We start from the raw sequence: 222,486 nt of genomic DNA, 5'->3' as shown, positions 1-222,486 counted from the left end.
ACGCGGTATTTCTCGCCACGCGCCGACATCACCTTGGTCCAGAAAAACGCCTCATCCACATTGAGGAAATTGCGCGTTACCGGACAATGCCGGACATAGGTCTCGGCATCGACCGTCACGCCCTTGCCGAACCAGTCGCCCTCGACCCAGTAAATCCTGTCGACCAGATCCTCACGCGAAGGGGATGCCGAGAACATCACGAAGCGGTCGTAGCCGAGCGGCACGCTCGCCGACCGCACGGCCGCCTGGATCGCGGACAAGCTCCCGCTGCCTTCGATCGCAACCACGGCTTCGATGTAGTGGTCCATGCGGATGCCATCGTATCCCGGGAAATCCCGTCGAGCGCGACCCTGCCCGTTGAGGACTTTCCCTCAAGCCAGGTGGACCTGCAAGACGCGCAACGTTGTCCGGCCGCGGACGGCGTGGCGGGTTCGCCGCGCCGTCTCGAGCCCGGCCGATGGCTTCAACGCCCGCCAAGCGTATCGAGCAAGGCCTTGGCCGCCGCCTTGCCGACATTGTTGGCGGCGAAGGGACTGTCTCCGGTGATCAGCTTGCGATCCTGATGCGTCTTGCCGGTGATGTCCTTGTTCAGGATCTCGACGCCGAGCGCCTGCAGCTCCTCGCCGAAGGCCCAGGTCAGCGCACCCGGCACGTAACCGATGTCGGGCGTCGTCCGATCGATGGCATCGGGGAATGCGCAGATCTTGTAACCCTTGAAAGGATAATCGCCCTTGGCTTCGCCGACCGCGGACGCCAGCAGCGCCGCCGGGCCATGGCAAAGCGAAACGATATGCTTGTCGTTGTCGAGCGCCCATTTCAGGATAGCCTTGACGTCGAGGCTCTCGGGAAGACCGATCAGCGCACCATGGCCGCCGGGAATGAACACCGCGATGTAGTCGGAATCCTTGCCGAGCTTGTTTTCGATCACGTCGGAGAGTTTCAGCGGCTGCTTCAGCCTGCCGAGATACTTCTGGTAGATGCTCTTGACCGCGTCGTCCTGGTTCGGGAACGCCCAGAGCTCAAACTTGACCGGATTGCCCGACACGGTCGCGATGTCGAATTCGAAGCCCGCCTTGTCGAGGTGATACATCGGCAACAAGGTTTCGACCGGATGGTTGCCGGTGGAGAACATCGTGCCGTTCTGCAACAGCAGATAGCGCTCGTCCGCCGCGATCATCAGGATTTTCCAGCGGCCACCCTTGTAGGCATTGGGATAGTCCGCGCCGGAGAGATCCGACTTGGCCGAAGTGAATTGCCCAAGCGAATAAGGCGACGGAAAGAAGGCGTTGTTCTCCGCCGGATCGGCTACCGGACGCTTGTCCTGGGATTGCTCGGTCATCGGGATATCCTCTCTCATCGTGTTGCGGTCCGGCAAAGCTAAGCACGCCGCGTGCAATCACGAATGAGGGATTTCCCTCAATGCGTCACGGGATGGAAGAATTTGACGCCAGTCCGGCGCGGCATGAGGGAACCCATCACGACGTCGAGAGGCCTCGCGCCTGCTGCCCGCCATTTCGCTCTGGTTCATCTCCGCGGACGGATAGTGCGCGCGACCAATCCCGGTCTCGCAAGGAGCCGCGCACCATGCCGATCAGCCGCCGGCGAGCGCTGACGTTCGCCTCGCTTTTTGTGGCGAGCCCGCTGCTCCGCACCGAAGGCCGCGCCGAACCGGCGCCCGCCGCCGGAGCCGCGACCTTCGACATGGCCACCTTCACAGCCACCTCTGGCGGCGATGCCGACGCGGCCTTTGCCAAGGCGCTAACTGCCGTCGCCAAGGCAGCGGCTGACGCAAGCAAGGCCGGGCCGGTTCACATCGTCCTCAATCTGGAGAAGAACGCCAGCTACCGGATCAAGCGGCCGCTCGCGTTCCGGCAATTGCACGGCTTCGAGCTCAACGGCAATGGCGCACTGTTGATCAACACGGCGCGCGGTGGGACCTTCGTGATCTCCGGCTGCAACCGCCTCACCATCCGCGATCTCACCATCGATTACGACCCGCTTCCCTTCACCCAGGGAACGATCACCGCCTTCGACAAGCCGGCAGTCGACATCACGGTGAAGGTCGATCCCGGCTATCCCGATGATGCCGCACTGCTGGCCGCCTTCACCGATGGCTTCTTCAAGGTGATGGATCGCCGCAACCGGGCGCTGAAGACCGGCGCCAGGGATTTCCTCTCCCCGGCCCATGCCACGCGGCTCAGCGACGGCCAGATCAAGGTGCATCTGCGGTGGGGCGCGAACGATCGTTTCCCGAGCCAGCTGCCGATCACGGCCGGTGACGTCGTCATTATCGCAAACAGCGGCGCGCACGCCATCGCCGTAGACTCCAGCGTCGCTACCAGCCTGATCGACGTGAAGGTGCTGGCCTCGCCAGGCATGGGCATCATCGAGAATGGCGGCGAAGGCTCGATGATGCTGCAGAAAGTCTCGGTCGTTCCGGGACCCCGGCCGAGGGGCGCGACGACCGATCGCCTGATCTCAACCAATTCCGACGGTTCGCACTTCACCGCGGTCGCGCGCGGTCCGACCATGGAGGATTGCAGTTTCGCCAACACCTCCGACGACGCCGTCAACGTGCACGGCTTCTACTACTACGTGGTGGCGAAGACCGCGCCGCGGCGATTTCTGCTCAGCCCGAAATGGGACGTCGGGCTTGCGGCCGGCGACGATGTCGAGAGCTGCGATCACGCGACGTTTCGCTCGCTCGGGCGCGGCAAGGTCGAGCAATTGACCAAGCGCCACGCGCCAGAGCTGAAGGCGAAGATCGCCCAAATCTGGAAAGGCAGGAGCCCGACCACCCAGCCGGACCTGATCTACGACGTGGTCATGCAACAGGACCTGCCGCTCAAGACCGGCGATTCCATCACCTCGCTGACGCATATCGGATCCGGCGCGACCGTGCTGCGCTGCAATTTCCACGCCTGCGGCCGCGTGCTGATGAAGGCGCCGAATGCCATCGTCGAGAACTGCCAGTTCACGTTCTCGACCGGGGTCGCGCTACAGGCGGGAAGCGACATCGGCTTCTGGTCGGAGTCCGGATTTGCCGAGAACCTCGTGTTCCGCAACAACCGCTTCAGCCACTGCGTCAACGGCGCCAATGAGCTGACCAGCGGCAGCGGCACGCTCGGCACCATCTATGTCGGCATGGTGCCGCCGGAAGGCGCTAAGGGATTTCAGGACAATTTCCAGAACCGGCGCGTCATCATCGAAGGCAATCACATCGACGATTCCTACATCTACGCGATCTTCGTCAGCAATGCCGACGGCGTCAAAATCGCCGGCAACGTAATCGGTCAGACATTTCTGCGCGGCGGCGCGTTCGGGGCCGGCGACTTCTTCCACGTCAAGCCCGCCAGCGCGATCTTCGTCGGCCGCGCCAGGAACGTCGAGATCAGCAACAATGTCGCCGCGCACGGCCGGATCGCGACCAATGCCGTCGCGATCGATCCCAGCTGCGACAAGCGCACGGTGCATCTCGCCGGCAACAGGCTGGCCTGAGCGAGCACAACGCCGCTCAGGGCGTCATGCCGAGAGCCCGCCACATCGCGCGGATGATCCGGAACGAGCGGGCGTCGCCGACGAGGCCGCGCTGCATCCGGTTCATCGCATAGGCGAATGTCATCCGGGCATCGGTATCGACGAGCACGAACGACCCGCCGCCGCCCGACCAGAACAGCGTGTTGGGATTCGGCGGCACCAGGCTGAGGATCGGGCTCGGCAGACCGAAACCGAGGCCGAAGCGGACGGAGATGCCACGCATCACGAGGTCCGGGCCGTCGATCTGTACCTCCAGCGCCTTGCGGCAGCCGGCCTCCGACATGATCCGCTGCCCTTTCGCGGTGCCGCCGGTCGCAAGGATGGTCTGGATGGCGGCGATCGATCGCGCGTTGCCGTGACCGTTCACTGCCGGGATCTCGGCGCCGCGCCAGGCGCGGGTGCGGGTCGACGGCACGTCGGTGCGGGTGTCGCTGAACGTGATCTTCTGGATGGTCGTCATCTCGATATCGGTCGCAGCCGCCGACGGCAGGAACGGCACCAGATCGGCGACGCGATGGTCTTCCGATGCCGGCAGACCGATCCAGAAATCCGCATTCAAGGGAGCCGCGATCTCTTCGCGAAACACCGTGCCGAGCGTCTTGCCGGTAATGCGACGAACGACTTCTCCGATCAGGAAACCGAAGCTGTAGACGTGATAGCCGGACGCGGTGCCCGGCTCCCACAGCGGCACTTGGGCGGCAAGCGTCGAGGTCGCCTTGTCCCAGTCATAGAAGTCCTCGCCGCTGATCGCTGGATGCCAGCCCGAGAGGCCGGCCGAGTGGCTCATCAATTGCGCCACGGTGATGGCGGCCTTGCCGCCGGCTGCGAATTCCGGCCAGTAGCGCGCCACTGGTGCCGCGAAGTCGAGCTCGCCGCGGTCGGCGAGCCACAACGCGGTCAGCGCGGTCATGGTCTTGGTGATCGAATAGACGTTGACGATGGTGTCGCGCGTCCAGGGCCGCAGCTCGGCCTCGTCGGCAAAACCGCCCCACAGATCGACCACGGTCTCGCCCTCGATCGTGGCGCAGAACGATGCGCCGAGTTCCTCCCCGTCGGCGAAATTGACCTCGAACGCCTCGCGCGCCGCCGAAAATCGCGCGTCGGCAAATCCGTCTGATGTCGCAACTGCCATGGCTGTACTCCCCGCTCCGTCCCCAGGCTTTGAGGGAGGCGGGACATACGCGGTGAGAGGCGCGCCTGACAATTCTTGAACTGAACTGTTTCGTCCCCATCTATTTGAGTAGAGACTTTCCCCTTCAATCCAGGCCTACCCCTGCTTCTGCACCACCGTGATATGCAGACGGCGGCGGATCTCCATGCGCTGGCGGCGGTAGAGCGCGATCGCCGAGGCGTTGCCGGTGAAGACGTGCAGGAACGGAAGTTCGCCGCGCGCCACGATCTGGCGGCCGACCGCCGACAGCAGCGCCTGCGCATAGCCGTGGCCGCGATGGTCCGGATGCACGCAGACCGCGGTCATCTCTGTATAATTGCCCGGCTTCATCCGTTCCCCGGTCATCGCGACCAGCTCGCCGCCAACGCGGATGCCGAAAAAGTTGCCGAGCTCATGCGTCCGCGCGCTGAACGGTCCGGGTTTTGTCATTTCCGTCAACGCCATCATCGCGGGAACGTCGGCGACGCCGAGCCTGACGATCTCGACGCCTGGCAGAGAAAACTCCGCCGGTGTGCCGATCATCTGCTCACCGGTCTCGGCCAGCAGCACCTTGAACTCCGGCGGCACCGGGACAGGATCGGGCGTGAACAGCACCGCGATATCAGGTCCCGACAGCAGCGCGCCGAGCGCGGCAAAGCTCTCGGGCGACATATCGGCCATGTCGGCGAAGGGGGCGATCGCGACCGGAAAGCGCCGGGCCTCGGCGCCGCCTTCCGCAAGGTCGCGTTGCCGCGTGGTCAGCGCGCTCCAGATTGGGCGATCAAGCGGATGGATCGGCGGGACTTCGGACATGCGGCGCTTCGCTCCTGATTTTCCTCGAACAGAGCAAGAAGCGCCGATAAAATCCAGCGTGGCGTGATGTCGTTGCGGCTCACAATCACGCCAGCAGGATTTCTTCGCCGTGCCGGACCGATCCTTAAGCCACCTTCAGGCAGAGCTCAGTCCCGCCCTTGAGCGGCAGCGTGATCGACACGAAGCCATTCTTGGGATCGCGCACGAACTCCAGGAAATCCGCCTCGGCATTGTCGTTCATGACATAGCCGCCGACGCGAAGCTGCGGAGCAACGATCTCGATCACCTGGCGGGCGAGTGTCGGCCCCTTGTCACCCGGCCAGCCGTCGATCAGGATGAAGTCGACGGGACCACCGAGATCGCGCAGCGTCTGGCGCGCATCGCCCTCGCGGATCTCGGCGTAGTCGGCGAGGCCGGCCTCGGCAAGATTGTGCTTCGCGGTTGCGACCTTGGCCGGCACGATCTCCGAGCCGATCACCGTGCCGCTGCCATTGTCGCGCATCGCGGCGGCGAAATACAGCGTCGACATTCCGACTGACGTCGCGAACTCGGCGACGCGTTTGGCGCGCAGGCCGCGGCACAACAGGTAGATCAATTCGCCCTGCTCCGGGTGGATCGAGAAGCCCTGCTCGGCGTAGTCGTTCGGATCGCGGCTGCCGCTCTGCATCGGATTGCCCCTCACGGGCGTCCGGCGCGTGGCCTGCAGCCGCTCGATGACGGCAGCGACGCGGACATCGGCAATCGCGCTGTGCGGTTCAGCGTTGTACATGAAGGGTCTCCTTTGCTGCGACCGCGTCATTGCTGCAGGATTTCAGCGGCAGCACGGTCGAGGATCTTCGCGATGCGGCGCGCCTCGGCGGCATCGCAGCCGCGCTTCTGGCGCAGCGCGCTCTTCAGGGCGTGGCGGGCGCGGTGGACATCGTCGGACGCTCCGCTATCCAGATCGCTGACGCCGGCGAAGGCTTCGCGCACCTCCTCCATGCGGCCGCCGATCCGCGACAGTGCCGCGAGAATGGTGTCTGCGGTGGCGTGGTTCTCGGCGAGATGCGCCTTGCCCTGCTCGGTGATGTTGTAGAGCTTGCGCGCGGCGTCCTGGGTGACGCTGGCATGGCCGATCTCCTCGAGAAAGGTCAGCGCCGGATAGATCACGCCCGGGCTCGGGCTGTAGAAGCCGTCCGACCGCTCCTCGATCTTCTTGATCAGCTCGTAGCCATGCGCCGGCTGCTCGCCGAGCAGCGCCAGGATCACGAGTTGTAGATCCTGCGACGAGAGCCGCCGCGATCCCGGAAAGTCGCCGCCACCCCGCCCGAAGAAGCCATGTCCGCCGCGGCCAAAGCGATGGCCACCTCGGCCGTGCCGCCCCGCGGCGAAAAACCCAAACCGGAAGCCATCATCGTCCCGGCCGCCAAACATCGATCGTCTCATTGTGACTTCCTTACTTAAAACATATCTTACGATATATCTACAGATGAATGAAATGGCGACAACCCACGTTTTCGTGAGCTCCCCGGACGAAGCAGCGGCCGGAACCGGCCCGGGACTGGCGGGCGCACCGCGGGCTTGCTCGTGTTCACGCGGCTGGCATATGGCTTTGAAGCCCTCTAGCCCCTCCGACTCGTGCGCCCAAGAACCTTCGAAGCTCATTGCCTGCGCCTGCCCGCCGCCACCAAGGTGGTGCAATGGGAGGGCACGTCGGTGTTCAAAGTCGGTGGCAAGATGTTCGCACTGGCCGGCGGCTTCGTCGCGAGCACCGGCGGGTTCATGTTCAAGACCTCGAACATGGCCTATCAGCTTCTGATCGAGCAGGGCCTGGCGCGGCCGGCGCCGTATCTGGCGCGCGCCAAATGGGTGCAGTTGATCGGCAACGACGCCCTGCCCGACGCCGAGCTCAAGGCCTATCTCGACCAGGCGCATGCGCTGATCGCAGCCAAGCTGACACGGAAGTCGCGCAAGGCGCTCGGCCTCGACTGATCGGCGCGGCCGTGACGCGGTTCAGCCACCCAGCGGCTTGTCGGAATCGCCCGACAGCAATTTCGGAAACAGCTCCTTGAAGGCGAACTTGTCTTCGCCCTTGGCGCGGTGGAAGCGCAGCACGACGTCGAACCGGCTGGCGTCCCATTTGGTGGGCGGCTTGCCCCTGCTGACCGGTATCAACGGAAGGACGTCGGCGATGATCGCCTTGTGCTCCCAGCACAGCAGCACGACGCCGTTCAGCGCCAGCAGCGCCTTGATCAGCGCAGGCTCATGACCTTTGCCGAAGTCTTCGTTGGGTGTCGCGCCAAGACGCGCCGCAAGTGCCACGATCGTCTCGGCGGGACGGCTGCTCGGGCCCCGGTTGGGCGTGGTGCCGGGCGTCGCGGCATAGATCGCGTCAGGCCTGGCATAGTCGCCCTTGGCAAGGTCGGTGCCAAACAATGCAGCCCACGCGCCGGCGCGCTGCCAGCCGCGGAGGACAAGCGACTCGGTATCGGACACACCGTCCGCGGTGAAGCCGGGCCTCGGCCAGCCATCATCAGGCTTCTCGGCGTGACGGATGATGAAGAGCGTGAGCGCGTCCATGGCGTCCTCTCGGGGAAGATATGTTGCCGGCAACGACGATCTCGATCCTACGCTGGCGGCATGCTCGGCTTCATGAACGGCGTCACAATTTGCGAAAACTCGAGCGGTACTGCGCCGGCGACACGCCGAGCCGCTCGGTGAACACGATGCGCATGCGGTCGGCCGAGCCGAAGCCGCAGTCGAACGCAACCGCCTTGAGCGGCCGATCGCTGCCCTCGAGCAGCCGGCGCGCGGCGTCGACCCGCGCCCGCTCGACGAATTCGTGCGGCGTGATGCCGGTCTCCTGCGCAAAGGCGCGGCCGAAATTGCGCACGCTCATGCCGACGGCCTCGGCCAGCGATTGCAAGGTGTGGCGCTCGCCGACACGCTGCATGACGTGCGCCTGCGCGCGCGCGATCGGCGAATCCTCGTCGACCGGCGCGGTGAGATAGGGGCTGAACTGCGACTGCCCACCCTGGCGTTGCGCCACCACGACCAGCCGCTTGGCCACCGCGACCGCGACCTGCGGCCCATGACGCTCGGCGACCAGCGCGAGCCCGAGATCGATGCCCGCGGTGACGCCGGCGGAGGTCATCAGTCTGCCGTCACGAATGTAGATCCGGTCGAAGATCACCTCGGCATCCGGAAAGCACGCCGCGAGATGCTGCGCGTTCTGCCAATGCGTCGTCACCTTGTGACCGTCGAGAAGCCCGGCATGACCGAGCGCGAAGGCGCCGGTGCAGATCGAACCGTAGAGCTCGGCGCGCGCGGGCGCCCCGCGCAGCCACTGCGTCAGCGCCGGATCCGGCTCGGCATCAGGCAATGCCGGCCCGCCGGCGACGAGCAGGATGTCGAATTTCTCGTTTGCCTCATCGAAACTGAGGTCGGCCGATATCTTCATGCCGTTCGATGCGCGCAGCGGTTCGCGGCTGGCACCGACCAGCACCGTCTCATAGCCGTCGCCATCAGCGACAAAACCGTTGGTCTCCGCGAACACATCGACCGGACCGGCGACATCCAGCGCCTGAACCCCTTCGTGAATCGCAATCGCCACTTTCTGAACCGCCATACCTTCTCCCTGCCCGCTGGCGCGAAACGATGTCTCGTTGGCCCGATCCGGCGGCGCACGATCGTTGCGGGATCAGGCCGAGACGGGCGACAACCACACCACGGATCACGCCACCAGGCGATCCGGACCCACCGCAGAGACGACGCCGGCGCGCCCCGCGTGTTCGCATGCCACGGCATCGTCTTGCCATATCGAGGAGCGTCTTGAAATGACCGAGATCATCGCCGGCATCCATGTACCCGACAGCGCCATGGCCCGCGCCGCGACCCAGCTGGTGCGCGATACCGAGGACGACCTGCTCTACAATCACAGCCGCCGCGTGTTCTTCTGGGGCGCGCTGACCGGCAATCGCCGCAAGCTGAAGTTCGATCCCGAGCTGCTCTATGTCGGCGCCATGTTCCACGACATGGGCCTCACCGCCAGGCATGCGAGCCCGGACCTGCGCTTCGAGGTCGACGGCGCCAACGCCGCGCGCGATTTCCTCAAGAGCTACGGCGTCGCCGAGCGCGACATCGATGACGTCTGGGCCTCGATCGCGCTGCACACCACGCCCGGCATCCCCGAGCATATGCGTCCGACCGTCGCGCTGGTCACCGCCGGCGTCGAGATGGACGTGCTCGGCATCGCCTATGACGATTTCTCGCATGAGCACCGCGACCATGTCTGCGCGCATCATCCGCGCGAGGCGAACTTCAAGGAGAGCATCATCGATCATTTCGCGGCCGGCACCATCAAGAAGCCGCTGACCACCTTCGGCAACGTCAAGGCCGACGTGCTGGCGCGGAAGGACATGAACTACACACGGGTGAACTTCTGCTCGATCATCCTCGGTTCGAAATGGCCGACATGACCGCGCGCCGAATTTCAATCCGAACCGCGAAGGAGAACACCATGACCATCGCCGTCAACACCGGCTTCGCCGAGGCCGAGCGGACCAACATCGCGGCGGCGCTCTCGACGGTGCTGGCCGACACCTACGCGCTGTACCTGAAGACGCATGGTTACCACTGGAACGTCACGGGTCCGACGTTCCAGGCGCTGCACACGCTGTTCGAAGGGCAGTACCGCGAGCAATGGCAAGCGCTCGACGATATCGCCGAGCGCATCCGCGCCCTCGGCGAATTGGTGCCGCAGACCTATTCCGCATTCGCCAAGCTCACGGCGATCAAGGACGGCTATGCCAGCCTCGACTCGGAGGCGATGGTGGCCGAGTTGCTCCACGACAACGAGACCGCCGTGAGGACCATCCGCGATGCCTTCGCGGTCGCCGAGTCCGCCGCCGACCAGGCGACGATGGATATGCTCAACGTCCGCACCACCGCACACGAGAAGCACGCCTGGATGCTGCGCGCGACGCTCGACGTCAAATGACCGAACAGACTGAACCGCTCCAGCGTGCCAGTTCAGCTGTGCGGACCGCGGTCGGGGCCTGGAGTTCGCCCCGCTGCCGCGAGCGCGAGCCTGGCAAGGTAGTGCGTCCAACCCTTGCTATGGCTCGCGCACTGCTCTGCGTTGGGCAATCCGCTATGGGTCATCCGCAACAGCGTGCCGCTGTCCTTGTTGATCAGGTCGATCTCGATCAGGCTCGATCCCGGCGGCACTTCCGCGCCGCCTTCCCAGCCGAAACTGTAGGCGAGACGATGCACCGGCACGACCTCGCGGAACGCGCCGCGCGCCGCCCGCGACAGATCGCCGGAGACACCCTTGAGCAGATAGAGCCCGCCGGGATGCAGCTCGGTCTCAGCCTCGAGCCCCATCCAGCTCACGATCTTCTGCGGATCGGTCAGGAAGGCGAACACGGTTGCGGGGGGCGCTGCGATCTGCATCTCGCGTTGAACGATGAAGGCTTCAGTCATCGATCCTCCTCCATTGACGGTGGGTCTTCAGGGATAATTCGTGACAAGAGCGGCGCATCAACCCCATGATGGGGTGATGCGATTGTCCTCGACACTGAGCTGGCTGGTCGACGCCGCGGCCGAGACCGCGAGCGCCAACCGGTTACTGGCGGATCTGGGTCACCATCTTATCACGGATGGCCTGCCGCTTGCCGGCGGTGCGCTCACGCTCGAAGTTCCGCACCCGCTGATCGCAAGGCGCACCTGGCTGTGGCGCGCCGGCAATGGCGAGGTCATCGAGGCGCTCGGCTTCGCGCCGGAACAACCCTTTGCCATGCCCGGTATGGTCGGATCCGGCGATGCCGGCCGGCGCTGGCTCGCTGGCCTCGCACCCGGCCCGATCCACGAGGACACGATCGGAACGCGGCCGGATGGCCCGACCCTCGGCTGGATCGGGACCCGCGCCTTCACGCCGGCCGAGGCGGATCAATTGCGCGAGGCGGCGCGCTTCACGGCCGCACCGCTCGCCGCGCTCGCGGCGCGTGCGACATTGACGGCTGCGCTGGAGGCCTATCTCGGCCGGCGCAGCGCGGCGCGCGTGCTGGCATCGCCGTTGCGGCGCAACACCGGCGAAACCATCCGGGCGGCGCTGCTGTTTGCCGATCTGCGCGGCTTCACCGCGCTCTCCGAAAGCCATCCGCCTGCCGAGGTGATCGCGGCTCTCGACGCCTGGTTCGACCGCATCGCCGGCGCGATCCACGCCTTCGGCGGCGAGGTGTTGAAATTCATCGGCGACGGGTTGCTCGCGATCTTTCCGGTCACGACCAGCGCGCGCAGCGCATGCGAGGCGGCATTGCGCGCGGTGTCGGCGGCCCGCGTCGGCATGGCGCATCTCGATACCGAGCGGCGCAAGCACGGCCTGCCGCCACTGCCGTTCGGCGTGGCGCTGCATCTCGGCGAGGTGCATTGGGGCAATATCGGCGCTGCCGACCGCCTCGACTTCACCGCGATCGGCGCGGCGGTCAATCTGGTCAGCCGGCTGGAAGGCCTGTGCAAGCCGCTGGAGCAGGCCGTGCTGGTCTCGGGGGCACTCGCCGCCGAGACCGAGACGCCGCTGGTCGCGCTCGGCACCCATGAGCTGCGCGGCATCGCGCGGCCCTGCGCGGTCTTCACGCTGCCGGAGGGATGAGCCGGTCATCGGAACAGGCGCAACCACGGCGCCAGATGAAATGCGCTCATCAGCGCGTACATCGGCACCATCCCCTGCAACGAGAACGGTCCCTGCATGGCGCCACAGATCATGTCGGCCGGCGCCAGCGCCGCTACCAGCGCCATCACGGCGAAGGTCGGCGCCGCCGCTAGCGACAGCCCGCGCGCGAACATGGCACCGCGGCCACTGATGCGGCCTTTCAACCAATCCTCATGTGTCTCGATTCCGGTCATCATTCGATCTCTCTGGAGATGATCCATGTCGTCATGTGCTAGGCTAGGACCGGGCCTCGGAGGGCGAGAGTGACAAGTGTGTCGGGATTCGAATGGACTCGCTGATTACCGCTGCGGCGCGCGCGCTCGCGGCGGGTGATCCCCTCGGCGCACTGAAACGGGTGGCCCTGCGCGACGATGCGCCGGCGCTGGCGCTGCGCGGCATCGCGATGGCCCGGCTCGGCGATTTCACCCGCGCCAAGGAGCTGTTGCGGCGCGCGGGCCGCGCCTTCGGCCCGCGTGAAGCCATCGCGCGAGCGCGCTGCGTGGTCGCCGAAGCCGAGATCGCGCTGGTGTCGCGCGACCTGTCCTTTCCGAGCAAGAGCCTCGCCGCGGCGCGCGCGACGCTCGCGGCGCGTGGCGATGCGCTCAACGCCGCACACGCCGGCTATCTCGAAATCCGCCGCCTGCTCTTGATCGGAAGCCTCGATGCGGCCGAGCGCATGCTTGATGACCTCGACCCGGCGCCCTTCCCGCCGGCGCTGCGGGTCGGACATGAACTGGTCGTCGCCGGGATCGCGATGCGGCGGCTGCGGACCAAGCCGGCGCGCGAGGCGCTGGCACGGGCAAGGGATGCCGCGCGTCGCGCCGGCATCGCCGAGCTTGCAGCCGAGGTCGAAAGCACCGCGAACCTGCTCGCCACACCGGCAGCGCGCCTGATCGCGCGCGGCCACGAGCGGCCGCTGCTGCTCGCGGAGGTCGAGGCCCTGATGGCCTCAAAGGCGCTCGTCGTCGACGCCTGCCGCTACGTGGTGCGCGATAGCGGCACCACGGTCTCGCTGACGCGGCGGCCGGTGCTGTTCGCGCTCGCCCGCGCGCTCGGCGAAGCCTGGCCGCAGGACGTGTCGCGCGGCATGCTGATCGCACGCGCGTTTCGCGGCAAGCATGCCGATGAATCGCACCGTGCGCGGCTGCGGGTCGAGATCGGACGGCTACGCCGGGCCTTGCTGCCGCTCGCCGATGTCAGCGCGACGCCCGATGGCTTCGTGCTGGAGCCGCATGGCCGCCGCGAGGTCACCGTGCTGGCGTTGCCGGTCGAGGAGGAACATGCGGCAGTGCTGGCCTTCCTCGCCGACGGCGAGGCCTGGTCGAGCTCGGCGCTCTCGGTCGCGCTGGGGGCAAGCCAGCGCACCGTGCAGCGCGCGCTCGACGCGCTGGCCGCCACCGGCAAGGTGCAATCGGTCGGCCGCGCCCGCGCCCGGCGCTGGATGACGCCCCCGGTACCGGGATTCACGACGACGTTGTTACTCCCTGCCCCGCTGCCGAACGGCTAGCATCAAACCGCAGTCACAGGAGCGCCGCATGAAGAAGTCCGAGGCCGAGATCATCCGGGAATATGCCTTCGAGGGCGTCGAGAGCGTGGGCGGCGTCAGCTTCGACGGCGAGCAGGTCTGGTTCGCGGCCGGTGGCCGGCTCGTCGCCTTCGATCCCGACAGCGGCGACACCACCCGCACCCTCGACATCGCGGCCCATGCCGGTACCGCCTTCGACGGCAAGCACCTCTATCAGATCGCCGAGGACCTCATCCTGAAGATCGAGCCGAACAGCGGACGCGTGGTGTCGACAATCCCCTCGCCCGGCGGCGGCCGCGACTCAGGTCTTGCCTGGGCTGAAGGCTCGCTGTGGGTCGGCCAGTACCGCGACCGCACCATCGTTCAGGTCGATCCAGAAACCGGCAAGGTTTTGCGCACCATCGAAAGCAACCGGTTCGTCACCGGCGTCTCCTGGGTCGATGGCGAACTCTGGCACGGCACCTGGGAAGAGGACCAGAGCGACGTCCGCCGTATCGATCCGCAGAGCGGCGAGGTGATGGAACGACTGGAGATGCCGCAAGGCGTGTTCGTCTCCGGGCTCGAGTCCGACGGCAAGGACCGGTTCTTCTGCGGCAGCGGCTCGACCAACAACAAGGTGCGCGCGATCCGGCGGCCGAAGCGCAGCCGCGCGTGAAGCAAACGGCTTCACGTGCGCACCGGACTCACGCCGGCGCCGGCACCGCTGAGGACCGCGCCGCCGCCATCGGCCGGAACGTCATCATGATCAGGAACGCGCCGAGGCCGACGGCCCACGAGCCAACATAGAGCCACGTATAGCTCGCAAAGGTGTCGTAGATCAGGCCGCCGGCCAAGGGGCCGGTCGCCATGCCGAGACTGCCGGCCATCGCGGTGCCGCCGATCACGGTGCCTAACATCCGCAGCGGAAAATTCTCGCGGATCAGCACGGAATACAGCGGCATGGTGCCGGCATAGATGAAGCCGAAGATTGCCGCGACCGCATAGAACGCGGCCAGCTCGCGCACGAAGACGTAGCCGAGCGCGCCGAATGCCTGCGCCAGCAGCCCCAGCACCAGCACGCGCTTGGCGCCGAAACGGTCGCCGAGCAGGCCGAAGGCGATGCGGCCGCCCATGCCGGCGAGCCCTTCCACGCTGTAGATCGTCACCGCCGCGACCATCGGAATACCGCAAGTGACCGCGTAGCTCACCGTGTGGATGATCGGTCCGGAGTGGGTGGCGCAGCAGAAGAAATTGGTCGCGATCAGGATGATGAATTGCGGCGAGCGAAGCGCCTGCGCCAGCGACATCGGCGGCTCACCGTCCGTGCTCGCCGCTTCGGCGTGGCCGCCTTGCAGCGCCGGCGGCCGACGTACGAAGAGCGAGACCGGGATCATGATCGCGCCGACCACGCCTGAGATGATCAGCATCGACGTCCGCCAGTCATGGTGGGAGATCAGCCAAGCCGCGAGCGGCGACATCGTCATCGGCGCCATGCCCATGCCGGCCGACACCAGCGAGACGGCGAGGCTGCGATGGGTGTCGAACCAGCCGGTGACGCAGGCCATCATCGGCGCGAAGATCGCCGCCGTCGCCGCGCCGACCAGCGCGCCGAAGAGAAGCTGAAATGCCAGCAGTGACGGTGCCTGGCTTGCGAGCGCGAGGCTTGCCGCCAGCACGACCGATCCGGTCAGCACCACCGGGAGCGGCCCGAAGCGGTCGGACAGCGTGCCCCAGATCATGCTGGTGAAGGCCATCGCGAGGAAGCCGATCGTCATCGCGCTGGAGATGCCGGTCACCGACCAACCGGTCTCCCGCGCCATCGGCTGCAGGAACACCGGCAGCGAGAACATGCCGCCGATCGCGACGCAACCAAGCAGGCCGCCGGCCGCGACGATTACCCAGCGATAGGTCGAGTTGGTCATTCCGGAACTCCCATGCAGTGCGTTCTGGCTGAAAGACGAACGGACCGGGTTGGAACCGACAGCGGACGACCGCCCTAACTCACTTTTTTGCGACCGTGGCGGCCTTCAAGGCTCATACGCGGCCGACCCTCAGCGGCCAGCCAAACTGCATCCGGGCTGCGGCGCGATCTCGCCGAGCGGCCGGACCTGCACCAGCTCGGTACCTTGCGTTTTGGCGATGAACATGTTCATCGCCGCGTGGTGATCCTGGCCGAGCGCGTCACCGGGCCGGTCGGCGACGCAATGGTGAGGCCGGCCATCGCGTCGATGATCGCCTCCTTGTCGAGCTTGCCGGCCTTCTCGGCCGCTGCCTTGAGCGCGATCAGGGTGTTGTAGTGCGTCATCACATAGTTCGACACCGCGACGCCCGGGTTTGCGGCGGCGCGCGCCTTTGCGACGAACGCCCTCACGGCTGGATCCTCGCTCGCCGCGACCGCCGGCACCACCGCCACCATGTTCTGGCCCTTGCCGCGGAAGATGCCCAGATCGACCTCGGACAGTCCGAGGAAAGCGACGGTGATGTCCTTCAGCAACCCCGCCTCGTCGGCCTGCCGGATGAAATCCATCCCGTCCCCCTTCAGCGCGAACAGCAGCACCTTGGCCTTGCTCGCAGCGACCTCCTTGATCAGCGGGGAAAAATCCGTCTCGGTCCCCAGCGTGTATTTCGTCCCAACCACCTCGCCGCCGAGCTTCTCGATCAAGGGCTGCGCGATGCCGAACATCTGATGCGGCCAGACCCGATCGGCGCCGAGCAGGAAGTACGTGTTGCCGTAGGTCTGCGTCATGTAGGGCAGCAGCTGCCCGAGTTCCTGGTTGGGCACCGCGCCGAACGAAAACAGATAGCGGCTGCATTTGCCGCCCTCGTAATTGGTGGCGTAGAGCAACGGCGTCTTCGAGCTCTCGGCAAGCGGCACCAGCGCATTCAGATTGCGCGAGGTGATCGGACCGACCACGGCCAGCACGCCGTCCTTCTCGACGAGTGAACGCATGGCCTCGGCGGCCGACTCCGGCCGCGTCTTGTCGTCGGCATAGATCACCTCCACGGGCCGGCCGAGAATGCCGCCCGCAGCGTTGATATCCCCAGCGGCAAGATCGAGCCCGAGCCTGGCCTGCTGGCCGTACAGCTCAACGCCACCGGAGAACGGCAGCACCGCGCCGATGCGGATCGGCGCGCTGGTTTCAGCTGCGCGCGAAGGAAGCAGCGCTGTGGGCCCAAGTAGCAGCATGAACGCCATGCAGCTGATCAAGCGTGATGCCATGTGTCCTCGATTCATACCGCCGACAAGCGCAACCTCGGCCAAATTTACCTGCATGGCTTGAAAGGATTGGTTAAGCGCGCAACCGTGCGACTATTGCTTACTTGCGGGGTGCGCCCCGCCATCTCCAAGATGCGCGGCGAATTCACGATGATAATGGACAGCCAACCCTACAAGCGTAGCCGGCGTGAGCCGCGAAGAAATCGGCGCGTAGTTTGATTGTGGGCGATGCAACCCAAATTTGCCCGACATCCAAGATCTGAACTCGGATGAGTTAATCACCTGATCGAGATGTCGCAAGCTGTCCGCGTCGACGCGGAAGGCTCTCATCGCGTCTCGAAGCTTGGCATCCTCGCGAGACTCCCAGTTTTGGGTGCGACCCCACCGGAAAAACACCTCAGGAATATTCGTATTGGGCATCAGATCGTGGCACTCGCGGCACAGCAAGAATAGGTTTGACAGATTGTCGCGTCCACTGAGCGATCTGGGAATTATGTGACAACGTTGAAGGGGAATACGGTCCCAATGTCGCAGGATTTCGTCCCAACCCACGTCCGGCCGCTTGATGTCGTACCTTGAGCCATAATTAAAGCCGCAAGCCCAGCAGCGTGGCTTCCTCGGCTCGACATGAAAGTACAACCGAGAAAGCCGGTGCTTCCAATAGTCATATATTTGCCCTTTCGACGGAAGATTCTCTGAAAACTGCCTCATAGCCATAGCCAGCTCTCCGAACAGTCAGTGGGAAACGCGAAACCATGAGCGGGCTTCACTTTAGGCGTGCTGCCTCGTGTCGAGAATATCAATGAGCGGCTCGGTGACCGATTGCGGGCTGTCAGGTCGGGTTAGATGAGGCGCTCTACATTCGTGTCATGCACCTGCCCGCGCCGTCTCATGCTTATCGAAGGACTCGCTTGGAAAATCGCTTCGTCCTGATCTCCGGCTGCTCCGGCGGCGGAAAATCGACCCTGCTGGCCGAACTGCGCGCACGCGGCTATCCGGTCGTCGAAGAGCCCGGCCGCCGCATTATCGCTGAGGAGCAAGCATCCGGTGGCAACGCCCTGCCCTGGGTCGATCCGGCGGCCTTCCTGCGCCGCGCCATTGACGTCGCGATGAAGGATATGGCGATGGCCGAGGCCCATTCCGGTTGGGTGTTCTTCGATCGCGGCCTCGTCGACGCCGCGTCAGCGCTGGAGGCTTTAACGGGCGAGCCGGTGCTGCGCTCGATCTGCTCCGACCATCGCTACCACGTGCGCGTGTTCATGACGCCGCCGTGGCCGGAGATCTACGTCACCGATGCTGAGCGACGGCACGACTTCGAGGCGGCGATGGCGGAGTATCAGCGGCTGATGGAGGCGTTTCCCACGCTCGGCTACGACGTCATCAGCCTGCCGAAGATAGCGCCGTCCAAGCGCTCAGATTTCGTGCTGGCGACGCTTGGCGGCAACCCGGCATCGATAGACTGATCAGACCGTCGCCCCGCGGCTTTGTCGGCTAGTCTAGCGGCACGCTTGCCAGCTCAGAACGACGTCCCGCCGCCGAACCTGAACTCCTGCACGATGTCGTACTTGCCCTTGGTGATCGGCACCGCGTAGTCGAAGCGCAGCGGCCCGAATGGCGATGCCCAGATCAGGCCGACGCCCACCGAGGTTCGCACCACGTTTTGGTCATCGTATTGCAAGCCGCAGGTCGGGCACGCCGGCGTGTTGACCTCGCCGGTCGCGGTCCACGACGTCGGCCCTTCGTACCCCCACAGCGAGCCGGCGTCCGCATAGACCGCCCCCTTCAACCCAACCTCTGACGGCAGGAACCAGAACGGCATCTGCAGTTCGAACGAGGCGCCCCAGTACTTGGTGCCGCCGAGCGCATCGCCGACCGCGCCGAAGCTCGCGTAAGTGATGTCACGCGGCCCGATGCCGTTGGTGGCAAAGCCGCGCACGAGGTTCGGCCCCATCTGGAAATGATCCAGCATGCGCAGATCGTTGTCGCCGACCTTGGTGAGTACACCGCCCTGCAGGTGGATCAGTCCGACGAGGTCGGACACCAGCGGCGTGTAGTATTTCGCGTCGACCGCACTTTTCAGATACGTCACGTCGCCGCCGACGCCGGCGAAATCCTGCTTGAAGTCGATCAGCAGCCCGTCGGTCGGGTTCTTGTTGTTGTCGAGCGTGTTGTAGGTCAGGGTATAGCCCATCGCCGAGGTCCAGGTCGCGCCCGCAGCGAGCTCCTTGCGCACCGGCAAGGTGGATTCGCCGTCGCCGTAGCAACCATATCCATAGAGTCCTGATGAGACCGAGTTGGTCGGATCGACGCCGCCGAGCACGTCCTTGATGTAAGCGGGCGTCGGGTTGAACGCGAGCGAGGTGTTGGAGGCATTGTTGTTGCAGTTGTTGTAGGCGCTATCGAGCGAGATTTCCTGCTGATAGAGCGAATAGCGCAACTGGAGCGTCAAATCCTCGCGCAAGGCGAGACCCAGCCGCGGCGCGAACCCGATCGTCTTCACGCCATAGGTCGTGTAGTCGGTCGGCAGCTGCTCCTTGTAATACGCATCGAGCCCGAGCGCGACGCGGTAGTCGAGCAGATACGGCTCGACAAAGGACAGCGACAGGCCGCGCGAGTACTGGCCGTAGCTGACGGTTGCCTTCGCGAACAGGCCGCGGCCGAGCAAGTTGCGTTCGGAGACGCTGACCTCGGCGAGCGCGCCGTCGGTCGTGGAGTAACCGCCCGAGACCGAGAAGTCGCCGGTCGACTTCTCCTCCAGATCGACGATCAGGACCACGCGGTCGCTCGACGAGCCGGGCTCGGTGGTGATCTTGACCGTCTTGAAGTAGTCCAGATTCTTCAGCCGCCGCTCGGCACGATCGACCAGCGCACGGTTATACGCATCGCCCTCGGAGAGATCGAACTCGCGCCGGATCACGTAGTCGCGGGTACGGCCGTTGCCGCGAATGTCGATCCGCTCGATATAGGTGCGCGGCCCCTCCTCCACGCGGAACATGATTCCCACGGTGTGGGCCTCGAAATTCCGCTCGCCGTCCGGACGGACCACCGCGAACGCGTAGCCGCGGCGCGACGCCTCGATCTGCATGTCCTCGACCGACTTCTCGATCGCCTCGACATTGTAGAGCGAGCCTTCGCTGACCCGCGAAAGCGGACGCAGGATACTTGGATCGAAGCCTGCAACGGTCGAGCGGAAGCTGACCGTCGCAACGCGGTACTGCTGTCCCTCATCGATCTTGAAGGTGACCTGAAAGCCCTTGCTCTCTCGGTCATATTCGGCGAGCGCGGCCTACACCTGCACGTCCGCATAGCCATGCTTCAGGTAGAAGCGGCGGATCAGGTCGCGGTCGGCCTCGACGCGGTCGGGGTCGTAGATGTTGGCGCTGCCGAGGAAGCTCAGGAAGTTCGTCTCATGGGTCTTGATTACGTCCTTCAGCCGCGCCGCCGTGAAGCTGTTGTTCCCCATGAACTCGATGGTCTTGATACCGGTCTTGGCGCCCTCGTCGACGGTGAAGACGAGGTCGACGCGGTTGTTCGAGCGTTCGATGATCTCGGGCGTGACGCGCACGTCGTAGCGGCCAGAGTGGCGATAGATCTCGGCGATCCGCAGCGCATCCGACTGCACCATCGGCCGCGACAGCGTGCCTCGCGGCTTGGATTGCACCTCGGCCGAGAGCTGCTCGTCCTTGACCTTCTTGTTGCCCTCGAACGCGACACGGTCGATCACCGGGTTCTCGACGACCGAGACGACGGTCCGTCCGCCGACGTGATTGATCTTGACGTCCTGGAACAACCCGGTCCCGACCAGCTCCTTGAGTCCATCGTCGATCGCAGCCTGGTCGAGATGACCGCCCGGCCCCGGCCTGAAATAGGAGCGGATGGTCTCCGCTTCGACCCGCCGGTTGCCTTCGATCGCGATCGCATCGACCGATTGGGCCGCCGCCGGTGCCAACAACAGCCAAGTCACTGACCAAGTCACTGGCCGGTTCACCGACGTCGCCGGGATCGAAAATCCCGTCAGCGCAAGCGCTGCGACAAAGCTCAGCCACATCTTCATTCCACACCTCGCGAACCAGTCGCCCGTTGTGGCGGGATGGTGATGGCTGTGGTGTGGCTGCGGGATTGCGGGAATATTTCCAGTGATTGGGGACTGTGAGCGCTGTACGACGCAGCCGCCGTCCCGGTTTTGTTTCCGGCCGCGCCCGCCGCTTACAGTTCAGAAACACTATGCTGACGAAAAGGCGCAATGCCGCCCACAAGCGATGCGCATGCTGGTCGATTGGTGGCTAAGCCAGCGCGCTGCAATGCGCGCAAATGACCTGAAGACGAGGCCCAGTCGTAAACCATGCTCGCACATACACCAAAAATCCTGGTCGTCGAGGACGACCTGCCGACCAGAGACTTGATTGCCCGTTACCTGCGCGACCAATCGTGTCTGGTGGCCACCGCCTCGAACGGCAAGGAAATGGATCGTTACCTTGCCGGACACTCGCTCGATCTCGTCGTGCTCGACCTGATGCTGCCGGGAGAGGATGGATTGACCTTGTGCCGCCGCCTTCGCAGCGACTCGACGATTCCCATCATCATGCTCACGGCAAAGGGCGAGGACCTCGACCGGATCCTCGGGCTCGAGATGGGGGCGGATGACTATCTCGCCAAACCCTTCAATCCGCGCGAGCTGCTGGCGCGGATCAATGCGGTGCTGCGCCGCCAGACCCAGGCCGGTCTTGCCGGACGCTCCGGCCAGAGCGCCGCGCGCCTGCGCTTCCAGGATTGGACCATCGATCTTCGCCTGCGCGAGCTGCGCGATCCCGACGGCGCCCAGGTCCCGCTGACCAGCGCAGAGTTCGACCTGCTGCAGGCCTTCTGCGAGCGGCCCGGCCGGATCCTGACGCGGGACGGCCTCCTGACCATGACGCGCAGCCGGCCTGCCAACCCATTCGGGCGCAGCATCGACGTGCTGGTCAGCCGGCTTCGCCGCAAGCTTGATACCGGCGAAGGACCGTCGGTGATCAGGACGGTGCGGACCGGCGGCTACATCTTCACGCCGCATGTGGAGGATGCATGAGCTGGACCCGCAGGATTGCCGCGCTCTTCAGCTTCCGGCGGATCAGCGGCCAGATCGGCGCGCTGATCCTGTTGTCGCTGGTGCTGATCCACGCGCTGATCGGGCTTTATTTCACCAGCCAGAAACCGAAATCGTTCGCGGACAGGCCGATCCATCAGTTCCAGCTGGTTGCGAAGCTTCTGGCCGAGACCCCTGCGGCCGAGCGCGCAACGCTGTTGCAGGCCGCCGACCGGGCGTTTCCCCGGCTGCATTTCGCACTGCGCGAGGCAGGTCCCGCCGTGCCCGAAGATGCGTCGTCCGGAGCATCAGGCGTCGACGATGTCGATCTGGAGGTTTCCACGAAGACCGCGCCGACGGTGGTCCGCTTGCCGGATGGCGCCCTGCTCGAGGCGACCATCGGCCCGGCAAAGATCCCGCCGTTCTTCGGCGCCTTCTGGCTCAGCACATTCCTGTTCCTGTTCGTGAGCGTCACGCTGCTCGGCGTGTGGGCCGGCCGCGTGCTCAGTGCTCCGCTCTCCGCCTTTGCCCGCGCCGCCGAGAATTTCAGCATCAGCCAGGCGGCCGCTCCGCTTGCCGAGACCGGGCCGGAGGAGATCCGCGCCGCCGCGGTCGCGCTCAACCGGATGCGCGAACGCATCACCACGCTGATGAACGACCGCACGCGGATGCTCGCCGCCATCAGTCACGATTTGCGAACACCGATCACCCGGCTGCGGCTCAGATCCGAATACATCGAGAACGATGCCCAGCGCGCGGAGACCCTGCATGACCTCGACCAGATGCAGGCCATGCTGGAATCGGTGCTGTCATTCCTGAGCGGCGGCAGCGCGGCGAAGCCGACACTTGTGAACGTAGCCGCCCTGCTGCAGACGATAGCCGAGCAGTTCTCCGATTGCGGCCATGTCGTGCGCTACCACGGCCCGCTCAGGGCTTCGCTATTGATCCGCCCCAGCGATATCAGCCGGACCGTGACGAACCTGGTGGAAAATGCTCTGCGGTTCGGCAGCGAGGTAGATATCCGGCTGACCGCATCCACCGATCACGCCACCATCGACGTATCGGACGACGGCCCGGGGATTCCGGAGCACCGCCGAGCGGAGATGTTGAAGCCTTTCGTCCGCGGCGACGAGGCCCGCACCATGGACGAGAAAAGCGGCTTCGGACTCGGCCTGTCGATCGCTCAGGCCATGGTATGCGGCCATGGCGGCGAGCTTTCCTTGCACGACAACGCACCGCACGGCCTGCTTGTCCGGATCAAATTGCCAGGGGCCGTGCATCTTGGATCGGATCGAAGCGGGGCAAGCCCGACGCGCCCCGCGCTTCCGGAGTTGGTGTCCAGCTAGACCCTCAGGATCGCTTGCCCCTGCCGCCAGGCTGCTTCTGCTCGGTCGGCGACCCCTTGAGCTCCTCCGGCGTGACGCGGCAGTCGCCGTTCTTGTCGTTCTGCAGGATGAATTCGTTCGGCTTCTCGACGAACTCGCGGCGGGTAATCCTGCCATCCTGGTTCTCGTCGAAATAGCCGAAATCCGCATCGGCGAGCGCGCCGCCGGCGCGACGAACGCCCTCGAACTCCACAGGCGTGAGTTGTCCGTCGTGATTGCGGTCGGCGCGATCGAACAGCCGCCCGAGATAGGCCTTCCATTCGTCGCAGGTGTAGACGCCATCATGGTTGGCATCCCAAATCTCGGCCGCGACCGCCGGCGAACGATCGCCGCCCGCGCGCGGCGAAGGCTGCCCTCGATCCGGTGAGACCGGTTGCGCTACGGCAAGCGGCACCGCCGTACAAATCAGACTTGTCGTCGCGATTATCCCGCAGACGAATGGCAACTTCCTGCGCAAGTCGAACTCTCCTCCGCGTCTTCCAAAGGCGGAGCGGAGTTGCCGATTGCGCCGTGGCGAAAGTGCGGAAGCATGCACTAAGGATACAGCCCGTTACAATTTGGTTCGGCGCACGTCGTGCACCGACGTGCCGCTGCCGCAGCATCAACCCTTCTTCGAAGCGCCGCGCGTGTGCTGCAGCAGATTGTCGCGCAGCCTGACCACGCTCTTCTGCACGATCGGAAATTCCTCGCCGAGCCCGGTGGCGTCGACCAGCGACGCGTTGATCTCCTTGTCGAGCAAGCGCCGCCCCGCCGCCGTCAGGCTCACCCGCACCTGCCGCTCATCGGCGGGATCGCGGACGCGGCTGATATAGCCGCTCTGCTCCAGCTTCTTGAGGATCGGCGTCAGCGTGTTGGATTCCAGGAACAGCTTCTCGCCGAGCGCGCTCACGGTCTGCTCGTCGGCCTCCGACAGCGCGATCATGGCAATGTACTGGGTGTAGGTCAGGCCGACCGCGTCGAGGATCGGCTTATAGGCGCGGCCAAAGGCCAGATTGGCCGAATAGACCGCAAAGCACAGAAAATTCGACAGTTTTCGGCCTTTGGTCTCGGCCTTGGCGGTGCGGGTCACGAACGTCTCCGGAGTTTGTGAAGTCCCGTCCAATATAAATCGTATCCGATTAAATCGGAAGAGCTTGACACGGTCCAATGCGAGATCTATTTCAACACGCATCCGATTAGATCGGATACGATCTATTAAACCAAAGGAGCTCGCCATTACCGCCAATGCAAAGGTTCTCGTCACCGGAAAGACCCACGTCACCGCCGGCCCGAACGGCGCCGCCCGCTCGCGCGACGGCTTCCTCGACGTCAAGCTGCCGCAGCCGCACCCGGCCGCCGAAAACCTGTTCGCCGCCGCCTGGTCGGCCTGCTACATCGGCGCGATCCAGCTCGCCGCAGGACAGCGCAAGGTCAAGCTCGCGAGCGAGCCCGAGGTCGACGCCGAGATCGATCTGAACCAGGCCGGCAGCGCCTTCTTCCTGACCGCGCGCCTCAACGTCCACGTTCCCGGCGTCGAGCGCGAAGTTGCGCAACAGCTGATCGAAGCCGCGCACGGCATCTGCCCCTACTCCAAGGCAGTCCACGGCAACATCGACGTTACCACGACCCTCGTTTGAGACGATCGCGTGACGACCTCCGACGCGAATCGGCCGCTTGCCGGTTCGTGGTCGGACAAGTCAGACGACAAACCCCGGAGTTCAAAATGACCAGCAAGCTGATGACGGCGACGGGCCTGCTCGCAAGAGCGGCCCTGATCGCCGGAAGTCTCCTGACGATCCCGACGGCCCAGGCGCAGCAGCCGGCCGGCATCACGCGAACCGACCTGCAGCGCCACGACCTCAGCGCGCCCGGACGCGAAGCCGTCCAGGTCCGTGTCGACATCGCGCCCGGCAAGGCATTCGGCCGCCATACGCATCCCGGCGAAGAGATCATCTATGTGCTCGCCGGGACGCTTGAATACGATGTCGACGGCAGACCGCCGGCAACGCTGAAGGCGGGCGACGTGCTGTTCATCCCCGCAGGCACGATCCATGCGGCAAGGAACGTCGGCAATGTCACCGCCAGCGAGCTTGCGACCTATATCGTCGAGAAAGACAAGCCGCCGCTGACCCTCGTGAAGTGAATGCCGCCTGCCCGCCCCGTCGCCGGGGCGGGCGCGGCGACATCAGGTTCACTTGGTGCATTGAACTTCGGCCTGCCGCACCGGCCGCGCGTTGAAGATCAGGAAGCTGACCGCGGCCATGATCCAGACGCCGATGCCGCCATAGAGCATCACCCAGCCAAAGCCGCTCGCCAGCGCCTGATGCACGACAGCCCCGGTCAGTTCCGGCGCGGAGGCGGCATCGCCGGCCGCGATCCGCTCCGCGAGGCTGCGGAGCTGCGTGCCGTCCAGCGCGGGCAGCACGGCCTTCAGATGCGCCAGCACGCCGCTCGCCAGGATAAATCCCATCAGCGCGATGTTGACCGACAGCGAGACCATCCGCGCGCTCATGTCGATGCCGGAGGCCATGCCGGCGCGGTCGCTCGAGACCGAGCCCGTCGTCGTGTTGGTGACCGGCGTGTTGGTGATGCCGAGGCCAATTCCGGCGATCAGACAGCCCGGCAGCATCGTCAACCAGTCAGGCTGTGCTGTGGCGCTGCCGAACTTCATCAGCATGAATCCGATGCCGATGGTGAACAGCCCCACTGGGATGATCAGGCCCGGCTGGTAGCGCAGCGACAGGCGTTCCGCGAAGGGCGGCATCACCAGCGTCGGCAGCGTGTAGGCGAGCAGCGCAAGGCCGGCGGACACGCTGTCATAGCCGAGGCCGGCATGAAACCAGATCGGCAGATAGATCATGAACGGCCAGTAGCTGAGGTTCATCGCGGCCGAGCCGACGATCGAGCCGGAGAAAGCAGGGATCCGAAATACCGAGAAGTCGAACATCGGCCGCCGGCTGATCCTCTCGGCAACGAGGAATGCGATGAAGCTCAGCACGGAGACGCCGAGGATCGCAAGCCCCTTCGGGCTGACGAAGCCGAGATCAGGCCCCTGCGTGATGTAGAAAGCGAGGCAGAACACGGCGAGCGACATCGTCACGATGCCGGCGACGTCGAGGCTGCTCGCTTTCGGATCCTTCGATTCATTGACGCCGCCGATGGTGAGCACGAACGCAACCGCTGCGAACAGCACGTGGACCAGGAACACCCATTCCCAGCTCAGCAGCGCGACCACGGCGCCACCGATGATCGGCCCGAAGCCGAGACCAATGCCGAAGATCACGCCCCACCAGCCCCAGGCGACGGCACGCACCCGGCCGCCCTGGAATTCGTGCGACAGCACGGCGATCTGGCAGATCAACAGCGCGCCGCCGCTCAGCCCCTGCAGCAACCGGGCGATAATCAGCATTTCGACGCTCGCGGCGACGCCGCAGATCAGCGAGGTGATGCCGAACGCCGCGATCGCGACCAGGAAGATGCGCTTGCGCCCGTAGCGGTCCGCCACCGTCCCGATCGCCATCAGCACCGTGGTCACCGCGATCGTGTAGGCGTTCATGATCCATTGCAGCTCCTTGAAGTCGGCATGCAGCACCCGCTCCAGCGTCGGCAGGATCGCCGGAATGCTGGATATCTCCAATCCAAACATCATGCAGGCAAGGCATACGGCGGACAACACGACGGCGCCGCGGCGACTCAGTTCAGTGGACATGATCAGGCCTTTTGTTGTGGCAAGCCAACGGCATACCGCACGCTGTTGCCAGGGTGCTGGCAGCAGCGTCGGTCGATCGACTCACGATGTATTGAGGCGGCAGCGGCAGGAATCGGGTGGCCACGGCGCTTCACAGCAGAAAGCTAGTCACGGCTTGAGCATTGGTGAATTGGATGACTAGATATTTCAGAGACAACAATTCCGGATGACTGACATGACCACGCTCGACATCGATGCCGTGAAGACCTTCGTGACCATCGCGGATCTCAGGAGTTTTACGCGCGCGGCCGAAGCGCTCGGCACCACGCAGGGCGCGATCAGCGTCAAGCTGAAGCGGCTCGAGAGCCAGGTCGGCCACAGGCTGATCGAGCGCACACCGCGGCTGGTGCGGCTGTCGGCACAGGGCGCCGCGTTCCTCGCGCCCGCGCGCGACCTGCTCGCGGCACATGATCGCGCAATCGCAGGGCTGTCGCCCGCGCGACCGCGACGCTTCTCGCTCGGCATTGCCACCCATGTCGGAGGCGCCGAGGTGCCAACCCTGCTGACTCGGCTCCACGCACATGATCCGGCGCTCACCATCGAGGTCCGGCTCGATGATTCCCGCGATCTCCTCACCGCCTTCGATCGCGGCGATATCGATGCCGCCATCATCCGCCGCGAGGATGACGGCCGCGACGGCGAGGTGCTGACGACGGACCATTATGGCTGGTTCGCGACGCCGGACTTTGTGCGTCGCGCGGGCGAGCCGCTGCGCCTGGCCGCCTCCTCGCCTTCCTGCGGCGTGCTCAACATTGCCACCCGCGCGCTCGCGGCGGCGGGTATCCCGTGGACGGAAAGTTTCCTCGGCTGCGGATCCTTTGCGGTCGCCGATGCGGTGGCTGCCGGCCTTGCCACGTCGGTGTTCTCCTGCCGGCTTGCGCCTGCCGGAACGATCGAGGTCAGCCGGCGATTCGGCCTGCCTGCCCTTCCGCCATCCGAGATCGTGCTGCTGTCCGCGCTCTCGGATACGCGATCCCGCGCGGCACTGAAGACGATCGTCAGCGCATTTCGCGAGCACCATCGTTTGCCTGCGGATCGCGCGGTACCGACCATCCCGGCCGAAGTTCTCGAGATGTGAGCGGCCCGCGCGCCTGCCGGCTATCGCCGCACGCGGCCGGCGCGTTTTCCCTCGAACAGCGCGCGCTCTGACGCAAGCGCCTTGGCCAGGAAATCGAGCGTGGCGCGGATGCGCGCGGTGCGCTTGAGATCGTCATGCGTCAACAGCCACAGCGCCGATCGCGGCTCGGCGAGCGCCTTCGGCGTCAGGCGACGCAGCGCGGGCCAGAGATCGCCGACATAGCAGGGCAGCAGCGCAAGCCCCAGTCCCGCGGCCGCGGCATCGCGCAGCGCCGGAAGTGCATCGACGCGGCAAGCGACACGCGCCGAGCGCAGGTTCTCGCGCATCCAGCCGGCGATCACGGTTGCCGCCAGCGCATCGTCGAGCCCGACCCAGTCATGCGCCGACAGATCCTTGCCATCACGCCGGGCGAGGTAGGCCCGCGATCCGTAGACTGCATGGGCAATATCGGCAACGCGCCGCCCGACCAGCAGCTCGGACGGTGCCGGCGTCGGCCGAATTGCGATCTCGGCCTCGCGGCGGGTCAGGTTCGCCATCGCGTTGGAGATGATGATTTCCGGCTGAATCTCCGGATGCGCAGCACGCATCGCGGGCAGATGCCGCATCAGCACCGCGCCGAGTGTATCGGTCGTCGTGATCCGGACCGGGCCTGACGGCCTCAAGTCCTGTCCTGCCAGCCTGCGCTCGAGTGCGAGCACTTCGTCCTCGAGCCGCGCCGCCGACGCCGCCGCGGTCTCGCCGGCCGGGGTCGGCGCGTAACCATCGCGGAAGCGCTCGAACAGCCGCGTACCGATCGCGGCTTCGATCGTGCCCAAGCGGCGGAACACCGTCGAATGCGTGACGCCCAGTCTGCGCGCCGCTCCGGAGAGGCTGCCCTCCCGCGCGACCGCGAGCACAAGGCGGAGATCATTCCAATCGAGCGGGTTGTTCATTTTTGCAAACTCGGTTCGCAGAACTGGAGAATACCTTATCACAAACGGACAGGCCATCTTCCCGGAAGTTCGACCGGCCGGCGCAGTTCGTGTGCCGCGCCGGCAACGCGGAGGAGCCGGCAGGTGACAAGCGAGACCACCGAGACGTTGCAACTGCACGACGCGCCGCCGGCAACGGTCGACCCGCGGCGATGGCTGGCGCTGCCCGTGCTGCTCACCGGCGCCTTCCTGCCGATCCTCGACTTCAACGTCGTCAACCTCGCGCTCCCCGCCATTCGCGACAATCTCGGCGCTACCCCGAGCCAGGTGCAGTTCGTGATCTCGGCCTATGCCGCGACCTACGCGGTCTTCCTGATCACGGGCGGCCGGCTCGGCGACCTGCTCGGCCGCCGGTGCATGTTCCTGACCGGCGTCGCCGGCTTCACGATCGCGTCGGTGCTATGCGGCGTTGCCTGGTCGCCGGACGTGCTGGTCGCCGGTCGTATCCTGCAGGGCCTCACCGCGACCGTGATGGCGCCGCAGGTGCTCGCCTCGATACGCGTGCTGTTTCCGGCGGCCGAACAGGGCCGTGCGCTCGGCTTCTACGGCGCGACGTTCGGTCTCGCCAACATCTGCGGCCAGGTGCTCGGCGGAGTCCTGGTCTCGGCCCATCCGTTCGGACTGGCCTGGCAGGCGATCTTCCTTATCAACGTGCCGATCGGCCTCGCCGCCTTCATCGGCGGATTGCTGTACCTGACCGACTCGCGTGCAGAGCATGCCCAAAGGCTCGACATCGGCGGCGTCATCCTGTTGTCGCTCACGCTCGGATTCCTGGTCTATCCGCTGATCGAGGGCCGGGAATCCGGCTGGCCGGCCTGGATCGTCGCGATGCTGCTGGCCTCTCCGCTGATGCTCGCCGCCTTCGTCCGCTTCGAGGCGCGCCTCGCAAGGCGCGGCGGCGACCCGCTGGTCGCGCTGCAGCTGCTGCGCAACAGCGATTTCGTCATCGGGCTGGTGATGGCGCTCGCCTTCTACATGCTGTCGTCGTTCTACCTGACCTTTGCGGTCTACCTGCAGAGCGGGCTGCATTTTTCACCGCTGGCGGCCGGCCTCGCCACCCTGCCCTTTGCCACCGGCTTCTTCGTGAGTTCGCTGGTGTCGTCGCTGGTGATGCAATGGCTCGGCGTGCGCGCGCTGACGCTGGGCTTCGCGCTCCAGGTCATCGGCTTCGGTGTCGTGATGCTGTCGGTTAGTGGCATGCTGCCGCAAAGCGTTGAATTCGGCCTGATCTGCGGCGGGCTCGGCTTCGGCACCGTGATGCCGTCGGTCATCAAGGCCGTGATCGGCAGCATCGATCCGCGCCATGCCGGGCTGGCATCGGGGATGATGATCTCGACCTTCCAGATCGGCGCCGCGCTCGGCGTCGCCATCATCGGCGGCGTCTTCTACAGCCTGCTCGGGCCGCATCCACAGGCCGACGACTATGCGCACGCCTTCACGGTCGCGCTCGGCTGCAACGTCGCGTTGTTGGCGCTCGGCGGCTGGCTATCGCTGTGGCTGCCACGCGAGCTGGCGGCGAGTTGAGATCGCCACGACCGATGGTGAATGCCATGAAGCTCATGATCAACGGCGTCTGGCGCGGCGACATCGAGCCGACGCCCGAACTCAAGGCACAGCAGATGATCCATGCCGGTCGCTTTCGCGATCGCATCAGCGCCGACAGCGCGTCGGGTTTCCGTGCGGAACTCGGGCGCTATCACCTCTATGTGTCGCCGGCCTGCCCGTTCTCGCACCGCGTCTTGATCGTGCGCGCGCTCAAGCAGTTGGGGGAGATCGTCGGCGTCTCGGTCCTGCATCCGCACTGGGACACCCCCGACGGATGGCGCTTCGCGGACACCGCCCTGTCGACCATCGACAATGCGGGCAATGGCTTCCGGTATCTGCACGAAGCCTATCGCGCTTCGGCACCGAACTATACTGGCAAGGTCACCGTTCCGGTGCTGTGGGATCGGCGCTCGCGCCGCATCGTCAACAATGAATCGCTCGAGATCGCAGGAATGCTGAACGACGCGTTCAACGCCATCACCGGCGATCGCGGTCTCGATCTCTGCCCTGCCGAGCTGAAACCTACAATCGACGACCTGAACGGCGAGATCGCACGCCACCTGTCGGTCGGCGTCTACGCGGTGGCCAGCGCGAGATATCAGGGCGCATACACCGCGGCGATGGATCAGTTATTCGGCTTTCTCGATGAACTCGACGGCCGGCTGAGCGATGGCCGCCGATTTTGCCTCGGCGAACGGCCAACGCTGGCCGATGTCCTGGTCTATGCGACGCTGGTGCGCTTCGACGCCGTGTACAATCCGCTGTTCCGCGCAAGCCGCAAGCGGCTTGCGGACTATTCGCATTTGCCGGGCCTGTTGCAGCGTTTCCACGCCCTTCCCGGCGTCGCCGCCACGCTGCGTTACGACCACATCCTCACGCACTACTACGACGGCGATTGGGCGGTTGCGACCCGCCGCGGCATCGTGCCGGAGCTTCCGGTGACGAACTGGCTTGCCCCGCACCGGACATGACGAATTGGAGAGTGCCCATGACCGCACCATTATACGACGCCTCGGTTCCGGTGTTCCGGCAGATGCTCGACGCGCTTGCCGATCTGCTGCGCAAGGGCGAGGCCCACGCCCGCAAACGGGGTCTCGATCCCGACGCCATGCTCGCGGCGCGGCTGGCGCCGGACATGCTGACGCTGGTCGGTCAGGTGCAACGGGCCAGCGACCATGCCAAGGGCGCCGCCGGGCGGCTCGCAGGCCTCCAGCCACCGCCCTTTGCCGACGGCGAACAGAGCCTCGCCGAGGCCTACGCGCGGATATCGCGAACGCTCGACTACATCGACGCGGTCCCGGTTCGAGCTTTCGACCGGGCGGCGGAACGCACCATCACCTTGCCGTTCGGCGTCCCGCCGATGCCGGCAGCGCGCTATCTGTACGGATTCGCGCTGCCGAGCCTGTTCTTTCACGTCGCCACCGCCTACGCCATCTTGCGCCATCGCGGCGTGCCGCTCGGCAAGCGTGACTTTCTCGGTAACTACCTCTCGAACTGAGCCCTATTTCTTCGCGACCTCACGAAGCGTGGTGTAGACCCACTCCGCCCCCTGCTTGATGGCTTCAACGCCGATCCTTTCGTCGTTGCCATGCATCCGGCTCAGGATGTCGTCGTCGAGCGGATAGGGATAGATGCCGTAGACGGGCACGTTGCGCTCGCGCCAGGCGATGGCGTCGGTCCCCGCTTCGAACATCGTCGGCACCAGGACGGCGTCTTTCCAGACCCGCTTCGCGTTGCGATCCAGCGCCGCATAGAGCTCGGTATTGATGGGCGACGCCGGGATCTTGGAGCGCGTCAAGTAGGCGTCCCGCGCATCCTGTTGCGACAGCGACGATACGATGCTGACCTCGATGCCGGGATCGGCGATCGCACGCTTGATCTCCTCGATCATCTGATCCGTGGTGGTGCCCGGCAGCAGCCGCGTGTTCACGACCGCCTTGGCATCGCCGGGGATCACGTTGGGCTTGATGCCGGCGTCGATCATCGTGATCACCATGGTATCGCGCAGCAGCGCGTGCAGCAGCAGGCTGTCCTTGGGATTGTCGGCGACCAGCTTCATTCCGGCTGCATCGAGATCGCCTTGGTCCTTCGCTACCAGTAGCTGCTTGATATCGGCTGCCGTCTGTTCCGAACTGATGGGAAGCAACGCCTTGAAATAGACTTCGGTCGCCGGCACCAGCTTGACGGCCGGATCATGCACCGCGAGCTTCGCCAGCGCCGCGATCAGGCGGTCGTTGGCCATCGCACCCGCCGGGAACGGCCGTGAGGAATGACCGGAGGGACCGGTCGCCCTTAGCGCGAACGTCGCCGAGAGCTTCTCCGCCGTCGTGACATTGATCTGGCGCACGGTGCCGTCGCGCTCCTGCAACACATAGCCGCCTTCGTTCAGCGCGAACTCCGCGTCGATCTTGTCCCAATGGTTCTTCGCCAGCCACACCGTGCTGTACTGGCCCTGCTCCTCGTCGGCTTCGGCGAGGAAGATCACGTCGCGCGACAGCGGCGTCTTCTCCTCCGCGAGCCGCATCACCGCGCTGGCGAAGACGGCGAGCCCGCCCTTGAAGTCCATCGCGCCGCGCCCGTAGACGAAGCCGTCCTTCTCGACGCCGGCGAACGGCTCCACGGTCCATTTCTCGCGCTCGACCGGAACGACGTCGGCATGCGCGGCCAGCAGCACCGGTTTCCGCGAACCGTCGCCGCGCAGCCGCGCAATGAAGTGCGCAGCCTTGCCGTTCGGGGCAACGAAAATGTCGACATCGGCACCGAGCGGCGCGAATTGCGACTTCAGATATTCGGCGAGCGCCCGCGTATCGCCCGGGCCATTCGAGGTATCGAAAGAGATCAGTTTCTTGAGCAGCGCAACCGTGCGGTCGCCCGGCTGCTCGGCGCGCGCCTGTCCCGCTCCGGCACAGGACAGCAACGCGGCAAGGGTCAACGCGACGACGTGAATCTTGGTCGACGGCACCATGTTCTTCTTTCTCCCTTATCTGGTTTTGCAACAGGATAACTTGCGCCGCTCACCTCAGCGAGTCCTTGGGCTCAAGAGTTCTGGGGAACATCACCTTCAGCATCGCGGCCGCGAGCAATGTCGTCACGGCAAGGCCGGTGGAGAGATAGAGCGCGCTGGCATCGCCATACCGGTCGATGACGATTGCATAGACCAGCGGCGCCGCCGCGGGCAGGATGAAGCTCGGAACGATGAGCCGGCCGACCAGCGCGCCGTAGCTGCGATGATCGAACAGGATCAGCGGCAGCGTTCCCCTGGTGATGGTCAGAATGCCGTTGCAGGCGCCGTAGAGCAGCGCGAAGGCGATCGCCATCTCGTTCGACGACCCGCTGAACAGGCCGGCGATGAACGACAGCGGCATAATCAGGCACGCCATCAGATTGAGCGCAAGCGGATCGAGCCGTGCACCGAACAGCACCTCGCAGAGACGCGCAGCGGATTGCCCGATGCCCCGAAGTGTTGCGATCCATACCGCCACCGTGACGGTGAGCCCGAGCCCGGCGAGCACAGCGATCATGTGCGCGGACATCCCAGCATTCAGGAAGTTCGCACCGGTCATGATCACGGCGTAGAGCCCGCCGGCCGTGGCAAGCTGCCGGCGGCTGGCGGCGCGCGGTTGCTTGGATGCCGGCGTTGCAGAGCTCGGCACACCGGCAAACCGCTTGTTCGGAATCAGCAAGTGTAGCGGGACAGTCAGCAGTGTGAGACCGGCATAGACCAGCACTGCAATGCGCCAGCCGAACTGTTCTGAAAGCAAATGGCCGAGCGGCCAGAATACGGTGGCCGCCAACCCGCCAAGCAAGGTGATCCCGGACATCGCGCGGCGCACCTCCGGTCCGCCGATCCGGGCCAGCGCCGCGAATGCTGCATCGTACAGCGTCAGCCGCATACCGAGGCCAAGGACAATCCAGGACGCGAAATAGGTCGAGATTTGGTGCGAAACCGCGAGACCGGCGCAGCCGAGCGCGTTGATCACGGCGCCTGCGACCATGACTTCCCGACCACCGCGACTGTCGACCCACCTCCCCGCAAGCGGTGACGCCACGCCCATCACCAGCAGTGCTGCGGCGAATCCGCCGTGGACGATGTCGCGCCCCCAGCCGAGATCCGCGGCGATCTGTTCGCCGAAGCCGCCGATCAGATAGTAGGTCGCGCCCCACGAGATCAGTTGAGCCAACCCGAGCGCGGCCACGACGCGGCGGGCGATCACCGTGGCAGTTCCCTCTCCGCCGGAAGCGTGGAGGCGCCAAGCCCAAGCGGCCGCTGCATCAGCACTGTGTCGACCCATTGCCCGAGCTTGAAGCCGACCGACCGCAGCGTCCCGACCATCTCGAAGCCCGTGCGACGGTGCAGCGCGATCGAGCCGGCGTTGCCGCTGTTGCCGATTACGGCCAGCATCTGCCGCCACGGCCCCGCTTCGGCGCGCACGATCAAGCCCTGAAGCAGCGCCACGCCGATACCGCGGCCGTGCAGCCCATTGGACACGTAGACCGAGTCCTCGATGGTGTGGCGATAGGCCGGCCGCGGCCGGTACGCCGTCGCATAGCAATAGCCGGCCACCCGGCCATCAACTACAGCCACGAGATACGGCAGTCCCGCCACCACCACCGCGTTCCGGCGGCTGCGCATCTCGTCCACCGTCGGCGGCACCTCCTCGAAGGTCGCCAGTCCGTTGAGCACGTGATGGGCGTAGATGCCCTGCACGTCGGCCATATCGTCGTCCGCTGCGTCGCGCACCACGACGCCGTTGTTGCCTGTCGCCATTCCGTCACTCACCCGAGCCGTCAATATTGTCCGAGCATGCGCCTCGGCGCTATATAAGTGAAGCTTTGATTGGTTATGCGTAGCATAAGAGATGCTTTGATGAAGAACCTCAACCTCGACTATCTCGAAAGCTTCGCCGTCGTGATCGAGTGCGGCAGCTTCTCTGCCGCGGCCGAGCGGCTGCAACTCACGCAGCCCGCGGTGAGCCTGCAGGTGCGCCAACTCGAGAAGAGCCTGAATGCGACCCTGATCGAGCGGGTCGGACGCAAGGCCAGACCGACCGCCGCCGGTGTCGCGTTGCTGTCGCACGCGCAGCAAATCACCGCGGCGGTGACATCGGCGGTCGATGCCGTCGCGCAGCAGACCACGGGAACGGCAGGCCGCGTGCGGATCGGCACCGGCGCGACCGCCTGCATCTTCCTGCTGCCGCCGATCCTGAAAGAGCTGCGGACCGCGCTGCCCTCGCTCGAAATCACGGTCACGACCGGCAACACCGTGGAGATCGCGCGAGCAGTCGAGGACAACACGATCGACATCGGGCTGGTGACGCTACCGGTGTCGGGGCGCAGTTTTGAGATCACCCCCGTCATGAATGACGAGTTCGTGCTGATCGCGCCGCACGACATAAAGCTGCCCGTACGCATTACGCCGGAGGTGCTGGCGAGCAGGCCGGTCTTGCTGTTCGAGCCCGGCGGCAACACAAGGCGCACCGCCGACGAGTGGCTGGCGCGCGGCGGCGTGTCGCTGAAGCCGTTGATGTCGCTCGGCAGCGTCGAGGCGATCAAGGAGATGGTGCGCGCCGGCCTCGGCTGCGCGATCCTGCCCGGCATGGCGGTGCCTGCCAGGACCAAGCAGCGCGACCTGATTGTCCGGTCGCTGTCGCCGAAGCTCCACCGCCGGCTCGCCGTCGTGATCCGACGCGACAAGCGCCTCGACCGCGGGCTCCGGCAGACGCTGTCGGCGCTGAAGGCGTTGTCGGCCCCGAAGGACAACGGGAGATAGGAGGACGCTACGCGTCCTCCCTCCTCCACCCCATCAAGTCGCCTTGCGTTCCTGCTCCGCGATCTTGCGGAATGCGGCCTCGCCGGCGTCGGTCACGGCCGCCCACTTCGCGTTCGGCGCGGCCTCGGCCTCGTAATTGTCGTGCCAGTTCCACCATTTGTAGGTCGGGCCCTGCGGATAACCCTTCGGCGAGTCCTCCCACAGTTCCTGGCGGCCGAACGGCGTGATGTCGAGATAACTCCACACCGTGCCCATCGCTTCATCGCCGCGGCTGTTGACGAGATAGGTGCGGAAGATCCGCTCGCCGTCGCGGACGAACACGTTGTGGCCATGCCATTCAGCGACGCCGAAGTCGGCATCAAAGCTGTCTGTTATCGTGTACCACGGCATCTCCCACTCCATCCGCGCCTTCAGCCGCGCGATATCGGCCTGCGGCGCGCGCGAAGCGTAAGCCAGCGTGGTGTCGCGCTGGTTCAGGTGCGAGAGATGGCCGACCTGATCGGCGCCGAGCGAGCAGCCGCGGCAGCCGTGATCCGGCCAGCCGAACACGCCGGGCTCGAAGAACGCGCGGTAGATGATCAGCTGCCGGCGGCCCTCGAACAGGTCGAGCAGGCTCGCCTTGCCGTTCGGCCCCTCGAAGACATAGGCCTTCTCGACCGCCATCCACGGCATTCGCCGCCGCTCGGCGGCAAGCGCGTCGCGCGCCCGCAGCTGCGCCTTTTCCTTCACCAGCATCTCCAGGCGCGCCGCCTCCCACGCCTCCCGCGACACCACCGGCGGCGTCTGCATTGCCGCCAGTCCGCCGCGATCGTTCTCAGCCGATTTGCTCATGATGATCTCCATCTTTCGAATTGGACGAACTCCGCGACCACGGCGCAGTTCCCGCGCCGAGGCCGTTCGTCATTGGCCATGCCCCAATCTGGCGCGGCGGCAACGCATGGTGGGAGTGACAAGTGTGTCGGGATATTCGCGCATGCGCCTCCCACGGCTTCGACTTGCCTTCTCTTTGCGAAATGCTTGCACTTTGCAATTATCTGTGCCAGCCTTTCGATCCATGAAACAAGCTGCTCCCGCGGCCGACGATGGCCTGAAGCTCAGCACCTGGCTGCCCTATCGCTTGTTCCTCGTCGCGGCGCAGGTCGCCCGCCCGCTCGAGAGTTTTTACAGCGAGACGTTCGGACTGAGCCAGGCCGGCTGGCGCATCCTCGCCGTACTCGCCGAGCGCGACACGGCCAACGCCTCCGAGATCGGCCGCGCCTGCGCGCTCGACCCGTTCGCGGTCAGTCGCGGCATCGGCCAGCTCACAGATCTCGGCTTCGCGGTGCGGCGCCCCGGCAAGATCGATCGCCGCTTCGCCGCTGTGAGCATCACCCGCAGCGGCCGCATCGCCTTCAACCGGATCGCTGCATTGGGCAGCGCGATCGAGGCGCGACTGCTTGCGCGCCTCACCGAGAGCGAGCGGACAACACTCGATTCCGCCCTCACCGGGCTCGAGGGGGAAAGCGCACGGATCGACGCCGTCGGCTGGCGCGCGCTGCTCGACGACGCCGCAACGCCATGACAGCCGCACTGTTCGCGCTGACTGCGCTGCTGTGGGGCGGCGGCGCGCTGGCAAGCGCGATGCAGGCCGGCGTCACGCCGGCGCCGTGGTCAGTGGCGCTGCGCATGGTGCTCGCGGGTCTCATCCTGCTCGGCTACGGCCGGCTGCGCGGCGTGCCGCTTACGATCCCGCGCAAGCATCGGCCGGCTGTCGCGTTGCAGGGCCTGCTGTTCTTCGCCATTGCATTCATCACATTCTATGAAGCGAGCGCGCGGATGCCGAGCGGACTTGCGGCGCTGGTGCTGTCGACATCGTCGCTGTTCGCAGCGGTGATCGCGCGGGCCACGCTCGGCGTCCCGATCTCGTCGAGCTTCGTCTGGGGCGCGCTGTGCGGTATCCTCGGCCTTGCGATCATCTTCCTGCCCGGCGCCACCGCGCATGGCGCCGCGCCGCTCGCGGGTCTCGCCTGGGCGCTCACAGCAGCGATCGCGACCGGCGCCGGGACGACGGTCGGTGCGCGCAACCAGCGCGCCGGATTGCCCGTCGTCTCTGTGCTGGCCTGGGGTGCATTCGTCGGCGCGGCGGCGAGCGCGCTCTGGGCCGTCGCGACCGGCACGCGCTTCGCGGCCGACATCTCGCCCTCCTACGTGGCGAGCTTTCTCTATCTCGCGGTCGCCGCGTCCTGCATCACCTTCATGCTCTATTTCGAGCTGGTGCGCCGGCTCGGTCCCGGCCGCGCCGCCTATACACTCGCGCTGGTGCCGCTCGTTGCGCTCGTATTGTCGGCCCTGTTCGAGCATCTCGTGTTGGGCTGGCCGGTGCTCGCCGGCGCCGTCGCGATCCTCGCCGGCAATTTGCTGGTGCTGGCGCGGGCGTAGATTCAGTTGGCCTGCCCAGCCGCGCAGCCATCGCAATTGACGCCACGACGATACCTGACTAAAGTCAGATACATGCTCGACCCTGTTTCCCGCGTCCGCCGCTTCAACCGTGCCGTGACCTCAGCCGTCGGTGCGCTCGACACCTCGTTCCTCGGCCGCGGCCGGCCGCTCGGCGCGGCGCGGGTGCTGAACGCAATCGGACATGGCCGCGCCGATGTCGGCGAGATCAGGGATTATCTCGGGCTCGATTCCGGCCTGATGAGCCGGCTGTTGCGCAGCCTCGAGGACGAAGGGCTGATCGAAACGACCGCGCATGCCGACGATGCGCGCCGCCGCATCGCGCAGCTGACGCCGGCGGGCAAGCGCGAGTTCAACGCCTATGAGGCGATCTCCAACCGGCAGGCCAAGGACTTCCTCGCCCATCACACCCAGCGCGACGCGCTACTTTCGGCGATGGATCTGATCGCCTCGGCGCTCGGACGCGACGGCACAGCACTGCGCGAGATGGACCCGCGCAGCGACGAGGCGCGCTATTGCCTCGGCGAATATTACGCCGAGCTGGCGCGACGCTTCAAACAGGGCTTTGACGTCAAGCTGTCGCGCGATCCCGATGCCAAGGACATGGTGCGCCCGCGCGGCAGCTTCATCGTGGCGATGTCGGACGGCCTGCCGATCGGCTGCGTCGGGCTGAAGGGCAGCAGCAGCGAGTTCGCAGAGATCAAGCGGCTCTGGGTCGCACCTAGCGCGCGTGGCCTCGGCCTCGGCCGCCGCCTGATGGACGCCGCCGAAAATGCCGCGCGCGAGCTCGGCATCGCGGTGCTGCGGCTCGACACCAACAGCGCGCTGGCGGAAGCCGGCCAGCTCTACCGCCGAACCGGCTGGAGCGAGATCCCACGCTTCAACGACGACCCCTACCCTGATTTGTTCTTCGAGAAGCATCTCTGAGCGGACCGCCGCACGCGGCTCTGCATCCGCGTGTTGTCCGGTGTCGCGCGCTGGCCTATGACGCTCCCATGACCATTCGCCCTATCGTCCGCTATCCCGATCCGCGGCTTGCGCTCCCGGCCGAGCCGGTCGACCTGTTCGACGACGCGCTGCGCGAGCTGGCGGCCGACCTGCTCGAGACCATGCATGCGGCACCCGGCATCGGCATCACCGCGCCGCATATCGGCGTGGCGCTGCGCGTCGTGGTGCTGGAACTCGACGCCTCTGAAGGGCCGCGGAGCTATGTCAATCCGGAGATCATCTGGACCTCGCCCGAGATGATCCTGCACAAAGAAGGCAGCGTCTCGATGCCCGGGGTCAACGACGAGGTCGAGCGCCATGCGAGGGTCCGCATCCGCTATCAGGACCTCGACGGCAACGTGCAGACGGAGGAGTCGGACGGGCTGCACGCGGTGTGCCATCAGCACGAGATCGATCAGCTCGACGGCGTGTTCTGGATCAGGCGCTTATCCCGCCTGAAGCGAGAGCGCCTGATCAAGCGATATGAGAAGATCTCGCGGGGCTAGCGTAGAATTGTAGGGCGGGTTAGCGAAGCGTAACCCGCCGCGACGATCGCAGTGGCTAGTCGGTGGATTACGCCTTCGGCTAATCCACCCTACGCAGCTATCGCGACGACAAACCTCGACTTCACCCTCCCGCCATCAAATCCTTTGCCAGCGCCATATACGCCGGCAACGTCACAGGGTCGTTCGCGGCGTTACCGGCGGCGTGATGCGAGGCGTAGCGTGCGATCACCATCTCGGCCTTCGGATCGATGTAGATGCCCTGGCCGTGCACGCCGCGCGCCATGTAGGCGCCGTGCGCATTGTGCGTCACCCACCACTGATTGCGGTAGGACGCCCCGGGCAAAGTGGTGTAGCCGGCCGGCTTGAACTTTTCGGGATCGCCGCCGCGCGCGATGTCCTCGACAACTTGAGACGGCACGATCTGACGGCCGTTGAAACGGCCGTGATTGCGGATCGTCTCGCCGAAGCGGGCGAGATCGCGCAGCGTCGTGGACAATCCGCCGCCGCCGCTTTCGGTACCGATGCGGTCGACGTGATAATACGCATCCTCCTCCGCGCCCATCGGCGCCCAGATCTTCTCGGACAGCAGGTCCGACAAGGTCATGCCGCTGGCGCGCCGGCAGATGAAGGCCAGCACATCGGTGTTGACGGTCTTGTAGGCGAAGGCCTTGCCGTGCTCGCCTTGCTTCTGCTGCCCGCACAGGAAATCGAAGATGTTGGTGGCGCCCTCATAGCCATGCGGGATCGGCGCCATGCCGTTGGCGCGCCGCAGACCCCACACGTCGGAATTCTTGTCGGTATAGACCTCGGTGTATTTCAACCCCGTGGTCATATCCATCACCTCGTGCACGCGCGCATCGCCGAACGCGCTGGCCTTCAGTTCCGGCACATAGTCGGTCACCGGCGCCTGCGGATCGATCTTGCCCTCGGCGACCAGCATGCCGGCGAGCGTGCCGGTGAACGACTTCGTCACCGACATTGCGATATGCGGCTTGTGCGGCTTCAGCGCGCCGAAATAGCGCTCGTAGATCAGTCTGCCCCGATGAAGCACGGCGATGCCGTCCGCATAGCTGTCCTCGAGCATGCGCGCGAACGTCTGCGGGCGGCCGTCCATCGTCACCGACGCGGAGGCGCCGATGTCATGATCTGCGCGCGGCAGCACCGACGCCGGCCCCGCTCCGCGCCAGACATTCACCGTCGGCACCAGCTGGCGGATATTGCTCCAGGCCCAGCGCAATTCGGGGAAGCTGCGGAACGAGCCGTCCTGGAATGTGATGGTCTTGTGCTGCGGCGGCGGAAAGCCCTGCATCCAGCCGAGCGTCTCGGGATCCGACTCGGCGGTGGTGGGCGTTTGTTGCGGATTGGCGGCGGCTGCGACGGACATCAATTCTGGCTCCAGAGCTGCGATCTGGATTTCGTATCATGCGATGGCATGAGACACATCCCGCGTTTGCGCCGGGGTGACCGTCGCGGCGAGCGCGGGCCGCGGCACGAATAGTTGCGCGACCGCACTACCAGCTTGATCGGACACGTGACTGTCGAGCCCGGGCCAATCATTCCACCAAACGGATTACGCCGCAGCCGCCCGCTCGATCGCGGCGATGTCGATGTTCTTCATCGTCATCATCGCCTCCATCGCGCGCTTGCCTGCGGCGCGATCAGCGCCGTTGACGAGCTCGAGCAGCCGCCGCGGCGTGATCTGCCAGGTAAATCCCCAACGATCCCGGCACCAGCCGCACGGCAATTCCTTGCCGCCATTGCCAGTGACCGCATTCCAGTAACGATCGGTCTCCTCCTGGCTGTTGGTGAGCACCATGAAGCTGACCGCCTCGTTCGGCGTGTAGTTGGAGCCGCCATTCAGCCCGACGAAGCGGCGGCCGAGCACTGTGAACTCGACCGTCAGTTCATCGCCCTGCCCGATGCCCGGTATCGGCGAGACATGCCCCGCATCGACATGGCTGTCGGGAAACGTCGCGGCGTAGAATTCCGCCGCTGCGCGCGCCTGGCCCTGATCGAACCAAAGGCATGTGACGAGATCGGTCATTTGCAGTCTCCTGGTTTTGCGAAGGACGGTTGACCGAGGCGTTAGCCGACAGCACCGCGGCGGGCCGATGAAAATAATTTGCGGGACCGTGCGTTCCGCTGGTCTTCGCGAGATGCGTCCGGTTACCGCTACGGGAACCGAAAGTACGGGTTAGATCACAGGTGCCCCCGGCAACGCCCCGCCGCCCAGCCGCATCCGGGCTACTCTTGGTCAAAAGATTCTAGGATCGGCTGTCGGTACACGCGCCGTTCACTCGTCCTCGGGACGCAAGGACATGGAGTAAAACGATGACCCCCACCATCACCGCCTTCGAACGGTCGCCCGACGGCGGCAAGGGACTGGCGCGCGATACGCGGGTTCGCTGGGCGCTGGAGGAAGTGGGCCAGCCTTACGAGGTTCGCCTGGTTTCGTTCCAGGCGATGAAAGAGCCGGCACATCTGGCGCTGCATCCCTTCGGCCAGATTCCGACCTATCAAGAAGGTGATCTCGCGCTGTTCGAGACCGGATCGATCGTGCTCCATATCGCCGAGCGTCATGCGGGCCTGCTGCCCGGCGATGCCAATGCCCGCGCCCGTGCAATCAGCTGGATGTTTGCCGCGGTCAACACGGTGGAACCGCCGATCCTCGAACTCGCAACCGCCAGAATTCTGGAGAGCGACAAGCCATGGACCAGGGAGCGCCTGCCCCTGGTCATGGATCGCATTCGCGACCGGCTGAAGCAGCTCTCAGCCCGCCTCGGCGATGCCGACTGGCTCGATGGCGCGTTCAGCGCGGGCGACCTGATGATGGTGTCGGTGCTGCTCAGGCTTAGAATGTCGGGCATCCTCGACGAATTTCCAAACCTTGCCACCTACGTCGCTCGCGGCGAAGCGCGGCCTGCGTACAAGCGAGCTTTCGACGCTCAGTTGGCGGTCAACACGGGTAAGCATCCGGCCGGCTGAGTTGCGCCAGGCGGGACCCAGCCCTCGCGCAATTGCTCGGCACCGCCACGCCGCATTGCAGTTCCGGCACAACGATCACGATCGCCTCACCCCCTCACGCAGCGTTGAGCCGGCGTGAGCGAGGATTGCATTTAAGTTCACCCGCGCTGCGCACATCTATCTGACGAGGCCAGACTCCTTGGCCCCTAAACCAAACGGAGAAACTCAATGACGAACGTCAAACTGTTGTCGGCTGCTTTCATCGCGGTTGCCATGATCGCGACACCGGCGATGGCGCGTGAAACGCACGCTGTTTCCAGACATGTTGCCGAAGCCAACGCCGCCGCGCCGACCGAACCCGTCTATGTCGATGGCCGCGCCTGCATTCCGGCTCCCCGCGTCGGTTCATTCGCGACCGCGCCCTGGACCGGCGCCAATATCCCCTGCGAACCGGGCCCGTATTGATCGCGCTTGCTGTCTAGCTGACGCGAGCGCCCCGCCGCCAGGCCACAGCATTTACGTTTCAAACAGCATAAACGTCTGCGATCTCGCGACATGATCTGTCCGAGTTTTGCGCTTCGTTTCGCCCTCGTTGCCAACGGAGGGCGCAGGGAAGACCGGGTGCCGATCGCACCCATGGGCCCCGAGCAATGGGTAGGAAGCTCGGGGGTAGGGCCACAGGTGTAACCGGGAACATCCGGCCTTCCCTGCGCGATGGTTGTGCGGCTTACTTCGTGCTCTCCCCGGCGAGACCAGACTTTTTTGTCACCGCCCTCGCACGCGCACCGCGCAATGCGAGAAGACACCTGCCACTAGGGCGTCAGGACCACACGACTTCACCGTCCGCCTCCTGCGCGTTCGTCAACTGCGCACTCAGCGTCCACCGCATCCCACACCACGTTCGTGACGATCGCGATCCGCCCCTCGTGTCGGGTGAGACGGGCAGATTGAACATCTGAGTTGGGTCAAACGCCAAGCGGAATATTTTCTTATCGCGGGATTGACGGGTTTTGGTGAGTTGCCCGTCGGGTGATTTGTCGCAGGTGAGGAAGCGGGATTTGATTTGCGGCGAGGTAGTTCTGTCGTGCGGCGCAGTCCGGCGGGAAGCGGCGCGCTAGTCCTGCCAATCCATCGCTTGGCGCCAACTTGGCTTGTCGTTTTCGCCCAGAAACTCCAGGGGAACTGGATTGCGGATAGCCCAGTCGAACCGCTCTTTCGCTTCGGCGAAATAGCTCATCTCCGCATCCTCCCAGATTGCGAAGACGGGATCGCACTCGTCTTCAGTCACGTTGTTGGCGCTGAGGACGAGCCAAGTTAGCCCGTTTTGCACGACAACTGACAATGTTTGATCGGGCATCCTGATATCGAATGCCTTCGCGAATAGGTCGCGCCATCCTGCCGCGTCGAGCGCACGAAGGACGGCATACGCAGTCTTGGCTTGGCGCGAAGCTGTTGCGATGTCCCGATCTAGATCAACGCCAGGATAGTATGAGCCATTCTCGCTGATGAAATCACCGCATCGAACTGCTCGCCAATCATAGGTATGTGCATCATCAAAGCGATTAGGCGATGAAGCGACAGCAATCGGATCCTGCCTCAGCGCGACAAGCTGGGAAGCGGCTTCCCGCACCAACCCATCGAGACGCAGGAACGCAGGGTGATCTTTGACCTCCCACGGACCAAGTCGCAAAACCCCGTCTGGCAACACTGTTCCAAGCTTCATTGCTCGACCTCGAGTTGTTGCCGCGATCGCAATGTGTGAACGACGGCGACCATAGGCGGCACGGCGCGATACCAGCCGAAGATTATCCGCTCGGCGCTGAGCGCGGGATCGAAGACTTTTCCATCGACGTCAATCGGCGGTCCGATCAAGCGGCGAACGAGACCTGGACCGAACGAATTCCCGAGAACGCAGAGTGCGTCGGCTCCGAAATCGGAGGCGAAGGTCAACGGCATCAAAAGCAACGCACAGACCTGCCGAACAGGCGCGTCGTGGGAGATGCCGCTACGCGAAGTCTCGTCGGCGATGATGCGCTCGTTATCGATTGGAAGTGCCTCGGGATAAAGTTGCGGCAAATGTGGTCGCCGGCAATATCTCAACCAATCGGAAAGCGTCCGGCTTTCGCCAAGGTCTTCAACAACATGCTGGCGCACGAGCTGGTCGACGTCGTCGCGATCTGGAAAGGCCATCCTTGCAATCGCCGCACCGAAGTCGATGCTGTGCAAGATCATGCGATGCCGCATGTCTGCGCACGCGGCCTTCGTGCTATCCAGAAACTCGTGAACAGCCAAATAGTCTTGCCATCGCCCTCCGAGCTTCCGAGCACTGCTGATAGCGTGTTGATAAGGTCTCATGGCAGAATATGCGGACCTCAGGCAGGCGACTAGGTTAACTGCGGTTCAGCAGCCGACGTCCCTATTCCCACTCGATCGTCCCCGGCGGCTTGGACGTCACGTCGTACACCACCCGGTTCACGCCCTTCACCTCGTTGATGATCCGCGTCGCGGTCTCGGCCAGAAACTTCATGTCGAACTGGTAGAAGTCGGCGGTCATGCCGTCGGTCGAGCTGACGGCGCGGAGGCCGACGACGTATTCGTAAGTTCTGCCGTCGCCCATCACGCCGACGGTCTTGACCGGCAGCAGCACCGCAAAAGCCTGCCAGATCGCGTCATAGAGGCCGTGCTTGCGGATCTGGTCGATATAGACCGCGTCCGCGTTACGCAGGATGTCGAGCTTCTCCCTCGTGATGTCGCCGGGGCAGCGGATGGCAAGGCCCGGGCCCGGGAACGGGTGGCGGCCGACGAACACTTCGGGCAGGCCGAGCTCGCGGCCCAGCACGCGCACCTCGTCCTTGAACAGCTCGCGCAACGGCTCGACCAGCTTCATGTTCATGCGCGCCGGGAGGCCGCCGACATTGTGGTGCGACTTGATGGTGACCGACGGTCCGCCGGTGAAGGAGACGCTCTCGATCACATCAGGGTAGAGTGTGCCCTGCGCCAGGAATGCGGCGCCACCGATCTTCTTGGCCTCGGCCTCGAACACGTCGATGAACAAGCGCCCGATGGTCTTGCGCTTCACCTCGGGATCGGTGACGCCTTCGAGCTCGCCCAGAAACTCTTTCGACGCGTCCACATGGACCAGCGGGATGTTGTAGTGGTTGCGGAACAGGTCGACGACGGTCTTGGCCTCGTCGAGCCGCAGCAGGCCGTGATCGACGAACACGCAGGTGAGTTGGTCGCCGATCGCCTCGTGGATCAGGACCGCGGCGACGGCGGAATCGACGCCGCCGGACAGGCCGCAGATCACCTTGCCCTGGCCGACCTGGGCGCGGATCTTCTCGATCGCCTCCTCACGGAAGGCGCGCATGGTCCAGTCACCGGTCAGGCCGGCGACCTTGCGCACGAAGTTGCGAAGGAGCTTTGCGCCGTCGGGCGTGTGCACCACCTCGGGATGGAACATCAGGCCGTAATATTTCCGCTTCTCGTCCTGGATGATCGCGAACGGCGCGTTCGGCGAGGTGCCGGCGACCGAGAAGCCGGGCGGCATCTTGGTGATGCGGTCGCCATGGCTCATCCACACCTGGTGCTTTTCGCCGTGGCCCCAGACGCCGTCGAACAGCTGGCTATCGGTCTTCACCTCGACATCGGCGCGGCCGAATTCGCGGTGGTGCCCGCCTTCGACCTCGCCGCCGAGCTGGGCCGCCAGGGTCATCTGGCCGTAGCAGATGCCGAGCACGGGAACGCCTGACTCGAAGATCAGCTGCGGGGCGCGCGGCGAGCCGGTTTCATGCACCGATTCCGGGCCGCCGGAGAGGATCACCGCTTTCGGCTTCATCTCGTTGAAGGCCGCCTCGGCCTTCTGGAACGGCACGATCTCGGAATAGACCCCCATCTCGCGGACGCGGCGGGCGATCAGTTGCGTCACCTGGCTGCCGAAATCGACAATCAGAATCTTGTCATGCGCCGAGGCCACGGTGGGCGTCGACGGTTCGCGGGCTGTGTGCTGGGCTGTCATGGCAAGCAGATACGCGACGGCGCCCGCCCCCGCAACCGCGCAGCGCGGGGCGCCCACATTCTTCTTTGGGCATGGACAAATCTATATAGGTCAGTATTATTGACCTAATTTGACCATAACCAATGGGAGAAAACCAATGCCGGATTTTCACGAACCGTCCCGCCTCGCAACGCTCGGCCGCGACTGGGTCGACGCCTGGAACGCGCGCGACCTCGAGCGCGTGCTGGCGATGTATTCGGAGGATACCGAGATGACCTCGGACCGGATCCCGCCACTCGGCTTCGGCGCCTCCGGCACGGTGCGCGGCAAGGCGCAGCTGCGGGCCTATTGGAGCGCCGCGCTCGCCAAGCTGCCCGAGCTGCATTTCGAGCTGATCGACCTCTATGTTTCGCCCGACAGCGTCGTCGTGTTCTACCAGAATGAGCGCGGCAAGAAGATCTGCGAGTATCTGCGGTGTGACGCCGAGGGCAAGATCAGGCAGGGCTCGGCGAACCATCCGGTGGGTTAGGTCGCTGCCACATCCCCAACTCTTTCCCGTCACCCTGAGGAGGTCGCGAAGCGACCGTCTCGAAGGGCGACAGCCCCGCTCCACACCCATCCTTCGAGGCTCGCCGAGCGTTGCTTGCGCACCGCTCGGCGCGCACCTCAGGATGACGACTGTGCTTGAGGATGCAAACGCGTAGAATGGGCAAACCATCAGGACCACGCCCATGAAAATCCCGACCCTGCCCTTCACCGTCACCGACTGGAGCAATGTCGAGCCGACGGTGCATCCCGGCGACACCGGGCAGGCGCTGTGGCGCACGCTCAACATCGGCGAGCTCAGGGTGCGGATGGTCGAGTACTCGCCGGGCTATCTCGCCGATCACTGGTGCGATCGCGGCCATGTGCTCTTTGTCGTCACGGGCGAGCTCGACACCGAGCTGCGCGACGGCCGCAAATTCACGCTGAAGCCGGGCATGAGCTACCAGGTCTCCGATTTCGGCGACGCCGCGCATCGCTCGTCGACCGCGACCGGCGCGACGCTGTTTATCGTGGATTGACGCGATACCTCCACTCTCTCCCGTCACCCTGAGGTGCGAGCGGAGCGAGCCTCGAAGGGCGACAGCCCGGCTCCATCCCCATCCTTCGAGGCTCGCTACGCTCGCACCTCAGGATGACGTCAGTGTTTGCGGCCGCTTGGACGCTCACCGCCTCCGCATCGCCACCTTCCTCACCTTGGTATCCGCCCAGCCCAGCGGCTTGCCGTTCTTCGACGGCAACACCAGTTGCCCAACCGCCTGCCCGGCCTGGTCCAGCAGCACCGAATGCGCTTCGCCCCGCGCGTAGAGATGCGCCTCGCCCCATTGCCGCAAGGAGACCACGATCGGGAACAGGTCGTGTCCGCGGTTCGTCAGCACATATTCGAGGTAGGCGCTGCCGTCGGAGGCTGCGACCTGCTCGAGCACGCCGGCTTCGACCAGCTTGCGCAGCCGCGCCGTCAGCATGCCCTTGGCGATGCCGAGGTTCTTCTGGAAGTCGCCGAACCGGCGCAGGCCGTCGAACGCGTCGCGCACGATCAACAACGACCACCAGTCGCCGATCGCATCCAGCGCGCGGGCCACCGGGCACTCCGCCTTTGCGAATCCGATCCGCTGCATCGCGTTCCACCTTCCTCGATCACGATTCCGAACTGGTCTTAAAATAGGACTAGACAGACCGCGATGCAACTGGTCTCATTATAAGACCAGATTGCGAGTTGCAGCGGAGACAAGATGATGAACCAGACCATGACGGAGGCCGGGCCGGCCACGGGCGATCACACAACGGACGGCAAGCCCCGCGACACCAAGCCAGGCGCGCTATCGCCCGCGATCGTGCTGCTGTTTGCGGTCGCCTGCGGGCTCAGCGTCGCCAACATCTATTCCGCCCAGCCGCTGCTCGACACCATGGCGCAGGATCTCGACATCACCCCGGCCGCGATCGGAATCGTGGTGACGCTGACCCAGGTCGGCCTCGCCTTCGGCCTGATGCTGATCGTGCCGCTCGGCGACCTCTGGGACCGCCGCAAGCTGATCGTCGGCCAGATCATGCTGTCCGCGGTTGCGCTCGTCGTGGTCGGCACCGCGCCGAATGCGATCGTGCTGTTTGGCGGCATGGCGCTGGTCGGGTTGCTCGCTGTCGTCATTCAAGTGATCGTCGCCTTTGCAGCGACATCGGCCTCGCCGGCCGAGCGCGGACAGACCATCGGTACTATTCAAAGCGGCGTCGTGTCGGGCATCCTGCTGGCTCGCTTTGCGTCGGGCACGCTCGCCGATATCGGCGGATGGCGCATGGTCTACCTGACCTCGGCCGTGCTGATGCTCGCGATGGCCGCACTGCTCGCCTATGTGCTGCCGCGGCAGCCGCCGCGGGCGCTGACCGGATCATCCTGTGCAAAGCTGCTGCGCTCGACGGCCGCGCTGTTCGCCGAGGAGCCGGTGCTGCGCGAACGCGCCGTGTTCGCATTGCTGATTTTTGCGAGCTTCAGCGCGTTCTGGAGCTCGGTCGTGCTGCCGCTTGCCGCGCCGCCGCTGTCGCTGTCGCACACCGCGATCGGCATGCTCGGCATTGCCGGCCTCGCCGGCGCACTGGCGGCGCGCAATTCGGGCCGCCTCGCCGATCGCGGCTGGGGCCAGCGCACCACCGGATTGTCGCTGCTGCTGATGCTCGCCGGCTGGGCGCCGATCGCCTGCCTGCATGCGTCGCTGTGGCTGGTGCTCGCCGGCGTCGTGATGATCGACTTCGCGGTGCAGGCCGTCCACGTCACCAACCAGAGCCTGATCGTAGCTGCCCGCCCCGAAGCGTCGAGCCGCCTGATCGGCGTCTACATGGTGTTCTACTCGGTCGGCAGCGGGCTCGGCGCGATCGCTTCGACGATGGCCTATGCCGCCGCCGGCTGGCTCGGCGTCTGCGCGCTGGGCGCGGCGATCAGCGCCATCGCGCTGCTGTACTGGGTCATCGTGGTGAGCAAGACGCCGGTGCCGCAGAGCGTTTGCACTGTCCCGTCACCCTGAGGAGCGCGCTCTTGCGCGCGTCTCGAAGGGCGACGGCCCGCGTCCATCCCCATCCTTCGAGGCCCACCGAGCGCTGCTAACGCACCGCTCGGCGTGCACCTCAGGATGACGCCCGGCGCTTGAGGATGCTGACGAAGAACCCGTCCGTGCCGGTGCGGCGCGGCGTCATCAGCAGGCCCTCCGGCGACAGCAGCGCGGCCTCTGCAAACGCCTCGGCCTTGTCCCACAGCACCGATGCGGTCTGCTCCGGCGGTTGCACGGAAAACTCCGGGTGCCGCGCGATGAACGCCTTGACCTGCTCGCCGTTCTCCTCCGCCAGCACCGAGCAGGTGATGTAGGCGATGCGGCCGCCGGACTTGACCAGCGGCGCGGCGCGCGCCAGCACCTCGGCCTGATCCTTCAGCCGCACCTCGAGCGCGCCTGGGCGCATCCGCCATTTGGCGTCGGGATTGCGGCGCCAGGTGCCGGTGCCGGTGCACGGCGCGTCGATCAGCACGAGATCGGCGGACGCCCTGATGTCGGACAACACTTCCTCCTCGCCGCGCGGCGTGCGCACATCGCAATTGTGCACGCCGGCGCGCGACAGCCGCTCATGGATCGGCACGAGCTGGCGCTTGTCGCTGTCGGTCGCGATCAGCCGGCCCTTGCCTTCCATCATCGCGGCCACCGCCAGCGTCTTGCCGCCGGCGCCGGCGCAGAGGTCGATCACCTGCTCGCCGGGCTTGGCCGCCGAGAACAGCGCGGCGAGCTGCGAGCCCTCGTCCTGGACTTCGATGGCGCCCTTGATGAAATCCTCCTCGGCATGGATGCCGGGATTGCGCGCGTCGGCGCCGAGCTCGATGCGCAGGCCGAGCGGCGACCACGGCGTTTCCTTCGCACCCAGATACGACAGGCGCGGCAGCACCTTCTCGCGCTTGCCGCGCAGCGTGTTGACGCGCAGATCGAGCGGCGCGCGGCTCGCCATCGCAGTTGCCTCGGCAGAACGGTCGTCGCCGAACACCCTTGCCAGATAAGGGTCGAGCCAGTCCGGATAGTCGCCCGCGATATGTGCCGGCGCATCCGCAAGCGAGCGCGAGGCCAACGCAGCCTCCTCGGCCGCGGTCAGCGGTTCCGGCGCGAACCGGCCGCCGTCGCACAGCGCCGAGATCGTCGGGATGTCCATGCCGCGCTCGAGCTTGAGCATGCCGAGCACCCGCGACCGCGCGCTGGCGTCGTCCATCAGCCAGGCCGCGGAGGATTGCCGGCGCAGCACGTCCCAGATCAGGCCGGAGATCGCGGCGCGATCGCCGGAACCGGCATAGCGATGCGCGGTGCCCCATTCCTTCAGCGCTTTGGCCGCGGGAATGCGCTGTGCGTCGATGGTGGCGATCAGCTCGATCGCGGCGGAGAGCCGGGCAGCGGGGGTCATAGAACTCTTTCGGTTGGGCGCGTCAAATGAGCAGCAGGAGCTTGAGCGCGAAATACAGCCACATGGCCGCCAGCACCAGCACGCCGGCGAACCAGGCGAGCGAGCGCGGCCGCACGTCGTTGGAGGTGACGAATACCCCGGCATGGGCAAACCGCGTCACCACGAACACCCAGGACATCAGCACGATGAAAAGATCGGCACGGCGCAGCGGCAGCGCAATGGCGATCAGCACATAGAACAGCACCGGCAGTTCGAACTGGTTGGCGAAGCAATTGCCGAGCTGAGTGGCGCGCTCCGGCCAGTTCGGCTGGCGCAGCGCGATATCGGCCATCTTGGTCTCACCGCTCGCCAGCGTCCGCGTGCGCAGCGTGGCCATCCCAAACAGAAGCGCGAAGGTGAGCCCAATCTGGATGAAGACCGGTAACAGAACCATTTGAACCGACATCAAGAATCTCCCTTAAGCCGGGCGTCCGGCCGCCCTCTTAGCTGCCACGGCCGCGCAACACAATGAAGCTTGCCAATAACGCGCCTGGGTAACCCGTTGAACCATGATCCGAGCCCGGGTGACCAACTCCCAGGAATAATGACGGTTTCAGTTCCCCACGGATGACGCGATGAGCATCATCACCCCGATCCTGGACGGCGTGGCTTTAGCGGCCGCGAGCCTCGGCGATCTCCTCACCTCCCTGCTGAAGGCGATCGACCCCGGTATCGGCTGGTTCGACGACGCGGCGGATGGCGGGCTCGGCATGGTCATGTCGGGGCTTGCCGGCGTCGCCACAGCGCTCCTCGTCGCCATCCTGCTCTCGGCCTATTTTCGCAGCGGCTATCGCTCGACGCGCGACATCGTCAGGCACAGCCTCGCCACGGCGCTGGTGCTCAGCCTGCTCGGCTATGCGGCCTACGATATCGGGCACGATGCGCTCGCCTATCTCGGGCTCAACGCATCACCGGCCGTGACGGGAACAAGCTCGCCGAATACCGGGCTGCTCGGAGGTCGCGTCGCTCCGCCTGTCCTGCCCACCCGCGCGGACAAGCAGCTTGCCATCTAGCGGCCTGCACCGCCGGATCAAACAAGACATCAAACAACGCATCAAACAGAGCAGCGAAGAACTCACTGAAATCGTCATCGTTCCGACTTTGCGCCGACGCTATAATTCGGCCGAAAGGATCGATGCATGCCCCAGTTTCGCCTGACCCAAATCTCCGACACCCACCTCGCGCGCCGCTTCAAGCCGCTCGTCGACAACTTTCATCGCGTCAGCGAACACATCGACGCGACGCGTCCCGATCTCGTGCTCAACTCCGGCGACGTCTCGTTCGATGGGCCGACCAGCCGCGACGATCTGGTGTTCGCCAAGGAACTGCACAGCGCGCTGCCGGTCGATTGCCTCTATCTGCCGGGCAATCACGACATCGGCGACAATCCGACCGCGGTCGGCCCGGTGCCGGCGCAACTGCCGACCGAAGCAACGCGCCGCGCCTTCACCTCGGTGCTCGGTGAGGACCGCTGGCATTTCGACGCCGCCGGCTGGCGCTTCATCGGCCTCAATTCGCTGATCATGAACACCGGCCTCGACAGCGAGGCCGCGCAGTTCGACTGGCTCGCCACAACGCTCGACAAGGCGGTCGGCAGACCGGTCGCGCTGTTCCTGCACAAGCCGCTGTATCTCGACGTGCCCTACGATGCCGAACGCGCCGAGACCGCGATCCGCTACGTGCCGCAGCCGGCGCGCCGCCGTCTGATCGAGATGTTCGGCAAGGTCGATTGGCGCCTGGTCGGCAGCGGCCATGTGCACCAGCGCCGCGACTACACGTTCGAGCGAGTCAGGCAGATCTGGGCGCCCTCGGCCGGCTTCATCATTTCAGATGCGCGACAGGAAGTGATCGGCGTCAAGGAAACCGGCCTGGTCGAGTACCGCTTCCAGCCGGACAGTTTTGAAGTGCGCCACATCAGGGCCAAGGGACAGGTCGATGTCGACCTGGACATGCTGCTCGGCAAGCAGCCGGCGTAAGCCGTCTCAGCTCCGCGCCGCGTCGTGCAGATCCTGCTTGATGACGGTGAGCAGCGCCTGCAGCGCGTCCTTGTTCGGCTGCGCCGCCGGCGCGGGCTGCACGCGTGTGGGGCGGACCGGCTCCGCGGCCGGCTCGTCCTCGACAAATTTTCCATGCAAGACGTCGTCGCGACGGCCCATGACGAACATCGTGGCCCAATAGCCGACGGCGAGGAGAATGACCCCGAAAACAATAGCTTCAAAAATCATGGCTACACCTGAAATATAGCCATATTGAATCAACTGCGCCGGGTTCCCCGTCAAGCAGATGGGGGCCGAAAAGCCCCCAAGAGCCCGCCATTGTGGCGCTTTTGCTACTTTGGTGCGCGGAATGGGAGCTGAAATGTCCCGTTTTGACGCGCTTTCTTCACCCGAACCGGTGCCCATCCCGGATCAGGCCCGGGACGGGCTTCGCTCGAAAACGCTATCGCTCAGGCCTTGTCCGGCCCGATCCGGACCAGCTGCTTGCCGAAATTGGCGCCCTTGAGCAGGCCCATGAAGGCCTCCGGCGCGCTGTCCAGGCCCTCGGTCACGAACTCCTTGTACTTGACCTTGCCCTCGCGCACCCACTGCGACATGTCGCGCAGGAAGTCGCCGTGCATGGCGGCGAAGTCGCTGACGATGAAGCCGCGGAAGGTCAGCCGCTTGGTCAGGATGTTGCGCATCATCGCACCAGCCCATTTCGGCGCATGCGCCTCGGTGTCGTTGTAATGCGCGATCAGGCCGCAGACCGGAATGCGCGCGAACGCATTGAGCAGCGGAAACACCGCGTCGAACACCGCGCCGCCGACATTCTCGAAATAGACGTCGATGCCCTTCGGGCAGGCTTCCTTGAGCTTCGCCGCAAGATTGGGATCGCGATGGTCGAGGCACTCGTCGAAGCCGAGCTCGTTCTTGACGTAGGCGCATTTGTCCTTGCCGCCGGCGATGCCGATCGCCCGCGCGCCCTTGATCTTGGCGATCTGCCCGACCGCCGAGCCGACAGCGCCGGACGCGGCCGCGACCACCACCGTCTCGCCCGCCTGCGGCTTGCCGATCTCGAGCAGGCCCGTATAGGCGGTCATGCCGGGCATGCCGAGCACACCGACCGCGGTCGAGATCGGCGCGATCTTCGGATCGATCTTGGCGAGGCCCTTGCCGTCGGACAGCACATGCGTCTGCCAGCCCGCACGCGACAGCACGATGTCGCCCTTGGCAAAGGCCGGATTGTTGGACGCGACCACCTCGCTCACCGTACCGCCTTCCATCACCCCGCCGACCGGCACCGGTGCAGCATAGGACGGACCGTCGGCCATGCGGCCGCGCATATAGGGATCGAGCGACAGCCAGATGGTGCGCAGCAGCACTTCGCCCGCGCCCGGTGTCGGCGGCGTGTAATCCTCGAGCCTGAAATTGGCCGGCGTGGGCTCGCCATGCGGGCGCGAGGCAAGAACGATGCGCTTTCCTTGGGACATGCTGATTTCCTCTTGGGCTGATTGGTTCGTGGCGCACACGTAGTCATGCAATCCAGCTCCCCGCAAGGGAGATGGATTTGCTCTTTCGCACGCGCTTGTTTGAAATGTTGTTTGAAATGACGGGCATCATTTCGAGACGCAGCTAACCGCTAGCGTCGTCATTCCGGGGCGATCCGATAGGATCGAACCCGGAATCTCGAGATTCCGGGTCTGGTCCTTCGGATCGCCCCGGAATGACGTCGGTGGAATTACACCCCGCCCGGATAGTTCGGGGCTTCGCGCGTGATCGTCACGTCGTGGACATGGCTCTCGCGCAGGCCGGCGCCGGTGATGCGGACGAACTCGGCCTTGTCGTGGAAATCCTTGATGTCCTTCGCACCGACATAACCCATCGCCGCCCTGAGACCGCCTGCGAGCTGGTGCATCACGTTGCCGACCGGGCCCTTGTACGGCACCTGGCCCTCGATGCCCTCCGGCACGAGCTTCAGCGTGTCCTTGATGTCCTGCTGGAAGTAGCGGTCGGCCGAGCCCCGCGCCATTGCACCGACCGAGCCCATGCCGCGATAGGCCTTGTAGGAGCGGCCCTGCCACAGGAACACTTCGCCGGGCGTCTCGTCGGTGCCGGCGAGCAGCGAGCCGACCATCGCGATGTCGGCGCCGGCGGCGAGCGCTTTGGCGAGGTCGCCGGAATATTTGATGCCGCCGTCGGCGATCACGGGCACGTCGGCCTTCTTCGCCGCCGCCACCGCATCCATGATCGCGGTGAGCTGCGGCACGCCGACGCCGGCGACGATGCGCGTGGTGCAGATCGAGCCCGGGCCGATGCCGACCTTGATGCAGTCGGCGCCCGCATCGATCAGAGCCTGCGCGCCACCCTCGGTCGCGACGTTGCCCGCCACGACCTGTACCGCGTTGGAGAGCCGCTTGATTCGGTTGACGGCATTGAGCACGTGCCGCGAGTGACCGTGGGCGGTGTCGACCACGACGACGTCGACGCCGGCATCGATCAGCCGCTCGGTGCGCTCGTAGCCGGTCTCGCCGACCGTGGTGGCGGCGGCGACGCGCAGCCGGCCCTGCGCATCCTTGCAGGCAAGCGGATGGGCGACCGCCTTTTCCATGTCCTTCACGGTGATCAGGCCGACGCAGCGATATTGCTCGTCGACGACGAGCAGCTTTTCGATGCGATGCTGGTGCAGCATCCGCTTCGCCTCGTCCTGGCTGACACCCTCGCGCACCGTGACGAGGTTTTGGTGCGTCATCAGCTCCGAAACCTTTTGTCGCGGATCGGTTGCGAAGCGCACGTCGCGGTTGGTCAGAATGCCGACCAGCTTGCCCGGCACGTTCTTGCCCGCACCTGTTACGACCGGGATGCCGGAGATGCCGTGATCCTTCATCAGCGCCAGCGCGTCGGCCAGCGTGGCGTCGGGACCGATGGTCAGCGGGTTTACCACCATGCCGGACTCGAATTTCTTGACCTGCCGCACCTGAGCAGCCTGACCTTCGGGGTCGAAATTGCGGTGGATGACGCCGAGGCCGCCAGCCTGCGCCATGGCGATCGCCATCCGTGCCTCGGTGACGGTGTCCATCGCGGACGCCATGATCGGGATGTTGAGTTGGATCGCGCGGGTGACCCGCGAGCGAATATCGACTTCCGAGGGAAGAACGTCGGACAGACCGGGCTTCAGAAGCACATCGTCGAACGTGTAGGCTTCGCGGATAGCCTGAAATCCCGTGGCCATTGCCAACTCCTTATCTGCGGCCGCAGCCGCGAGGGTCTTACGGATGAACGCTACCTGCGGCGACGCTCGCTGCGTCACCGTCGAATCGGCGCCCATCGGTGGGGTTGACGCTGGTCGATAGCATGGCGGCATGACGAATCAAAGTGTTTGCCAGCCATGCACAGGCTTTTTACGGGCCGGTTCAGGGGACCCTGCAGCCCGCTTAGCGATATCCCTGCGGCGGCCCGTGCCGGCGGATCGCCTCGACCACCTCGCGGTGGCGCCGGTCCTCGCGCTTCATGTGGACCGCAATGACCGCATGGGCCGACGGCACCAGCAGCAAAACGTGAAAAAACAGGCCGAAAATCGCGCAAAACACGATCAGGACCAGATTGAAGATGGCCGAGAACGGCTGTCCGTTCAGGAGCAGCCCGATCGGCGGCAGCAGAGCGGCAAGGACGTAGATCACGGCACACCTCAGGCGCTGGCGGATGCATAGCAGCGTCACGCAGGATTTAGGGCGTTTGCCCGGTTCCGCAATAGCGTGGTCCGGGGCAGGATGATATGGCCCCCTCGCCCGCCTTTTTCAGCACGGCTGTCCTATTTTGATAAACAAGCAACGCCTGATCCCGCTCATCGTCGCTACCGCCCTGTTCATGGAAAACATGGATTCGACGGTGATCGCGACCTCGCTGCCGGCGATCGCCGCCGATATCGGCACCAGCCCCCTGACGCTGAAGCTTGCGATCACGTCCTATCTGCTGTCGCTCGCGGTGTTCATCCCGGCCAGCGGCTGGACCGCGGACCGCTTCGGCGCCCGCATCGTGTTTGCCGCCGCCGTCGCCGTGTTCATGCTGGGCTCGATCGGCTGCGCGCTGTCCTCCTCGGTGACCGATTTCGTATTCGCACGCATCCTGCAAGGCCTCGGCGGGGCCATGATGACCCCGGTCGGGCGGCTGGTGCTGCTGCGCTCGGTCGACAAGAGCGCGCTGGTCAACGCGATGGCCTGGGTGACGGTGCCGGCGCTGATCGGCCCGGTGATCGGGCCGCCGCTCGGCGGCTTCATCACCACCTATTTCTCCTGGCACTGGATCTTCCTGATCAACATCCCAATCGGGCTGCTCGGCATCTTCCTGGCGCTGAAATATATCGACCCGATCAAGAGCGAGGACCCTGAACGTTTCGACCTGGTGGGCCTGGTGCTCGCCGGCATCGGGCTCGCCGGCATCGCCTTCGGGCTGTCGGTCGCCGGCCTCAATCTGTTGCCGTGGCCGATCGTCGCCGGCCTGGTCGGGGTCGGCACGGTGTCGATGACGCTCTACCTCATCCACGCCCGGCGCACCGGTTCGCCGGTGCTTGATTTCGGGCTGCTGCGGCTGCCGACCATGCGGGCCTCGATCGTCGGCGGCTTCCTGTTCCGGCTCGGCATCGGCGCGTTGCCGTTCCTGCTGCCGCTGCTGATGCAGGTCGGCTTCGGCCTGTCGCCGTTCCAGTCTGGTCTTGTCACTTTTGCCTCGGCGGTCGGCGCCATGGGCATGAAGACGCTGGCGGCGCGCATCATCAAGGCCTTCGGCTTCCGCAACATGATGACGGTGAATGCGGTGGTCAGTTCGGCCTTCCTCGCCGCCTGCGCCCTGTTCACGATCTCGACGCCGCTGATGCTGATCTTCACCATCCTGGTGGTCGGCGGGTTCTTCCGCTCGCTGCAATTCACCGCGATCAACACCGTGGCCTATGCCGAGGTCGAGGCGCCGCAGATGAGCCGCGCCACTACCCTCGTCAGCGTCAACCAGCAGCTCGCGGTGTCCGCGGGCGTCGCCGTCGGTGCGTTCTCGGTCGAGACCACGCTGGCGCTGCATCACCAGACCGAGCTGTCCGCCGACGTGTTCGGACCGGCGTTCATCGTGGTGTCGCTGATCTCGGCAGCGTCCGCCTGGTTCTTCTGGCAAATGCCGGTTGATGCCGGCAACGAAATCGCCGGCCGCAAGGCGATCGACATCTCGAGCCGCAAGGGTGCCGAGAAGCGCGCCGCCACTGACGCCGTCAAGGCAGCGACCGAGGACACGCAGAACGCGCGGGATCAGCGGCTGGGGTAGGTTCAGTCCCGTCATTGCGAGCGAAGCGAAGCAATCCATGCCTCCGCGTCCGGAACGATAGCTTGCTTCGTCGCTACGCTCCTCGCAATGACGGCTGCTGCTGTCCCCGAAACCCCGTCGCCAGCACGTAGCGCTCGGAGGAATCCTGCCGGCTGGCGGACGGCTTGACGTGACGCACGCTGGCGAAATCGCGCTTCAGCTGTGTCACCAGCTCGGCGTCGGCGCCGCTCTGGAACACTTTCGCCAGGAACGTGCCGCCGGGATTGAGCACCTCGCCGGCAAAATGCGCGGCGGTCTCGACCAGGCCGATGATGCGCAGCTGATCGGTCTTGCGATGGCCCGTGGTGTTGGCGGCCATGTCGGACATCACGAAATCGGCGCGGCCGCCCATCATCGCGATAAGTTTTTCGGGCGCGTCATGGTCGAGGAAGTCGAGCTGCGCAAAGGTCACGCCGGGGATCTCGCCCATCTCCAGGAGATCGATCGCAACCACCTTGCCCTTGCCGTCGGCGGCACCGGTGCGCTTGGCCGCGATCTGGCTCCAGCCGCCGGGCGCGGCGCCAAGGTCGACGACGGTCATGCCCGGCTTGAGCAGGCGATATTTGTCATCGATCTCGAGCAGCTTGAACGCTGCGCGCGAGCGATAGCCCATCGCCTTGGCCTTGGCGACGTAGGGATCGTTGAGCTGGCGCTCGAGCCAGAGTTTTGACGACAGTTTTCGCTTGCCGCCGCTCTTGACCGTGACGTGCAGCCGCCCGGTGGTGTCTTTGGCCATTCCATTTTCTCTTCTCCCTCGCCCCGCTCTTGCGGGGAGAGGGTTGGGGTGAGGGGCTGCTTCCGCAATGAAGGTGAGAGATGCTTTCGTGGAGAGTTCCCCTCACCCGGATTGCATTGACATGCAATCCGGCCTCTCCCCGCAAGCGGGGCGAGGCAAAGGAAGCTCTAGCACGCCCGCAGTGCGCCGTCCTCGCGCATCATCTCGACCAGCATGCCCTCGCGCAGGCCGCGATCGGCAACCCGCAGCCGCGGCATCGGGAACGCGTTGCGGATTGCGTCGAGGATCGCGCAGCCGGCGAGCACGAGGTCGGCCCGCTCGACGCTGATGCAGTTGTTGTTGACGCGCGCCTCGTAGCTCATGCCGAGCAGCTTCTGGATCGTCGCGGTGACATCGCCATCGTTCATCCAGATGCCGTCGATGCGGCGCCGATCGTAGCGCGACAGATTGAGGAACACGCCGGCGAGCGTGGTCACGGTGCCCGAGGTGCCGAGCATGTGCATGTCGCGGAGATCGCGGCCGTGCTCGGCCGCGAACGGCGCGACGTGGCGGGCGACCTCATCGATCATCCGCGCATACATGTCCCTGGTGACGTTCTTGCCGCCGAAATGTTCGGCCAGCGTGACGACGCCGAGCGGGATCGACATCCACGCCTTGATGCGCGGCGGCGCATCTGGCGCGTCGGGATCGCGCTCGATCCGCACCAGCTCGGTCGAGCCGCCGCCGATGTCGAACAGGATGGCGCCCCGCCCCTTCGGATCGAGCAGCGGCGAGCAGCCGATCACGGCGAGCGTCGCCTCGGTCTCGCGATCAATCACCTCGAGCTCGATGCCGGTCTCGGCCGCGACGCGCGCGCGAAAGCTTTCGGCATTGCCGGCGGCGCGGCAGGCCTCGGTGGCGATCAGCCGCAGCCTGCGGGCCTTGCGATAGCGGATCTTGTCGCTGCAAATGGCGAGCGCGGCAATCGCCCGCTCGATCGCGGCCTCGCTGATCGAGCCGGTCGCGGCGATGCCCTCGCCGAGCCGGATGATCCGCGAGAATGAGTCGACCACGCGGAACCCGTCGCCGGTGGGACAGGCGATCAACAGCCGGCAATTGTTGGTGCCGAGGTCGAGCGCGGCGTAGACACCGCTTTCCGCGGCCGCCGCAATCAGCCCTGACGGGGCTTCGCCGGCCGGAGGGCCGTCACAAAGCCGCACATAGTCATTCATCAAAACACTGTCTTTCCGCAGGACCCCAAGGGCAATCCAGGGGGATTCTCGGGGCCTGCCGAATAATTGTCCGCTCACGGAAACTTTAGCAGCGTCAAAGCCCTGCGCAAACTCCGTTCACATTGGGTCCATGCCCAATCGGGCGTTGTCGTTAAGGGGGGCGTGCGTTATCTCGTCTTCGCCCCCAAACTCCAGCAAATCCGGGCATTTCAGGTCATTTTCGATGCAAGATCATACGCCGCCCGCCTCTCTCGAAAACGCTATCGCACTGCAAAAATACGGTGTCGGACAGCCTGTTCGACGAAAGGAGGACGACACCCTGGTGCGCGGCAAGGGCAAATACACCGACGATTTCTCCCTTCCCGGCCAGGTCTATTGCTGGATGGTCCGCTCCTCCCATGCACACGGCATCATCAAGGGGATCGACACGGAAGCCGCCAAGGCGATGCCGGGCGTGCTCGGCGTCTGGACCGGCGGCGACCTTGCGGCCGCGGGCTACAACCCCTTCACCTGCGGCCTGCCGCTGAAGAACCGCGACGGCTCGCCGCTCAAGCAGACCAACCGCCCCGCGCTCGTGACCGACAAGGTGCGCTTCGTCGGCGATCCCGTCGCCTTCGTGGTGGCAGAGACCGCGGCGCAGGCCCGCGACGCTGCGGAAGCCGTCGAGGTCGACGTCGAGCCGCTGCCGGCGGTGACGGACGCGGCCGAAGCGACCAAGCCCGGCGCGCCGCAGCTCTATGACAACATCCCCGATAACGTTGCGCTCGATTATCATTATGGCGACACCGCCAGGATCGAGGCGGCGTTCGCCGCCGCCGCGCATGTCACAAAACTCGACATCGTCAATACTCGCGTCGCCGTGGTCTCGATGGAGCCGCGCGTCGCGCTAGCACATTACGACAAGAAGACCGAACGCTTCACGCTGCAGGTGCCGACCCAGGGCGTCTCCGGCAACAAGGCGATCCTGGCGCGGCTGCTCAACGTGCCCGCCGAAAAGGTCCGCATCCTCACCGGCAATGTCGGCGGCTCGTTCGGGATGAAGAACCTCAACTATCCCGAATACACCTGCATCGCGCATGCGGCGCGCCAGCTCGGCCGCCCGGTGAAGTGGCTGGACGAGCGCTCGACCAGCTTCTTGTCCGACAGCCAGGGCCGCGCGCAGCTGATCCATGCCGAGCTCGCGCTCGATGCCGAGGGCAAGTTCCTCGCGGTGCGGCTCTCCGGCTACGGCAATCTCGGCGCCTACATCACCGGCGTCGCGCCGGGCCCGCTGTCGCTCAACACCGGCAAGAACCTCGCCAGCGTCTATCGCACGCCGCTGCTCGGCGTCGACATCAAGACGGTTTTGACCAACACCACGCTGATGGGCGCCTATCGCGGCGCCGGCCGGCCCGAGGCGAATTACTACATGGAGCGGCTGATCGACGCCGCCGCCGACGAGATGGGCATCAACCGCTTCACGCTGCGCAAGCGCAACTTCATCAAGCCCTCGCAGCTGCCCTTCCCGGCCGCCTCCGGCGTCACCTATGACAGCGGCGATTTCGCCGGCGTGTTCCAGAAGGCGCTGGAGATCTCCGACTACGAGAACTTCGCCAAGCGCAAGAAGGAGAGCAAAAAGAGCGGCAAGCTGCGCGGCATCGCCGTCGGCTCCTATCTCGAGGTCACCGCGCCGCCGAGCGGCGAGCTCGGCAAGATCACCTTCGAGCCGGATGGATCGGTGAATCTCACCACCGGCACGCTGGATTACGGCCAGGGCCACGCCACGCCGTTCGCGCAGGTGCTGTCCGAGCAGCTCGGCGTTCCCTTCGAGAAGATCACGCTCGAACAGGGCGACAGCGATCTGGTGCGCTTCGGCAACGGCACCGGCGGCTCGCGCTCGATCACCGCGACCGGACAGGCGATCGTCGAGGCGTCCGCCCTCGTCGTCGAGAAGGGCAAGAAGGCCGCCGCGCACATGCTGGAGGCATCAGAGGCCGACATCGAATTTGGCCAGGGCCGCTTCACCATCGCCGGCACCGACCGTTCGATCGGCATCATGGAGCTCGCCGAGCGGATGCGCGACAGCAAGATGCCCGAGGGCACGCCGGAGACGCTCGACGTCGATCATGCCACCAAGGAGACGGCGTCGACCTTCCCGAACGGCTGCCATGTCGCCGAGGTCGAGATCGATCCCGACACCGGTGTGACGCGGATCGTGCGTTACTCGGCGGTCAACGATTTCGGCACCGTGGTCAACCCGATGATCGTCGCCGGCCAGCTCCACGGCGGCGTGGCGCAGGGCATCGGCCAGGCGCTGATGGAGGAAGTCAGTTACGACGGCTCGGGCCAGCCGATCACCGGCTCGTTCATGGACTACGCGCTGCCGCGCGCCGGCGACGTGCCGTCGATGCTGGTCGGCGATCATCCCTCGCCGGCGAAGTCCAATCCGCTCGGCACCAAGGGCTGCGGCGAAGCCGGCTGCGCCGGCAGCCTGGTCTGCATCGTCAACGCCGTGGTGGACGCGCTGTCGGAGTACGGCATCAAGCACATCAACATGCCGCTGACGCCCGAACGCGTCTGGCGCGCGATCCAGGATGCCAAGGCGAAGGCGGCGTAAGGGCGTATTGCCCGCCGCCGCAAACACCACTGTCATCGCCCGCGAAAGCGGGCGATCCAGTATTCCAGAGACAGCAGTTCTTGAGCCGAGCGACCGCGGCGTACTGGATCCCCCGCATGCGCGGGGTATGACATCCGTTGGTGCTCGGCGTTCTTGCGCCTGCCTGCGCCGCCGCCCGTTCAGGTCCGATCAAGCCAACGTCTTCAGTGCGCGATCCAGAAACTCCAGACGGTCCTGCCCCCAGAAAATCTCGCCGGACGGCAGCACGTAGCTCGGCGCGCCGAACACGCCGGCTTTCAGCGCATCCTGGGTGTTCTGCTCATAGAGCCGGTCGAGCTCGGCATCTGACGGAGCGCCTGCGCGCAAGGCCGCAGTGTCCAGGCCGGCGCGTTGCGCGGCAGCCGACATGACATCGGCGTCGGAGAGCGCCTCCTCGCGCTCCCAGATGGCGCGGCCGAACTCCAGCGAAAGGCGATGGGCGTCCTTGCCCTGCAGGGCAGCAGCGATGACGAGACGCTCCGCCGCAAGGTCATCGCTCGGAAAATGCTTGGGCTCGATGTTGAGCGGAATGCCCCTCACCTCGCGCCAACGCCTCAGCTCGACCAGCCGGTAGGCTTGCCGTTGCGGCGAGCGCTTTGGCAGCGGCAGGCCACCGGTCTGCTCGAAGATCGGACCGAACTTGCAGGGCTTGGCGTTAACGGTCGCGCCATGGCGTCGCGCGATCTCGGCAAACGGTGCGCTGCCCATAAACGTCCAAGGCGAGTTGAGCGACAGATAATAGTCAATGATGACCGACATCTACGCCGCCGCCTGCTCGCGCGGTTGGGTGATCGCGATGTGCCAGCAATGCCCGAGCGGCACGCCATTGCCGAGCACGAGCGCGTCGAGCTCGACGAAGCGGTGGCCCTTCTTGTCGTAATTGCCGGTGACCTTGGCGCGCGCGGTCAGCTCGTCGCCGATCTTGCCGGCCGACAATAGCTGCATGCGGGTGCCGACATGGATCCAGGGTCCGAGGATCGCGTTGTCGACCAGCACCTTGTTCATCATCCGCGGTAGCAGGCCGGGATGGCCGAGACCTTCGCGCAAGTAGATCGGGTCGGTCTCGCGGATATCGGCGAGATATTCCTTGGCGGCATCGCCGGACCAGTCGCGCGGGATCACGCCGAGCCACTTGCCCTCTTCATAGGACGACGCGCTGACCGGCTTGCGCTCGGCGACGGCGGGGACCTGCTTGTAATCGTCGAGCACAAATTTTGGAGCAGAGGCCGGCAGCGACGCGGTGCCGGTGGCGCAGAGCTCGCCGCGGCTATGGAGCTCGATCGTGAGCCCATTGCCGGTCTCCCGTCCGGTCAATTCCGCGATCTCGCCGTCATAGACCGGCTTGACGAAGCGGGCATCGATCAGACCACGATCCAGGAAATCGCGGCCCCACTTCTCGACCGGCAGATGCATCATGTAGGCCATCACGTCGACGCCGGGCACCAGCCCGCCGGAAAAGCCGAACTTCCGCGCCACCGTGTCGTCGTGGATCTTGTTCTCCGACAGTTTCGAGGTGTTGTAGGCCGAGACGCGGTAGGTCTGCATGGCGCCTGAAGACATGGGGTTTTCCCTTATTTCCGTTGTTTTTCTGGTGACAATGGTAGTCGAACAAAGAGGCATGGCAAGCCTCTCGTTTTGCTCGCAATTTTCCGCACCATGGAGTACACGCAGGCCGCGCCCGCCAACCAATGAATCGATGACTGAAACCCCTGCCCAAACCCGCATCTATGTCGACGCCGACGCCTGCCCGGTGAAGGACGAAATCTATCGCGTCGCGATCCGGCTCGGCGTGCCCGTCAGCGTGGTCGCTGGCAATTTCATCCGCGTGCCGCAGGATCCGCTGATCGAGCGCATCGCCGCCGGTTCCGGAATGGATGCCGCCGACGACTGGATCGCGGAACGCGCGCATGAGGGCGACGTCGTGATCACAGCGGACATTCCGCTGGCGAGCCGCTGCGTCAAGGCCGGCGCCGACGTGATCGCGCCGAACGGCAAGCCGTTCACCGAACAATCGATCGGCATGACGCTCGCGGTGCGCAATTTGATGACCGACCTGCGCTCGTCCGGCGAAATAACCGGCGGCCCGAAATCATACTCGCCGCGCGACCGCTCGACCTTCCTGTCGACGCTCGACCAGACCATCCGCCGCATCCAGCGCCGCCGCGCCGAGCAGGCGCCGGCAAACGGGAACTAGCGCGATGGCCCCACCGCTTATTCAGCTCAAGGACATCAGCCTGACGTTCGGCGGCACGCCGCTGCTGTCAGGCGTCGAACTGTCGGTCTCCGCGGGCGAGCGCGTCTGCCTGATCGGCCGCAACGGCTCCGGCAAGTCGACCTTGCTGCGCATCGCCGCCGGCCTGGTCGAGCCTGATGGGGGCAGCCGTTTCGTGCAGCCCGGCGCCACCATCCGCTATCTGCCGCAGGAGCCGGATTTCGGCGACCACAAGACGACGCTGGCCTATGTCGAGGCCGGGCTTGGCCCCGGCGACGACCATTACCAGGCGCGCTATCTGCTCGAACAGCTCGGCCTCAGCGGCGAGGAGGATCCGGCGCACGTCTCTGGCGGCGAGGCGCGCCGCGCGGCGCTGGCACGCGTGCTGGCGCCCTCGCCCGATATCCTGCTGCTGGACGAGCCGACCAACCATCTCGATTTGCCGACCATAGAATGGCTCGAAGGCGAATTGGAGAGCCGGCGCTGCGCGCTGGTGCTGATCAGCCACGACCGCCGCTTCCTCACCAATCTGTCGCGCACCACCGCGTGGCTCGACCGCGGCCAGATCCGGCAGATCGAACGCGGCTTTGGCGCCTTCGAAGCGTGGCGCGACGAGGTGCTGGCCGAGGAAGAGCGCGAGCAACACAAGCTCGACCGCAAGATCGTCAACGAAGAACACTGGCTGCGCTACGGCGTCTCCGGCCGCCGCAAGCGCAACGTCAAGCGGCTCGGCAATCTCTTTGCGCTGCGCGACCAGCGCCGCGACTACCGCGGCGCCACCGGCAATGCCACGCTCGCCGCCGCCGAGGCCGAGAAATCCGGCCGCCTCGTGATCGAGGCGAAGACCATCACCAAGGCCTATGGCGAGCGCACGATCGTCGATACCTTCTCGACCCGGATCCAGCGCGGCGACCGCGTCGGCATCGTCGGCCCGAACGGCGCCGGCAAGACCACACTCGTGCATCTCTTGATCGGCAACGATCCGCCCGACTCCGGTTCGGTGCGGCTCGGGGCCAATATCGAGATGGCAACGCTCGACCAGCATCGCGAAAGCCTCGATCCGAAGCTGACCTTGGCCGAGGCTTTGACGGGCGGCCGCGGCGATCACGTGATGGTCGGCGACAAGTCAAAGCACGTGATCGGCTACATGAAGGATTTCCTGTTCGCGCAGGAGCAGCGCGGCACGCCGCTGGAGGCGTTGTCCGGCGGCGAGCGCGGCCGCCTGATGCTCGCGCGCGCGCTCGCCAAGCCGTCGAACTTGCTGATCCTGGACGAGCCGACCAACGACCTCGATCTCGAAACCCTCGACGTGCTCGAGGACATGCTCGGCGACTACGAAGGCACCGTGATCCTGATCAGCCACGACCGCGACTTCCTCGACCGCGTGGTGACGTCGGTGATCGTGCCCGAAGGCCAGGGCCGCTGGATCGAATATGCCGGCGGCTACTCCGACATGCTGGCGCAGCGCGGCGCCGACGTGAAGCGCGAGACGGTGAAGGCAGACGCCGCCATCGAGGAGAAAAAGGAAGCCAGGGCCGCCGCACCCGAAGCGGCACCGAGGCGACGGCTGAGCTTCAACGAGAAGCACGCGCTGGAGACATTGCCGAAGACCATCGACAAACTGCACGCCGAGATCGCAAAGCAGCAGAAGCTGCTCGACGATCCCGACCTCTATGCGAAGGATCGCAAAAAATTCGATGCAGCTTCAGCGGCGATCGCCAAGGCGCAAGACGAGCTTGCCGCCGCCGAGGACCGCTGGCTCGAGCTCGAAGTGCTCCGCGAAGAGATCGAGCAGGCATGAGCATGATGATTCCTGCCGTCATTGCGAGCGAAGCGAAGCAATCCATTTCGCCGCTTGCGGAGAGATGGATTGCTTCGTCGCTGCGCTCCTCGCAATGACAGAACGCTGAACCGGAGTTGACCCGATGACCACGCCCCTCGCCGCCAAGATCGCCAAGGAGTACGGCACGCCCTGCGCCGTGATCGACATGGACCGGGTTGAGCGCAACATCGCGCGCATCCAGAAGGCCTGCGACGAGGCCGGTGTCGCCAACCGGCCGCATATCAAGACGCACAAGAACCCGATGCTGGCACAGCTGCAGATCAAGGCCGGCGCCAAGGGCATCACCTGCCAGAAGCTCGGCGAGGCCGAGATCATGGCCGACAGCGGCATCGACGACATCCTGATCAGCTACAATCTGCTCGGCGACGAGAAGATGGCGCGGCTCGGCGCGCTGCAAGGCAAGGCCAACGTCACCGTCGCGGCCGACAATTCAGTCGTGATCGGCGATCTGCCGAAGGCAGCAGCCGCCTCGGGGCGTCCGCTGTCGGTCGTGGTCGAATGCGACACCGGGCGCAAGCGCGCCGGCGTCGAGACCCCGGCCGAGGCGATCGCGCTGGCGCGCGAGATCGCAGCTTCGAAGGGCCTGAGCTTCGCGGGCTTCATGCTGTATCCGACCGAGACCGGCTGGGCGGATGCGCAGAAATTCTACGACGAGGCGCTGGCCGGCGTGCGCGCCCACGGCCTCGATGCGACCATCGTCTCGACCGGCGGCACGCCGAACCTCGTCAATCTCGGCAAACTGAAGGGCGGCACCGAGCACCGCTTCGGCACCTACATCTACAACGACCGCATGCAGGTCGCGGCCGGCGTTGCCTCCTGGGACGACTGCGCGCTGCATATCTATTCCACCGTCGTCAGCCGCGCCGGCCCCGAGCGCGGCATCCTCGATGCCGGCTCCAAGACGCTGACCTCGGACACCGGCGGCCTCGAAGGCCACGGCCTGATCCTCGAACATCCCGAGGCCAAGATCGCACGCTTCGCCGAAGAGCACGGCTTCCTCGACTTGTCCCGCAGCAACACGCGGCCCAACGTCGGCGACGTCGTGCGGATCGTGCCCAATCACGTCTGTGTCGTCGTCAACATGATGGACGAGGTCGTGATGGTGCGCGGCGACGAGATCATCGGCGCGCTGCCGGTAACGGCGCGCGGCAAGCTGCGCTGATCTGAGCGCCCGCGCATCCTTCGAGGCTCGCTCCGCTCGCACCTCAGGACGACGCTCTCTAGAAGCAAGAACGCTCTCTCGAAGCCGTCACCCTGAGGTGCCGGAGCGAAGCGGAGGCCTCGAAGGGCGACGGCGGCAACGGGTTGCGAGACGAAGAATGCCTGCTACCCGCGAATAAGCGCCTGCAGCTCGCGGTCGAGCGCATCGCGAAACACCTCGATCGGCCGCGCCAGGCGGCCGGCGGGCGGACGGTGCACGATCCAGGCGCGCACCGCCGGATTGAAATCCGCGATCCTCACGGTCTTGAGCCGGCTGCGGATCGGGCTTCGTTTCAGCGCCACCGGCGTGACGAGGCCGATGCCGAGCCCGCGCGCCACCAGCGACAAGCGTAATTCGCTGTCGAGCGCCTCGACCGCGATGTTGAACGGCAAATGCGCGGCATCGAAATGGCGCTTCAGCGTCTGGCGGAAGCCGCAGCCGTCCTGGTTGATCACCCACCCGGTCCGCGACAGCCATTCGAGGTCGACGAATTTCGGCGTCTTCATCTCACGCGCGACCACGAATACCACCGGCTGCGCGCCGAGATCGGAGGCCTCGAGATCGTCGGGCGGCGCGGTGCCATCGGGCAGGCAGATCGCCGCGGCGTCAAGTTCGTTGCGGCTGATCCGCTCCATGTGATTGGGTGACCAGCCCGAGACGACGCGCAGTGCGAGCGCGGGGAATTCGCCGCGCACCGCATCGAGCGGACCGGTGAGCCCGGCCTCCGACAGAAACGGCGTCAAGCCGAGCCTGAACTCGCCGCGCACCACGCCGTCATTGGCGACGCCTGACTTGAGGTCGTCGAGCATGCGCAGCACGCGGCGGCCCTGCTCATAGGCCTCGATCCCCGCAGCCGTCGGCTTCAGCGGCTTCGACAGCCGGTCGAGCAGCTGCGCGCCCAGCATCTCCTCGAGGTTCTGAATCCGCCGCGTCACGCCCGGCTGGGTCAGGTTCAGTCGCGCTGAGGCCGCGACGATCGATCCGGTCTCCACTACGGCGACGAACGCCACAAGGTCATGGGTGTTCATAACAATCTCGCATATTCTTTATCATCTTATTTGAATTGTAGCATATTGTTCCGATCCCCTAAAGGGGTCTCGCCACTCCATCGCGAGGTCCCATGACGATTTCCGAAGCCACCAAGCTCTCCCCGGCGCGCGCCGTCTCGGTGCGTCCCCTGATCTGGATCGGCGCCATCACCACCGGCACCGTCGTTACCAACCTGTTTGCCCCGCAGATCCTGGTCGGCCTGATGAGCCGCTCGCTCGACATGACCGCGCTGCAGGCCGGCCTGATCTCGACGCTCACCCTGCTCGGCTACGCGCTCGGGTTGTTGCTGCTGGTGCCGCTGGTCGATCTCGTCGAGAACAAGCGGCTGATCCTGCGCACGCTGGCCTGCGCCATCGTCGCCGCGATCGGCACCGCAATGGCGCCGACGCCGCTGATCTTGTTGGCCGCCACCTTCATCCTCGGCGCCTCCTGCGCCGCGATCCAGATGGTGGTGCCGCTGGTCGCCTCGATGGTGCCGCCGGAGCGCCGCGGACAGGCGATCGGCGATGTCATGAGCGGGTTGATGATCGGCATCCTGCTGTCGCGGCCGCTGGCGAGCCTGATCGCGGACAGTTGGAACTGGCGCGGCTACTATCTCACCTCGGCCGTGCTGATGACCGTGCTCGGTTGCGCGCTGGCGCGCTATCTGCCGACGCTGCAGCCCGCGGCGAAGGTCAGCTACGGCGCGCTGCTGCGTTCATTCCCAAGATTGCTACGCGAGGAGCCGGTGCTGCGCGTTCGTTCCTGGACCGCGGCGCTGGTGATGGCATCGTTCACCGCGTTCTGGGCGGCTGTCGCGCTGCGGCTGCCGGATGCGCCGTTCAAGCTCGACGCCAAGGGGATAGCACTGTTCGCGCTGATCGGCGTTGCGGGCGCGGCCGCGACTCCGGTCGCCGGTCGCTGGGGCGACCGAGGTTTCGCGCGGCCGTTGCTGATCGTCTCGCACCTCCTCATCGCCGGCGCGCTCGTGCTGTGCGCCTGGGCCGGCATGATCGAGTCGCGGATCGTTGCCCTTTCGCTGCTTGGCGTCGGCGCCGTGTTGCTCGATTTCGGCATTACCACCGACCAGACGCTCGGCCGCCGCGCCGTCAATCTGTTGCAACCCGAGGCCCGCGGCCGGATCAACGGCCTGTTCGTGGCGCTGTTCTTCATCGGCGGCGCGGTCGGTGCGGCGGCGGCGTCCGCGGCGTGGAGTTTTGGTGGATGGACGGCGGTCTGCGCGGTGGCTGCGACGTTCGGTGTGCTCGGGTTCATCACCGACATTGCGACGAAGACGGGATCGGAATGAGTTGTCCGGCTCCGATGCGTGGGGCCCCCGCGCATCCTTCGAGGCTCGCTTCGCGAGCACCTCAGGATGACGCTCTCTCGAAGACAAGAGCTCTCTCGAAGCCGTCACCCTGAGGAGCCGTAGCGCAGCGGAGGCCTCGAAGGGCGGCGGCGGGCTACGCGATGCCGACGTAACGTAACGCGCCCTTCCCCGCTGCGGCGCCCGTTGCGAACGACGCCTGCAACAGGTAGCCGCCGGTCGGTGCTTCCCAGTCGAGCATTTCGCCAGCGGCGAAAACGCCGGGCAGCCGACGCAGCATGAAATGCGCGTCCAGCTCGCTGAAGACGATCCCGCCGGCGCTCGAGATCGCCCGATCGATCTGCGCGATGCCCGTGAGCTGAACCGGAATCGCGTTGATCAGCTGCGCAAGCTCCGCCGGCGAGAACGATGCCAGTGGCCGGCCAGACGCAATCGCGGCCTCCTGCATCAGGCCGATGCCGACGGGAGAGAGTTGCGCCGCCTTGCGCAGGAAATTCGCGAGCGACTGCTTGCCGCGCGTCCCGGACAGGCGGGTGGTCAGCGCGGCGGCGTCGAGGTCCGGCCGCAGCGCGATCGTCAGCGTCGGCTGCCCGATACCCAGCACCGCCTCACGCAATTCCGCGGACAGCGCGTAGATGGCGCCGCCTTCGATGCCCGTGCGGGTGACGACGGCCTCGCCGCGCACCGTGTGCGGACCAATCGTCAATGCGATGCCCTTCAGCGGCTGCCCTTCGAAGCGATCACGGAAGACATCCGACCACGCGACCGCGAAGCCGGAATTGGCCGGCCGCATCGGTGCGACGGCGATGCCCTTCGCTGCGACGGTCACCGTCCACGTCCCGTCGGAGCCAAGCCGCGGCCAGCTTGCGCCGCCGAGTGCAAGCACCGACGCGTCGGCATTGACCACGCGCGGACCATCCGGCGTTGCAAACAACAATCCGCCGATCTCGTCCCACCCAATCCAGCGATGCCTGAACGCAAACGCAACGCCCGCGGCATCGAGCCGCCGCAGCCAGGCACGCAGCAACGGCGATGCCTTGAACACTTTTGGAAACACGCGGCCGCTGGTGCCGACGAAGGTGGGCTGCCCCAGCGCCGCGCTCCAGGCGCGCAAGGCGTCGGGCGGAAACGCCTCGACCGCGGTCGCCAGATGCGGCATCGCCTCGCGATAGCGCGCGAGGAAATCCGGCAGCGGCTCGCTGTGCGTGAGATTGAGCCCGCCGCGCCCGGCCATCAGGAGCTTGCGGCCGGCCGACGGCATCGCGTCGTAGACGGTGACCTGTGCGCCACCCGCCGCAAGGGTTTCCGCCGCCATCAGGCCGGCGGGACCGGCTCCGATGACGGCGACACTCATGCTCAGAGCTTGATCCCGGCCCGCGCAGCGGCCTGGGCGACATACTTCTGTGTCTGCTCGAACGCGCCCTGCAGCGCCTTCGCGGTCGACATGTCGCTTATCGCGTTGAAGTGCGCGGCAACGCCGTCGGGCGTCCATTCGGATTGCGGCAGGTTGACGCCTTCGGTCTCCAGCACGCGGATGACAGCGAACGAGCCGGCACCGGCGCCCATGATGGTGCGGGTCGGCGCTTCCTCCGAGAGCAGGAATTCGACCGCGGGCGTGATCGCTTCCGGCTTCATCAGTTGCAGCGCCTGCGGCGGCAGCAGTTCCTCGGTCATCCGGGTCGCAGCCGTCGGCGAGACGGTGTTGACCTTGATGTTGTTCTTGCGGCCCTCTTCGGCGAGCACGTTCATCAGGCCGACCATGCCGGCCTTCGCCGCGCCGTAATTGGCCTGGCCGAAATTGCCGAACAGGCCGGACGAGGAGGTCGTCAGCACGATGCGGCCATAGTTGCGCTCACGCATGCCGGCCCACACCGCCTTGCAGCAATAGAAGGTGCCGGTGAGATGCACGTCGAGCACCTTGGCCCAGTCGGCGACCTCGAGCTTGGTGAACGACTTGTCGCGCAGGATGCCGGCATTGGCGCAGAGCAGGTCGACGCTGCCCCACTCCTTGGTGGCGCGCTCGACCATCGCGGTGACCTGCTCGAAGTTCGAGACGTCGGCGCCGTCGGCCATCGCGGTGCCGCCCGCCTTACGGATCTCCTCGACCACGGTCTCGGCCGGCGACAGCGAACCACCGGTGCCGTCGCGCGCGCCACCGAAATCGTTGACCACGACCTTGGCGCCGCGGCTGGCGAGTCCCAGCGCGTGCGCCCGCCCAAGACCATTGCCCGCGCCGGTGACGATAGCGACGCGTCCGTCAAACCTGATTGCCATGCCTGTCGTTCCTGCTCTGACTACCCTTCTCCCCTTGTGGGAGAAGGTGGCGCGCGACAGCGCGCCGGATGAGGGGTTCTCTCCACGGATGAGCACGCGGAGAGAGACCCCTCACCCGGCTCCATCTCGCTCCGCTCGACTGCGCCACTCTCTCCCGCAAGGGGAGAGGGTGAGTGCTCGAACGGCATGAAAAGGTTGGGGACTTTTGAGCAGCGATGCATGGCCGGGTCAAGCCCGGCCAAGACCAAAGAAGGCCAGACCCAAGCCGGCCACCGGGCGCGCTAGACGGAAGGGGTCATCGATCCGCAGGGTTTCAGGCTTTTGAGCAGGTGCCCGCTCCAGCACTCGTGATGCTCCTGGGCGTAGCTCAGCGAGCCAATCAAAATCAAACCGACCACGACAAGTCCGGCGACGATGTTCTGCACCATGGCTGCCACTCCCGGGACCGCACCGCCTCAACGGAGGCATGATGGACACCAGGGATCAAAGCCGTCAATGCGCTATGTGGATCAGGCGAGCAACTCACCGCCTCTGAAAGAGGGTTGCGACGGGCTCGCTCCACCTCTCCCGCTTGCGCGAAAGGTGGAGCTACTCAACCATTCCTTAGCTGAAGTAGATCAGGCCGAGCCAGTCGGCGACCAGCGCGGGCTTCTCCTCGCCCTCGATCTCGACCGTGACATTGGTGCGCGACAGCAGTTCCTTCGGCTTGCGCAGCGTGGCTTCGGCCAGCACGAAGCGGCCGCGAACGCGCTTGCCCGAGCGCACCGGCGAGATGAAGCGGAGCTTGTCGAAGCCGTAATTGACGCCCATCGCGGTGCCCTCGAGCACCGGCATCACCTCGTAGGACATGATCGACAGCAGCGACATCGTCAGGAAGCCATGGGCGATCGTGGTACCGAACGCGGTCTCCTTCTTCGCGCGCTCGGGATCGACGTGGATGAACTGGTGATCCTCGATCACGTCAGCATAGGTGTCGATGCGGCCCTGATCGAGCAGGTGCCATGAGGACACGCCGATCTCCTTGCCGACCATGCCCTGGTAGGTTTCCAGCGACACCGGCGGCTTCTTCCAGACTTCGTTCATTGGCTAACCTCCGCTAACCGGAGGTCCGCACCTTCTGCAGCTCCGGAAATTCTTCCTCGCGGAACTCGGCTCCGCGCAACGCATCGCTTCTGACATCGTCATGTTCGAGCCGGCGCAACTGCACCCGACGGATTTTTCCAGAAATCGTCTTTGGCAGTTCGGTGACCAGCTCGATCTTGCGGATGCGTTTAAACGGTGCGAGCCGCGTGTGCAAATGCTTGAAGATCGACAGCGCCGTTTCCGGGGTGCGTTCGACGCCGGAGACCAGCAGCACATAGGCCTTGGGGACCGCCAGCCGGATCGGGTCCGGGCTCGGCACCACGGCGGCTTCCGCCACCGCGTCGTGCTCGAGCAGCACGCTCTCCAGCTCGAACGGCGAGATGCGGTAGTCCGAGGATTTGAACACATCGTCGGTGCGGCCGACGAAGGTCAGATAGCCCTCGTCATCGGTGAACACGACGTCGCCGCTGCGATAGATCTCGCCGTCGGTGCCGATCAGTCTGCCGTCGTCGCCCTGATAGCCCTGCATCAGGCCCGCCGGCCGGTCCGCGCCGAGCAGCAAGGTCACCTCGCCCTCCTTCGCGGCATGGCCGTCATTGTCGGTGACCTGGACGCGATAGCCCGGCAGCGGCCGGCCCATCGAGCCGACCTTCACCTTCTGCCCCGGCGAGTTGCCAGCAAGCGCCGTGGTCTCGGTCTGGCCGTAGCCGTCGCGGATGGTCAGCCCCCAGGCCGATTTGACCTGGTCGATGATCTCGGGGTTGAGCGGTTCGCCGGCGCCGCACACTTCACGCAGGCTCACCTTGAAGTCCGACAGTTGCTCCTGAATGAACATCCGCCACACCGTCGGCGGCGCGCACAGCGTGGTGACGCCGCAGCGGCCGATGATCGCGAGCAGTCCCTTCGCCTCGAAGCGCGGCTGGTTGGCGATGAAGATCGTCGCTCCGGCATTCCACGGCGCGAAGAAGCAACTCCAGGCGTGCTTGGCCCAGCCGGGCGAGGAGATGTTGAGATGGATGTCGCCGGGCTGCAGGCCGATCCAGTACATGGTCGAGAGATGGCCGACCGGATAGCTGCGCTGGCTGTGCCGTACCAGTTTCGGCTTGGCCGTGGTGCCCGAGGTGAAATACAGCAGCATCGGGTCGTCGGCCTTGGTCGGGCCATCGGGCGTGAAGGCGTCCGACGCCTTCGACGCATCCTCGAACGGCAGCCAGCCGTCCTGCGCCTGCGAGGCGCCGACCACCATGCGCAACAGTCTGTCGCCGCCGAGGCCTGCGAACTTCGCGACCTGATCCTGCGTCGCGACCACCGCCTTCGCCTTGCCGCGATCGAGCCGGTCGCGCAATTCATCCGCGGTCAACAGCGTGGTCGCGGGGATCACGACCACGCCGAGCTTCATCGCCGCCAGCATGGTCTCCCACAGCGGCACGACATTGCCGAGCAGCAGCAACAGATGGTCGCCGCGCTTCAGTCCCTGCGCGCGCAGAAAGTTCGCGACCCGGTTGGAGCGGCGCGACAGCTCGGCGAACGACAGCTTGGTCTCGTTGCCGCTGGCGGCATCGACGATCCACAGCGCCGGCCGATCGCGGCTGTCGGCGTTGTGCGCCAGTACGGCGTCGAACCAGTCGAGCGCCCAGTTGAACGGCACGGGATCCGGCCAGCGAAATCCCTTCACCGCCGTGTCGTAGTCGGTGCGGTGCTTGAGCAGAAAGGCGCGTGCGTCCTGAAATGTGGTCATGGGGTCTCACCGCGTTCACCGCCGTCATCCTGAGGAGCCGCGCGAGGCGCGGCGTCTCGAAGGATGGCCACAAGCGGTCGACCATCATCCTTCGAGGCTCGCAAGCGCTCGCACCTCAGGATGACGGCCTTATTTCCCTGCAAGTCCTCTAACGTGCTGGATAATTCCAGAAAAGTCGACCCCGCCATGGCCCGACGCGTCGAAGGCCTTATAGAGTTCCTGCGCGTGCTTGCCGAGCGGCGTCACGGCGCCGGCGGCATGGGCGGCGTCCTGCGCCAGCGTCAGGTCCTTCACCATCAGGTTGGAGGCGAAACCCGGCTTGTAATCGTTGTTGGCCGGCGAGGTCGGCACTGGACCTGGAACCGGGCAATAGGTTGTCAGCGACCAGCACTGCCCCGACGAGGTCGAGGCGACGTCGAACAGCGCCTGATGCGACAGGCCGAGCTTTTCGGCGAGCACGAAGGCCTCGCCGACCGCGATCATCGAAATGCCCAATATCATGTTGTTGCAGATCTTGGCCGCCTGCCCTGCGCCGCCGGCGCCGCAATGCACGATCTTCTTGCCCATGTTGGCCAACATCGGCTGCGCCGCGGCGAACGCCTTCGCCTCGCCGCCGCACATGAAGGTTAGCGTCGCGCCCTTGGCGCCGCCGGTGCCGCCGGACACCGGCGCATCGACCGAGGCCATGCCGTGCTTGGCGGCGAGCGCATGGGCCTGCTTGGCGCTTTCGACGTCGATGGTCGAGCAGTCGATGATCAACGCGCCCTTGCCCATCGCCGGGAGCACCTCGTTCCAGACGCCGAGCACATGCTTGCCGGCCGGCAGCATGGTGATCACGACATCGGCGCCCTTCACCGCGCCAACGCCGCTCTCGGCGATCGCGGCGCCATCGCTCTTGGCCTGATCGCGGGATGCCGCGACCAGATCGAACGCGGTCACCTTGTGGCCGGCCTTGACCAGATTGGCCGCCATCGGCCCGCCCATATTGCCGAGCCCGATGAATGCGACGTTTGCCATGGGAAGTCCTCCGCTTGCGACGTTTCTATTTGCTGTCAGGAAATTTCAGTTCATCGGCACCGATTTCGGCGAAGTAAGGCACCAGCATCTCCGCCGTCACGTCCTCGATATTGGGCGGCGACCACTTCGGATTGCGGTCCTTGTCGATCACGGCGGCGCGCACGCCCTCGCGGAAATCGTCGCTGGCGAACACCTCGAGCGCCGCGCGATATTCGCGCACCAGGCACTCTTCCAGCGTCGCGGTGGCGCGCGCCAGCCGCAGCAGCTTCAGCGTCACCACCATGCCGCGCGGTGACTTCTCACTGAGCGTCTTCAGCGTGGCCTGCGCCAGGTCAGAGCCATCGGCTTTCAGTGCATCAACGATGTCTTCCATCCGTTCGCGCCCGAACCAGCCGTCGATCCCGGCCTGCATCGCGGCGACGGGGCCTGATTTCTCGCCGGTGGCAAAACTTGCAATCAGCCGGTCGATTTCGGTGGACGTCGTGCCCGGAGCAATCTTGGTCAGCGCCTCGCGCAGCGCCGGCAGCTTAGCGCTCGGTACCACCGCGTCGGCGAATTTGGCGTAGATCGCATCGGGGCCGTTCATGGTGGTGCCGGTGAGGCCAAAATAGGTACCGATCTCGCCCGGCGAACGCGACAGCAGATAGGTGCCGCCGACGTCGGGGAAGAAGCCGAGCCCGACTTCAGGCATCGCGAGCTTGGTCCGCTCGGTCACCACGCGGTGTCGGCTGTGCGCCGACAGGCCGACGCCGCCGCCCATCACGATGCCGTCCATGAAGGCGACGTAAGGCTTCGGGAAATGCTTGATCCGCGCGTTGAGGATGTACTCGTCGCGCCACAGGATCTTGCCGAGGTCGCCCTTGACCTTCGAGCTCTCCCAGAGCGCGCGGATATCGCCGCCGGCGCACAGGCCGCGCTCGCCGGCGCCTTCAAGCACGATGACCGCGACATCAGGATCGGCTTCAAACGCGTCGAGCGCCTTGTCGATGTCGTGGAACATCTCCAGCGTCACGGCATTGATCGCCTTCGGCCGGTTGAGCCGGATGATGCCGGCCGAGCCCTCCTTGCGCGCGATCAGGTCGCCTTCGGCAACGGCCGCATCATTCATCGCGCGCCCTCGATCAATTTACGCGACACGATCAGCCGCATGATTTCATTGGTGCCTTCGAGGATCTGGTGCACACGCAGGTCGCGCACGATCTTCTCGACGCCGTATTCGCTGAGATAGCCGTAGCCGCCATGCAGCTGCAGCGCCTGGTTGGCGACCTCGAAGCCGACATCGGTGCCGAACCGCTTGGCCATCGCGCAGAGCATCGACGCGTCCGGATCCTTGCGGTCGAGCGCAGCGGCTGCGCGCCACAGGAAGGTGCGTGCGGCTTCCAGCTCGGTTGCCATGTCGGCGATCTTGAATTGCAGCGCCTGGAACTCGTCGAGCCGCTTGCCGAAGGCCTTGCGGTCCTTCATGTAGGCCAGCGCCTTGTCGAGCGCCGCCTGCGCGCCGCCGAGCGAGCACGCCGCGATGTTGAGACGGCCGCCGTCGAGGCCGGCCATCGCGATCTTGAAGCCGATGCCCTCCTCGCCAAGCCGGTTTTCGACCGGCACGCGCGCGTTCTCGAACACCACCGCGCGGGTCGGCTGCGCGTTCCAGCCCATCTTGCGCTCGTTGGCGCCGAACGAAACGCCCGGCGTCTTGCCGTCGATCACGATCGTCGAGACGCCGCCGGGGCCATCGCCGCCGGTGCGCACCATCGCCACCAGGAGGTCAGTGCTGCCGGCACCTGAGATGAACTGCTTCTGGCCGTTGAGCACGTAATGGTCGCCATCACGCACCGCACGGGTGCACAGCGCAGCGGCATCGGAACCTGCGCCCGGCTCGGTCAGGCAATAGCTCGCGAGCAGCTCCATGGTGCAGAGCTTCGGCAGCCATTTGTGGCGCTGCGTGTCGTTACCATAGGCATCGATCATCCAGGACGCCATGTTGTGGATCGAGATAAAGGCGGACGTGGTCGGACAGCCCGTCGCCAAGGCCTCGAAGATCAGCGCCGCGTCGAAGCGCGTCATCGCCGAGCCGCCGACATCGTCCTTGATATAGATGCCGCCGATGCCGAGGCCAGCGGCCTCGCGCATCACGTCGACCGGAAAGTGCTTCTTCTCGTCCCATTCGAGCGCATGCGGCGCGATCTTCTCCGCCGCAAACGCCCGCGCCATGTCGCGTACCGCGATCTGGTCCTCGTTGAGAGCGAACTGCATCTCGCCGCCTAGCCCTGAAGGTTACCCCATCGTCATTGCGAGGAGCGAAGCGACGAAGCAATCCATTCTTCCACGGGGGATAGATGGATTGCTTCGCTGCGCTCGCAATGACGTTCCCGGAAATCACTTCATCGTCGGGATCGAGAACTCCGCGCCGTCCTTGACGCCGGACGGCCAACGCGAGGTCACCGTCTTGGTCTTGGTGTAGAAGCGGACCGAGTCCGGACCGTGCTGGTTGAGATCGCCGAAGCCGGACTTCTTCCAGCCGCCGAAGGTGTAGTAAGCGATCGGCACCGGGATCGGCACGTTGACGCCGACCATGCCGACATTGACCTTGGCCGCGAAGTCGCGCGCCGCGTCGCCGTCACGGGTGAAGATCGCAACGCCGTTGCCGTAGTCGTGGTCGGACGGCAGCGCCAGCGCCTCGTGATAGTCCTTGGCGCGCACCACCGAGAGCACCGGGCCGAAGATCTCTTCCTTGTAGATCCGCATGTCCTTGGTGACGTTGTCGAACAGCGAACCGCCGAGATAGAAGCCGTTCTCGTAACCCTGCATCTTGAAGCCGCGGCCGTCGACCGCGAGCGTCGCGCCTTCCTTGACGCCGATGTCGATGTAGCTCTTGACCTTCTCGACCGCCTCGCGGGTCACCAGCGGACCGTAATCGGCCGACGGATCGACCGAGGTGCCGATCTTGAGCGACTCGACGCGCGGGATCAGCTTTTCCATCAGCCGGTCGGCCGTGGTCTTGCCGACGGGCACCGCAACCGACACCGCCATGCAGCGCTCGCCGGCCGAGCCATAGCCGGCACCGATCAGCGCGTCGACCGCCTGGTCCATGTCGGCATCGGGCATGATGATGGCGTGGTTCTTGGCGCCACCGAAGCACTGGCAGCGCTTGCCGGTCTGCGCGGCTCGCTCGTAGATGTACTGCGCGATCGGGGTCGAGCCGACGAAGCCGATCGCCTTGACGTCGGGATCGTCGAGGATGGCGTCGACCGCTTCCTTGTCGCCGTTGACGACGTTGAGAATGCCGGCCGGCAGGCCCGCTTCGATCATCAGCTCGGCCAGCGCCATCGGCACACCCGGATCGCGTTCCGACGGCTTGAGGATGAAGGCGTTGCCGCAGGCGATCGCGGGCGCGAACTTCCACATCGGGATCATCGCCGGGAAGTTGAACGGCGTGATGCCGGCGACCACGCCGAGCGGCTGCCGCATCGAATAGATGTCGATGCCGGGGCCGGCGCCTTCGGTGTACTCGCCCTTCATCAGATGCGGGATGCCGCAGGCGAACTCGGCGACTTCGAGGCCGCGCTGAATGTCACCCTTGGCGTCGGGAACGGTCTTGCCATGCTCGCGCGCCAAAATCTCGGCGAGCTTGTCATAGTCGCGCTGCACCAGCTCGACGAATTTCATCATGACGCGGGCGCGGCGCTGCGGGTTGGTGGCGGCCCATTCGGGCTGCGCGGCGCGGGCGTTCTCCACCGCGGCGCGAACTTCGGCCTTGGAGGCCAGCGCCACCTTGGCCTGGACGTCGCCGGTCATCGGCTCGAAGACGTCAGCCGTACGGCCCGAGGTGCCCTTGACCTCCTTGCCACCGATGAAATGTCCGATCGAGCGCATGAATATCCTCCCTTGAAGACGTGAATCGCCGCTCCTCGCGGCAAGATCGCTTTACAAACCCTAATGACCCTGCATTTTATAGGATTCAAGTCCGATAAATTGCACCATAGATGTGCGGAAATGCAGGATCAAGGCGGCGACACGATCGACTGGGACGACTTCCGTTTCGTGCTTGCCATCGTGCGCGGCGGGTCGGTATCGGCTGCCGCCAAGCAGCTCGGCGTCGATCATGCCACAGTGATCCGGCGTGTCGACCGGCTGGAAGGCCACCTCTCCGCAAAACTGTTTGATCGCCGCAAGACCGGCTATCTGCTGACCGAGGCCGGCCAGCGTGTCTCCGACAGCGCCGAGGCGATGGAATCGACCATCGTCGCCAACCAGGAGGCAGTCGGCGGCTCGCGCGCGCATCTCACCGGCACGGTGCGGATCGGCGCGCCGGACGGCTTCGGTAGCCACTTTTTGGCCTCGCGGCTGGTCAAGTTCACCGAGCGGTATCCCGATCTAGATCTTCAGCTCGTCGCCACCGCGCGGCTGTTCTCGCTCTCCAAGCGCGAGGCCGACATCGCAATCAGCCTGACCATGCCGAAGGAAGGCCGCATCGTCGGCCGCAAGCTGCTCGACTACACGCTCGGGCTTTATGCCGCACCCGGCTATCTCGCACAGGCGCCAAAGATCGCCGCGCGTGCCGACCTGCCGAAGCACCGGTTCGTCGGCTACATCGAGGAGCTGCTGTTCACGCCGGAACTGGACTATCTGCCGCTGGTCTCGCCGAAGATTTCGGCCAAATTCCGCAGCGCCAACCTGATCGCGCAGCTCAACGCCACCATCGCCGGCTTCGGCATCGCCGTGCTGCCGCACTTCATGGCATCAGCCCATCCCGAGTTGCAGCCGGTGCTGCGCGACGAGGTGCGGATCTCCCGCACCTTCTGGCTATTGATGCATGCCGACAGCAAGGACCTCGCCCGCATCCGCGCGGTGGCGGATTACATCTACGAGACGGTGGAAGCCGAGCGTGCGCTGTTCAACGGGGCGTAGGGCTCACCGACATCGTCAGACGGATCGAATGCCTCGCGGGTCCGTATCCCGGTTCGATGCTACATAGTCGACCTCACCACGCGAGATCCCGATGTCCATTAGCTCCCGATCACTCAGGCTGCCGAGATCGGAACGAAGCCGCTCCGATTTGCGCCATTCCTGAACTGCATCCCAAAAGCCCTTGAAAGCACTGAAGATCCGCGGCGTCGATGCGACCGCCTGGGCTGAACTCGTTGGACCGTAGATCGTGCTCATTGCAGCACCTCCAGGATACGTTCATCCACCCAGACAAGGTGCCGCGGCATGAACGCGCGCGCTTGACACGCTGCTTACATTTTCCTCACCAGCGGCTTATTCTTGGCACTCCAAGCGGTGCCAAGGCGCCTCACGACGATCGTTGGAGGCACACCCAAGGGATTCGCAGCTTGCGCTATCTCTTCGAGGAGTACGCACTCGACACGGGCCGCCGCGAGTTGCATCGCGGAACGGACATGGTTGCCGTCGCGCCACAGGTATTCGACCTGCTCGACTTCCTGATCCGCAACCGGGAGCGCGTCGTCAGCAAGGACAACGTCATCGACGCCATCTGGAATGGACGCAGCGTGTCGGACGCAGCCCTGACCACGCGCCTCAACGCCGCGCGCAGCGCAATCGGCGATTCCGGCGATGAGCAGCGCCTCATCAAGACCCTGCCGCGCAGAGGCTTCCGGTTCGTCGGTGCGGTCCGCGAGGAGCACGCGGCGACGGCCGGCGCCCCGGCCGAACCACCGCAGGCGCTCCCCAAGCTTCCCGACAAGCCATCCATTGCCGTGCTGCCGTTCCAGAACCTCAGTGCCGACCCGGAGCAGGAGTACTTCGCCGACGGCATCGTGGAGGACATCACGATGGCATTGTCGCGGTTTCGCTGGCTGCTCGTGATCGCGCGCAATTCGAGTTTCACCTACAAGGGCCGGTCCGTGGACGTCAAACAGGTCGGCCGCGAACTCGCGGTGCGCTATGTCCTCGAAGGGAGCGTGCGCAAGGCCGGAAATCGCATTCGTATCGCCGGCCAGCTCATCGATGCCGAGACCGGCGCACATCTCTGGGCTGACCGCTTTGATGGTGCGCTCGAAGATGTCTTCGATCTGCAGGACCGGGTGACCTCGACCGTCGTCGGCGCAATCGCGCCCATGCTGCAGCGCGAGGAAATCAAGCGGGCCAGGCGCAAGCCCACCGAGAATCTGGATGCATACGACTATTACCTGCGTGGGCTGGCGCGCGTTCGTCGATGGACCAGAGAAACCAACAACGAAGCGCTCCTGCTCTTTCGCAAGGCGATCGAGCTCGACCCCGGTCTGGCGTGCGCCTATGGCATGGCCGGGTGGTGCTACATCCAACGCAAGGCACGCCGCTGGATGATCGATCCTGTCGAGGAATCTGCCGAAGCTACGCGGCTCGGCCGGAAAGCAGTGCATCTGGGAGCAGATGACCCGGCAGCGATGTGCATGGGTGCTTACGTGCTCGCCTTTATCGCCCATGAGTTCGACGATGCCATCGCATTCGTCGATCGCGGACTGGCGATCAATCCGAACCTGGCGCAAGCCTGGAATCTTGGTGCCTGGGTGAGAGCTTTTGCAGGCGAGCCCGACCTCGCACTTGACTACGCTGCGCGCGCCATGCGCCTGAGCCCGCTCGATCCGGCGATGCACACAATGCACGCAGCCGTGTCCTATGCTCACTTTCTCTCGGGCCGTTACGACATGGCTCTGTCATCGGCCGAAAAAGCGTTGCGCGACAATCCGGATTTCCTGCTGGCAATCTGCATGTTCGCGGCCTGCAACGCGCTCACCGGACGCCTCGAGCCGGCACGGCAAGGCATCGCGCGCGCACGCGAGCGCAATCCCGATTTGCGCATCTCCAATCTGGGAGATCTGACCCCATTCCGCCGGGCAGAGCATCTTGTGCTTTTTGCCAAGGGCCTTCGCGAAGCGGGGCTTCCGGACTGACCGCCGGTTCGCGCCCCGCCCCGTAGCAGCGCCGTGGCGAACTGCATCTACGAGACCGTGGAAGCCGAGCGCGCACCGTTGGCCGGGGTGACCTGACTGGCGCTGGCCCTCGAGCTCAGCTTGAGAAATCCCTTGGCAGTCTGGCGCTTCATCCTTAAACCGCATTTTGGACGGATCCTGAGTGGGGAGAAACACTGTGCCCGACCCGGAAAGTCTTCCAATCGATCAGATTTACGTGCCCGTTAAGAAACGGAAAACCCTCAGGCCTGAGCTCGTTCAAGAAATCGCGGCGAGTATTCTGGAAGTTGGGCAACAAGTCCCCATTCTCGTTCGGCCTGATGAGGGCCGCCTCGTTTTGCTCGAGGGGTTACATCGGCTCGAGGCCTGCAAGGCGCTTGGCGAGACAACCGTCATCGGAGTCCGGGGTTCGGCAGAGACGGCCCACCACAAGACGCTGTTGTCCGACGGAGCTGAGACAGAAGCCGAGCGGGACAAAATGGCGCGATTGAAGAAGCTGCGCCTCGAGAGAGAAGCGGCCGAGAGATCGTCCGCTTCCGCAGACGCGATCGTGGAAACTGAGTCAGCCAAGCTTCGGTCGGCTCGCTCCGGAACGAGCATCAGACGAGGGTCCTCGGGCGAGCCACCATCAAAAACGAGGACGCTGTCGGAATGGCTCACACAACAAAAGCGCGATGGTGGTCGTTATTGATGACCGCCCCGGCCATCAAGGTCGGAAGGAGCATGCGCCGAGCCATCACTCCGGAAGCCTCGCAGGGCTGAGGCCTTCCAAAGGGTGCCTCATGGCTTCGTTGCCGACGAAAACCGAACCGGGAGATCCGGCGCCTCGTCGCAGGAGCTCCGCTAATTCGCTCTGGCACGCGGCTTCTTCGTCACCGCCGCCCGGCCGAGCACCGCCTCGCGGCCCGCGCTCAGAATCTCGTCGGACATCTCGCCACTGCCCGCGATCCGCGACATCACGATGGTGCCCAGCATGGTCGCGAGCGTGGCCATCGCCTGCTTGCGCGCGGTCTTGCGCGGCATGTCCTGGATCTGGTCGGTAATCATATCGATCATCTGGTCAAGCTTGAGCGCAAAGGCCTTGCGGGTCTTCAGGCTTTCGCGGGCGATCTCGGCGCCGAGCGCCGGCACCGCGCAGCCCTGCCCGGGATCGTCGCGATGGACCGCCGACAGGTAGCCGTCGACGATGGTCGCAAGCCGCTTCTCCGGCGGCACCTCCGCCGTGACCTTGCGCCAGCGCTCGTTGGCGCGGTCCATGGCGTAGTTGAAAGCCTCGATCACCAGCGCCTCGCGCGAGTCGAAATGCGCGTAGAAGCCGCCATGGGTCAGGCCGGCGTCCTTCATCAGGTCGGCGACGCCGATGCCGTGGGCGCCCTTCTCGCGCAGCCGCGTCGCAGCCTTCTTCACGATCCGCGCGTGGGTCTCCTGCTTGTGTTCTTTCGAATAGCGCATGCCGCTCTCATGGAATGTTTCTAATCATACAATAACAGATTTGCGCCCGGAATGCTGCAGTTATTTCGCTTTTGGTTCCCCGCCGAGCATGGAAAATGTCGCAGTCGCGTGCACCGCAAGATTGCCCTTGCCGTCGCGGACGAAGCCCTCGGTGTAGCTGGTCTGGCGGCCGAGCTTGATCACCTTGCCCTCGGCCGAAATGGTTCCCGAACGCGCGGAGAGCGGGCGCAGATAGGTCAGCTTGAGGTCTAATGTCACCGAGGTCTGCCCGGCCGGCAGCAGGGTCGAGATCGCACAGCCCATCGCGGTATCGAGCAGCGCGGCGGCAGTGGCGCCGTGCAAGAGACCGATGGTGTTCTCCAGGCTCTCATGCGGCTCGAGTTCCATCACGATCCGCCCCTCGTCGACAACAGCCATGCGGAAGCCGATCAGTTTTGCCATCGGCGGCGGCGGCAGGTGGCCGTCGCGGATCGCGCGCATCGCCGCGATGCCGGACATCGGCATCGCCGCCCTGGCGACCGGCCCAGGCGCCTGCCATTCCACCACGCGCGAGCGCGTCAGATCGGGCGAATGCAGGTCGGTGGTCTCGGCGGCGGTCATGACGGCTCCACTTATATGATGAATATAATTCTATAGATCCGCGCCGTGCCGCGCAACCACCGGACCGGTACCTTGACAGAGGCGTGCTTTGTCCGGGACATGGCGCCATCAATTCCTGCGCCGGGACATTTTCCATGGACATGCTCAATCCCCACTGCGGCATCGACCGCGACAGCAGAGGCGTCGTCCGCCTCACGATCTCCAACGCCGGCAAGCTGAACATCGTCAGTTCGGCCGTGACCAACGGCGTGCGCGAAGGCTTTGAGCACCTGGCCGCTGATCGGACCATCCGCGCCGTGATCCTGGCAGGCGAAAGCGAGCGCAGCATGATCGGCGGCGCCGATATCAAGGAGATGGCGACGCTCGACCAGGCGTCGGCCGAAGCGTTCATCAGCCGCCTGCGCGATCTCTGCGAGGCGGTGCGCAAATTCCCGGCGCCCGTCATCGCCCGCCTGCCTGGCTGGTGCCTCGGCGGCGGCCTTGAGGTCGCGGCCGCCTGCGACGTCCGGGTCGCGGCGCATGATGCGATGTTCGGCATGCCCGAGGTGCGCGTCGGCATCCCCTCGGTGATCCATGCCGCTCTGTTGCCCCGCCTGATCGGCTGGGGCCGCGCCCGCTGGCTGATGATGACCGCGGAGAACATCGACGCCGCCACCGCGCTCGCCTGGGGCCTGGTCGACACGGTGGCAAAACCCGGCGGCCTCGATGAGGCCGTCGAGCACACCGTCAAGGCGCTGCTGGAATGCGGCCCCGAAGCACTGCGCATCCAGAAGGATTTGCTGCGGCAATGGGAAGAGCTGCCGCTGACCGAGTCGGTCAACCTCAGCGTCGGCGTGTTCGGAAAATCCTTCCAGACCGGCGAGCCGCAACGACTGCTGCAGGGATTTTTGGATCGCAAGCGGTAATAGTGACACTTTGTAGCCCGGACGGAGCGCAGCGAAATCCGGGACGTGTCATCCGCAGATCAAACAGCCCCGGATATCGCTTCGCTCATCCGGGCTACGAGACCAACCTGACAGAGTGTTGACCGCAGGCGTCAGCCGATTAGTCTAGCCTCCATCGCGAGACGAGTGCTTCAGATCGAGAACGTCGATCGGAACACTCTCTCGCGGATCGCCGCGCTCGCGGCCAACAAACAATCACTTTCGGGACAGACGCACGAGGTCAGAACTCAAGAGCTGCAGGAGGACACATGGTCCAAAAGCGCGACGTTCCCGGCATCCGACCCTACAATGCTCCAGCCGGCGGCTGGGGCGCCCTCAAGGCGACCGCGACAGCGGTTCGCGACCAGATGGATCTGGTCGAGGCGCCGATCACCCTGCTGCGCACCAACAAGCCGGACGGATTCGATTGTCCGGGCTGCGCCTGGCCGGACAAGGAGCACACCTCGACCTTCCAGTTCTGCGAGAACGGCGCCAAAGCCGTGACCTGGGAAGCGACCAGCAAGCGCGTCACGCCTCAGTTCTTTGCCGACCACACCGTCACCGAACTGCTGACCTGGAGCGACTTTCACCTGGAGAACGAGGGCCGGCTGACCGAGCCCCTCGCCTATGACGAGGCGTCCGACACCTACCAGCCGATCACATGGGACAACGCCTTCGCGCGGATCGGCGAGAGCCTGCGCGGCCTGCCTGATCCTGACATGGCCGAGTTCTACACCTCCGGCCGCGCCTCGAACGAGGCCGCGTTCCTGTTCCAGATCTTCGCGCGCGAATACGGCAGCAACAATTTCCCTGACTGCTCGAACATGTGCCACGAGGCGACCAGCGTCGGGCTGCCGCAATCGATCGGCATCGGTAAGGGCACGGTGTCGCTGGACGATTTCGACCATTGCGAGCTGATCATCGCGATGGGCCACAACCCCGGCACCAACCATCCGCGCATGATGGGCACGTTGTGGGAGGTCTCGCGCCGCGGCGTGCCGATCATCGTGTTCAACCCCTTGCGCGAGCGCGCGCTGGAGCGCTTTGCCGATCCGCAAGACCCGATCGAGATGGCGACCCTTGGCTCGACGCGGATCGCCTCGACCTATTACCAGCCCAAGGTCGGCGCCGATGCCGCAGTGCTGAAAGGCGTCATGAAAGCGCTGATCGAGAAGGATGACGCCACACACGACGTGCTCGATCATGCCTTCATCGCCGAGCACACCAACGGCTTTGCCGCGTTCGCCGCCGACCTGCGCGCCACGCCGTGGGAGGCGATCGAGACCGTCTCCGGTTTCACACGCGTGCAGCTCGGCGAAGTCGCCGCCGCCTATGCAAAGTCCAATGCCACCATCGTCACCTACGGCATGGGCATCACCCAGCACAGCCGCGGCACCGACAATGTCCAGCAGATCGCAAACCTGCTGCTGCTGAAGGGCAATTACGGCAAGGCGGGCGCCGGCATCTGCCCGCTGCGCGGCCACTCCAACGTGCAGGGCAACCGCACCGTCGGCATCACCGAGAAGCCCAACATCCCGATGTTCGAGGGCATCGAGCGCACCTTCGGCTTCAAGCCGCCGCGCCATCACGGCCATGACGCGGTCGCCGCGATGGAGGCGATCGACGATGGCCGGTCGAAAATCCTGATCTGCCTCGGCGGCAATTTTGCCATCGCCTTACCCGATCCCGAGCGTTGCGCAGCCGGCATGCGCAAGCTCGAGCTCGCGGTCCATCTCGGCACCAAGCTCAACCGCTCGCATCTCTTGGTCGGCAAGCAGTCGATCATCCTGCCGGTCTTGGGGCGCACCGAGCGCGACATCCAGGCCTCAGGGCCCCAGGTCGTCACCGTCGAGGATTCGATGTCGATGGTGCACGCCTCGCGCGGCAAGCTCACCCCGGCCTCCGAGAACCTGCTTTCGGAATCGGCGATCATTGCTGGCATGGCGATGGCGACCTTGCCGGCAAGCAAAGTGCCGTGGCTTGAGTTGATCGCCGATTACGACCGCATCCGCGACGCCATCGAGGGCGTCTTCCCCGACTTCAAGGATTACAACGCGCGGATCCGGATTCCCGGCGGCTTCCGCCTGCCGCTGCCGCCGACCGAGCGCAAATGGACCACGCCGTCGGGCAAGGCCGAATTCCTGATCTTCGACGGTCTCGAAGAGGATCCGGTGCTGACCGATGAAACCATCCTCAAGCTCGCCACCATCCGCAGCCACGATCAGTACAACACCACGATCTATGGGCTGAACGACCGCTATCGCGGCGTGTTCGGGCGGCGCGACGTGCTGTTCGCCAACGAGGCAGACCTCACCGCGCGCGGCCTCGCCCATGGCGATCTCGTCGAGATCGAGACCGCGCTGCCGTCGGGCGCGCCGCGCCGCCTCACCCTGACCGCGATCGTCTACGACATCGCCCGCGGCTCGGTCGCCGCCTACTATCCGGAAGCGAACGGCCTCGTGCCGCTCGACTATCAGGACAAGGAAAGCGGCACGCCGTCGTACAAGTCGGTGCCGGTGCATATTCGGCGAGCGGCTCAGGCGGCGTAGCGGCCTTCGTAGCCCGGATGAAGCGAAGCGAAATCCGGGGACCCGTGATGCGCGGATAGGATTTCCCGGGTTGCGCTTCGCTTCATCCGGGCTACGTGACAGCGCAGCCCTTCACCTCGCGTTCGCCGGCGCGTGCACCGGCCACAGATCGGCGCGCCAGTGCAGCGCGATCGCCAGCATCGCGATGAAGCCAGCAGCGGCGAGCAGCGTGCCGGTTGCGGTGTAGCCGATCAGGTCGATCAGGCTGCCGGCTGCGAGCAGGCCGAGCGGCAGGCCGTAGATCACCATCATGCGCACGCCCATCACCCGGCCGCGCAGATGCGCGCTGGCGTTGCGCATCAGCATCACGGCGGCCGAGATCATCGACATGCTCTGCGCGATCCCGGCCAGCACCAGGCAGGCCATCGCCACCGGCATGGTCCTGAGCTCGACGAACACTAACAGCATCGCGTACCAGGCGAGCGTCGCGCCGATCAGCAGCCGCGCGATGCGCACGCCGCCGGCCAGGCTGAGCGTGATCGAACCGATCAGCGAGCCGAATGCAAAACTCGCGGAGAGATAGCCGAGCCCGGTCTGGTCGGTATGGAAGATGTCGCGCGCGACGAAAGGCAGTAGGCCGTTGGTGAGCGGGAACGCGGTGAGATTGGCGAGGAACGCGACGCAGAGCGCGGCGCGCATACCGGGGCCGCTCCAGGCGTAGACGATGCCCTCCTTGAGGTCGCGGAGCAGTTTTGAGCCCGGCGCGTCACCGGCCACCTCGTCGACCGCGCCGTGCACTTGCGCCGGACGGCCCATGCAGAGCATCAGGATCGCGGCAACGAAATAGAAGCTGGCGATCCCGACATAGACGTAGCCGATGCCGAGCGCCGCGAACAATCCGGCTCCGGTCAGTGCGCCGGCGATGCGTGCGCTATCCTGCGTCGTGCGCGCCAGGCTGATGGCACCCACCAGTTGCGCCGGCGGCATGATGTCGGCGAGCAGCGCGCCGCGCACGCCGAGATCCGACGGACGGATCACGCCCATCAGCGCGACGATGACCATGACGTTCAGCGGCGCCAGATGGCCGGTCAGCGCCAGAATCATGATGGTGCCGGCGAGCGCGGTATAGGCAAAGCGCATCACGGCGAGCAGATCGCGGTGCCCCATGCGGTCGCCGATCATGCCGACGACCGGCGCGACCAGCGTTCCGACATATTGCAACGAAGCCATCACGGTCAGCAGCAGCACCGAGCCGGTCTCGACCATGATGTACCAGCCGAGCACCAGCGTCTCGACCTCGAACGCCCAGGAGGTGAGCAGGTCGGACGGCCATTGAAAGCGATAGCTGCGGATGCGAAATGGCGCGAGCGCGGAAGTCCGCGTGGTCCCGCTCAAGACGCGATGACGCGTGTCACGGCGTGTCCTGCCCTTTTTCTTGGTTCTTCTGGGTCTTGAATCTGGATTTAGATCCCGGCCGTTGATTCTCTTGGGAAAACATCCTGTTCCGGAAGCGTAGCGCCGAGCCTGCCGGTGTCAATCGAAGCCGCCGCATGCGGCCATGCGCGACGGCATCGGCGCCAACGTGCTGCGCTGCCCAGCGCCCGCGACCGCCGGTCGCCCCCTCCGCCCTGCGAGATGATTGTGCTAGTATGCCTCATCCGAAACCGCGGAGGACGCCATGACAGCCTTCGAAGTTTTCGCGATCTACGTGACGCCCTTTGTGATCATCGGGATCGCCATCAAGCTATTGATGAAGCGCTACGCCGTCGATCTGCCCGATGTGCAGAAGCAGGCGGGCGCCGCACCGAAGCGGCGGTTCTTGCTTGGGGCCTGGCGGTCGGAATAGGTCGCGTTGCAGACCATACCGGACGCGCCGCCTTCGCGGAGAAATGCTCAATCACTTAGGTGCCCGACGGCGCAAGGCCTCGCTGCAAGGCAATGCGCTTTATCAGAAATGCAACGCAGTGCATAGTTCACCTGTCTCATCCGAGACGAGGAGCGCGTCGCGGTCGTCACGAACGTGGGTCGGGGCCGAGCGTTGTGACTGTCGCGACAACGCGGAGCTGCGCCCCCGACTTCAACTGTCATCGCCCGGCTCGACCGGGCGATCCAGTACGCCGCGGCTTCTCGATTCAAACACCAGCATCTCTGGAATACTGGATCGCCCGGTCGAGCCGGGCGATGACACCGAGCCACGCAATGGCGGTGCGCCGTATCGCCTGAGAAACATTCTCATCGTCGAAAGCTAGGACGACGGTGGTGATTGCGGAACTATCCCGCCCTCCAACTCATGCGAACACGACATTTTGTCATGATCGGCGGAGTTGCATTTTTTGCATCGCATCATATGATGAGAATAATTCAATCAAATCCCCGGCATTGAAGGGAATCCTGCCATGGCAACCAGCACCGATCCCGTCGTCATCCTCTCCGCCGCCCGCACACCGCTCGGCCGCTTCATGGGCGAGCTCACGCCGCTTGCAGCCCACAAGCTCGGCTCGCACGTGATCGGTGCGGCGCTGGAGCGCGCCAAGCTTGCGCCTGAGCGCATCGACGAGGTCTTCATGGGCAACGTGCTGCCCGCTGGCCAGGGCCAGGCCCCCGCCCGCCAGGCCGCGCGCGGCGCCAAACTGCCGGATGCCACCGGGGCCACCACCGTCAACAAGGTCTGCGGCTCCGGCATGAAGGCAACCATGCTGGCCCACGACATCATCAAGGCCGGCTCGGCCGAGATCGTGCTGTCCGGCGGCATGGAGAGCATGAGCAACGCGCCATATCTGCTGCAAAAGGCCCGCGGTGGCTACCGCGCCGGCCACGACCGCATCATCGACCACATGATGATGGACGGGCTCGAAGACGCCTATGAGACCGGCCGCTCGATGGGCGATTTCGGCGAGGCGACTGCGGAGGCCTATCAGTTCACCCGCGCCGACCAGGACGCGTTCGCGATGGAGACGCTGAGCCGCGCCCGCAAGGCGGTCGAGGGCGGCGCCTTCAAGGCCGAGATCGCGCCGATCACGCTCACCGAGAAGGCAGGTCCGCGCATCATCGCCAATGACGAACACCCGCTGAAGGTCGATCCGGCAAAAATCCCAGGCCTGAAGCCGGCATTCCGTGCCAACGGCACCATCACGCCGGCCGCTTCCTCGGCCAATGCCGACGGCGCCGCTGCGCTGATCCTGGCGCGACGTTCGCTCGCCGACCGCGACGGCCTGCCTGTTCTGGCCGAGATCAAGGGCCACGCCACCCACAGCCAGGAGCCGCAATGGTTCACCACCGCGCCGATCCCGGCGATCCGCAAGCTACTGGACAAGGTCGGCTGGAGCGTCGGCGATGTCGACCTGTTCGAGATCAACGAGGCGTTTGCGGTGGTCGCGATGGCGGCGCAGCGCGATCTCGGCATTCCCCGTGACCGGCTGAACATCAACGGCGGCGCCTGTGCGCTCGGCCATCCGATCGGCGCCACCGGCGCGCGGCTGATCGTGACCTTGCTGCACGCCCTGGAGGCGCAGAACCTCAAGCGCGGCGTCGCGGCCCTGTGCATCGGCGGCGGCGAAGCCACCGCGATCGCCGTCGAGCGGGTCACGCACTAGTCTAAAACGGCCCCACGTCCGAGTCCGAAAACGAGGGAACTTTGGCATTTTAGCCATAACTCCCTCGTGGCATATTGTGCATCACGAATAGAACCCTCATCGCATTTCATCCGGGGCCCAATGATCTCGAACTGGCTTGCTTCCGCCCTCGCCCGCCGCAACATCCATTACGGCTGGGTGATGGTCGCCGTGACCTTCCTGGCTGCGCTGATCTCGGCCGGTACCGTCGGCGCCCCCGGCGTCTTCATTGTGCCGCTGCAGAAGGAATTCGGCTGGTCCACCGCCGAGATCTCCTCGGCGCTGTCGATCCGCTTCATCCTGTTCGGGCTGATGGCGCCGTTCGCTGCCGCGCTGATGAACCGCTACGGCCTGCGTAACGTGACGCTGGCGGCGCAATTGATCGTGGTGTCGGGCCTGCTGGCCTCGCTCGCCATGACGCAGGTCTGGCAGCTCGTCCTGCTGTGGGGCGTCGTGATCGGGATCGGCACCGGCATGACCGCGCTGGTGCTCGGCGCGACCATCGCGACGCGCTGGTTCGTTGCGCGACGCGGCCTGGTGATCGGCATGCTCACTGCGAGCGTCGCGACCGGACAGCTCGCCTTCCTGCCGCTGCTCGCGACCATCACCGAGCGTTACGGCTGGCGTGTCGCGCTTGGCCTCGTCTGCGTCATGCTCGGCGTCGCGGCCTTTGCCGTGCTGATGGTGATGCGCGACCGGCCGAGCGACGTCGGCCTGCGCCCGTTCGGCGATGAGGGCACCGCGCCGCTCCCCGTGCCGCCGCTGGCAACTGCGCCGATCATGGCGGCCGCACTCGGCACGCTGCGCGATTCCTCGAAATCGTCGGTGTTCTGGATCCTGTTCGCGACCTTCTTCGTTTGCGGCGCCTCGACCAACGGCCTCGTCCAGGTGCATTTGATCCCGATGTGCCTCGACTACGGCATCCCGCAGGTGCAGGCGGCGAGCCTGCTCGCCGCGATGGGCATCTTCGATTTCTTCGGCACCATCATCTCGGGCTGGCTGTCGGACCGCTTCGACAATCGCAAGCTGCTGTTCTGGTATTACGGCCTGCGCGGCCTGTCGCTGCTGTACCTGCCGTATTCCGACTTCACCTTCTACGGCCTGTCGCTGTTTGCGATGTTCTACGGCCTCGACTGGATCGCAACCGTGCCGCCGACGGTGCGCCTGACCGCGCAGCGCTTCGGCGCCGAGCGCGCCAATCTGGTGTTCGGCTGGATCTTCGCCGGCCACCAGCTCGGCGCCGGTGCCGCGGCGTTCGGCGCCGGACTGTCGCGCACGCTCTATGCGAGCTATCTCCCGGCGTTCTTCATCGCCGGCGCGCTCTGCGTGATCGCCGCGCTGAGTGTGCTGGCGATCTCGCGGCCGCAGCCCAAGGTCGCGCCGGAAGCGAACCCGGCCGCGGCCTGATCGAACCTCGCCGCGTGCTACTCCGCGGCGAGACCGGTCGGTGCCGCCGCGTCCGCGGCTTCCTTGTTGTAGTCGTGCACGACGCGGCCGAACGGCAGCGTCAGGTCGGCGATGTAATGATGCGCGCCGACGACGCGCTTGACCGGGAAATCCGCGACCGGTGCGTTGACGTGCGGCACCAGATGCAGCCGGCCCGGCCCGATCCACGATCCCTTGACGACGATGTCGGTCAGGTTGATCGCAACCAGCTGGCAGATCTCGAGATGACCGTCGACGCCGGGGATCATCTTCAGATTGACTTGCGTCTTCGACAGCGTTGCGCGGGTGACCTCGCCATTGCCCGCCATGCTCTCGTGCTTGTAGCCCATCGTGCCCATCGCGACGAGCTGGCCGGCATATTCCAGCGTGCCAGTCAGGGTGTCCTTGACGATCTCGAGCTTGGGATGGGCGTATTTCTTCGGGAAGCCCCAGATCTCGCGACCGGCCGCGATCGGCGGATCATCGTCGAGATACATCTGGCAGACGAAGTTGACTTCCTCGCCATGCAGCCGCGCGGGGATCACGAGGCCAGACTCGGTATAGCTGCCGAACCCGGAGCTGTCGGGCATCTTGATCCATTCGTAATGCACGATCGCCTGCTCGATCGGCTCCAGCGGCTCAGGCAGGCCGGCGCGGATCAATTCCGGATCGGTCTCATAGGTAATGACGAGGAATTCGCGATCGATGAAGCGGTACGGTCCGGCGGGATAGCTCGGACCGGCAGCCGGCATGGACGGAAGCTTGAGCAGATCTTCCCTGCGCATCGCGATAACCCCCTGTTCGGAAATATTGCGCGGAGGCTAGCGGCCGAGATTGACAGCGATATGAGGGATTTCCGTCACCGGCATGACCCGCCTCCTGCGGTGGAGGCCAATGCTAACCATGCAGGCAGCCATGCCGGACGCGCCGTGAGCTGGCGCTGCATTTGTCATCACGGCGTCATCGGCACCCTGAATTCTCGCCGCAATTTTTTGGAGTGTCTGATATGGACGCGCGGTCCCCTCATGTCGACGATATCGAGCACGCGACGCCCGGCTGGCGTCCCGAAGGATGCGACCGCGTGGCGCTGGTTCTGCAGGGCGGCGGCGCGCTCGGCGCCTATCAGGCCGGCGTCTATCAGGCGCTGCACGAATCCGATATCGAGCCCGACTGGGTCTGCGGCGTCTCGATCGGCGCGATCAACTCCGCGATCATCGCCGGCAATCCGCCCGAGAAGCGGCTGGAGCGGTTGCACACATTCTGGGATCGCATCACCTCCCGCAAGATCTGGCACTACACGCCGGACGGCGACATCTTCCGCAAGGCGCGCAATTTCACGAGCTCATGGCTGACGACGACGCTCGGACAGCCCGGCTTTTTCACCCCGCATCAGAGCAATCCATGGCTCAGCCCGGCCGGCGCGCGCACCGCCACGAGCTATTACGACACCACGCCCTTGCGTGAATCGCTGCTCGAGCTGGTCGATTTCGACCGAATCAATTCCAAGAAGATGCGCTTTGCGGTCGGCGCCGTGAACGTGCTCTCCGGCAACTTCATCTATTTCGACAATGCCCATGACGAGATCATCCCCGAGCACATCATGGCGAGCGGCGCACTGCCGCCGGCGCTGCCGATGGTGAAGGTCGGCACCGACCACTTCTGGGACGGCGGCATCGTCTCCAACACGCCGCTGCAGCATCTGCTTGATCAGGAAGACAATGCCAACTCGCTGGTGTTCCAGGTCGACCTGTTCTCGGCACGCGGCACGCTGCCGCGCGACATCCAGGATGTGATGGCCCGCCACAAGGACATCATGTATTCATCGCGCACCCGCTACAACACCGACGTCTACCGCAAGACCTACAATCTGCGCACCGCCCTGCACAACGCGCTGGAAAAAATCCCCGACGACCAGCTCTCGGACGAGGAGCGCCAGCTCAAGAAGGCGAACAGCCGGCTGCCCGGGATCACGCTGCTGCAATTGATCTATCAGCAGAAGGCCTATGAGGGCGACGCCAAGGACCACGAATTCTCCGGCACCTCGATGCGCGAGCATTGGGCGAGCGGACACGAGGACACCAAGCGCTCGCTGAAGCGCCGCGACTGGATCAAGATGCCCGAGAACGGCATGGGCATCGTGATCCACGACGTGCATCGGGAGGCGGAGTAGATAAGGTCGTCATTGCCGGGCTTGACCCGGCAATCCATCCGCTTCGAACGAGTCACTCGTCCGCGGTTGCGGACGATGGATGCGCGGGTCAAGCCCGCGCATGACGAACCGAGTTTGCGGACAGCCCTTACGGCCGCGTCGACATGTTGCTCGGCGGGCCGACCTTGCGGATCGGCTCGGCCAGACGCGCGAACTCGCAAAGCAGCGAGCGCGTCTTGCGCGGATCGATCACCTCCTCGACCCAGAACTTCTCGGCCGAGCGGAACGGCGAGCGCAGCTTGTTGAGGCGATCCTCGATCTCGCGCAGCTTGGCGGCGGGATCGGCGGCGGCGTCGATCTCGGCGCGATAGGCCGCCTCGATGCCGCCCTCGAGCGGCAGCGAGCCCCAATAGGCCGACGGCCAGGCGTAGCGCATCGAGAACCGGTTGGCCGGCTGATGCACCACGCCGGCGACGCCGAAGGCATTGCGGATGATGATGGTGCACCAGGGCACCGTGCTCTGGTTGACCGCCGCCATCGCGCGCACGCCGTGGCGGATGGTCGCCGACTTCTCCGCCTCGAGCCCGATCATGAAGCCGGGGCAATCCATCAGATAGACCACCGGCAGATGGAAGGTCTCGGCGAAGTCGACCCAGCGCACCACCTTCGCGCAGGCATCCGCCGTCCACGAGCCGCCATAGTGGAAGGGATCGCTGGCGAGCAGCAGCACCGCCCTGCCCTCGATCCGCGCCAGACCGGTGATCACGGGCCGGCCGAAATTGGCGGCGACCTCAAAGAACGAGCCCTTGTCGACCACCGCATCGATGATCGGCCGCATCTTGTAGACCTGCTTGCGGTTGCGCGGCACGGCCTTCAGCAGCGACTCCTCGGCACGTTCCGGATCGTCGGTGCAGGGAATGGTCGGCGGCAGATCGTAGACCGACGCCGGCAGATAGGACAGGAAGCGCCGCGCGTAGTCGAACGCCTCTTCCTCCGTCTCGACCGCCTGGTCGATCGCACCGGCGCGGGTTTGGATGTCGGCGCCACCGAGCTCCTGCTTGGTCAGGTCCTGACCCAGGCGCTTCACCACCGGCGGGCCGGCGACGAACATTGCCGAACTCTTGGTCATCACCGAGTAATGCGTGGCCGCCAGCCGCGCGGCGCCGAGGCCCGCGACCGATCCGAGCCCAAGCCCGACCACCGGCACGCGCGCCAGATTGGCGGTCGTGTACCAATACCAGCGCGTGCCGCCGACACCGCCGGGCAGATTGGCCGCGCCCCTCGTCTCGATCGTCTTCACCGACCCGCCGCCGCCGGAGCCTTCGATCACGCGGACGATCGGCAGGCGGAAGTCGTGCGCCATCTCCTCCGCCATCAGCGGCTTGGCGGAAATCGATGCGTCCGCCGAGCCGCCGCGCACGGTGAAATCGTCGCCGACCACGACCACGGTGCGGCCGTCGACCCTGGCGCGGCCGAACACGCAGTTCGCCGGCGTCAGATGCTTGAGCTCGTTGCTCTCGTCGTATTCGGCGATGCCGGAGATGGCACCGACCTCGTGGAAGGTGTTCTGGTCGACGAGCTTGTCGATGCGCTCACGAACCGTGAGCCGGCCCTGGTCGCGTTGCCGCTTGACCTTGTCAACGCCTCCCATCTCCCGCGCGAACGCTTCGCGCCGGGCGAGGTCGTCGAGTTCCGGCTTCCAGTTCATTCATTGCCTCCGTCTTGATGATTTTGTTGTTGTTATGGGTGGCCACCGGGAGCGACTTGCGTTCGATCCGATTGCTGAAGATGTCGCCGTCGGCGCCTTCGAGCAGGCTGCCGACCGCGGCCGCGAGGTCGACCATCAGCGGTGCGACCTCGCGATGCAGCCGTTGCTCGTCATACATCGCCGAGAGCAGGCCGATCGTGGTGACCACATAGGTCTGGTATTGTGGTGACCACAGCGGCACCGCGACGCCGTTGATGTGCGGGCTCCACAGGCCGCAGGCGACGACGTAGCCGTGCTCCTGCAGATGACGGCGATTGGCCGCGATGCGCGGCGTCAGCATCTTGGCGCTGTCCGGCAACTCGCCTTCCATCTCTGCGATCAGCGCATCACCGATCGCGGGATCGAGCGCGGCTGTATAGGCGTGGCCGGCGGCGGTGGTCGCCATCGAGATGCGGCTGCCTGTGGCTTCATGCAGGCCGAGCGCGTTCGCCGCACGGGCGAACTCCAGATAGACCAGCTGAAAGCGGTCGGGGATCACGAAGCCCACGGTGCCCGGCAACTGATCCGCGACATCCTGCAACCGCAGTCGGATCAGGTTGCGCAGCTGCAAGCCTTTCATCATCGAGGTGCTCATCGCGACCGCGCTCGGGCCGATGCGATATTTCTGATCGCGCGGCAGATAGACCAGCTGTCCCATCCGCGTCAGCGTGTGCGTCAAGCGCGACACCGTCGAACGCGGCAGGCCACAGCGGTTCGAGATTTCGAGATTGCCGAGCCGGGCTTCGTGCCCCTCGAAGCACCGCAACACATCAAACGCGCGCGACACCACCTGGATGACATCGCCATCGCCAGTCTCGCTGGCGAGCATTCCCTGCCGGCTAAGCCGTTCCGAGCGCCGTCCCATTTGTTTTGGCTCCATTCCGTCATGCGGAATAAAATTCCACTTGCAGATGAAGCTACCTCAGGCAATCTGCCGCCACAACAAAAAGCCGTTCGCCGGATGAAATTTCCGCAAGACGGTATCGGAGAGTGGAATGCCAGAGATCAAGGTTGTGACCGAAGTTGCCGGGCGCGTTTGCGCGCTTCCCGTTGAAGCCGGCAGCAGCATCGGCGACGGCGACGAGATCGCGTTCGTCGAAGCGATGAAGATGGAGATCCCGGTCACGTCGACGACAGCAGGCAAAATCAAGTCGATTTTGGTGAAGATTGACGACGTCATCGCCGAAGGCCAGGCCGTCGCGATCGTCGAGACCTGAGCGCGGCCGTCGAGCCGCTCGGCTCGGACCAAATTCCCGGATGTCATGTGATCGGCGGTGGTTCCTTTGGAGTCGCACGGCGTCGCAAGCTGTTTCGCTTTCGAAACATTCTCGACCCGAAAGTTTCGTATGGCGACACAATCGCCGAGCAACCGCTCGTTTTGTGAACATCTGTTCGAAAACCGACAGCCACCAGTTGGCGCCTGCTCGCCTCCGCACCCGGCTTATGTCGATGCGCGCTCGGTTGCGCGCGCCCTGATTGCGTTGCACAACAGGAGGCGATGAAACGATCGCCTCCTCCCGTCACCGCCACCACCACGGCCTGGTCCAGCTCGAAGCCGCCGCTGCTGCGGTTTCTGCACACTTGTTATGCAGACTTCCTGCCGGAGGCCGGCGGCGCGGTGGCCGACTACATCCCCGAGCTCGGCAAGGCCGACCCTGCCCATTTTGGCATCAGCCTCGCGACGCTCGACGGCCATGTCTATGAGGTCGGCGATACCAGGGTGCCCTTCACCATCCAGTCGATGTCAAAGCCGTTCGTGTTCGCGCTGGCGCTGGACACGCTGGGCGCCGAGCGGGTGGAAAGCGTGATCGGCGTCGAACCGTCCGGCGACCCCTTCAACTCGATCCGGCTCAACGCCGATAACCACCCGTTCAATGCGATGGTGAATGCCGGCGCGATCGCCTGCTCCGGCCTGCTCCATGCCGACAAGGGGGACGGCGCATTCGACTACATCCGCCAGGCGCTCGGCCGCTTCGCCGGCCGCGAGCTCGACGTCGACGAGGCGGTCTATGCCTCCGAGAGCGCCACCGGCGACCGCAACCGGGCGATCGGCTATCTGCTGCGCACCAACAGCGTGATCACCGAGAATGTGCCTGCGGTGCTCGACGTCTATTTCCGGCAATGCGCCATCCTCGTCACCGCGCGCGATACGGCGGTGATGGCGGCAACGCTCGCCAACCGCGGCATCAACCCCGTGACCGGCGAGCAGGTGGTGACGCCCTACGCGATCGCGCGCACGCTTTCGGTGATGACCTCGTCGGGCATGTACGACTACGCCGGCGAATGGATCTACCGCGTCGGCATCCCCGCCAAGAGCGGCGTCGGCGGCGGCATTTTGGCGGCGCTGCCGGCGCGGCTCGGGCTCGGCAGTTACTCGCCAAAGCTCGACAAGCACGGCAACAGCGTGCGCGGCATCAAGGTCTGCGAGGCGCTGTCGGCGCATTACGACCTGCACATGCTGAACCGCAGCGACGACGCCCGCCACAGCATCATCGCCGACTACAACATCGGCAAGAACCCGTCACGCCGGGTGCGGCGGCCGCAGGAGCAGGAGATCCTGGCAAAGCACTTCCAGGAGGTCCGGGTGATCGAGCTGGTCGGCACGCTGTCGCTCTCCAATGTCGACTATGTCTCGCGCCGCCTCGCCGGCAGCCCGCGACCGGAGTTCGTGATCTTCGACCTGCGCCGTGTCACCGCGACGACCCGCGCCGGTGCCCGGCTGGTGGCGGAGGCCTTCCAGGAACTGGCCGAGCTCGGCGTCACCGTGATCCTGTCCGGCATCAAGCGGGCCTCGCGCGAATGGACCACGATCAGCGAGTGGACCAACCGGCTCGGCAATATCAGGGATTTCTATCTGCTCGACACCGCGATCGAATGGGCCGAGGACCAGATCGTCTACCGCTATGGCGGCTCGATCGACTTCCTCGAGACCACGGAGCTTGCCGAGCAGCCACTGCTCGCCGGATTGAGCGAGCGGGAGATCGCAGACATCGCCTCGCTCTGCACGGTCAGGACCTACCAGCCGAATGAAAAGATCATCGCCGCGGACCGTGAGGCGACCTCGCTGTTCTTCCTGCGCAGCGGCGTGGTCCATGTCACCCTGCCCGACGGCATCCGGCTTGCGACCCTGACCGCCGGCATGGCGTTCGGCGAGATGGCGCTGCTCGAGACGAAGCGCTCGGCGGACGTGATCGCCGACATGTCGGCGACGGCCTATGAGGTGGCGATTGGGGATTTCGAGCGCTTTCGCGAGCAGCACCCGCGCGCCGGCGAGCGGATCATGCGCAACCTCGCGCAGATCCTCGCCGAGCGGCTGATCGTGGCGAATGCGAAGGTGGATCTGCTGACGTCGGGGTAGCTGTAGCCTGCCGTCGCAGGGCCCGGCCAAAATATCGAAAACAACCCCATGCAAAGTAACCGACGGCTGCCGGCGTTCGACTTGGCCACTTGACGCGTCGGGCAAATCAGGGATATTTTTCCATTATTCCGAAATCGCGCAAGCCCCCCTCAGCCCACCCTTCGCGAGGTGGGGCAAGGAGCCGCGCGGCTCGACGTCTAGAGCTTCGGTTCTGATTGAATCAGAACCGAAGCTCTAGATTCTCGTTTTGACGCGCATTCTTCACGTGAACCGGTGTCCACTTCGCTCGAAAACGCTCTAGCTCACCACTTCCGTCACCGGCTGCATGTCGATCTCGAATGTCTCGAGAAATTTCGACGTCATGATGTAGAAGCCGACCGAGAGCTGCAGCTCGATCAGCGCGGCCGGCGTCAACAGTGCCGCGATCGCCTTGAAGGTCGCGTCCGTCGGCTTCTTAAGCTTGACGACCTCGTCGGTGAAGGTCAGCGCCGCGCGTTGTACCTCGTTGAAGCAGGTCGCCGACTGCCAGTTCTCCAGCGCGGCGTTCTGCTCGTCGGTGACACCCACATTCTTGCCGATGCGCTTGTGCGCGACGATCTCGTACGGCGCCTCGCAAAGAATGCCGGTGCGCGTGATCGCGAGTTCGCGCACGATCGGATCGAGCTCGCCCTTGTGACGGATCGCGCCGCCGAGCCGGCAGTACTGCTCAAAATAAGCAGGCGAATGCGCCATCATACGGAAGATGTTGGCGTTGCGGTTCTTGTCGAGGATCTCGCGGGTGCGCGCGCTTGCCTTCGCGGGATCGGAGTAGTCGATACGGGCCATTTCCTAACCTTGATCTCTGTCGCTTCTGTCTGGTTCCGAAACAGTATCCGCCGACCGTCGCAGGAGCAACACGCGCGAGTCAAATTGCCGCCGCATTCCCAGACAACCCTGACACAGTCGATATTCGCTGAGTGGGGACTCATCAAAAGCGAATGCTCGACGCGGGGTGTTCCGAGTAAAAAAATATGGCCGTCGTGCGCGCAATTTGCGCCACGATGAGCCACGCCCAAGTCTAGGGGAAACGCATGAAGGAAGCCACCAAGAGGGCGGCCTCGGAAGCGCTTGCGCAAATGCTGGCGGTGACGGCGATGCTCGTCATCGCCAGCTTTGTCTTTTATTGGCACTGAGGCATGATCCGGAAAGTGTGTAGCGGTTTTCCTCGCGACAAACGCGTAGCGCTTGCACGGAGATCATGCCCAAACAAGCTACCCGTAAACTGAGAGGGGCAAGAGCGAACCAGTTCAGCCTGGTCTCGCGTTCTGACCGGATCGTTCAGCCCCTCATTTTGCCTTTGCGAAATACGGAACCAGCCGTCCCGCGAATTGCGTGAAGCGCGCAAAAACTTTGTCGCCGATGGCGAGATCGTTGTCGCCATGCGCCATCATGCGAAAGCCTTCGTCGGCATCCACGAGCAGGATGTTATAGGGCACATGCGCCCGGGTCTCCGGCGTTGCGGCGCGGCAGACCAGTGATGTCGCATACACCGTCCCTGCCCCGCTCGCGCGATGCTCGGCGAGATCAGTTGCGCCGCAGGCCGCGCAGAAGCTGCGGCGGAAATATTGCCGCGCGCCGCAGGCGTTGCAGGTCTGGTAGACGATGGCTTCCGCACCCTTGGTCCAGTCGGCGATCGGTCCACTCATCGCACACGCTCCAGGAACATGCTGACATGGGAGGACAGCACGCCGCCATCACCATGCAGCAGCGCCACCGAGGCATCGCGCACCTGGCGATTGTCGGCGCGGCCGGTCATCTGCAGATGGGTTTCGACCAGATGCGCCATCGCGCCGCCGACGCCGCAATGGCCGTAGCTGAGCAGGCCACCATGGGTGTTGAGCGGCATCTCGCCATCCTGATTGAAGTAGCCGGCGCGCACCCGCGCCGCCGCCTCGCCGCGCTTGGCGAGGCCGAGATCCTCCAGCAGCATCGCGAGCGTGATCGTGAAGCTGTCGTAGACCGCGGCGTAGCGCACGTCCGATATCGCCATGCCCGACACCTCTTTCGCCTTCGCGACCGAAATCTCCGCGCCCAGCTCACTCAGCGCGGGCGCGGCCGTGATGTGCTGATGGGTATGCGCCTGGGCGCAGCCACGGATGCGAACCCGCCGCTCGCCCGTCGCCTCGCGGCTGATCACGCAGGCCGCGCCGCCGTCGGACACCGGGCAGCAGTCAAGCAGCTTGAGCGGCATCGCCACCGGCTTCGAGGCCATCACGTCGGCAACCGTGATCGGCTCGTGGAATTGCGCGCCGGGATGCGTCAGGGCGTGCTTGCGCATCAGCACCGCGAACTCGGCAAGGTCCTCCTGCGTGAGCCCGTATTCATGCATGTAACGCGTCGCGACCAGGCCGTAATAGGCCGGGATGGTCGGCCCCAGCGTCACCTCGTAGTCGGGATGGCCGACCTGGGCCAGCGCCTGGATCGAAGCGTCACGGCTCTGCCCGGTCAGCCGGTTCTCACCACCGACCACCAGCACGTGTTTTGCCACCCCAGTGTCGACCAGTTGATGCGCCAGCATGGTCATCGCGAGACCGGTGGCACCGCCGACCTGCACGGCGTGGGCGTAGGATGGGCGGATGCCAAAGTGCTCGGCGAAAACCGTCGCCAGCATGATGTGCGGCGAGACGGTGGAATAGCCGCAGAGGATGCCATCGATGTCGGAGCGCTTCAGCCCGGCATCAGAGATCGCAAGCTCGGCCGCCTTGCTCATCAGGTCGAGCGAGGACAGGCCCTCATGCTTGCCGTAGGACGTGAGGCCGACGCCGGTGACGAAGCTCATCTGTTCACCTCGATCCGCTGTCATTCCGGGATGGTCCGAAGGACCAGACCCGGAATCTCGAGATTCCGGGTTCGATGCTCCGCATCGCCCCGGAATGACGGGTTAACATCAATACGACTTCGGAAGGCCGAGCACCTTCTCGCCGATGAAGCTGAGGATAAGCTGCGGACTGATCGGCGCGATGCGCGGGATCAGCGATTCCCGCAAATAGCGCTCGACATGGTACTCCTTGGCATAGCCGAAGCCGCCATGGGTCATCACTGCCTGCTCGCAAGCGTGGAATCCGGCTTCCGCCGCGAGATATTTTGCCGCGTTCGCAGCGGGACCGCAGGGCAGGTTCTGGTCGTATTGCCAGCCGGCGCGCAGCACCATCAGCCAGGCAGCCTCGAGCTCCATCCAGCACTTCGCCAGCGGATGCTGGATCCCCTGGTTCATGCCAATCGGGCGATTGAACACGATGCGGCCCTTGGCATATTCCGACGCCCGCTTCAGCGCGATCTGGCCGAGGCCGACCGCTTCAGCCGCGATCAGGATGCGCTCGGGGTTCATGCCGTGCAGGATGTATTCGAAGCCGCGGCCTTCCTCGCCGATGCGGTCCTCGACCGGGATCTCGAAATTCTCGAAGAACAGCTCGTTGGAGTCGACGGGCTTGCGGCCCATTTTCTCGATCTCGTGCACCGTGACGCGCTTGCGGTCGAAGTCGGTGTAGAACAGGCTGAGGCCGTGGGTCGCACTGCGTACCTCCTCGAGCGGCGTGGTGCGGGCGAGCAGCAGGATCTTGTTGGCCACCTGCGCGGTCGAGATCCACACCTTCTGGCCGTTGACGATGTATTTGTCGCCCTGGCGCACGGCGCGGGTCTTGAGCTGGGTGGTGTTGAGGCCGGTGTTGGGCTCGGTCACCGCGAAGCAGGACTTGTCGCGGCCGTCGATGATCGGCGGCAGCATGCGCTGGCACTGCTCCTTGGTGCCGAACACGACAACCGGATTGAGCCCGAACACGTTCATGTGCACAGCCGATGCGCCGGACATGCCGGCGCCGGATTCGGAGATCGTGCGCATCATGATCGCGGCATCGGTGATGCCGAGGCCGGAGCCGCCATACTCCTCGGGAATGCAGATGCCGAGCCAGCCGGCATCGGCCAGCGCGCGGTGGAAGTCGGCCGGATAACCGCCCTCCTTGTCCTTCTTCAGCCAATAGGCCTCGTCAAAGCGCGAGCAGATCTTGGCGACGGCGTCGCGGATCGATTCCTGGTTGGCGGAGAGTGCGAAATCCATCTGTCGTGCTCCTATGCCTGCACCACTTTGGCCGCGCCGTCGCGCACCATCGCCGCGATCTCGTCAGTCGAGAAACCTGCCTCTTGCAAAATCTCCGCGCTGTGCTCACCGAGCCGCGGCGCGAGCCGGCTCGGCTCGACCTTGGTCTCCGACCATCGCGCCGACGGCGTCATGCTGCGGATACGGCCCTCGGTCGGGTGGTCGATCACGGGGAAGACGCCGGTCGCGACCATGTGCGGATCCTCGAGCAGGCTCTCGAGATCATGCATCGGCATCACGGGCACGTCGGCCTTCTCGAGGATCTCGTGCCACTCGGCCGTGGTCTTGGTCAGCAGGATGCGCGCGAGTTCGGCGTAGACGACATCGATGTTGGTGGCGCGGCCGGCGAAGGTCGCGAATTTCGGATCGCTGCGCAGATCGTCGCGGCCGGTCGCCTTGAAGAAGTTCTCCCACTGCTTGTCGTTGTAGACGATCACGCAGATATAGCCGTCCAGCGTCTTGTAGGGCCGCCGGTCCGGCGACAGATGCCGCGCATATCCGCCCTTGTCGAGCGGCGGATCGTAGGTCAGCCCGCCCATATGGTCGCCCATGACGAAGCCGGCCATGGTCTCGAACATCGGAATGTCGACGCGCTGGCCCTGCCCGGTCCGGTCGCGATGCACGAGGCTCGCGCAGATCGCGCCGACCGCGGTGAGGCCGACGATGCGATCGACCAGCGCATTCGGCACGTAGCGCGGCACGCCATCCGAGGTCTGCGCCATCAGCGCCGGCAGCGCGGTGGCGCCCTGGATCAGGTCGTCATAAGCGGGCTTGGCGGCATACGGTCCCTCCTGGCCGAAGCCGAACACGCCGGCATAGATCAGCCGCGGATTGACCTTGGCGACGACGTCGTAACCGAGCTGCAGCCGCGCCATCGCCTGCGGGCGCACATTGTAGACCAGCACATCGGCCTGAGCGATCAGCCGCAGCACGGTCTCGCGCCCAGCCGGCTTCTTCAGGTCGAGGCAGACCGAACGCTTGCTGCGGTTGGTGTTGAGGAACACCGGCCCCATGCCGGGATGCCGTGTCGGACCGATCTGCCGCGTCACGTCGCCGTCAGGCGATTCCACCTTGATGACATCGGCGCCGTAGTCGCCGAGCATCTGGGTGGCATAGGGTCCCATCAGCACGGTCGTCATATCGACGACCTTGATACCCTGCAGTGGTCCCATCTTGCTGTTCGCTCCCGGATGTTCTGGTTACGCAGCTAGTAACGGGAGCGCTTCGCCGAGATCAAGCTGCGCCGGGCGTATGGGCGTATGCGCGGCGGCGGCCGGATCGTTTCCGCGCGGCGGAACGCAGGGCGGGCAAGATGAAGCCCACCGCCGGCCCGACGCCGGTTACTGCCCGGTCATCGCCTCCCGCGCCTTCAGGAGCCTCTCCAGTTCCGCATTCTGCTGCTCGAGCCGTTCGGCGATGCGCTCCTCGACTTCGGCGCCGGCGGCACCCGCGGCCTGCTCGATCAGCTGCCTGATATTGTCCCGGAGGATTGCGATCCGATCGTTCACTTCCGACAGCGACAGGGACGTCTCGATACCCATGGTCCGTTCTCCCGGTGACAGGCGCAAGCAGCTTAGCGCGGTGGGAGGTCGCGGCCTACCCCTTTGCAGATTCCTTGGCCGATCCCTTTGGCCTATCCTTGGGCCATCATCTCCCGCAGCGCAGTCTTCAGCACCTTGCCATAATTGTTCTTCGGCAGGGCATCGAGATAGACATAGCGCTTCGGCCGCTTGAAGCGGGCGATCGAGGCAAGGCAATGCGCGTCGAGCCTGCCGTCGTCGGCGGCAGCACCCTCCTCGAGCACGACGCAGGCGACGACGATCTCGCCCCATTCCGGATCCGGCACACCAATCGCCGAGACCTCTCGGACATCAGGATGCGTCAGCAGCGCTTCCTCGACCTCGCGCGGATAGATGTTGGTGCCGCCGGAGATGATCACATCCTTGGAACGGTCGGACAGCGTCAGGAAGCCGTCGGCGTCGAGCCGGCCGACATCGCCGGTGCGCAGCCAACCGTCCTTCAGCGTCTCGGCGTTGGCCTTCGGATTGTTCCAGTAGCCGAGCATCACGGTTGAGCCCTTGACCTCAATCTCGCCGGTCTCGCCTGCGGCGAGCGGCTTGCCGTCCTTGCCGGTGATGCGCACGGTGACGACGCTCTGGGCGGTGCCGACCGACGCCAGCCGCTCGAGATAGCGCGGATGATCGCTCGCGCGATGCCAGTCGCGCGACAGCGCCGTGATCGTCATCGGCGACTCGCCCTGGCCATAGATCTGCACAAAGCGCTGGCCCATGGTCGCGATCGCGTCGGTGATGTCGGCCGTGTACATCGGCCCGCCGCCATAGATGATGGTGCGCAGCCCCTCGCCGTTCTCGCCGCGCTTCTTGGCGGCGTCGACCAGCCGGCGCACCATGGTGGGCGCTGCGAACATCACGACATTGTCGAGCTGGCGGCCGAGGTTGAGCACCTCGTCCGGATCGAAGCCGCCGGACTCGGGAACGACGTGCCGGCCGCCCATCCGGACATGCGGGAAATTGTAGAGGCCGGCGCCATGCGAGATCGGCGCCGCATAGAGCGAGGCATCGTGCGGCGTCGCCGGATCGACATCGGCGAGATAGCACAGCGACATCGCGAGCAGATTGCCGTGGCTGAGCATCACGCCCTTGGGACGACCTGTCGTGCCTGAGGTATAGAACAGCCAGGCGAGATCGTTGCTCTCGCGCGGCAATGGCGCAGGCGGCCCCTCGCCGCTTCGCATCGCCTTGTAAGCGTCGCTGTCAACAGACAGCATGGTCATGCCGGCGGGGCAATTGTCCTTCGCCTCAAGCAGGGCACCGATCGTGTCGTCGGAGACGAAAGCCAGTTTGGCGCCGCCATTGCCACAGATCCACGCCGCCTCGCGGCCGTGCAGCTTGGCGTTGATCGGGATCGCGGCGGCGCCGATCCACCAGATGCCGTAGAGGCATTCGAGATATTGCGTGCAGTTCGATGCAAACAGAGCGATGCGGTCGCCGGCGGCAATGCCGTGATCGCGCGCCAGCGCCGCCCCGATCGAGGCGGCGCGGCGGGCAAAGGTTGCATAATCAGCGTCGAGGTCGAACCCGGTCAGCAGCGCCGGCGCATCGGGACGCGCCCGCGCCGTCGCCGCCAGCCATTCGGCAATGTTCATCGCACTAGCCCCAAGCAAGCTGTCATGCCCGGGCTTGACCCGGGCATCCACGTCTTTGGCGCCACGTAATGAAGGAAGACGTGGATGGCCGGGTCAAGCCCGGCCATGACGAATGGAGAGAATGTCGCCTACTTCAGCGGCTCGAGGATCGAGACGTAGTTGGCGACCGCAGCACCGCCCATGTTGAAGATGCCGCCGATCTGCGGGTTCTTGAGCTGCATGCCCTCGGGCGCTTGGCCTGTGAGCTGCATCGCGCTCATCACGTGCATGGAGACGCCGGTGGCGCCGATCGGATGGCCCTTGGCCTTGAGGCCGCCGGACGGATTGACCGGCAGCTTGCCGTCCTTCTGGGTCCAGCCTTCCATGATCGCGCGGGCGCCCTGGCCCTTCGGCGTCAGGCCCATCGCTTCATATTCGATCAGTTCGGCAACCGTGAAGCAGTCGTGGGTCTCGACAAAGGACAGATCGGAGAGCTGCAGCCCGGCCTTTTGCAGCGCGCGCTGCCAGGCGGTGGTGCACCCCTCGAACTGCAGGATGTCGCGCTTCGACATCGGCAGGAAATCCTGCGCGTGGGCGGTGGCGCGGATGTTCACGGCCTTGCCCATGGTCTTGGCGGTCTCGGCATCGGTCAGCACCAGCGCGGCGGCGCCATCCGACACCAGCGAGCAATCGGTGCGCTTCAAGGGACCGGCGACGAACGGGTTCTTCTCGCTCTCGGCGCGGCAGAACTCGAAGCCGAAATCCTTGCGCATCTGCGCGTAAGGATTGGCGACGCCGTTCTTGTGGTTCTTGGCGGCGATCATCGCCAGCGCATCCGACTGGTCGCCGTATTTCTGGAAATAGGCCTGCGCAATTTTGCCAAACACGCCGGCAAAGCCGCCGACCGTGTCGCCGTCCTCAGGCAGGTACGACGCTTTCAGCAGGTTCTTGCCGATCTCCGGACCCGGCGTCTTCGTCATCTGCTCGACGCCAACGACCAGCACGATCTTCGCGGCGCCCGCCTCGATGGCGCGGATGCCCTGATGCACGGCGGCCGATCCGGTGGCGCAGGCGTTCTCGACGCGGGTGGTCGGCTTGAAGCGCAGCGCCGGATTGGCCTGCAGCACCAGCGAGGCCGTAAAGTCCTGCGGCGAGAAGCCGGCGTTGAAGTGGCCGAGCATGATTTCGTCGACGTCGGATGCGGCAATGCCGGCATCGGCGAGCGCTTCGTTGGCGACCTTGACCACGAGGCCCTCGACGGTCTCGGCGTCGAACTTTCCGAATGGCGTGTGCGCCCAACCCACAATGCTGGCGGTCATGGCCGTATCTCCCTGTTCCTGTTCAGGGAGTTATGTAGCGTATCTTCAGGCCGCTTTCAGCGTTTTCATCGCCTTCGCGCACATGGCGGTTATGCCCGCCCAATTGCCGGCGCGGATATCGGCTGCCGGGCACAGCCAGGAGCCGCCGACCGCCAGCACATTGGGCTCGGCAAGCCAGGTCGCCGCGTTGGCCTCGCCGATGCCTCCGGTCGGGCAGACCCTGACGTTCGGGAATGGACCGGCCAAGGCGCGCAGTGCCTTGATACCGCCGGCCTGCTCGGCGGGGAAGAATTTGACGACGTCGAAGCCGTGCGCCAGTGCCTGCATCAGCTCCGAGGCGGTTGCGATCCCCGGCGCGAAAGGCAGCCGGCCGGCAGCGACCGCTTTCAACAACTCGGGCGTCGCGCCCGGGCTGATGCCGAATTTGGCGCCGAGCGCCTCGGCGCGCGCCAGATCGTCACCATTGAGGATCGTGCCGATCCCGACCACCGCGTCGGGCACCTCTGATATGATGGCCTTGGCCGCATCGACCGCGACCGCCGTCCGCAGCGTCACCTCGAGCGTCCGCACGCCGCCCGCGACCAGCGCCTTGGCGAGCGGTACCGCATCGGCAAGCCGCTCGATGGTCAGCACCGGGATCACGGTGGCCTGGCGGATCAGCTCGGCGATCCGGTCCTGCTTCGATGTCGTTGTCATTGCGAGGCCTTGCGGGATGGTGGGGGACGAGGCGCCTTCTTCGGCGGCATGGCGTAGCGGGGAATGATCGCACCGGGATAGCAGACCACGACGCCGGCCAGACGATGGCCGGCGCGCGCCGCCTCCTCGGGCTCGGCGCCGCCGAGCCGCGCGGCGAGATAGGCCGCGGCAAAACTGTCGCCGGCCGCCGTGGTATCGACCACCGGCTGGGCCAGCGGCTCCGCTCTCACCTCGCGCGTTCCGCCGGCGGAGCGCACGATGCAGGCGGGTTCGGCCAGCTTCAGCACGACCTCGGGGCTCGGGATGCCGGCGAGCAGTGCGGTGTTGCCCTCGCCGGGATAGAGCGGCGCCAGATCCTCGGTCGAGGCGAGCACGATATCGGCGGTCTCGAATGCGCTGCTGAAGACTGTTCGCGCGACATTCAGGTCTGGCCAGCCGCGGGCGCGGAAATTGGTGTCGAACGCAAACCGCGTGCCCAGCAGCCGCGCGCGCTTCAGCGCCGCCATCAGCCGTTCCCGTCCGTCCTCGCGCAGGATCGAGAGCGTGATCGCCGAGAGATAGACGATGTCGTAGGTCGCGAGCGAGTTAAGGAGGTCGGCCGTCTCGGGCAGGTCCATCAGCTCGCGCGCGGCGGCGCTGTCGCGCCAGTGGAAGAAGCGCCGTTCACCCTTGTCGTCGGTCTGGATCAGATAGAGCCCAGGCAGCTTGCCTGCCAATCGCGCGACATGCTTGGTGCCGACGCCTTCGCTCGCCCAACCCGCGATCATCTCATCGCTCAGCACATCATCGCCGAGCGCAGTGATATAATCGATGTGGACGCCGAGCCGGGACAGATAGACGGCGGTGTTGAGCGTGTCGCCGCCAAAGGCGCGCGAATACAGACCTCCGGGCTGGCCGCCCGGAGCCTGGCGCAGCTCGATCATGCATTCGCCGATGCTGGCGACCCTTGTCATGCCAAGACCCGCGTGCCTGAGCGGAGCTAGGCGGCGAACTTGCCGCCCAGTTCGTCCTCGATGTGGATGCGGATGATGTCGTCGAACGTCTTCTCCGCCGTGGTGAAGCCGAGCTTCAGCGCGCGCTCGGTGGCGAAATCGCGCGGCCAGCCCGAGACGATGCTGATGATGGTCGGATCGGGCACCCGCTTGATCCGCGCGGTGACATTCTTGCCGGCAACGCGCTCCAGCGAGGCGATCTGCTCGCCGACGCTGACACACATCCCGGGCATGCTGAGATTGCGCCGCGGCCCCATCGCATTGAGATCCATGGTACCGGCGTGAACCAGGAAGCCAACCGCCGATTTCGGCGAGGCGTGCCAGTGCCGCACGTCCTCGGACACCGGCAGCACCGCCTCCTCGCCCGCCAGCGGCTCGCGGATGATGTTGGAGAAGAAGCCGGACGCCGCCTTGTTCGGCTTGCCCGGACGCACGCATATCGTCGGCAGGCGGATCGATATCCCGTCGAGCAGGCCCTTGCGGGTGTAATCGTTGATCAGGAGCTCGCAGATCGACTTCTGCGTGCCGTAGCTGGTCAGTGGCGTATGGAAGAACTCGTCGCCGATCTTCTCGGGGAACGGCGCGCCGAACACCGCGATCGAGGAGGTGAACACCAGCCGCGGCTTGTAGCCGCCGCCGACGGCGCGGATCGCGTCGATCAGGTAGCGGGTGCCGTCGAGATTGATCCGGTAGCCCTTGTCGAACTCGGCCTCCGCCTCGCCCGAGACGATCGCGGCGAGGTGGAAGATCACGTCCGGGCGCTCGGCGATCAGGGGCGCCGCGGCACCGGCGTCGGCGAAATCGGATGCGACGACATTGACCGGAATCGATGCGTTGACGGGTTTGGCCGGTGCGACCACGTCCTGCAAGGTCATCCTGCTGATGTCCTGCTTGCCGAGCCGGCCCTCACGCAACAGACGCTCGGTCAATTTGCGGCCAACCATGCCGGCGGCGCCCAGAATCAGAATGTGCACGACCCTGCTCCTTTTCTTCTGTTCGAATTCGTCCGCGGGCCCTGCGCGCTTATTCCTTCACGGCACCCGTCATCGCCGAGACATAATGCTCAACGAAGAAGGCGTAAAGAATAACCAGCGGCAATGAGCCGACCAGCGCTCCCGCCATCAGCGATCCCCATTTGTAGATATCGCCGTCGACGAATTCGTTGACGATGGCGACCGGCACCGTCTTGTTCGGGGTCGATTGCAGGAACGTCAGCGCATAGATGAACTCGTTCCAGCATAGAGTGAACGAGAAAATAAAGGCGGAGATCAGGCCGGGGATCGCCAGCGGCACGATGATCTTGACCAGAATCTGCCAGCGCGACGCGCCGTCGATCAGCGCACACTCCTCAAGCTCATAGGGGATGGTCTTGAAATAGCCCATCAGAAGCCAGGTCGAGAACGGGATCAGCAGCGTCGGATAGACCAGGATCAGCGACAGCGGAGAATCGAACAGCCCATAGGCCTGGATCACCGAAGCCAGCGGGATGAACAGGATCGATGGCGGCACCAGATAGGCGAAGAAGATCAGAACGCCGACGGCCTCCGCGCCCTTGAAGCGCAGCCGCGTGATCGCATAGGCCGACAGGACGCTGGCGACGATCGACAGGAAGGTGGCGCCGACAGCGACATACATCGTGTTCCACAGCCAGCGCGGATACTGCGTCTCGAACAGCAGCTTGCTGATGTGCTTGAAGGTCGGATGAACCACCCAGAACGGGTTGAACTTCTCCATGTCGATGAGCTGCTCGTCCGGCTTGATGGACGTCAGCACCATCCAATAGAACGGGAACAGCAGCACCACGAGGATGATGAACAGCGGCAAATAAAGCGTAACGAGGCGCCGCGGCAGCGACTCCAGATAGCTCATGCCCTCGCTGTCGTCGCCGGTCGCGGTCTTCGATTGCAAGGTTGAATCAGTCATTGCTCGATCCTTGCTGCCATTTGCGGCGCTGCATTCCGAACCAGGAGATGGCGATGGCCGCCACCAGGAAGGGAATCATCGCGGTGGCGATCGCGGCGCCCTCGCCCAGCCGACCGCTGATGATGCCGCGCTGATAGCTCAGCGTCGCCATCAGGTGGGTGGCGTTGACCGGGCCGCCGCGGGTCAGCGCCCAGATCAACTGGAAGTCGGTAAAGGTGAACAGCACCGAGAACGTCATGACCACGGCGATGATCGGGGTCAGCAACGGATAGGTGATGAAGCGAAAGCGCTGCCAGTTGGTGGCACCGTCGAGCGTTGCGGCTTCATAGAGCGATGGCGAGACCGTCTGCAGGCCGGCCAACAGGGTGATCGCGACGAAGGGAACGCCGCGCCAGACATTGGCGAAGATCACGCTCGCCCGTGCCCAATCCGTGTCGCCGAGGAAGTTGATGTTGCTGTGGATCAAACCGAGTTTGATCAGCGACCACGAGATGATCGAGAACTGCGAATCGTAGATCCACCAGAACGCGATGGCCGACAGCACGGTCGGCACGATGAACGGGATCAGCACGATCGACCGGATCACGGCCTTGAACGGCATGTGCCTGTTCAACAGCAGCGCGAGATAGAGCCCGATCGCGAATTTGATGGCGCTTGCGATCAGCGTGTAGAGCAAGGTGTTGAACACCGACAGCCAGAAGATCGAATCGTCCCACAGCCACTGGTAATTCTCGACACCGACAAAGGCTCCGGCGCGACCGATGCGCTCGTCGGTGAAGCTCATCCAGACGCCGAGGCCGAGCGGATAGGCCAGGAACAGGATCAGGAACGCCGCCGTCGGCAGCATGAACCAGAACGCGGCCCAATTGCGGTTTCCGCTGAGCCGCGACCAAAGCGACGGCTCGCCTGCCGCGGCGGCTTGCGCCGGCATCGATGTCTGGACAGTGCTCATTCGCTCTCAACTCCGAATCAGACGGTGACGCGCGACCGATTTTGGATCGTGCGCCACCTCAGATCGCTCATGAACTGGAGCCGGCGCGGCTTGCCGCGCCGGCCGTCACCTAACGGAAGATGCGCTTGGCCGCGCGTTCGGCCGAGGCCATCGCGGTCTTCACATCCTCGCGTCCGGTGCAATAGTTCGCAAACATGTCGACCACGACGAAGTCGGCAATCGCGGCCGCCGCGTTTTCGCTCATCTGCGCCTCGCCAGCCGGGGTCGACGCCGTCTGAGCCACGCTCCGATAGGGCGTCGTCTTCGGGTCGGCCGTCCAGACCGGGTTCTTGTCGTAGTCGAGCAGGAAGTGCGACAGGTAGCCCTGCGCCGCTTCGACCCACGGATTGAACTGATCCGGCTCCAGCATGAAGGCCGTGAACGCCTTGCAAGCCTGCGGATACTTCGAGAAGCTGAAGATCAGGATCGGGAAGCCGAGATGCATCTCCCGCGTCTTGCCATCGAGACCGGCCGGCAGGTGGGCATGATTCATGTCTTCGGCGATCTGCGGATTTTCCTTCTTCGCCGTGACGTAGATCGAAATGCCGTTCACGGTGAGGTGAAGCTGCCCGGCAAGGAACGCCTTGTTGTTGGAGCTGTCGTTCCACGACGCGGTGCCCGGCACGAAATTGTCATACAGGCCCTTGACGTATTCGAGCGACTTCGCAGTCTCCGGCGAGTTGACGACGACCTTGTTGTCCTTGTCGATCAGCTTGCCGCCATGCGCCCACAGCGCCCAATGCAGCCAGCCGTTGGCATCGCCCGAGGCGTGGCCAAGCGCCATGCCGCCCGGGGTGCCGTTCTTGTTCATGCCCTTTACGAGATCGGCGAAACCGGCGAGATCCTTCGGGAACTCCTTGTGACCGGCCTTTTCCATCGCCGCGACACGATAATTGACCAGTCCGCCGGTGGCGGCGACCGGAATTCCGATCCACTTCCCGTTCAGCATGCCATACGCCTTGCCGGAATCGGCCCAGCCACCGCACTTCTTGCCGAGATAGTCGGCGACGTCGGTCACATCGACACACTTGCTCGGGAACAGGAAGGGCAGCGAATAGAGGCCCCACACCATGTCGAGACCCTGCCCGGTATTGGCCGCGACCGACGCTTTCGGCTGGATATCGTCGTAGGATTCGTTGGAGACGTTGATCGTAACGTTGTTGGCCTTCTGGAACGCATCGACGATCTTCATGAAGGCCACATCTTCGGCTTCCACGAAGCGCTTCCAGCGCAGCAGGTTGATCTTGGCGCCCGGCTCCGGCTTCCATTGCGACGTTTGCGCCCAAGCCTTGGCGTAGCCGAGCAGTTGATCGCTCGTCATCGTCGCCGCGGCGGCCAGCATGGTGGCGCCGCCCTTGAGCAACGAGCGGCGGTCAGTATCAAAAATCGACATTGGCAATTTTCTCCCGTTTTTTTGGTTGTCGCTTCAGACGTCGCTTGTCCCGCCCAAATACTGCGGGCCGGCATTCTCGTGATGAAGATGCGCCGACGCTGCCTGCGGGCGCGGCATCGCTCAGCCGTTCAGCCGCTTGCCCGTCGAATCGTCGAACAGATGGACCAGCGCCGGATCCGGCTTGAGCCGAACCTTGTCGCCCGGGTTGAACAGATGGCGCTCGCGGAACACGGCCACCACCTGCTCGCCGCCGAGCTTGGCGAACACCTGGGTCTCCGAGCCGGTTGGCTCGACCACCACGATCTCGGCTTCGGCGCCGTCATCGGCGATGGTGAAATGCTCGGGCCGCACGCCATAGACCGCGGGCTTGCCGTCGGAATTGGCCGGCGCCGATTTCAGCGGCAACTTGACGCCGTTCGGTCCCTCGAAATAGGCGGCGCCGTTCACCTTGACGTTGCCCTTGAGGAAATTCATCGCGGGCGAGCCGATGAAGCCGGCGACGAACTGGTTCGCAGGCGTGTCGTAGAGCTCGAGCGGCGAGCCCATCTGCTCGACGATGCCGTCATGCATCACCACGATCTTGTCGGCCATGGTCATGGCCTCGATCTGGTCGTGGGTAACGTAGACTGTCGTGGTCTTCAGCCGCTGATGCAATTCCTTGATCTCGGTGCGCATGGCGACGCGGAGCTTGGCGTCGAGGTTCGAGAGCGGCTCGTCGAACAGGAACACCTGCGGATCGCGCACGATGGCGCGGCCCATTGCGACGCGCTGGCGCTGGCCGCCGGAGAGCTGGCGGGGATACCGATCGAGCAGCGGCGTCAGCGCAAGGATTTCCGCGGCGCGCTTGACGCCGCTCGAGATTTCCTCGGGCTTGGCGCCGCGCAGCTTCAGCGAGAAGCCCATATTGTCGGCGACCGTCATGTGCGGGTAGAGCGCGTAGTTCTGGAACACCATCGCAATGTCGCGCTCTTTGGGCTGGACATTGTTGACGACGCGCTCGCCGATCGAGATCGTTCCAGAGGTGATGTTCTCAAGTCCCGCCAGCATGCGCAGCAGGGTCGACTTGCCGCAGCCGGAGGGGCCGACCAGAACGACGAACTCGCCGTCCTCGATCGGGATCGACACGCCGTGCAGGACTTCAAAATTGCCGAACGACTTCCGCACGTCACGTATCTGGACCGACGACATCCACTTCCCTCCCTCAAGTTCCCGACGGCGTACGACAAGTGCCGCCGCCGCTCTGTTTTGTTCCGGCCACGCTGGGTACGCGGCTCTGTCGGACTTGCTTTATTGTCCGCAGTTTATCCGGTTTTGGCAATCGTTCGATTAGCAATCGCTTGGTAGCGCTGTCAATATCGGTTTGTCTGCGACGAAGGTCGTGATATGAGCGGCAAATGGCCCGAAAACACATCACGCCAGGCAAGATCCGGCTCACCGAAGTCGCGAAACTCGCCGGCGTCAGTCCGATTACGGCCTCGCGTTTCTTCAGGAATCCGGATGCGCTCTCGGCCGGCAAGCGCGCCCGGGTCGAGAGTGCGGCAAAAGAACTCGGTTACGTGCCCAATCTCGCGGCACGCGCGCTTGCGTCGCAGCGCACCGAGGTGATCGGTGTCCTGATCCCGTCGTTGACCAACAATGTGTTCGCCGACGTGCTACGCGGCATCTATGACGCGCTCGACGGCAGCCGCTACAGCATTCAGCTCGCCAACACCCGCTACAGCATCCTCCAGGAAGAGCGCCTGCTGCGTCTTTTTCTGGCACAGAAGCCGGCCGGGCTGATCGTCACCGGCATCAACCAGACCGCGGATTCCCGCCGCATCATGGAAACCGTCGATTGCCCGATCGTGCAAATCATGGAGGTCGGGCCCTCCCCGATCGACATGATGATCGGATTTTCGCATTTTGACGCGGCAAAAGCTGCAATCGCCCACCTTCTCGCGCAGGGCAACCGGAGGATCGGCTTCCTCGGCGCGCGAATGGATCCGCGGGTGCAGCGGCGGCTTGACGGCTATCGCGCCGCGATGACCGAGGCGGCGCTGTTCGATCCGCAGCTCATCGTCACGACCGCGATTCCAACCTCGGTGACATTGGGCGGGACGCTGTTTGCCGACCTGCTCGCCAAGACGCCCGACATCGACGCGGTGTTCTGCGTCAATGATGACCTTGCGCTCGGCGCGCTGTTCGAATGCAAGCGCCGTCACGTGGCGGTGCCGGAGCAGATGGCGATCGTCGGCTTCAACGACCTCGAATTCATGGCGTCAAGCGAGCCGACGCTGAGCAGCGTGCGCACCAATCGCTACGAAATGGGCAGAAACGCTGCCATGATGGTGATCGAGACACTCGAAGGACGCCGGCCCACTGAGCCCGTCGTCGATCTCGGCTTCAGTGTCATGGAACGGCAAAGCTCGGCGCGACGCAGCTGACATCCACCCGACACCATCCCGTCACAAGGGACGCGAAAAATGACAAAATGGTAGCGCAACCAAGCGCCTTCAACTAAGGTCCAATCCATCCAGTGAAACACCTGTGCGTGATCGTCGAGGTTTGTAATGCGTGACGATTTGCGCAAGGTAGAACAACGTTGAACCAGAGCCCTTGAATGGGCCCATCAAGAGTTTGCATTGCGGGAGAAACCAATGACAAAACCCCACACCAACGGGCACAGCGCCGCAGGCGAGACCAGCAAGGGCAAGGGCCGCAGGCTCCGCTCCCAGGAATGGTTCGACAACCCGCACAATCCCGGCATGACCGCGCTCTATCTCGAGCGCTACCTCAATTACGGCCTGACCCGCGAGGAATTGCAGTCGGGCAAGCCGATCATCGGCATCGCCCAGACCGGCAACGACCTGTCGCCCTGCAACCGGCATCACCTTGAGCTCGCGCACCGCGTCCGCGAGGGTATCCGCGCCGCCGGCGGCATCGCCATGGAGTTTCCGACCCATCCGATCCAGGAGACCGGCAAGCGCCCGACCGCGGCGCTCGACCGCAACCTCGCCTATCTCGGCCTGGTCGAGATCCTGTTCGGCTATCCGCTCGACGGCGTGGTGCTGACCACCGGCTGCGACAAGACCACCCCGGCCTGCATGATGGCGGCGGCGACCGTCAACCTGCCGGCGATCGTGCTGTCGGGCGGCCCAATGCTGAACGGCTGGCACGAGGGCCAGCGCACCGGCTCCGGCACGGTGGTTTGGAAGGCGCGCGAGCGGCTCGCTGCGGGCGAGATCGACTATGAGCAGTTCATCGAGATCGTGGCCTCCTCGGCCCCGTCGGTCGGCCATTGCAACACCATGGGCACCGCCTCCACGATGAACTCGCTCGCGGAAGCGCTCGGCTTCTCGCTGCCGGGTTGCGCGGCGATCCCGGCGCCCTATCGCGAGCGCGGCCAGATCGCCTACGAGACCGGCAAGCGTATCGTCGGCATGGTCTGGGACGACCTGAAGCCGTCGGACTTCCTGACGCGCGAGGCGTTCGAGAACTGCATCGTCGTCAACTCCGCGATCGGCGGCTCGACCAATGCGCCGATCCACATCAATGCGCTGGCGCGCCATGTCGGCGTCGAGCTGTCGATCGACGACTGGCAGAAATACGGCCATGACGTGCCGCTGCTCGTGAACATGCAACCGGCCGGCTTCTATCTCGGCGAAGAATATCACCGCGCCGGCGGCGTGCCGTCGGTGGTGCGCGAGCTGATCAAGCACAAGCGCATCCATGAAGGCGCCCTCACCGTCAACGGCCGCACCATGGGCGAGAATTGCAAGGAAGCGCCGAAGCCCGACGGTGACGTGATCTGGGGCTACGACAAGCCGCTGGTGAAGGATGCCGGCTTCCTGGTCTTGCGCGGCAATCTGTTTGATTCCGCGATCATGAAGACCAGCGTGATCTCGAAGGAATTCCGCGACCGCTATCTATCCAACCCGAAGGACCTCAACGCCTTCGAGGGCCGCGCCATCGTATTCGAGGGTCCGGAGGACTATCACGCGCGGATCGAGGATCCCGCGCTCGAGATCGACGAGCATTGTGTGCTGTTCGTGCGCGGCACCGGCCCGATCGGCTATCCCGGCGGCGCCGAGGTCGTGAATATGCAGCCGCCGGCGGCGCTGATCAAACGCGGCATCCTGTCCCTGCCCTGCATCGGCGACGGAAGGCAGTCCGGCACCTCGGGCTCGCCCTCGATCCTCAACGCGTCGCCGGAGGCCGCCGCGGATGGCGGGCTCGCGATCCTCAAGACCGGCGACAAGGTGCGCATCGACCTCAACAAGGGCAGCGCCAACATCATGATCTCGGAGGATGAGCTGCGCACCCGCCGCGCCGAGCTGAAGGCCAAGGGCGGCTTCCCGCACCCGGCCAACCAGACGCCGTGGCAGGAGCTCTACCGCCAGACCGTCGGTCAGCACGCGACCGGCGCCTGCCTCGAGCTCGCGACGCGCTACCACGACATCGCCGGCAGGGTCGGCGTGGCGCGGGATAATCACTAGCTCCGCATCGTCATTGCGAGCGAAGCGAAGCAATCCAGACCTCCACCGCGGAAGTATGGATTGCTTCGTCGCTTCGCTCCTCGCAATGACGGCGGCCGCAAATCCAACCAGGACTTCGAGGAGACTTCCATGTCAGACAGACTGAAGGGAAAGCGCGCCGTCGTCACCGCCGCGGCGGCCGGTATCGGGCGCGCATGCGCGATCGCATTCGCGCGTGAAGGCGCGACCGTGATCGCCACCGACATCAACGAGAGCGGCATCGCCACGCTCGGCAAGGAAGGCGTCGCCGAGACCGCCCGGCTCGACGTTCGCAGCACCGCCGAGGTCAACAGCTTCGCCAAGCGCGTCGGCAAGATCGACATCCTGCTCAATGCGGCGGGCTTCGTGCATCACGGCACCATTCTGGAGTGCTCGGACGAAGACTTCGACTTCTCGTTCGATCTCAACGTCAAGTCGATGCACCGAACCATCAAGGCATTTCTGCCGGCGATGCTGGAAGGCGGTGGCGGCAGCATCGTCAACATTTCGTCCTGCGCGGCGTTGCGGCCGCCGGCCAACCGTTATGTCTACAGCGCGTCGAAGGCGGCAGTTTCGCTGCTGACGCGCGCGGTTGCGCTCGACTTCATCACCCAGGGCATCCGCTGCAACAGCATCTGCCCGGGTACCGTGGAAACGCCCTCAATGCTTGATCGCGCCGCTGCCGCTGGCCCGGACGGACGCGAGAAGTTCGTCGCCCGCCAGAAGATGGGCCGGCTCGGCACCGCCGAGGAAATCGCCGCCATGGCGGTCTACCTTGCCAGCGACGAGGCCGCATTCACCACCGGCGTCGACATGGTCGTCGACGGCGGCTTCATGCTCTGACCTTCAAACCTCTCCCCGGTCTTTGCGGGGACAGGTCGGAAGCGAAGCTTCCGGGTGAGGGGCGAGGCACAATACCTCCGCACCAGTATGCGGAGACAACCCCTCACCCCAGCCCTCTCCCCGCAAGTGCGGGGCGAGGGAGCAGAACGTCCGCGCGGCCGCACCGAGGAAACGTCAAAGGACAACACCAATGAACAAGATCGATCTCAACGACCGCTGCGCCGTCGTCACCGGCGGCGCGCAAGGGTTCGGCCGCGCCATCGCCGAGCGCTTCGTCGCATCCGGCGCCAAAGTCGCGATCTGGGATTTCGACCAGCCGCTGGCAGAGAAGACCGCGAGGGCGATCGGCGAGAACGTGATTGCAATCAAGACTGACGTCACCGATCCCGCCGCGGTCGACGCCGCGCGCGATCAGACGCTGCGGGCATTCGGCAAGATCGACATTCTCGTCAACAACGCCGGTATCACCGGAGCCAACAAGCCGGTATGGGAAACCGATCTCGACGATTGGCGCAGGGTGATGCGTATCAATCTCGAGGGTCCATTCATCTGCTGCAAGGCGATCGTGCCGACCATGATCGGCCAGAAATACGGCCGCATCGTCAACATCGCCTCGGTCGCCGGCAAGGAAGGCAATCCGAACGCCGCGCATTATTCGTCGTCGAAAGCCGGCCTGATCGCGCTCACCAAATCGCTCGGCAAGGAGCTCGCGCAGCACGACATCCTGGTCAACGCGGTGACACCGGCCGCGGCAAAGACCGCGATCTTCGACCAGATGACGCAAGCGCACATCGACTTCATGCTGTCGAAGATTCCGAAAGCCCGCTTCGTGCAGGTCGAGGAGCTCGCCGCGATGGTGGCGTGGCTGGCGTCGGAAGATTGCGCGTTCTCGACCGGCGCGGTGTTCGACATCTCCGGCGGCCGGGCGACGTACTAGGCAGCGCCGCGCTTCGCGGGCTGCCGAAGCGCCACGACGAGATGATCTGCGAGCAATGACGCCGCGCGCGCGAGGTTCGGCGCGCGGTGCAGGCGGATCTCCGCGCGCGGCAGCCGCGGCATGCCGTCGCGCGCGGTCAGGCGACGCAGCGTCGGCGGGAAGGTCCCCGACTTCACAACCGTTACCGCGAGACCCTGCGCCGCGATCGCCTCGACCGCGGACAGGCTGTGGCTGACGAAGGCGAGCCGCCACGGCCGGCTCGCTTCGTCCAGCGCCTGCATCGCCCAGCTCCGAAGCAGACAGCCCTGCGGATAGAGCGCGACCGGCAGCGGGTCGAGCTCCTCGACACGATGCGTAGCGCTGGCGGCCCACACCGCCTGCTCGGTGCGTAGCAACTCACCCTCGCCGCGCCCCTCGGGGTGCATCGCGATCACGAGGTCAAAGGCTTCGCCGAGCCGGTCCGTCATCGACGATGTCAGCCCGGTCTCCATCTCGACATGGATCAGCGGATAGTTGGCGATGAACTCCTTGAGGAGCGGCGGGACGATCAGCGTCCCGTAATCGTCCATCACGCCAAGCCGCACCCGCCCGCCGGTGCCGTGCTCGCGCACCCGGCCGACCGCCTCGGCGTTGAGGCTCAGAATGCGGCGGGCATAACCGATTAGCCCCTCGCCGGCCGCGCTCAGATCGACACTGGATGTGCTGCGGTGAAACAGCTCGGCCTGCAGCCGCTCCTCCAGCCGCTTCACCTGCATGCTGACGGCGGATTGGGTTCGGTTCAACGCCGCGGCGGCGCGAGTGAAGGAGCGATGGTCCGCCACCGCGACAAAGGCTTGCAGAAGGTCCGGGTCCAGGACGGGCGCGCTCATCACGATCCGTGATTTGATTGATCAAATCTATTCCATTCCATGATTATCCCCCCTTCCCTAGATTGCGCAAGCAAAACAGGGAGATCGAAGCGGGATGGGTGAGATCTGGGGGGTGTTGGCCGCGGTTGCGTCGAGTGGGCTCGGCGGAACCTCGATCGGGGCAACGCGGTTTCTGGTCGGCGCCATCGATCCGCTGGCGATTGGCGCGTTCCGCTTCGGCATCGGCGTCCTGCTGTTGCTGCCGCTGGCGCTGCTGCAGCGCGGAAGCTGGCCGCCGCGGCGCGACTGGCCTGGTGTCACCGGCCTCGGCCTGCTGTTCTTTGCGGCGTTCCCGATCCTGTTCAATGCATCGCTCATCTTCACGACGGCCGCCCGCGGTGCGCTTGCGCTCTCGACGCTGCCGCTGCTGACGATGCTGGTCGGTGCTGCGCTCGGCGCCGAGCCGCTCACGGTGCGAAAAACCACAGGCGTGCTGGTCACGATCCTGGGCGTCTCGATGGCGCTGCTCTCCGGCCTTGCCACGGCCCCACCCGGTGCCTGGCGCGGCGATCTGTTGATGGTCGCGGCCGCGCTGTGCATGGCGCTCTACAGCATCTGGTCGAAGCCCTATATCCGCCGCTCCGGCCCGATCCCCTTCACCACGCTCGCCATGGCCGCCGGGGCCGTGGTGCTCATTGCCGCCTCGCTGCTGCGCGGCAGTTTCGCGCCGGTCGCGGACTTTGGCGCACCGCAATGGTTCGGCGCGACCTATCTCGGCGCGTTCGGCGCGGCGCTCACCTTTTATCTCTGGGCCTTCGCGCTGGAGCGGACGACGCCGACCCGGGTGGCGATTTCAGTCACTGTCAATCCGATCGCCGCATCGCTGGTCGGCGCGGCCCTGCTCGGCGAGCCGCTGAGCTGGAATCTGATCGCCGGCATCGTCACGGTGTTTGCCGGCATCTGGATCGCGACGACCGAACCCCAACAGGCACGCGTGGTCGCGCCGGACACGCACTGACCCGCGGCCACGCGCCGGCAAAGCCGTCCGCGAATCCGTGCTAGCCTGAGGGTCCGGTCCAAACGAACCCGAGGCGGCACGCCAGTGAACATCTCCCTCTACGGCGTCTCCGTCTGGGTGCTGCCGGTACTCATCGCCATCACGTTCCACGAGGCGGCGCACGGCTTCGTCGCGCACCGGCTCGGCGACGATACCGCCTGGAAGCTCGGCCGCGTCAGCTTCAACCCGTTGAAGCACATCGATCCGTTCGGCACACTGATCCTGCCCGCGATGCTGCTGTTCGCGCATTCGCCGTTCCTGTTCGGCTACGCTAAGCCGGTACCGGTGAATTTCCGCAAACTCAACCATCCCAAGCTCGACATGGTGTGGGTAGCGCTGGCGGGTCCGGTGACCAACATCCTGCTGGCGATCGCGGCAGGCCTGGCAGCCCACGCGCTGCCCTTGGTGCCCGCTGGTGCGGCACAATGGACGGCGGACAATCTGAATAATGCATTCCGGATCAACGTCGTGCTTGCGATCTTCAACATGATGCCGATCCCGCCGCTGGACGGCGGCCGGGTCGCGGTCGGGCTGCTGCCGCGGCCGCTGGCGATCCCGCTCGCCCGGCTGGAGCCCTACGGCATGCTGATCCTGATCGGGCTATTGATCTTGCTGCCCGTGATCGGCCGGCAGATCGGCCTAAATCTTGATGTTATTTCAACGATACTGCGAACTCTGACCGGCTATGTTGAGAAGGCCCTTCTCCTTATTACCGGAAACACATAGCCTTCATTTACGGATGCCGATCGGAACATCGGAACCCAATCTTCCTCCTCATGCGCAGGGACGGGAACGCTTCGAGGCCATGGTGATCAAAGCTGCCGATATGCTGATTGCACGACGCGCCGACACTCGCGCGCGGGCTGACTTTGCAACCTGGAAGATGATGGCGAAGCTGAACGGCGCCTCCGCCCTGCCGCCGGAGGCGCAGAATTTCCTCGCCATCTACAAGAAGCTGCTGGAGCAGATGAGCGACGGCGAGGCCACCGAGGCGACGATCCAGGAGATGTATCGCACCTACTATGCGGAGATGGGCGGCGCCGGCAAAGCACCCGAGGTTCCGGCACGCTCGCGCGAACCGGCCGCCGACACCGGCAACGTCACCGCGTTCCGTCGTCTGCCCGCCAAGAAGGCAGCCACCTCTGCCCCGAACGCCAAGCGTCCGATGCCGGTGGCACTGATCTTCGCCTGCCTCGTCGTGGTCTACGTGGCGATCCGCTACTACTGGAAATAGCGCGGCTTCGCTTCAAGCCATTCCCGCCTTCATCATGGACGCGCGCAGACGCTGCGGCGTCGCGTCGCGCGTCACAGGCCGCTCAATCGCCGCAGCGTGGAATATCGCGCGCGATCGATCGCGCCCATGCCCTAGGCGATGCGCTCGATGCCGGGCATAATGAGGAACTCAAGAACAAAAATCATACTGGAGGAAAGATGAAGCGTTCCATTGCAGCCTCGGTCAAGACAGCCCAAGTCATGACAGCGTTGGTCATGACCACGAGCCTCGTGCTCGCCGGCAGCGCGTCAGCGCAGACGATGGACAAGGTCGCCAAGGTCGGCGCCCTCGGCGATCAGTCCGGTCTCTATCAGGATATCGGCGGTCCCGGTTCGACGGTGGCGGCGCAGATGGCGATCGAGGATTCCGGGCTGCTGGCGAAGGGCTGGAAGATCGACCTGATCTCGGCCGATCACCAGAACAAGCCCGACGTCGCGGTCAACATCGGCAAGCAATGGATCGATGTCGAGAAGGTCGATGTGTTCGTCGATCTCGCGGCCTCCAATGTCGGGCTCGCGATCGCCAACCTCGCCAAGGACAAGAATGTCGTCAACCTGAACTCCGGCTCGGGCTCGTCCGATCTCACGGGATCGCAGTGCACGCCGAACACGGTGCACTGGGCTTACGACACCTACATGCTTGCCAACGGCACCGGACGGGCGCTGGTCAAATCTGGTGGCGACACCTGGTTCTTCATCGCTGCGGACTATGCGTTCGGCCAGGCGCTCGAGCGCGACACCACCGCGGCCGTCACCGCAGGCGGCGGCAAGGTGCTCGGCAGCGTCAAGCATCCGCTCAACACGGCCGACTTCTCGTCCTTCCTGCTGCAGGCGCAGAGTTCGAAAGCCAAGGTCATCGGCCTTGCCAATGCTGGTGGCGACACCACCAACGCCATCAAGCAGGCGGCCGAGTTCGGCATCGTCTCGGGCGGCCAGAAGCTCGCCGGCATGCTGATGTTCCTGACCGACGTGCACTCGCTCGGCCTCAACGTCGCGCAGGGCCTGAATTTCACCGAGAGCTTCTACTGGGACATGAACGACCAGACCCGGGCCTTCACCAAGCGCTTCATGGAGCGGTTCAAGAAGAACCCGCCGACCATGGTGCAGGCCGGCGTCTACGCCTCGCTGATCCATTACTTCAAGGCACTGGAAGCGCTCGGCGGCAATCCGCATGACGGCCGTGCCGTCGTCGCCAAGATGAAGGAGCTGCCGACCGACGATCCGTTGTTCGGCAAGGGGTCGATCCGGATCGACGGCCGCAAGATCCACCCCGCCTATCTGTTCGAGGTGAAGAAGCCGTCGGAGTCAAAGTATCCGTGGGACTATTACAAGCTGGTGGCGACCATCCCCGCGGATGAAGCCTTCCTGCCGCTCGAGAAGAGCGCCTGCCCGCTGGTGAAGAAGAGCTGAGACCTCATCATTCCGGGCCTCGCGGCACGTGCGCCCGGAGTTCATCGATCCGCCGAGCGTGCGGCACAATGGATTCCGGGTTCGCGACTTCGTCGCGCCCCGGAATGACAGCGGTTACTTCTTCGGCTTGTTGAAGGTAACGGGAAGAGTGAAGGAGAACTGGTCTTCGGTCAGTCCGGCCGGCGGCGCGGGCACCGGATCGGAACGATGGACCATCGAGACCGCGGCGTCGTCGAATGCGACGTCCCCCGACGTTTCCATCACGGCAACGGACAGGACCTTGCCCAGACGATTGAGCACCAGGGCAAGCTTGACCTTGCCCTCCTTGGCCTTGACGCTCTCCGGGAACTTCTTGTGCAGGTCGAGGTAGGCGCTGATCTTCTTGCCCCATTTGGCCGTCAGCGCGAGCTTGTCCTTGCCGATGCCGGGGTTGGGGGCCTTGGTGGTGTCCGACTGACGCGCGTCCTCCAGCTTGGTCGGCGCGGCCGCTTCCGAGGCCTGCTGCGCTTCCTGGGCGTTGGTCTCGACCTTGGCGACCTTGGCCTCGTCCTCCTTCTGCTTCTTGGCGGTGTCCTCCGTCACGATGCGGTCGGGGTCGTCGGCCTCAATCGGCTTGGCCTGAGGCAGGTCGGTGTCCTTCACCTCGGCCTTCTGCTGCGCCATCTCCTGCACGGCCTGCTGCTCGTCAGCCGGCGCACCGGGCGGTGCGGCATCATCGGGCACGTCAGGAGAGGCGAGCTCGATGGCGTATTCCGCGCCGGCGGCACCAAGCCCCTCGTCGCCGTCGTCGCCGCGCAAATTCGTCAGCGCAAGCGCCGCGCCGCCCAGATGCAGCCCGACCGCCGTCACCGCGGCGATCACCCAGAGCCGCTTCGACGTCCGCAGGTCAAGATCGGGGTTGGTGGACATCGCTGTTCGCCGTCAGGGTTTGGCCGGTTCGGCCTGCGCCGCCGCGGGCGCTCCGGGTAGGCCCTCGAGCGCAACCAGCTTGACATGCGTGTAGCCGCCGGAGCGCAAGAGCTCCATCACGCCCATCAGCTCACCATAGGGCACCATGCGATCGGCACGCAGGAACACGTATTTGTCCCTGCTCATGTCGGGCACCGCATCGAGCGAATTGACCAGGTCGGCCCGCTTCACCGCATTCTCGCCGATCGCCAGCGTCAGGTCCGGCTTGATGCTGAGATAGGTCGGCTTGTCCGGCTTCTTCTGCGGCGTTGCGCTGGAGGTCGGCAGATCGATCGGCAAATCGACGGTCGAGAGCGGCGCCGCCACCATGAAGATGATCAGCAGCACCAGCATCACGTCGATAAACGGCGTGACGTTGATCTCGTGGGATTCCGCGAAATCGTCGTCGCCATCGTTCTCGGAGATCGAGACTGCCATCGCCTACTCCGCCGCGGCGGCGCGCGGATGCGCGGTGCGCGGAACGTCGCCGGGAACGCTGCCATGAGTGCGATCGAGATCGCGCGACAGGAGCCGTCCCGCCGCGCCCGAGGCGCGGTTGACGAGTTCGAGATAGACCTTCGTGACGCGCGAGAAATGGTTGTAGATGATGACCGCCGGGATCGCCGCGACAAGGCCGATCGCGGTTGCGAGCAGCGCTTCCGCGATGCCGGGCGCCACCACCGCAAGGTTCGTCGTCTGCGACTTCGAAATGCCGATGAAGCTGTTCATGATGCCCCAGACCGTGCCGAACAGGCCGACGAAGGGCGACGTCGCACCGATGGTCGCAAGCAGGCCCATGCCGACGCGGATCTTGCGGGCTTCGGCGCGCACGATTTCCGCAAAGCTCGACGCGGCGCGCTCCTTGATGCCGGCGTCGCTCGAGATGCCCGCCGACAGTCGTCCCTCGCGCATCGCGGCCGCAATGAACGACGACAGCACGCTGCCCTTGGCGCCGAGTGCGAACTGCGCTTCCGCCAACGACCGCGATTCAGCGATCTTGGCGAGCGCGCCGCGCAGCTTGCTCTGCGCCACGGTCAGCTCGACCATCTTGGCGATGAACACGGTCCAGGTCACGAGCGAGGCGAAAGCGAGACCGAGCATCACCGCCTTCACGATGATGTCGGCGTTCAGGAACATGTTCCACGGCGACAATTCGTGCAGGCCGGTGCTGGTCGACTTCAGCACCTTGCCATCGCCGTTCGCAGACGCGGCCGGCGACACATCGAGTGCGGTCGGTGCGGGAGCTGCTGCGGCAGGTGCCGGCGCGGCCTGAGTTTGCTGGGCCTGGGCTTGCGGCGCCGGCTGGGCCGCCGGCGCGGTCTGGGCAGCGGCCGCTGGCTGGGCCTGCGCAGCCGGCGGCTGAGCCGCGGGTGCGGACTGTGCCCGGGTCACCGGCGCGGACTGCGCGACAGGCGCCGTCTGCTGCTGCGCCGAGGACGGCGCAATCAGCATCAGCATCGCCAGCGAGGCGATCATGGCGGATGCAGCGGGGAACTTGAATGTCATCATCAGTTACACTTCAGCCCAGTGACGGATCAGGTTGTGATAAATCCCGGTCAATTTGACCGTTTCAGGGTCATCGCGGCCCAGCCGCTCCACCAGAGCCTGGATCGCAGTATCGAGATCAAAGATCAGGCTGCGCGCGTGAGCATCCCGTACCATGCTCTGCAGCCAGAAAAAAGACGCTAGCCGAGTCCCCCGCGTGACCGGAGTAACCAGATGCAAGCTGGACGCAGGATAAACCACGAGATCGCCTGCCGGCAGCTTGATTTCATGGGATCCGTAGAGATCTTCGATGACGAGCTCGCCGCCATCATAGTCCTCCGGTTCCGATAAAAACAGCGTGACCGACAGGTCGGTGCGGATCCGCATGCCTGTCAGTCTGTCGCCCCGCACCGCATTATCGACGTGCAGGCCGAAATGGTGCCCGTCGCTTGCGGCATAGCGGTTGAACAAGGGTGGAAAGATTCTAAGCGGGATCGCCGCCGAGATGAAGCGCGGGCTTGCCGACAGCGCCGACAGGATCCGGTTGCCGAGCTGCCGCGCGACCTCGCTGTCGGGCGGCAGCTGCTCGTTGCGCTTGACCATCGCGGACGCGGCACCCGCGGTCGAGCGGCCGTCCTCCCAATCGCTGGCGTCCATGATGCGGCGGAAGTCCGCCACATCAGCCTTGCTCAATACGTTGGGAATACAGACCAGCATCTTGTGCCGCGAAGCCTCCGTCAGTAACGCGCAGACACAACCAGATACGCAGCGCGTCCCGGCGCTTCCAGCACGAACGGTGCTGCGCTCTGGTACAGCGCGTCGTAGTAGCGCTTGTCGAAGATGTTGTTGACGAACAGCTTCACGGTCCAATGCTTGTCGATCTTGGCCTCGGCAAAGGCGTCGAAGCGCCAATAGCTCGGGATCGACGTGCCCTGGTTTGCCGCGAGGAAGGTGCCGCCGTACATCTTGGAACGATACACCGCCTGCCCGCCGATTTCCCACATGTCGGTCAGTTGGTATTTCGAGAGCATGCTGAACGACTGATGCGCCACGTTGGCGAGCGGCAAGCCGACGTTCGAAGTGTACAGAATCGTGTTAGCCGGCGGAATATTCGATTTGGTCACCTCCGACTGCATTAACACGAGGCCACCGAACACGCTCCACTTGTCGGTGATCTTGCCGCCCACTCCGAGATCGATGCCCCGGATGCGATAGGCCGCGCCTGCGCTGATGCAGGAGACAGTTCCGGTCGTACCAGCCGGATAAGGACATGCGGCGGTTGCAGTCGCCGCGGTGACGTTCATGGATTCGCGCGCGTTCTCCTTCTCAGTCTGGAACAGCGCCGCCGTAACCAGCAAATGACGATCGAACAACTCCCACTTGGTGCCGACTTCAATCGCCTTGTTTTTCTCCGGCCCGAATATCTGGTTTGGATTGCCGTTGAGAACTGGCGCGATGCCACCATACTGAATGCTCGTGCCGTCAAACTCCGCGCCGACGGGGTTGGATGACGTGGCATAGGCGGCATAGACGCTCCCGTTCGGCAACGGCTTGAGCGTCAAGCCGAGGTTGAAGTTCGGCATGCCGTAGTCTTGCTGTTGCTGACCGAAGACGTTCGCGACACCATTGACCGTACCATAGCCGCTGGTCTTGATGGTGTAGTCGTCATAGCGGACGCCGCCATTGAGGATGACGAAGTCGTTGTAGTTGGCGGAATCCATCACGTATCCGCTCACGGTGTCGATACCGATCTTGGTCGGCCGTCCGCTGAGGCTCGCGCTGTTCGTAAACGGGATGTTTGTGTATTGCGGGTTGAAGACGCTGACACCGGAGAGTGAGCCGCTCCCTGTGAAAGACGATGTACCGGTGGTTATTTCGGAGGCAAGGCCAGTGAAGCTGTCGATCGAAGACCGCTCGTTGTCGTATTCGACGCCCGCCGTCGTCGTGTGTTTGAAGCCGAGTCCATCGACCGATTTGTAGGTCGCCTCGGTCTGGTTGGCGAACACGTCGGTAACCTGGAAGCGGCTCTGCGGGTTGGCGCTCAGCGTATATGCTGTGAACGGTGCACCCGCGGCCAGCGTCGGCGATTCCGGCAGCGTGCCGATGTATTTCTGGGTCGAACGCGATTCGCGAATCTTGTTGCTGATCGTCAGGTCCGGCGTGATCTGCACCTCGGCGTTGATCGTGCCGATGTCCTGCCCGGTCCTGAAGAAGTCGCGATTGACGAACCCGTAGAAATTGTTGCGGTTGACGCCAAAGTCCGGGAACGGGCCGCCGGCCGTGCTCGCCGTGCTCGGCCGGTAGTACGGCACGCCGAAATCCGGGATACCAGTGAGTTCGGTGTGGATGTAGTTGCCGCTGATCTTCACCGCATCGACCGGCTTCCAGGTCGCAGCGACGAAACCGCCATCGCGATTGTCGGTGACATAGCTGCGGCCGGCGACGCCGGCATCCTGGAACAGGCCGCCGGCGCGGATTGCCAGCGTCGGGCTGATCACCTGGTTGACATCGAGCGTCACCCGCTTGGTGCGATCGGTGCCGAACGAGGTGTCCATGTTGTAGAAGCTGTTCTCCGTCGTCGCCTGCTTGGTGACGATGTTGATCGCGCCGCCAGTGGTGCCGCGGCCCGCGAAGGACGAGCCCGGGCCACGCAGGATCTCGACCTGCTCGGTGAAGAAGTTCTCGCGGACGCTGACGCCGGCGTCGCGCACGCCGTCAATGAAGATGTCGTTGCGCGCGTCGAAGCCGCGGATGAAGAAGCGGTCGCCGAAGGCATTGCCGCCCTCGCCCGTACCGAGCGTGACGCCGGCCGTCGACAGGATCGCCGATTTCAACGAGGTGGCGTTCTTGTCCTCGAGCACGTCCTTGGTCAGTACCGTGACCGACTTCGGCGTGTTCAGGATCGGCTCGGGATACTTTCCGGAGGCCTGCAAACGGTCGCCCTTGTACGGCGCGGCCGGATCGGCGTAGCGGTCGCGGTCAGCGGGAAGACCACCGGCATTGGGAAACGGCACCGGCGCCTGCTGGGCCTGCTGGTTGCTGCGGCGCGCGGCGCGGCGCAACGCGTTGCGGGCGCGGACCTGGTCCGACGTGGGCTTTGACGTAACGGGCCGCGGACGCGCGACCGGGGCGTCCACATTCACCGGCGGCAGGCTGGATTGCTGCGCCTCAGCCCCCGAAAACGACGCCACCGCGATCAGGCTCGCGACAGCGGAGACCTTCGTGGCGGAATAACCCGTATCATCAGCCGAACCGATCGCCGCATCGAAGCGCAGCGATCTCGGCGCCTTCACATTGCTCATTTCTTGCACGCCCCCAGAAAACCAAGTCCGTTCGCAAAATCACCGTGCGACGAACTGTCTCTTTCGGTTATCGAGCGCGACTTTTTTTATCAATGCGAACAGCGCCACAGTTGGCTTGAATCGCCCCAATTCAAAGCGATTCTAATCTGTGGTTTGAAATCGTTCTAAACTCTAATTTTTAAGCATTCTAATAATCGTTCTAAACTAGTGCCAAGGCGTCTCGCCAATCACTCGGCACTTGGTGGCTTCATCAGCGAGAACAGCTCGTCGATGGTCCGCTGCGCGACCTGCCGCACGCGGTCGCTGTTCTCGAGACCGGCGATATTGACGCCGCCAACGACCGCTTTGATCTCGTCGCGGAAGTCGGTGAGAAAGCGCAGCGGGTCACGCTGCTCGTTGGCGACGCGCGCGATCAACCCGGTGACCAGGATCTGGCATGCCATCATGCGTCCGTTCAACTCGTCCATCGCTGCCCTCATCCTCTCGCATCGTCGCTGCGCGATATGAACGACATCCCGCGGCGTTTCAACCACGTCGCGCAAGCCGCATCAGGTGAACGGATGGAGAGCAGGTCTGGACGCGGCGAGGCGCGCGCTATTTCGCGGCGATGTGCCCGGCATCCTCGCCGAGCGCTTTGATGCGATCCTTGACCTCGCGCAGCGTGGCCAGTCCGCTCTCGACATGCTTGTCCGATACGTCGCCGAGCACGTCGCCGGCGATCTCATCGCGCAGACTGTCGAGATCGTCGACGAGGCGGCGCCCGCTCTTGGTCAGGAACAGGCGATTGGCGCGGCGATCCCTGGGATCGGGACGGCGTTCGAGCAGGCCATGTTCGACGAGGCGGTCAAGCAGCCGCACCAGCGAGATCGGCTGCAACTCGAGCACGTCGGCAAGGTCGACCTGGGACAGTCCCTCCTGCTCGCGCAGGCGGAACAGCACGATCCATTGTGCGCGCGTGGTGCCTCGCGCCTTGGCGCGATGATCGATATAGTTGCGCAGCAGCCTGGAACTCTCGACGAGCTGCGCAATGAACTGGCGTTTGAGATCGCGCGACATGGGGGTCCTCGGAGCGTTTCCCGGACAGAATGTTTCTGCTCGTTTCTGACCTAAACCTTTCCAAATGTTTAGGATTCTCAAGCCTTGGTGTGTTTACACATTAAGTGCACGCATATTATATCCGCAAGCTCTGTGAACCGTTTCGATCACCCTTTATTGTTACGTCGAGCCCAAGAGTCCGCATGTCAAAGTCACGCACCATCGGTTGGGTCTTAGTGATCGCTGCGGTTGGCGCGGCCGGTTATTTCGGCTGGCAGAAACACACGAACGATCTGCAGGCGGCTGAAGCCGCGCAGAAGCGGTCCGCCCAGCGCCCGGCCGTGCCGGTCAAGATCGCGCCGGTCGAGAAGGCCGACTTCCCGGTCTACCTGACCGGTCTCGGCACGGTGCAAGCGTTCAACACCGTCCAGGTCCGCACCCGGGTCGACGGCCAGATCACCAAGATCGCCTTCAAGGAAGGCCAGTTCGTCAAGGCGGGCGACACGCTGGTCGAGATCGATCCGCGGCCCTATCGGGCGGCGCTCGACCAGGCCAAGGCCAAGAAGGCCCAGGACGAGGCCAACATCGCCAACGCCAATCTCGACCTGCAGCGTTACACCAAGCTCGGCGAGTTCGCGACGCGCCAGCAGCTCGACACCCAGCGCTCCACCGTGGCCCAGCTCACGGCCCAGATCGCGGCCGATGACGCCGCCATCTTCAACGCCCAGACCCAGGTCGATTACGCCACCGTGAAGTCCCCGATCGACGGGATCGTCGGCCTGCGACTGGTCGATATCGGCAACATCGTCAACGCCTCGGCCCAGACCGGCATCGTGACGATTACCCAGATCGAGCCGATCACGGTGATCTTCACCGCACCGGAAGACCAGCTGCCCGATATCAAGGCGGCACTGGCTGTGGCGCCGCCCAAGACCATTGCCCTGACCACCGACGGCAAGCGGGTGCTGTCCACCGGCGCGCTTGCGCTGATCAACAATCAGGTCGACACCACCAGCGGGACTGTCCGGCTGAAGGCGGTGTTTGATAACAAGGACCATGCGCTGTGGCCGGGCCAGTCGGTCTCGACCCGGCTTCTGGTCCGAACCTTGAAGGATGCCACCGTCGTCCCGGATGACGCAGTGCAGCATGGCACCGAAGGCTTGTACGCGTATTCAGTCAATCAGGAGAACAAGGCCGAGCTTCGCAAGCTCAAGGTCAGCCAGTCGATCGACGGCAAGTCAGTGATCGAGGATGGCCTGTCGCCGGGACAGCAGGTGATCACCGCGGGCCAGTACAAGGTCTCGCCGGGAACCCTGGTGACGACGGCGGTGGCGAGCTCGGACCAGTCCCAGTCGAAGGTTACGCAGGAATGAGCGACGGAATTTCCGCACCATTCATTCGCTTCCCGATCGGCACCTCGCTGCTGATGGCCGGCATCCTGTTCGTCGGCCTCGTCGCCTATCCGCTGCTGCCGGTCGCGCCGCTGCCGCAGGTCGACTTCCCGACCATCCAGATCACCGCGACGCTGCCGGGCGGCAGCCCGGAGACCATGGCGAGTTCGGTGGCCCAGCCGCTGGAGCGCCAGTTCGCGCAGATCCCCGGCATCGCGCAGATGACCTCGACGAGCTATCTGGGCACGGCGTCGGTCACGATCCAGTTCGACCTCAACCGCTCGATCGACGGCGCCGCCAACGACGTGCAGGCCGCCATCAACGCCGCCAGCGGCCAGTTGCCGAAGAACCTTCCCTCGCCGCCGACCTATCGCAAGGTCAATCCGGCGGACGCGCCGATCATGCTGCTGTCGGCGACATCGGACACGCTGCCGCTGACTACGGTCAGCGATTCCGTCGACGCCCAGCTTGCCCAGCAGATCAGCCAGATTTCCGGCGTCGCGCAGGTCATCATCGGCGGCCAGCAGAAGCCGTCGGTTCGCGTCCAGATCGACCCGGCCAAGCTGGTCGCGAAAGGCGTGTCGCTGGAAGACGTCCGCGCCGCGATCAACATCGCAACCGTCGACAGCCCGAAGGGCAATATCGACGGCGCCACCCGCGCCTACACCATCTATGCCAACGACCAGCTGCTCACGGCGGAGCCCTGGAACGACGTCATCATCGCCTATCGCAATGGCGGCCCGCTGCGCATCCGCGACATCGGCCAGGCAGTGACCGGACCCGAGGACGCCAAGCAGGCGGCCTGGGCCAACGGCAAGCGCGGCGTGTTCCTCGTCGTCTTCAAGCAGCCCGGCGCCAACGTCATCGACACCGTCGACAAGATCAAGGCCGCGCTGCCCCGGCTGGTCGCGGCCATTCCGCCGGCGGTCAAGATCGAGGTCATCAGCGACCGCACGACCACGATCCGCGCCGCGGTGGAGGACGTCCAGTTCACCCTGCTCCTGACCATCTTCCTGGTCGTGATGGTGATCTTTGCCTTCCTGCGCAGCTTCTGGGCCACCGTCATCCCGGCCGTGACCGTGCCACTGGCGCTGCTCGGCGCCTGCGCGCTGATGTGGATCTTCGGCTACACGCTCGACAACCTGTCGCTGATGGCGCTGACCATCGCGGTCGGCTTCGTGGTCGACGACGCCATCGTGATGCTGGAGAATATCAGCCGCTACATCGAGGAAGGTGAGCGGCCGATGGCCGCCGCCTTCAAGGGTTCCAAGGAAATCGGCTTCACCATCGTCTCGATCAGCATCTCGCTGGTCGCGGTGCTGATTCCGCTGCTGCTGATGGGCGGCATCATCGGCCGCCTGTTCCGCGAATTCGCGGTGGTGCTGGCGATGACCATCTTCGTCTCGATGTTCGTGTCGCTGACGCTGACGCCGATGATGGCCTCGCGCTTCCTGCGTGCCCACAATGAGGAACGGCACGGTCGTCTCTACAAGCTCAGCGAGCGCGGCTTCGACGCGATGCTGCGCGGCTATCAGAGCGGGCTCGACCTCGCGCTGCGCTGGAAGTTCACGACCCTGATGATCTTCTTCGCGACGCTGGCGCTGTCGGTTTACATGTTCGTCATCATCCCGAAGGGCTTCTTCCCCCAGCAGGACGTCGGCCTGATCACCGCGACCTCGGAGGCCAACCAGGACATTTCGTTCGCTGAAATGAAGGGTAAGCAGGAGGAGCTCAGCAAGATCGTCATGCAGGATCCCGGCGTGGCGACGGTGGCGATGGCGATCGGCGGCAGCGGCCGGGCCGGCAACAACGGCAACATGTTCATCACGCTCAAGCCGCTGAACGAGCGCGATGCCAACGCGCAGCAGATCATCGCCCGCCTGCGGCCGAAGCTGGAGAAGGTGCTCGGCGCCCGGCTGTTCATGCAGGCCGCGCAGGACGTCCGCCTCGGCGGCCGCCCGACCCGCACCCAGTTCGAGTTCACGCTACAGGACGCCAACCTCGCCGAGCTGAACGAATGGGCGCCGAAGATTCTCGGCAAGATGCAGACGCTGCCGCAGCTGCGCGACGTCGCCACCGACCAGCAGACCAACGGCACCACGGTCGAGCTGAAGATCAACCGCGACACCGCCTCGCGCTATGGCATTCAGCCGCAGCTGATCGACGACACGCTCTATGATGCGTTCGGCCAGCGCCAGGTCACGCAGTACTTCACCCAGCTCAACAGCTACCACGTCATCCTTGAGGTGCTGCCGGAGTTGCAGGGCTCGATCGATACGCTGAACAACATCTACATCAAGTCGCCGCTGACCGGCGAACAGGTGCCGCTGTCGACCTTTGCGAAATGGACCAGCACACCGGTGCGACCGTTGTCGATCAGCCACCAGGGCCAGTTCCCGGCGATCACCATCTCGTTCAACCTGGCGCAGGGTGTCGCGCTCGGCCAGGCGACAGACGCGGTGCAGAAGGCGATGATCGACCTTGGCGCGCCGCCGACCCTGAGCTCGAGCTTCCAGGGCACCGCGCAGGCGTTCCAGCAATCGCTGTCCACCGTGCCGCTGTTGATCCTGGCGGCGCTCGTGGTCGTCTACCTGATCCTCGGCATTCTCTACGAGAGCTACATCCACCCGATCACCATTCTGTCGACGCTGCCTTCGGCCGGCGTCGGCGCGCTGGCAATCCTGATGGCGGCCGGCTTCGACTTCTCGCTGATCGCGCTGATCGGCATCATCCTCCTGATCGGCATCGTGAAGAAGAACGGCATCATGATGGTCGACTTCGCGATCGCCGCCGAGCGCGATCAGCACATGGAGCCGGTGGCGGCGATCCGCCAGGCCGCCCTGCTCCGCTTCCGCCCGATCATGATGACCACGATGGCCGCGATGCTCGGCGGTGTGCCGTTGATGTTAGGGACCGGCACCGGCTCCGAAATCCGCCAGCCGCTCGGCTACGCGATGGTCGGCGGCCTGATCGTCAGCCAGGCGCTGACATTGTTCACGACGCCCGTGGTTTATCTCTATCTCGACCGGCTCTCCAACGCGTTTGCGAACTGGGGCCGCTCGCCGCGCGCCGACCACGATGCCGACGATGGCGAGGACGGATCGGTCAAGCAGGCCGCCGAGTGACTTGACTTTTGCCCGCATACCGGCACACCCGAAAGGTGTTCATTTCGGAGCCGGTATCGTGAAGATTGTCGCAAAGTCACTCTTGGTCCTGTTCACCGTGCTCGGCATGGCCGATCTTGGCCACGCTCAGACACCCAAGGCGAAGAATTCACCCGCGCCGGCTCTGGCAGCTGCTCCGGCCGCTCCGCAAGGCGATGCCGCATCCCCCAACAATACCGGCTGGGTCGCGCGTTGCACCAGCGCGAGCCGCGACGCGCCGCTCGAATGCGCGATGGAGCAGACGGCTGTTCTCACCAAGACCGGCCAGCTCATCGTGCTCGTCAATATCCGCGTTCCCGGCGACACGCGCGCGCCGGTTGCGCTGATCCAGCTTCCGCTCGGGCTGAACCTGCCCGTCGGCGCCAAGCTGCAGGTCGACGACGGCAAGGCCGTCGATGTGCCGATCCAGACCTGCGAGGCGCGCGGCTGCTACATTAATGCGCCGATCGCGCCCGACGTGCTGGCCCAGCTGAAGACAGGCAAGCAGCTCAAGGTGTCGTTCCAGAATCTTGGCAAGGAGACCATCAGCATCCCGATGCCGCTCGCCGACTTCGCGACGGTGTACGACAAGATCAAGTAAAGCGCGGGACTCCCTCCGTCATTGCGAGGAGCGAAGCGACGAAACAATCCATGCTTCCGTTGCGGCGCCGTGGATTGCTTCGCTCCGCTCGCAATGACGCCGGGAAGAACTCGCCTACTGCCGCGCCATCTCCGCATTCCCCACACCGTCGCCATCGAGCTTCTGGTCGTCATGCATCACGACCGTCACCTGCAACAGCCTGCCGGTGAATTCGAACGGCGCCGCGTAGTGCGAGACCGGGCTGCCGCGATCGCGTCCGATGTCGAGCCCGGACCATGAGATGAAATTGTGGAAGCCGAGCTGAGTCTGCATCGATCCCACCGGTTCGCCGTCGATCGTCAGCGCGTATTCGGTGACGCCGGTCCGCGCACCCTTGGCCGGCGGCTCCTTGCGAGTTAGCCGCTCGACATGCAGGCCGAGCCGGTGCGCACCCGCGGGCACCTTGCGGCTCGAGGTGACGAGCTCATGGCCGCCGCCGACATTCAAATCGTGCACCAGGAGGCCATCCTTGATGTAGAGGCTGTAGCCCGAGGTGGCGTCGCCATGCGCGATCAGCACGCCGCTCGCGCCCTCGGCAATCTCGACATGCGCCTCGATGGTGTAGCTGCGACTGCGCACGTCGGGCGCGACATCGGTCGGCACGTGCCCCATGCCGGCATGAAAGGTGAACTTCGTCCGCGCGCCATGAAAGCGCGCAGCGTTCTCGGCAAAGCGCGGCCCGAAGCGATCGTCGAGTGGCAGCACGTTGTGCGCCTCGGCCTCGCTCCACCACAGCTTCGTCATCTGCTCCAGACGCTCGGGCTCCTTCGCGGCGAGGTCGTCGACCTCGGAGAAGTCCTGATCGAGATGATACAGCTCCCATGTGTCGTTCTCGAACGGCGTGCCGGAGGGATGAAACGACACCGCCTTCCAGCCATCCTTCCAGAGACCGCGATGGCCGAACATCTCGAAATATTGCGCCGATGTCTTCGACGGCGCCGATGCGTCGTCGATCGAGCGCGCAAAGCTCTCGCCTTCCAGCGGCATCTGCGGACAGCCGGCGATCTCGGCCGGCGCGGAGATTCCGATCAGATCGAGCAGCGTCGGCGTCAGGTCGCAGGCGTGGACGAACTGATGGCGCAGCTCGCCTTTGGCCTTGATGCGCTTCGGCCAGCTCATCACGAAGGGATCGCGGATGCCGCCGCCATGGGTGTTCTGCTTGTAGCGCCGCAGCGGCGTGTTCGAGGCCATCGCCCAGCCGTGCGGAAAGTTGGAGTGCGTGTCCGGCCCGCCGATGTCGTCGATCCGCTGCAATTTCACCGGCAGCGGCTCGGGCCGGAAATTATACGGCCCCATCGCGTTGACGAAACCGAGCGGGCCGCCCTCCTGGCTCGCGCCATTGTCGGACATCACGATGACCAGCGTGTTGTCGCGGATGTCGGCCTTGTCGAGGAAGGCGATCAGCCGCGCCAGATGCCGGTCGGCGTGGTCGAGCATGCCGGCATAGGCCGCCTGCAGCCGCGTGAACACGCGCTGCTCGTCGGCGGAGTGCGCATCCCATGCTTTCACGCCGTCGTTTCGCGCCGGCATCCTGGTGGCTTCCGGCACCAGCCCCATCGCCTTCTGCCGCGCCATCCGCTGCGCGCGCTCGACGTCCCAGCCATGGGCGAAGCTTGCGTCATAGCTCTTGATGATGTCGGCGGGCGCCTGATGCGGCGCATGGCAGGCGCCGGGCGCAAGCCAGGTCAGCCACGGCAGATCGGGACGATCGGCCGTGTGATCGGCGATGAAGCGGATCGACTGGTCAACCAGATCGGATGTCAGATGATAGCCGGACTCGTAAGTCCCCGGCGGATCGATCTGCGTGTTGTCGGATACCAGCTCCGGCGCATATTGATCGGTTTCCGCGTCGAGGAAGCCGTAGAAGCGATCGAACCCGCGGCCGAGCGGCCAGCCGTCGAACGGACCGGTGGCGCCGCTCTCGGTCAGCGGCGTGACGTGCCACTTGCCGACCATGTAGTTGCGATAGCCGTGCTGCCGCAGCATCTCGGCAAGCGTCCCCGCCTCGCGCGCGATCTTGCCGCGATAGCCCGGATAGCCGGAATCGAAATTGGCCAGGCACCCGACGCCGACCGAATGATGGTTGCGCCCGGTCAGCAGCGCCGCGCGCGTGGTCGAGCACATCGCAGTCGTGTGGAAGCCGCTGTAGCGCAGGCCCTCGGCGGCGAGCCGGTCGATGGTCGGCGTCCGGATCGGTGAGCCGTAGCAGCCGAAATCGGAGAAGCCGACATCGTCGAACAGCACGACGAGGATGTTCGGCGCACCGGCCGGCGGCTGGAGCGTGTCGGGCCACCATGGCTTGGAGGTCGCAACCGTCTTGCCGATGCTGCCGCCGAACGGCGGCGTCCGATGCTCGCTCATGGCGCTCTCCCTGTCCTCGCCGCGGTTGACCCGCCGCCCGTTCCGGCACGGTGCGGCCGGATTGCCTCAAATGGTAATCCGAATTATGATTATGAAAACCAGGAGACGCAAGCGCAAATGCCGCGGCTTTCAGCCCAGTTCGACCTTCCCGGCGTCACCCCCTCGCGCCAGAAGCGCAGCCGTGAGACGACGCTGGCGCTGCTTGAAGCCGGCGCCGAGCTGTTGCGGACAAGGAGCCTCGCGGAGCTGTCCATCGAAGCCTTGTGCAGCAAGGTCGGCGCCACGGTCGGCGCCTTCTACAGCCGCTTCGAGAGCAAGGAAGCCTACTTCAACGCCCTGATCGCAGTCGTCGCGCAGGACGGCGCGCGGCGTCTCGCCCGGATGGACAGTCCCGCCGGCAATGCCGCGCTCGACGACCTCTGCCGCCGCGTCGTGTCGGGCGTCATCGGCTGGATCCGCGCCCATGAAGGCGTGCTGCGCGCCGCTCTCCAGCACGACGACACCCGGCCGGACAGATGGACCACGTTCAAGAGCCTTGCGCGCGCGACCACCGAGCACGCCACCCCGCTGCTGCTGCCTGCGATGGGCAAGGGCCGCAAGGCGGCGAAGACCCGCGCCATCGCCTTCGGCTTCCAGGTCGTGCTGGGCACGCTCGTCAACGCGATCCTCAACGATCCCGGCCCGCTGTCGCTCCGCGACAGGGAGATCGAGCAGCGGCTGGCCGATTGCCTCGCGCTGCTGCTGAAGGCGGAGATCAGATAGCGCCTGCCGCTAGCGCTCGCGCTTGTAGAGAAACGCGTTGTCCGGCTGCGGCATGCCGATGCTCTTGTAGAACCCGATCGAGTCGGGCGCCGACAGCAGCAGGCACATCGATTCAGGTCCGGCGTGGCGCCGGGTTTCCGCGATCAGGCGCTTGCCGATGCCATGCCCCTGAAATTCTCGATCGACCGCAAGGTCCGACAAATAGCAGCAATAGGCGAAATCGGTCAGCGCACGCGAGACGCCGACGAGCTTGGTTGCCTTCCGCGCCGTCACGATCAGGTTCGCATTGGCGATCATGCGCGCCATGCGGTCGGTATCGGCCAGCGGCCGCCGCTCGCCGAGGCCCGACTGGCGCAGCACCTCGATGAACTCGTCGACGCCGATCGACGGCTCGCGGGCATAAAGAATTTCGTCCATCACCTTAAACCTCTGTCGCAACAGGCTGCACCACAGTCGCGAGACCATGGTGGATTACGCCGCGCTGATCCACCCTCGATCGCGTCACGTCACGACCGGTCCCGCATCAGGCGCAGGCCGGGCCCGGCAAGTCATCGGGATTTTGGAGGATGATCGTGCCACCGAGGCAGATTGGCTGGGGAACCTGGACTATAACCGAACGTCTACTAAGCATCTACGAACGTTGAAACTTGTGGACTTTGAGTGACTTGTGGGGCACACGGTGGGGGCGCAAATGGGGGCGCACCTCATGGCTAAAGCCGACCGCCGATACCTTGAACGCCACGGCCTGAAGTGGCGAGTGGTCATTCCTGTCCCCCGCCCTCTGCAGTCCGCACTGGGCTGCACCAAGCTCCGTCGCGTGCTCAATACAGACAGCTTGTCGACCGCCAATCTGCAGAAGTGGCCCGTAGTGGCAGAGTTCCAGCGGCAGCTCGCACGGGCATCGCGCATGACGCCGGTTGACCCTCACACCGAGGAGGCCTTGGCGTTGCGAGAGACCTTAGAGCAGGCAACAGACGACAGAGCACGACGGGACACCCTCGACTACATCTCCCTGCGCGCTGATCAGCTTGCCGGGGACCCTGTCGAGACTGCCGACAGTAACAGCGGTGAACGAGCATTCGAGTATGATACCGAGAGAGCACTTGCTGCCGGTTCATTCACTCGCCTTGCAACCGGAGACAGCACGCTGCTGAAGTCCTTCATTACCCAGTGGCATGGGCAAGCTGCGCGGCACCCAAGGTCGATGGCTGATGACGAGCGCGCTCTCGACCTACTGGATGCATGGTGCAGAGCGAACAGGGTTGATCCAGCAATCGAAGCCATCACACGGAAGGTAGCTGGACGCTTCGTTGCTGCGCTACTGGACGACAAGGCCGCGAAGAGGACACCGAGGACGATCAACAAGTACCTCTCGTCGCTCTCCGGTTACTGGAAGTGGCTGAAGCGCAGAGGACATGTCGATGACAATCCGTGGCGAGAGCAGTCCCTGCCGAAGGCGAAGCACGGCGAAGGAGCTGCGAGGACGTTCACCGATGGCGAAGTGTTGAAGCTCCTCAGTGGTGTTGACGACAACGGCAAGCACCACACCGCGCCAGAGTATCTGCACGCCGTCATGAGAATTGCCGCGCTGTCTGGAGCGCGGATTGACGCCATTGCCTCGCTGAAGGTCTCGGACTGCGAGGGAGACTTGTTCAGGTTCAAGCCGCAGAAGCGTGAGCCCGGTCCACGCTATGTCCCCATACATTCCACTCTGGTCCCGTTAGTGGCCCGCTTGTGCGACAGTAAGGCCCCCTCAGATGACCTCTTCCCGGAGCTTCCTGTCCCGCCTGTCGGCTCTGAGCGGGAACGCTCGATGCCCGCAGTCAAACTCTTCGGGCGCTACCGGCGCGCCGTGGGTGTCGATGATCAGTTGCCCGGCAAACGCAGAAGCCTCACTACGTTCCATAGCTTCCGGCGGTGGTTCATTACCCAAGCGGAGCGCGCCGGTCAGCCGGAGCACATCATCGCCGCCGTGGTGGGTCACAAGCGCGCAGGGATAACGCTGGGCCTTTACTCCGCCGGCCCCGACCGAGAACAGTTCACGCGCTGCGTTGAGGCTGTGAAGTTACCCACGAAGAAATCCTCTCAGGCACAAGAGGAAGCAATGAGCAATGGCTGACATCGTCACTCTCGACACCACTGACTTCACAATCGCCGAGATGTTCCGAGCCGGCTATCGAGATGGCCGCGACAGTGTCGACGAGATGTCCAGAGAGGCCGCGCGCAAGCGAGGCTTGGAGGATGCCCGCGCCAACCGACAGGGCACTGCAGCGGACACCGGCTGGACAGAGAACGTCGTTTACAGCTCGGTTGTGGCGGCCACCGAGGAAGGCGCCTATGCCTTCGGCTGGGATGCAGGGTGGCAGGACGAAGTTCAGGACGAGTACCGTCGTGGCTATGCGGAGGGCCTGTTTAAGATCGCCGCCGGTCAGTTATAGTTCGCAAGCGCCGCCTCGCACGGCCTGCTACGAACTAAAGTTGAAGAGACACGCAACGAAAGCGGCTTTTACACATCCCTCCAAGAGGGACTGGAGTAAAGAAGCACCATGCGGCCTACACTATTGCTGACGACAGCGGCGCTGGTCGCTGCTGCCGCAGCTTGCGCGCTCTACGTGGCGCCCAATTTCAAAATTGCCGACAAGGCGGCGATGCGAGCTCATCGAGTTTCCATCCTATCTGACGACGCCCTACGGGAATTGCACGAGACCGCGCGGCGATCTGTCAAGAAGCGTCGCGATGAGAATATCGAAGTGATACGGCAGGGCCTCGCCGAGCGGGAAGCTCGGGTTGCCGATTGCGAAGCGCACATCAACGACCCTGCCTACAGGGCACGAAACCCCGGACGATGCGAAAGACGGTACTCGGCCTCTGCGGAGGAGGCCTACCAAGAGTCAGTTAGGGGCATCTATGTGCGGACCGTTGACGACGAGTTTGAGGAACTCATCATGGCCCACTGTGAAGCCGTTAGCTTCGTGGGAGAGGCCCGGAGCAAAGGTTGCCTGCCACCGTAGAGGCACCTCTCCAACAACTAAGTAAGATTGGTGAAAATTGCGCCGCCGCCGTACACGTCGCCGTTGTAGCCAGGCACCCGCACGTTGACCTTCCCGAAGAGCGCATTCTGGATCAACGAACTGTTGGGCTTCGCTTTCTTGAAGCCGAGCCATACCGCCGAAGTCATGAGGATAGACGGCGTTGCCTCGCGGGTTTTTTGCGTCTCCTCGAAGAGGAAGAAACTCTTAAAGTCCGGATGCTTGTGGACCACGCGCGGACCGTATTGGACATCGAGTTGCGAGACGAAATCGCGAAGGCTTTCTGTTTTCCAATTCCAGTCAGAACTTCCGGACGGTTGGTGCAGAATGCCGGCTAAAGCATTCTCGGACGGTTGATGCAGGATGCCGTAAGCGGGGGAGAAAGGGCTCAAAGCTCCGCCAAGTCCGCTCCCAAACAGCCCTCCAAGGGCGGCAGGCGCACGATTCTCATAAGCGACACGCACAGTGGGGACCGTAGTGGACTCTTCCGGTTTGTTCGCCACGTCTGTCAGCTTTGATGCCACGTTTGCGGGACGCCCAAGCCAAACCAAGTTCTGATAGTTCGGCTGCTCGACGCCGTGGCGCCGAATGCCTGTCTTGGTTGCGAGCATCCTTCCGTAGTCGATGCCGATTCCGAACCTTACATCGTTCGGCTTAAAGTGCTCATTGATGATGTGCCGACAAACGGTGTTCATGGCAACGGCGCAATCAACCGCGCTCTCGAAGCAGTTCTGGACATCAAAAAGCACCATCACTCGATCGCCGATGATACCTCTTACATGGCCCCCGTAGTGACGCGCCGTTCGGGTCATGGCTCGCACAAAAGCGGAATAGAGTTTGGCGACCGTTGGCGCCCTGTGCGCGAGATTGAGATCGGTCGATCTTCGCATGTCTATATATAGCACACAGGTTTCTATCAGCTTTGCTCCCTGCGTATCCGTATCGAGATTCGGAAATGTAATAACGGGGTCACCAGAATGCGGAACGGTGTTGGTTTGCGTTATCGAGATCGAGAACCCGCTATCGAGTATGGTGGACACTTCGTCGGCTAATTCGTCCCGAAGTTGTTGCAGCGTCATGGTGTTGTCCAAAGGTGATTGTAGCCCAAACAAGCGGCGGTTCCGAGCAAGACGAGGAGCGCGACCATGACGAGCACGGCACCGATGTTGAAAACTCTAAACTTGTGAAGCGTAATGACGCTGTTCGCTGCCACCTGCACCGCGAGGTCATGCAGGTATGCGCTTGAAATTCCTTGTTCGGCATCCCCCGAATAACGTTCTGCGAAGCGCGCGGCATAGGCCGTCGCTTCAAATTCGGATATGTCGCCGAAGAAGAGCAGGCTTTTTTGCCTCTCCGGGTCTCGCTGGAAGCTGCCCAGCTTGAGCCTGGGCAAGAAGGAATAAATCGCAGTAAGGGCAGCCGACGCGAAAAACAACATTGACGCGGCCACAGCAATACGGGGCCCTCGGTCATGCATGTGATCGCTCGCCAGCAAATTTGATAACGCCACCAACCATGCCGACGCGAAGGTGAGAAGCGCTGCGTTCTTAGTCTCGGCGAACTTCAAAAAGTCGATTGTGCGCGACAAGGTGGCTGAAAGGGCATCGTTCAGCGTTTTTCTCTGGTCATTCGTTGCCACTGAGGGGTCCTTTGATTGGCTGTGTGGGGCGCGCTAAAGTCCAAGCAAAGTCTTGAGCAGATAACCAAAGAGAGCGATTAGCGCCGCTGATGCGGCAGCAGCTGCTGCCTTGACAAGGTTATCCTTCAGGTTGGTTCCGAATTGGACCAGCAATGGCTTGAGCAGCTCGGCCAGCGGCTCCAAACGAACTCGGACTGCCCTGATCAGCCTACGAGCGGCAGAGACTTCAGCCTCACGCTGCTCCTTCTCTTCCGGGTCATCAAACGTGTTAGCCGCCCGAACAGCTTCTTCAAGTTCATCGAGCGCTTGATCTGCACGCGCGTAGTCGGCGCTGTTGTGGTCGACCCGAACGCTGCGGTCAGACGCCGGCACGGCGCTCCGCTTGGCGGTCTCTCCTTCGAGATAGCGCCTCAGTTCCCGCGCCATCGGCCCGAAGACTTGGTCAATCGCATCGTGCGTGAGAACATTAAGATCGCGCGACGAAGAGATGAAGCCGTGTGCAAATTGCCAAAGCACCTCCTTGCCAGCGGCAAAGTGGCGAAAAAGTAGGAGCTTTAGTCCAAGCTGCTTTCCAGAGTCGGCGGGATAGTTCAGAACCCCGGGGCCCATCCCTTGTGAGTTCTCTTTCTGCTCGGCATACCATGCATCGAAGTCAAGATCGGCCTGCAAGTCTTGGATGACTTCCGAAACCTGCGGGGTCTCATCCAAGTGCCTGAACCAGTTTTGCAGGTGCCCGGCTACAAACTGATGGCGCGACCTCGAAACCTCGTCTGTCAACTCGTCGTATACCGCTCGGAAATTAGTAAAGTCGCTCATGGGCGAAACAGGCTCCTGTTAAATAAACGCACCGGTTGCGGCACGAATCAGGCTCGCGTTCGGTTATATGGTATGCAGCCCTTCAGTTCCCGAGCGATTTGCCCGTTTCCCAACTATTCACAGCCGGGCCGTGGACTGGCGGGTCACTCAAGTGCCACCGAACGTGCACCGAGGGTGCGCCGAGAAAACATTTAGCCGACACCCGCGCACTCACACGGACTTAGAATTATGCGAAGCGCCGAGACGTTCGGTGTGAGCCACGACGATTGGGCGGCTGGTTACGCGAGGCGTCACACGCTCCCCTATCTGTCCATGCTCTGCGCGGCGCCTGCTGCGCGGTAGCCTTCCTGATCTGCACCCGTCGCCGCCCGGCTCGACGCCGCTGAACGAAAGTCAAGACTTTTGCACATTTCGGTTGACCTTGAGATCGCTCAAGTTATTCTGTGCGAAAGTCATGAACGAAAGTCAGGAGCTTGGGGAATGGCGATCTACGGCTACGCGAGGGTGAGCACGGACGGCCAGACCTTGGAGGCACAGGAGGCCGCGTTGCGTGGCGCCGGTGGCTGCACCAAGGTGTTCTCGGAGAAGCGCTCTGGTGCCAGCACGGATGGACGCAAGGCCCTTCAGAGGGCACTGGCAACTCTCCAGCCGGGCGACGTGCTGGTGGTTACCCGGCTCGACAGGCTGGCACGCTCGACGAAGGACTTGCTCAACACGCTCGACGTCATCGCCAAGGCCGGCGCCGGCTTCAGGTCGCTTGCTGATGTGTGGGCTGACACGACAACTCCGCACGGCAAGCTGATGCTCACTGTGCTCGGTGGCCTGGCTGAGTTCGAGCGCTCTCTCATTCTCGCCCGCACGTCGGAAGGCCGGGAGAGAGCCAAGAAGCGCGGCGTCCACATGGGCCGGCCGAAGGCTCTCAACCGCGACCAGCAACGCGAGGCGATTGCCCGCAGAGAGGCTGGCGAGGCGCTCACGGACATCGCGAGGACGTTCGGTGTAAGCCACACGACGATTGGACGGCTGCTGTCCTAAACGCCCCTTCCTCATCACCCCGGTGTGACCGTCGGTGTCCTCTTTGGTCCACGCGCGACAGCGCGCGCGAGGCACCCCACACGGGGGAAATTCTCCAGCAGGCCTATTCGATAGCCACAAACATTTTTGGTCCATTTTAGAGCGACGGTCGGCGCACCGTTAGATGCACGTTAGGCTCGCCTGTGCGCAGCCCTACGGTTGAGCCTGAGCCGTCCCATGCGATTGATGGTGGCGAGGCGCAGGTTCTCAAAGGCGTCGTTTGCGAGATCGCCGTCGATGTTCTGGACAGCGGCCGGCAAAGCGCCGGTGACATGGAGCCACGCGAGACGGCGCGCAAAGTAGTGCCGCCCGTTAATCGTAATGCAGGTCGCGCCAGAGCTGTGGCGCCAACCGGCGCGCGTGCCCGGTCGGATGCTGCTGGCCGGGGAAACGAGCCAATGAAACGCGCCGGTGGCACGATCATAGCTGAGTAGTTCTCTGAGACGCTCGGCGGTGAGGCTCTTGGAGAGCCGTTCTGTGCCCGAGGGCTGCGGGAGCCCCTGACAATTCAAACGCATGGGCGACGGACCGCTTGTACGGGAAAGGGCTGTCTGCGGGCAAACCTCGGTCCGCTTCTGTCACCCTCAGAGACCGTTGCGTCGGCCCCCACTGTGACACCGCATGTCAGCGATGGTTTATCCTTGCCGGGCCAGAAGAGGCCGGCTCGGTCCGCCTGTTTCACCGGAAGGGTGTCAGCGATCTTGCGGCAAGCGTCCAACAAGGGTTGATGGGAAGAGCCGCAGATGTCGGTGTTGGCAACTGCGTAGCGCCAAATGCCATGACGCTTCACCTCGTCAAGGAGGTGGACTTGGTAATTCATAATCCTCGGTGTTGGAGTGATGGTGGTGAGAAGCTCCCGCTCAATGAAGAGCGAGGCCCCGTGGTTCGTGTAGCGCTGGAGATCGCTAACGCGACCTGTGCGGCTCCTTCTCGGGGCGCGCGCTGATCGTCGAGCGCTGGCTGATGAAGTCCAGCGAACCATGAGCACGTCTGGGCTGGGGGCTAAGGGCCGCAGCTAAGTGTCCTGATTTGACCAACCGCGTTAAACGTTAGAAGCGCGGTGACAAGGCCGGTGCTCGTGAAATAGGAGATGTGCGTTTCATCGCGGGATAGCTGAAGGTCGTCCAGCTCGAATGCGGGATTGCGCTTCAGGCGATCAACCCAATAGGCGCGAAGCGCTCCCTGGCCGGTCAGGGTTTTCGCACCCCCGCAGTTACAGTAAATCACCGCATCATCGGCGTACATGCCGAGGATAGTTTCAACATCGCCAGCGCGGTAGGCATCAAGCCAATCCACCGCAGCGGCCATCGGGTCAAAGGACATATTCCTCACCTACATGCCGGTCAGTAGTCAGAGAGTAGCTGTCTGCGTCTCTTCTTGGGTCAATCGCTCGTGTGGATCGAGGACAGATCATTGGCGGATCGAGCGCGGCGCTTTCGAGAAGGCTTCGGCCCGCGCAAAAGCTTGATGGCTTCGACCGCTATTGCATTTTCGTCCCCTGCTTTGCCTTTAACAAATTCTTGTACTCGCTGCCTAACCAAGCCTTCTTCTTCAGAGGTTAGGTTGACCATCATTCCATAGGCGCGGACTACCCGCTCGACGACCTTCTCCACCTTAATCCTCCTGAAAAACGCCTCAACTCCGCTGAGGAACCTTTGTTCCTCGGGCGGGTTGACGCGCAAAAAGGGAGGAGGTCATGGACCTCACGAGATGTTCGCGCTGCGGCAAGCGGCTCAAGGCATTGCTGTCTCGGGACGATCAGCGAACCGAGCTGCGGTGTGTGTTCTGCGACGGGATAGACCCGCTCAAGACAGACACGATGTTGTGGACCGAAAGCCCACCGGTTGGACTACCTTCGGAAAAGCCCCTTGAAAGAACTGGCTCGAAGTAGCCCCTCGGAAGTTATGTCGCGGTATTCGATGTCGGCATAAAACTTCGGCTCAACCCAAGTGGCTTTAGGCTTCCGGATGGGTTTGGCAAGTTTGGACTTTGGGCTGATCACGGTGTCGAGCTGTTTCCGGATTTGGCCGGAGACCGTCCGAGACCAGCCTGTGCCGACCTTACCCACATAGACCAACTCCCTGCCCTCCCGCTTGCCGAGATACAGTGCCGCAACTCCAGTTGGGTCTTTGACGAAGCCGACCACCGGGAATTTCTCGCGCTGGACCGTCTTCACCTTCAGCCAGGCTTCACCCCGCTCGGAGCGATACGGCGCGTCCACCCTCTTCGAGACGATGCCTTCATAGTTCAAGCGGGTTGCGGCCTCGAACAGTGACTGGCCGTCCCCCTGAACATGCTCACTGTAGAGAATAGGTGGCTCGAGTTCATAGGCATCGAAAAGCCCCTGCAGCATCGCCTTACGCTCAAGCTGCGGCGCGCCGCGCAAGTCTTTCCCATCAAGCCATAGGAGATCGAACGCGTAGTACAACAAACGGTCTTGGTCGCCTCTGGCGAGTTCTGCCTGCAACTCGGAGAAGTTGGTCCGGTCCTCATGGACGACAACGACCTCGCCGTCGATGATCGCTTGGCCGGGCACGTCGAAGGCGCCGGCAATCACCGAGAACCGCTTGATCCAGTTCAGGCCGGTTCTCGTGAACGCCTTCCTGCTGCTTCCGTCAATGTGGAGTTGAACACGATAGCCGTCGTACTTGACTTCATGCACCCACCGTTCCCCCGAGGGAGCCTTGCTCCGCAGGGTAGCAAGCTGGGGCTTAATGAACCCCGGCATCGTGGTACGCCTCGCCACAAACGCAACTCACAAAAAAGCCCGCCACTAAGACGGCTGGGCCAGTCTATCAATGAAGCAATCCACTCGTCTTAACGCCGAAAACACTACCACCGTTCCTTACGGAACGTCGCCCTTCCTGGCTGGCCCAATACTCTGAGGGCGGTTCAGGAAGAACTCGCGGTTTCCCAAAGCAGCTTCCGCATATTGGTCGATAGCGACAATGATGGACTGGACGTGGTGGTAACACCAACCCTCATGCGGGGCCATGCGGCGGACTGCGGCCAGCGCCCTTATCCATTCAGGCTGCTCGTCAGAGTCCCGGAAGTATCGAAGCGTCACCACTTCCTCCCGCCAATCACCCGCGCCTTCGGCTTGGGCAATGCCGCCTTCATCTTGTCGCGCTCCGCACAAAGATTGTCGATCTTGTCGGACATCCGCTGCAGCAACGCCTCGGCGGAACCGGTTGGGATACCAGCTCGATGAAGCTGAAGGATTTCTTTGCGCTGGCGGCTTACCTGCACGCGCATGCGCTCGATCTCCGCGCGGAGAAAGTCGAGTGTGGGCATGGTTCGCTCTGAATGGCGGTGATGCCGCTATAAGAACGAAACGCGAACCGAGAGTCAACCGAAGAACCGCGTGGCGGAGCGAACTAAGGGCGTGTCATGTGACCCGCAACGGACTTGACACAAGCTTGTGTCACGAGCCTTGTCCCCAATGGTAGAACCTGCTTGTTGAACGCCATGAGCACAGTTCGCAACGTCGAAGGCGATTTTCCCCAAGGTGGGGGCGAAGCTGCCTCGCTCATTAGGTCTCTTGACTGGTCTGCCACCAGCTTGGGGCCAATCGCGGACTGGCCTGCGCACCTCAAGAGTGCAGTCAGTCTAATGCTGCCGGCAAAAGCACAGATAGTGCTTTTCTGGGGGCCGGAGTTTGTGGCGCTATACAACGATGCCTACGCACCGACGATAGGTCAGAAGCACCCAACGGCTCTTGGACGGCCTGCACGCGAGAATTGGGCCGAGCTGTGGGATGATTTAGAACCGCTACTTAGAGGCGTCCTCAATACCGGCGAAACGGTCTTCGCCCAAGACCGTCCCTTCTACATCGAGCGCCACGGCTACCCTGAAACAGTTTACTTCGACATCTCCTATTCTCCTGTTCGCAATGAAGCGGGCGAAGTTGGCGGTGTACTTTGCATCGTCAGTGAGACGACCGAACGTGTAGCTACGCAAGAGCGACAGCGGCTCCTCGCTCGGGAGGCGAACCATCGCGTAAAGAACATGTTTGCCGTTTTCCAAGGCATCATAAGCCTGAGCGCTCGGTCAGCTCGAACGCCGCAGGAAATGGCTCAATCCTTACGAGGACGGCTGAACGCTCTGATGCAAGCCAAGGATCTAATCCGTCCCGGGATTATGGGTACGGAGGCCCACAGCGAGCGAACCACCGTCGGAGACGTGGTGCGCACGGTCTTGCGACCGTACGAAGATGACACGTCTCACGAACGCATCATCCTGGCGGGACCCACTGTGCCCGTGGGTGCTATGGCCGTGACCAGTCTCGCCCTCGCGCTGCATGAAACAACGACGAATGCGGCCAAGTATGGCGCGCTCTCGGAGCCGACCGGTTCGATCAGTGTCACATGGGCGACTGCGGGCGAGAACTTACAACTCGATTGGACGGAAACGGGCGGCCCCGTAATTGTCGCTCCGCCGTCAGCCAAAGGTTTTGGGAGTGTGCTTGCGGAGCGCAGCATTTCTGATCAGCTCGGCGGCAGGGTCGAGCACAGTTGGCTACCGAGCGGGCTCAGGTTGAGGGTTTCGGTTCCTTTAGATCGTCTTGCATTCTGAGGCCCCGCCATGAGGGTCTTCAAGGGTCACTTCCCGGACCACAGAAGCCAGCCGGGATGCTGCAGCAGCCAGCGCGGTTGGCAACGAGCGGTATAGCTTCGCGGTTGCTCTGGGTCCGGTGCCGGTGCGTATGGGCGCGCCGAAGTGATTTAGGACGACGTAGAGCGTAGCCTGCGTAGCCGTGCACACCCGACAGGCTTTGTCGTGGGGCCCGTTAGCTGGCGCGAGCTGCGCGGGCTGTCCGCTCACGGCAGCTTCCTGCCAATCGTCTCACCGTCAGTCGGCGGTGCAACTGGCTTTCCAGTGGCGGGGTCGATGCTGCCAAGCCGGATAATCGGAGTGCCGTATGCATCTATTGAGCGCTCGGCGCCGGTCAAAGGATCAACCGTCTTGGACGGCGTGGTTGTGACTTCCATCTGCGGCATGCCGTCGTAGAGATATGGTTCGTTCATGGTCACTTCACTCCAAACTTGTTCATGTGATCGCGGACGTCGTACCGCTCGCGGCTCACTGTGATGGGTTTGCCTGTCTGCATCGCCCAGCGGACCGGTTCAATCTCGTATCGCTCTTTGCCCGCGCTGAATGGCTGGATGGCTGCACCGGCGTCACCTTGGGTGACCACTGTGAGGCCGTTGTGGTCTGTGGTGACCGTCGCGGGTCTCTCAGTGACCATGGGAAGCCGCCTGCTTGATGAGCGTCCGACCTTCCTCGGCCAGCATCACTTCAGCTCGCCACCTCTCGCCGGTGATCTCGACAAGGCCGAGGTCATGGAGAGAGTGCAGGACGACCCAGAGAACGCCCGGCTTCAGTGGGAAGTGATTGGCGGTGATGGACGCGGCGGACACGGACAGCGCGAAGAGGACAAGAGCTGCACGTTCGGTCAGCCTCGGTTGCACGTTACGTGCACGCCTGGTGAACGCGGTGACCTCGCTGTCACGCACAGGTCGACCCAACAGGCCACCGACGAATGACTGCATCTGGAGCGTGGCGACGGACGGGAACTCGATAGCTACGGACATGCTGCCACCAGCTCTCTCGCTTTGTCGGTGAGCCTGGCGAAGGTGTTGTCACCTCGGTCAGTCACGGCCAGACCCTTGCAACGTAGGTCATCACAAGCCGCCCATACCGCTCCATTGTTCATGCCGGTTCGCTTTGCAAGCCCACTCGTCGTTGCTGTGTGGCGCGGCTCACATGAGAGCGTATAGAGGAGGCAGGCACCGCGAGCTGATAGCACTTGGCCGTCCGGGAGGAACCGAGGTGCCACCGAGAGGGCACCGGTGATGAACCTTCGGATGGCAGGAGCTGGGCCACGGCCTACACAGCGGAGGCTGTTGAGCCAGACGGGCGGGATGATGGGCGTCATGGTTCAGAGCCCGTGCTTCTCAGCCTTGGCGATCATCTCAAGCTCATGTGCTGTGAGCTGACGCTCGGCAGCCGGGGCTTCGTCCATCGGCTGTCCGCGAACTTGGAAGCTGCCACGGAGCTGACCACCGTCGAGGAGAGAACCTGCGGATGGCTTCGCGCTCATGGTCGCGGCCATTGCTTCGGCAACTCGCTGGCGGAAGTATTCGGACCGAGCGTATTGCGGGTCCTTGAAGGCGTTCATCAGCTCTTCGCGGTCACGGAAGCCGACCTCGGTGTCGCCGGTGAACTCTTCGTTTTCGTTGCCGAGCACAGTGGAAGTGACGGCGCCAACGCGGCGCACAGTGATGTTAGTCATGGGTGGGTATTCTCCGGCAAAAGGCCGGGGTTGGCTGACGATGATGAAGTCAGCACAGGGGGACAACTTCAGTGCACTCTCGGCGCGCCTTCGGGCCTACACGCGGGATACCGCTCATGCAGCCTTGCCCAGTCACCGGAGGTGAACCGAGAGAACACTGAAGTTGGATTAGGTGGATTAGGCCTTCGCTTGGCCCGCTCTGCCGCGCAGCTCTGCTGGCCGCTTGTCTATCGCGCGCCTGGCTGCTCCTTGCCTGCGGTTCGCTCGCTTAAACGCTTCATCGACGGTCACGATGTGATCGAACATGCGTTCGCCAGCCTCAGCGAGGCGGTAGGTCGTTGGCTCACGGAAGCCGTCTTCATCCACATGACGTGAGGCGATGACAAGGCCAGCGCGGGCCATCGCCCTGAGATAAACCTCGGTCGAAGATGGCTTGTACCCGGAAACAGCAGCGACCTCTTCAGCGCTGGGCTCACCATCGAAACAGGCGATCTTTAGGATTAGCTTCGGATGCCACTTGGGGCAGTCTGGGAGGCGGTACAAAAGTTCCTTTCTATTCGCTCTTCGAGAGACCATCAGCAGCTCTCCGCAGCCTCGTGCATCGTCGGCGAAGGCGTTTGATCATTGACAGCATTGCACCTCGGCGGAAGCACGCGCGAACGATGTTGCACCCCAGTCGCCCTTCTGTGGGACAAGCGTGGTGCCTGATGCACAGCCCGCGAAGCGCCTCATTGAGCAACTCAAGTGCAGCTTCCGTGGCAGCGGCGGTCAACTCATCGCGCAACGCGAGGGCTTCAAGTTCGGCCGATGTCTTCCCGTCAGCTAATGTCGCTTCCTCCAGCTCTTCCAAGTCGACTGCGTCCAGATCGCCGAGACGGTCGGCGCGAGCGAGGAAGGAAGAGACTGGCTTGAGGTCATCCTCACCATTGAAGCATGAGGGGTCGTATCCTGCCGGGATGATGCCGGCGTAGTCCCACTCATGAGTGAGCGATGCGGAGGTGTCGATTCTGATCACTCGGCTTTCCTAATGATGGGGACGAGAACGGTGGGCACTTCAAAGAACCATTGGGAAACCAGACGCTGCGTACGTCAGCCCCTCGCTCGTTGGCGCTGGGGTTGGACGTCTGGTGAGCCAATGTGGACTGATCAAGGATTGAGGGAGGGGAGCCGCTGCAATCCAGCAACCTCAATCCGCCTGCATCTACCTTCTGGTCTACCGGAAGTAGCCGTCTGAAGGATCGACCTTCCGCCCACCAGAAAGGCGGCAGCAATCAACGTATATACACGTTAGTCCATCTGAACCGGGCATAGGGGCAAGGGGGTCGGCTAATTGCCTAAAACACCGACCAGTCTGTTGAAATCGCTAAGAAATCCCCTTCTTCAGCCTCGCCAGCCTTTTTTCTCGCCTTAGCCGGGCCTTCTGCTTGGCTTGCCAGCGCTTCATCGCCGGCCTGCGCCCGGCCTCCCCGCGAGCGGCAGCTTTTTCGGCTTCCCTCCGTCCAGCGTTGATAAACGTCGCCACTCTCGCTGTTAGTCTCGTCATTGCTTTCGACTCCTTCGCGTACTCTTTCTTCAATGGGGGTGGGTTTGGCGGACTTTTCGAGGCGCCAGGCTTGATCAAGCCCATGCTTGTGGGCGACAGCAATCCACCTGCGGAAACGTTGAACGTCCGGAATGTGTCGGCTTGAATGGAACTGCGCAAAGCTCGCGCGTCATTAGCCGCAGGAACAGAGATGCCCACCTCCCGTCGTCAGTCACTCCGCAGAGCCGTGGCCTTCGTATCGGAGTGCCGGCAGCTGTCCGACTACATGCCCGCACAGACGTTGGCGTGCTTGCTCGTCATTGCGCGCAAGCCGGGCATTACGATGCAGGAACTGGCTAAGAAGGTCAGGCTGAAGCAGTCGTCCTGCTCACGAAACGTAGCTGTGCTATCGCGCTGGGAGCAGTTCGGTAAACCCGGTCTTGATCTGGTTGAGTCTATCGACGACCCACGCGAACGGCGGCGAAAGATCATCTACCTAACGGCCAATGGAGAACAGCGGGTGCAATCAATCGTTCGCAAGCTCGACCCAACGTTCGAGCTGCCGAAGGCCCGGCTGGCGAGCGCGTGACAGCACGGAGCGTCAAATTGACTCAGACCCGGGCGTGGGGGCGCAAGTGGGGGCGCACCACTCCGGTCAGGCCACTAAGTGATTGATCTACTTACTGTTTGATGCACGGCAAAATGTTGGCTGGGGAACCTGGATTCGAACCAAGACAAACAGAGTCAGAGTCTGTTGTGCTACCGTTACACCATTCCCCAAGAATTGTCCGTGGTATCAACAACTTAGTTGGATGACTGGACATCTCGGTGCAGCGGGTTCGCCTGCCAAATCAGCGCCCGCGCGAGTGCGACCTTCTACCCGCTTGGTCCCACGCTTGGCAAGCATTGATGGCAGAGAATGGGCGTGAAAATCGCGGATCCGGGACGGCACCGCCCGGCCGGAGCACATGCGTCAAAGTCCGGCGAGTAATTCCACTAGCAGTTCGGGCCAGGCTGCAAGCGCGGCTCCAATACCAAAGCCGGCGGTGCCGAACCCGATCGCGCCGATCCAGCCGTGGGCCCCAAATCCGAGCAGCCCGCCGATCACGGTTGCCGTTCCAACCACGCAAACCGTCCAGATCACCTTAACCGCGACGACAACCGTCTTGATCATCGATCACACGCGCGCTCGTTTGTTGGAGCCACTGCCGCCAACAAGCCTGCGCGCGGATGTTGCGACCGTTCTCTCTATTTGGTGTGGCCCGCCGGCGCGCAGTTCACGCTCCTCCCCCGGAGTTGATCGCCCACAGACAACCGAGCGTCAGCGCCACCGCAAGTACCGCGAGACGCAGACCCTGTTTCCTACCGCGGGACATCGACGACCTGTCGATCAGAAAGTTGATTACCATCACGGTGATGACGCCAGATACGACTGCCATGCGCACGCCCCGATTTGCCAGCGCAAGGTCTTATTGAGTCGCTCAAAGCGATCCCTTGGCAAACTCACTAAAATGTGGCGCAATGCACCCCATCTGGCGTGTCATGCTGTCGCATGCATCGTTCATACGTTAGGTCGAGAGCCGCGTCCGGTTGAACGCCCTGCCACCGCGGCCTCAGTACAGCCCGCTCGGACTGGACTGCATGACCGCGCGGCCCGCGTCCGGCGGGATTGCCTGCTGGGTCCCGTCGATCACATCGGTGCCGGCGACCAACGTCGGATCATAGAACGGCGGCGCCTGGCCCGGCTTGAAGGCTTCGAGCACCACGCCCCGGTTCTGACCGGACGAGGCGCGCAGGCCGGTCTTGGCATCGACCAGCACCAGCCGGATGCCGACCGGCTGCTTGAACGGGGTGGCGGGCTTGTCGGCCAGCGCGAGCTTCAGGAAGTCGCGCGCGATCGGTGCCGCGGTGTGGCCGGCCTGCGCGTTGCGGCCGAGCGAGCGCGGCTTGTCGTAGCCGACATAGAGACCGACCACGAGGTCCGGCGAGAAGCCGACGAACCAGAGGTCCTTGGCCTCGTTCGAGGTGCCGGTCTTGCCGGCGAGCGGCTTGCCGACGTCCTTCAGCGCGGTGCCGGTACCGGCCTGAATCACGCCCTCCATCAGCGAGGTGATCTGGTAGGCGGTCATCGCGTCGAGCACCCTTTCGCGGCGGTCGACGAGCTGCGGCTCGGGCTGGTTCTTCCAGCCCTCCGGCGCGTCGCAGCCGCGGCATTCGCGCTGGTCGTGCCGGAAGATGGTGTGGCCGTAGCGATCCTGGATGCGGTCGATCAGGGTCGGCTTCACGCGGACGCCGCCATTGGCGATCATCGAATAGGCCGTGGCCATCCGCATCACCGTGGTCTCGCCGGCGCCGAGCGCATAGGCGAGATAGTTCGGCAGCTCGTCATAGACGCCGAACCGCTTGGCATACTCGCCGATCACAGGCATGCCGATTTCCTGCGCCAGCCGCACCGTCACGGTGTTGAGCGACAGGCGGAGCGCGTTGCGCAGCGTGACCTGGCCCTGATACTTGCCGGTGGAGAAGTTCTCCGGCCGCCAGATGTTGCCCTGCCCCTGGTCGATCTCGATCGGGCCGTCGATCATCACGGTCGATCCGGTGTAGCCGTTGTCGAGCGCCGTCGAATAGACGATCGGCTTGAAGGTCGAGCCCGGCTGCCGATAGGCCTGCGTCGCGCGGTTGAACTGGCTCTGGTCGAACGAGAAGCCGCCGACCATCGCCAGCACGCGGCCGGTATGCGGATCCATCGCCACCATCGCGCCCGACAGTTCGGGGATCTGGCGCAGCCGGTACTGGCCCTCGACCGCCTTGCCGTCCTTGAACAGCGGATCGGCGTAGATCACGTCGCCGGGCTGCAGCACCTGCGAGACCGCGGTCGGCGTCTTGCCCTTGGTCCTCGCCCAGCGCACGCCGTCCATCGTGATGATGCCGGTCTCGCGCTGCTTGCTGACGGCGCCGCCGAGCTCGCGGCCAGGCTGGAAGCCGATCCGCGCCGACTGGTCGTTGCTTTCCAGCACCACCGCCATCCGCCACGGCGAGATGTCCGAGAGCGACTTGATTTCGGCGAGCGGGACGCCCCAGTCGCTGCTGAGGTCGAGCTTCTGGATCGCGCCGCGATAGCCCTGTTGCTCGTCATAGTTCACGAGCCCCGCCACCATGGCCTTGCGCGCCATCACCTGCACCTTGGGGTCGAGCGTGGTGCGCACCGACAGGCCGCCCTCATAGAGCTTCTTCTCGCCGTAGCGCTCGAAGATGTCGCGGCGGACCTCTTCGGAGAAATATTCGCCTGCGAAAGTGTGCGCGCCGTTGCTGCGGTTGGTGACGGTCAGCGGATCCTTGCGCGCCTTGTCGGCGTCGGCAGCGGTGATCCAACCGTTCTCCTGCAGGCGGTCGATCACGTAGTTGCGCCGCTCGATGGCGCGCGCACGGTTGCGCACCGGATGCAGGCTGGCCGGCATTTTCGGCAGCGCCGCCAGGTAGGCCGCTTCCGAGACCGTCAATTCGTTGACGGACTTGTCGAAATAGACCAGCGAGGCCGCCGCGATGCCGTAGGCGCCGAGGCCGAGGTAGATCTCGTTGAGATAGAGCTCGAGGATCTTGTCCTTGGAATAGGCCCGCTCGATTCGCATCGCCAGCAGGGCTTCCTTGATCTTGCGGGTGAACGACACCTCGTTGGTCAGAAGGAAGTTCTTGGCGACCTGCTGGGTGATCGTGGAAGCACCCTGCGGACGGCGGTTGGAACCGAAGTTCTGGATGTAGGAGACGCCCGCGCGCGCCATGCCGGTATAGTCGATGCCGCCGTGCTCGTAGAAATTCTTGTCCTCGGCCGCGAGGAAGGCGTTGATCACGAGCTTCGGCACGGCTTGGATCGGCAGATAGAGCCTGCGCTCCTTGGCGAATTCGCCCAGCAGCGATCCGTCAGCCGCATGCACCCGGGTCATCACCGGCGGCTCGTAGTTCTGGAGCTGCGAATAGTCGGGCAGGTCCTTGGAGAAATGCCAGAACAGCCCTGCGACCGCGGCGAGACCAGCCAGGAACAGGATGGTTCCTGCGGTGAACAGGAACCCGAAGAACCGCAACAGAAATTTCATCGACCAGATTTTCCGTGGCGAATACGTCGCTCGTTCTGAGTGCGCTGCCTGCCACTTAGGCCGCCCGGTATATCGGTCGCACCATGGACCTGCAATTCAACACGGGAGAATTAAAGCGCGCCAGGCGTCAAACTTATGCCATAGAGCCCGGCTCGCGCGCGCTGCCAAATCAGGCCCTCCTCGCTGTTCGGACGCTCCGCAGGACCGCATTGGCCTCCAGCCCTCCGTCCTCCGATTCGCCGGCGCGCCCGGCGGACGGCACGTCGGTCTCCAATCACGGCACCTGCGCGGCGAGCCGGTTGCGAAAGAAAAGCGCAGGCCGGACCGAGCGGTTTCACTACCCGGCTGCCGTTCCAGGCACCGTGTCGTCAGAAACCGGTGGACAGTGCCGGCGGCCCGCCAGGATTAATGGTCTATTAACCATAACTACCGCAAGTTGTTGCCATACACGCGACTCGCGAGGGCTGGTTTGCATGGCACTGCGCGGATTTAGACGACCTTTTGCGGCCGACCCGAATGTCCTCGGATTTCCGAGACCCCCTACATCGGCGATGGGCACCGAAGCCTTGGACCTCGTCTATCAGGCGGCGGACCTGTTCCGCAGCATCGAGGACCGGGCCCGCGCCGGCGAAGCGCGCGCCGAGGCCGCCGAACAGGCGCAGCTCGAAATCATCGCCGCCACCGAGCGCAAGCTGAGGGACGCGTCCCGGGCGCTTGAAGAGGCCCGACGGCGCATCGAGTCGCAGCAGGAGCAGCTCGATGCCGTCGAATTCCGAGCCCAGGCTGCGGAAGCCGAGGCGCGTGAAGCCAGACAATCGCTGGCCCTGATCGAGGATGCGATCCGCCGGCGCCTGCTGCTCACAAGCCGGCACGACGACGGCAGGTCGACGGCCGTCGCCTGACGCACGACCGGCTTTGCAAGCGGCCCCTGCCCGGCCGTCCGCATGCGACCGCGCAACGGCAATCAATAGCCGCCCGCAAGCCCCGAGTTGCGGCGCGGATCGTTCGCCCCATAGAAGCGATTGTTGCCGACCGGCTTGCCGCCCAGCGACGGCGCCCCGATGATGATGACCGCGAGGTGATTGGCCGGCTGCGGCGGACCGAACGTCTGGCCCATGCCTTCCAAAATCTTCCGCGTGTCCGGCGATAGCGTGAAGTCCTCGAGGTTGGTCAGGTCCGGCAGCCATTGCTGGTGGAAGCGCGGCATGTCCACGGCTTCCTGTGCATTCATGCCGTAGTCGATGGCGTTGATCATCGTCAGCAGCACGGCGGTGATGATGCGGCTGCCGCCCGGCGTCCCCACCACCATGACCGGCTTGCCGTCCCTGGTGACGATGGTCGGGCTCATCGAGGACAGCGGACGTTTGCCGGGGACGATGGAATTGGCCTCCCCCTGCACCAGGCCGTAGAGGTTCGGCACGCCGACCTTGGCGGTGAAGTCGTCCATCTCGTCGTTCAGCAGCACGCCGGTTTTGGCCGCGGTCACCTTGGCGCCGAACCAGTCGTTGAGCGTGTAGGTCACCGACACCGCGTTGCCGTCCTTGTCGGCGATCGAATAATGCGTGGTGTTGCTGCCCTCGTGCGGCGGAACGCCGGGCTTGATGTCCTTCGACACGCCGGCCTTGGCCGGGTCGATCACGGCGCGGATCTTCGCGGCATAATTCTTGTCGAGCAGACGCTCGAGCGGATTCTTCACGAAGTCGGGATCGCCGAGATAGCTGTTGCGATCGACATAAGCGTGGCGCATCGCCTCGATCTGGTAGTGCACCGCCTGCGCGGAATGGTAGCCGAGTTCCTTCAGCGGGTAGCCCTCGAGAATGTTGAGGATTTCGCAGATCACGACGCCACCCGAGCTTGGCGGCGGCGCCGAGACCACGTGGTAGCCGCGATAATCGCATTCGACCGGCGCGAGCTCGCGAACCTTGTAGTTGTCGAGATCCTCCTGCGTGAGCAGGCCCTTGCCGGCCTGGCTCGAGGCGACGATCGCTGCGCCCACCCAGCCCTTGTAGAAGCCGTCGGTGCCGCGCTTGCTGATCTCGCGCAGCGTCTCGGCGAGTTCGTGCTGGGTCAGCCGTTCGCCGACCTCGAACGGCTTGCCGTTGTTGAGGAAGATCGCGCCCGAGGCCGGATCGTCCTGAAAATCCTTGGTCGAGGTTTCCAGCATGCTGACGTCGCCCTGGTCCAGCACAAAGCCGTCCTCGGCGAGTTGCAGCGCCGGCGCGATGACGTCCGCGCGCTTCATCGTGCCGTATTTCTCGCGCGCATATTCCATGCCGGCCACCGAGCCCGGCACGCCGACCGCGAGATGCCCCTTGGTCGACAGGCCGGGAATGACGTTGCCATCCTTGTCGAGATACATATTGGCGGTGGCGCCCTTCGGCGCCGTCTCGCGGAAGTCCAGGAAGGTCTTGCGGCCGTCGGCGAGCTGGATGGTCATGAAGCCGCCGCCACCGAGATTGCCGGCGGCGGGATAGGCGACCGCGAGCGCGTAACCGACCGCAACCGCAGCGTCGACCGCGTTGCCGCCCCGCTTCAACACCTCGATGCCGACCTGCGTCGCAAGATGCTGCGCGGATACCACCATGCCGTTTTCGGCGGCGACCGGCGCAACCGAGGCGGCGCGGCCAGGGGCCGACGCCGCGACGCCGATCGCGACAAGGACCGCGACCGTCCATCGCGCGCCCGTTCGTGGATTTCGCATTGGAGTTCCCCCCGATTTGCGCCGTCTGGGTGCGGCGCATGTTGCTTCTATCGGAGCGAGCAAGTGTAGCAGGCTGCGCGCCCGCGCACTACAGGATCGTCGCGCCGCATCAGTCTTGACTTTCCGTCAGCCCGACGCGCGCGCGGCGGCTTTCCCGGCAAAATCCAGCACCGGCGTCGCAGCGAGCAGCGCTCTGGTATACTCGTGCTGCGGACGGTCGAACACGTCGTCGCGCGACCCTTGCTCGACGATACGGCCGCCCTGCATCACCACCACGCGGTCGGCGACCTGCTCGACTGCGGCGAGGTCGTGGCTGATGAAGAGGCAGGCAAAGCCGTATTGCGCCTGCAGACGTTCGAACAGCTTCAGCACTTGGGCCTGGATCGTCATGTCGAGCGCGGAAACCGGCTCGTCGGCGACCACGAAGGACGGATGCCGCACGATCGCGCGCGCGATCGCGATGCGCTGGCGCTGACCGCCGGAGAGCTCATGCGGCCAGCGCTGGGCGAAGCCGGCGAGCCCGACCTCGTCGAGCATGCTGGCCACGCGCCGGTCGCGCTCGCTGGATGACAGCTCCGGGACATGCCGCAGCGGCTCGGCGACAATCTCACCGACGCGCATGCGCGGGTCGAGCGACGAATACGGATCCTGGAACACGAGTTGCGAGGCCAGACGGAACGCGCGGTCGCGCGTCGCGATCACGTCCCTGCCCTGAAAGCGGATCTCGCCGTCGGCCGCCGGGATCAGCCGCAGCATCGCGCGGCCGAGCGTGGTCTTGCCTGAGCCGCTGCCGCCGACCACGGCGACGGTCTCGCCCGCACCGATCGCGAGGTCGACACCATTGACCGCCGCGACATCGGAATCCCTACGGAATAGGCGCTGCCGCCCGCCGAACGCGACCTTCAGGCCACGCACGCTGATCAGCGGCTCGCCGGCTGCGCGGGGCGCGGTCGCGGCGCGCCGCCGCGGCAGCGCATCGACGAGTTGACGCGTGTAAGCCTCGCGTGGCGCGGAGAGGATCTGCCGGACGCTGCCGGTCTCCACCAGTTTGCCTTGCCGCAGCACGACCGCACGCTGCGCATAGCGCGACACCAGGCCGAGATTGTGGGTGATCAGCATCACCGCGGTGCCGTGATCGCGCGCCAGTTCGACCATCAGGTCGAGCACCTCGCGCTGGCTCAGCGTGTCGAGCGCGGTGGTCGGTTCGTCGGCGAGCAGCAGCTTCGGCTTCAGCAGCATCACCGAGGCCAGCATGATGCGCTGGCGCATCCCGCCGGAGAATTCGTGCGGATAGGCGTCGAAGGTGTGCTCGGGATCGCGGATCTGCACACGCGCCAGCATTTCCAGGCAGCGCAACCTGATCTCGCCCCGCGTCAGCTTCTCGTGCAGGGCAAGGCCCTCGGCCATCTGAGCGCCGACGCTGATCGCCGGATTGAGCGACACCATCGGCTCCTGGAACACCATGCCGACCGAGCGGCCGCGCAGCGCACGCATGCGCCGTGGCGCGATATCGGCGAGATCCTCGCCGTCGAGCCGGATCGCGCCGCCGACCCGCCGCAGGCCGGGCGGCAGCAGGCCGAGAATGGCGCGCGCCGCGGCGGTCTTGCCGCTGCCGGATTCACCGACCACGGCAAGGAATTCGCCGCCCTCGATCGCAAACGACACATCGTCGACGACGACAGCGCCGGTCCTGGCAGCCTCGATGCGCAGATGATCGACGGTGAGCAGTGGTGCGGTCATCCGTGTGCCATCCGGGGATCGAGGCGATCGCGCAAGGAGTCGCCGAGCAGGTTGATGCCGAGCAGCGTCAGCGCGATGCACAGTCCAGGCGCGATGCTGAGCCAAGCCGCGGTTTCCATATAGGGCCGGCTCGCCGCCAGCATGTTGCCCCAGGTCGGCGCCGGCGGCGGCACGCCGAGACCGAGAAAGCTCAGCGCGCTCTCGGCCAATAAGACCCAGCCGAACATGCTGGTGGTGAGCACCGCCACCGGTGCGATCGCATTGGGCAGCACGTGGCGGAGCATCGAATAGAATTCGGAGTTGCCGATCGCCCGCGACGCCTCGATATACTCCTTCTCGCGGATCGACAGCACGGTGCCGCGAACCACACGCGCGACCGACGGGATGTAGGCGAGCCCCAGCGCCAGCACGAGGCCGGACTTGTTGGCGCCGATCACGATCATCACCGCGAGCGCCAGCAGGATGCCCGGAAAAGCCAGCAGCGCGTCGTTGACGGCCATGATGATGCGATCGGTCCAGCCGCGCAGATAGCCCGCGACACCGCCGACCAGCACGCCGACACCGACGGCAATCAGGACGGTGGCGAGCGCCACCACGACGCTGGCGGCGGCCCCTGCCATCAGCCGGCTCAGCACGTCGCGGCCGAATTCATCGGTGCCGAACCAGTGCAGCGCGGACGGCGCGTGCAGCCGCGCCTTCAGGTTAATGCGCAGCGGATCGAACGGCGTCCAGAACGCGGCCGTCGCGGCCGTGCCGAGCACGAGCCCGATCAGCGCGCCGCCGATGACGGTGTTGATGCGCCATTTCATGCCACGGTCACCCTTTTCATGCCACCGCCACCCTTGGATCGAACAGCGGATAACAGAGATCGACGATCAGGTTGACGACGACATAGATCACCGCGGTGAACAGCAGGCAGCCCTGCACCACCGGATAGTCGCGCGCGAAGATCGAATCGACCAGCAGCCGTCCGAGCCCCGGCAGCGTGAACACGGTCTCGATGACGGCGATGCCGCCGAGCAGATGGCCGAGCACGAGGCCAATCAGCGTCCAGGTCGGCGCAAAGGCGTTCGGCAGCACATGGCGGCCGAGCACCAGCCATTCCGGGACGCCTTTGGCGCGCGCATGCGTGACGTATTCGAGCCGCAGCACCTCGATCGAGGCCGCCCGCGCCATCCGCGTCAGCACGCCGATCTCGACCACGGTTAGGGTGACGATCGGCAGCACCATGAACAATGTAGCCTGCCAGACATTCTCCGAGAACGGCACGTAGCCGATCACCGGCAGCCATTTCAGCTTCAAGCCGAACAGCAGAAGCAGCAGCAGACCGAGCCAGAAGCTCGGGATCGACAGCAGGAGCGTGGCGCCGCCGACGATCGCCAGATCGAGCGCGCTGTTCTGCTTCCATGCCGCGACGAGGCCCGCCACGACGGCGATGCAGGCGGCAAGGCCGACCGCCACCAGCACGATCGTGGCCGAGACCTGGAAGCGCTCCAGGATCAGCGGCAGCACCGGAAGATTGTTGGTTATGGAGTGGCCGAGGTCGCCGGTCGCGAGCTTGCCGAGCCAGTACAGGAATTGCAGCGGCACCGGCTGGTCGAGCCCGAGCTGCGCGCGCAGTTGCGCGGCCTGCGCCGGATCGGCGTTGTCGCCGAGCATCACCTGCACCGGATCGCCGGGGATCAGGCGCACCAGCGTGAACACCGCGACCGCCACCAGCAGCAGCGTCGGGATCGTCATGGCCAGCCGTCGTGCGAGGTAGCCCAGCATCGCCGCGATCCCTCCCTACTGCAGGCTCACGCCCCAGAAGCGCGGCTGTCCGAACAGCCAGCCGGCAAATCCCTTGACGTTGTTGCGCAGGGCGGCGATCTCAGCGCCGTTGAACAGGACGATCATCGGCACATCGTCGATGAAGCGGCGGTGCAGCTCGTCGAACAGAAGCTGGCGCTTCGCCTTGTCGTCGATCATCATCGACTCCTGCAGCATCCGCTGCGCCTCCGGATCGTCCCAGACCTTGCGCGGCTGCGTCGCTTTGGGCCCCATCAGCATCTCGAAAGAGAGCGACGGGTCTAGCCGCGGTGAGTAGACGAAGGCCATCGACTGGTAGTCGCCGCGGTTGTAGCGATAGAGCTGGGCGGCCCAGTCCAGCACCTCGATCTCGATGTTGATGCCCGCGGCCTGCGCCATCGCCTGCACCAAAACGGCGGAATCGAACACGTAGCTGTAGCGCTTGTTGGCGATCATCTTGATCGGCTGGCCGTGGTAGCCGGCCTGCGCGAGCAGCTTCTTGGCTTCCGCGATATTCTGGGTGTAGCCTTGGGCCTCCACCTCGCCATAGAACGGACTTCCGATCGGCAGCGCCGAATTGTTGGCGCGCGCGATGCCCTCCATGACAGCGTCGATGATCTGCGGCGTGTCGAGGCTGAGCGCGATCGCCCGCCGGATCCGCACGTCCTTGAGCAAGGGATCGCGGGTCTGGAACAGGATGCCGGTGAGACCGAGCGCGGGCGTGATGCTGAGCTGCACATCCGGCCGCGTCTTGAGGTCCTCGACATCGGGGATCGCAAGATTGCTGATCGCATCGAGCGAGCCGGACAAGAGGCCCGCCTTGGCCGCCGAACCGTCGGGAACGACGTTGAATCTGATCCGGTCGACTTGCGCGATCTTGGCGCCGGTGTAGCCGGTGCGCGGCTCGCTGCGCGCGGCATAGCCGTCGAAGCGCACCAGGTCGACGTACTGGCCGCGCTTCCATTCGCCGAGCTTGAACGGTCCGGTCCCAACTGGAGCAATCCACTTGCCGTCGGGCCCGACCGAGTCGCGGTGGATGATGGCGGCCTGCCCGCAATCGGGCCGCGCCAATGTCGACAGGAACAACGCGGTCGGCCGGTCCAGCGTGATCGCGACCGTCTGCGGGTCAGGCGCCTCGATCTTCTGAATCTGGGCGATGCCGGTTGCGCTGAATTCAGACAGGCAGCGCCATTGCGTGGCGGGATCGAGCCAGCGCTTCAGCGACCAGATGACGTCATCCGCGGTCATGCCGGCGCCATTGTGGAACTTGACGCCTTGCCGGAGATGGAAGGTGTAGGTCTTGCCCTCGTTCGAGACAGTCCAGCTGTCCGCCAGCATCGGCCCGATCGAGGTATCGTCGCGGAACGCGACCAGGCCCTCGACGATATGCGCCATCACGCCGTCGGTGTTGGCGTCGCGGTTGGTGCCGGGATCGGTGGAGCGGATGTCGGCGTTCAGCCGCGTCCGCAGCAGCGTCTCGGCATCCGCGCGCAGCGGCGCCACGGTCAGCATCGCCGGCAGTGCCAGCAGGACGACCATCATCGCACGCGATGGCCGACACAGGACCATCAGGACGCCCTCGCGGCCGCCGATGGCGCGCCCTCATTGCGGGGGCTGGCCACCACGTCGAGCCGATAGGAGGTGAACTGCCGGTTCAGCGCCGGCAGCGGCGCGACTTCCATCAGCCCGCTCGCCGGCTCCATCAGGATCATCGCGACGGTGGCGCTGAGATTGTTGCCGAGATTGCGGCGCGGCGGCCGGCACACCGACCACGGATAGGCGAAATCGTCGAACAGCGCCGACTTCACGGTCTCAAAGCTGATGGCGCCGAGATGCGGCTGCAACAAATCGCGGACCCGGATGTCGCGATAGAGGCTGTCGGGCGTGCTGGCGATGCCGGTGTCCTTGAGCTTGCCGAGCGCAACGGGGCTGACGAAATGATTGGCGTGCACCAGGAGCCCACGATCGGGATGCACCTGGAAGGTCTCGTCCGGCGCACATTCGAAGTCGATCGCAACACCGTCGCGATGGCTGACGATCATGTTGTTGGCGGCGGATTTCTTCGTGCAATAGACGGTGCGCATCGACAGCGCGACGTGGTCGCTCTCCAGCACCTTGCGTCGGATCAGCGCCAGCGGCGCCCCGATCTGGCGATAGTCACGGTCGCACTGCAGATAGTTCGCGGTGATGGCGATGCCGGCCGCGTTGAAGCCGCAGCGACCGAGCGCGCCGGCCTCGGTGAAGGTCATGAGATCGGGACCGTCGTCGCGGCGCACCTTCAGCACCACGGCCGTCTCGGCGCATTCCCGCTTCCAGTCCCAGTTCTGGGCGTGGATCAGCCGCCCCGACGCGGTCGCTTGCGGCAGCACGACGACGCCGGTGCAGCCGTCGGGCTCGTCTGGCGTCTTCAGCCGCGCCCGAACCGACGGCTCGGCGAGCTTGAGGATCTCGGTGCGGGCGTTGAGCAGCACGATATCCTCGAACGGAACGCCGGCGCCCTCGGCAATGCCGTGCATCTCCTCGATATAGGTCGGCTCGAACGCCTCGATGACCGGAAGATAGTCGCGCACCAGCTCGGCGACGCCGGCGGCGTCGAGCGAGAGCTCCTTGAGCTGCGTGAAGTAGTGCGAGGTGCCCTTGCGGATGCGATCGGCCGCCTGGCGGCCATACTGCTTGCCGCGCTCGTGCGGCGGGCCTGAAATCTCGATGAGGGGAAATGGTTCGACCATCGCTTGCGCCAACTTCCTTTTGCGTTTCCGCAAAGGCTAATGTATTTTGTCAGTGCATGAAACAAAAATCTACGCCCATTGCGAAGGCAGCCCCGAGCCGCCTGCAACGCGAACTGTCCGCGGGCATCCTGGAGCTGATCCGGGCGGAAAAACTCGCGCCCGGCACGCGACTTGCGGAGGTGGCGCTGGCGGAACGCCTGCAGGTTTCACGCACGCCGGTGCGCGCGGCGCTGAAAATATTGGCAGGCCGACGCCTCATACGGGTCGGCGCAAGCCGCGGCTATTTCGTCACGGACACGGCCCCGCCGGCTCCGAAGACGGCTAGCAAGCCGACGCCTGCGGACACCGACCGGCTGTTCGTGGCGATCGCGCGCGACCGGCGCAGCGATCGCCTTCCGGTCGACGTCTCCGAGCGCGACCTCATGCAGCGCTATGGGGCGTCGCGCCCGGTGGTGCAGCGCGTGCTGGCCAAGCTTGCAGAGGTCGCGGCGGTGCAGCGCAAGCCCGGGCATGGCTGGCGCTTCCAGCCGATCATCGCCGACGCCAAGGCGCGCGAAGAGAGCTACCGCTACCGGATCCTGATCGAGCCGGCCGCCCTGCTGGAGCCGGGCTTTCAGCTCGATCCAGGCTGGGCCGCCGAGATGCGCCGGCGTCATCAGGATGCGACCAAGCAAACCTGGAGCGAGACCGCGAGCATCGCCTTCTTCGAGATGAATGCTGCCTTCCACGAGGGATTGGCGGCGGCCTCCGGCAATCGCTTCCTGCTGGTCGCCGTACAGCAGCAGAACCGGCTGCGCAGCTTTGCGAACTACGACTGGACCTTCGGCTACGAGCGCGTGCTGGTGAACTGCCGCGAGCATCTTGCGATCCTCGACCGGCTCGAGGCCGGCGAGCGCGAGGCCGCGGCCGCGCTGATGCGCAAGCATCTCGAGGGCGCGTCAAAGGTCAAGCGCGTCACCGACGATCCGGCCAGCGGCCGCAGCAACACCCGCAAATAACAGGAGCTCATCCATGCATTCACCGCACGCCGCGGCAACGAACACCCCCCTCACCCGCGAGGCGATGGAGCCGTTCTGGATGCCGATGACGCCCAATCGCCAGTTCAAATCCAACCCACGGCTGTTCACCGGCGCCGAGGGCATGCACTACATCACCCAGGACGGCCGACGCATTCTCGACGGCATGGCGGGACTCTGGTGCGTCAACGCCGGCCACGGCCAGAAGCGGATCGTCGAGGCGATCCAGGCGCAGGCTGCGAAACTCGATTTCGTCTCCTCGTTCCAGATGAGCCACCCGGCCGCATTCGAGCTCGCCGGACGCATCACCGAGATCACGCCTGACGGTCTCGACCATGTGTTCTTCACCAATTCCGGATCGGAATCGGTCGACACCGCGCTCAAGATCGCGCGCGGCTATCACCGCGCGCGTGGCGAAGCCAACCGCATCCGCTTCATCTCGCGCGCCAAGGCCTATCACGGCATGGGCTGGGGCGGCTTGTCGGTGAGCGGCCTGTACCGTCACCGCCGCGATTTCGGCCCGCTGCTGCCCGAGGTCGACCATCTGGCGCTGCCCCACGATCCCGAGCACACCGCATTCCCGCGCGGGCAGCCGGCATGGGGCGCGCATTTCGCCGATGAGCTGGACAAGCTGTTGCTGATCCACGATCCCTCGACCGTCGCGGCCGTGATCGTCGAGCCGGTGACAGGCTCGGGCGGCGTCTACCCGCCTCCATCAGGCTATCTCGAGCGGCTGCGCAAGATCTGCGATCAGCACGGCATTCTGCTGATCTTCGACGAGGTGATCACCGGCTTCGGACGGCTCGGCGCGCCGTTCGCGGCCAATGCGCTCGGCGTGACACCCGATCTCATCACCTGCGCCAAGGGCATGACCAATGCTGCCGTGCCGATGGGTGGCGTCATCGTCAGCGACAAGGTCTATTCCGCGTTGATGAACGGGCCGGAAAACACCGTCGAGCTGTTCCACGGCTATACCTACTCGGCGCATCCGCTCGCCTGCGCGGCCGGCCTCGCCGCGCTCGACGTCTATCAGGACCTCGGCCTGTTCGAGCGCGCCCGGCGCATCGCGCCGATCTGGGAGGCGGCGGCGCATGGGTTGAGGGACGCGCCGCATGTCATCGATATCAGGAACATCGGCGTGCTGGCGGCGATCGATCTGAAGCCGCGCGACGGCGCGGCCGGCGTACGCGGTCCCGAATGCGCCCGGCGATGCTACGACGAAGACGGCATCCTGATCCGCGCCGCCGCCGATACACTGATGATCTCACCGCCCCTGATCATCACCGAGGACCAGATCGAGGCGATCTTCGCAGCGATCCGCCGCGCGTTAAACGCGATCGAGTGAAGGTGGCCGCGGACGTTTGACTTCAATGCCGCAACAAATCCGGTGTCGTCCCTGCGAAAGCAGGGACGACAGCTTCTTCGCGGAGACGCCGCGCTTGATTTACAGCCCGCCCCTCGCCCGCAGCCGGCTGTGGCATCGGCCATAGGCCGCATAGATCACGAGACCGATTACGAGCCACACCGCGAGCCTGATCCAGGTGTCGAGCGGCAGGCCGCACATCAGGAACAGCGAGGTCCCCGCGGCGGCGGGCGCCACCAGCCATATCGCCGGCGCCTTGAACGGGCGCGGCAAGTCCGGATCGCGTAGACGCAGCGCTAGCGTTCCGATCGAGACCACGGTGAACGCGAACAGCGTGCCGATCGAGACGAGCTCTCCGACCAGCCCGATCGGCAGCAGCCCGCCGAGAATTGCAGCGACGCTGCCGGCGAAGATGGTCGAGACATAGGGCGTCTGGAACCGCGGATGGATCTTAGCCGCGATGCCCGGCAACAGCCCGTCATGCGCCATGGCGCGGAAGATCCGCGGCTGCGCCAGCAGCATGATGAGGATCACCGACGTTAGCCCGAACAGGATGCCGAGCTTGATGAAGGGACCGAGCCAGCCGATGCCAACGGCATCGATGCCGACGGCGATCGGATCGGGCACGCTGAGCTTGTCGTACGGCACGATGCCGGTCAGCACGAAGCCGACCGCAACATAGAGCGCGGCGCAGATCACCAGCGAGCCGAGAATCCCGATCGGCATGTCGCGCTCCGGCGTCTTCGCCTCCTGCGCCGCGGTCGAGATCGCGTCGAAGCCGATATAGGCAAAGAAAACCACCGCCGCGCCGCGGACCACGCCGGACCAGCCGAATACGCCGGGACCGGCATTCGGCGGGATCAGCGCGCCTTCCGGATTGCCCGCCGTCACCCAGTTCGCCAGCGATACCGAGGAAGCTGCGGTGGCGAGAAACAGGGCGATGACGACGAGCTTCACCACGACGACGAACCCTGTGAAGCGCGCGGACTCGCGAATGCCGATCACGAGCAGTCCGGTGACGAACGCGATGATCGCCATCGCCGGGATGTTGATGACCGCGCCGGTCGACGACCACGCACCGCTGTTGGCATCGTAGGCGAGCGGCGCCGAGGTGAATTGCTGCGGCAGGTTGATGCCAAAATCGCGCATCAAGCTGACGAAATAGCCGGACCATCCGACCGAAACCGCGATCGCGCCGACCGCATATTCGAGGATCAGGTCCCAGCCGATGATCCAGGCGATCAGTTCGCCAAGCGTGGCATAGGCGTAGGTGTAGGCGCTGCCGCAGATCGGCACGGTCGACGCCATCTCGGCGTAGCACAGGCCGGCGAAGGCACAGGCGACGGCGCCAAGCATGAAGGAGAGCGTGACGGCGGGTCCGGCATTGGCGGCGGCCGCGTGGCCCGTCAGCACGAAGATGCCGGCGCCGATGATGCCGCCGATGCCGAGCGTGACCAGCTGCAACGCCGAGAGCGAGCGCTTGAAGACCGGCGTCTCCGCGTCGCCGTCGGCGCGCGCCGCTTCCCGCAGCAGCTCCGCGGTCGGCTTTCGGTCCCAGAAACCGGCCAGGGTGTCTGACACGCCAGCTGCCCTCCGCCGCTCGGGCCCGGCGGGACCCGACACGATCATCGGACTATAACGCGTCCGACGTCCAGGCGTTCGGGCACAGGATGACGGCCGGCGCGCTTATCCACCGCCAAGAACGACGGCCAAGCGCAGTGCGGCCTATTGGCAGGGATGGCGGCGGCCGTCGCGGCCAAGGAAGGTGCCGGACGCCGGATCGAACGAACGGTAGCGTGCGCAAGACGAGGACGGCGCGGATGACGGTGCCGCCGGTATGGCGCCATAGGCATTCGCGGGATTGCCGCCGCGTTGCAGCGCCTGCTGGGCCTCTCCCACGGCGTCAGGGCGCCGCCGTTGATCGCGCTGCGACCGGGGTTTTCGGACTCGAGCAACGCCGGCTCGGAAATCTGGGCAACGACAGGCGAGAACGACATCCCTGCGAGCAATATGGCGGCTGCAACCGCCCTCAATCCGGACATGCGACCACTCCTATCGATCAATGAAACAGTCAAAGGCCGGCCGAGCCGCCCCAAAGACCATATGGTGGCGACGCCTCTCCGGGCACAGGAGCCACGGCCTCACGATGCCGCGAGCCAACAGGCCGTGGCTCGCCGCTCAGCGATTATGCACGTCGGGCCGCGGGTCGGAGACGAACCCGTCGCGGTTCGGCATCTTGACGGCGGCGAGCGACTTCGCGTCGAGCACCGCATTGGCCGGCACGATGCCGTTCAGGCTGAGGATATAGGCGGACACCGCGTAGACGTCCTCATTGCTCAGCGACTGCGGCGCGTTCTGCGGCATTGCGCGGCGGATGTAGTCGAACAAGGTCGGGGCGTAGGGCCAGTAGCTACCGACGGTGCGGATCGGCTTTGGGCTCGCCAGCGTGCCCTGCCCGCCGACCAGGCGGTCCCCGACGGCGCCCTGCCCGCTGTCGCCATGGCACACTGCGCATTGCTCGCTGAACACGATGCGGCCGCGTTCGACGTTGCCGCTGCCCGGTGGCAGGTTGGAGCCATCGCGACCAATGTCGATGTTCCAGCCGGCGATCTCCGCCGGCGTCGCCACGCGGCCGATGCCGTAGCGCTCCTCGGCATGAACAGCGACAACGAGCATCGCGATCGCGCCGGCCAGCAGCGCGGATTTGAGGTTACGCCTGGCCATTGGTCACCTCGCCATTCGCATCGATACGCCAGGGCCAGATCGCGTTGTTGTGGTAGAACGAGTTGAGACCGCGCACCGCCACCAATTCCGCCAGCGTCGGCTGCACGTAGCCGGTCTCATCGATGGCGCGGCTCTGGATCACGGCGGGGGTGCCGTCCCAGTGCCAGGGCAAACGGAAGCGCGTGAGCGCGCGCGTCAGCACCGGCTCCTGCAGCTCCGCCTGCTGCCAGCTCTTGCCCTCGTCGAGCGAGATCTCGACGCTCTTGATCTTGCCGTGGCCACTCCAGGCTATCCCGGTGATCTCGTGAAAGCCGTGCGTGGTCAGTTTCTGACCGCCGGACGGTCGTGTGATGATCGATTTGGCCTCCATGTAGAAGGTGAATTCGCGCGACGTACCGTCCGGCATCGGGTCGGTGTATTTCGAGGTCTCCTCGCGCGAATAGGCCGGCTCGGCGACGACCTTGAGCCGGCGCAGCCATTTCACGTTCATGTTGCCCTCGAAGCCCGGCAGCAACAGGCGCAGCGGATACCCCTGCTGCGGACGCAGCCGCTCGCCGTTCTGGCTGTAGACCAGCATGGCGTCGTCGAGGCACTTCTCGATCGGGATCGAGCGGGTCAACGCGGCGGCATCGGCGCCTTCGGCGACGATCCATTTGGCCCCCGCCTGCAGGCCGGCTTCGTCCAGCACCGTCTTCAGCGGCACGCCGGTCCATTCCGCACAGCTCAGCAGGCCGACAAGGTCGGAGGCCGTTTTGCCGTAGGGCTTGGTGTAGACCGGATTGCCGGAGCACTCGAGGAAGTGAATGCGCGACTGCGATGGAAAGCGGCGGATGTCCTCCATCGTGAACACCAGCGGGCGATCGACCATGCCGTGCAACATCAGCCGGTGCTCGGCCGGATCGATAGTCGGCACGCCGCCATGGTGGCGTTCGTAGAACAGACCGTTCGGCGTGATGATGCCGTCGAGCTCCTGCAACGGCGTGCGGCCCGACGCGGAGATATATTGCGGCAGCGTCTTCGAGATGTTCTTGACGACGCCCTTCTCGTGAACCGACGGCGTGCCGTAGGGCTGGCTTCCCATCGGATCGCCGGGCGCTTTCATCCATTCCGGCACGCTGGGCGGAAGATTATTCCCCTGTTCGGCAAGCGCGGTAGAACCGGCAACTCCCGCGATCGCGGAGCCACCGGCCAATGCCGCGCCCGCCTGAAGAAATCGCCTGCGAGACGCCTCTCGCACGCGCTTGTCCGTCGTGTGTTCGCTCATCGACGTTTTCCTCTGACGTTACGAGGTGCAGCCTAACACCAAACGGCCGAGGCGAGGCAATGCTGCTGCGCGCAGTGCAGCATTCCGCAATGAGATGCATGATACCGAACGCGTGGATTGCACGACGGCGCAGTGGACGCGCGCTCTATTCTTTCACCGGCGGCGTACCATGGGTGTGGAACGACTCGATCGTCTTCAATCCCCAAGCCTGGCCCTTCTTGCGCTCCTCCTCGGTCCACACGATCGGCTTCCAGTCCGGCGCGAGGATCAGGCGGGCTCCGGCATTGGCGACCTCGACGCGGTTTCCGCCGGGTTCATAGACATACAGGAAGAAGGTCTGCTGGATCGCGTGCTTGTGCGGCCCGGTCTCGATGTGCACGCCGTGCTCGAGGAAGATATCCGCCGCGCGCAGGATCTCCTCGCGGCTGTCCAGCGCGTAGGTCACGTGATGGAAACGTCCCATCTTGCCGTAATGATCGCGCGTATAGGCGAAGTCGTAGCTCTTGTTCGACATCGTCATCCACATCGCGGCTTCCGTGCCGTCGTTGAGCACGATCTGCTCGGTGGTGCGGCATCCCAGGTAGTTCTCGAAGAACAGGCGATTGGCCTTGATGTCGACCGCGAGGCAGTTGAGATGGTCGAGCCGGCGGACATTGACGCCGCGCGCCGGAAAGCGCTGCGCCTGGTTCTTCAACGCGGGCTTCAGCTCGGCCGGCGCCTCGTACCATTCGGTCTCGTAATAGAGCTCGATGACGTGGCCGTCGGGATCGCGGCAGCGGAACGCCGGTCCCTGCCCCATGTCGCCTTCAATCCACGCGATGTCGAAGCCCGAGCCCTTCAGCGCGGCGACGCGGCGCTCGAGCGCCTGTGGGCTGCGCGCCCGCAGCGCCATGTGCTCCATGCCTGAAGTCTTCGACGCGGTCAGCTTCAGCGAATAACGCTCGTAATCGTCCCAGCCGCGCAGATAGACCGACTCGCCCTTCCGGCCGCTGACCGTCATGCCCATGACATCGACGAAGAACTTCAGGCTCTCGTCCGGCTTCGGCGTCAGCAGCTCCATGTGCCCGAGATGAGCGAGATCGAAGATCGGTTCCGGCTGCATAGACGGTCTCCCTCCGTGACGACGCCGGACCGACCTCTTTCAGCTCGGGCGGTGAACGGCGGACGGATTTGTACCAGTGTACAAAGGATTAGGTCCCGTCAACAAAATGTTGACGCCGAAAATTGCGCCCCTCGTTGAAGCCAGCGCGCGCCTAGCCCTTTGACGCCATCACCGGTGCCGGACCATGCGGCCGGGAAATGGTCGCCGACACGGTCAGCGCAACGGCAGCGCGCACACCATGCAGAGCTTCATCCGCGCAGTACGGCGATCGGTCATCGGCAGGAAGAAGAAGAACGCGATCGCCAGAACGAGAAGCGCATTCACGAGAATGTACATGGCGGAGCCCTCTTGTTGCGTATCAACAAGATGGCAGGCGCTCGCGCGGCATTCGGTGGCAGAAATCACATATCGATAGCGGTTGAGGCCGGCGCTCAGGCTACCGAAACGGCCTTCTCGCGATGCGACGACAAGAGCTCGCGGATTTCGACATTCGGCACCGGCCGGCTGAACAGATAGCCCTGCATCTCGGTGCAGCCGAGGATGCGGAGCATATTGCGCTGCTGCTCGGTCTCGACGCCCTCCGCGGTGGTCGTCATATCGCTCGCGGCGGCAATGTTCACGACGGCCTGGACGATCGTGGACGACGCGCCGGTCCCGGCGAGATCCTTGATGAAGGCGCGATCGATCTTGATCTTGTCGAAGGGGAAGCGCTGCAGATAGCTCAGCGACGAATAGCCGGTGCCGAAATCATCGAGCGCGATCCGGATGCCGAGCTCGCGAAGCTGATGCAGGATATCGAGCGCGGCCTCGTCGTCGCGGATCAGCACGGCCTCGGTAATCTCGAGTTCGAGCCGCGAGGGCGCGAGCCCCGACGCCGCGAGCGCGGCGGCGACGTTGAGCGCCAGCGTCTGGCTCTTGAACTGAATCGGAGACACATTGACCGCGACGTTGATGTGATCCGGCCAGTTCACCGCTTCCCGGCACGCGGTGTTGAGCACCCAGTGCCCGAGATCGTTGATCAAACCGGTATCCTCGGCGACTGGGATGAAATCCGCCGGCGAGATGATGCCACGCTCTGGATGCCGCCAGCGCACCAGCGCTTCGCAGCAGCTGACCCTGCCGTCCTCGAGATGGAGCAACGGCTGATAGTGCAGCTCGAAGCTGCCTTCGGCGATCGCCTGGCGCAATTCCAGTTCCAGGCCGCGCCGCGCCTTGGCGCGCGCGTCCATGCCGGCCTCGAAGAACCGGTAGGTGCGGCGGCCGTCGCTCTTCGCGCCATAGAGCGCGAGGTCGGCGTTGCGCAGCAATTGATCGAGGTCGAGGCCGTCGTCGGGCGCGACCGCGATGCCGATGCTGGCGTCGGTCGTGATCAGGTGCCCGCTGCATTCGATCGGCTGGCGGATGGTCTGATAGATCGCGGCCAGCAGCTGCATGGTCTCAGTCTGATCGCGGACCGCAGTCTGGATCACGGCAAACTCGTCGCCGCCGAGCCGCGCCGCGACATTGGTCTCCCCGACGCAGGAGCGCAGACGTTCGGCGATTGCCCTGAGCAATTCGTCGCCGATCTGATGGCCGAGCGCGTCGTTGACGCTCTTGAACTCATCGATGTCGATGTACATGACCGCGACCTGCTCGTCGGGCCCGATCGCCGTCAGCGCCTGCTCGAGGCGCTGACGGAACAGCAGGCGGTTGGGCAGATCGGTCAGCGCATCATAATGCGCCATATGCGCGATCTTGTTCTCGGTGCGGGTCCGCTCGGTGACGTCCTCGATGGTCGCCACCCATCCGCCCTCCGGGAGCGGCTTGTTGACGATCTCGATCGCCCGCCCGCCCGGCGCCTCGGTCAGCTGACGCGTCCCCCGGCCAAGCTTCACATTGCGGATAATGGCATCGCAGAATTCGTCGACGTCGCCATCGAACGAGCCGGTCTCCTGCCGGTGCGCGATCAGCCGCTGCATGGTGCAGCCGGGCTTCGCCACATCGGGCGAGAGCCCGAACATCTCGATGTAGGGACGGTTGCAGATGATGATACGCGCCGACGCGTCGTAAAGCACGAGCCCCTGCGGAATATTGTCCACGGCGGTCATGAGATTGCGACGTTCGGAGGCGAGCCGCGCGTCGGAGATTTCATGCCGCTTCAGCAACAGGAAGACGATCACGGCCATGATCGCAAAGGCCGCCATCAGCAGGCCTTCGCGCTCGCTCCACTGCGCGGTCACGCTTCCGAACAGGCTGCCGACCAGCAGGCCGGCGCAGAACGCCAGCCCCTTGGTCGAGCCGGCGTCGGCATTTCCTGACGATGAATTGCGGTGTTCGATGCTCACGCTGATCTCTCCCGGGCGCGGCATCGTTACGCAGCACTGATGGAAAGGTCGTTACAACTCGCAGTTAGCAATCGGTTACACGATACCTGGAGACAGCGCGTAACACATCGCGCCGAAAACCCCGTAAACCTACGGAGCTGCCGATGCACTCCTCGGAGATGGTGAATTCCGCCTTAACAGGAAAACCGCCAAACAAGCCCGGCTGTGCCGGAAAGCGACGATTTCGCCGCCGATGCGCGCGATGACGCGCAATCTCGCGGCACGATAGAAACAAATCGTCACCGGGAAGGTGTAGATTTAGCCGATGCGCAACCTCGGCGATTTAACGGTTTTTCCAAACCCGGGCGCGCATATTGGTCCGGACATTTAGATTTTGCCAACGAGCCAGGCTGGAACTGTGACATCTTTTGGACGTGTGATCTCTGTGCGCGGCTCGCAGGCCCGGGTTGGGCTGCTGACTGGCGGCCAGTTGCAGCTTTCGGAAATGCGCGCGACCGTCGGCCGGTTCGTCAGTATCCGCTGCGCGAGCTCGGTCATCGTCGCCATGATCACCGAAGTGTCGTGCGAGAACCTGCCGCCGTCCGACGAATACATGGCGACCGCCTCGGTCGACCTGCTCGGCGAAATCCTCGGCGGCGACCGCCCGAAATTCCAGCGCGGTGTCACCCACTATCCGACCATCGGCGACAGCACCGATCTGATCACGAACCAGGAGCTGCGCACGGTCTATGCGCCGAGCGGCTCGGACCAGATCAATGTCGGCACGCTGCAGCAGGATCGTTCGGTTATCGCCTATGTCGACGTCGAGGAAATGCTGTCCAAGCACTTCGCGGTGCTCGGCTCGACCGGCGTCGGCAAATCCACCGGCGTGTCGCTGCTGCTCAACGAGATCCTGAAGTCGCGGCCGAACCTGCGCATCTTCCTGCTCGACGTGCACAACGAATATGGCCGCTGCTTCGGCGAGCGCGCGCAGGTGCTCAACCCGCGAAACCTGAAGCTGCCGTTCTGGCTGTTCAACTTCGAAGAGATCGTCGACGTGCTGTTCGGCGGCCGGCCTGGCGTGCCCGAAGAGCTCGACATCCTCGCCGAAGTGATTCCGATGGCGAAGGGCATCTACACCCAGTACCAAAACTCCGACCGGGTCGGTCTCGGGCTGAAGCGCGTCGACCCCAAGCAGGTCGGCTACACCGTCGATACGCCGGTACCCTACCGCCTCGTCGACCTGATCTCGCTGATCGACGAGCGCATGGGCAAGCTCGAGAACCGCTCCTCGCGCATCATCTACCACAAGCTGATCTCGCGCATCGACGCGGTGCGCAACGATCCGCGCTACGCCTTCATGTTCGACAACGCCAATGTCGGCGGCGACACCATGGCCGAGGTGATCAGTCATCTGTTCCGCCTGCCCGCCAACGGCAAGCCGATGACCATCATGCAGCTCGCCGGCTTCCCGGCGGAAGTCGTCGATTCCGTGGTGTCGGTGCTGTGCCGCATGGCGTTCGATTTCGGACTGTGGAGCGACGGCGTCTCGCCGATGCTGTTCGTCTGCGAGGAAGCGCACCGCTACGCCTCCGCCGACCGCAACATCGGCTTCGGGCCGACCCGCAAGGCGGTGTCGCGCATCGCCAAGGAAGGCCGCAAATACGGCGTCTATCTCGGCCTGATCACCCAGCGTCCGGCCGAGCTCGACGCGACCATCATCTCCCAGTGCAACACGCTGTTCACGATGCGGCTTGCCAACGACCGCGACCAGGCGCTGCTGCGCTCCGCGGTGTCGGATGCCGCCGCCAACCTGCTGTCGTTCGTGCCTTCGCTCGGCACCCGCGAAGTGCTGGCGTTCGGCGAAGGCGTGGCGCTGCCGACCCGGCTGCGCTTCAAGGAGGTGCCGCCTCACCAGCTGCCGCGCGGCGAAGCCACCATCGCTACGGTGCCGTCGGTCACCGCCGGCCATGACATGCATTTCGTCAGCGCCGTGCTGGAGCGCTGGCGCGGCGCCACCTCGCATCGCGATTCGGCGAGCGGCGATGCCAACTTCAACCCTCCGACGCAGCCGCCGCGCACGATGGCGCCCGCCGAGGCGCCGATGCTGCAGCCGTCACTGGGCCTCGATCCGGACCGCTTCTCTCTCCTGAAGAAGCCGCTGCGCTGACGTCACCATGGCAGGGCGCCGATGCGCCTTGCGCCCAAGCCGTCATCCACTATGGTTTCGCGTGACGCCGCGTCCCCGCGGCACGCCGGAACCATCTCATGACGCAGCCGACCACAAAGCGCTTCCCGACGCCCGCTCTCGACAAGCTCCCCGAGGACATCCGCACCCGCATCCTGGCGGTGCAGGAGAAGTCCGGCTTCGTGCCGAACGTATTCCTCACGCTGGCCTACCGCCCCGACGAATTTCGCGCGTTCTTTGCCTATCACGACGCGCTGATGGAAAAGGACTCCGGCCTCTCCAAGGCCGAGCGCGAGATGATCGTGGTGGCGACCAGCGCCGCCAACCAATGCCAGTATTGCGTGATCGCCCATGGCGCGATCCTGCGCATCCGCGCCAAGAACCCTGCGATCGCCGACCAGATCGCGATCAACTACCGCAAGGCCGACATCACGCCGCGGCAGCGCGCGATGCTCGATTTCGCGATGAAAGTCAGCCGCGCGGCCGAGGAGGTCTCGGAGACGGATTTCGCCGCGCTCGCGACCCACGGCTTCAGCGACGACGACGTCTGGGATATCGCCGCGGTCGCGGCCTTCTTCGCGCTCTCGAACCGGCTTGCGAACGTCACCGGGATGCGGCCGAACGACGAGTTCTACATGCTCGGCCGGCAGCCGAAATAGAGGACGCCTTGGTGGACTGGAGCGAGATCATCCTGCGTCTCGGCGCGGCCACCCTTGCCGGCAGCGCGATCGGGCTCGACCGCGACCTGCGCGGCAAGCCGATCGGGCTGAAGACGCTGGGTCTCGTCAGCCTCTCGACGGCCACGGTCGTGCTGCTGGCATTGCAGGCCGTCGAGCCCGGCCATTTCACCGATGCGGTGAGCCGCGTGATCCAGGGCGTGCTGACCGGCATCGGCTTTCTCGGCGCCGGCGTGATCGTTCGCCAGGGCGACCGCTTTCAGGTTCGCGGCCTGACCAGCGCCGCTTGCGCGTTCTTCGCCGCCTGCGTCGGGATCGTCTGCGGCGCCGGCCATTGGCCGATCGTCATCACCGCGCTCGTGCTGGCATTCCTGTTGCTGACCTTCGGCAAGCGGACCGAGCGCTGGCTGCACCACGCGCTCGGCGGCAAGGAGGACCAGCACAGCCCAGGGGCCGCGCCCGGTCAGTCGTCAGATGCCGGCCCGCACCAGCCGGGCAAATAGACCGCGCTCGGGCTGCGGCCCAGCGCCAGCCCCTTCTCCAGCGCCTTGTCGAAATTGTTCTCCACCGTCTTGCGCGGGATGTGGCGGCGCAGGAAATCGGCCCACAGGAATTCGCTGAATGGCGTCGTGTCCTTGGCGAAGCCACCGGCCCGGCGCATTTCGCCGGCGAGGCTGCGGAACGGATCGTCCTTGAGATCCTTGATCGATTTCGGAATGTCCCTGAAGTGCCGCCGCTCGCCCTTGGAATCGTAGGGATAGACCCAGCGCTTGTTGTCCATCACGCCCCAGAACACGTCACGCTCGACCATCGTGAGATCGCCGATCACCGTGACCAGGATGTCCTTGACGCCCTCCTCGTGCAGCGCCCGCGCCATATGATGGTGATCGACCACGTAATAGCGATCGTCGGGACCATGGACGACCGGGATCATGTGCTTGCCCAGCAGTTCGGCGCGCTTCTTGTCCGACTTGTGCTCGCGCCAGCGCTTCCGCTTCTCCTTCACCTCGTGCATGCCGACCGTCATCTGGGTCGGCCGCAGCGACAGGATCGGGACCGGTTTGACGTAAGGCTCGCGCGTATGGGCCATGGTTTGTACTCCCGTTTGACCGGCACTCCGGAATGGGTTCCATTATGACATGATGACGCAGGCAGGCGGAAGAGCCGGTTCGGCCGAATGGCATTGAGAGCAAGCGAACGCGTGAAGGCCCGCACGATCCGCCTCGGCAACCGCGAGGTCGTGACCGAGGGGTTGGAGCTCAGTTTCTGGGCAGACATCAGCCATCGCTGCATGACGGCATCCTGGCCCGCCTTTATTGGCGGTGCAGCATTGGTGTTCATCAGCTTCAACGCCGTCTTCGCGCTATTGTATTGGCTCGGCGATCATCCGATCGCCAACGTGCCTGACGGCCAATACGTCGACTACCTCTATTTCAGCATCGAGACACTTTCGACCGCTGGCTATGGCGACATGCACCCGCAGACGCATTACGGGCACTTCATCGCCACCATCGAACTCTTCACCGGCATCTTCTCGATGTCGCTGATGACCGGACTGATCTTTGCCCGCTTCTCGCGGCCGAGCGCGCGTCTGCTGTTCGCCGACCATCCCGTGATCTCGGACCATGAGGGCCAGCTCACGTTGATGATCCGCCTGGCCAACGAGCGGCACAACATCATCGCCAATGCCACCGCGCGGCTGTGGCTGTTCAAGAACGGCGTCAGCAAGGAAGGCATGCCATACCGCCGGTTCTACGAACTGCCGCTCCTGCGCAGCGAGAGCCCGGCGCTGGCGCTGAGCTGGACCCTGTTTCATGTGATCGACCAGGACAGCCCGCTCTACGGCCTCGACGCCGCGGAGCTGCAAGTCGTCAATGCCGGGATCGGCCTCTTCGTGTCGGGCCTTGACGACGTTGCAGCGCAAACTGTGCATGCGCGAAAATCGTACGAACATTCCGACATCCGCTTCGGCCATCGCTATGCCGAGATCCTGCAGGCGACCGACGACGGACGTCTGCGGATCGACTACAGTCGGTTCCACGAGACCCTCGAAGGATAAATACCACCTCTGCGCGCATCAAGATTTTAGGTGTGAAGCGCAGCGAACATGCTAAACATGAGCGGCGACGCGACCGGACTGACAACAGTGAAGACGCAGCGGCCAATTTCCTCGGATGACGAGCACGTGGTGCTGAAATTCCGGCCGCGTACCTCGGCGCAGCCGCCCGGCAAGCGCGAGGAGCCGGTCCAATCGACCCGCCCTGCTTCCGTCGCTCCTGTTTCCGTCGCCAACGACCTCTCCCGCTATGAGAAGCCGCGCGAGGAGCCCGACGATTTCCGCCAGCGCATGCTCGCCAACATCGCCGCCTTCGCCTTCACCGTGGCGCTCACCGCGATCGGTATCTGGCTCGCCATGAGCATCGCCGATTTGCGCAAGACCCAGGATTGCGTGCTGATGGGACGCCGGGATTGCGCGAAGATTACGGTGATGCCGCGCACCTAGGCGGGCCGGAACCGTACCCGAAAACCGTCCTTGCCAGCCCGGCCAAGCTCCATTGAACTAACGGCCCTGCTCCGATATACGGGCACACGACTCCGGCGGCAGCAATCAGGCAATCCGGGGCACCGCGCCCGCCTCCTCCGAGCCGACCCGGATTTACCTTCAATATATCAAAGGCTTAATGATGTCCTCCACATTCGAGCAGATCGCCAACATTATCGCGGAGACCTGCGACATCCCGCGCGATACGATCAAGCCGGAGAGCCACGCGATCGACGATCTGGGGATCGACAGCCTCGACTTCCTCGACATCGCCTTTGCCATCGACAAGGCCTTCGGGATCAAGATGCCGCTCGAGAAGTGGACCCAGGAGGTCAACGACGGCAAGGCCACGACGGAGCAGTACTTCGTGTTGCAGAATCTCGCCGACCGCATCGACGAGCTGGTTGCAGCCAAGAACGCGGGCACGGGCTCAGCCTCGTAATCGCCCATCATGCAGCTTGAAACTTTTCAGCTGATCGATCGGATTGTCGACCTCAACCTCGACGCAAAGACCATTGTCGTCGAGGCCGATGTCCCGCCGGACAGCCACTCTGTGTTCGCGGGGCACTTCCCGGGCTACCCGATCATGCCCGGTGTTCTGCTCACCGAAGCAATGGCCCAGAGCTCGGGCTGGCTGATCCTCGGTCTGACCAGGTTCGAGCGCATGCCCTTCCTTGCGATGGTCAAGGAAGCCAAGATGCGTGGCTTCGTCAGCCCCGGCTCGACACTGACGATCGAAGCCAAGATCGAACACGAAGGTTCAGGCTTCACCGTGACATCGGCGAAGGTCCGCGTCGGCAAGGAGCTCAAGTGCAACGCCGAGCTGACCTTCCGTCATATTCCCTTCCCCAGCCCGGACTTGCGTGTGCACATGGACGCGCTCGCCAACAAGATCGGGTTTCCGCTGCAGGCAATTTGTAATGGCTGAGAAGGAAGTCTGGATCACCGGCGTCGGCCTGCTCTCCTCGCTCGGCGAGGGGCTGGATGCGCATTGGGAGGCGCTCGGCGCCAAGCGCGTCAATGCCGACGAGAAACGCCTCGCGCCGTATGTGATCCATCCGATCGCCCCCGTCAGCTTCGACGCGCAGATCCCGAAGAAGGGCGATCAGCGTCAGATGGAGACGTGGCAGCGGATCGGCACCTACGCAGCCGGGCTGGCGCTTGATTCAGCCGGCGTCAAAGGCAATCAGGAAATCCTGTCGCGGATGGACATGATCATCGCGGCCGGTGGCGGCGAGCGCGATCTCAATGTCGACCTCGCGATCATGAACGCCGATGCGCAGGGCAAGCTGCCGCCTGCCGTTCTCAACGAAAAACTGATGAACGAGCTGCGCCCGACGCTGTTCCTGGCGCAGCTCTCCAACCTGCTCGCCGGCAACATCGCAATCGTTCACGGCGTGTGCGGGACGTCGCGCACCTTCATGGGCGAGGAAGCCTCGAGCATCGACGCCGCGCGGATCGCCGTCGCACGCATCGGGGCCGGACAGAGCGACATCGCACTGGTCGGCGCGGCCCATAATGGCGATCGCGGCGACCTCTTGATGCTCTATTCGTTCGGCGACTTCGCCCTCAAGGATCAATACGCGTCGGTCTGGGCCCGCAGGAACAACCCGGGCTTCGCCATCGGCTCTGCCGGCGCCTTCTTGGTGATGGAATCGCGCGAGCACGCCGAAGCGCGCGGCGCCAAGCCGTACGCCAAGCTGACCAAGGTCGTCGCCGATCTTGCCAAGCGCAAGCAGCCCGGCGCGGTGACCAAGTCGCTGCAGACGCTGTGGCCGCAACTCGGGGTCAGCAACGACAACGCCATGCTGATCACGGGCGCGACCGGCGCCGAGCCCGCGACCGCCGAGGAGCGCGAATTCCTCGGGCAGCATCCTGGCCTTGCCGTGCGCGCCACCGGAACGACCTTCGGGCACACCATGGAGGCGCAGTTCCCGCTCGGCCTCGCGCTGGCTGCGCTGTCGATTTCCCGCGGCGCGCTCTATCCGGCCAACGACCCGACCGGGCTGGAGGTTGAAAAGACCGGGGCGCCAACCCAGATTGTCGTGTTGGGGGTCGGCCATTGGCAGGGCGAAGGCATGGCACTGGTCGAGGCCGTCAAGTAATTCGGCGCAAGCACCGACGGGGACACCATGACAGCACCACGCGATAAATTCGGCCGACCGATCGTCGTCGTGACCGGCATGGGAATCGTGACGTCGCTCGGCGGCGGCAAGACCGACAATTGGAAGCGCCTCAGCGCGGGCGAGTCCGGTATCAAGACCGTGACGCGCTTCCCGCTCGACAGCCTGAAGACGACGATGGCCGGCGCCGTCGATTTCGTCACTGTCGATCCGTTCTCCTCGACCAGCCTGTCGCAGCGCCTGGCGGAGATCGCGACCGAAGAGGCGCTGGAGCAGTCCGGCATCGGCACTAAGGGCGACTTCCCCGGCCCGCTGTTTCTCGCGGTCGCGCCGATCGAGACCGAGTGGCCGCAGCGGCTCGAAGTCGCGCGCGAGGTTCCGACCAAGGACTTCGGCATCATCGACTATCTGGCGACCTGCAGCGGCGGCAAGTTTACGCATTTCCACCGGCGCTTCACCTTCGGTTCGGTCGCGCTCAGCCTCGCCGAGACCTTCGGCACCAAGGGGTCGCCGATTTCGCTCTCGACCGCCTGCGCGTCCGGTGCGACCGCGATCCAGCTCGGCGTCGAGGCGATCCGTCGCGGCGAAACCGACGCCACGCTGTGCATCGCGACCGACGGCTCGGTCAATCCGGAAGCCCTGGTGCGCTTCTCGCTGCTCTCGGCTCTCTCCACCCAGAACGATCCGCCCCAGGGCGCCTCGAAGCCGTTCTCGAAGAACCGCGACGGTTTCGTGATGGCCGAGGGCGCCGGCGCGCTGGTGCTGGAGAGCTACGACGCCGCGATGGCGCGCGGCGCGCGCATCCTGGGCGTCGTCGCCGGCTGCGGCGAGCTCACCGACTCCTTCCATCGCACCCGCTCCGCCCCCGACGGCAAGCCGGCGATCGGCTGCGTACGCAAGACGCTTGCTGACGCGGGCATGGAGCCCGAGCAAATCGATCACATCAACGCACACGGCACCTCGACGCCGGAAAACGACAAGATGGAATATCTTGCGACCGCGGCGGTGTTCGGCGAGCACACCAAGAACATTCCGGTATCATCGAACAAATCGATGGTCGGCCACACCATCTCGGCCGCCGGTGCGGTCGAGGCGATCTTCTCGCTGCTCACGCTCGAGCATCAGCGGATTCCGCCGACGATCAATTACGAGGTGCCCGATCCGGCGATCCCGTTCGACGTGGTCGGCAACAAGGCGCGCGACGCCAAGGTGACCGCCGTGATGTCGAACTCGTTCGGGTTCGGCGGGCAGAACGCTTCGCTGATCTTGACGCGCGAGCCGGCCTAGCGCCCTCGCCTCATCAGATGAAACGCCTGCTCCTTCGCGCCCGCGCGCATCTGCGTGATGCCGCAAAGCCTGTGACCGATGCCGCGATCGGCGGGCTGACGATCGGCCTGCTGCGCACCACGCGCTATTTCGATCCGGAGAAGACCGCGCGGTTCTTCGGCCGCGCCGCGCATTTCATCGGCCGCCGGCTGCGCGAGGATCGCATCGGCCGCGAGAATCTCACGGCCGCCTTCCCGGAAAAGTCACCGCAGGAGATCGAAGAGATCCTGACGGGCGTCTGGCACAACCTCGGACGCATCGGCGCTGAATTCGCGCACATCGACCGCATCTGGGACCACGATCCCCGGAACCCCGACAAGCCGGGCCGCGTCGAATTCTCGGAGCGCAGCAAGCAGCTGTTCGACCAGTTGCGTGACGACGGCAAGCCGGCCTTGTTCTTTGCCGCACATCTCGGCAACTGGGAGCTCTCGCCGATTGCAGCGGCGGCACATGGGCTCGATGCTACGATTTTGTTCCGGCGGCCGAACATCGAAGCCGCCGACCGTGCCATCGAACGCATCCGCGCTGTCAACCTGGGCACGCTGGTCCCGGCCGGCCGCGACGCGCCGCTCAAGCTGGCGCAGGCGCTGAAGAACGGCCAGCACGTCGCGATGCTGGTCGACCAGTATTTGACCAACGGCGTTCCCGTCACCTTCTTCGGCCGCAAGACCACCGCCAACCCGCTCTTGGCGCGCCTGCGCCGGCAGATCGATTGCCCGATCCACGGCACCCGGATCATCCGCCTGCCCGACGGCCGCTTCCGCGGCGAGGTCACCGAGGAAGTGAAACCGGTGTTCGACGCATCCGGCCAGATCGATATCCAGGGCACGACGCAGGCGATCACCGACATCGTCGAGGGCTGGGTCCGCGAATATCCGGATCAGTGGCTTTGGCTGCACCGGCGCTGGCGGTAGGCGGAGACTGTCATTCGTCATTGCGAGCGAAGCGAAGCAATCCATCTCGCCACTTGCGGAACCATGGATTGCTTCGTCGCTGACGCTCCTCGCAATGACGGCACATTACTGCGACGAGAATGTCACCTCCCGGTCTTCACCCGCGTCCACAGCCGGTTGATGATCCGCTGCGTCGCCGGATCGCGCGCCGTGATCACGAACAGCTTCTTCTGCATCGCCTCGTCGGGATAGATATTCTTGTCGTTGAAGATCTTCGGATCGATCAGCTTCTGGCTCGCCAGATTGCCGTTGGCGTAGGACAGGAAGTTCGAGTTCTTCGCCGCGACCTCGGGCCGGTAGAGATAGTTGATCAGCTCATAGGCTTCAGCGACGTTCTTCGCGTCCGCCGGAATCGCGAGATTGTCGAAGAACATCTGCGCGCCTTCCTTCGGGATCGTGTAGCCGATCTCGACGCCGGTCTTGGCTTCAGCCGCCCGGCTGCGCGCCTGCATGATGTCGCCCGACCATCCGACCACGAAGCAGATCTCACCCGATGCCAGCGCGCTGAGATATTCGGACGAGTGGAATTTGCGTACATAGGGCCGGATCTTGATGACGAGATCGGCGGCCTTCTCGAGGTCAGCCTGCTTGGTCGAGTTCGGGTCGAGGCCGAGATAGCTCAATGCGGCCGGCAGAATGTCATCTGCGGAATCTAGCATGTGGATGCCGCAATCCTTGAACTTCGCCAGGTTCTCCGGCTTGAACACCATGTCCCAGCTGTCGATCCTGGCATCGGGCCCGAGGATCTTCTCCGCCATCTTGACGTTGTAGCCGATGCCCGTGGTGCCCCACATGTAGTTGGCGCCGAAATTGTTGCCGGGATCGTAGGTCGCGAGTTGCTCGGTCACCACCGGCCACGCATTGGCGAGGTTCGGCAGCTTCGACTTGTCGAGCCTCAGGAACACCTTCGCGGTGATCTGCCGCTGCAGGAAATAGCCGGTCGGCACCACGACGTCGTAGCCTGACTTGCCCGCGAGCAGCCGCGTCTCCAGCGTCTCGTTGGCGTCGAACGTGTCGTAGACGACCTTGATGCCGGTTTCCCTGGTGAAGTCCTCGAGGACTCCCGGCGCCATGTAGTTCGACCAGTTGTAGAAGTTGACCGTGCGTTCCTCCGCACGTGCGGAGGCAGCGAACAACAGAACCGTGGCGATCGTACCGACGAGGCTGACGAGACGACGGCTCTGCTTCTGCATTCTGGTCTACCTCTTGCGACGATGTACGGCGTCGGACAGCCGCTCCAGCGCGGTGTCGAGCGTCGAGTCCTTCTTGGCAAAGCAGAAGCGCACGACCGACGTCACCGCATCCTGCTCGTAGAATGCCGACACCGGAATAGCCGCGACCTTGTAATCCTGCACAATTCGCCAGCAGAACTCCGCGTCGGTCTCATTGAGCCCGAGCGGCGACAGGTCGACCGTGAGGAAATAAGTCCCCTGCGACTTCAGCACCGGAAAGCCGATGCTCTCCAGCCCCTTGGTCAGGCGGTCGCGGCTGCGCGCCATGTCCTTGCGCATGTCGAGGAAATAGTCGTCCGGCTTGTTGAGGCCGTACGCCACCGCCGCCTGCAGATTGGGCGCCGTCGTGAAGGTGAGGAACTGGTGCACCTTGGCAGCGACACGCAGCAGCGGCGGCGCGGCGCAGACGAAGCCGATCTTCCATCCGGTCAGCGAGAAGATCTTGCCGGCGCTGCCGACCTTGATGGTGCGGTCCCGCATGCCCGGAATCGTGATCAGCGGGATGTGCTCGCGGCCGTCGAACACGACGTGCTCCCAGACCTCGTCGCAGATCGCGACCACGTCGAACTCCTGGCAGTACCGCGCCAGCAGTTCGAGGTCCTCGCGCGGATAGACCACCGCCGCCGGGTTGAGCGGATTGTTGAACAGCACCGCCTTGGTCTTGTGGTTGAAGACGCTGCGCAGCATCTCCTCGTTCAGCCGCCACTCCGGAGGCTCGAGCCGCAACAGCCGCGGAATGCCGCCGGCCTGGCGGATGATCGGCAGATAGGAATCATAGACCGGTTGGAAGCAGACCACCTCATCGCCCGGCTCGACCACGGACAGGATCGAGGAAGTCAGTGCTTCAGTGCCGCCGGAGGTGACCATCACCTCGGTCATCGGATCGAGCTTGAGCCCGTGCCAGTGGCCGTAATGCGATGCGATCGCCTGACGCAGTTCCGGAATGCCCATCATCGACGGATACTGGTTGTAACCGTTGATCGACGCGTCCGCGGCGGCGCGGCGGATGTCCTCGGGTCCGGGATCGTCGGGAAAGCCTTGGCCGAGATTGATGGCGTTGTTGTCGCGCGCAGCCTGCGACATCGCCTCGAAGATCGTGACGGGAAGGTCCGCGAAGACCTTGTTCATGGAGGTCATGTCAGGGATCAGCCGCCCGTCTTGGTCGGCAGTCCCGCCGCCTTCCAGCCGATGATGCCGCCCGCCAAATGCTTGTCATAGGGCAGGCCTGCGGCCTGGGCGGCCAGCGAGGCCGTCACCGAGCGCTTGCCGGAGCGGCAGGCGAACACCACCTGCTTGCCCTGCGGATCGGGTATCGCTGATGGATCGAACGTCGACAGCGGCACCACGACGCCGTCGGGATAGGCCTCGACGGTGACCTCATTGGGCTCGCGGACATCGACCAGGAGATAGCGGCCTTCCGCTATGCCCTTCGACAACTCGTCCGGAAACAAATCTTCCACCTTGTGGTCCGCCACGGAAATATCCTCCCGACATCAGCTTGGGCGAGCGTCGCACGGCTCGCCGGTCCGGGCCGCAAAGTCGCCTCTCGCGCGGAGAAAATCAAGCGCCCGAAACGGGTTAGATGTCGCGCGGAAACGCAGGGATCGTGGACTCAGATCGTGACTTGGGTGCCGACCTCGACCACCCGCCCGGTTGGGATCTGGAAATAATCGGTGGCATCGTTCGAGGAGCGGCTCAGCGCGATGAACAGATGGTCCTGCCAGCTCGGCATGCCCGAATGCGCCGCCGGCTTCAGCGCACGGCGGGACAGGAAGAACGACGTCGACATGATGTCGAACTGCCAGCCGAGCTTGCGGGCGATCGCCAGCGTCTTCGGCACGTTCGGCTGCTCCATGAAACCGAACTTCAGCGTCACCTTGGCGAAAGTCTCGGTCAGCTGCTCCATCCGCACCCGCTCGGACGGATCGATGCGCGGCGTCGGCGCGGTCTCGATGGTCAGGATGACGTTCTTCTCGTGCAGCACCTTGTAGTGCTTGAGGCTGTGCATCAGCGCGGTAGGCGCACTGACGGGATCGCTGGTCAGGAACACCGCCGTCCCGGAAACGCGCTGCGGCGGCCGCTTCTCCAGCATCGCGACGAGATCGGCGAGCGGGAATTCCAACTTGCGGGATTTCTCGAACAACAGCCGGCTGCCGCGCCGCCAAGTGTACATCACCACGATCATGGCCCCGCCGAGCGCAAGCGGCACCCAGCCGCCCTCGAACACCTTGAGCAGGTTGGCGGCCAGGAACGTGACGTCCAGGAACAGAAACGGCGCAACCAGCGCCGCGGCGGCGATCGGCGACCAGCGCCAGACCTTCCAGATCACCACGAAGCCCATCATCGCCGTCACCACCATGGTGCCGGTCACCGAGATGCCGTAGGCCGACGCCAGCGCGCTCGACGAGCGGAACATCAGCACCAGCACAATGACCGCGATGAACAGCAACCGGTTGATGCGCGGCATGTAGATCTGGCCGGAATGCGCTTCCGACGTGTGGCGGATCTCGAACCGCGGCATCAGGCCGAGCTGGATCGCTTGCCGCGTCAGCGAATATGCGCCGGTAATGACGGCCTGGCTCGCGATCACGCTCGCTGCGGTGGCAAGCGCGACCATGGGGATCAACGCCCAGTCCGGGAACATGAGGAAGAACGGATTTTCAACCGCCTTGGGATCGGAGATCAGCAGCGCACCCTGCCCCAGATAGTTGAGCGCCAGCGACGGCAGCACGATGGACATCCAGGCGGCCTGGATCGGGCGTTTACCGAAATGGCCGAGATCGGCATAGAGCGCCTCGGCGCCGGTCACGGCGAGGAAGACGGCGCCCAGGGTGATGAAGCCGATCACGCCGTGATGCAGCATGAACGACACCGCAAGCATCGGGTTGAGCGCGTACAGCACCTCAGGATGCCGCGCGATGTGGGGCAGTGCCGCAAGCGCAATCACGGCGAACCACACGCACATCACGGGTCCGAAGAAAGCGGCGACGCGTGCGGTGCCGCGCGACTGCACCGAGAACAGGAACAGCAGGATGACCACGGTGATCGGGACGACGTAGGGATCGAACGTCGCGGTCGCGAGCTTGATGCCCTCGATCGCCGACAGCACGGTAAGCGCCGGGGTGATGACGGCGTCGCCATAGAACAGCGCGCCGCTGATGATGCCGAGCAGCACGATCGCGCCGGCACCCTTGCTGACCGCACGCTGCGCCAGCGCCATCAGCGCCAGCGTCCCGCCCTCGCCGTTATTGTCGGCACGCAGCAGGATCACGACGTATTTCAGCGTGACGACGACGATCAGCGCCCACAGGATCAGGCTGAGTACGCCGAGCACTGCATGCGCCGTCACGGCGCCCTCGCCACCGGCCGCCGCGACGACGGCTTCGCGCAGCGCGTACAGCGGGCTGGTGCCGATGTCGCCATAGACGACACCGATGCTGCCGAGCATCAGCGCCTTGAAGGTGGCGGTTGAATGCGCCTCGCCATGGCCGTTTGCCGCGGGCGTTTCCGCCGCGGTGATCGCACTCTCGGATGACATGGGAAGCTGCGCCTCTGTCTTCTGCCGCACTGCACAATGCCGGGTCGCAGGCCTATACTCCCGGCAGGAATGCATAGGTTAGCCCGGATTCAGGCCTCCGCCATGCATATCACGCATAGATCACGGCTTTTCAACTGTAGAATCCGCTGCCGCATCAAATAGTTACCTGAGTACCCACTTCAACCACCCTCCCAGTCGGGATCTGGAAATAGTCGGTGGCATCGTTGGCGGACCGGCTCATTGCGATGAACAGGTGATCCTGCCACTGCGGCATCCCGGACTGGGCGGAGGGCTTCAGCGAGCGCCGCGACACGAAGAACGAGGTCGCCATGATGTCGAACTGCCAGCCGAGCTTGCGCGCGACCGCGAGCGCCTTCGGCACGTTCGGCGATTCCATGTAGCCGAAGCGCAGCCGCACCGCAGTGAATTTGTCGCTGACCTTCTCCATGGTGACGCGCTCCGACAGGTCGACGCGCGGTGTCGGCGCGGTCTCGATGGTCAGGATCACATTGTGCTCGTGCAGCACCTTGTTGTGCTTGAGATTGTGTAGCAGCGCGGTCGGCACGAAGCTGGGGTCGCTGGTCAGGAACACCGCGGTGCCCTTGACGATATGCGGCGGCCGCTTCTCCAGGCTGTGGATCAGGTCGCGCAACGGCACCTCGATGCGGCGGGTCTTGGCGATGAGGATCGCGGCACCGCGACGCCAGGTCCAGATCATCGTCGCCATCACGACGCCGAACAGCAGCGGCACCCACGCGCCCTCGAACAGCTTCAGGAGATTGGCGCTGAAGAAGGTCATGTCGACGATCACGAACGGCAGGATCAATGCGGCGGCCGACGCCACGCGCCAGTTCCACAGCTTCCAGATCACGATGAAGCCCATGATGCCGTCGGCGACCATGGTGGTGGAGACGGCGATGCCGTAAGCCGAGGCGAGCCCGCTCGAGGTGCGGAACAGCAGCACCAGCAGCAGCACGCCGATCAGCAGCAGCCGGTTGACCCGCGGCAGATAGATCTGGCCGGCATGGGTCTCGGAGGTGTAGCGGACCTCGAAGCGCGGCAAGAGCCCAAGCTGCACCGCCTGGCTGATCAGCGAATAGGCGCCGGTGATCACGGCCTGGCTCGCGATCACGGTCGCGGCGGTGGCGAGCCCGATCAACGGCAGCAGCAGCACGTCCGGCACCATGCGATAGAACGAGTTCTCGATCGCGGCGGGATCGGACAGCACCAGCGCGCCCTGCCCGAAATAATTCAGCAGCAGCGACGGCAGCACGAAGAACAGCCACCCCGACTGGATCGGCTTGCGGCCGAAATGGCCGAGGTCGGCATACAGCGCCTCGCCGCCGGTCACCGCGAGGAACACCGCGCCGAGCGTCACAAGGCCGACGGTGCCGTGGGTCAGCAGGAACTGGATTGCGTAGTAGGGATTGATTGCCGCCAGCACCGACGGATCGTCCATGATGTGGACCACCCCCATCACTGCGAGCGAGGCAAACCACACCACCATCACCGGCCCGAAGGCGGCGGCAACGCGCGCGGTGCCGGTGCGCTGTACCGAGAACAGCAGCACGAGGATCAGGATCGTCAGCGGCACCACATAGTGCTCGAGATGGGGCGTGGCGAGCTTGAGGCCCTCGACCGCCGACAGCACCGAGATCGCCGGCGTGATCATGGAATCGCCGATGAACATCGAGGCGCCGACCACGCCGAGTGCGAGCAACGGCCAGCTGCGCCGTCCGATCGCGCGCTGGCCGAGCGCCATCAGCGACAGCGTACCGCCCTCGCCGTTGTTGTCGGCGCGCAGCAGCAGCAGGACGTATTTGGCGGTGACGACGGTGAACAGCGCCCACAGGATCAGGCTGAGCACGCCCAGCACCATGATGCGGGTGACCGGCTGGCCGTGCGCGGCGCCGCCGACCGCCTCGCGGAATGCGTAGAGCGGCGAGGTTCCGATATCGCCGAACACCACGCCGATGCTGCCCAGTGTCAGGGCCCAGAAGCCGGAGGTGCCTTGGCCTTTGCCCTGACCTGTTCCTTGGCCCGCGCCTTGGGTTTCCTGGGCTTCGGTGGGTGAGACGCTGACAGCCATGGCGAGGTTGGAACGCTCGGTCGGTTGATTTTGATCCGCGCGGCTATCGACGCTTCCGCCCCGCCTGTCAACCGAGCAACCCGGCCGACGACGGTAGCGGGGTAACCCGGAGCTACGGCTTCAGATCCGGCGGCAATGGCGGATTTTCCCGCATCAACGTGATGGTCACGCGACGGTTCGCCGGCAGCGTCGGATCGTCGGGAAACAGCGGCTGGCCGTCCGCCTTGCCGGAAACCGCGAAGATGTGGGACGACGGCAGCCCCTCCCGCTCCAGGATCTGCCGCACCGCATTGGCGCGGTCGGCGGACAGGTCGAAGGCGTCGTAATCGCTGCGCGCCGGCACGAAGCCTGCGGCTGTATGCCCCACGATCGCGATCCGCAGCGGCGTCGCCTTCAGCGGCGCGGCGAGCTTCTGGATCAGCCGGCGGGTGCGCTCATACGGCTCCCTGGAGCCGTCGGCGAACATCGAGCGGCCGTCCTGGTCGACGATCTCGAGGTTGAGCCCCTCCTTGGTCTCCTCGAACATGATGTTCTTGGAAATCTCGGTCAGCTCGGGCATGTCCTGCAGCGCCTGGCGCAGCGAGGCGGAGGCGAGCGCGAATTCGCGGTCGATTTTCAGCCGCGCGCCGTTGACCTGGCTGCGCTCCTGCTCGTCCGGCGTCGGATTGGCGGAGGATTCCTCCGGCGAGATGTGATCGACATTCTTCAGCTTCGGCCGGGTCGGCAGGCCGTCGGACTCGACGATGCCGGAATAGCGCACATTGGTCTGCACGCCGAAGGCGTCGCGCATCGAGCCTGCGACGATCTTCAACTTGTTGTTGTCCATGGTGGAGAACGCGACGAGCATCACGAAGAAGCTCATCATCAGGCCCATGAGGTCGGCGAAGGTCACGAACCAGCCGTGACCTCCACCATGGGCGTCGCCGCGCTTTTTCTTGGCCATCGCTGCGTTTCCCGAAAGCGCCGGCCGGTCAGGCCGGCACCGGCTCGCCTTCCTCGTGGCGATGCTTTTCCGGCAGGTAGGCCAGCAGCATCTCGCGCACCAGCGCCGGGCTCTTGGAATCGCGGATCATCAGGATGCCGTCGATGATCAGCGTGCGGTTGGTCTCTTCGTCGAGCAGCTTGCCGTGCAGCTTGTCGGCGATCGGAAGACAGAACAGGTTGGCGACCAGCGCGCCGTACAACGTCGCGAGCAGCGCTGTCGCCATGAATGGGCCAAGCTTTGAGGGGTCCGTCATGTTGGCGAACATCTGCACCATGCCGATCAGCGTGCCGATCATGCCGAAGGCCGGCGCGCAGTCGCCGATCGCGCGATAGATCTTGCTGCCCTCGTCGAGATGCATCAGGAAATTGTCGCGGTCGCGCTCCAGGTTGTCGCGGATGAATTCGAGGTCGTAACCGTCGGCGACGTAACGAATGCCCTTGGCGAGGAACGGCTCGTTGGTCTCGACCTTTTCAAGGCCGACCGGGCCCTGCTTGCGGGCGATCTCGGCGATGCGGGCGAGCTCGTCGACGAGGTCGCGGGCCGACAGCCGGCTCATGGTGAAGGCAAACTTGGCGCCGAGCGGCAGCCCGTGCAGCATCACGCCGAGCGGAAAGCGGATCATCGTCGCAGCGATCGAACCGCCGAAGATGATGATCATGGCATGTTCGGAGATGAACATGTGCAGGTCACCGCCCATGAACATCATCACCGCGATGACGATGATGCCGGCCAACAGCCCGGCGCCTGTCATGATATCCATGAAAAACTCCAACGCGAACGCAACCCGCCTGTCCTGGACGGCGCGCAGCCCAAGGCGGGCCGCGTGGAAAAACCCTAACGTTAATGCCATTAAGGACGCGTTACCGAATTTGGTAGGGATAACAACGGGTAAACGGCTGCCTTTTCGTGATGTCGTTGAAGATGTTGGCTTTCCGCATGGGACGCCGTCGCTGCATGCGCAAAAGGTCTCCCCGTAGAACAACGGACATGGGATAGCTTTGCCGAGAGGAAACGAACAAGCGAGCAGGACAGGATGAAGGCGGTCGTCGTCGAGCAATACGCACCCATCGATCAGATCGGGCTGAAGGAGATCGCCGTCCCACGGCCCGCCACCGGACAGATCCGCGTCCGGGTCCACGCCGCGAGCATCGGCTTCGTCGATGGGCTGAAGGTCGAGGGCCGCTACCAGACCAAGGATGCCCTGCCCTTTACGCCCGGTGCGGAATTCGCCGGCGTGGTCGACGCGGTCGCGGGCGACGTCGCCGGCATTGCACCGGGCATGCGGGTGATGGGCGCGGCGCGCTCGGGCGCGCTGGCCGAGTACATCCTGGTGCCGCCTGCCGCCGTCGAGGCCATGCCCGACGGTCTGTCGATGGAGGCCGCCGCGGCCTTCCGCACCAACTACCTCACCGCGCTGTACGCGCTCGCCGAACGCGGCTCGCTGAAAGCCGGCGAGCAGTTGCTCGTGCTCGGTGCCGCCGGCGGCACCGGCGTCGCCGCGATCCAGGTCGGCAAGCTGCTTGGCGCGCGCGTCATTGCCGCGGCCTCGACCGACGAGAAGCGCAGCTTCGCGGCGAGCTTCGGCGCCGACGCCGTCGTCGACTACACCAAGCCCGACTGGCGCGATGCGCTGAAGGACGCAACCGGCGGCCATGGCCCCGACGTGATCTTCGATCCGGTCGGCGGCGAGGTCTCGTTGCAGGCATTCCGCTCGATCGCCTGGAACGGCCGCCATGTCGTGGTCGGCTTTGCGGCAGGCCAGATTCCCGCTCTGCCGTTCAATCTGCCGCTTCTGAAGGGCGGCCTCCTGATCGGCGTCGACGCCGCGCAGATCGCGCGCCGCGAGCCCGAGGCGCAGGCGCGCGTGATGACGCAATTGTCGGCATGGCTGAACGACGGCCGACTGACGCCTGTCGTCGGCAAGGTGTTCGAGCTTGAAGACTTCCGCGCGGCGTTCACGACGATGCAGACTCGCGCGGCGCTCGGCAAGATGGTGGTGCGGATCGGAACGTGAGAGAGGCACCGCCCTCACCTCATCCTCGCTGTCGTCCCTGCGAAACCTACCAGACCCCTCATCCTGAGGAGCGCGTAGCGCGTCTCGAAGGATGCACGGCCACCGTGAGGCCGTCCGGCTTCGAGGCTCGCTTCGCTCGCACCTCAGCATGACGGGGATAGTTTTGATTCAGCTGTCAAACTCCTTGTTCGGTGTCATCACCCGCGCATGCGGGTGATCCAGTATTCCAGAGGCGGTTGTGCTCGAATCGAGGGGCCGGGCGTACTGGATCGCCCGCATGCGCGGGTGATGACAGATGTGCATGAGGACACAGCTTCGCATTCTCGCGACATCAATTGTCCGAGTCTTGCTCTACGTTTTGCCGCTCTGCGAACAGAGGGCGCAGGGAAAGCCGGGTGCCGATCGCACCCATGGGCCCCGAGCAATGGAGATAAGCTCGGGGATAGGACCACAGGTGTAACCGGGAACACCGGCTTTCCCTGCGCGATGGGTTACGGCTTACTTCGTGCTCTCCCCGGCGAGACTGGGCTTGCTTGTCACCGCCTTCGCAAAAGCGCTTTCGCGTCTTGCGAGAGGACACCTGCCGCTAGGGCGTCAGGACCACACAACTTCACCGTCCGCCTCATGCGCACTCGTCAGTTGCGCAATTCGCGTCCACCGCATCTCGACCCACGTTCGTGACGACCGCGAAGCGCCCCTCGTGCCGGGTGAGACGGGCGTATTGAACATCTGAGTTGGGTCCGCCGTCAAGTTAAATTCTGAAAAGCCGAATGATCCAAATCAAGGATCCGGGGCCGGCGGCAAACCATCATACGTTATTGTCGCCGGAATCCGCGCCACCTACCGTTTGCCGGAACCGGCGGTGGGGAGAAAAAATGCAGGACATGCTGACGCATCTGGAGAAGCTTCGCACCGATGCTGCGGAGTGCGCGTTGATCCGCGACCTGGCCACGGACATCCAGAAGCGCGAATTGTTCACCAAGCTCGCCGAACATCTTGCGGCCCTTGCCGCGGAAGTCGAGCAGGCCATTGCCGCGGCCGGCAAGGGCGAAGCCGTCTAGGCGCGCGCTCATAGACCCGGGGGATGCGCTCGTCCTCATGCAGCGGGACAGAGCGGATATTGCAGGCCCGCCACAAAGGGGCGATCGAGCGAAAACGGCGTCGCTATTCCCGATCGATGTCCGCTCATGTAGCGGAAACGCTTGCCATGATTTTCCGGATGGCAATCGACAAGTCGGAGTGACTGAAGGGCTTTTTCAGAAGAGCTCGCTCGCCCGTGGGCAATTCCGGGATGGCTCGTTGAGCCGTATAGCCGGAGGTGAGCAGCACCGGCAACGCGGGGCGCACCAAACCGATCCGTCGCGCCAGTTCTACACCGCTCATGCCGTCCGGCATAACGACATCGCTGAAGACGAGATCCAGACCGGCATTCGCGTGTATTATCTCAAGCGCGGCGCTACCGGTGGCCGCCGACAGCACCGAGTAGCCGAGGTCCTGCAACATCCCGCTGGTCGTGGCCCGCACGTCGGCGTCGTCTTCGACGACCAGAACGACCCCGGTTCCAGTCTCCAACGTGGCCTCAGCCGGCTTCCGGACGATCGGGACGGAGTCCGTCGACCGCCTCAGGAACACCTCGATCACCGTCCCGCGTCCCGGCGCGCTGGTCACCGCCACGAATCCCCCGGATTGCTTGGCGAATCCGTAGACCTGGCTCAACCCCAATCCCGTTCCCTTTCCGACGTCTTTTGTCGTGAAGAACGGTTCGAAAACGTGCGCGAGCACCTCCGCCGACATTCCGACCCCTGTATCCCCGACAGATATCATCGCGTATTCGCCAGCCGATGCTTCCCATCGGGACGCGAACGCTTCGTCGACGCGCCGGTTGGCCGTCTTGATGACGAGCTCTCCGCCTTGTGGCATCGCGTCGCGCGCGTTGATGGCAAGGTTCACTATGGCGGTTTCGAGTTGATGTGGATCGGTTCGGCATTCCCAGAGATCCGGGCCGCTGACGAATTCCGTCTTGACGGTCTCACCGACCGCCCGGTCGAGAAGATGTTCGAAGGTCGGGATCAGGTCATTGATCTGAACGACTTCGATTTGCAGATTCTGACGGCGAGAGAACGCCAACAGCTGCTGGTTCAGTTTCGACCCGCGAGCCACGGCCTGCCGTGCCGCCTCGAACAGCCGCACAACCCTCTCGTCGCCCGACATGCGGCGGCCCAGCATGTCGAGGCTACCGCCGATGATCATCAAAAGGTTGTTGAAGTCGTGCGCGATGCCGCCCGTCAACTGCCCGACGGCTTCCATTTTCTGGGCCTGCCGCAACTGCTCGTCGACTTCACGCCGCTGGGTGATGTCCGCGGTCACCCCTGTGATGCGGACGGGCCGTTTGCCGTCATAGAAGGTTCGACCCTTCACGTTGACCCAACGCACCGCGTTGTCGCTGGCCCGACGAATCCGGTGCTCGAACTCGACCGCGCCGCTCGCGCGCGCTGTTTCGAACGCCTCGCGAACCTTGTGTTGATCTTCCGGAACGAAGCGATCCGCCAATGCCGCCAGGTCGAAGGGAACGGGACTCGTCGCGTTGCCGAAAATCCGGTCGTGCCGCAGCGAACATCTCATCCGATTGTCGGAAAGATCGAGCTCCCATATTCCCATTTCCGCGGCGTCGAGCGTCAGCTGGAGATTCTCTTCGGTCTTGCGCCGTTCGACGATCTCGTTGGCGAGCCTTTCGTTTGCGGCGCTCAGTTCGCGGGTCCGCATGCGGCTGGACGTCAGGTCCGTCACAATGCCGCAAACCAGTCTCGGCATTGCCTCGTCCACCTTCAGATCGATCAGGGAGATGTTGACGGGCACTTCGTGACCGAGGCAATTCACGATCCCGAACTCTCCGGAAACTCCCGGGCCGGCGCCGGTCGCGATCATGTTCGACAAGACCCTCCCCTCGTCGACACTAACGTATCTGGTGAGTGGTTGGCCTATGATGCTGTCGTGTGGGCTGGCGACGAGCGTCGCGAAACGTTCGTTGCAGTACAGGATAGTCCCTCTTTCGGAAAGCGTGATGGCTCCTTCCTGCATCTGCTCGACGAGAACCCGATATGGACGATCGGCATTTTCGAGCGTGTAGACCTGCTGCCCTTGCGAGCCGGCGATCACGACGGCATCCACCGCCCCGGTGCGGATGGCCTCCAGGGTCTCCTCCGCTTCCCGGAGGCGCGAGATCAGTTCCTCTCCGGTTAGCGATTCGTACTCCGTGTCGTTGGCGGCGCGTTCCGTCATCGGATAGTCAGCTGCCCGGCTTCACGGGCGTCAGGTTCAATCCCGCAAGGACTTTTTCATTGTCGGAGAGATCCCCGATGATCCGGCGCAGCGGCTCGGGCAAGATCTTTACGAGCGTGGGAGTCGCGATGATCTGCAGTTCGCGGGTCGAGTCGGGGTTCTCGTACACGTCGACAACTTCGAGATCGTACCGGCCGTGAAGGTTCTCCTCGCATATCCTGCGCATGTTGGCGATGGCCCGGGCGGAACGCGGCGTAGAGCCCGTCACGAAAAGGCGCAGCTTGTATCTGCCATCCGGGTGGTTTGCAGAAGTCATGTCCGGCTCTTTCCTATCGGCCGCAGGTCCAACCCGACGATCACCTTCTCGGAGTTCGAAAGGTCGCCGATCATGCGCTTGAGCGGCGGCGGAAGCCGGCGGACGAGCGTCGGTATCGCGACGATCTGGTCACCAGCGGCCAGTTGCGGCGACACAACGAGATCGATCACCTCGATCTTGTACCGGCCGGCGAGGTTTTCCTCGCATATCTTCTGGAGGTTCGCGATCGCCGCCAGCGATTTTGGCGTCTGGCCTGCCACGTAGAGCCGCAAATTGAACTCGGCGGTATCGTCGGCGGCGCCGTTCGAATCCATCATCGGTTCCCTCCACGCTTCTGCGCCATCGCAGCCCGATCCGACTCCGCCGATGCGCTTCGGACGTCCTGATGCGCGATGACCCGTGAAACCTCTACCGCTTCGGCCTCAAGCTCCGCCCGCATCTCCGCGATCTGACGCTCCAACGCCTCGCGCTTGCGGGTCAATACGCGCTGGCGTTGCTCGGTCTGTTCGTTGCGTTCGCGCTCGGCCTCGCGCTCACGGGCCTCCTGCGCCATCCGGGCTGCACCGGTCAGCACGCCCTCCGGACCGAGATAAGGCTTCATCAGGTGGATACCATTGTCGTTGATTTCGTACTCGCGGATCTGCTTCGAGTGGCTCATGCCACGCGATTTAAGCAAGTACAGGGTGCGATTGCGCTCACCGTCCGATTCGACGTCCCGCAGTGATATCCACGTGTCCATGAGCGAAGACACGCTTCGCTCGCTCTCGTTCATCAGATCATCGACGGCCGACAAGCTGGTGAACACGGCCGTGATCCCCCTGGTCTTGCAAATGTCGGCAAGCCGGACCAGCGTCGCATGGATCTCCATCGCGGGCCCGCGAAACGCAGATATCGGATCGACGACTATGGTGGCGGGCTTGAATTTCTCGATGTCGCGGTTCATGCGGGCCAGATGCATCTCGAATCCGAAGAGGCTCGGTCGTGCCGCTTCGAACCGGAGCAGACCGGAATCGAGGTGCTTCTTCAGGTCGATCCCGACCGATCTCATGTTCCTGACGACCTGATCGGGAGATTCCTCGAAGGCGAAATAGAGGCTGCGTTCGCCGCGGCCACATGAGGCGTCGGCGAAGGCCGCCCCGAAAGTCGATTTGCCCGTTCCCGCCAATCCGGAGATCAGCACACTCGACCCTTTGTAATAGCCGCCTCTTCCCAGCATGGCGTCCAAATCCTTGACGCCGGTGGGAACGGCCTCATCCGAGATGGAATGACCGAGGCCCGCCGACGTGATCGGCAGGACGCTGATTCCTTCGTCGTCGATCAGGAAAGGATATTCGTTGGTCCCGTGGGCCGAGCCCCGGTATTTGACGACGCGCAGGCGGCGCGTGACCACCTGCTCCTGAACGCGGTTGTCGAGAAGGATGACGCAGTCCGAAACGTACTCTTCGATGCCGAAGCGGGTGAGCTGGCCCTCACCGCGTTCCGCCGTGATGATGGCGGTAACGCCTTTGTCCTTGAGCCAGCCGAACAGGCGCCGAAGCTCCGCGCGAAGGATCGCGGTATCGGCGAGCCCCGAGAAAAGGGCTTCGATCGTGTCGAGAACGACCCGTTTTGCCCCGATCGTATCGATTGCGTGCCCGAGCCGGACGAAAAGGCCCTCCAGATCGTATTCACCGCTCTCCTCGATCTCGGCGCGCTCTATCCGGACGTAGTCGATGACCAGCTTCTTGCTGGAAATCAATTCTTCGACGTCGAAGCCGAGCGAATTCACGTTCGTGGCTAGATCCTGCTCACGCTCTTCGAAACTCATAAACACGCCGGTCTCGTCGAACCTGGTCGCGCCGTTGACGAGAAACGTCATTCCAAAGAGAGTCTTTCCGCATCCAGCCGAGCCGCATAGCAGCGTCGGCCGACCCGTCGGCAGGCCACCGAGTGTTAGATCATCCAAGCCGCCGATGCCCGTCCGAGTTTTTGGAAGTTGAACCGATGGTCCCGCGACGAGGACCGGAGATTTACGATTTGCCATTCAAAGACCTTTTTGAACCGGCGCGGCCATTCTTGCGGCTCGCAAATTGATGCTTGGGCAACTGTGGCGTACCGGACGAACCAATGCGCTCCTTCAAGGCTGTCTCAAGAAAATTAGTCAAAGTTCGATTTTCCTGCTTAGCGCACGCACGCGCGATAGCCAGCAAATCAGGATCGATCCGAACGGTGATGGCCTGCTTCATGGCTTCGCGCTTTCGCTGACGAAAAGGTATTGCTCACGTATTTCAGAAGCAATACGGGCGCGCCCGCGATATTTCTCCGGAAATTAGGAACCAATCCGAAGCTGTCCGACGGCGCATCAGCCGAGCGCAGCACCGCAGGGATTCCCCTGATCAGCGCATCGATCCGCGATGCGCGCTATACGATGCGATCGAACACCGCCCGCGCGGCCCGCACACGCGCAAGCTCCACCGCTCGAAAAAGCGCGGCATGCTGCTCGCGCAGGAACCAATACTGGAGCGGCGCATTCTTATTTCACCCCTTGGTTGAACGGTAACATCCCGCTATCATCGGCACGTGCCGGTCCCGCGGTGTTGACTGTTCACCGGGAGGTAATTTGGCGGCATCTGTTGTATTTCAGGATTCTTCCCTTGGCACATTTTGCATATCGAACATCCAGCACCACGTCCCGATCGCGCGGGCGAAGCATCGTCGCCTGAGACGCGCGATGAAGACGGACAAGGCCACCTGGTACGTCTCGTTCGCCATCAGAACCCCTGACGCCGGACACCACCGCTTCGCGCGCCAGACCCGCACCTTCACGACCGAACAGGATGCCAAGGCGTTTGCGCGCACCCTGCTCGATCAGACCCAGGACGTCAGCGCCGGAACGATCAACCCGCACACGCCGAGACGCGTGATCGCGCCGGCCGCGATCACGGCCTGGGCCGGCGAGAGCTAAAATCCACTTCTACAAAAAGCGTGACGGCGCGAACGGCGCGAGCGGGATCTCCGGCACCTTGCCGCTGAGCAATTGCGCGACCAGCCGGCCGGTGCGGGCCGAGCCGACCAGGCCGACATGGCCGTGGCCGAACGCATAGACCACGTCGGGCGAGGCGCGGCTAAGGCCGATGCAGGGCCGCCCGTCGGGCATGCTCGGGCGATGGCCGAACCAGGTCTTGATCCGCGAGGGTGGAATGTCCCTCGGCAGCTTCGGGAACATGCTCAGCAGATGCTGGCGCAGGATCTCGGCGCGCTTCCAGTTCGGCGCGGCGTCGAGCCCCGCGATCTCCACCGTGCCGGCGGCGCGCAGGCCCTTGTCGGTCCAGTTGACCACCATCTTGGCATCCGAGGCCATCATCGAATTGCGCGGCCCGGATTCCGGATTCTCGATCATGACGTGGTAGCCGCGCTCGGTCTCGAGCGGCAACGGATCGCCGATCGATGCGGTCAGCTGCTTCGAGCGTGCGCCGGCGGCGACCACCGCGGCGTCGCAGGCGATCTCGCCACGCTCGGTGACCACGGCGACCAGCCTGTCGCCCGCGAGCTTGAGTCCTATCGCCTTGGCGGCAAAGCGTTCGGCGCCGCTCGCGATCGCGTGCGCGGCGAGCGCTGCGACGTAGGCGCCGGGATCGCGGCAGCGGCCGGCCTCCTCGACCACGACGCCGAACTTGTAGCGCGGATGCAGATCGGGCTCGCGCTGACGCATCTCGTCTTCATCGAGCTCCAGCCATTCGATGCCGACGCGCTTCCGAATGCGCCAGCCGAGGTCGCGGTCGAACTGATCGCGCGAGGGAAACACATGCATCACCCCGCGCCGCTCGATCAGCTCGGGCACGCCGGCTTCCTCGGCGAGCTGCCGGTGCAGCAGCGGCGCGTCCTTGAGCAGATCGCGCATCGCCCGCGCGGTAGCCTCGACCTGCGGCTCGGTCCGGCTCGACAGCAGATACTTGATCAGCCACGGCAAGGCTTTCGGCAGATACGACCAGCGGATCGAAAGCGGCCCGAGCGGGTCCATCAGATAGCCTGGCACCTTCTTCCAGGTGCCGGGCTCGGCCGGCGGGATCACCGAATGCGACGACAGCCAGCCGGCATTGCCATAGCTCGCGGCCTGGGTGCCGCCGGGCTCGCCCGGATCGATCAGCGTGACACGATGGCCCGCGCGCAGCGCCTCGATGGAGCTGATGACGCCGACCGCGCCGGCGCCGATGATCGCGACGTGACGGCCGGCGGAGTCAGACATTATTGCGCAGCCTGCTCGGGCACAAAATCCTTGCCGACCGACAGCGCGCGCTGATCGACCAGGCAGTGCAGGATTGCCGGCTTGCCGGAGGCCAGCGCGCGCTCGAACGCCGGCGCGAAGTCTTCGGTGCGCTCGACCCGCTCGCCATGACCGCCGAACGCCTTGGCGTAGAGCGCGAAGTCCGGGTTCTTGAGCTGGGTGCCGACGACGCGGCCAGGATAATCGCGCTCCTGATGCATGCGGATAGTGCCGTATTGCGCATTGTCGATGACGACGACGATCAGTGGCGCGTCATACTGCACGGCGGTGGCGAACTCCTGCCCGTTCATCAGGAAGCAGCCGTCGCCCGCGAACGCGACGACGACGCGATCCGGATGCTGCCGCTTGGCCATCACGGCCGCCGGTACGCCGTAGCCCATCGAGCCCGAGGTCGGCGCGAGCTGGGCGGCGAACGCGTGGAAGCGGTGGTGTCGATGAATCCAGCCGGCGTAATTGCCGGCGCCGTTGCAGACGATCGCATCCTTCGGCAGCCGGTCACGCAGCCAGGTCACGACCTCGCCGTACTGGAAATGGCCCGGCAGCTCGCGCGGCTTGTCGGTCCAGGCCAGATAATCCGCGTGCGCCTTGGCCGCCTCGCCCTTCCAGGCGGGCGCGGCTGCGGGCTTCATGCTCTCGACCGCGGCGGCGAAGGCCGCAGGCGTCGCCTGGATCGCCAGCGCCGGCTGGTAGACGCGGCCGAGTTCCTCGGAGCCCGGATGCACGTGGATCAGCTTCTGGCTCGGTGTGGGAATATCGAGCAGCGTGTAGGACGAGGACGGCATTTCCGACATGCGGCCGCCGATCAGGAGAATGACGTCGGCGCCGGTGAAGCGATCCCTCAGCTTCGGGCTCGGGCCGATGCCGAGATCGCCGGCATAGTGCGAGTGGTCGGCGTCGAACAGTGAGGCGCGGCGGAACGAGGTCGCGACCGGCAGGTCGAAGCGTTCGGCAAAGCGCGCAATGCCCTTGGCGGCCTCTGCGGTCCAGGCCGAGCCGCCGAGCACCACGATCGGCGCCTTGGCACCGGCGAGCATGCTGCCGAGGCGTTCGAGATCCGACGGCGCCGGCCAGCTCTTCGCAGGCTCGACCTTCGGCGCGTCGGCGACCGCTGCGGTCTCAGTCAGCATGTTCTCCGGCAGCGAGATCACCACCGGACCGGGGCGGCCCTGCAGCGCGACGCGGAAGGCGCGCGCGACCAGCTCCGGAATGCGGTCCGGACGATCGATCTCCACCGCCCATTTCGCCATGGTGCCGAACACCGCCTTGTAGTCGAGCTCCTGGAACGCCTCGCGCTCGCGCATGCCGGTGTCGACCTGGCCGACGAACAGGATCATCGGGGTGGAATCCTGCATCGCGATGTGCACGCCGTGCGCGGCGTTGGTCGAGCCCGGGCCGCGGGTGACGAAGCAGATGCCGGGACGCCCGGTGAGCTTGCCATAGGCCTCCGCCATCATCGCAGCACCACCCTCGGCGCGGCAGATCACGACGTCGACCGGGCTGTCATGCAGGGCGTCGAGCGCCGCCAGATAGCTCTCGCCCGGCACGCAGGTGACGCGCTCCACCCCTTGCGCGACCAGCTGGTCGATCAGGATCTGGCCTCCGGTGCGGGCGTTGCTTTTGGTCATGAGGGCTCCCTGCGGCATTGGCGCGCGCTTGCGGCTCGCGCGGAACGTGGTCCGACGGGGGTATGATAGACGGGATTATGGCGCAAGGCCGAACTCGCCGCGGGATGCAGCGGCGGCATCGAGCCATGCGGCAGGGAAAGGGCAGCGGCGGGACGCCACTTATTTGCGCAGAGCCGGCGGTTGCCCCCGGACCCATCCGCGTCATTGCGAGCGAAGCGACGCAATCCATCGTCCCTCCGAGGAGGGATGGATTGCTTCGTCGCTATCGCTCCTCGCAATGACGGAACTGGAAACCCCGCCTGGCCTACAGCGAGCGCGCGATCAAAACCTTCATGATCTCGTTGGTGCCGCCATAGATCTTCTGGATACGGGAATCGATGAACATGCGCGAGATCGGGTATTCCTGCATGTAGCCGTAGCCGCCATGCAGCTGCAGGCATTCGTCGGCGGTCTCGACCTGCTTCTGCGAGCACCACCATTTCGCCATCGACGCCGTCACGGTGTCGAGATCGCCGGCGACCAGGCGGTCGACGCACCAGTCGACGAACACGCGGGCGATCATCGCCTCGGTCTTGCGCTCGGCGAGCGTGAACGCGGTGTTCTGGAATTCGATCAGCGGCTTGCCGAACGCGGTGCGCTGCTTGGTGTACTCGGCGGTGATCTTGACCGCGCGCTCCATCGAGGCGACCGCGCCGATCGCCAGCGACAGCCGCTCCTGCGGCAATTGCTGCATCAGCTGGACGAAGCCGTTGCCCTCCTCATTGCCGAGCAGGTTTTCCGGCGGCACCGTGACATTGTCGAAGAACAGCTCCGAGGTGTCGGACGCATGCAAGCCGATCTTGTCGAGGTTGCGGCCGCGCCGGTAGCCCTCGGCGCCTGCGGTCTCCACGACGATCAGCGAGATGCCTTTCGCGCCTGGTGCTCCAGTGCGCGCCACGACGACGACGAGATCGGCGGCCTGGCCATTGGTAATGAAAGTCTTCTGGCCGTTGATGACGTAGGAATTGCCCTGCTTCTTCGCCGTGGTCTTGACCGCTTGCAGGTCGGAGCCGGTGCCGGGCTCGGTCATCGCGATGGCGCCGACCATCTCGCCGGAGGCCATCTTCGGCAGCCAGCGCTTTTTCTGCTCCTCCGAGCCATAGTTGACGATGTAGTGCGCGACGATCGCGCTGTGCACGGAGACGCCGGTGGTCAGCTCCGGCACCGTGCTCTCGAGGTCATCGAGCACGGCGGCGTCATAGGCAAAGCTGGCGCCCAGGCCGCCATAGGCTTCGGGCACGCTCGGCAGCAACGCGCCCATCTCGCCGAGCGCGCGCCAGGCGGAGCGGTCGACCAGCTTCTGCTCGCGCCATTTCTCGGCGTGCGGCGCCAGATCCTTGGCGAGGAATTTTCGGAACTGGTCACGGAAGGTGTCCAGCTCCTCGGTCATCCAGGACGATCGGTAGTGCATCATTCCCTCGCGCTAAATCAAGAGACCGCCGCCGGCGACGATCACCTGACCACTGATGTAGTTCGATTCCGGAGCGCAGAACAGATAGACCGCGTCCGCCGCCTCTTCCGGCGTGCCGCCGCGGCCGAGCGGGATCATCCGGCCCATCGCCTCCAGCATCTGCGGCTGGACGCCGACCTTGATGTCGCGGCCGGCGACGTCGATGGTCTTCTGCTGGCTCTCGATCGGCTGGGTCAGGCGGGTGTTGATCAGGCCGAACGCCACGCAATTGACGTTGACCTTGTAGCGGCCCCACTCCTTGCACATCGTGCGCGTCAGCCCGATCAGCGAGGCCTTTGCGGAAGAATAGCTCGCCTGCCCGGCATTGCCGTAGAGGCCCGCGATCGAGGAGATGTTCACGACCTTGCGGAACACCTCGCGGCCGACCTCGGCCTCCTTCTTCGCCATCACCCGGATCGGCTCGGATGCCGCGCGCAGGATGCGGAACGGGGCGACCAGATGCACGTCGAGCATCGCCTGGAACTGCTCGTCCGACATCTTCTGGATCGTCGAGTCCCAGGTGTAGCCGGCATTGTTGACGATGATGTCGAGGCCGCCGAACTGCTCGATGGCCGCTCCGACGAAGCGATCGGCAAAGCCGGTCTCGACCACGCTGCCATTGACCGCGATCGCCTCGCCGCCCATCGCCTTGATCTCGGCGACGACGGCATTGCCCGGCTCGGCGTCGAGGTCGTTGACCACGACCTTCGCGCCCTCGCGCGCGAGCTTCAGCGCAATCGCCCGCCCGATGCCGCGGCCCGATCCGGAGACGAGCGCGACTTTGCCTTGCAGTTTCGACATGATCTCTCCTAAAGCGCGATGATGGCTTCGCCGGCGAGCTTGATCTCGCCGTTCTGGTCCTTGGTGGTGAGCGCGAGTTTTGCCCGCTTCTCGCCGCCCTGCTCGATCAGCTCCGTCACCGTGCCCTCGCAGGTCAGCTGGGCGCCGAGCTGGGTAATCGCGGCAAAGCGGGTCGAGAACGAGCGGATGCGCGACGGCGCGACCGCATCCGTCAGCGCCTGGCCGAGATAGCCCATGACCAGCATTCCGTGCGCGAACACGTCCGGAAAGCCGGCCTGCTTGGCGAAGTCGATATCGACATGGATCGGATTGTGATCTCCGGAGGCCCCGCAATACAGCGCGAGGCAATGCCGGGTGATCGGCGGAAATTCCTTGCGGACGATGCGGTCGCCGACCGACGGGATGCTGCTGCTCATGACGGCCTCGCATTGCGCACCACGATGGTGCGCGAGGTATCGGCGACATGCACGCCGGCCTGGTTGGTGACCGCGGTCTCGACCACGATCAGCGTCATCGCCCCGCCCTTCTTCTCGGTCACGCTGGTGACGCGAGGCCGGAACGTCAGGGTGTCGCCAACCACCACAGGCGCGTGATAGTCGAACCGCTGCTCGCCATGCAGCACGCGGGCGAGATCGATGCCGAGCGCGGTCAGGAACTCGAACGCATCAGGCGCATCCATCATCTCCAGACAGAACAGATAGGTCGGCGGCACCGGCGCCGCTGCCCCGTTGCGATAGACCGCATTGGTCTCGCCGAGCGTATTGAGGAAGAAGCGCAGGCGCCCCGGCTCGACGCGCGCGGTCACGGGCGTAAACGCACGCCCGACGGCGGATTGATCGACCATGGGCTGCCTCAGGCGCGTTCGTAGAGCGTCACGACGCAGGCGCCGCCGAGGCCGAGATTGTGCTGCAGCCCGAGCCGCGCGCCCTCCACTTGCGTCGCCGCGGCCGTGCCGCGCAGCTGCCGCGTCAACTCGTAGCACTGCGCAAGCCCGGTGGCGCCGAGCGGATGGCCCTTCGACAGCAGTCCGCCGGACGGGTTGGTGACGATCCTGCCTCCGTAGGTATTGTCGCCGTCATCGATGAATTTCGCGGCCTCGCCCTCGCCGCACAGGCCGAGCCCCTCATAGGTGATCAGCTCATTATGGGCGAAGCAGTCGTGCAGCTCGACGACGTCGAGATCATCAGGCCCGATGCCGGCCGCCTCATAGACCTTCTTCGCGGCATCGCGCGCCATGTCGTAGCCGACCACCTGCATCATGTCGGAGGCACCGAAGGTCGACGGCGTATCGGTCGTCATCGCCTGCGCTGCAATGCGGACGCTCTTGTTGAGGCCGTGCTGGTCGGCGAATTTCTCCGAGACCAGGATCGCGGCGGCGCCGCCGCAGGTCGGCGGGCACGCCATCAGCCGCGTCATCACGCCGGGCCAGATCACCTGGTCGTTCATGACGTCGTCGGCGGTGACTTCTTTCCGGAACAGCGCCAGCGGATTGTTCTTGGCGTGACGGCTCGCCTTGGCGCGCACTTTTGCAAACGCGGAGAGCGGCGTACCGTATTTCTTCATGTGACTGAGGCCGGCACCGCCGAAATAGCGCAGCGCCAGCGGCACGCCGGGCGCATCGACGAGTTTGTCGGCGGCAGCGTCGAAATCGTCGAACGCGCTGGGGCGGTCGGTGAACACGGCCCCGAGCGCGCCGGGCTTCATCTGCTCGAAGCCGAGCGCCATCACGCAATCGGCGGCGCCTGACTCGATCGCCTGCCGCGCCAGGAACAGCGCGGTGGAGCCGGTCGAGCAGTTGTTGTTGACGTTGACGATCGGGATGCCGGTCATGCCGACCGGATAGAGCGCGCGCTGGCCGCAGGTGGAGTCGCCATAGACATAGCCGACATAGGCCTGCTGCACACGGCCGTAATCGAGCCCGGCGTCAGTGAGCGCGAGCTTGGCTGCCTCGGCGCCCATCACATGATACGGCGCGTTGGCGCCGGGCTTGACGAACGGGATCATGCCGACCCCGGCAACATAGGTGCGTGACGTCATCGCGGATCCTCCCGGAAATTACCCACTGGACTATTTATTACCCATGGGTAATATACGGGCACCCTTCCGGAGTCAATGCGACAACAGCCACGCGATGGACGCCCGCTTCCCCCCTTCCAACACCGAGTCGCCGTGGCTGCCGTTCGAGAGCCGGCGCCGCGCCCGCGACGAGAAGCGCGAAGCCGTGTTGCGCGCCGCCGTGCAGCTGTTCCTCGAGCAGGGTTATCACCGCGCCACGCTGAACGACGTCGCCAAGCGGCTGAACATCACCAAGCCCGCGCTCTACAATTATTTCCGCGGCAAGGACGAGATCCTGTTCGAGTGCTGGTCGATCGGCCACGAACTGGTCGACGAATGCATTGCCGAGACCTCGGCCGGCGCCGGCAGCGGCCTCGACAAGCTGCGCAAGCTCACCATTCGCTACGCCGAGCTGATGACGACGGACTACGGCAAGAGCCTGGTCCGCTTCGATCTCCGCGATCTCAGCGAGCACAATCGCAAGACCGTGCAGACCGCGAAGCGACGGATCGACCGCGCCTTCCGCGACTATATCGCCGCTGGCATCGCGGACGGTTCGGTGAAACCCTGCGACCCGAAGCTCGCAGCGTTTGCGATCGCGGGTTCGCTGAACTGGATCGGACACTGGTTCCAGCCCGGCGGTGAGCTGACCGGACGCGCCGTCGCCGAGGAATTCGCGATCCGCCTCACCGACGGCATCGCCAAAACAACAACGCGCAAAGCAGCCGTTCCGGCTGCAGAGAAGGCGGACAAACCGCCTCGCAAGAGAAACGTGGGAAACGCATCAAGGGAGGACGGGAGTGAACATCACACACGGGCTGCGGCGGGCGCTGCAAGTCAATCCAAACGGGCTCGCGGTCGTCTGCGGTGAGCGGCGGCGCAACTGGCGCGAGGTCGGTACTCGCGTCGCCCGCCTCGCCGCCGCGATCCGCTCGCTTGGCGCCGATAACGGCGACCGCGTCGCAATCCTGTCGCTGAACTCCGACCGCTATCTCGAACTCTATCTGGCCGTCGGCTGGGCCGGCGCCGTGATCGTGCCGCTCAACATCCGCTGGTCGCCGATCGAGAACGAGGACGCGCTGCGCGATTGCCGCGCCACGATCCTGTTCGTCGACAAGGCGTTTGCGCCGGTCGGCACGACGCTCGCCAAGACCATCCCCGGCCTCAAGCTGGTCTATGCCGACGAAGGCGGGACGCCGGCGGGCATGGAGAACTACGAGACACTGATCGCGCGCAGTGAGCCCATTCCGGACGCGATGCGCACCCGCGACGACCTCGCCGGCATCTTCTACACCGGCGGCACCACCGGCCGCTCCAAGGGCGTGATGCTGAGCCACGGCAATCTGATGGCCAATGCGCTGAACGCACTCGGCGAGGGCCTGTGGCCGGGCACCTCGATCTATCTGCACGCCGCGCCGATGTTCCACCTCGCCAACGGTGCAGCGATGTATTCGGTGCTGCTGTCCGGCGGCTCCAATGTGGTGATCCAGGGCTTTACGCCCGACGGCGTCGCAAGCGCCGTGCAGAAGGAACGCATCACCGACGTGCTGCTGGTGCCGACCATGATCCAGATGTTCGTCGATCACCCGATGCTCGGCAACTACGACCTCTCGTCGCTGAAGCGGATCTCCTACGGCGCCTCCGTGATCAGCGACGCCGTGATGATGCGCGCCATGAAAGCGCTGCCGCATGTCGAGTTCACCCAGGCCTATGGCATGACCGAGCTGTCGCCGATCGCGACGCTGCTGCACTGGAAGGAGCATATGGGGGACGGCCGCGCCAAGGGCCGGCATCGCGGCGCCGGTCGCGCCACGCTGGGCGCCGAGGTCAAGATCGTCGATGCCGACGACAAGGTCGTGCCTTTGGGCACCGTCGGCGAGATCGCGGTGCGCGGCGATATGGTCATGATGGGCTATTGGGAGCGGCCGGAGGAAACCGCGCGCGCCGTGATCGACGGCTGGATGCACACCGGCGACGGCGGCTACATGGACGAGGACGGCTTCGTCTACGTGGTCGACCGCGTCAAGGACATGATCATCTCCGGCGGCGAGAACGTCTATTCGGCCGAGGTCGAGAATGCGCTGGCCCAGCATCCGGCGGTGGCGCAATGCGCCGTGATCGGCATCCCGAACGAGCGCTGGGGCGAGCAGGTCCACGCCGTCGTGGTGATGAAGAGCGGCACCAGCGCCACGCCGGACGAACTGATGGAGCACTGCAAGTCGCTGATCGCCGGCTACAAATGCCCGCGCAGCGTCGACATCACGGCAACTCCGCTGCCGCTCTCCGGCGCCGGCAAGATCCTGAAGCGCGAGCTGCGCAAACCGTATTGGGAAAACCGCGAGCGGCGCGTGAGCTGATCGCTGCTCAGACTTAGTTCGCGTCATTTCGGGGCATGCGAAGCATGAACCCGGAATCTCGAGATTCCGGGCTCGATGCTCCGCATCGCCCCGGAATGACAGGGTCCTCATGAAGCCATTCGGCCGCGGACGTTGACATCGGAGCACACGACCGATTGGATCAATCTGAGATTCAATCCAGCGAGTTCCGATGTCCGCACCTGATACCAACGCCGACGGCAAACCCCGCCGCCTGATGCACCGCCGCTCCGTCGAATGTCTCGGCTATCTCCGTGACGACGGGCTGTGGGAGGTCGAGGCGCGGCTGGTCGACACCAAGCCGTATGCGCGGCAGGACAAGCATCGCGGCCTGCAGCAGCCCGAGGATCCCGTGCACGACATCAGGCTGCGGCTCGCGGTCGACGACAGTTTCACGATCCGCGAGACCGGCACCACGATGGCCTCGACGCCCTACCCGTCCTGCATCGACGTCGAAGGCATTCTGCAGCGCCTGGTCGGCGAGCGCATCGGCAAGGGCTGGCGCGATCTGGTCCGCCACAAGATCGGCAAGCTCGAGACCTGCACCCATCTCGCCGAGTTGCTGGGCCCCGCGGTGACGACGCTGTTCCAGACCGCGACCTCCGGCAAGGACCCGCAGGGGCGCGGCGCGCTCGATCACCAGCAGGGCGTCACTGAGCCACCGTTCTTCGTCGGCGGCTGCTATTCGTGGCGGCTGGACGGCCCCGTCGTGGCCGAGACTTTTCCGCAGTTCGCGAAGAAGCCTGTCGAGGTGAAGCAGGGTTCGTGAGTGACGCCCCGGCGCAGCCCACGGATACTCTGAGAACATCAGGGGGTGAACGTGGAGAAATACGGCGCCGGGTCGATTGTCGTCTCGGATTATGATCCCAACTGGCCCGCCTTGTTCACGCAGGAGCGCACGCGGATCGCGCAGGCTCTCGGCGCGTTCGCATTGGCCATCGAGCATGTCGGCAGCACGGCCGTCCCAGGTCTCCCGTCAAAACCCATCATCGACCTGCTGGTTGGCGTGCGAAGCCTCGAAGAGGGCGAGCAACACTGCATCAAGCCGCTGGAGGCGCTCGGCTATACCTACATGCCTGAATATGCATCGTGGATCCCCGGCGAGTTGTTCTTCCGCAAGGGGCCGCCGGGTCCGTGGACCCACCATCTGCACATGATGGAGCCGTCGCATCCGAATTGGGAAGCGCGCCTGGTGTTTCGCGATTATCTGCGCGCTCACGGCGAGTCGGCCCGCGCCTACGCCGACATCAAGCGGGCCCTCGCCGCCGCCTCACAAGACGACATCGAAGCCTATCGGACCGGCAAGGATGCTTTCGTCGAGGAGACCACAGCCAAGGCGCGTGCGTGGCGCGCAGCGGCAAGAGCCCGATAGCACAAGCGGACCTCGGCAAGCCTGCACGTTCCTTGCCGAACAAGACCCTCGCAATTGGCTGCGCGCCAACCAGCCCTGCGTCGCGATGGGTTGATCCATCCTGGGAGCTAACGTACTCGTCCGGGCATGAACGAACACAAGGCCGGCGCCAAGCCGGCAGCCCTTCCTGACAAAAAAGCCATTCTGCTCGGGGTCGCATGCGGTCTCGGCGCGGCGCTGTGCTGGGCTCTCGGCTTCGTGGCGACCCGGCACGGCCTGAAGGTCGGGTTTACGCCGGTGGACCTCTTGATGCATCGCTTCCTGTGGTCGGGCATCGTGTTCATCCCGCTCGTTGTGCGCGCCGGCCTGAAAGACCTCTGCGGCATCGGATGGGGCCGCGGCATGGCGCTGATGATGCTGGGCGGGCCGGTGATGTCGCTGATCAGCTATGCCGGCTTCGTGTTCGTGCCCCTCGGGCACGGCAGCGTGATCCAGCCTTCCTGCGCGACCCTGGGCGGACTGTTTCTCGCGGTCGTCCTGCTGAAGGAACAGATTTCACCCTCCCGGGTCGCCGGGGCCGTCGTCATCGTTGTCGGCCTTGCCGTGATCGGCAGCGAGTCGATCGGCCACATGGGATTGAGCGCCGTGATGGGCGATTTGATCTTCGTTACGACCGGATTGATGTTTGCGGGCTTCGCCACGCTGGTGCGCTATTGGCGCGTGTCTGCGTTCTCGGTGGCGACCGTCATCAGCGTGCTGTCGCTCTCGCTGTTTCCGCTGTATGCCGCCTCGGGCGGGCTGGCGCGCGATGCGGCCATCGGCCTGCACGAGAATGCGCTGCAAGCCGTCGCCCAGGGTATCCTGGCCGGACCCGCAGCCATGTATCTGTTCGCGCTGTCGATCCAGCGGCTCGGCGTGGCCCGCGCGGCCGTATTTCCCGCGACCGTGCCGGTGCTTACCTTGCTGCTGGGATGGCTGCTGATCGGCGAGCCGCCGACGACCTTGCAGGCGGCCGGATTGGTCACGGTGTCGGCCGGGTTCTATCTTGCGCAACGTCAGAGCTAGCACGTCGGGTGGCTACCCCACCCTAAGAGATCACGCAGCGGCGGAATGCTCGCGCACGGCCTGCGGCGGGTTGCGGAAGCCGATTGCGATCCGGTTGTAGGTGTTCATCAGACCGATCGCGACGGTCAAGTCGACCAGTTGCTTCTCGCTGAACACCGCGCGAGCCGCTTCATACACGTCATCCGGGATCGCCGTCTCCGCCACGCGCGTGACGGTTTCGGCCCAGGCCAGCGCCGCACGCTCCTCGGCGCCGAACAGCACCTCCGCCTCGCGCCAGACCTGCAGCAGCGCCAGCTTCTCGATCGCAACGCCCATTTTCTGCAAGCTGCGCGTATGCATGTCGAGGCAATAGGCGCAGCCGTTGATCTGCGAGATGCGCAGGTAGACGAGCTCGATCAGCGCCGCCGGGAGGCCGCATTGCGTGAGGTAGCCGTAGACGCCGCCGAGCGCCTTGATGCCGGCGGGCGCGACCTTGTTGTAATCGATGCGCATGCTCACGGCTTGTGCCCTTCCTTGTCGAAAACGGTCAGCGCCTTGTCGTTGCTGTCGACGACGAACACCGCGAGGATCTTGGCCGGCTCGGTCGCGCTGGCGTTTCGCCCGAGCACGTGATGGGCGCCGGGCGGCTCGAAGAAGCTGTCCCCGGCCCGATAGATGTGCGCGGCCTCGCCCTCCAGCTGGCTCTCGATCGCGCCCTGCAGAACGTAGACGTAGAGAAATGCCGATTTGGCATGATGATGCGGCGCCGAGGGCTCGCCCGGCGGGAAGTTGACCTCGACCGCGATCAGCGACTTGCCAGGAATATTGGTGATGGCGTGCTCGAATTTCGGCGTCACCGATTGCGCCACAGCGGGGGTTGCAAGCGCGGCGCAGGCCAGCAGCGTCGTCCATAGAATCTTCATCAGGTGCCTCCATTGCTGTCGGAAAAATGCGGACGCGCGGGCCTGAAAAGAAGCACCAAGAATGGACCGAATTGGTGTACCACGGGCCATGCCCAACCCGCTTCCCATCGCGCTCGACCGCTCGGCAAGGACGCCGCTCTCCGAGCAGATCCACAAGGCGATTGCGGCGGCGATCGACAGTGGCGTGTTGGTGCCGGGCGCCCGGTTGCCGTCATGGCTCGATCTCGCCGCGCAGCTCGGCGTTGCGCGGGGCACCGTGCGCGCGGCCTACGACAAGCTGTCGGATGCCCAGCACATCGTGTCGTCGAAGGCGAACGGCACCACCGTCGCCAGGCGGCCGCGGAAGATTGCAAAACCCGATGCGCCGATCGCTCCCGGATCGGTCGTAGAGATGTTTCATGACCTGAGCGGTCAGGGCCACTTCCGGATGGGCGTTCCCGCGCAGGACGCGCTCCCAGCAAAGCTACTGGCGCGAATCCGCGCCCGCGCCGTGCGGGCGGAATTGAGCGCGGTGACCCGCACCATCGATCCGCGCGGCGAGCTCGAACTGCGGCGGGAGATCGCGGCGCACCTCGCGATCGCGCGCGGCCTCGAATGCTCGCCAGCGCAGATCGTCATCACGTCGGGCTTCACCGGCGGGCTTGGCCTCGCGCTCCGCGTGCTCGGCCTTGAAGGCCGCCGCGCATGGATGGAAGACCCGGGATTTCCATTGACCCGAAAGGGGCTCGAGCTCGCCCGGCTTGAGCCGGTGCCGATCCCGGTCGACGGCGACGGCCTCGATGTCGACCATGGCCTCAGGCACGCGCCCGACGCGGCGCTCGCGGTCGTGACGCCGGGCCAGCAGGCACCGCTCGGCCCGCCATTGTCACTGAAGCGTCGCACGCAATTGTTGGACTGGGCCGCGCAAACCGGCGCTTGGATCATAGAGGACGACTATCTCGGCGAGCTGCAGCTCGATGGCCGCGCCGCGCCCGCGCTTGCCTCGCTCGATCGTGCCGGCCGTGTGATCCATCTCGGCTCCTTCAGCAAGACCATCTCGCCGACGCTGCGGCTCGGCTTCCTGGTTGCGCCCGAACAATTGGCCGCGCAGTTCGCCGATGTCGCGACATGCCTTGCCCCTGCTCCGGGACCGGCCGTGCAACTTTCCACCGCGGAGTTCATGCGCGACGGCCACTACATCCGCCATCTCCGGCGCACCAAGCGGACCTATGGCGAGCGCCGCGACGCGCTGACGGCTGCGCTGCGACCGTGGAGCAACGATGTGCGGGTTGCCGGCCTCGCGGTCATGCTGGCGCTGCCCGACAACGCCGACGATATCGCGATTGCGCGGCAGGTGCTGGCGCATGGGCTGGCGCCCGCCCCGCTCTCGCCCTGGTATCTCGCACCGAAACGCGCGCAGCCCGGTTTGCTGCTCGGCATCGCAACCGTGCCCGATCGCGGGATTCAGGCCGCCTGCAAGCGCCTGTTCGAAGCGATCCGCGCCGAAGGTCGCACTCAGGGCGCGTCTGCGTCGCGCCGCGTCAGGAAATCCGCAGCCCGGTGAGCGCAAGGCTCAACGCCTTGAGCCGTTTGCGCGCCTCGGCGTCATAGGCCTGGGCATGGGCGCGGGCCTCGCGCTTGCCGTCGAAGAACAGCCCGCTCTTGCCCGCGACGTCGTCGTCCTGAACCAGACGCAGGATGGCGTCGCCGCCCTGCTCGACGGTCGAGATCGGCGTCGCGCCGCTGGCGCGCACCATGGTCGTGTTCATGTAGGTCGCCGGATGCAGCGAATTGACGGTCACCCCGCTGCCTTCGAGCTCGGCGGCGAGGTCGATGGTGAACATGATCTGCGACAGCTTGCTCTGCGCATAGGCGCGGGCGCCACTGTAGTTCTTGGTGATCATCACATCGCCGAAATCGATCGGGTGCTGGCCGAGCGATGCGACATTGACGATGCGCGCCGGCTTGCTCGCCTTCAGCCGCGGCAGCAAGAGATGCGCGAGCAGGAAGCCGGCGAGATAGTTCACCGCGAAGCGCAGCTCGTGGCCGTCCTTGCTGGTCTGCCGTGCCGGCCCTTCGTTCTGCGAGCCGATGCCGGCGTTGCAAACCAGCACATCAAGGCGCTCCTGATCGTCGAGCACCAGCTGGGCGAACTCGCGGACCTCGGCGAGCGAGGACAGATCGGCCTGATAGAACATCGGCTCGCGGCCGGAGACCCGCTTGATCTCGTCGGCGAGGGTCTGCGCCCGCTTGGTATCGCGGCCGTGGATCAGGACCCGGGCGCCGGCAGACGCCAGCTTCATCGCCACGTAGCGGCCGACGCCATCGGTGGAACCGGTGATCAGCACGGTCTTGCCTGCCATATTCATGGACATCGCCCTTCGGTCGTTCTCCCAGCGCTGCCAGCAAAGATAAATGCGCTGGCCGAACATTGCCATGGCATGCCGCGACGCGATCAGCCCCAAAACGGCGCCGAAATGGCCCGCTCACAGCCCTCTTCCACGGCCACCAGGTGCGCAGTCTGTCGCGCGGCCTGCGGTCGCGCGGCGCCGCGCCGCGCGTCAACGTGAATGCATTCTGATAACGTCGGGATGAACAAGGCCGGGATCGGCAAGGGTCGGCAAGAATCGGAATGTCCTCGACCATTCCAGACAGGTTCTCCCGGAAAGCTCCCTCGCTGGAGCCGTTCGGCATGCTGCTGTTATTCGCGGTGCTGACCGCGCTGCCGATCATCCTGACCGTTGGTCTGGTTGAGCCCGCACTCGTGCTGCCCGCGCTCAGCCTGGTGTTGTTCGCAGAGGCAGCCATAGCCGCGCTTGCGGCGCGCGTGATCCACACGCGTGCAAGCGTGGCGAACCTCACGCTGTGGGATCTTGCCGGAGCATTCACCTTCATGGGATGTGCGGCGGCGATCCTCGGCGAGCCGGATCAGGCGGCGCTGTTCTTCGAGGAACAGGCGGCGCTGCGTCCGGTATCACGACCGTAATCCCAGGCCGGGCCCCTCTGGCAGCCACAAGCTGCGATGTCGGACTGGAACTCAGTTGGAGTGGCCCTGCTTCGACCCGCGACGCGGACACGCGCCGCGGCGGATTCGCCGTCTGCATGGCGGCGGCGTCGAAACGGTCCACTCCCCGACCTCAAGGGGAGCATTGCTCATGTCCGAACTGTTTTCACTCGACGCCCTCAGCGCCTTGCTGCAGGTCGTCGTCATCGACCTCGTGCTGGCCGGCGACAACGCCGTCGTGATCGGCCTCGCCGCGGCCGGCCTGCCGGCGCAGCAACGCGGCAAGGCGATCCTGATCGGCATCGCGGCCGCGACGCTGCTGCGCATCCTGTTTGCGCTCCTCACCACGCAACTGATGCAGATCGTCGGCCTGCTGCTGGCCGGCGGCATCCTGCTGCTGTGGGTGTGCTGGAAGATGTGGCGCGAGCTGC

The 222,486-nt window shown here is 64.7% G+C and carries 216 protein-coding genes, 1 tRNA gene and 2 pseudogenes (2 of these 219 only partly in view); 87 read left to right on the top strand and 132 right to left on the bottom strand.

Annotation, left to right across the window (positions count from 1 at the left end; genetic code table 11):
- Both ACE103_RS18410 and hchA read right to left on the bottom strand, forming a co-directional pair.
- Nucleotides 1-308, bottom strand: partial view of a PA1136 family autoinducer-binding transcriptional regulator gene (locus ACE103_RS18410; protein ID WP_375780592.1) — the 5' portion only. The gene continues 397 nt to the left of window position 1, outside the view; 308 of the gene's 705 nt are visible here — the first part of the coding sequence; it begins with the start codon at nucleotides 306-308; its stop codon lies beyond the left edge, outside the window.
- A gap of 155 nt (nucleotides 309-463) precedes the next feature.
- Entirely contained in the window at nucleotides 464-1,339 is an 876-nt protein-coding gene (hchA, locus tag ACE103_RS18405; protein WP_375780591.1) for a glyoxalase III HchA, read from the bottom strand.
- A 245-nt stretch (nucleotides 1,340-1,584) separates the two neighbouring features.
- Here hchA and ACE103_RS18400 point away from each other — a divergent pair, with 245 nt between their 5' ends.
- Nucleotides 1,585-3,498: a right-handed parallel beta-helix repeat-containing protein gene (locus ACE103_RS18400; RefSeq protein WP_375780590.1), complete on the top strand. Its 1,914-nt coding sequence runs from the start codon at nucleotides 1,585-1,587 to the stop codon at nucleotides 3,496-3,498.
- A 16-nt stretch (nucleotides 3,499-3,514) separates the two neighbouring features.
- On the opposite strand, the gene ACE103_RS18395 is transcribed toward ACE103_RS18400, so the two are convergent.
- The 4 genes from ACE103_RS18395 to ACE103_RS18380 form a co-directional block, all read right to left on the bottom strand.
- Nucleotides 3,515-4,669: a serine hydrolase domain-containing protein gene (locus ACE103_RS18395; protein WP_375780589.1), complete on the bottom strand. Its 1,155-nt coding sequence runs from the start codon at nucleotides 4,667-4,669 to the stop codon at nucleotides 3,515-3,517.
- Between the two features lie 135 nt (nucleotides 4,670-4,804).
- Complete coding sequence (locus ACE103_RS18390) at nucleotides 4,805-5,500, bottom strand: GNAT family N-acetyltransferase (RefSeq protein ID WP_375780588.1); 696 nt, start codon at nucleotides 5,498-5,500, stop codon at nucleotides 4,805-4,807.
- Nucleotides 5,501-5,624: 124 nt separating this feature from the next.
- The gene (locus tag ACE103_RS18385; RefSeq protein WP_375780587.1) at nucleotides 5,625-6,269 is read right to left on the bottom strand and encodes an O-methyltransferase; all 645 of its coding nucleotides are present in this window, start codon (nucleotides 6,267-6,269) and stop codon (nucleotides 5,625-5,627) included.
- Nucleotides 6,270-6,295: 26 nt separating this feature from the next.
- Nucleotides 6,296-6,913, bottom strand: coding sequence for a PadR family transcriptional regulator (locus tag ACE103_RS18380; RefSeq protein ID WP_375781140.1), 618 nt, complete (start codon nucleotides 6,911-6,913; stop codon nucleotides 6,296-6,298).
- Between the two features lie 204 nt (nucleotides 6,914-7,117).
- Between ACE103_RS18380 and ACE103_RS18375 the strand changes: the two genes are divergently transcribed.
- Entirely contained in the window at nucleotides 7,118-7,471 is a 354-nt protein-coding gene (locus tag ACE103_RS18375) for an MmcQ/YjbR family DNA-binding protein (RefSeq protein ID WP_375780586.1), read from the top strand.
- 21 nt (nucleotides 7,472-7,492) lie between these two features.
- Here the strand turns inward: ACE103_RS18375 and ACE103_RS18370 are convergent, their stop codons facing one another.
- Nucleotides 7,493-8,059, bottom strand: coding sequence for a histidine phosphatase family protein (locus tag ACE103_RS18370; RefSeq protein ID WP_375780585.1), 567 nt, complete (start codon nucleotides 8,057-8,059; stop codon nucleotides 7,493-7,495).
- A gap of 82 nt (nucleotides 8,060-8,141) precedes the next feature.
- Nucleotides 8,142-9,107 (bottom strand): GlxA family transcriptional regulator, encoded by a 966-nt coding sequence (locus tag ACE103_RS18365; protein ID WP_375780584.1) that lies wholly within the window; start codon nucleotides 9,105-9,107, stop codon nucleotides 8,142-8,144.
- A 208-nt stretch (nucleotides 9,108-9,315) separates the two neighbouring features.
- On the opposite strand from ACE103_RS18365, the gene ACE103_RS18360 reads away from it, so the two are divergent.
- Nucleotides 9,316-9,957 (top strand): HD domain-containing protein, encoded by a 642-nt coding sequence (locus tag ACE103_RS18360; protein WP_375780583.1) that lies wholly within the window; start codon nucleotides 9,316-9,318, stop codon nucleotides 9,955-9,957.
- 41 nt (nucleotides 9,958-9,998) lie between these two features.
- Nucleotides 9,999-10,478 carry a Dps family protein gene (locus ACE103_RS18355; protein WP_375780582.1) on the top strand — a complete coding sequence of 160 codons (480 nt, stop codon included), beginning with the start codon at nucleotides 9,999-10,001 and terminating at the stop codon, nucleotides 10,476-10,478.
- Nucleotides 10,479-10,510: 32 nt separating this feature from the next.
- On the opposite strand, the gene ACE103_RS18350 is transcribed toward ACE103_RS18355, so the two are convergent.
- Nucleotides 10,511-10,963, bottom strand: coding sequence for an SRPBCC domain-containing protein (locus ACE103_RS18350; protein ID WP_375780581.1), 453 nt, complete (start codon nucleotides 10,961-10,963; stop codon nucleotides 10,511-10,513).
- 76 nt (nucleotides 10,964-11,039) lie between these two features.
- On the opposite strand from ACE103_RS18350, the gene ACE103_RS18345 reads away from it, so the two are divergent.
- Nucleotides 11,040-12,131, top strand: coding sequence for an adenylate/guanylate cyclase domain-containing protein (locus ACE103_RS18345; RefSeq protein ID WP_375780580.1), 1,092 nt, complete (start codon nucleotides 11,040-11,042; stop codon nucleotides 12,129-12,131).
- 5 nt (nucleotides 12,132-12,136) lie between these two features.
- Here ACE103_RS18345 and ACE103_RS18340 read toward each other — a convergent pair whose 3' ends face one another.
- Nucleotides 12,137-12,325, bottom strand: a complete 189-nt coding sequence (locus ACE103_RS18340) for a hypothetical protein (RefSeq protein ID WP_375781139.1) — start codon at nucleotides 12,323-12,325, stop codon at nucleotides 12,137-12,139.
- Between the two features lie 152 nt (nucleotides 12,326-12,477).
- Between ACE103_RS18340 and ACE103_RS18335 the strand changes: the two genes are divergently transcribed.
- Together ACE103_RS18335 and ACE103_RS18330 are read left to right on the top strand one after the other, a co-directional pair.
- The gene (locus ACE103_RS18335; RefSeq protein ID WP_375780579.1) at nucleotides 12,478-13,698 is read left to right on the top strand and encodes a helix-turn-helix domain-containing protein; all 1,221 of its coding nucleotides are present in this window, start codon (nucleotides 12,478-12,480) and stop codon (nucleotides 13,696-13,698) included.
- 28 nt (nucleotides 13,699-13,726) lie between these two features.
- Nucleotides 13,727-14,371, top strand: a complete 645-nt coding sequence (locus tag ACE103_RS18330; protein ID WP_375780578.1) for a glutaminyl-peptide cyclotransferase — start codon at nucleotides 13,727-13,729, stop codon at nucleotides 14,369-14,371.
- 28 nt (nucleotides 14,372-14,399) lie between these two features.
- On the opposite strand, the gene ACE103_RS18325 is transcribed toward ACE103_RS18330, so the two are convergent.
- From ACE103_RS18325 to ACE103_RS18315, 3 genes are all read right to left on the bottom strand, one after another.
- Nucleotides 14,400-15,617 carry an MFS transporter gene (locus ACE103_RS18325; RefSeq protein WP_375780577.1) on the bottom strand — a complete coding sequence of 406 codons (1,218 nt, stop codon included), beginning with the start codon at nucleotides 15,615-15,617 and terminating at the stop codon, nucleotides 14,400-14,402.
- Between the two features lie 227 nt (nucleotides 15,618-15,844).
- Nucleotides 15,845-16,915 carry an ABC transporter substrate-binding protein gene (locus ACE103_RS18320; protein ID WP_375780576.1) on the bottom strand — a complete coding sequence of 357 codons (1,071 nt, stop codon included), beginning with the start codon at nucleotides 16,913-16,915 and terminating at the stop codon, nucleotides 15,845-15,847.
- Nucleotides 16,916-17,005: 90 nt separating this feature from the next.
- Nucleotides 17,006-17,623: an HNH endonuclease signature motif containing protein gene (locus ACE103_RS18315; RefSeq protein WP_223973957.1), complete on the bottom strand. Its 618-nt coding sequence runs from the start codon at nucleotides 17,621-17,623 to the stop codon at nucleotides 17,006-17,008.
- A 158-nt stretch (nucleotides 17,624-17,781) separates the two neighbouring features.
- Here ACE103_RS18315 and ACE103_RS18310 point away from each other — a divergent pair, with 158 nt between their 5' ends.
- The gene (locus ACE103_RS18310; RefSeq protein WP_375780575.1) at nucleotides 17,782-18,375 is read left to right on the top strand and encodes an AAA family ATPase; all 594 of its coding nucleotides are present in this window, start codon (nucleotides 17,782-17,784) and stop codon (nucleotides 18,373-18,375) included.
- Nucleotides 18,376-18,428: 53 nt separating this feature from the next.
- Here the strand turns inward: ACE103_RS18310 and bamA are convergent.
- A pseudogene (gene bamA / locus ACE103_RS18305) lies at nucleotides 18,429-20,966 on the bottom strand (outer membrane protein assembly factor BamA).
- A 288-nt stretch (nucleotides 20,967-21,254) separates the two neighbouring features.
- Between bamA and ACE103_RS18300 the strand changes: the two are divergent.
- Both ACE103_RS18300 and ACE103_RS18295 read left to right on the top strand, forming a co-directional pair.
- The gene (locus tag ACE103_RS18300; protein ID WP_375780574.1) at nucleotides 21,255-21,977 is read left to right on the top strand and encodes a response regulator; all 723 of its coding nucleotides are present in this window, start codon (nucleotides 21,255-21,257) and stop codon (nucleotides 21,975-21,977) included.
- Nucleotides 21,974-23,320 carry an ATP-binding protein gene (locus tag ACE103_RS18295; RefSeq protein WP_375780573.1) on the top strand — a complete coding sequence of 449 codons (1,347 nt, stop codon included), beginning with the start codon at nucleotides 21,974-21,976 and terminating at the stop codon, nucleotides 23,318-23,320. The genes ACE103_RS18300 and ACE103_RS18295 overlap by 4 nt, the downstream gene beginning before the upstream one ends.
- Before the next feature lie 4 nt (nucleotides 23,321-23,324).
- Here ACE103_RS18295 and ACE103_RS18290 read toward each other — a convergent pair whose 3' ends face one another.
- Both ACE103_RS18290 and ACE103_RS18285 read right to left on the bottom strand, forming a co-directional pair.
- Nucleotides 23,325-23,816: an EF-hand domain-containing protein gene (locus ACE103_RS18290; protein WP_375780572.1), complete on the bottom strand. Its 492-nt coding sequence runs from the start codon at nucleotides 23,814-23,816 to the stop codon at nucleotides 23,325-23,327.
- Between the two features lie 144 nt (nucleotides 23,817-23,960).
- The gene (locus tag ACE103_RS18285) at nucleotides 23,961-24,428 is read right to left on the bottom strand and encodes a MarR family winged helix-turn-helix transcriptional regulator (protein WP_375780571.1); all 468 of its coding nucleotides are present in this window, start codon (nucleotides 24,426-24,428) and stop codon (nucleotides 23,961-23,963) included.
- Nucleotides 24,429-24,573: 145 nt separating this feature from the next.
- Here ACE103_RS18285 and ACE103_RS18280 point away from each other — a divergent pair, with 145 nt between their 5' ends.
- Entirely contained in the window at nucleotides 24,574-24,975 is a 402-nt protein-coding gene (locus tag ACE103_RS18280; protein ID WP_198964590.1) for an Ohr family peroxiredoxin, read from the top strand.
- A gap of 101 nt (nucleotides 24,976-25,076) precedes the next feature.
- Nucleotides 25,077-25,481, top strand: a complete 405-nt coding sequence (locus ACE103_RS18275; protein WP_375781138.1) for a cupin domain-containing protein — start codon at nucleotides 25,077-25,079, stop codon at nucleotides 25,479-25,481.
- Between the two features lie 48 nt (nucleotides 25,482-25,529).
- On the opposite strand, the gene ACE103_RS18270 is transcribed toward ACE103_RS18275, so the two are convergent.
- Entirely contained in the window at nucleotides 25,530-27,047 is a 1,518-nt protein-coding gene (locus tag ACE103_RS18270) for an MFS transporter (protein WP_375780570.1), read from the bottom strand.
- 214 nt (nucleotides 27,048-27,261) lie between these two features.
- Between ACE103_RS18270 and ACE103_RS18265 the strand changes: the two genes are divergently transcribed.
- Complete coding sequence (locus ACE103_RS18265; RefSeq protein WP_375780569.1) at nucleotides 27,262-28,164, top strand: LysR family transcriptional regulator; 903 nt, start codon at nucleotides 27,262-27,264, stop codon at nucleotides 28,162-28,164.
- A 20-nt stretch (nucleotides 28,165-28,184) separates the two neighbouring features.
- Here ACE103_RS18265 and ACE103_RS18260 read toward each other — a convergent pair whose 3' ends face one another.
- Nucleotides 28,185-29,096 carry a LysR family transcriptional regulator gene (locus tag ACE103_RS18260; protein WP_375780568.1) on the bottom strand — a complete coding sequence of 304 codons (912 nt, stop codon included), beginning with the start codon at nucleotides 29,094-29,096 and terminating at the stop codon, nucleotides 28,185-28,187.
- Between the two features lie 123 nt (nucleotides 29,097-29,219).
- Here ACE103_RS18260 and ACE103_RS18255 point away from each other — a divergent pair, with 123 nt between their 5' ends.
- The 3 genes from ACE103_RS18255 to ACE103_RS18245 are packed head-to-tail and all read left to right on the top strand — an operon-like array spanning nucleotide 29,220 to nucleotide 32,178.
- A complete protein-coding gene (locus tag ACE103_RS18255; protein ID WP_375780567.1) occupies nucleotides 29,220-30,659 on the top strand; it encodes an MFS transporter in 1,440 nt (479 codons plus the stop codon).
- Between the two features lie 26 nt (nucleotides 30,660-30,685).
- On the top strand, nucleotides 30,686-31,651 hold the full coding sequence (locus ACE103_RS18250) for a glutathione S-transferase C-terminal domain-containing protein (RefSeq protein ID WP_375780566.1): 966 nt from the start codon (nucleotides 30,686-30,688) through the stop codon (nucleotides 31,649-31,651).
- A 17-nt stretch (nucleotides 31,652-31,668) separates the two neighbouring features.
- Complete coding sequence (locus tag ACE103_RS18245; RefSeq protein WP_375780565.1) at nucleotides 31,669-32,178, top strand: DUF1993 family protein; 510 nt, start codon at nucleotides 31,669-31,671, stop codon at nucleotides 32,176-32,178.
- Between the two features lie 3 nt (nucleotides 32,179-32,181).
- On the opposite strand, the gene ACE103_RS18240 is transcribed toward ACE103_RS18245, so the two are convergent.
- From ACE103_RS18240 to ACE103_RS18230, 3 genes are read right to left on the bottom strand one after another with little or no spacing between them, the layout of a single operon-like run.
- The gene (locus ACE103_RS18240) at nucleotides 32,182-33,645 is read right to left on the bottom strand and encodes a M20/M25/M40 family metallo-hydrolase (protein WP_375780564.1); all 1,464 of its coding nucleotides are present in this window, start codon (nucleotides 33,643-33,645) and stop codon (nucleotides 32,182-32,184) included.
- Between the two features lie 49 nt (nucleotides 33,646-33,694).
- The gene (locus tag ACE103_RS18235) at nucleotides 33,695-34,894 is read right to left on the bottom strand and encodes an MFS transporter (protein WP_375780563.1); all 1,200 of its coding nucleotides are present in this window, start codon (nucleotides 34,892-34,894) and stop codon (nucleotides 33,695-33,697) included.
- Nucleotides 34,891-35,448, bottom strand: a complete 558-nt coding sequence (locus ACE103_RS18230) for a GNAT family N-acetyltransferase (RefSeq protein WP_375780562.1) — start codon at nucleotides 35,446-35,448, stop codon at nucleotides 34,891-34,893. The genes ACE103_RS18235 and ACE103_RS18230 overlap by 4 nt, the downstream gene beginning before the upstream one ends.
- A 99-nt stretch (nucleotides 35,449-35,547) precedes the next feature.
- Between ACE103_RS18230 and ACE103_RS18225 the strand changes: the two genes are divergently transcribed.
- Nucleotides 35,548-36,450 carry a LysR family transcriptional regulator gene (locus ACE103_RS18225; protein ID WP_375780561.1) on the top strand — a complete coding sequence of 301 codons (903 nt, stop codon included), beginning with the start codon at nucleotides 35,548-35,550 and terminating at the stop codon, nucleotides 36,448-36,450.
- A gap of 33 nt (nucleotides 36,451-36,483) precedes the next feature.
- Here the strand turns inward: ACE103_RS18225 and ACE103_RS18220 are convergent, their stop codons facing one another.
- Nucleotides 36,484-37,281 carry a DUF899 domain-containing protein gene (locus tag ACE103_RS18220; protein ID WP_223972854.1) on the bottom strand — a complete coding sequence of 266 codons (798 nt, stop codon included), beginning with the start codon at nucleotides 37,279-37,281 and terminating at the stop codon, nucleotides 36,484-36,486.
- Between the two features lie 223 nt (nucleotides 37,282-37,504).
- On the opposite strand from ACE103_RS18220, the gene ACE103_RS18215 reads away from it, so the two are divergent.
- The 4 genes from ACE103_RS18215 to ACE103_RS18200 all read left to right on the top strand — a co-directional run bounded on the left by ACE103_RS18215 (nucleotide 37,505) and on the right by ACE103_RS18200 (nucleotide 40,379).
- Nucleotides 37,505-38,011, top strand: a complete 507-nt coding sequence (locus tag ACE103_RS18215) for a MarR family winged helix-turn-helix transcriptional regulator (RefSeq protein WP_375780560.1) — start codon at nucleotides 37,505-37,507, stop codon at nucleotides 38,009-38,011.
- Nucleotides 38,008-38,868, top strand: coding sequence for a DMT family transporter (locus tag ACE103_RS18210; RefSeq protein ID WP_375780559.1), 861 nt, complete (start codon nucleotides 38,008-38,010; stop codon nucleotides 38,866-38,868). Before ACE103_RS18215 ends, ACE103_RS18210 begins: the two co-directional genes overlap by 4 nt.
- 72 nt (nucleotides 38,869-38,940) lie before the next feature.
- Nucleotides 38,941-39,813 (top strand): GNAT family N-acetyltransferase, encoded by an 873-nt coding sequence (locus ACE103_RS18205; protein ID WP_375780558.1) that lies wholly within the window; start codon nucleotides 38,941-38,943, stop codon nucleotides 39,811-39,813.
- A 68-nt stretch (nucleotides 39,814-39,881) separates the two neighbouring features.
- Nucleotides 39,882-40,379 carry a peptide deformylase gene (locus ACE103_RS18200; RefSeq protein WP_375780557.1) on the top strand — a complete coding sequence of 166 codons (498 nt, stop codon included), beginning with the start codon at nucleotides 39,882-39,884 and terminating at the stop codon, nucleotides 40,377-40,379.
- 121 nt (nucleotides 40,380-40,500) lie between these two features.
- Here the strand turns inward: ACE103_RS18200 and ACE103_RS18195 are convergent, their stop codons facing one another.
- On the bottom strand, nucleotides 40,501-41,763 hold the full coding sequence (locus ACE103_RS18195) for a serine hydrolase domain-containing protein (RefSeq protein WP_375780556.1): 1,263 nt from the start codon (nucleotides 41,761-41,763) through the stop codon (nucleotides 40,501-40,503).
- Between the two features lie 186 nt (nucleotides 41,764-41,949).
- Complete coding sequence (locus ACE103_RS18190; protein WP_375780555.1) at nucleotides 41,950-42,423, bottom strand: VOC family protein; 474 nt, start codon at nucleotides 42,421-42,423, stop codon at nucleotides 41,950-41,952.
- A 287-nt stretch (nucleotides 42,424-42,710) separates the two neighbouring features.
- Here ACE103_RS18190 and ACE103_RS18185 point away from each other — a divergent pair, with 287 nt between their 5' ends.
- Both ACE103_RS18185 and ACE103_RS18180 read left to right on the top strand, forming a co-directional pair.
- Nucleotides 42,711-43,364 carry a glutathione S-transferase family protein gene (locus ACE103_RS18185; RefSeq protein WP_375780554.1) on the top strand — a complete coding sequence of 218 codons (654 nt, stop codon included), beginning with the start codon at nucleotides 42,711-42,713 and terminating at the stop codon, nucleotides 43,362-43,364.
- Nucleotides 43,365-43,571: 207 nt separating this feature from the next.
- The gene (locus ACE103_RS18180) at nucleotides 43,572-43,808 is read left to right on the top strand and encodes a hypothetical protein (RefSeq protein WP_375780553.1); all 237 of its coding nucleotides are present in this window, start codon (nucleotides 43,572-43,574) and stop codon (nucleotides 43,806-43,808) included.
- Between the two features lie 649 nt (nucleotides 43,809-44,457).
- Here ACE103_RS18180 and ACE103_RS18175 read toward each other — a convergent pair.
- The 3 genes from ACE103_RS18175 to guaA form a co-directional block, all read right to left on the bottom strand.
- A complete protein-coding gene (locus ACE103_RS18175) occupies nucleotides 44,458-45,066 on the bottom strand; it encodes a hypothetical protein (protein WP_375780552.1) in 609 nt (202 codons plus the stop codon).
- Nucleotides 45,063-45,698, bottom strand: coding sequence for a DUF6915 family protein (locus ACE103_RS18170; RefSeq protein WP_375780551.1), 636 nt, complete (start codon nucleotides 45,696-45,698; stop codon nucleotides 45,063-45,065). Before ACE103_RS18170 ends, ACE103_RS18175 begins: the two co-directional genes overlap by 4 nt.
- Nucleotides 45,699-45,759: 61 nt before the next feature.
- Nucleotides 45,760-47,358, bottom strand: a complete 1,599-nt coding sequence (gene guaA, locus ACE103_RS18165; protein ID WP_375780550.1) for a glutamine-hydrolyzing GMP synthase — start codon at nucleotides 47,356-47,358, stop codon at nucleotides 45,760-45,762.
- Nucleotides 47,359-47,494: 136 nt separating this feature from the next.
- Here guaA and ACE103_RS18160 point away from each other — a divergent pair, with 136 nt between their 5' ends.
- Nucleotides 47,495-47,866: a nuclear transport factor 2 family protein gene (locus ACE103_RS18160; protein WP_375780549.1), complete on the top strand. Its 372-nt coding sequence runs from the start codon at nucleotides 47,495-47,497 to the stop codon at nucleotides 47,864-47,866.
- A 202-nt stretch (nucleotides 47,867-48,068) separates the two neighbouring features.
- The gene (locus ACE103_RS18155) at nucleotides 48,069-48,401 is read left to right on the top strand and encodes a DHCW motif cupin fold protein (RefSeq protein ID WP_375780548.1); all 333 of its coding nucleotides are present in this window, start codon (nucleotides 48,069-48,071) and stop codon (nucleotides 48,399-48,401) included.
- A 144-nt stretch (nucleotides 48,402-48,545) separates the two neighbouring features.
- Here ACE103_RS18155 and ACE103_RS18150 read toward each other — a convergent pair whose 3' ends face one another.
- A complete protein-coding gene (locus tag ACE103_RS18150; RefSeq protein ID WP_375780547.1) occupies nucleotides 48,546-48,998 on the bottom strand; it encodes a winged helix-turn-helix transcriptional regulator in 453 nt (150 codons plus the stop codon).
- A 114-nt stretch (nucleotides 48,999-49,112) separates the two neighbouring features.
- Between ACE103_RS18150 and ACE103_RS18145 the strand changes: the two genes are divergently transcribed.
- The gene (locus ACE103_RS18145) at nucleotides 49,113-50,393 is read left to right on the top strand and encodes an MFS transporter (RefSeq protein WP_375780546.1); all 1,281 of its coding nucleotides are present in this window, start codon (nucleotides 49,113-49,115) and stop codon (nucleotides 50,391-50,393) included.
- A gap of 100 nt (nucleotides 50,394-50,493) precedes the next feature.
- On the opposite strand, the gene ACE103_RS18140 is transcribed toward ACE103_RS18145, so the two are convergent.
- Nucleotides 50,494-51,801, bottom strand: a complete 1,308-nt coding sequence (locus tag ACE103_RS18140; protein ID WP_375780545.1) for an RsmB/NOP family class I SAM-dependent RNA methyltransferase — start codon at nucleotides 51,799-51,801, stop codon at nucleotides 50,494-50,496.
- A gap of 22 nt (nucleotides 51,802-51,823) precedes the next feature.
- The gene (locus ACE103_RS18135) at nucleotides 51,824-52,246 is read right to left on the bottom strand and encodes an MAPEG family protein (RefSeq protein ID WP_097672355.1); all 423 of its coding nucleotides are present in this window, start codon (nucleotides 52,244-52,246) and stop codon (nucleotides 51,824-51,826) included.
- 169 nt (nucleotides 52,247-52,415) lie between these two features.
- On the opposite strand from ACE103_RS18135, the gene ACE103_RS18130 reads away from it, so the two are divergent.
- On the top strand, nucleotides 52,416-52,853 hold the full coding sequence (locus ACE103_RS18130; RefSeq protein ID WP_375780544.1) for a hypothetical protein: 438 nt from the start codon (nucleotides 52,416-52,418) through the stop codon (nucleotides 52,851-52,853).
- Nucleotides 52,854-52,979: 126 nt separating this feature from the next.
- Entirely contained in the window at nucleotides 52,980-53,816 is an 837-nt protein-coding gene (locus ACE103_RS18125; RefSeq protein ID WP_375780543.1) for a metallophosphoesterase family protein, read from the top strand.
- Between the two features lie 6 nt (nucleotides 53,817-53,822).
- Here ACE103_RS18125 and ACE103_RS18120 read toward each other — a convergent pair whose 3' ends face one another.
- From ACE103_RS18120 to ACE103_RS18105, 4 genes are all read right to left on the bottom strand, one after another.
- On the bottom strand, nucleotides 53,823-54,065 hold the full coding sequence (locus ACE103_RS18120) for a hypothetical protein (RefSeq protein WP_375781137.1): 243 nt from the start codon (nucleotides 54,063-54,065) through the stop codon (nucleotides 53,823-53,825).
- A 221-nt stretch (nucleotides 54,066-54,286) separates the two neighbouring features.
- Nucleotides 54,287-55,309 (bottom strand): NADP-dependent oxidoreductase, encoded by a 1,023-nt coding sequence (locus tag ACE103_RS18115; protein WP_223972901.1) that lies wholly within the window; start codon nucleotides 55,307-55,309, stop codon nucleotides 54,287-54,289.
- Nucleotides 55,310-55,557: 248 nt separating this feature from the next.
- Nucleotides 55,558-57,048 (bottom strand): IMP dehydrogenase, encoded by a 1,491-nt coding sequence (gene guaB, locus ACE103_RS18110; protein WP_375780542.1) that lies wholly within the window; start codon nucleotides 57,046-57,048, stop codon nucleotides 55,558-55,560.
- Nucleotides 57,049-57,250: 202 nt separating this feature from the next.
- Nucleotides 57,251-57,496 (bottom strand): hypothetical protein, encoded by a 246-nt coding sequence (locus tag ACE103_RS18105; protein WP_092125564.1) that lies wholly within the window; start codon nucleotides 57,494-57,496, stop codon nucleotides 57,251-57,253.
- A gap of 136 nt (nucleotides 57,497-57,632) precedes the next feature.
- On the opposite strand from ACE103_RS18105, the gene ACE103_RS18100 reads away from it, so the two are divergent.
- Nucleotides 57,633-59,123, top strand: a complete 1,491-nt coding sequence (locus ACE103_RS18100; protein ID WP_375780541.1) for a DHA2 family efflux MFS transporter permease subunit — start codon at nucleotides 57,633-57,635, stop codon at nucleotides 59,121-59,123.
- A 73-nt stretch (nucleotides 59,124-59,196) separates the two neighbouring features.
- Here ACE103_RS18100 and ACE103_RS18095 read toward each other — a convergent pair whose 3' ends face one another.
- Together ACE103_RS18095 and ACE103_RS18090 are read right to left on the bottom strand one after the other, a co-directional pair.
- Complete coding sequence (locus ACE103_RS18095; RefSeq protein ID WP_375780540.1) at nucleotides 59,197-59,898, bottom strand: RlmE family RNA methyltransferase; 702 nt, start codon at nucleotides 59,896-59,898, stop codon at nucleotides 59,197-59,199.
- A gap of 167 nt (nucleotides 59,899-60,065) precedes the next feature.
- Entirely contained in the window at nucleotides 60,066-61,109 is a 1,044-nt protein-coding gene (locus ACE103_RS18090) for a Ppx/GppA phosphatase family protein (protein WP_375780539.1), read from the bottom strand.
- 223 nt (nucleotides 61,110-61,332) lie between these two features.
- Between ACE103_RS18090 and ACE103_RS18085 the strand changes: the two genes are divergently transcribed.
- A complete protein-coding gene (locus ACE103_RS18085) occupies nucleotides 61,333-63,705 on the top strand; it encodes a xanthine dehydrogenase family protein molybdopterin-binding subunit (protein ID WP_375780538.1) in 2,373 nt (790 codons plus the stop codon).
- A gap of 189 nt (nucleotides 63,706-63,894) precedes the next feature.
- Here the strand turns inward: ACE103_RS18085 and ACE103_RS18080 are convergent, their stop codons facing one another.
- Nucleotides 63,895-64,503: a 2-hydroxychromene-2-carboxylate isomerase gene (locus ACE103_RS18080; RefSeq protein ID WP_375780537.1), complete on the bottom strand. Its 609-nt coding sequence runs from the start codon at nucleotides 64,501-64,503 to the stop codon at nucleotides 63,895-63,897.
- Entirely contained in the window at nucleotides 64,504-65,304 is an 801-nt protein-coding gene (locus ACE103_RS18075; RefSeq protein WP_375780536.1) for a hypothetical protein, read from the bottom strand.
- Nucleotides 65,305-65,440: 136 nt separating this feature from the next.
- On the opposite strand from ACE103_RS18075, the gene ACE103_RS18070 reads away from it, so the two are divergent.
- The 3 genes from ACE103_RS18070 to ACE103_RS18060 all read left to right on the top strand — a co-directional run bounded on the left by ACE103_RS18070 (nucleotide 65,441) and on the right by ACE103_RS18060 (nucleotide 68,961).
- On the top strand, nucleotides 65,441-65,938 hold the full coding sequence (locus ACE103_RS18070) for a YaiI/YqxD family protein (protein WP_375780535.1): 498 nt from the start codon (nucleotides 65,441-65,443) through the stop codon (nucleotides 65,936-65,938).
- Between the two features lie 4 nt (nucleotides 65,939-65,942).
- A complete protein-coding gene (locus ACE103_RS18065; RefSeq protein ID WP_375780534.1) occupies nucleotides 65,943-67,757 on the top strand; it encodes an ABC-F family ATP-binding cassette domain-containing protein in 1,815 nt (604 codons plus the stop codon).
- A 124-nt stretch (nucleotides 67,758-67,881) separates the two neighbouring features.
- A complete protein-coding gene (locus ACE103_RS18060) occupies nucleotides 67,882-68,961 on the top strand; it encodes a D-TA family PLP-dependent enzyme (RefSeq protein ID WP_223972926.1) in 1,080 nt (359 codons plus the stop codon).
- Between the two features lie 164 nt (nucleotides 68,962-69,125).
- Here the strand turns inward: ACE103_RS18060 and ACE103_RS18055 are convergent, their stop codons facing one another.
- Nucleotides 69,126-70,028, bottom strand: a complete 903-nt coding sequence (locus ACE103_RS18055) for a LysR family transcriptional regulator (RefSeq protein WP_375780533.1) — start codon at nucleotides 70,026-70,028, stop codon at nucleotides 69,126-69,128.
- Nucleotides 70,029-70,120: 92 nt separating this feature from the next.
- Here ACE103_RS18055 and ACE103_RS18050 point away from each other — a divergent pair, with 92 nt between their 5' ends.
- Complete coding sequence (locus ACE103_RS18050; protein WP_375780532.1) at nucleotides 70,121-71,338, top strand: MFS transporter; 1,218 nt, start codon at nucleotides 70,121-70,123, stop codon at nucleotides 71,336-71,338.
- A 154-nt stretch (nucleotides 71,339-71,492) separates the two neighbouring features.
- Here the strand turns inward: ACE103_RS18050 and ACE103_RS18045 are convergent, their stop codons facing one another.
- The 9 genes from ACE103_RS18045 to ACE103_RS18005 form a co-directional block, all read right to left on the bottom strand.
- Complete coding sequence (locus ACE103_RS18045) at nucleotides 71,493-72,671, bottom strand: TIGR03862 family flavoprotein (RefSeq protein WP_375781136.1); 1,179 nt, start codon at nucleotides 72,669-72,671, stop codon at nucleotides 71,493-71,495.
- A gap of 41 nt (nucleotides 72,672-72,712) precedes the next feature.
- A complete protein-coding gene (locus tag ACE103_RS18040; RefSeq protein ID WP_375780531.1) occupies nucleotides 72,713-73,630 on the bottom strand; it encodes an SDR family NAD(P)-dependent oxidoreductase in 918 nt (305 codons plus the stop codon).
- Nucleotides 73,631-73,911: 281 nt separating this feature from the next.
- On the bottom strand, nucleotides 73,912-74,058 hold the full coding sequence (locus ACE103_RS18035; protein ID WP_223972942.1) for a hypothetical protein: 147 nt from the start codon (nucleotides 74,056-74,058) through the stop codon (nucleotides 73,912-73,914).
- A 175-nt stretch (nucleotides 74,059-74,233) separates the two neighbouring features.
- The gene (locus ACE103_RS18030) at nucleotides 74,234-74,713 is read right to left on the bottom strand and encodes a MaoC family dehydratase (RefSeq protein WP_163162560.1); all 480 of its coding nucleotides are present in this window, start codon (nucleotides 74,711-74,713) and stop codon (nucleotides 74,234-74,236) included.
- A 13-nt stretch (nucleotides 74,714-74,726) separates the two neighbouring features.
- Nucleotides 74,727-76,451: an AMP-binding protein gene (locus ACE103_RS18025; protein ID WP_375780530.1), complete on the bottom strand. Its 1,725-nt coding sequence runs from the start codon at nucleotides 76,449-76,451 to the stop codon at nucleotides 74,727-74,729.
- A 129-nt stretch (nucleotides 76,452-76,580) separates the two neighbouring features.
- Nucleotides 76,581-77,468, bottom strand: coding sequence for a 3-hydroxyisobutyrate dehydrogenase (mmsB, locus tag ACE103_RS18020; protein ID WP_375780529.1), 888 nt, complete (start codon nucleotides 77,466-77,468; stop codon nucleotides 76,581-76,583).
- 25 nt (nucleotides 77,469-77,493) lie between these two features.
- The gene (locus tag ACE103_RS18015; protein ID WP_375780528.1) at nucleotides 77,494-78,576 is read right to left on the bottom strand and encodes an enoyl-CoA hydratase/isomerase family protein; all 1,083 of its coding nucleotides are present in this window, start codon (nucleotides 78,574-78,576) and stop codon (nucleotides 77,494-77,496) included.
- On the bottom strand, nucleotides 78,573-79,718 hold the full coding sequence (locus ACE103_RS18010; protein ID WP_375780527.1) for an isobutyryl-CoA dehydrogenase: 1,146 nt from the start codon (nucleotides 79,716-79,718) through the stop codon (nucleotides 78,573-78,575). Before ACE103_RS18010 ends, ACE103_RS18015 begins: the two co-directional genes overlap by 4 nt.
- 123 nt (nucleotides 79,719-79,841) lie before the next feature.
- Nucleotides 79,842-81,338: a CoA-acylating methylmalonate-semialdehyde dehydrogenase gene (locus ACE103_RS18005; RefSeq protein WP_375780526.1), complete on the bottom strand. Its 1,497-nt coding sequence runs from the start codon at nucleotides 81,336-81,338 to the stop codon at nucleotides 79,842-79,844.
- Between the two features lie 120 nt (nucleotides 81,339-81,458).
- Here ACE103_RS18005 and ACE103_RS18000 point away from each other — a divergent pair, with 120 nt between their 5' ends.
- Entirely contained in the window at nucleotides 81,459-82,373 is a 915-nt protein-coding gene (locus tag ACE103_RS18000; RefSeq protein ID WP_375780525.1) for a LysR family transcriptional regulator, read from the top strand.
- Between the two features lie 15 nt (nucleotides 82,374-82,388).
- Here ACE103_RS18000 and ACE103_RS17995 read toward each other — a convergent pair whose 3' ends face one another.
- On the bottom strand, nucleotides 82,389-82,628 hold the full coding sequence (locus ACE103_RS17995; RefSeq protein ID WP_375780524.1) for a DUF1127 domain-containing protein: 240 nt from the start codon (nucleotides 82,626-82,628) through the stop codon (nucleotides 82,389-82,391).
- A gap of 170 nt (nucleotides 82,629-82,798) precedes the next feature.
- On the opposite strand from ACE103_RS17995, the gene ACE103_RS17990 reads away from it, so the two are divergent.
- Nucleotides 82,799-84,358 (top strand): winged helix-turn-helix domain-containing tetratricopeptide repeat protein, encoded by a 1,560-nt coding sequence (locus ACE103_RS17990; RefSeq protein WP_375780523.1) that lies wholly within the window; start codon nucleotides 82,799-82,801, stop codon nucleotides 84,356-84,358.
- 196 nt (nucleotides 84,359-84,554) lie between these two features.
- Nucleotides 84,555-85,067, top strand: a complete 513-nt coding sequence (locus tag ACE103_RS17985) for a ParB N-terminal domain-containing protein (RefSeq protein WP_375780522.1) — start codon at nucleotides 84,555-84,557, stop codon at nucleotides 85,065-85,067.
- Nucleotides 85,068-85,219: 152 nt separating this feature from the next.
- On the opposite strand, the gene ACE103_RS17980 is transcribed toward ACE103_RS17985, so the two are convergent.
- Together ACE103_RS17980 and ACE103_RS17975 are read right to left on the bottom strand one after the other, a co-directional pair.
- Complete coding sequence (locus tag ACE103_RS17980) at nucleotides 85,220-85,828, bottom strand: TetR/AcrR family transcriptional regulator (protein WP_375780521.1); 609 nt, start codon at nucleotides 85,826-85,828, stop codon at nucleotides 85,220-85,222.
- 60 nt (nucleotides 85,829-85,888) lie between these two features.
- A complete protein-coding gene (locus ACE103_RS17975; RefSeq protein WP_375780520.1) occupies nucleotides 85,889-86,428 on the bottom strand; it encodes a PaaI family thioesterase in 540 nt (179 codons plus the stop codon).
- A gap of 134 nt (nucleotides 86,429-86,562) precedes the next feature.
- Here ACE103_RS17975 and ACE103_RS17970 point away from each other — a divergent pair, with 134 nt between their 5' ends.
- Both ACE103_RS17970 and ACE103_RS17965 read left to right on the top strand, forming a co-directional pair.
- Nucleotides 86,563-87,333, top strand: coding sequence for an enoyl-CoA hydratase (locus ACE103_RS17970; protein WP_375780519.1), 771 nt, complete (start codon nucleotides 86,563-86,565; stop codon nucleotides 87,331-87,333).
- Nucleotides 87,334-87,620: 287 nt separating this feature from the next.
- On the top strand, nucleotides 87,621-89,900 hold the full coding sequence (locus ACE103_RS17965; protein ID WP_375780518.1) for an FdhF/YdeP family oxidoreductase: 2,280 nt from the start codon (nucleotides 87,621-87,623) through the stop codon (nucleotides 89,898-89,900).
- 111 nt (nucleotides 89,901-90,011) lie between these two features.
- On the opposite strand, the gene ACE103_RS17960 is transcribed toward ACE103_RS17965, so the two are convergent.
- A complete protein-coding gene (locus tag ACE103_RS17960; protein WP_223972995.1) occupies nucleotides 90,012-91,274 on the bottom strand; it encodes an MFS transporter in 1,263 nt (420 codons plus the stop codon).
- Nucleotides 91,275-91,557: 283 nt separating this feature from the next.
- Between ACE103_RS17960 and ACE103_RS17955 the strand changes: the two genes are divergently transcribed.
- From ACE103_RS17955 to ACE103_RS17945, 3 genes are all read left to right on the top strand, one after another.
- Nucleotides 91,558-91,725: a hypothetical protein gene (locus ACE103_RS17955; RefSeq protein ID WP_298364293.1), complete on the top strand. Its 168-nt coding sequence runs from the start codon at nucleotides 91,558-91,560 to the stop codon at nucleotides 91,723-91,725.
- 550 nt (nucleotides 91,726-92,275) lie between these two features.
- Nucleotides 92,276-93,472, top strand: a complete 1,197-nt coding sequence (locus tag ACE103_RS17950; protein ID WP_375780517.1) for an acetyl-CoA C-acyltransferase — start codon at nucleotides 92,276-92,278, stop codon at nucleotides 93,470-93,472.
- A gap of 120 nt (nucleotides 93,473-93,592) precedes the next feature.
- Nucleotides 93,593-94,897: an MFS transporter gene (locus tag ACE103_RS17945; RefSeq protein ID WP_375780516.1), complete on the top strand. Its 1,305-nt coding sequence runs from the start codon at nucleotides 93,593-93,595 to the stop codon at nucleotides 94,895-94,897.
- 17 nt (nucleotides 94,898-94,914) lie between these two features.
- Here ACE103_RS17945 and ACE103_RS17940 read toward each other — a convergent pair whose 3' ends face one another.
- Nucleotides 94,915-95,700, bottom strand: coding sequence for an acetoacetate decarboxylase (locus tag ACE103_RS17940; protein ID WP_375780515.1), 786 nt, complete (start codon nucleotides 95,698-95,700; stop codon nucleotides 94,915-94,917).
- 221 nt (nucleotides 95,701-95,921) lie between these two features.
- Between ACE103_RS17940 and ACE103_RS17935 the strand changes: the two genes are divergently transcribed.
- Nucleotides 95,922-97,085, top strand: coding sequence for a patatin-like phospholipase family protein (locus ACE103_RS17935; RefSeq protein ID WP_375780514.1), 1,164 nt, complete (start codon nucleotides 95,922-95,924; stop codon nucleotides 97,083-97,085).
- A 127-nt stretch (nucleotides 97,086-97,212) separates the two neighbouring features.
- Here the strand turns inward: ACE103_RS17935 and ACE103_RS17930 are convergent, their stop codons facing one another.
- Both ACE103_RS17930 and ACE103_RS17925 read right to left on the bottom strand, forming a co-directional pair.
- Entirely contained in the window at nucleotides 97,213-98,772 is a 1,560-nt protein-coding gene (locus tag ACE103_RS17930; protein WP_375780513.1) for an acyl-CoA carboxylase subunit beta, read from the bottom strand.
- A complete protein-coding gene (locus ACE103_RS17925; protein WP_375780512.1) occupies nucleotides 98,702-99,676 on the bottom strand; it encodes an IclR family transcriptional regulator in 975 nt (324 codons plus the stop codon). Before ACE103_RS17925 ends, ACE103_RS17930 begins: the two co-directional genes overlap by 71 nt.
- A gap of 130 nt (nucleotides 99,677-99,806) precedes the next feature.
- On the opposite strand from ACE103_RS17925, the gene ACE103_RS17920 reads away from it, so the two are divergent.
- Both ACE103_RS17920 and glsA read left to right on the top strand, forming a co-directional pair.
- Nucleotides 99,807-100,028, top strand: a complete 222-nt coding sequence (locus ACE103_RS17920; RefSeq protein WP_223973016.1) for an acetyl-CoA carboxylase biotin carboxyl carrier protein subunit — start codon at nucleotides 99,807-99,809, stop codon at nucleotides 100,026-100,028.
- Nucleotides 100,029-100,309: 281 nt separating this feature from the next.
- Nucleotides 100,310-102,169 carry a glutaminase A gene (gene glsA / locus ACE103_RS17915; protein ID WP_375780511.1) on the top strand — a complete coding sequence of 620 codons (1,860 nt, stop codon included), beginning with the start codon at nucleotides 100,310-100,312 and terminating at the stop codon, nucleotides 102,167-102,169.
- Nucleotides 102,170-102,466: 297 nt separating this feature from the next.
- Here the strand turns inward: glsA and ACE103_RS17910 are convergent, their stop codons facing one another.
- The 15 genes from ACE103_RS17910 to ACE103_RS17840 all read right to left on the bottom strand — a co-directional run bounded on the left by ACE103_RS17910 (nucleotide 102,467) and on the right by ACE103_RS17840 (nucleotide 117,948).
- A complete protein-coding gene (locus ACE103_RS17910; protein WP_375780510.1) occupies nucleotides 102,467-102,994 on the bottom strand; it encodes a carboxymuconolactone decarboxylase family protein in 528 nt (175 codons plus the stop codon).
- 500 nt (nucleotides 102,995-103,494) lie between these two features.
- Nucleotides 103,495-103,854: a Zn-ribbon domain-containing OB-fold protein gene (locus tag ACE103_RS17905; protein ID WP_375780509.1), complete on the bottom strand. Its 360-nt coding sequence runs from the start codon at nucleotides 103,852-103,854 to the stop codon at nucleotides 103,495-103,497.
- Nucleotides 103,851-104,987 (bottom strand): thiolase family protein, encoded by a 1,137-nt coding sequence (locus ACE103_RS17900; protein ID WP_375781135.1) that lies wholly within the window; start codon nucleotides 104,985-104,987, stop codon nucleotides 103,851-103,853. Before ACE103_RS17900 ends, ACE103_RS17905 begins: the two co-directional genes overlap by 4 nt.
- A gap of 108 nt (nucleotides 104,988-105,095) precedes the next feature.
- The gene (locus ACE103_RS17895) at nucleotides 105,096-106,262 is read right to left on the bottom strand and encodes an acyl-CoA dehydrogenase family protein (RefSeq protein ID WP_375780508.1); all 1,167 of its coding nucleotides are present in this window, start codon (nucleotides 106,260-106,262) and stop codon (nucleotides 105,096-105,098) included.
- An 11-nt stretch (nucleotides 106,263-106,273) separates the two neighbouring features.
- Entirely contained in the window at nucleotides 106,274-107,473 is a 1,200-nt protein-coding gene (locus ACE103_RS17890; RefSeq protein ID WP_375780507.1) for a CaiB/BaiF CoA transferase family protein, read from the bottom strand.
- 168 nt (nucleotides 107,474-107,641) lie between these two features.
- Nucleotides 107,642-107,842, bottom strand: coding sequence for a hypothetical protein (locus ACE103_RS17885; protein ID WP_050404710.1), 201 nt, complete (start codon nucleotides 107,840-107,842; stop codon nucleotides 107,642-107,644).
- A 92-nt stretch (nucleotides 107,843-107,934) separates the two neighbouring features.
- Nucleotides 107,935-109,467, bottom strand: a complete 1,533-nt coding sequence (locus tag ACE103_RS17880) for a class I adenylate-forming enzyme family protein (RefSeq protein WP_375780506.1) — start codon at nucleotides 109,465-109,467, stop codon at nucleotides 107,935-107,937.
- A gap of 128 nt (nucleotides 109,468-109,595) precedes the next feature.
- The gene (locus ACE103_RS17875; RefSeq protein WP_375780505.1) at nucleotides 109,596-110,765 is read right to left on the bottom strand and encodes an acetyl-CoA acetyltransferase; all 1,170 of its coding nucleotides are present in this window, start codon (nucleotides 110,763-110,765) and stop codon (nucleotides 109,596-109,598) included.
- A 45-nt stretch (nucleotides 110,766-110,810) separates the two neighbouring features.
- Nucleotides 110,811-111,461, bottom strand: coding sequence for a bifunctional 4-hydroxy-2-oxoglutarate aldolase/2-dehydro-3-deoxy-phosphogluconate aldolase (gene eda / locus ACE103_RS17870; RefSeq protein ID WP_375780504.1), 651 nt, complete (start codon nucleotides 111,459-111,461; stop codon nucleotides 110,811-110,813).
- Nucleotides 111,458-112,414, bottom strand: a complete 957-nt coding sequence (locus tag ACE103_RS17865) for a sugar kinase (RefSeq protein ID WP_375780503.1) — start codon at nucleotides 112,412-112,414, stop codon at nucleotides 111,458-111,460. Before ACE103_RS17865 ends, eda begins: the two co-directional genes overlap by 4 nt.
- Nucleotides 112,415-112,440: 26 nt before the next feature.
- Nucleotides 112,441-113,427, bottom strand: a complete 987-nt coding sequence (gene denD, locus ACE103_RS17860; protein ID WP_375780502.1) for a D-erythronate dehydrogenase — start codon at nucleotides 113,425-113,427, stop codon at nucleotides 112,441-112,443.
- 49 nt (nucleotides 113,428-113,476) lie between these two features.
- On the bottom strand, nucleotides 113,477-114,376 hold the full coding sequence (locus tag ACE103_RS17855) for a carbohydrate ABC transporter permease (RefSeq protein ID WP_375780501.1): 900 nt from the start codon (nucleotides 114,374-114,376) through the stop codon (nucleotides 113,477-113,479).
- Nucleotides 114,369-115,328 carry a carbohydrate ABC transporter permease gene (locus tag ACE103_RS17850; RefSeq protein ID WP_223973080.1) on the bottom strand — a complete coding sequence of 320 codons (960 nt, stop codon included), beginning with the start codon at nucleotides 115,326-115,328 and terminating at the stop codon, nucleotides 114,369-114,371. The genes ACE103_RS17855 and ACE103_RS17850 overlap by 8 nt, the downstream gene beginning before the upstream one ends.
- Before the next feature lie 109 nt (nucleotides 115,329-115,437).
- The gene (locus ACE103_RS17845; RefSeq protein WP_375780500.1) at nucleotides 115,438-116,760 is read right to left on the bottom strand and encodes an ABC transporter substrate-binding protein; all 1,323 of its coding nucleotides are present in this window, start codon (nucleotides 116,758-116,760) and stop codon (nucleotides 115,438-115,440) included.
- A gap of 120 nt (nucleotides 116,761-116,880) precedes the next feature.
- Nucleotides 116,881-117,948 (bottom strand): ABC transporter ATP-binding protein, encoded by a 1,068-nt coding sequence (locus tag ACE103_RS17840; RefSeq protein WP_375780499.1) that lies wholly within the window; start codon nucleotides 117,946-117,948, stop codon nucleotides 116,881-116,883.
- A 206-nt stretch (nucleotides 117,949-118,154) separates the two neighbouring features.
- On the opposite strand from ACE103_RS17840, the gene ACE103_RS17835 reads away from it, so the two are divergent.
- The 4 genes from ACE103_RS17835 (at nucleotide 118,155) to ACE103_RS17820 (ending at nucleotide 123,033) form a co-directional block, all read left to right on the top strand.
- Nucleotides 118,155-119,183, top strand: a complete 1,029-nt coding sequence (locus tag ACE103_RS17835; protein ID WP_375780498.1) for a LacI family DNA-binding transcriptional regulator — start codon at nucleotides 118,155-118,157, stop codon at nucleotides 119,181-119,183.
- A 213-nt stretch (nucleotides 119,184-119,396) separates the two neighbouring features.
- On the top strand, nucleotides 119,397-121,235 hold the full coding sequence (locus tag ACE103_RS17830) for an IlvD/Edd family dehydratase (protein WP_375780497.1): 1,839 nt from the start codon (nucleotides 119,397-119,399) through the stop codon (nucleotides 121,233-121,235).
- A gap of 129 nt (nucleotides 121,236-121,364) precedes the next feature.
- A complete protein-coding gene (locus ACE103_RS17825) occupies nucleotides 121,365-122,096 on the top strand; it encodes an SDR family oxidoreductase (protein ID WP_375780496.1) in 732 nt (243 codons plus the stop codon).
- Nucleotides 122,097-122,286: 190 nt separating this feature from the next.
- Entirely contained in the window at nucleotides 122,287-123,033 is a 747-nt protein-coding gene (locus ACE103_RS17820; RefSeq protein WP_375780495.1) for an SDR family NAD(P)-dependent oxidoreductase, read from the top strand.
- Here ACE103_RS17820 and ACE103_RS17815 read toward each other — a convergent pair.
- Entirely contained in the window at nucleotides 123,030-123,902 is an 873-nt protein-coding gene (locus ACE103_RS17815) for a LysR substrate-binding domain-containing protein (protein WP_375780494.1), read from the bottom strand. The genes ACE103_RS17820 and ACE103_RS17815 overlap by 4 nt on opposite strands.
- A gap of 94 nt (nucleotides 123,903-123,996) precedes the next feature.
- On the opposite strand from ACE103_RS17815, the gene ACE103_RS17810 reads away from it, so the two are divergent.
- The 4 genes from ACE103_RS17810 (at nucleotide 123,997) to ACE103_RS17795 (ending at nucleotide 127,620) form a co-directional block, all read left to right on the top strand.
- Nucleotides 123,997-124,899, top strand: coding sequence for a DMT family transporter (locus ACE103_RS17810; protein ID WP_375780493.1), 903 nt, complete (start codon nucleotides 123,997-123,999; stop codon nucleotides 124,897-124,899).
- Between the two features lie 84 nt (nucleotides 124,900-124,983).
- Nucleotides 124,984-125,664: a site-2 protease family protein gene (locus ACE103_RS17805; RefSeq protein ID WP_375780492.1), complete on the top strand. Its 681-nt coding sequence runs from the start codon at nucleotides 124,984-124,986 to the stop codon at nucleotides 125,662-125,664.
- Nucleotides 125,665-125,764: 100 nt separating this feature from the next.
- Nucleotides 125,765-126,172, top strand: a complete 408-nt coding sequence (locus ACE103_RS17800) for a hypothetical protein (RefSeq protein WP_375781134.1) — start codon at nucleotides 125,765-125,767, stop codon at nucleotides 126,170-126,172.
- Between the two features lie 239 nt (nucleotides 126,173-126,411).
- Nucleotides 126,412-127,620 (top strand): ABC transporter substrate-binding protein, encoded by a 1,209-nt coding sequence (locus tag ACE103_RS17795; RefSeq protein ID WP_375781133.1) that lies wholly within the window; start codon nucleotides 126,412-126,414, stop codon nucleotides 127,618-127,620.
- Nucleotides 127,621-127,734: 114 nt separating this feature from the next.
- Here the strand turns inward: ACE103_RS17795 and ACE103_RS17790 are convergent, their stop codons facing one another.
- From ACE103_RS17790 to ACE103_RS17760, 7 genes are all read right to left on the bottom strand, one after another.
- Nucleotides 127,735-128,529, bottom strand: coding sequence for an energy transducer TonB (locus ACE103_RS17790; RefSeq protein ID WP_375780491.1), 795 nt, complete (start codon nucleotides 128,527-128,529; stop codon nucleotides 127,735-127,737).
- A gap of 12 nt (nucleotides 128,530-128,541) precedes the next feature.
- The gene (gene exbD, locus ACE103_RS17785) at nucleotides 128,542-129,006 is read right to left on the bottom strand and encodes a TonB system transport protein ExbD (RefSeq protein WP_223973111.1); all 465 of its coding nucleotides are present in this window, start codon (nucleotides 129,004-129,006) and stop codon (nucleotides 128,542-128,544) included.
- A 3-nt stretch (nucleotides 129,007-129,009) separates the two neighbouring features.
- A complete protein-coding gene (gene exbB, locus ACE103_RS17780; RefSeq protein ID WP_375780490.1) occupies nucleotides 129,010-130,077 on the bottom strand; it encodes a tonB-system energizer ExbB in 1,068 nt (355 codons plus the stop codon).
- A 3-nt stretch (nucleotides 130,078-130,080) separates the two neighbouring features.
- Nucleotides 130,081-130,770, bottom strand: coding sequence for a Fe2+-dependent dioxygenase (locus ACE103_RS17775; protein ID WP_375780489.1), 690 nt, complete (start codon nucleotides 130,768-130,770; stop codon nucleotides 130,081-130,083).
- A 20-nt stretch (nucleotides 130,771-130,790) separates the two neighbouring features.
- Complete coding sequence (locus ACE103_RS17770) at nucleotides 130,791-133,355, bottom strand: TonB-dependent receptor (RefSeq protein ID WP_375780488.1); 2,565 nt, start codon at nucleotides 133,353-133,355, stop codon at nucleotides 130,791-130,793.
- Between the two features lie 227 nt (nucleotides 133,356-133,582).
- Nucleotides 133,583-133,822, bottom strand: coding sequence for a hypothetical protein (locus tag ACE103_RS17765; protein ID WP_092085525.1), 240 nt, complete (start codon nucleotides 133,820-133,822; stop codon nucleotides 133,583-133,585).
- Between the two features lie 127 nt (nucleotides 133,823-133,949).
- Nucleotides 133,950-134,411: a MarR family winged helix-turn-helix transcriptional regulator gene (locus tag ACE103_RS17760; RefSeq protein WP_375780487.1), complete on the bottom strand. Its 462-nt coding sequence runs from the start codon at nucleotides 134,409-134,411 to the stop codon at nucleotides 133,950-133,952.
- Between the two features lie 182 nt (nucleotides 134,412-134,593).
- Here ACE103_RS17760 and ACE103_RS17755 point away from each other — a divergent pair, with 182 nt between their 5' ends.
- From ACE103_RS17755 to ACE103_RS17745, 3 genes are read left to right on the top strand one after another with little or no spacing between them, the layout of a single operon-like run.
- Nucleotides 134,594-135,763 (top strand): efflux RND transporter periplasmic adaptor subunit, encoded by a 1,170-nt coding sequence (locus tag ACE103_RS17755; RefSeq protein WP_375780486.1) that lies wholly within the window; start codon nucleotides 134,594-134,596, stop codon nucleotides 135,761-135,763.
- Nucleotides 135,760-138,906 (top strand): efflux RND transporter permease subunit, encoded by a 3,147-nt coding sequence (locus ACE103_RS17750; RefSeq protein ID WP_223973140.1) that lies wholly within the window; start codon nucleotides 135,760-135,762, stop codon nucleotides 138,904-138,906. Before ACE103_RS17755 ends, ACE103_RS17750 begins: the two co-directional genes overlap by 4 nt.
- Nucleotides 138,907-138,964: 58 nt before the next feature.
- On the top strand, nucleotides 138,965-139,525 hold the full coding sequence (locus ACE103_RS17745) for an invasion associated locus B family protein (protein ID WP_375780485.1): 561 nt from the start codon (nucleotides 138,965-138,967) through the stop codon (nucleotides 139,523-139,525).
- Nucleotides 139,526-139,639: 114 nt separating this feature from the next.
- Here ACE103_RS17745 and ACE103_RS17740 read toward each other — a convergent pair whose 3' ends face one another.
- On the bottom strand, nucleotides 139,640-141,925 hold the full coding sequence (locus tag ACE103_RS17740; protein WP_375780484.1) for an arylsulfatase: 2,286 nt from the start codon (nucleotides 141,923-141,925) through the stop codon (nucleotides 139,640-139,642).
- Nucleotides 141,926-142,042: 117 nt separating this feature from the next.
- On the opposite strand from ACE103_RS17740, the gene ACE103_RS17735 reads away from it, so the two are divergent.
- The gene (locus ACE103_RS17735) at nucleotides 142,043-142,687 is read left to right on the top strand and encodes a TetR/AcrR family transcriptional regulator (RefSeq protein WP_375780483.1); all 645 of its coding nucleotides are present in this window, start codon (nucleotides 142,043-142,045) and stop codon (nucleotides 142,685-142,687) included.
- 9 nt (nucleotides 142,688-142,696) lie between these two features.
- On the opposite strand, the gene ACE103_RS17730 is transcribed toward ACE103_RS17735, so the two are convergent.
- Nucleotides 142,697-143,104, bottom strand: coding sequence for a GNAT family N-acetyltransferase (locus tag ACE103_RS17730; protein WP_375780482.1), 408 nt, complete (start codon nucleotides 143,102-143,104; stop codon nucleotides 142,697-142,699).
- A gap of 289 nt (nucleotides 143,105-143,393) precedes the next feature.
- Here ACE103_RS17730 and ACE103_RS17725 point away from each other — a divergent pair, with 289 nt between their 5' ends.
- The gene (locus ACE103_RS17725) at nucleotides 143,394-144,806 is read left to right on the top strand and encodes a tyrosine-type recombinase/integrase (RefSeq protein ID WP_375780481.1); all 1,413 of its coding nucleotides are present in this window, start codon (nucleotides 143,394-143,396) and stop codon (nucleotides 144,804-144,806) included.
- Nucleotides 144,799-145,125, top strand: a complete 327-nt coding sequence (locus ACE103_RS17720; RefSeq protein WP_375780480.1) for a hypothetical protein — start codon at nucleotides 144,799-144,801, stop codon at nucleotides 145,123-145,125. The genes ACE103_RS17725 and ACE103_RS17720 overlap by 8 nt, the downstream gene beginning before the upstream one ends.
- A gap of 590 nt (nucleotides 145,126-145,715) precedes the next feature.
- Here the strand turns inward: ACE103_RS17720 and ACE103_RS17715 are convergent.
- The 3 genes from ACE103_RS17715 to ACE103_RS17705 are packed head-to-tail and all read right to left on the bottom strand — an operon-like array spanning nucleotide 145,716 to nucleotide 148,171.
- Nucleotides 145,716-146,795: an adenylate/guanylate cyclase domain-containing protein gene (locus ACE103_RS17715; protein WP_375780479.1), complete on the bottom strand. Its 1,080-nt coding sequence runs from the start codon at nucleotides 146,793-146,795 to the stop codon at nucleotides 145,716-145,718.
- Nucleotides 146,792-147,355, bottom strand: coding sequence for a Pycsar system effector family protein (locus ACE103_RS17710; protein ID WP_375780478.1), 564 nt, complete (start codon nucleotides 147,353-147,355; stop codon nucleotides 146,792-146,794). The genes ACE103_RS17715 and ACE103_RS17710 overlap by 4 nt, the downstream gene beginning before the upstream one ends.
- A gap of 33 nt (nucleotides 147,356-147,388) precedes the next feature.
- A complete protein-coding gene (locus tag ACE103_RS17705; protein WP_375780477.1) occupies nucleotides 147,389-148,171 on the bottom strand; it encodes a hypothetical protein in 783 nt (260 codons plus the stop codon).
- Between the two features lie 480 nt (nucleotides 148,172-148,651).
- Here ACE103_RS17705 and ACE103_RS17700 point away from each other — a divergent pair, with 480 nt between their 5' ends.
- Entirely contained in the window at nucleotides 148,652-149,206 is a 555-nt protein-coding gene (locus ACE103_RS17700; RefSeq protein ID WP_375780476.1) for a recombinase family protein, read from the top strand.
- A gap of 170 nt (nucleotides 149,207-149,376) precedes the next feature.
- Here ACE103_RS17700 and ACE103_RS17695 read toward each other — a convergent pair whose 3' ends face one another.
- The 5 genes from ACE103_RS17695 to ACE103_RS17675 form a co-directional block, all read right to left on the bottom strand.
- The gene (locus tag ACE103_RS17695; protein WP_375780475.1) at nucleotides 149,377-149,763 is read right to left on the bottom strand and encodes an HNH endonuclease; all 387 of its coding nucleotides are present in this window, start codon (nucleotides 149,761-149,763) and stop codon (nucleotides 149,377-149,379) included.
- Nucleotides 149,764-150,247: 484 nt separating this feature from the next.
- Nucleotides 150,248-150,568, bottom strand: a complete 321-nt coding sequence (locus tag ACE103_RS17690; RefSeq protein WP_375780474.1) for a nuclear transport factor 2 family protein — start codon at nucleotides 150,566-150,568, stop codon at nucleotides 150,248-150,250.
- 59 nt (nucleotides 150,569-150,627) lie between these two features.
- Complete coding sequence (locus ACE103_RS17685; RefSeq protein WP_375780473.1) at nucleotides 150,628-150,858, bottom strand: hypothetical protein; 231 nt, start codon at nucleotides 150,856-150,858, stop codon at nucleotides 150,628-150,630.
- Between the two features lie 236 nt (nucleotides 150,859-151,094).
- Nucleotides 151,095-151,973 (bottom strand): non-homologous end-joining DNA ligase, encoded by an 879-nt coding sequence (ligD, locus tag ACE103_RS17680; protein WP_375780472.1) that lies wholly within the window; start codon nucleotides 151,971-151,973, stop codon nucleotides 151,095-151,097.
- A 335-nt stretch (nucleotides 151,974-152,308) separates the two neighbouring features.
- Nucleotides 152,309-152,539: a hypothetical protein gene (locus ACE103_RS17675; protein WP_375780471.1), complete on the bottom strand. Its 231-nt coding sequence runs from the start codon at nucleotides 152,537-152,539 to the stop codon at nucleotides 152,309-152,311.
- A 174-nt stretch (nucleotides 152,540-152,713) separates the two neighbouring features.
- On the opposite strand from ACE103_RS17675, the gene ACE103_RS17670 reads away from it, so the two are divergent.
- Nucleotides 152,714-153,820 carry an HWE histidine kinase domain-containing protein gene (locus tag ACE103_RS17670; protein ID WP_375781132.1) on the top strand — a complete coding sequence of 369 codons (1,107 nt, stop codon included), beginning with the start codon at nucleotides 152,714-152,716 and terminating at the stop codon, nucleotides 153,818-153,820.
- Nucleotides 153,821-154,065: 245 nt separating this feature from the next.
- On the opposite strand, the gene ACE103_RS17665 is transcribed toward ACE103_RS17670, so the two are convergent.
- The 4 genes from ACE103_RS17665 to ACE103_RS17650 form a co-directional block, all read right to left on the bottom strand.
- A complete protein-coding gene (locus tag ACE103_RS17665; RefSeq protein WP_375780470.1) occupies nucleotides 154,066-154,272 on the bottom strand; it encodes a hypothetical protein in 207 nt (68 codons plus the stop codon).
- A gap of 2 nt (nucleotides 154,273-154,274) precedes the next feature.
- Nucleotides 154,275-154,493 carry a hypothetical protein gene (locus tag ACE103_RS17660; protein ID WP_375780469.1) on the bottom strand — a complete coding sequence of 73 codons (219 nt, stop codon included), beginning with the start codon at nucleotides 154,491-154,493 and terminating at the stop codon, nucleotides 154,275-154,277.
- Nucleotides 154,483-154,839, bottom strand: coding sequence for a hypothetical protein (locus ACE103_RS17655; RefSeq protein WP_375780468.1), 357 nt, complete (start codon nucleotides 154,837-154,839; stop codon nucleotides 154,483-154,485). The genes ACE103_RS17660 and ACE103_RS17655 overlap by 11 nt, the downstream gene beginning before the upstream one ends.
- Before the next feature lie 347 nt (nucleotides 154,840-155,186).
- Nucleotides 155,187-155,540, bottom strand: a complete 354-nt coding sequence (locus tag ACE103_RS17650; RefSeq protein WP_375780467.1) for a hypothetical protein — start codon at nucleotides 155,538-155,540, stop codon at nucleotides 155,187-155,189.
- 189 nt (nucleotides 155,541-155,729) lie between these two features.
- On the opposite strand from ACE103_RS17650, the gene ACE103_RS17645 reads away from it, so the two are divergent.
- On the top strand, nucleotides 155,730-155,915 hold the full coding sequence (locus ACE103_RS17645; protein WP_375780466.1) for a hypothetical protein: 186 nt from the start codon (nucleotides 155,730-155,732) through the stop codon (nucleotides 155,913-155,915).
- A gap of 178 nt (nucleotides 155,916-156,093) precedes the next feature.
- Here ACE103_RS17645 and ACE103_RS17640 read toward each other — a convergent pair whose 3' ends face one another.
- The gene (locus tag ACE103_RS17640) at nucleotides 156,094-156,555 is read right to left on the bottom strand and encodes a hypothetical protein (RefSeq protein ID WP_375780465.1); all 462 of its coding nucleotides are present in this window, start codon (nucleotides 156,553-156,555) and stop codon (nucleotides 156,094-156,096) included.
- 673 nt (nucleotides 156,556-157,228) lie between these two features.
- Here ACE103_RS17640 and ACE103_RS17635 point away from each other — a divergent pair.
- The gene (locus ACE103_RS17635; RefSeq protein ID WP_375780464.1) at nucleotides 157,229-157,651 is read left to right on the top strand and encodes a MarR family transcriptional regulator; all 423 of its coding nucleotides are present in this window, start codon (nucleotides 157,229-157,231) and stop codon (nucleotides 157,649-157,651) included.
- Nucleotides 157,652-157,768: 117 nt separating this feature from the next.
- On the opposite strand, the gene ACE103_RS17630 is transcribed toward ACE103_RS17635, so the two are convergent.
- The 3 genes from ACE103_RS17630 to ACE103_RS17620 form a co-directional block, all read right to left on the bottom strand.
- Nucleotides 157,769-157,842 (bottom strand) — tRNA-Gln (locus ACE103_RS17630).
- A gap of 193 nt (nucleotides 157,843-158,035) precedes the next feature.
- Entirely contained in the window at nucleotides 158,036-158,236 is a 201-nt protein-coding gene (locus ACE103_RS17625) for a hypothetical protein (RefSeq protein WP_375780463.1), read from the bottom strand.
- A gap of 439 nt (nucleotides 158,237-158,675) precedes the next feature.
- Complete coding sequence (locus ACE103_RS17620; RefSeq protein ID WP_375780462.1) at nucleotides 158,676-161,153, bottom strand: penicillin-binding protein 1A; 2,478 nt, start codon at nucleotides 161,151-161,153, stop codon at nucleotides 158,676-158,678.
- Between the two features lie 566 nt (nucleotides 161,154-161,719).
- On the opposite strand from ACE103_RS17620, the gene ACE103_RS17615 reads away from it, so the two are divergent.
- Entirely contained in the window at nucleotides 161,720-162,055 is a 336-nt protein-coding gene (locus ACE103_RS17615; protein WP_375780461.1) for a hypothetical protein, read from the top strand.
- 62 nt (nucleotides 162,056-162,117) lie between these two features.
- Here ACE103_RS17615 and ggt read toward each other — a convergent pair whose 3' ends face one another.
- The 6 genes from ggt to ACE103_RS17585 all read right to left on the bottom strand — a co-directional run bounded on the left by ggt (nucleotide 162,118) and on the right by ACE103_RS17585 (nucleotide 170,111).
- Nucleotides 162,118-163,854 (bottom strand): gamma-glutamyltransferase, encoded by a 1,737-nt coding sequence (ggt, locus tag ACE103_RS17610; RefSeq protein WP_375780460.1) that lies wholly within the window; start codon nucleotides 163,852-163,854, stop codon nucleotides 162,118-162,120.
- 126 nt (nucleotides 163,855-163,980) lie between these two features.
- Nucleotides 163,981-165,594 carry an ABC transporter ATP-binding protein gene (locus ACE103_RS17605; protein ID WP_375780459.1) on the bottom strand — a complete coding sequence of 538 codons (1,614 nt, stop codon included), beginning with the start codon at nucleotides 165,592-165,594 and terminating at the stop codon, nucleotides 163,981-163,983.
- On the bottom strand, nucleotides 165,591-166,403 hold the full coding sequence (locus tag ACE103_RS17600; protein ID WP_375780458.1) for an ABC transporter permease: 813 nt from the start codon (nucleotides 166,401-166,403) through the stop codon (nucleotides 165,591-165,593). The genes ACE103_RS17605 and ACE103_RS17600 overlap by 4 nt, the downstream gene beginning before the upstream one ends.
- 16 nt (nucleotides 166,404-166,419) lie before the next feature.
- Nucleotides 166,420-167,364: an ABC transporter permease gene (locus ACE103_RS17595; protein WP_375780457.1), complete on the bottom strand. Its 945-nt coding sequence runs from the start codon at nucleotides 167,362-167,364 to the stop codon at nucleotides 166,420-166,422.
- Nucleotides 167,365-167,379: 15 nt separating this feature from the next.
- The gene (locus ACE103_RS17590; protein ID WP_375781131.1) at nucleotides 167,380-168,921 is read right to left on the bottom strand and encodes an ABC transporter substrate-binding protein; all 1,542 of its coding nucleotides are present in this window, start codon (nucleotides 168,919-168,921) and stop codon (nucleotides 167,380-167,382) included.
- Between the two features lie 29 nt (nucleotides 168,922-168,950).
- Nucleotides 168,951-170,111, bottom strand: a complete 1,161-nt coding sequence (locus tag ACE103_RS17585; protein WP_223973167.1) for a C45 family peptidase — start codon at nucleotides 170,109-170,111, stop codon at nucleotides 168,951-168,953.
- Between the two features lie 56 nt (nucleotides 170,112-170,167).
- On the opposite strand from ACE103_RS17585, the gene ACE103_RS17580 reads away from it, so the two are divergent.
- Nucleotides 170,168-171,109, top strand: a complete 942-nt coding sequence (locus tag ACE103_RS17580; protein ID WP_223973169.1) for a GntR family transcriptional regulator — start codon at nucleotides 170,168-170,170, stop codon at nucleotides 171,107-171,109.
- 13 nt (nucleotides 171,110-171,122) lie between these two features.
- The gene (locus ACE103_RS17575) at nucleotides 171,123-172,472 is read left to right on the top strand and encodes an aspartate aminotransferase family protein (RefSeq protein ID WP_375780456.1); all 1,350 of its coding nucleotides are present in this window, start codon (nucleotides 171,123-171,125) and stop codon (nucleotides 172,470-172,472) included.
- Between the two features lie 99 nt (nucleotides 172,473-172,571).
- On the opposite strand, the gene ACE103_RS17570 is transcribed toward ACE103_RS17575, so the two are convergent.
- The 7 genes and pseudogenes from ACE103_RS17570 to ACE103_RS17540 form a co-directional block, all read right to left on the bottom strand.
- Nucleotides 172,572-174,059 (bottom strand): amino acid permease, encoded by a 1,488-nt coding sequence (locus ACE103_RS17570; RefSeq protein ID WP_375781130.1) that lies wholly within the window; start codon nucleotides 174,057-174,059, stop codon nucleotides 172,572-172,574.
- 156 nt (nucleotides 174,060-174,215) lie between these two features.
- A complete protein-coding gene (locus ACE103_RS17565; RefSeq protein ID WP_375780455.1) occupies nucleotides 174,216-174,389 on the bottom strand; it encodes a BA14K family protein in 174 nt (57 codons plus the stop codon).
- A 279-nt stretch (nucleotides 174,390-174,668) separates the two neighbouring features.
- The gene (locus tag ACE103_RS17560; protein ID WP_375781129.1) at nucleotides 174,669-175,166 is read right to left on the bottom strand and encodes a c-type cytochrome; all 498 of its coding nucleotides are present in this window, start codon (nucleotides 175,164-175,166) and stop codon (nucleotides 174,669-174,671) included.
- Nucleotides 175,167-175,200: 34 nt separating this feature from the next.
- Entirely contained in the window at nucleotides 175,201-176,478 is a 1,278-nt protein-coding gene (gene soxC / locus ACE103_RS17555) for a sulfite dehydrogenase (RefSeq protein ID WP_375780454.1), read from the bottom strand.
- A 145-nt stretch (nucleotides 176,479-176,623) separates the two neighbouring features.
- Complete coding sequence (locus ACE103_RS17550) at nucleotides 176,624-177,580, bottom strand: catechol 2,3-dioxygenase (protein ID WP_375780453.1); 957 nt, start codon at nucleotides 177,578-177,580, stop codon at nucleotides 176,624-176,626.
- A 213-nt stretch (nucleotides 177,581-177,793) separates the two neighbouring features.
- A complete protein-coding gene (locus ACE103_RS17545; protein ID WP_263009993.1) occupies nucleotides 177,794-177,916 on the bottom strand; it encodes a hypothetical protein in 123 nt (40 codons plus the stop codon).
- Between the two features lie 95 nt (nucleotides 177,917-178,011).
- Nucleotides 178,012-179,787 (bottom strand): annotated as a pseudogene (locus tag ACE103_RS17540) (putative bifunctional diguanylate cyclase/phosphodiesterase); the annotation flags it as partial.
- A 514-nt stretch (nucleotides 179,788-180,301) separates the two neighbouring features.
- On the opposite strand from ACE103_RS17540, the gene ACE103_RS17535 reads away from it, so the two are divergent.
- The 3 genes from ACE103_RS17535 to ACE103_RS17525 all read left to right on the top strand — a co-directional run bounded on the left by ACE103_RS17535 (nucleotide 180,302) and on the right by ACE103_RS17525 (nucleotide 183,251).
- Nucleotides 180,302-182,053 carry an ATP-binding protein gene (locus ACE103_RS17535; protein WP_375780452.1) on the top strand — a complete coding sequence of 584 codons (1,752 nt, stop codon included), beginning with the start codon at nucleotides 180,302-180,304 and terminating at the stop codon, nucleotides 182,051-182,053.
- 98 nt (nucleotides 182,054-182,151) lie between these two features.
- The gene (locus tag ACE103_RS17530) at nucleotides 182,152-182,730 is read left to right on the top strand and encodes a peroxidase-related enzyme (protein WP_375780451.1); all 579 of its coding nucleotides are present in this window, start codon (nucleotides 182,152-182,154) and stop codon (nucleotides 182,728-182,730) included.
- Between the two features lie 8 nt (nucleotides 182,731-182,738).
- On the top strand, nucleotides 182,739-183,251 hold the full coding sequence (locus tag ACE103_RS17525; protein ID WP_223973189.1) for an MgtC/SapB family protein: 513 nt from the start codon (nucleotides 182,739-182,741) through the stop codon (nucleotides 183,249-183,251).
- Here ACE103_RS17525 and ACE103_RS17520 read toward each other — a convergent pair.
- Nucleotides 183,212-183,838 (bottom strand): ParB-like protein, encoded by a 627-nt coding sequence (locus ACE103_RS17520; RefSeq protein WP_223973191.1) that lies wholly within the window; start codon nucleotides 183,836-183,838, stop codon nucleotides 183,212-183,214. The genes ACE103_RS17525 and ACE103_RS17520 overlap by 40 nt on opposite strands.
- 111 nt (nucleotides 183,839-183,949) lie before the next feature.
- Between ACE103_RS17520 and ACE103_RS17515 the strand changes: the two genes are divergently transcribed.
- From ACE103_RS17515 to ACE103_RS17485, 7 genes are all read left to right on the top strand, one after another.
- Nucleotides 183,950-184,807: an ion channel gene (locus ACE103_RS17515; RefSeq protein ID WP_375780450.1), complete on the top strand. Its 858-nt coding sequence runs from the start codon at nucleotides 183,950-183,952 to the stop codon at nucleotides 184,805-184,807.
- Between the two features lie 87 nt (nucleotides 184,808-184,894).
- Nucleotides 184,895-185,251, top strand: coding sequence for a hypothetical protein (locus ACE103_RS17510; RefSeq protein WP_375781128.1), 357 nt, complete (start codon nucleotides 184,895-184,897; stop codon nucleotides 185,249-185,251).
- 181 nt (nucleotides 185,252-185,432) lie between these two features.
- Nucleotides 185,433-185,732: an acyl carrier protein gene (locus tag ACE103_RS17505; protein ID WP_021081038.1), complete on the top strand. Its 300-nt coding sequence runs from the start codon at nucleotides 185,433-185,435 to the stop codon at nucleotides 185,730-185,732.
- A 9-nt stretch (nucleotides 185,733-185,741) separates the two neighbouring features.
- Nucleotides 185,742-186,218: a 3-hydroxyacyl-ACP dehydratase FabZ family protein gene (locus ACE103_RS17500; protein WP_223973202.1), complete on the top strand. Its 477-nt coding sequence runs from the start codon at nucleotides 185,742-185,744 to the stop codon at nucleotides 186,216-186,218.
- Complete coding sequence (locus tag ACE103_RS17495; protein WP_223973204.1) at nucleotides 186,211-187,395, top strand: beta-ketoacyl-ACP synthase; 1,185 nt, start codon at nucleotides 186,211-186,213, stop codon at nucleotides 187,393-187,395. Before ACE103_RS17500 ends, ACE103_RS17495 begins: the two co-directional genes overlap by 8 nt.
- Nucleotides 187,396-187,422: 27 nt before the next feature.
- Complete coding sequence (locus ACE103_RS17490; protein ID WP_223973206.1) at nucleotides 187,423-188,700, top strand: beta-ketoacyl-ACP synthase; 1,278 nt, start codon at nucleotides 187,423-187,425, stop codon at nucleotides 188,698-188,700.
- A gap of 17 nt (nucleotides 188,701-188,717) precedes the next feature.
- The gene (locus ACE103_RS17485) at nucleotides 188,718-189,653 is read left to right on the top strand and encodes a lipid A biosynthesis lauroyl acyltransferase (RefSeq protein WP_375780449.1); all 936 of its coding nucleotides are present in this window, start codon (nucleotides 188,718-188,720) and stop codon (nucleotides 189,651-189,653) included.
- A gap of 122 nt (nucleotides 189,654-189,775) precedes the next feature.
- Here ACE103_RS17485 and ACE103_RS17480 read toward each other — a convergent pair whose 3' ends face one another.
- From ACE103_RS17480 to ACE103_RS17450, 7 genes are all read right to left on the bottom strand, one after another.
- Nucleotides 189,776-190,885, bottom strand: a complete 1,110-nt coding sequence (locus ACE103_RS17480) for a polyamine ABC transporter substrate-binding protein (protein WP_375780448.1) — start codon at nucleotides 190,883-190,885, stop codon at nucleotides 189,776-189,778.
- A gap of 6 nt (nucleotides 190,886-190,891) precedes the next feature.
- Nucleotides 190,892-192,061 carry an aminotransferase gene (locus ACE103_RS17475; RefSeq protein ID WP_375780447.1) on the bottom strand — a complete coding sequence of 390 codons (1,170 nt, stop codon included), beginning with the start codon at nucleotides 192,059-192,061 and terminating at the stop codon, nucleotides 190,892-190,894.
- Between the two features lie 8 nt (nucleotides 192,062-192,069).
- Complete coding sequence (locus ACE103_RS17470; protein WP_375780446.1) at nucleotides 192,070-192,399, bottom strand: rhodanese-like domain-containing protein; 330 nt, start codon at nucleotides 192,397-192,399, stop codon at nucleotides 192,070-192,072.
- Between the two features lie 137 nt (nucleotides 192,400-192,536).
- Entirely contained in the window at nucleotides 192,537-194,462 is a 1,926-nt protein-coding gene (locus ACE103_RS17465; RefSeq protein ID WP_223973222.1) for a potassium transporter Kup, read from the bottom strand.
- 154 nt (nucleotides 194,463-194,616) lie between these two features.
- A complete protein-coding gene (locus ACE103_RS17460) occupies nucleotides 194,617-196,551 on the bottom strand; it encodes a potassium transporter Kup (RefSeq protein ID WP_375780445.1) in 1,935 nt (644 codons plus the stop codon).
- A 112-nt stretch (nucleotides 196,552-196,663) separates the two neighbouring features.
- Nucleotides 196,664-197,494, bottom strand: coding sequence for a flagellar motor protein MotB (locus tag ACE103_RS17455; protein WP_375780444.1), 831 nt, complete (start codon nucleotides 197,492-197,494; stop codon nucleotides 196,664-196,666).
- A gap of 28 nt (nucleotides 197,495-197,522) precedes the next feature.
- Nucleotides 197,523-198,296, bottom strand: a complete 774-nt coding sequence (locus ACE103_RS17450; protein ID WP_223973228.1) for a motility protein A — start codon at nucleotides 198,294-198,296, stop codon at nucleotides 197,523-197,525.
- A gap of 273 nt (nucleotides 198,297-198,569) precedes the next feature.
- On the opposite strand from ACE103_RS17450, the gene ACE103_RS17445 reads away from it, so the two are divergent.
- Nucleotides 198,570-199,550 carry an NADPH:quinone oxidoreductase family protein gene (locus ACE103_RS17445; RefSeq protein ID WP_375780443.1) on the top strand — a complete coding sequence of 327 codons (981 nt, stop codon included), beginning with the start codon at nucleotides 198,570-198,572 and terminating at the stop codon, nucleotides 199,548-199,550.
- Between the two features lie 875 nt (nucleotides 199,551-200,425).
- Complete coding sequence (locus ACE103_RS17440) at nucleotides 200,426-200,611, top strand: hypothetical protein (protein WP_375781127.1); 186 nt, start codon at nucleotides 200,426-200,428, stop codon at nucleotides 200,609-200,611.
- 124 nt (nucleotides 200,612-200,735) lie between these two features.
- Here ACE103_RS17440 and ACE103_RS17435 read toward each other — a convergent pair whose 3' ends face one another.
- From ACE103_RS17435 to ACE103_RS17415, 5 genes are read right to left on the bottom strand one after another with little or no spacing between them, the layout of a single operon-like run.
- Entirely contained in the window at nucleotides 200,736-202,829 is a 2,094-nt protein-coding gene (locus ACE103_RS17435) for an ATP-binding protein (RefSeq protein WP_375780442.1), read from the bottom strand.
- A 7-nt stretch (nucleotides 202,830-202,836) separates the two neighbouring features.
- Entirely contained in the window at nucleotides 202,837-203,145 is a 309-nt protein-coding gene (locus tag ACE103_RS17430; protein WP_223973248.1) for a circadian clock KaiB family protein, read from the bottom strand.
- Nucleotides 203,142-203,462, bottom strand: a complete 321-nt coding sequence (locus tag ACE103_RS17425; RefSeq protein ID WP_223973250.1) for a circadian clock KaiB family protein — start codon at nucleotides 203,460-203,462, stop codon at nucleotides 203,142-203,144. Before ACE103_RS17425 ends, ACE103_RS17430 begins: the two co-directional genes overlap by 4 nt.
- Complete coding sequence (gene kaiC / locus ACE103_RS17420; RefSeq protein WP_375780441.1) at nucleotides 203,459-205,168, bottom strand: circadian clock protein KaiC; 1,710 nt, start codon at nucleotides 205,166-205,168, stop codon at nucleotides 203,459-203,461. Before kaiC ends, ACE103_RS17425 begins: the two co-directional genes overlap by 4 nt.
- Nucleotides 205,155-205,370, bottom strand: coding sequence for a hypothetical protein (locus ACE103_RS17415; protein WP_375780440.1), 216 nt, complete (start codon nucleotides 205,368-205,370; stop codon nucleotides 205,155-205,157). The genes kaiC and ACE103_RS17415 overlap by 14 nt, the downstream gene beginning before the upstream one ends.
- A 485-nt stretch (nucleotides 205,371-205,855) precedes the next feature.
- Here ACE103_RS17415 and ACE103_RS17410 point away from each other — a divergent pair, with 485 nt between their 5' ends.
- A complete protein-coding gene (locus ACE103_RS17410) occupies nucleotides 205,856-206,089 on the top strand; it encodes a hypothetical protein (protein ID WP_375780439.1) in 234 nt (77 codons plus the stop codon).
- Between the two features lie 9 nt (nucleotides 206,090-206,098).
- Here the strand turns inward: ACE103_RS17410 and ACE103_RS17405 are convergent, their stop codons facing one another.
- The 7 genes from ACE103_RS17405 to ACE103_RS17375 form a co-directional block, all read right to left on the bottom strand.
- Nucleotides 206,099-207,370 (bottom strand): NAD(P)/FAD-dependent oxidoreductase, encoded by a 1,272-nt coding sequence (locus ACE103_RS17405; RefSeq protein ID WP_375780438.1) that lies wholly within the window; start codon nucleotides 207,368-207,370, stop codon nucleotides 206,099-206,101.
- Entirely contained in the window at nucleotides 207,370-209,034 is a 1,665-nt protein-coding gene (locus ACE103_RS17400; RefSeq protein WP_375780437.1) for a thiamine pyrophosphate-binding protein, read from the bottom strand. The genes ACE103_RS17405 and ACE103_RS17400 overlap by 1 nt, the downstream gene beginning before the upstream one ends.
- Nucleotides 209,035-209,338: 304 nt before the next feature.
- Nucleotides 209,339-210,484, bottom strand: coding sequence for an acyl-CoA dehydrogenase family protein (locus ACE103_RS17395; protein ID WP_375780436.1), 1,146 nt, complete (start codon nucleotides 210,482-210,484; stop codon nucleotides 209,339-209,341).
- A gap of 12 nt (nucleotides 210,485-210,496) precedes the next feature.
- Nucleotides 210,497-211,324, bottom strand: a complete 828-nt coding sequence (locus ACE103_RS17390) for an SDR family NAD(P)-dependent oxidoreductase (RefSeq protein WP_375780435.1) — start codon at nucleotides 211,322-211,324, stop codon at nucleotides 210,497-210,499.
- A gap of 8 nt (nucleotides 211,325-211,332) precedes the next feature.
- The gene (locus tag ACE103_RS17385; protein WP_375780434.1) at nucleotides 211,333-211,740 is read right to left on the bottom strand and encodes a MaoC family dehydratase; all 408 of its coding nucleotides are present in this window, start codon (nucleotides 211,738-211,740) and stop codon (nucleotides 211,333-211,335) included.
- The gene (locus ACE103_RS17380) at nucleotides 211,737-212,168 is read right to left on the bottom strand and encodes a MaoC family dehydratase N-terminal domain-containing protein (protein ID WP_375780433.1); all 432 of its coding nucleotides are present in this window, start codon (nucleotides 212,166-212,168) and stop codon (nucleotides 211,737-211,739) included. The genes ACE103_RS17385 and ACE103_RS17380 overlap by 4 nt, the downstream gene beginning before the upstream one ends.
- A gap of 8 nt (nucleotides 212,169-212,176) precedes the next feature.
- A complete protein-coding gene (locus ACE103_RS17375; protein WP_223973277.1) occupies nucleotides 212,177-213,361 on the bottom strand; it encodes a lipid-transfer protein in 1,185 nt (394 codons plus the stop codon).
- A 94-nt stretch (nucleotides 213,362-213,455) separates the two neighbouring features.
- On the opposite strand from ACE103_RS17375, the gene ACE103_RS17370 reads away from it, so the two are divergent.
- From ACE103_RS17370 to ACE103_RS17350, 5 genes are all read left to right on the top strand, one after another.
- Nucleotides 213,456-214,250 carry a TetR/AcrR family transcriptional regulator gene (locus ACE103_RS17370; RefSeq protein ID WP_375780432.1) on the top strand — a complete coding sequence of 265 codons (795 nt, stop codon included), beginning with the start codon at nucleotides 213,456-213,458 and terminating at the stop codon, nucleotides 214,248-214,250.
- On the top strand, nucleotides 214,180-215,736 hold the full coding sequence (locus tag ACE103_RS17365) for a long-chain fatty acid--CoA ligase (protein WP_375780431.1): 1,557 nt from the start codon (nucleotides 214,180-214,182) through the stop codon (nucleotides 215,734-215,736). Before ACE103_RS17370 ends, ACE103_RS17365 begins: the two co-directional genes overlap by 71 nt.
- Nucleotides 215,737-215,926: 190 nt before the next feature.
- Nucleotides 215,927-216,523 (top strand): DUF2889 domain-containing protein, encoded by a 597-nt coding sequence (locus ACE103_RS17360; protein WP_375780430.1) that lies wholly within the window; start codon nucleotides 215,927-215,929, stop codon nucleotides 216,521-216,523.
- A gap of 45 nt (nucleotides 216,524-216,568) precedes the next feature.
- A complete protein-coding gene (locus tag ACE103_RS17355; protein WP_375780429.1) occupies nucleotides 216,569-217,126 on the top strand; it encodes a GrpB family protein in 558 nt (185 codons plus the stop codon).
- Nucleotides 217,127-217,252: 126 nt separating this feature from the next.
- A complete protein-coding gene (locus ACE103_RS17350; protein WP_375780428.1) occupies nucleotides 217,253-218,170 on the top strand; it encodes a DMT family transporter in 918 nt (305 codons plus the stop codon).
- Nucleotides 218,171-218,200: 30 nt separating this feature from the next.
- Here the strand turns inward: ACE103_RS17350 and ACE103_RS17345 are convergent, their stop codons facing one another.
- Together ACE103_RS17345 and ACE103_RS17340 are read right to left on the bottom strand one after the other, a co-directional pair.
- Nucleotides 218,201-218,668, bottom strand: a complete 468-nt coding sequence (locus ACE103_RS17345; protein WP_375780427.1) for a carboxymuconolactone decarboxylase family protein — start codon at nucleotides 218,666-218,668, stop codon at nucleotides 218,201-218,203.
- Nucleotides 218,665-219,072, bottom strand: coding sequence for a cupin domain-containing protein (locus ACE103_RS17340; RefSeq protein ID WP_223973303.1), 408 nt, complete (start codon nucleotides 219,070-219,072; stop codon nucleotides 218,665-218,667). Before ACE103_RS17340 ends, ACE103_RS17345 begins: the two co-directional genes overlap by 4 nt.
- Nucleotides 219,073-219,160: 88 nt before the next feature.
- Here ACE103_RS17340 and ACE103_RS17335 point away from each other — a divergent pair, with 88 nt between their 5' ends.
- Nucleotides 219,161-220,615, top strand: a complete 1,455-nt coding sequence (locus ACE103_RS17335) for a PLP-dependent aminotransferase family protein (protein WP_375780426.1) — start codon at nucleotides 219,161-219,163, stop codon at nucleotides 220,613-220,615.
- On the opposite strand, the gene ACE103_RS17330 is transcribed toward ACE103_RS17335, so the two are convergent.
- A complete protein-coding gene (locus tag ACE103_RS17330; RefSeq protein WP_375780425.1) occupies nucleotides 220,593-221,420 on the bottom strand; it encodes an SDR family NAD(P)-dependent oxidoreductase in 828 nt (275 codons plus the stop codon). The genes ACE103_RS17335 and ACE103_RS17330 overlap by 23 nt on opposite strands.
- A 323-nt stretch (nucleotides 221,421-221,743) precedes the next feature.
- On the opposite strand from ACE103_RS17330, the gene ACE103_RS17325 reads away from it, so the two are divergent.
- On the top strand, nucleotides 221,744-222,037 hold the full coding sequence (locus ACE103_RS17325) for a hypothetical protein (protein ID WP_375780424.1): 294 nt from the start codon (nucleotides 221,744-221,746) through the stop codon (nucleotides 222,035-222,037).
- Nucleotides 222,038-222,206: 169 nt separating this feature from the next.
- Nucleotides 222,207-222,486, top strand: the 5' end (the start) of a protein-coding gene (locus ACE103_RS17320; RefSeq protein WP_375780423.1) for a TerC family protein. 341 nt of this gene lie beyond the right edge of the window; only the first 280 of its 621 coding nucleotides appear in the window; it begins with the start codon at nucleotides 222,207-222,209; the stop codon falls past the right edge of the window.

The organism is Bradyrhizobium sp. ma5 (genome assembly GCF_042258955.1).
GTDB lineage: Bacteria > Pseudomonadota > Alphaproteobacteria > Rhizobiales > Xanthobacteraceae > Bradyrhizobium.
The sequence above is the reverse complement of the archived record's forward strand: the minus strand, read 5'-3'. Positions and strand labels throughout refer to the sequence as shown.

What these genes read in the sequence shown, in the direction of transcription:
- eda (WP_375780504.1), bottom strand. Translation starts at nt 111,461, where the DNA reads ATGACAACGACATCGAAGCAGGACCGGATCGCCGAGCTGATCCGCCAG.
- ACE103_RS18270 (WP_375780570.1), bottom strand. Translation starts at nt 27,047, where the DNA reads ATGTCCACTGAACTGAGTCGCCGCGGCGCCGTCGTGTTGTCCGCCGTA.
- ACE103_RS17760 (WP_375780487.1), bottom strand. Translation starts at nt 134,411, where the DNA reads ATGTCGCGCGATCTCAAACGCCAGTTCATTGCGCAGCTCGTCGAGAGT.
- ACE103_RS18335 (WP_375780579.1), top strand. Translation starts at nt 12,478, where the DNA reads ATGGACTCGCTGATTACCGCTGCGGCGCGCGCGCTCGCGGCGGGTGAT.
- ACE103_RS17485 (WP_375780449.1), top strand. Translation starts at nt 188,718, where the DNA reads ATGAAACGCCTGCTCCTTCGCGCCCGCGCGCATCTGCGTGATGCCGCA.
- ACE103_RS18155 (WP_375780548.1), top strand. Translation starts at nt 48,069, where the DNA reads ATGAAAATCCCGACCCTGCCCTTCACCGTCACCGACTGGAGCAATGTC.
- glsA (WP_375780511.1), top strand. Translation starts at nt 100,310, where the DNA reads ATGAAACGATCGCCTCCTCCCGTCACCGCCACCACCACGGCCTGGTCC.
- ACE103_RS18210 (WP_375780559.1), top strand. Translation starts at nt 38,008, where the DNA reads ATGACAGCCGCACTGTTCGCGCTGACTGCGCTGCTGTGGGGCGGCGGC.
- ACE103_RS17545 (WP_263009993.1), bottom strand. Translation starts at nt 177,916, where the DNA reads ATGTACATTCTCGTGAATGCGCTTCTCGTTCTGGCGATCGCGTTCTTC.
- ACE103_RS18390 (WP_375780588.1), bottom strand. Translation starts at nt 5,500, where the DNA reads ATGTCCGAAGTCCCGCCGATCCATCCGCTTGATCGCCCAATCTGGAGC.
- ACE103_RS17900 (WP_375781135.1), bottom strand. Translation starts at nt 104,987, where the DNA reads ATGAGCTTCGTCACCGGCGTCGGCCTCACGTCCTACGGCAAGCATGAG.
- ACE103_RS17635 (WP_375780464.1), top strand. Translation starts at nt 157,229, where the DNA reads ATGGAACTGCGCAAAGCTCGCGCGTCATTAGCCGCAGGAACAGAGATG.
- ACE103_RS18080 (WP_375780537.1), bottom strand. Translation starts at nt 64,503, where the DNA reads ATGTCGGTCATCATTGACTATTATCTGTCGCTCAACTCGCCTTGGACG.
- ACE103_RS17705 (WP_375780477.1), bottom strand. Translation starts at nt 148,171, where the DNA reads ATGAGCGACTTTACTAATTTCCGAGCGGTATACGACGAGTTGACAGAC.
- ACE103_RS17520 (WP_223973191.1), bottom strand. Translation starts at nt 183,838, where the DNA reads ATGGCCCATACGCGCGAGCCTTACGTCAAACCGGTCCCGATCCTGTCG.
- ACE103_RS17380 (WP_375780433.1), bottom strand. Translation starts at nt 212,168, where the DNA reads ATGGTCGATCAATCCGCCGTCGGGCGTGCGTTTACGCCCGTGACCGCG.
- ACE103_RS17720 (WP_375780480.1), top strand. Translation starts at nt 144,799, where the DNA reads ATGGCTGACATCGTCACTCTCGACACCACTGACTTCACAATCGCCGAG.
- ACE103_RS17410 (WP_375780439.1), top strand. Translation starts at nt 205,856, where the DNA reads ATGAAGACGGACAAGGCCACCTGGTACGTCTCGTTCGCCATCAGAACC.
- ACE103_RS18215 (WP_375780560.1), top strand. Translation starts at nt 37,505, where the DNA reads ATGAAACAAGCTGCTCCCGCGGCCGACGATGGCCTGAAGCTCAGCACC.
- ACE103_RS18010 (WP_375780527.1), bottom strand. Translation starts at nt 79,718, where the DNA reads ATGCAGTTCGCTCTCAACGAGGACCAGATCGCGGTACGCGACATGGCG.
- ACE103_RS18250 (WP_375780566.1), top strand. Translation starts at nt 30,686, where the DNA reads ATGAAGCTCATGATCAACGGCGTCTGGCGCGGCGACATCGAGCCGACG.
- ACE103_RS17770 (WP_375780488.1), bottom strand. Translation starts at nt 133,355, where the DNA reads ATGAGCAATGTGAAGGCGCCGAGATCGCTGCGCTTCGATGCGGCGATC.
- ACE103_RS18345 (WP_375780580.1), top strand. Translation starts at nt 11,040, where the DNA reads ATGCGATTGTCCTCGACACTGAGCTGGCTGGTCGACGCCGCGGCCGAG.
- ACE103_RS17965 (WP_375780518.1), top strand. Translation starts at nt 87,621, where the DNA reads ATGGTCCAAAAGCGCGACGTTCCCGGCATCCGACCCTACAATGCTCCA.
- ACE103_RS17440 (WP_375781127.1), top strand. Translation starts at nt 200,426, where the DNA reads ATGCAGGACATGCTGACGCATCTGGAGAAGCTTCGCACCGATGCTGCG.
- ACE103_RS17815 (WP_375780494.1), bottom strand. Translation starts at nt 123,902, where the DNA reads ATGAGCGCGCCCGTCCTGGACCCGGACCTTCTGCAAGCCTTTGTCGCG.
- ACE103_RS18225 (WP_375780561.1), top strand. Translation starts at nt 35,548, where the DNA reads ATGAAGAACCTCAACCTCGACTATCTCGAAAGCTTCGCCGTCGTGATC.
- ACE103_RS18385 (WP_375780587.1), bottom strand. Translation starts at nt 6,269, where the DNA reads ATGTACAACGCTGAACCGCACAGCGCGATTGCCGATGTCCGCGTCGCT.
- ACE103_RS18055 (WP_375780533.1), bottom strand. Translation starts at nt 70,028, where the DNA reads ATGAACACCCATGACCTTGTGGCGTTCGTCGCCGTAGTGGAGACCGGA.
- ACE103_RS17675 (WP_375780471.1), bottom strand. Translation starts at nt 152,539, where the DNA reads ATGCCCACACTCGACTTTCTCCGCGCGGAGATCGAGCGCATGCGCGTG.
- ACE103_RS17825 (WP_375780496.1), top strand. Translation starts at nt 121,365, where the DNA reads ATGTCAGACAGACTGAAGGGAAAGCGCGCCGTCGTCACCGCCGCGGCG.
- ACE103_RS17830 (WP_375780497.1), top strand. Translation starts at nt 119,397, where the DNA reads ATGACAAAACCCCACACCAACGGGCACAGCGCCGCAGGCGAGACCAGC.
- ACE103_RS18360 (WP_375780583.1), top strand. Translation starts at nt 9,316, where the DNA reads ATGACCGAGATCATCGCCGGCATCCATGTACCCGACAGCGCCATGGCC.
- ACE103_RS17495 (WP_223973204.1), top strand. Translation starts at nt 186,211, where the DNA reads ATGGCTGAGAAGGAAGTCTGGATCACCGGCGTCGGCCTGCTCTCCTCG.
- ACE103_RS17450 (WP_223973228.1), bottom strand. Translation starts at nt 198,296, where the DNA reads ATGGATATCATGACAGGCGCCGGGCTGTTGGCCGGCATCATCGTCATC.
- ACE103_RS18340 (WP_375781139.1), bottom strand. Translation starts at nt 12,325, where the DNA reads ATGTTCGCGCGCGGGCTGTCGCTAGCGGCGGCGCCGACCTTCGCCGTG.
- ACE103_RS17490 (WP_223973206.1), top strand. Translation starts at nt 187,423, where the DNA reads ATGACAGCACCACGCGATAAATTCGGCCGACCGATCGTCGTCGTGACC.
- ACE103_RS17395 (WP_375780436.1), bottom strand. Translation starts at nt 210,484, where the DNA reads ATGCACTACCGATCGTCCTGGATGACCGAGGAGCTGGACACCTTCCGT.
- ACE103_RS17600 (WP_375780458.1), bottom strand. Translation starts at nt 166,403, where the DNA reads ATGAAATGGCGCATCAACACCGTCATCGGCGGCGCGCTGATCGGGCTC.
- ACE103_RS17800 (WP_375781134.1), top strand. Translation starts at nt 125,765, where the DNA reads ATGCTGATTGCACGACGCGCCGACACTCGCGCGCGGGCTGACTTTGCA.
- ACE103_RS18300 (WP_375780574.1), top strand. Translation starts at nt 21,255, where the DNA reads ATGCTCGCACATACACCAAAAATCCTGGTCGTCGAGGACGACCTGCCG.
- ACE103_RS17455 (WP_375780444.1), bottom strand. Translation starts at nt 197,494, where the DNA reads ATGGCCAAGAAAAAGCGCGGCGACGCCCATGGTGGAGGTCACGGCTGG.
- ACE103_RS17910 (WP_375780510.1), bottom strand. Translation starts at nt 102,994, where the DNA reads ATGGCCCGTATCGACTACTCCGATCCCGCGAAGGCAAGCGCGCGCACC.
- ACE103_RS17360 (WP_375780430.1), top strand. Translation starts at nt 215,927, where the DNA reads ATGTCCGCACCTGATACCAACGCCGACGGCAAACCCCGCCGCCTGATG.
- ACE103_RS17660 (WP_375780469.1), bottom strand. Translation starts at nt 154,493, where the DNA reads ATGGTCACTGAGAGACCCGCGACGGTCACCACAGACCACAACGGCCTC.
- ACE103_RS17995 (WP_375780524.1), bottom strand. Translation starts at nt 82,628, where the DNA reads ATGAGCACGATCTACGGTCCAACGAGTTCAGCCCAGGCGGTCGCATCG.
- ACE103_RS17575 (WP_375780456.1), top strand. Translation starts at nt 171,123, where the DNA reads ATGCATTCACCGCACGCCGCGGCAACGAACACCCCCCTCACCCGCGAG.
- hchA (WP_375780591.1), bottom strand. Translation starts at nt 1,339, where the DNA reads ATGACCGAGCAATCCCAGGACAAGCGTCCGGTAGCCGATCCGGCGGAG.
- ACE103_RS18180 (WP_375780553.1), top strand. Translation starts at nt 43,572, where the DNA reads ATGACGAACGTCAAACTGTTGTCGGCTGCTTTCATCGCGGTTGCCATG.
- ACE103_RS17755 (WP_375780486.1), top strand. Translation starts at nt 134,594, where the DNA reads ATGTCAAAGTCACGCACCATCGGTTGGGTCTTAGTGATCGCTGCGGTT.
- ACE103_RS18275 (WP_375781138.1), top strand. Translation starts at nt 25,077, where the DNA reads ATGACGGCGACGGGCCTGCTCGCAAGAGCGGCCCTGATCGCCGGAAGT.
- exbB (WP_375780490.1), bottom strand. Translation starts at nt 130,077, where the DNA reads ATGATGACATTCAAGTTCCCCGCTGCATCCGCCATGATCGCCTCGCTG.
- ACE103_RS17665 (WP_375780470.1), bottom strand. Translation starts at nt 154,272, where the DNA reads ATGAACGAACCATATCTCTACGACGGCATGCCGCAGATGGAAGTCACA.
- ACE103_RS18200 (WP_375780557.1), top strand. Translation starts at nt 39,882, where the DNA reads ATGACCATTCGCCCTATCGTCCGCTATCCCGATCCGCGGCTTGCGCTC.
- ACE103_RS18370 (WP_375780585.1), bottom strand. Translation starts at nt 8,059, where the DNA reads ATGGACGCGCTCACGCTCTTCATCATCCGTCACGCCGAGAAGCCTGAT.
- ACE103_RS18060 (WP_223972926.1), top strand. Translation starts at nt 67,882, where the DNA reads ATGACCACGCCCCTCGCCGCCAAGATCGCCAAGGAGTACGGCACGCCC.
- ACE103_RS18130 (WP_375780544.1), top strand. Translation starts at nt 52,416, where the DNA reads ATGAGCATCATCACCCCGATCCTGGACGGCGTGGCTTTAGCGGCCGCG.
- ACE103_RS18115 (WP_223972901.1), bottom strand. Translation starts at nt 55,309, where the DNA reads ATGTCCCAAGGAAAGCGCATCGTTCTTGCCTCGCGCCCGCATGGCGAG.
- ACE103_RS17560 (WP_375781129.1), bottom strand. Translation starts at nt 175,166, where the DNA reads ATGCTCGTTGTCGCTGTTCATGCCGAGGAGCGCTACGGCATCGGCCGC.
- ACE103_RS17580 (WP_223973169.1), top strand. Translation starts at nt 170,168, where the DNA reads ATGAAACAAAAATCTACGCCCATTGCGAAGGCAGCCCCGAGCCGCCTG.
- ACE103_RS18070 (WP_375780535.1), top strand. Translation starts at nt 65,441, where the DNA reads ATGACTGAAACCCCTGCCCAAACCCGCATCTATGTCGACGCCGACGCC.
- ACE103_RS17335 (WP_375780426.1), top strand. Translation starts at nt 219,161, where the DNA reads ATGCCCAACCCGCTTCCCATCGCGCTCGACCGCTCGGCAAGGACGCCG.
- ACE103_RS17415 (WP_375780440.1), bottom strand. Translation starts at nt 205,370, where the DNA reads ATGAAGCAGGCCATCACCGTTCGGATCGATCCTGATTTGCTGGCTATC.
- ACE103_RS17970 (WP_375780519.1), top strand. Translation starts at nt 86,563, where the DNA reads ATGGACATGCTCAATCCCCACTGCGGCATCGACCGCGACAGCAGAGGC.
- ACE103_RS18185 (WP_375780554.1), top strand. Translation starts at nt 42,711, where the DNA reads ATGACCCCCACCATCACCGCCTTCGAACGGTCGCCCGACGGCGGCAAG.
- ACE103_RS17325 (WP_375780424.1), top strand. Translation starts at nt 221,744, where the DNA reads ATGCTGCTGTTATTCGCGGTGCTGACCGCGCTGCCGATCATCCTGACC.
- ACE103_RS17975 (WP_375780520.1), bottom strand. Translation starts at nt 86,428, where the DNA reads ATGACCGCCGCCGAGACCACCGACCTGCATTCGCCCGATCTGACGCGC.
- ACE103_RS18365 (WP_375780584.1), bottom strand. Translation starts at nt 9,107, where the DNA reads ATGGCGGTTCAGAAAGTGGCGATTGCGATTCACGAAGGGGTTCAGGCG.
- ACE103_RS17505 (WP_021081038.1), top strand. Translation starts at nt 185,433, where the DNA reads ATGTCCTCCACATTCGAGCAGATCGCCAACATTATCGCGGAGACCTGC.
- ACE103_RS17835 (WP_375780498.1), top strand. Translation starts at nt 118,155, where the DNA reads ATGGCCCGAAAACACATCACGCCAGGCAAGATCCGGCTCACCGAAGTC.
- ACE103_RS17650 (WP_375780467.1), bottom strand. Translation starts at nt 155,540, where the DNA reads ATGACTAACATCACTGTGCGCCGCGTTGGCGCCGTCACTTCCACTGTG.
- ACE103_RS17695 (WP_375780475.1), bottom strand. Translation starts at nt 149,763, where the DNA reads ATGCGTTTGAATTGTCAGGGGCTCCCGCAGCCCTCGGGCACAGAACGG.
- ACE103_RS17850 (WP_223973080.1), bottom strand. Translation starts at nt 115,328, where the DNA reads ATGAGCACTGTCCAGACATCGATGCCGGCGCAAGCCGCCGCGGCAGGC.
- ACE103_RS17625 (WP_375780463.1), bottom strand. Translation starts at nt 158,236, where the DNA reads ATGATCAAGACGGTTGTCGTCGCGGTTAAGGTGATCTGGACGGTTTGC.
- ACE103_RS18350 (WP_375780581.1), bottom strand. Translation starts at nt 10,963, where the DNA reads ATGACTGAAGCCTTCATCGTTCAACGCGAGATGCAGATCGCAGCGCCC.
- ggt (WP_375780460.1), bottom strand. Translation starts at nt 163,854, where the DNA reads ATGCGAAATCCACGAACGGGCGCGCGATGGACGGTCGCGGTCCTTGTC.
- ACE103_RS17925 (WP_375780512.1), bottom strand. Translation starts at nt 99,676, where the DNA reads ATGGGACGGCGCTCGGAACGGCTTAGCCGGCAGGGAATGCTCGCCAGC.
- ACE103_RS17980 (WP_375780521.1), bottom strand. Translation starts at nt 85,828, where the DNA reads ATGCGCTATTCGAAAGAACACAAGCAGGAGACCCACGCGCGGATCGTG.
- ACE103_RS17920 (WP_223973016.1), top strand. Translation starts at nt 99,807, where the DNA reads ATGCCAGAGATCAAGGTTGTGACCGAAGTTGCCGGGCGCGTTTGCGCG.
- ACE103_RS18085 (WP_375780538.1), top strand. Translation starts at nt 61,333, where the DNA reads ATGCAAGATCATACGCCGCCCGCCTCTCTCGAAAACGCTATCGCACTG.
- ACE103_RS17465 (WP_223973222.1), bottom strand. Translation starts at nt 194,462, where the DNA reads ATGTCATCCGAGAGTGCGATCACCGCGGCGGAAACGCCCGCGGCAAAC.
- ACE103_RS17790 (WP_375780491.1), bottom strand. Translation starts at nt 128,529, where the DNA reads ATGTCCACCAACCCCGATCTTGACCTGCGGACGTCGAAGCGGCTCTGG.
- ACE103_RS18015 (WP_375780528.1), bottom strand. Translation starts at nt 78,576, where the DNA reads ATGAATGATGCGGCCGTTGCCGAAGGCGACCTGATCGCGCGCAAGGAG.
- ACE103_RS17840 (WP_375780499.1), bottom strand. Translation starts at nt 117,948, where the DNA reads ATGTCGTCGGTCCAGATACGTGACGTGCGGAAGTCGTTCGGCAATTTT.
- ACE103_RS17375 (WP_223973277.1), bottom strand. Translation starts at nt 213,361, where the DNA reads ATGACGTCACGCACCTATGTTGCCGGGGTCGGCATGATCCCGTTCGTC.
- ACE103_RS17460 (WP_375780445.1), bottom strand. Translation starts at nt 196,551, where the DNA reads ATGGCTGTCAGCGTCTCACCCACCGAAGCCCAGGAAACCCAAGGCGCG.
- ACE103_RS18320 (WP_375780576.1), bottom strand. Translation starts at nt 16,915, where the DNA reads ATGGCATCACGCTTGATCAGCTGCATGGCGTTCATGCTGCTACTTGGG.
- ACE103_RS18030 (WP_163162560.1), bottom strand. Translation starts at nt 74,713, where the DNA reads ATGAACGAAGTCTGGAAGAAGCCGCCGGTGTCGCTGGAAACCTACCAG.
- ACE103_RS18000 (WP_375780525.1), top strand. Translation starts at nt 81,459, where the DNA reads ATGCAGGATCAAGGCGGCGACACGATCGACTGGGACGACTTCCGTTTC.
- ACE103_RS18065 (WP_375780534.1), top strand. Translation starts at nt 65,943, where the DNA reads ATGGCCCCACCGCTTATTCAGCTCAAGGACATCAGCCTGACGTTCGGC.
- ACE103_RS17810 (WP_375780493.1), top strand. Translation starts at nt 123,997, where the DNA reads ATGGGTGAGATCTGGGGGGTGTTGGCCGCGGTTGCGTCGAGTGGGCTC.
- ACE103_RS17590 (WP_375781131.1), bottom strand. Translation starts at nt 168,921, where the DNA reads ATGGTCGTCCTGCTGGCACTGCCGGCGATGCTGACCGTGGCGCCGCTG.
- ACE103_RS18125 (WP_375780543.1), top strand. Translation starts at nt 52,980, where the DNA reads ATGCCCCAGTTTCGCCTGACCCAAATCTCCGACACCCACCTCGCGCGC.
- ACE103_RS17690 (WP_375780474.1), bottom strand. Translation starts at nt 150,568, where the DNA reads ATGTCCTTTGACCCGATGGCCGCTGCGGTGGATTGGCTTGATGCCTAC.
- ACE103_RS18135 (WP_097672355.1), bottom strand. Translation starts at nt 52,246, where the DNA reads ATGTCGGTTCAAATGGTTCTGTTACCGGTCTTCATCCAGATTGGGCTC.
- ACE103_RS17595 (WP_375780457.1), bottom strand. Translation starts at nt 167,364, where the DNA reads ATGCTGGGCTACCTCGCACGACGGCTGGCCATGACGATCCCGACGCTG.
- ACE103_RS18265 (WP_375780569.1), top strand. Translation starts at nt 27,262, where the DNA reads ATGACCACGCTCGACATCGATGCCGTGAAGACCTTCGTGACCATCGCG.
- ACE103_RS17735 (WP_375780483.1), top strand. Translation starts at nt 142,043, where the DNA reads ATGCCGCGGCTTTCAGCCCAGTTCGACCTTCCCGGCGTCACCCCCTCG.
- ACE103_RS17330 (WP_375780425.1), bottom strand. Translation starts at nt 221,420, where the DNA reads ATGAATATGGCAGGCAAGACCGTGCTGATCACCGGTTCCACCGATGGC.
- ACE103_RS18120 (WP_375781137.1), bottom strand. Translation starts at nt 54,065, where the DNA reads ATGATTTTTGAAGCTATTGTTTTCGGGGTCATTCTCCTCGCCGTCGGC.
- ACE103_RS18075 (WP_375780536.1), bottom strand. Translation starts at nt 65,304, where the DNA reads ATGTCTTCAGGCGCCATGCAGACCTACCGCGTCTCGGCCTACAACACC.
- ACE103_RS17930 (WP_375780513.1), bottom strand. Translation starts at nt 98,772, where the DNA reads ATGAACTGGAAGCCGGAACTCGACGACCTCGCCCGGCGCGAAGCGTTC.
- ACE103_RS17340 (WP_223973303.1), bottom strand. Translation starts at nt 219,072, where the DNA reads ATGAAGATTCTATGGACGACGCTGCTGGCCTGCGCCGCGCTTGCAACC.
- ACE103_RS18145 (WP_375780546.1), top strand. Translation starts at nt 49,113, where the DNA reads ATGATGAACCAGACCATGACGGAGGCCGGGCCGGCCACGGGCGATCAC.
- guaB (WP_375780542.1), bottom strand. Translation starts at nt 57,048, where the DNA reads ATGGCCACGGGATTTCAGGCTATCCGCGAAGCCTACACGTTCGACGAT.
- ACE103_RS18295 (WP_375780573.1), top strand. Translation starts at nt 21,974, where the DNA reads ATGAGCTGGACCCGCAGGATTGCCGCGCTCTTCAGCTTCCGGCGGATC.
- ACE103_RS17390 (WP_375780435.1), bottom strand. Translation starts at nt 211,324, where the DNA reads ATGTCGAAACTGCAAGGCAAAGTCGCGCTCGTCTCCGGATCGGGCCGC.
- ACE103_RS17605 (WP_375780459.1), bottom strand. Translation starts at nt 165,594, where the DNA reads ATGACCGCACCACTGCTCACCGTCGATCATCTGCGCATCGAGGCTGCC.
- ACE103_RS17945 (WP_375780516.1), top strand. Translation starts at nt 93,593, where the DNA reads ATGATCTCGAACTGGCTTGCTTCCGCCCTCGCCCGCCGCAACATCCAT.
- ACE103_RS17845 (WP_375780500.1), bottom strand. Translation starts at nt 116,760, where the DNA reads ATGTCGATTTTTGATACTGACCGCCGCTCGTTGCTCAAGGGCGGCGCC.
- soxC (WP_375780454.1), bottom strand. Translation starts at nt 176,478, where the DNA reads ATGAGCGAACACACGACGGACAAGCGCGTGCGAGAGGCGTCTCGCAGG.
- ACE103_RS17400 (WP_375780437.1), bottom strand. Translation starts at nt 209,034, where the DNA reads ATGACCAAAAGCAACGCCCGCACCGGAGGCCAGATCCTGATCGACCAG.
- ACE103_RS17435 (WP_375780442.1), bottom strand. Translation starts at nt 202,829, where the DNA reads ATGACGGAACGCGCCGCCAACGACACGGAGTACGAATCGCTAACCGGA.
- ACE103_RS17445 (WP_375780443.1), top strand. Translation starts at nt 198,570, where the DNA reads ATGAAGGCGGTCGTCGTCGAGCAATACGCACCCATCGATCAGATCGGG.
- ACE103_RS18325 (WP_375780577.1), bottom strand. Translation starts at nt 15,617, where the DNA reads ATGACCAACTCGACCTATCGCTGGGTAATCGTCGCGGCCGGCGGCCTG.
- ACE103_RS17750 (WP_223973140.1), top strand. Translation starts at nt 135,760, where the DNA reads ATGAGCGACGGAATTTCCGCACCATTCATTCGCTTCCCGATCGGCACC.
- ACE103_RS18205 (WP_375780558.1), top strand. Translation starts at nt 38,941, where the DNA reads ATGCTCGACCCTGTTTCCCGCGTCCGCCGCTTCAACCGTGCCGTGACC.
- ACE103_RS18170 (WP_375780551.1), bottom strand. Translation starts at nt 45,698, where the DNA reads ATGAGACCTTATCAACACGCTATCAGCAGTGCTCGGAAGCTCGGAGGG.
- ACE103_RS17585 (WP_223973167.1), bottom strand. Translation starts at nt 170,111, where the DNA reads ATGGTCGAACCATTTCCCCTCATCGAGATTTCAGGCCCGCCGCACGAG.
- ACE103_RS18095 (WP_375780540.1), bottom strand. Translation starts at nt 59,898, where the DNA reads ATGGCCAAAGACACCACCGGGCGGCTGCACGTCACGGTCAAGAGCGGC.
- ACE103_RS18175 (WP_375780552.1), bottom strand. Translation starts at nt 45,066, where the DNA reads ATGAAGCTTGGAACAGTGTTGCCAGACGGGGTTTTGCGACTTGGTCCG.
- ACE103_RS17475 (WP_375780447.1), bottom strand. Translation starts at nt 192,061, where the DNA reads ATGACCTCCATGAACAAGGTCTTCGCGGACCTTCCCGTCACGATCTTC.
- ACE103_RS17425 (WP_223973250.1), bottom strand. Translation starts at nt 203,462, where the DNA reads ATGATGGATTCGAACGGCGCCGCCGACGATACCGCCGAGTTCAATTTG.
- exbD (WP_223973111.1), bottom strand. Translation starts at nt 129,006, where the DNA reads ATGGCAGTCTCGATCTCCGAGAACGATGGCGACGACGATTTCGCGGAA.
- ACE103_RS17530 (WP_375780451.1), top strand. Translation starts at nt 182,152, where the DNA reads ATGACGCAGCCGACCACAAAGCGCTTCCCGACGCCCGCTCTCGACAAG.
- mmsB (WP_375780529.1), bottom strand. Translation starts at nt 77,468, where the DNA reads ATGGCAAACGTCGCATTCATCGGGCTCGGCAATATGGGCGGGCCGATG.
- ACE103_RS18240 (WP_375780564.1), bottom strand. Translation starts at nt 33,645, where the DNA reads ATGGTGCCGTCGACCAAGATTCACGTCGTCGCGTTGACCCTTGCCGCG.
- ACE103_RS17885 (WP_050404710.1), bottom strand. Translation starts at nt 107,842, where the DNA reads ATGGGTATCGAGACGTCCCTGTCGCTGTCGGAAGTGAACGATCGGATC.
- ACE103_RS17350 (WP_375780428.1), top strand. Translation starts at nt 217,253, where the DNA reads ATGAACGAACACAAGGCCGGCGCCAAGCCGGCAGCCCTTCCTGACAAA.
- ACE103_RS17670 (WP_375781132.1), top strand. Translation starts at nt 152,714, where the DNA reads ATGAGCACAGTTCGCAACGTCGAAGGCGATTTTCCCCAAGGTGGGGGC.
- ACE103_RS18245 (WP_375780565.1), top strand. Translation starts at nt 31,669, where the DNA reads ATGACCGCACCATTATACGACGCCTCGGTTCCGGTGTTCCGGCAGATG.
- ACE103_RS18160 (WP_375780549.1), top strand. Translation starts at nt 47,495, where the DNA reads ATGCCGGATTTTCACGAACCGTCCCGCCTCGCAACGCTCGGCCGCGAC.
- ACE103_RS17895 (WP_375780508.1), bottom strand. Translation starts at nt 106,262, where the DNA reads ATGGATTTCGCACTCTCCGCCAACCAGGAATCGATCCGCGACGCCGTC.
- ACE103_RS17775 (WP_375780489.1), bottom strand. Translation starts at nt 130,770, where the DNA reads ATGCTGGTCTGTATTCCCAACGTATTGAGCAAGGCTGATGTGGCGGAC.
- ACE103_RS17550 (WP_375780453.1), bottom strand. Translation starts at nt 177,580, where the DNA reads ATGCAGCCGGAACCGATCTTCGATCTCGCTCATCTCGGGCACATGGAG.
- ACE103_RS17725 (WP_375780481.1), top strand. Translation starts at nt 143,394, where the DNA reads ATGGCTAAAGCCGACCGCCGATACCTTGAACGCCACGGCCTGAAGTGG.
- ACE103_RS18380 (WP_375781140.1), bottom strand. Translation starts at nt 6,913, where the DNA reads ATGTTTGGCGGCCGGGACGATGATGGCTTCCGGTTTGGGTTTTTCGCC.
- ACE103_RS18260 (WP_375780568.1), bottom strand. Translation starts at nt 29,096, where the DNA reads ATGAACAACCCGCTCGATTGGAATGATCTCCGCCTTGTGCTCGCGGTC.
- ACE103_RS18140 (WP_375780545.1), bottom strand. Translation starts at nt 51,801, where the DNA reads ATGACCCCCGCTGCCCGGCTCTCCGCCGCGATCGAGCTGATCGCCACC.
- ACE103_RS18395 (WP_375780589.1), bottom strand. Translation starts at nt 4,669, where the DNA reads ATGGCAGTTGCGACATCAGACGGATTTGCCGACGCGCGATTTTCGGCG.
- ACE103_RS17855 (WP_375780501.1), bottom strand. Translation starts at nt 114,376, where the DNA reads ATGACTGATTCAACCTTGCAATCGAAGACCGCGACCGGCGACGACAGC.
- ACE103_RS18050 (WP_375780532.1), top strand. Translation starts at nt 70,121, where the DNA reads ATGACGATTTCCGAAGCCACCAAGCTCTCCCCGGCGCGCGCCGTCTCG.
- ACE103_RS17385 (WP_375780434.1), bottom strand. Translation starts at nt 211,740, where the DNA reads ATGAGCAGCAGCATCCCGTCGGTCGGCGACCGCATCGTCCGCAAGGAA.
- ACE103_RS18150 (WP_375780547.1), bottom strand. Translation starts at nt 48,998, where the DNA reads ATGCAGCGGATCGGATTCGCAAAGGCGGAGTGCCCGGTGGCCCGCGCG.
- ACE103_RS18035 (WP_223972942.1), bottom strand. Translation starts at nt 74,058, where the DNA reads ATGGTGCAGAACATCGTCGCCGGACTTGTCGTGGTCGGTTTGATTTTG.
- ACE103_RS17890 (WP_375780507.1), bottom strand. Translation starts at nt 107,473, where the DNA reads ATGGGACCACTGCAGGGTATCAAGGTCGTCGATATGACGACCGTGCTG.
- ACE103_RS18315 (WP_223973957.1), bottom strand. Translation starts at nt 17,623, where the DNA reads ATGAGGCAGTTTTCAGAGAATCTTCCGTCGAAAGGGCAAATATATGAC.
- ACE103_RS18005 (WP_375780526.1), bottom strand. Translation starts at nt 81,338, where the DNA reads ATGCGCTCGATCGGACATTTCATCGGTGGCAAGGAGGTCAAGGGCACC.
- ACE103_RS17715 (WP_375780479.1), bottom strand. Translation starts at nt 146,795, where the DNA reads ATGACGCTGCAACAACTTCGGGACGAATTAGCCGACGAAGTGTCCACC.
- ACE103_RS18330 (WP_375780578.1), top strand. Translation starts at nt 13,727, where the DNA reads ATGAAGAAGTCCGAGGCCGAGATCATCCGGGAATATGCCTTCGAGGGC.
- ACE103_RS18090 (WP_375780539.1), bottom strand. Translation starts at nt 61,109, where the DNA reads ATGAATGACTATGTGCGGCTTTGTGACGGCCCTCCGGCCGGCGAAGCC.
- ACE103_RS17655 (WP_375780468.1), bottom strand. Translation starts at nt 154,839, where the DNA reads ATGTCCGTAGCTATCGAGTTCCCGTCCGTCGCCACGCTCCAGATGCAG.
- ACE103_RS18355 (WP_375780582.1), top strand. Translation starts at nt 9,999, where the DNA reads ATGACCATCGCCGTCAACACCGGCTTCGCCGAGGCCGAGCGGACCAAC.
- ACE103_RS17935 (WP_375780514.1), top strand. Translation starts at nt 95,922, where the DNA reads ATGGACGCGCGGTCCCCTCATGTCGACGATATCGAGCACGCGACGCCC.
- ligD (WP_375780472.1), bottom strand. Translation starts at nt 151,973, where the DNA reads ATGCCGGGGTTCATTAAGCCCCAGCTTGCTACCCTGCGGAGCAAGGCT.
- ACE103_RS18190 (WP_375780555.1), bottom strand. Translation starts at nt 42,423, where the DNA reads ATGACCGATCTCGTCACATGCCTTTGGTTCGATCAGGGCCAGGCGCGC.
- guaA (WP_375780550.1), bottom strand. Translation starts at nt 47,358, where the DNA reads ATGACAGCCCAGCACACAGCCCGCGAACCGTCGACGCCCACCGTGGCC.
- ACE103_RS17880 (WP_375780506.1), bottom strand. Translation starts at nt 109,467, where the DNA reads ATGAACATTGCCGAATGGCTGGCGGCGACGGCGCGGGCGCGTCCCGAT.
- ACE103_RS17940 (WP_375780515.1), bottom strand. Translation starts at nt 95,700, where the DNA reads ATGCGCAGGGAAGATCTGCTCAAGCTTCCGTCCATGCCGGCTGCCGGT.
- ACE103_RS18220 (WP_223972854.1), bottom strand. Translation starts at nt 37,281, where the DNA reads ATGAGCAAATCGGCTGAGAACGATCGCGGCGGACTGGCGGCAATGCAG.
- ACE103_RS17700 (WP_375780476.1), top strand. Translation starts at nt 148,652, where the DNA reads ATGGCGATCTACGGCTACGCGAGGGTGAGCACGGACGGCCAGACCTTG.
- ACE103_RS17795 (WP_375781133.1), top strand. Translation starts at nt 126,412, where the DNA reads ATGACAGCGTTGGTCATGACCACGAGCCTCGTGCTCGCCGGCAGCGCG.
- ACE103_RS17865 (WP_375780503.1), bottom strand. Translation starts at nt 112,414, where the DNA reads ATGACAAGGGTCGCCAGCATCGGCGAATGCATGATCGAGCTGCGCCAG.
- ACE103_RS18400 (WP_375780590.1), top strand. Translation starts at nt 1,585, where the DNA reads ATGCCGATCAGCCGCCGGCGAGCGCTGACGTTCGCCTCGCTTTTTGTG.
- ACE103_RS17765 (WP_092085525.1), bottom strand. Translation starts at nt 133,822, where the DNA reads ATGGACGAGTTGAACGGACGCATGATGGCATGCCAGATCCTGGTCACC.
- ACE103_RS18045 (WP_375781136.1), bottom strand. Translation starts at nt 72,671, where the DNA reads ATGGCGGCGGAAACCCTTGCGGCGGGTGGCGCACAGGTCACCGTCTAC.
- ACE103_RS17740 (WP_375780484.1), bottom strand. Translation starts at nt 141,925, where the DNA reads ATGAGCGAGCATCGGACGCCGCCGTTCGGCGGCAGCATCGGCAAGACG.
- ACE103_RS17950 (WP_375780517.1), top strand. Translation starts at nt 92,276, where the DNA reads ATGGCAACCAGCACCGATCCCGTCGTCATCCTCTCCGCCGCCCGCACA.
- ACE103_RS18195 (WP_375780556.1), bottom strand. Translation starts at nt 41,763, where the DNA reads ATGTCCGTCGCAGCCGCCGCCAATCCGCAACAAACGCCCACCACCGCC.
- ACE103_RS17875 (WP_375780505.1), bottom strand. Translation starts at nt 110,765, where the DNA reads ATGACCGCCAGCATTGTGGGTTGGGCGCACACGCCATTCGGAAAGTTC.
- ACE103_RS17370 (WP_375780432.1), top strand. Translation starts at nt 213,456, where the DNA reads ATGGACGCCCGCTTCCCCCCTTCCAACACCGAGTCGCCGTGGCTGCCG.
- ACE103_RS18310 (WP_375780575.1), top strand. Translation starts at nt 17,782, where the DNA reads ATGCACCTGCCCGCGCCGTCTCATGCTTATCGAAGGACTCGCTTGGAA.
- ACE103_RS17620 (WP_375780462.1), bottom strand. Translation starts at nt 161,153, where the DNA reads ATGAAATTTCTGTTGCGGTTCTTCGGGTTCCTGTTCACCGCAGGAACC.
- ACE103_RS17480 (WP_375780448.1), bottom strand. Translation starts at nt 190,885, where the DNA reads ATGCAGAAGCAGAGCCGTCGTCTCGTCAGCCTCGTCGGTACGATCGCC.
- ACE103_RS17955 (WP_298364293.1), top strand. Translation starts at nt 91,558, where the DNA reads ATGACAGCCTTCGAAGTTTTCGCGATCTACGTGACGCCCTTTGTGATC.
- ACE103_RS17430 (WP_223973248.1), bottom strand. Translation starts at nt 203,145, where the DNA reads ATGACTTCTGCAAACCACCCGGATGGCAGATACAAGCTGCGCCTTTTC.
- ACE103_RS17730 (WP_375780482.1), bottom strand. Translation starts at nt 143,104, where the DNA reads ATGGACGAAATTCTTTATGCCCGCGAGCCGTCGATCGGCGTCGACGAG.
- ACE103_RS17405 (WP_375780438.1), bottom strand. Translation starts at nt 207,370, where the DNA reads ATGTCTGACTCCGCCGGCCGTCACGTCGCGATCATCGGCGCCGGCGCG.
- ACE103_RS17500 (WP_223973202.1), top strand. Translation starts at nt 185,742, where the DNA reads ATGCAGCTTGAAACTTTTCAGCTGATCGATCGGATTGTCGACCTCAAC.
- kaiC (WP_375780441.1), bottom strand. Translation starts at nt 205,168, where the DNA reads ATGGCAAATCGTAAATCTCCGGTCCTCGTCGCGGGACCATCGGTTCAA.
- ACE103_RS17820 (WP_375780495.1), top strand. Translation starts at nt 122,287, where the DNA reads ATGAACAAGATCGATCTCAACGACCGCTGCGCCGTCGTCACCGGCGGC.
- ACE103_RS18230 (WP_375780562.1), bottom strand. Translation starts at nt 35,448, where the DNA reads ATGGCGACAGGCAACAACGGCGTCGTGGTGCGCGACGCAGCGGACGAC.
- ACE103_RS18040 (WP_375780531.1), bottom strand. Translation starts at nt 73,630, where the DNA reads ATGGCAATCAGGTTTGACGGACGCGTCGCTATCGTCACCGGCGCGGGC.
- ACE103_RS18025 (WP_375780530.1), bottom strand. Translation starts at nt 76,451, where the DNA reads ATGACCACATTTCAGGACGCACGCGCCTTTCTGCTCAAGCACCGCACC.
- ACE103_RS17905 (WP_375780509.1), bottom strand. Translation starts at nt 103,854, where the DNA reads ATGAGTGGACCGATCGCCGACTGGACCAAGGGTGCGGAAGCCATCGTC.